Raw genomic sequence first — 230,686 nt, forward strand, 5'->3', positions numbered from 1 at the left:
TCCAATATCCTCAAAAAAACTTGGATGATAGTAGAACGTTAAACTAAGATTTAACCTCTGAGGTGAAAAAGTATTAAGGTTGTCATAGTCGCCAAACTTCCATGTGGTTTCACCTTTAAGCGACATGGCTGGTCGTTTTGACTTATTTTGCATTATCTCAGGTGAAAGCCTGAATATAGAAAAGGAATTGTTCCATCGAAGCCGGCTGTACATTCCGTGAAGCGGGGTATCAACCAATTTCTTGGGATGAAATTCCATCGAAGTTTTATAAAACTGATAGGCATTTAAGGGGCCACTAACATTGGTTTTTATAAATCCCAGTTCCAAATAGTTGGTTGAAAAACTTCCTGATTTGAGATTAATGGCTCCATCCTTCAGATAAAAATCTCCTTCTTGTCCGTTAGAGTGGTGACCAATGCGACCATACAGACTGAGAGTCTGTATGGTCGCTCGCTTCTTTAAAAAATAATACAACGTAAGCTGTGGCATATAGCTGGGAGTACGTACTGGAAAGGATTCTTCCTGATACATTCGAATAATAATTTTGGGGGTAACAATACCCATCAAACGAGCATTTTTACTTTGTCGCAGATAAAAATTCGGAATCACATTAGCTTCGAACCATAGCGGCTTGATATTCCCAATATCGGCTGGGGCGGTAATATAACTGTTCCCCTGATTTACCTGGGATATAATCTTCAAATCCACTTTAGACAAAGCCATCTGGCTTTGTCCCAAGACTGATAAGGGCATAAAGCCTAAAATTAGCAAAACTGGCATGGATTTAAGCATGGAAATGGGGTAAATAATATTATGCATTATTATTTGGAAGTTAATGACAAACAGACACTTTTAGACGCACGTTTATTTCATCTTTGTCACAATCAATTTTTCATTAGAAATACAGCTTACAGAGTATTTTTACTCATAGGTTTACTACTTTTAAACTGTTATTTAGCTTCGATTGTTGGTTTGACTCAACGAAGTTTTACATTTATCCAACGTAAATGATCTTTTTATCTAAGGTAGTTGTAGTAGATCAAACTATTGATGCTTTATTACCAACTATCAAAACTTGAAATTTGGACACTATAAATTTTTGCTTCTGATTATCTCAATCAGGGTCAGATTGATTTATTACTGAGGAAATGCTCTTTTTTTCAATGTTGAATTGAACAGAGTTTTCTAGAAAAATTTTCTCGACATCTTTTTGTACTTCATCTTTATGTAAAAAAGTACTCAAACTTGCAGCAAGTAATTGATAGAACATACATTCGTTATTTCTCTTACTATCCCCACTTCTATCAATAATTATTCCTTGATACATCTTAAACAACATTGACGAATACCTTTCCAACGTTTTTTCTCTAAGTGCGATGTCCTTTGCAGGATCAATAACTACAGCACTTATTAATAATTTGTCTTCTATTAGATGAGTAAAATACTTCGAAATAGCCTGACCTAAATTTTCATTTCTACTAATCCTTGTTGAATCGAGGTAAAACTCAATAGGTTCAAGGGCGTTATTTATAGCAACCCTTAATGCTTGATTTAAAAGATGCTCTTGAGAATTAAAATAGTAATTAATGCTTGCTGAATTTACTTGAGCTAATTCAGTTATCTTTCTATTTGTTACCGAATGATACCCGTTATGGGAAATAAATTTAATGGTAGAATCTAAGATTCTCTGTTTAGTTTCCATATCTATATTATCTATTTAATGGAAAGTAGACTTTAATACTTGTTCCATCATGTTCACTTGAATGAATCTCTACCTCACCATCTAACTGCAGGGTAAGTACCCTTATCAATTTAAAACCAAGAGTAGATGAGCTTTTTAAGGGTTTTTTGTCTTCAGGAATACCATTACCATTATCTTTAACTTGTAAGCAAAGGTGATTTTCAAAATGCTTTGTTATTGTAATTTCTATCTCTCCATTTTCCCTTTTACTAAAACCATGCTTAATAGAATTTGTTATAGTCTCGTTAAGAATTAAGCCTATTGGCACAACTTTATCCGGTTCTAGAAATATTTCTTCAATTTCATAGTAGAATTGAACTAGTTTCTCTTCAGTTCCTAATGCATCTTTAATTTGCTCCGATAATTTTTCTACATATTCTTGCAAATTTATCGTTGATAAATCTCTCCCTTCATATAATAACTCATGGATCAACGCCATAGACTGTATTCGATTTTTACTTCCGACAATGGCTTGATGTGCAAGGCTATCTTTGGGAAACCGCTCTTGCTGTAGATATAGTAGTCCTGCAGTTTGAGCTAAATTGTTTTTCACTCTATGGTGAATTTCTTTTAGGAGAAATTTCTTTTCATCTAAGTTTTTTTGAAGGGATTCATTCCAGGATTTTATTTTCTTATAAAATAAATATGACGTAGTAACCCCAGCAATAAATAATACCGAGCCTGTAAGAATAATTATCAGAAAGAAAGATTTTTTAATCCATAATAAGGAATCATCAAATGCATTATTTATTATGTAATTTAGTCTTAATAGCTCTCTATTCTTTTCTATAACAACAGAAATGGATTGATCTAAACTGTTTTTAGTTATGGCTTCAAAAACAGTGTGTAACTCTTGAATTACCTGATCTGATTTTCTTTTTGCTGCTAATGCCTTAGTAAAAGAGGGGGTATTTTGTATATACCCAAATAGGTATTGTGTACTACTGGTAAAATCAAGGGTACTATTATTTTGTAAAGATAGGTTGTTGGAATATGAACTGCCTTTTTCACCAGATACTAATTCTTCGATTCCCAAGGAAATTGTTGCTAACTGATTGAATCCTCTTGTAGTTAAGTTTCTATTTCGGAAATCCTGAGCTAAATCATAGGTGATCATCCTTCTTATAAGATCCTCTTGATTGTTAATCCACCTATCTTTTACCGTAAGTAATTCAAATGTAGAAGTCGCAATTATTCCTCCCCCCATTGCTAGAATAATCAAACATATTCCTATTAGGGCAAAAAGGATATTTGCACTCCAAAAGTATTTATCGAGGAAACTTATTCCCTTAGCTTCTGAATCAAATTCTGGATTGGCCATTTTGATAACTTTAAATTATTGAACATGCAGCTATATGTAATTGATGTTATGTTTTACTTAATCACTAAATAAGTGCAAACTATTTTTTAAGAATCATAACATTTATCACCATCTTCCAATCTTGAAATAAGCTTCTCAACTTCATCTGCAATTTTATTCTTATTTATCCTATTAAAATCTGCAGAAACCAATTGCATAGTATTAAAGACACCGTCGGTAATTATGACTGATAGCTTATCACTCTCTACTATTCCAAAATCCTCCAATACCTCCCCTTCTTTATCGATAACTACTGGAAACGCCTCATCTTTAAGCTTGCCTTTCTGGATATTATAAAATGGAAACGAGGTTTTTATCGGTTCTACTATTAAAACCGAATGGACACATTTTCTATATTTTTCTTTCAGGGCCTTTGTCCAATGTCTGACGTCTCCCATAAGCGTTTTTCCTTTTGACATGGAAGAAGGCTTAGAAAGAAGGAAAAGAATGGTAACATTGTTTGTTACATCTCCAAGTTGAAGCCGCTCTCCCCCAACCGTCTCCATTTTTATCTGGGGGATTTTCTTTATAGTTCTTTCTGTATTGGTATTTGTCTGACTAACAGCAGGGATAGTCATTAAAAATGTGAATAGGATCAGAGGAAAAAATATAAATTTCGTAACCATGATATGGTTTATTTAAAAATGATCCCGGCTGTCAACCGGGACCATTTGGGGTTTATGTTAGGTGTATGGGACGTTAGGGAGGAGCTTATTTTGTATTTACAAGTTTGCGATTATTAATCCAGCTCATTAAGTCATCAACAACTGTATAAAAAACCGGTACTACAACCATTGTTAAAATGCTTGAGGCTGTTAAGCCTCCAATGATGACAATAGCCATTGGGGAAAATCGCTCTGCTCCTAATGCCAGCTCCATCGCCAATGGAAGCATTCCAATTACCGTCGAGAATGTGGTCATCATAATAGGTCGAAACCGAACGGCAACTGATTTTTTCACAATTTCTTCGCGGCTTTCTCCTTCCATTTGGTGTAGAATAAAATCGATGAGTATAACTGAATTATTAACAGCAATACCTATCAGCAGGATAAAACCAATTAGAACAGACATTGAAATCACTTTACCTGTAATTATTAAGGCTATTGCGGCCCCAACGGCAACAAGAGGAACCGCGAGCATGACGGTAAATGGATGTATAAAGGAGCGAAACTGAGCAACCATTAACAGATAAACCGCAATCAAAGCAGCAAAGAGCGCTGACAGCATTTTTGATCGAGATTCCTGAAGATCAGAGTTTTCTCCAGTTACTTTCATTTCATATCCATCTGGAACATCCATCTCACCAATAGATTTTTCAATGTCAGCAATAACGTGACTAAATGCACGATTATAGGTAAAACCTAGAACATCGGCGGTACGAATAAGATTTTCACGTGTTATTAAGTTAGGAGCCAATTGCACATCGGTTTTTGCTACGGAAGATAACGGCAAACCCGGTTTCAGTTTAGTTTGCAGTACATCATCTAAGACTTTTCGCTGTGTAGAATCATACCTTACTACAATATTCGGATCAGTACCATCCGGGGCATCTAACTGTGTAACAGGCAAACCATCAACGGCAGCAAAAGTCTCCTGTGCTATATATCCTGGCGTGAGGTCATAGAATGCAGTATTCATACGATCAACGGTGAACTGTACTTCGGGCCGTTCCAGTGTCCACTGTCGATAAATGTTGACAGCTCCTTCCACCTTTCGAACCCGTTGGCTCACTTCTTTAGCCAGCTTATTAAGTTGCTCTAAATCCGGCCCAGAAATTCTTACATCTATAGGTGCTGAGGTCGTACTTTTAGCCGTACCACCCAATTCTTTCAACACAGCTGTACGAATACCAGGAATGTTGTTTATTTTATCTCGCAACTGATCTTCAATTTCCCAGATCGACCTGGCCCGTTCTTTACGAGAAACCAAATCTACCGTAATAAATGCCTGTTGTACACCCATAGCTCCCGCATCACCGAAAAATTTGGCGTCAGGTTCGAAACCGATCTGCGAGGTATAGTTTATGACATCCTTGTCCTTATTGAGCAATGCTTCTATATCACGTACTATTGATTTTGTCTGTTCAAAAGAACTTCCAGCTTCCGCTTCAATAGATATAAAGAATGAACCCGAATCAAGCTTTGGTAATACCTCCATTCCCCGCATACCCAGTAGAGCCATGCTCCCAATAAATATTACCAGGGTGCTAGTTAATAAAATTGTACGGTGACTAAGCGACCAATCCAGCAATACAAGATAACCGTCACGCAAATTATCCATGCCTCGATTAAATGGCGCAATATACCTTTTTATCCATGCCCCAAACTCTGAATCATTTCTCTCAAGAAGAAAAAATAATAGCGGGATAAGCGTTACAGCCATCAAGATAGAAGCGCCAAAGGCAAAAATCATGGTAAGCGAAAGGGGGCCAAAAACTTTACCCACAAAACCTGTCAGAAACTGAAAGGGAATTAAAACTATGATTGTTGTAGCAACTCCAACCAGTACAGCGAAGAAGACTTCCCCTGTCCCATCAATGGCAGCTTCTTTTGCAGAAATATTCTCATCATCATAATGTCGGCTAATATTTTCTATAACAACTACAGCACCGTCTACAACCATACCAACAGCCAAAATAATAGCTGATAATGTAACTAAATCCAGCTCCATACCGTTGAGTTTCATAAGAGCAAAAGTCAAAAGAAAACTCATAGGCATCGCTATACTTACAATGAAAGCACGGCGAAAGCTCTCTAGGAAACCAAAGATAATCAGAGATGCCAAAAAGAGTGCAAGAGCAATTGAAGTGGCCATATTCCCTGTGACCTGTTCAGTAAAAGACCCTTCTTCAGTGGCAACTTCAAATTTCAGATCCGGATATTCCGTTCGTAGTTCCGGTAGTTCAGCAGTAACACGATCTACCACTTCCACCGTATTCGCATCATCCTGTTGCAATACCTGCACGGCTACTACTTCCGTACCATTAGCCAGGAAGGCACTTTGTGGATCAGCCACCCCGTCTTCAACCTCGGCAATATCTCCGATAAGCAACCGCTGATTATTCTCATTCTTAATGGGGATATTTTTGACTTCATCAGCTGTAGTGAGGGATTCATCAAAACGTAGCAATACTTCACGACGGCTGTTATCAATGCTGCCCAACGGCCTTGAAATATTGGCTGTCTGTATGGCTTGGCTAATCGCACTTAACGTTAGATTAGTTGCTTCCATACGATCACGATCAATTGATATATTAATTTGCCGGCGATATCCACCAAAAATATCTACAGAGGCAACCCCCCTTAAGCGCTGTAAAGCGGGAGCTATCTCATCATCTGCAACTTGGCGTACTTTCTTTAAGTTACCATCATGTGAACTTACCCCAAGTGTGATAACTGGCTTATCACTTGAACTAATTTTTAAAACTCGCGGATCACTAATCGATTCAGGAAGACTGCCACGAATTCGACTAACCGCATTCTGTACATCTACAGCAGCTAAATCCACGCTCACATCATATTGGAATTCAGCAGTTACGACTGAAAGTCCGTCCTGAGACTTTGAGGAAACCTTTGCAATACCGTCTAATGCTGCAACTTCCTCCTCCATATCCTCTGATACTTTTTCAGCCACATCCAAAGCCGTCGCACCAGGGTATTGAGTGATAATGGTTACTACCGGAGGAGATGTTTCCGGAAATAAGGATATTGGAAGCGATAAATAAGACTGTGCCCCAAATACCAGAATGGCAAGAGCCAGTGCATAGATGGTATATCTATTTTTTATTGAAAATCCTGCCCAGTTCATAAAATGTGTTTTCTATAATTTAAATATTCAATGTTGTTTCACGAACAATCTTAACACGGTCTCCGGATTCTACATTATTTACTCCGGAACTAATGATTTTATCAGTTTCTGAGAGAGACCCTTTTACCTGTCGATATTCTCCTTGTTGAATACCTAATTGTACTGGTATTTCTTCTACTTTCTGCTGTTTGTTTATCCTAAAAACGCGGGGTGAATCACCTCTTAAATCTATCGATGACACAGGAAGCAGCAGAGCATTTTCTTGTTTATTTATTTTAAAAGACAAGGATACGCCAGCCCCAGAAGGGCGATCACTAACTACTCCATCTGGCAAATCAACAAAGACACGTACACTTCTAAATGGTGGCTTAGCTTGTGAATCAATACGTTCAACTTTGCCTTTAACACTCTTATTATTCAACTCTACAGTTACTAGACTCCCTACTTCTATACCTTTTTGAATATCTTGCTCCAATACATCAGCATAAATAACTGTCTGCCCCTGATGAAAAAAGAAGACAGGCTGATTAGGACCAATATTACTTCCCTCACGGACAATTATTGATCCGATTGTTCCTTGTGCAGGAGCTCGTAATTCGGTCAGCTGTATACGCTCTTCGACTTCTTTCAATGCTGCTTTTGCGGCATGGAAACTACTTAAGGCCTGTTCATAGTTAAAAGCAGTTTTATTAAAAACAGTTTGTGAGATAGCTCCCTCTCGATAAAGTGTGCTGTCTGTGGAAACCTCCCGTGCCCAAAAAGCCTTTGCTGATTTGGCCTTTTCTAATTCACTTTTCACACGACTGTGCTGAGCATCCAATTCAGGCACTGAAACAGTAGCCAAAAGCTGACCTTTTTGTACCTTCTCACTCTCCTCCACTTCTATCGTTTCAAGCATGCCTCCCACTCGAAATGAAAGACTGCCATCTTTTGCTCCCGTTACTGTTCCCAGATAAGGTAGCTCTTCGTCAATAGTTTTTACAGAAGGACGAGTAACTTCGACAGCTATACCAGTATTCTTTGTAGAGTTCTGTTCCTGAATTTTTGCCGTAGTATTATCGTCATTAAGCCATAAAACGAGAGTAGTGCCCAGCAGAGCTATAATAAAGAGAATTAATATATCTTTTTTGTTCAGATTCATCGCGGTTCACCTTCAGCCAGTTTTATTGCCATTTCTTTATTCAATTGTCCTGTTAATACTGCGATATTTAGATTTAACATTCTAAGTTGAGCACGCATCGCAATCAGTTCAGCACGTACACCGTTTAATTTAGACTCTGTTGTCAACAAGTCGGTCATTGTAGACCGTCCTTCCCGAAATGATTTGTTCTCAACACGATAGGTTTCCTCCAGATACTTTATTCGAGTTTCTATTGATTGTATTCTTTTTTGCGTTTCATATTGTGCATTTGTCAACTTGTTCAACTGCTGCCGATACTGCTGACGGGTTTGTTCGAGTCGAATTGCCTGAGATTTAGCTTCTTTCTTTTTAACCTGATTATTGACCACTTTCTTTCCTGCAAAAATTGGGATACTCACTCGAATCCCAACCATCCATTGATCATCTATTTCTAAGCTACTACCAGACCGGAACTGCTCCATAGCAAATAAATTGAATTGCGGTAGAAAAGCACGATACGAAGCCTTGGCATTAAACTGAGATGCATCTTTTTGATGCTCGGCTGCAATTACGGATGGAGCATATTCCGGAGCTACGTTATCTGGATTAAAGGCGTAATCACTATCAAAATTAATTGGCTTGATATTAGCTAAAGTGAGTTCTCTTTCAAGGGCTAAATCATCCGAAAGTCTTAACAAGGTTTGGTCAATCCTATTATTTGTTGAAATAATAGCAGCTTCTGCACTTACAATTGTATCATCAATTTTCAGCAAATCAACTTTGGCGACCCTACCTTCATTAAATAATGATTCTAATTGATTCCTGTTTTTCTTTAAGGTCTCAATACGTTCTTCTTGAACCTTTTTCAGCTCTCTTAGTTGCTGAATCTGAATGAAAGCAGAACTAGTCGATTCGATAGTTTCCATCTTGGCTAACTCGTATTTGATATTTGCCGCATCAGCAAGTGCTTTCGTCTTTTTTCGCATGGCACGACTCTCACCAAAATCAAAAACTTCCCAATCAGCCTGTACAGTTGCATCATATATGTGATCATCCAAAGGCGGGAAAGCACCCTTTTGGCGTATTGGAGTTATAATTTGAGGATATTGGGATCTTGTATACGAAATATTAGCATTTACTTTCGGGATGTAGTCTGATGAGAGTAGACTACTTCCAGATTTGGCAGCCTCGGAATTAGTTTTGGCTATTCGAGTGCTAGTAGCATTATTAAGTGCTTTTTCAATCGCAACAGATATCTCTAATTGGTGTCTCTCACTATTCGTCTGAGCCATTAATTCATGAGCAACCCCAATCACAAGGATTAATGATATTGCAATAGTTAAAATATTCTTCACGATAATTCCTTGAATTATTTTAAGTGAGCGTTCATTCACAAAGTATATGTTCTTTTGCTTACTGTCAAGAAGTGTTTTTAACTTTTTAGTTTGGAAATGCTTGAGATGTGGTTACGCTTCTTACTTAGCTATTCGCCCATAAAATTCAGATTATAAGCCCATCTTTTTTTATTGAATTTATGGAAATAAATAAGCTCAGCATGGGTGGTTTATTGCTTAAATGAACGTTATATTCTCTTTCATTGAAGCTCCAATCCCTCTTTTAAAATCAAAGATAATACCATTAATAATTTTGATGAATAGCCGGAGGTTATCCAACCTCCGGCTATTGCAGTTATTTACTAGCATTTAGCTTTGAAACTTAAAATCCCAGTGAAATAGCTGCTGTAAATGCACCATTCCTCACTTCGGGATCTCCAACAACATCAAAAGCATCGGTAAGGCCTAATGTATATCGCAAATCTAGCCCTACACTTTGCAATAGAGATGTTGGAGGCTGGTCTAAGCCTAAATCGAGCCCACCTCCAAAGACCAAACTAAATTCAGTATCAGTCATTTTGTTGTCAATCTCTATTTCATTTGCATCCCCGTAAAGAGAAAAGCCCAATTCAGGGCCAGCATAGATATTGGGCTCGAGGCTACCACCTGTTGGCACGTGCAGTTTTGCCAAAACCGGGATCTCTAGATATCCGAATCGGTATTCAGTTGATCCTGCTTCTCCTAGAAGACCGGTATCCACATCCGATCCTTTAGTACTGAACAGCACTTCCGGTTGGATAGAAAAATAGTCGGCCAGACGATAGTTTAGCCAAACACCTCCGCTGAATCCAGCTATTGCTGAAGTACCACCAACATCATCGCCATATAGATCTGCTGCATTAATACCGGCTTTAACCCCCCAGTTTACTGGACGATAATCCTGTGCTTGTAGTTGAGAAGTGGCTAACAGAATAAATATTCCTGCTAATATACTTGTGTAAAGTTTTATATTTTGTTTTGTAAGTTGCATAGTCAACCTCCATAAGGTATACTTTAATTGATTAGATCATTCTACTAAATGATCTATGATTTCATATTAAAGGTGCGCGTGTTTATATCTTGGTAACCGTAAACACGTGCACCCTTTCTGCTTGTTTTTCAAGCATTTTCTTTAGTGTCCGTTTACATTAACTGTCGTTTAAAACTCTTTGCTTTACATCATTTAGAGTTGTACTTAAAGGGTTTTGACTATCCGAAAGCAATGCTCCAATTAATTCAGTTACAAATGTCAAACTCTGGTAACCTCGATAATCATCTATCAGTCCCGTTAAGTTTGCTAAACTAACATTTCGAATTTGGGCTGTATGTGTCTCCAATTTCTCCCGCTCTAAATATATCATTGGCTTTTTAACCTTATTATTGACTGATCTATCATTATAGGAGTTGTTATTTTCGGTATAAAACACCCATACATGCTTTACTAGATCAACAATCTTATCCATTTTGGATACATTTGTTAGCACTTCTTGAGGGATGCCCGCTCCCATCAAAAAAATATTTCGGATCCTAAAATCCCCCGGAATCTGGAAAGAATGGTATACAACCAAAGATCCCATACCATTGCACATAACATCTACTGTGCATTGGGCGCAATTCAGACGATACACCCAATGCCGAAAAAACGATCCTGCTTTTCTTATATGTTCTTTCGAATTGTAATTAGCGGATTTTGACTCTCCGCTTGGCCAAATAAAACCCACAATGGCATCATATTTATCTGTTAAAGATTTTCGGTAGTGATAATCCAGCGTTAAGTAATATGACAACACATCAAATATTTCCTGATAGAAGCCATGCACAAGTACCAATACATTTTTTCCGTTAATCGCTGACAATAACTTCGTCTCACTAATTTGCTTCATCTTTCCATTTCGCTCGAGATTAAAAAGATGCTCTTTGTCCGAAAAAGCATTTCCGTCAACTCCATCCTGTCTTAAATTGATCATATACATAGCATCCTCATTCTTTTAAATTCTTCGTCTAGTTTGGATGGCATATTTACTGACTTTACAACGTTTCCTGAGCTTGTAACCCTGTCTAATAGCTTCATGATTCTGACATTTGATGCAATGAGATGAACTCTGAATGATCTTCTTTACTTGTATCCTTCAGGACCTTACATATATCTAAAGTCGTATTAATAAGTGAGCGTTCACTCATTAATGTACATATCTAAACTCTCCATGTCAATAGGAACTGACATAACTTTTTTTAGTTAATAATAGAATTTCAAAAGTTCGATTTGCAGATTGGTAGAAGCGTCAAATTGACTGAAAATAATTCGTATATAAAAGAGACAGGCAACTTATCATTTAGGAAATGTAAATATTGATATATCAAAAATATTTACCTCTATTACACCGCTGACCCCCTCCAGATTATTCGGCCGATGATCTCAAAGTTATCCTCATCTAATCCCACTTCAATAGGATTAAATTTTTCGTTGATTGTAGAGAGTTGCAGGCGTTTTGAGGGGAGACGTTGAACAAGTTTCATTCGAAGCTCATCATCAAATCGTACAACAAAAATTCCATCACCAGTAGGATCAGTTTGATCTTTATTCACCAGCACAAAGCTTCCCGGCTTGATCACTGGATTCATTGAATCACATTTTACATTAATAGCAAAAAGATTATTTGAATCCGGATTAACAATTGTATTGATAAACGTACTACAAAACGGCATCGTGTGGGATGGATTTTCCCATTTCTCCACAGGCAAATGTCCTTCCCCTCCTTTTTTTGTAGGACTCATCCTATAAAGCGGAAGATTTAAAAATTGTATGGGGTTTCTCTGATCCCCATTATTTAACTCATCTTTTTTCAAGATAGGATGAATGCCTCTGAGAAGCCATTCAACACTTATAATATTCTTATTTTTGAGAATGTTATTTAGAAATTCTAAATCTGGTACTGACTCTCCCTTCCTATATCGATAATAGGTAGATTGGCTACAATGGCCCATATCAGCCATTTCTGAAGGAGATAATCCTAATACATTTTCTAACTCTTGCAGTCTCTCGCTAAATATTTTTTTTGCCGGCATCAATAATAAATTTTAATATTCCCATTTTTGGGAAATAGTTCTGATTTACTTAATCTGTATTAAATATGCTTAAGTATAGTGTAATTAAAATTTAGTGCTTTTTCATTTAGGATTTGTACTGTTGGCTAATAGAAGGGAAAGCCAATCTTATAAAATTATACCATTTGTATGAAGAACGTGAACTTGGAGAAGGCTTTATTCTGGAATAATCCTATTCCAATGTTTTTACTATCTGGAAAACTTAAAGAAATAACAGATATTAACAATGCTTTTAAGAGCCGATTTGATTCTGCTTCTAAAATTATTGGTAGTACATTCGGAGACATTACAAAACCTCTCGCTTCAACCCTTAACCCCGCTAAAGATTCGAATATATCAAATGACTTCATCATCTTCTCACCTCCCGACGGTGATGATACGATAGTTGAACTATCCTTACAGCAAATCGAACTTGGCGAAGAGCCAAGATATTTAGGTACCATTAAAGAACTTTTCCCGCCACTTGTTGAAAAAGATTCTATACAACATCCCATTTTCAAATCAATATTCGACAAAGCCCTTGATATTATACTCGTTGCTGATGACAAGGGGCAGTTTACCCAAGTGAATGAGACGGCTTGCAAGAAGTTAGGATATTCCCGAGATGAACTACTTGGCATGAGTGTGGGAGATATTACTTACGAGCCCATGCAATCATACAAGGATAAAAAATGGGAGGATTTCCAGCGTACAGGTACAGACGAAGGGAAATATCTGCTGGAAGCAAAAGATGGAAGCGTTATCTATACAGAGTATAGGGCCATTGCAAATATACGGCCCGGTCAACATCTGTCCATCTTGCGAGATGTCAGCGAAACAATTCGTATTAAGGAAGAGCTTCAGGCAAGTGAGGGGCGATTCAAACGCTTACTTGATGCGACCCCGGATGCGATTTTTGTTGTTGATCAAGAGGGTGACATTCTATTCAGCAATCCGGAGGCCGAACGAATGATGGGATATTCCGAAGAAGAGCTTGTGGACAGCCCCATTGAAATTCTTGTTCCTGAGCTTATGCGGGAAGAACACAAAGACCACTGCCGCCGGTATACTGAAAATCCACATAAACGGCCGATGGGAGCTGATCTTGAATTATCAGCCATTCGAAAAGATGGGACCAAGGTACCGGTAGATATTATGCTTGGTCCCCTTAAAGAAAATGGTGAGGTGCATACGCTAGCCGTGGTCCGTGATATTTCAGACTACCAAGAAGCTCAAAATAAGATTAGACGAGAACAATCTTTCACCAAGTTGCTTCATCGTTTGACCAAGATTGCCAACGAAGCAAAAGGGTTGGATGAGGCCTTGGACAAAAGCATTGCAGAAATTTGTGAGTTTATGGACTGGCCTGTTGGTCATGTTTACAAACCCACAAATGACGACTCCGGTGAATTTTATCCGGCTGACCTTTGGTATTTACAAGATCCGGAAACGTTCGAAGACTTCCGTAGCTTTACCATGGGCGTCCGATTTTCTCCCGGCGAAGGTATGGTCGGTGACGTCATAGAAACCGGCAAGCCCCAATGGGTGAGAAATGCCCACGAAGATCCTGATTTTGTCCGACGCCTGCCCGAGGTAGACTTACAAATTAGGGCTTGTTTTGGCTTTCCCATTCTTGTCGAAGAAGAGGTGGTAGGAGTATTAGAATTTTTCTCGTCGAACGTTTTAGAAGAAGACGCCCTGCTGTTGGAACGGATGGCCACCATTGGATACCAGTTGGGTCGCGTATATGAGCGCTACAATGCCGAAAAAAAGTTGAAGCGTAGCGAAAAAAAATTTAAACGTCTGTACAATACCTCCTTTGATGCGATTTTAATTCTGGGTAAAAATGAATTAATCGACTGCAACAAGCGAGCCGAAGAGCTATTTCAGTGTTCTTGTGATAAGCTCAAAGACAATTCTCTGACTACTTTTTTTCCAACCATGCAACCCTCAGGAGAGGCATCAGGTGATGTGGGCAATGAGAAGGTAAAAAAAGCCTTTCAGGGAGAGAATCAATTTTTTGAATGGCAGTTTCGACGTTCGGACGGTACTACTTTTGATGCCGATGTGAGTTTAATCCATATGCCCCTCCACGGAGAAAATTATGTGCACGCAATTATAAGAGATATTTCCGAGCGTAAAGAAAAGGATCGGCTTTTGAGGAAAAATATGGAGCTTTTTAGCCAGCTTTTTGAAAATGCGCCGGTAGGATTGGTACTGTTAGATGAGGATCATTCGATTACAAGGGTGAATGACAGTTTTGAGGAAATGTTTGGTTATCAGCTCTCGGAATTAAAACACGAGAATCTTGATACGTTTCTGGCCCCTCCAGAGCGGCAACAGGAAGCCCGGGATATTACCAATCGGACCTTACAGGGGGAATCCTTTCAGATAGAAACAGTGCGTCAGTGTAAGAATGGAAAAGATGTTCCGGTTCTTATTGCTACAGTGCCCGTGGAAATAGATGGAGACATTATTGCCATTTTTGGCATTTACGTGGATATATCTAAGCGAAAAGAAGCAGAACAGCAACTAAAAAAACAGTTGGAAGAGAAGAAGATACTACTTGCCGAAATTCACCACCGGGTAAAAAACAATTTAGCTGTTATTTCGGGACTGCTGGAACTCCAAAAGGATACTACCGAGCACGAAGAAGCCTATCGAAGCTTACAAGATAGTCAAACACGTATCCAGAGTATGGGGCTGATACATGAACAGCTCTATCAAATGGAGCTGTTCTCTTCCCTGCAATTCAATGAATATATTCAGAATCTGGGAGAAACTGTTGCATCGAGCTTTATAGACAGCTCGAAAGAAATTTCGATTTCTTATGATACCGAGCCCGTAGAGCTTGATATGGATCAAGCCATCCCGTGTGGATTGTTATTAAATGAACTTCTGACCAATGCCTTTAAACATGCATTTCCCGATCATGCTAACGGACATATAAAAATTGCAGTACATGAAGAAGATAGGCTTGTGACGTTAAAAGTAAGGGATAACGGTATTGGAATACCAGAAGAAGTAAAGGAAGGTCAAAATGGTTCTCTTGGGATTAAACTAATTCATACGCTTACCCATCAGCTTGGAGGAGAACTTGAAATCACAGAAGATAATGGCTCTTGCTTTATTTTGACCTTTGACAAAGACAAAAGGTAGAGTAATCTTCAAAAAACAATACTTTGGGAGAGTACGTTTACGGACGTTAGTCTTCTACAAAAACTCATATTAAATCTTCTAATCAATCAGTAGGGCCCATAATGTGATGGGCCCACTCTTTTATCTCCAGCCATTATTGGGATTTCAAATTTAGTACCTCTTCTTAAAAGAGATAATTTTCCATCACTTCAACTCAAAACTAAGTTGAAAAAATAACCAGATAGGATCATTCCTAAGCCGATTGTCACGAAAAACCCTACCAACAATTTCTTTTTCATGACTTTTTTAAGCAGTAGGGCCTCCGGCAGTGACAATCCAATGGCTCCCATCATAAAGGCAATAGCTGTTCCCATGGGCACGCCCTTGCCAATTAACGATTCGATTACCGGTAGTACGCTTACCGCATCCAAATAAAGCGGAATGGCCATAATAACCGAAAAAGGAACAGCTAATAGATTATTATCTGACATATATTGCTCAAAAAATGCCCGGGGCACGTAACCATGTATAAACGACCCGACTACCATTCCTGCAAAGACATAGGGTATTAATTTACCAATGGTCGTATAGGCTTCCCGGTGAATACTGGGAAGACGTTGCAAAAATGGTTTAGAATCTTCCTCCACGGTCATCTCTTTGTAGTCAAGTTCTTGAATCCAATCCACCACATACTTGTCGAATCCCATCTTCTCCAACAAGATTCCTCCTAATACACCGAGGACAATACCCGACAATACATAGATCAGAGTAACCTTCCAGCCATAACTGACCCAAAATACAGCAATCGCCACCTCGTTTACCAGTGGAGATGTAATTAAAAAGGAAAGTGAAATTCCAAGGGGCACCCGCCCCTGCATCATACCAACAAACAGCGGAACTGACGAACACGAACAGAACGGCGTTATTGCCCCAAGGGCCGAGGCGAGAATATTGCCGGTTCCCACTGTTTTGTTTTTTTCCAGGTAAGCCCCAATCCTGTCATACGACAAATAATCCGTAATGGTACTCATGACATATATTGCTATCACGAGCAGAACCACTATTTTTGAAAAATTGGCTATAAAGAAATGAGCCGCTTCAGCGTACCACAGCTCTTTTGAAAGGGCTAACACATCAAATATCAAATAGTCCGCTAATCTCACAAATAAATCAAAGAAAGCATCCATAATTTATTGGGTTCTGTTAAGTAATTGTTTCAGTTCATCCAGTCCGTCTATGTTTTCGTAGCTGCAAACCTCCTCATTAATGACAAGAGCTGGGAAATTCGTGGTCCCATATTTCATGGTCTCTTGTAGATCAGAGGTTTCTTCTATTTCTACCGTCACCCCTTCTTCGGCGGCGGCCTGCTTAATCTCCTCTTTGATTTCCTTCGAAGATGAGCAGTTACATGCAGATTGTAGAATTTTTACTGTTATAGGCATAGGTAGTAAATATTTGTAATTTGGGTTGTTCTACTTTTCAATTGAAGTTAAGTAGCGGTAGATCGACGACGATTGATCTTTGTATTATTATTCGTCCTGGCCAAAGTTTTTTGTCATGGCCACTGCACTTGACGGACAAATCTTGGCGAATTCGTCGCTCTGCAGTACCAACTCGGGAATCTCTTTTCTGGGCAGTTCTTTGTACCCGATCTCACGAAAAAACCTGTCGGCCGTAGTGGTCAGCAGATACATGGCATCGATGCCCAATTTCTTGGCATAGGATTCAATTTTGTGGACTAGTACTGTTCCCAGCCCTGATCCCCGGTGATTACTGCAGACAGCCAGGGACCGAAGAAGACCATGCCCATTATATATTTCTAGTCCAATGGTCCCTATGGGCTCGGAGTCTACCTTTACGATAAAGAAATGTTGTATATGATCTTTGGTAAGATCCTGACTTGGCAGCCCACAGCGTTCAAGTATGCTCTGCACTATTGATAACTCTTCCGGGGTTGCTTTTTCTATTTGATAATCCATTTGTGTATTCATAATAAGTCGTTATTCGTATGTTAAAGTCTTGTTTTGTAATCAGGTAAATGCTTGATATCCGTTTTTGCATATTCGATAAAGGTCTCCCCGCCCCCACTTTGGGTTAGCAACAGCAGCCCGCCAATAATGGCCAGGTCGCTGGCGATCGGCAGTATTTGCCGTTGGAAGAGTAGGATGGTCAATAAGGTCCAGATTATGATACACCTCGTGATAATGTAAACCTTATATCCCAAAAACAGGAATAATCCCCCGCTTAGCTCAATGCCAATTATGAGGGCCATAAGCACTGATGGAAATGGAATTCCCACGGCTGTTAGTCCTTCAAGGAATTCTTCATAGGAGATAACACGCGAAATGCCGCGCGTGATAAAAAATCCGGCTATAGCAAATCTGGATATCGTTGTAAGTTGTTTTCTCATCGTCTTTAGAGTTTTGTTCCTATTTCTACTATAAAGACGAATGAGATTTTCAAAAGACGAGATTTGCTATCTCTCTGAAACTTTTTTGTGGAGATAGGATTATTTACCAGTAACTACGTAAGGTGGGCTTGTAGTTCAGGTAGGAACGGCCCTAATATCTTATCGATTCAATGGGACGCAACCGATAATCTGGCTGTTGCTATCATATTTTAGATGGCAACAACGCCGGCTAAACTGCGTCACAATTTCTTTTCGGGCTTTTTGTACCCGTGATTTGAATGTACTGTAGGGAATGTTGAGTGCTTGTGCCGCTTCTTTTTGGGAGAGGGATTTTTTAAATACCTCCAACAGGATATCTTGGTCTACCATGCTGTACTCTTCAATGAGTTCCTCCAAGCATTGGCTGATCCCGTCAACTTTAGACTCCTGAACATCGCCAGGCTCTCTCTCATCGGGAATAGATAAATCATCAAGCAAATCTTCTTTTTTCTTGCGCGTATAGTCGATCAGCGTATTACGAGCGATGCGAAATATCCAAGACTCATAATTACGAATACCTTCCAGTTTTTCCTCATGGCTCAAAACCTTTTGAAACGTATCCTGCATGAGATCACATGCCATATGCTTCTGGTCCAATCTTTTTTGGAAGTAATGGCAGACTCGGTCAGAATATGTATGCCAAAGATGTTCTGTCATTTATTTAATCGTAAATTAACGATTGATCAATAGGGATTAATTAATCGTAATATTACGATAAAATCAAGCGGCGTTGTTAGGAGATAGGATTATAGGAAAGCGAGGAAATAGAGAAATCAAAACCAGACCGGAGCTATGACAATGATTAAAAATACCTAATTATACCTCAACCAATAATCATCTTCTGAAATGTAACCATCAATCCACAAAAGAACTGTCGATGTGTTTTTCTCAGTATTCTTGGAAATATCCGAATTGAGGGGAGGTATTCAACCCTAACCAAGGAGATTGCTGTGTTTTTTTGTTCGTATGGTAAACTCAACCTAGCCCTACCTTATTTTTGTGAGATTTCATTCAGAAAGAAAGTTACTGACTCTCACAAAAATCCGTTTTAAAGCCAAAAAACCTAAAAACCGTACTTCTATACATCATTTGTTTGATGCGCAGTTAGTAGTAATTCGAAATATTAGAGCCGTTAACGTCAACTTATGGAGTACAGTTATGAACAAGAACAACAAGACAACGGTTTATGATTGGCCGACACGAATTTTCCACTGGCTTTTCGCCTTCCTATTTCTGGGAGCGTATCTTATCGTCGAAATTGTAGATGATGAGAACCCACTCTTTACTCTCCACATGATGGCAGGACTAACCATCGGTTTTATGTTGATTTTGCGAATTTTGTGGGGATTTATTGGGACCACCTATGCCCGTTTTTCCTCATTTACATTACATCCGATTGAATTCCTTCGATACCTAAAAGATGCGGTTATCACCAAGACCAAACGATATCTGGGGCACAATCCGGCTTCCAGCTATGCTGCGATTATCATGTTTATTTGCGCTGCAGGCTTAGCTATCACTGGAATAATGATGACAGGTGGTAGTGAAACTGATTTCTATGAAGAGACGCACGAACTCCTGGCCAATATATTTCTGATTACGGTTATCGCCCATGTCGGGGGTATTATATTCCATCATATTAAGCACCGGGATTCGCTGTGGTCGAGCATGATTGACGGTAAAAAGGAGGCACTGCCAGAAAAAACCGGCATTACGAATAGCAAACGGTTTGCCGGAATGCTATTTTTAATTCTTACATTAGCTTGGACGGGCTATCTGTATTCACAATACAATAGTACCAATCAAACCTTGGACTTCTTCGGGCAGGAACTGGTCCTCGGTGAAGAAGAACATGAAAACGGGTCTGCGTTTGAGGAGGAATATCACGAAGAAGAAAATGATGACGATTAAACGATAATTACATGAAGAATAATGAACGCTGGATCATTGCTGCTATTCTTTTTGTGATAGCAGTTCTGGCATCTATTGATATATACAATGATTATTTCGAAGGGGTGGCATTGTGGCATATTTCCATTGAAGCAATTGTAGCAGTTATTGCTTTGATAGGGATGTTCTACTTGATTAGAGGTCGCTTTACGCTCCAACATAACCTTGAACAAGAGCAACAAGCCTCCAGCGAACTTCAGGCTGAGGCTCAGAAATGGAAGCAGGCTTCACAAAAATATATAAAGGGCCTTAGCATAGAAATAGAAAATCAGCTGGATCGGTGGGACTTGACGGAGGCTGAAAAGGAAGTTTCCTTTCTGCTGTTAAAAGGATTAAGCAACAAAGAAATTGCTGAGGTTAGAGGGACTAGTGCCCAAACCGTCAGAAGCCAGACGAATGCCATCTATTCCAAGTCGGGACTTTCGGGACGTTCCGAGCTGTCCGCCTTTTTCCTTGAAGATTTATTGCCCCCTCAAAAACAAGAAACAAAGTTAGAATATTGAGTTTGTAACAGCACTAAACTATGTCTGACAAAAGAAAAACCCCGCTCAGTAGTCCCTCTTTAGAGGGGCATCACTGCACCGTAGATCTGCGGCTGGAGAAGCTGGCAATGGTACCGTTTTTTCAAGATCTGTCTGAAGAGCAACTCCGCCAGGTTAATAAAAAATTTACTGCCAGCCACTATGCCAAAGGCGAAACGATTTACCGGCAGGGCGATTCCGCAACCATGCTTCGGGTGGTAGTAGCAGGAAATGTAAAGTTAGTAGCTCACACCCTGGAAGGAGAAAGTGTACTGTTGGATATGCTGCAACCGGGCGATTTTTTCGGAAATCCTACGGCCAGCGGCAAGGATGTCTATAACGAAACGGCAGAAACCCAAACTTCCGCTTGTATCCTATCAATCAGACTTCATGATTTTCGGGAAGTCATGAACCAGTACTCCCCCGTTGCAGTGTCGGTGTTGGATATCACCACTGATCGACTCAACGAATCCCGCCAACGGATCCAACATCTTTCTACCCTTCCGGTAACAAAGCGCATAGCTCATATCCTTGTTACTTTAGGCAACAAGTTCGGCGAAGAAGATCGGCGGGGCCTACTGATTCAATTACCTCTTTCCCGTAAAGACCTTGCTGATATGGCTGGGACATCTACCGAAACCGCCAGCAGGGTCATGAGCCAATTCCAGGAAGATGATCTTATAACGTCCGGCCGCCAATGGGTAGCGATTAACGACAAACCGGAGTTGTTGCGCATTTCGGCCGAATCTTGATTCCCCTATACATTTATTACCCCTCTATTTTACCCTTTCATTCAGCATCCTCCCCTTTTTAAGAAATTAATTGCACTAACTTGATCCAGCTCATTTTAGTGCTACTGCCCGCCTGTTACCTTTTGATTGAATCAAAAAGACAAACCACACAAAAGGTACTCATTATGAAATACTTGCAATCACATATAAAAACCACATTAGCTTCAATATTCGCGTTAGTATTTATGCTTGGCTTTGCCTCAACCAGCCAGGCCCATTGCGATCGGGTGAACGGTCCCGTGGCGACGGATGCCCGAGAGGCGCTTGAAACAGGTGATATCTCTCATGCGCTTATTTGGGTAACAGATCAGCAAACCGAGGAGCTCAAATCTACATTTGAGCAAAGCCTGAAGGTTTATAACAAAGGTAATGAATCACAAAAGCTTGCCGAACGCTATTTTATGAGTGAGACGGTACGACTGCACCGCGAGGCAGAAGGCATGCCCTTTACCGGTCTAAAACCTGCTCAACAAAGCTCGAAAGATATTCAGATAGCCGAACAAGCACTTGCCTCAGGCGAACTGGCCCCTGTCACCGACATGCTGGCGAACGAAATCCAGAAAAAAACCTCGGAACTGTACAGCAAAGCTATGGAAGCCAAAAACAATAAGGATAACAACGTTGAAGCTGGCCGCAAGTGGGCTGATGCTTATGTACAGTATATCGTATATGTCCACAAACTGTATCAAAAAATTCAGGCCGGCCCACCCCACGGCGTCGGAGAGTAATACAAATAGCCAAAAACCTGTCAGGTTTTGATACCCTGGCAGGTACTCAAAAAAGGCAAACAAATCAAAAGTTAAAGAGAAAGTTTTTATGACTACAACAAAAACAATATTGCGAAGCGATGAGCTAAGTTGCCCTACATGCGTAGATAATATTGAATCCAATTTGAATAACACGGAGGGTGTATCCGCAGCCAAGGTTCATTTCAATACCGGACGCATCGAGGTAGAACATGATCCTGAAACTGTTTCCGATGAAAAGCTGGTTAAAGTCGTCGCGCAGTCAGGATACGAAGCGAGAGTCTCTCAGTTTTAAATCCACAAGATTATGAAGTCACTGCAAATGCTATTGCGTAATGCAACAACACGGAAGAAAGCACTACTGATCGTCAGCGGCCTGCTCATCACTACCGGGTGGGTCGTTGATTTCTTTTGGACCTCGGCTTGGTCGTTTAACGCCTTGATGCTGCTGGCAACACTGACGGCCGGATTTGAGATCGCCCGGCGGGCCTGGCAAGGATTACGGAACCGGCATACCAACATTGAGCTACTGGTAACCATTGCCGCAACGGGAGGACTAGCCATTGGAGTGTACTGGGAAGCGGCGGCCGTAACGTTCCTGTTCCTGCTTGGCGGCTGGCTGGAAGCTCGGACGATGAGCAAAACCCGGAATACCCTGAAAGAGCTCATCAATATGGCACCGGAAACTGCGATCGTTGTAGAAGATGGAGATCGAACAGAAATTCCGGCCCGGCAGGTTGAAAAAGGGATGCAGGTGCTGGTCAAACCGGGGGCCAAAATTCCGGTGGACGGCATAGTGGAATCCGGCGCTACTTCGATAGACGAAAGTGCAATTACCGGAGAGCCGATCCCGGCTGAAAAGCAGACCGGATCGGAAGTGTATGCGGGGACAATCAATAAAAACGGCCGTATTTACGTGCGTGCGACCAAATCAGGGGCCGACACCACGCTGGCCAAAATTATACGACGCGTAGAGGAAGCCCAGGAAGAAAAGGCTCCTACGCAGCGTTTCATCGAACGATTTGCAAGCTGGTACACGCCCGGTATTGTGGGATTAAGTATCGCCTCCTATCTGTTTACGGGGAACCTGGAGCTAGCACTGACATTGTTGGTGATCGGTTGCCCGGGAGCGCTTGTGATATCAACCCCGATTTCTGTCATCACGGGTATAGGTAATGCTGCGAAAAAGGGAATTCTTATCAAAGGAGGCGAATACCTGGAAAATGCGGGCAAAGTTACCGCTATTGCACTGGATAAGACCGGTACATTGACAGCAGGAACACCGAGTGTTACCGAGATCATTTACTTTTCAAAGGTAGCCGCTTTAGCCGGTGCTGACCAAGAGGAGGAATCCCAGAAAGTACATACGGTTTCTTTGTCTGATCAAAATAATAAATCACTCCCATCGGAAGGGAAAGAACTTCTCTATTGGGCCTCTGTAGCTGAATCAGCCTCCGAACATCCGTTGGCGGAGGCTATTCTGGCCGAAGAACAATCAAACCGTATCCCAGAGCCCGAACAGTTTAAATCACATACCGGACAAGGAATTGAGGCGGTATTGGGAGATGATCATATCTTTGTAGGGAAAGCCGAGTTTCTAAAACAAAAGGGAATATCCATTAGTGCAGTCATTAATAAAAAGATTCAGAATCCGACCAATAAAGGACGCACGGTTGTGTTGGTAGCACGTAACAACGAACTGCTTGGAGCAATCGGGATAGCCGATCAAATGCGCCCGGATGCCCCAAAAATGATATCAAGACTCCGTGAAAATGGCATTGAACGTATCGCGATGCTTACCGGTGATGCCCTGGCCACGGCTGAAACCATTGCCGAAGAGACAGGGATCAATGAGGTGAATGCAGGCATCCTGCCGGAAGACAAAAACGATATCATCCTTGAAATGCAACAGCAAGGTCACCAAGTGGCGATGATCGGCGACGGCATCAACGATGCTCCCGCCCTTGCCTCAGCCGACATCGGCATTGCCATGGGGGCAGCTGGCACCGATGTGGCGATAGAAACAGCCGATATTGCCCTGATGTCCGACGACCTGATGAATATTCCGGAGGCACTCCGGCTGTCATCAAAAACCCTGAGTAATATTCGCCAGAATGTAGTGATTGCACTGGTGACAGTCGTGGCCCTATTGACTGGGGTATTTACCGGTTCCGTTCATATGGCGGGCGGCATGCTCGTTCATGAGTTGTCCGTAATGGCGGTGATCCTTAATGGCATAAGACTAAGGTGGATTTAACTGGTAAATTCAATAACCTCCACAAATCAAAAAATAGTATTTATCCTCTAGTTAGCCAGATTACCCAAACGAAACTCCCATCTGCTCCGATTTGGGCAAAAGAATTTTTTGTATAAGGTTGAAAACGATCTAAAATAATTTAGATAAAACCATAACTTAATTACTAAATGTAAAGGAGTTTATGCATAACTTTTCGGGAAAGACTTTCCCCTTATTCCCCTTCGGTACTACAAAAAGTACTACATGAAATTACAAAATCGCGGGCTATTTCACGCACAGCAATATCTCATATAGATTACGGATCAGGAGGTTAGGGGTTCGAATCCTCTCAGGCGTACTCTTAATTAAGCCCTTGACTCACATAGAGTCACGGGCTTTTTTGTTTGATAGTAATCATCACTATTTGAGATGGATATTCATTCTGGCACAAGAATGGTACAAGAAAATTGATAACCCCCTCTTTAGTGCGTATCAAAATGCGCCCTATTAATAAAAATCAGACTGCAGCTATGCTTTTACCACGGGTCGACGCTTGGAAAAAGAAAGTATACCTAAAGTCAACATAATCCTTACTTCTCAGTGTTAAATGAAATGGTCTGCTGATAAAACAATATTCACCAGCGGATTGCAAATGTCCTCTATTAGATTTGTAACAAATACAAAAAGCCAGTCCCCCAAGACTGGCTCAATGTCTCTCTCTTGATATTTTCAACGGCTTATCTGTTAGTAAGACCCCTGACGGCCCTAATCCTTACAATATATTTTTATTTCATATTATGATTAGCCATATTCATATTGTTATTCATGTAATATCTGTCACTACAGCTATGAAATCACTGACCGACAAACAGCAACAGCTTTGGGAATATATTCTGGAGTTCTATGAGGACTATAGCCAGTTCCCCAGCTATGATCATATGCAGGATGAGTTTGGCTATAGCTCTTCCAATAGTATTTACCAGCACCTGCAAGCATTGACCAAAAAGAACTACCTTGCCAAGCATGGTCGTGGGCAATACGAGATCCACCACAGCAAACGCAATGAACTCTCCGGCTTTTATGCCGGCATTCCCGTAAAGGGACGAATTTCTGCGGGAGCGATGCATGAAGCCATCAGCGAGAACCTCGGGCACCTTCCCGTAGAGATTCATCCCGAAAAATCCGATCACTACTTTGCACTCATCGTCGATGGAGAAAGCATGATTGACGCCGACATCCGCGACGGAGATTATATTATCATTGATCCCCGCGAACCGGGTGATGGCGAGATTGGTGCTATCCGCTACCGGGGGGAGACGACCCTCAAGACCATCCGCAAGCGCGACAACGGTATAACCCTGCAGCCGGAGAACCCTTCTTACGATCCCATTGACATCACACCGGACGATTGGGAGAAGATTACTGTGTACGGCACCTACGTAGGTAAGGCTTGGAAGAATGGCAACGATTGGGGATTAATCTTTCGATCCGGATAGCGCGGGGCAAGTTCAACTGTAAAAAAAAGGACCTAGCTGGTTGTCAGTAGATACAAATGTTTAATTTTAATTTCTAACTTGGGACCATTATATGGATCTAATAAAGATTATTTTTGCGGTACTGCTTCCTCCTCTTGGCGTATTTTTGGAAGTGGGGCTCAAGGGATCATTTTGGTTAAATATCTTGCTAACGCTCCTTGGATATCTCCCGGGCATTATCCATGCGGTGTGGGTGATTGCTAAAAACTAATGGTTGCTGACAGACCTGCGGAGAGGCTCGTTGCCCCAACGAGGTTATCAAGCTATTCCTTAAGTCCATCCCACTGAATGGCGACGCTGACCTCTTTCTCATCAAAGAGCATCTGGTCGTCAAACTCATAGAGGAGGATCCAGATAATCTTATCGGCGTCGTAGACCAGGTGAAAATACCGGTCACCCTCACAGCGGATCACGAAGTGAACCTGCAGGCGCTGGCCCTTTCGTTGCCCATAGGATCGGCGCACTTCTTGGACTTTAAGTACCTCCCGATTTTTGCGCTTGATATAGCGGGGCTCAATGCGTTTGTGCTCCCATCCGCTACGCGTGGCGTTGCGGTCATCTTTGAAGCTGCGAAAAACCGCATCGACGTTCACCTTTTCTTTGAGGAGGGTTTGCATAATATCACCTTGACACTTCTTTACATATATCTTTTCATGTATATTACAAATAAAATGGCCACTAATTCAATAACTTTCCATGTCATTCCATCCTTCTTTAGACGTCGGAACCTACAATCCCGACGAGGACGTCCATAAGATTACCGACTACCGGTGCGTAAGCCGAGACATGCAACATAGCTCGATCAAAGAGCGGCTGTATCTGCACTTGGATATGAACTGTTTTTACGCCCAAGTCGAGCAGCAGTCCTTCAAGCTCCATGGATTACCCATCTATATTGGCGGGTGGTACAAAGGAAAGCAAGGCATTCCGCGAGGCATTGTGGCAACGTGTTCCTATGAAGCCCGGACCTTAGGGATCAAGACCGCCATGAGCGCCTACGAAGCCGAGCAAATCTGTCCGTATATTATTGGCCTGCAGGCCGACTACGAAAAGTACAAGGGCGTCAGCGCCCTCATCGAAGACGTACTTGGGGAGTTTGCCCCAACCGTAGAAAAGTACTCGATGGATGAGTACTTCCTGGACATCAACTTTTTAAAAAATAAGTCAAGGGAAGAAATCGAGCAGTTTGCCCAAGACCTACGCAACTTAATCTACCGGGAAATCGGTCTCGTCTGCTCCATTGGTATCTCCTACTCGAAGACCTATAGCAAACTAGCCAGTGACATCAATAAACCCGATGGGTTGACCTTAGTCCTTAATGAACAAGAGGTCTCAGAACTGCTTGGCCCAATGCCTCTGGATGAAGTCTGGGGCATTGGCTCCCGAAGATATACCAAGCTCAAGGAGAAGGGACTAGTTACGATCGCCGATGGCAGGCAACGGGGGTATCCAATCTTCCAAGAGCTTTTTGGCCAATACTTTGGCAAGATTATGTGGGAGATGATTGCCGGCAAGGACCGAGCGAAAGTGCTCACGGGCCAACATATCACCAAGGAGCAGCTCAGCTATAATCATACCTTTAGCACCCAAACCGATGATATAATCCAGACGCGAGGCGAAATGATGAAAGGCATTACCCGCCTCGGCTACCGGATGCGGGCATACGGAATGCGGGCTCGCAAGTACTTTTGCTTTATCGGGATTCAGCACAAAGACCATAAAGGAGTAGGCTTCCGGTTCAGTACCGACGGATTCACCAACCTCGATGACTATATCCACTATGAATGCATGCGAAAAGCACGTCCCCGCATCGAGGCACTGTTAAATAAAGGATTTACACTTCGTCGAATGAGCATTGGCACAGTTAAAGTGGATCATTCCGGCCAACGAGAACTATTTTTCCAGGAGGAGGCGAAAACCCGAAACTTCCATCTGGTTCAAGATGCGATCAACAACCGACACGGCGCCAATACTATTACCAAAGCCGCCGTCATGGACAGCGTACCGGGCAAGACGCATTTCTTGGAGCGCTCCTAAACAATTGCATGCTGCACGGTAAGTCCACATTCATTACAGGTATCCCTCTATCACTGATTTAATTATGGTGCAGGGAATCAAGTTGGGCTTGTCCGTAATGCTAACCGATAGGGTATCTTTGCCAAAGACAACATCTCCAGTCACCTGACCACCGGGCACAGCAATAGTAAACGATCCGTTGTTATCATTTATCTGAATATTGCCATCATTGCTGGTGATCTCTTCAGTAATAATTTGCTTCGCCTGATCCCGGCTTTTCGAATAGGTAATCTCAAAATCACAGGTAGCCATAGAGAATATAATGAGTCATGGATTCGAATTGTAGATATTACAATGTTGAATAGTACAAAAAGCAGGCTTACAACGAAAACAATATCAATAATCTTCAATTGAATAGGGTCAACGAGAAAGACCTAAAGCAAGGTGCGAAGTATCACAAAGCCGGTCACAGCATTAATGAGGTAAGGGTCTGATTGAATTAGCCTAATGTTCAGGAAAGCTTTAAAATATATTATTTGTAATCTGACTGACAGGATTTGTCAGTATAGCTCTTATCTTGACAGTCGAGGGAGTCATAATGTTAAATAAAGCCCAACTGCTATGCCTAAAGATGAAATAGTACTGATTATCGATAAGTCAGGATCCATGGATGCCATCAAAGATGATTCCATTGGTGGATTTAATTCCTTTTTAACGGAACAAAAGAATATCGAACGGAATGCCAATGTGACGTTTGTCTTATTTGATGATCGCTATGACTTAATTCATAATGGCAAGGATATCCATGAAGTTGAAAAGCTTACCAAGAAAACCTACCGCCCCTCCGGAACTACAGCACTGCTGGACGCCGTCGGGCGAACGATAGATCGTGTTGGAGAACGATTAAATGAATTAAAAGACTCAGAAAAACCTGAAAATGTGATCGTTTTTATTCTGACGGATGGTATGGAGAACGCCAGCTCAGATTATACCAAGGATCAGATAAAAGAAATGATCCAGCATCAGGAATCGAAATATTCCTGGGAGTTTATTTACGGGGGAGCCAATCAAGACGCCTTTGCAGAAGCCGGTGGGTTAGGAATCAAAGCTCAAAATACCTTTAACTTCGAAGCTACCGGTCAAGGAACACGAGAAGCCTACCAAAACTCTTCAGATATGGTAGCAAACTATCGCAAGAGAACGGATTCTGAAAAATAATGATGCGATCTGCTTTCAGATGAGTGATTGGAAGTTACCACAGAAATTAGGTAGCATTAAAAAAGACCCCGCTCTATTTCAAACGGGGCGTCTTTTTGCTGGACTTCAGCTTCTCTCGATGCCAGTGATCTTTAGTTGTAATAGCGCTTAATTCCAGCACTAATTTTCATCCTCATAGCGTCTCTTTTGATGGCGCTGAAGTATTGTGATCTCCGATGATTAAGTAACAAATAATGAAATAGTTTTATTACCTTTCGTCCCTTCGATAATACCGGATAAGTAGGTAGATAGGAAGAAGATTTATGAACAAGTTCAGAACCGAATTTCTGAACTAACCGCCACTTCCAACGTTTAAAGGGAAAGAGCGAAGTTCGGTGTTCTTATATGTAAATTTTTAGAAAATATCCAGAGCTACTTTGGTGAGATGGTACGGCTATGTAAATCCCAAACGGTTCGTCCCTTACAACTCTCATTGTATTATATAAATAAATTAGTCCTGAACAACGGAAGATGATATTTTGCAAATACAGGAGTGGACTTGGTTTTAAAATTAGATCCAAGATTTTTTCAAGCATATTTTTATTAACCAGCGCACTTTTATTCGTGCTCATGCCAGTAATTGAAGCAGAAGCTGTTGCTTCTCAAAGCGAGCAGATAGATGGGATAGCAGATCTGCTGGCAGATCGCGACGGGAATGGACAACTTGATCAGCTTGGTGATAAGGTCACGGTAAGAGGTAAAGCTACGGTGGGAACAAATGTTCTTAACGACCAATACCTGCTGTTTTACATGCAAGATAACACGGCTGGTATCATGGTTTTTTCCGATACGCTGAAAGTCTCCGTATCGAAAGGTGATAGTCTCCAGGTTACCGGTACCCTTGAGGTACATGCCAGCAAACCGGAAATTGTGGCCAAAGATCTGAAGATCTTAAAATCAAACAATCGTGTTCCTAAAGTAAAACCGTTGAGCCAAGCTTTTAAGAATCCGGAAGCCTATAGAGGACTGCTGGTGAGCGGGGAGGCTATCGTACAAGACAGAAGCCACTCAGAAAATATTAAGATGCTTCAAATATCTCCCCCTGACGGTTCTTCTGACTCTCTTCATATTTTCGTATCCCGTGCCAATATTCATTATAAAGACTTTAACTTTGATGCCCTTAATGCAGGAGACCGAATTCACATCCGTGGCATTCTTATCCGGTATATCTCTGATTATACCGGCAAAACACTTTACCAGATTTCTCCTCGTAGCCGAGATGATCTCACAGTAAGTAATCTTCAGCCAATGGTCAAAGAGGGCTCATTTATCTATGCTGACATTGACACTACATCCGAAACGATCTATATGTTACTCGAGAGTGGTCTTTGGGAATATAACTTGTCCGATGAAAGCTGGCGCTTTCTTGATGCTCTCAATGATTTGGAAAAGTCATTTAGTGGATACGAATTCGGTTTCAATGCTCAAACTAACTCAATTCAATTATGGTCAAGGGGAATAGGCGAACTATTTAGTGTTGATCCCCAAACCTATGACATTAAGAGAGAAGATCAATCATCTGAACATCAAAACCAGTTTGGGCATTTCCCTTTTTATCGTGACAGCACGCTTTATGCTTTTGGAGGATATGGCTTTTGGGACTATCACAATCTAATGGTTCACTTTAATGGCTCACGAAATAAGTGGGAGATGCAGAGCGTTGCCGGCAATTCGCCTTATCCAAGTCGCCGAATCCCTAAAACCGGCACCTATGATTCCCGTCGGGATCGACTGTATATTTTTGGGGGACGTGGGATTGAATCAGGATATTCCGAAGATCAAAGTTCAAAATCGCTAGAATTCAGAGACATTTGGGGCTTTTCTTTCGACAGTCGGAAATGGGAAAAAATCATGACGCTTGGGCAGCTCGAAAATGGTTTGGCGGGTATTGCACATCCCAGAAGAATAGGTAAAATTAACAAACAATCATCTTCATTATATCTACCGGACAAACAGCTATGGTTTATTCCATCCTTTGATCCAAAACCAATACATAACAGCTTTTATTTCAGGGTTGTACACCTGTCATCGCACGATGCCAAAGGGCGCATCTCACCAGAATTTGATCAATCCAACAAATTTTTGCCCACAAATTATTTCCACAATTCTAAAGAGGATGAAGTGGTATTTGTCGGAATTGACAATCTCACGAACGCAAACAGCTATCCAGTACGTATTCACCGTATGCCTGCTGATTCGTTGATAGCCAAGATCAGCAATCCCCCTTTTTATTTTACTACTAAGCCATATTATTATCTCATCGGAATAGCACTAGTTGGCGTATTTCTATTTTGGTTCTACAGAAAAAAGGATAATAGCCAAAATTCGGAAGGCCAGGATATTGAAGACATATCGTATCATTCACTTTTAAAGGCCAACTGGTATAATAGCCGGGAGAAAAAATTACTGGAGTTTATGAATGAACAGGGTCGCTTTTTGGATTCGCATGAGATCGAAGAATTACTTTGGAGTGATATCGAATCTTATGACTACCGGCGGAGACTTCGAAACGACCTTATCAAAGGGATTAACAATAAGTTTAAGAAACACTACCCCAACTCGGGCAGTATAGTTATTCGAAAAAAAGATCCCAATGATAACCGTCGCTACCTTTACGGACTTAATAAACAGTTTAGGTAATCTCCTCTCTAACCAGTACTTGGTAAAAACTTTCTGTTATTCAGCTCTTCGTCGATCAGCTTATCATAATCCTCAACCATGTATCGGAGACGAAGGTGCAATCCTGATATTGTGTAATCAGCTTTCTTGATATATACTTTTGTCTGGCTCTCTTCTATATGTTCCATAATTTGATCCCATTTTGTTACCCCTTAGTTACAGTGGTAAGACGACCAATTCGGGAAAAGGTAACATTAGAACTTTTTAACAAAAATAAATTGATCGACGAAGTAGAGGTTGGGAAGGCTTTAGCCAAATACCTTAAAGACTTTTCGGCATTTTCAATACTATTATCACTAACATAGGCCTGTTGATTCTTTCACCAGCACAGCGATGATAAGTCTACTTAATTAGAGATTCCTTTTTCGCCTTAGATAATTGCTTGATCTGGTACTCCCGTTTGCAAGCCTCCGAGCGATCGGGGTACTCCTCGATGAAAACGACCTCTTTAGGTGGGTGAGCTCGCAAGTATTTTGCCCCATTACCTTCCCGATGTCTGTACCATCGTTGTATCACGTGGTTAGTACAGCCGGTATACAGGCTATCGTCAATGCAGCGGATCATATATACGAACCAGGATTTCATAAGCTTGCCCAACTGTGAATGGATACGAAATAATGTCTTATGAGGTCTGAGTATGGGAACCCTTCGGCAGTAGTAACAGGGTAACTTTGATCTGCAAGCAAGTTATTTAAACCAGGGATATGATAATAAAGAGTCACAATAGCTTCAATTTTGAAGTTCAAACTAAAAAAGCCAAATCAGGTACTTCAAAGATTGTGACAAACTACCGTGAAAGTCGAGTCTTTAATGATCCAGAAGAGTTTCAATAAGGTTCCGTTGAAATTGTACCCAAACCGCTATTCGGTTTGAGTTTAATAATCAGATCAACTCATCAATTACTTCCACCACTTCGACAACTCTTTTTATATGCTTCAATTGATTCCGGAAAGTTTTCCGTAACAAAATCGTAGAAGTCGTGCATTTCATTCAACCGATCAATTTCGGTTTCTCCTTCCGCATTTAATTCGGTCCGGTACTTTTCTGAGATATCACGCAACTTTTTCATGTTTTCAAGATGTCGTTCCATGACCTTACACCAAGCGTGATCAACAAGTTTAAAATATGTTTGGCGTTCACCGGGCAACCGTACTTTTTCAATAAATCCTCCCTGTATAAGTAGCCGAGTCATATTACTTATTGAGGCTTTACTCACATTCAAATGCTCCACTAGATTATTGAACGACTGCTCCGGTGGATTACATACGTGCAGCCAACCCAAAATTTGTCCGCTGATTCGAGAATGACCCTGTTGTTCAAAAATAAGACTCACTTCTTCTACGAAAGCCTTCTTTTTCTCATACACCGTTTCTTGTGTCGCTTCCATATTTCTAACTTTTATTTATTTTTTTGCCCTATCCTTTTTACGGACGGAGGAAATTTCTTGTTCAAAAAGTCTCTCCCCTTCCTCACTCCAAAATTCAATCCAAATGCTATTCTTATAATAATGCAGTGCCGAAAAACCTTTTTGCTGTATACCAAAGCTGGGTAATTCGGGACTTTTCACATAGCTCGTTACCGTCGCTGATCCGCTAACGACATAATATTGGTTCCGTCGCTCATCATCAAAAGTGATATACTGCAGGCTGTGGTCATGTCCAGAAGCATAAATCAAGGGGTTGCGATCGGTGAAAACGGAGCTCATCTGCTCTTTCATTTTGCCATACTTTCGTGAAGAAATATCCTGGGCCGTACCAAAAGTATTGCGATATAACACATAAAGCGATCCCCCAACCGGAGGAAGCAAATGCGTTTTTAATGGAAACTTCCCGCCGTTTGTACCATTCGAATACATGGGATGATGCCCTACTACCAGCACCTGATCCACCAAAGTGTCGGCAACCGCTTTTTTCAGATTTTGGACAACCTGCTTTTTTGTTGACGCATATTCTTCTTCCGTCCCGGCACCGGGTTTGTTATGGGGATGCAACCACCACTGTGTATTCAAGGCTACAATCGACAGATTAAAATCGCCGCTTTTGCTCTTTACCACTGCGGGACCCGGCTTCCCACTATCGGGTAAAAACACATTCCCACGCTTCAGAGATTGCTCTATAAATTGCTCTTGCCGCTTTACCGCCTCCAAACCGTCTTTCCGACTAGAATTCCAATCATGGTTCCCAGCTACAAATAGTACTTTTCCTTCATAATTCTCTACGGATTTAAACTGCGCCTGCAACCGATTTTCAGCTTGCTCTCGCTTGCGGTGATCTTCTCGAGGCAATCCATGCGGATAGACATTATCCCCTAAAAAAACGACGGCGCTATTTTTTCCGCTCTGTTGCAGTTTCGCCTGCAATACTGATAAGCTCGATTCCAGCGGATCAAGTGAAGCGTCACCGGCATCCCCAACCAAAAACACTGAAAATAGCCGGTCGCTTTCATTGGGCTGTGCACTACGTTCCACTACCGGGATGCTATCGGCCAAAGGCGGGTTGGTGGAAACACATCCTCCCATAAAAATGACAATCGATATAGCTATAACATACTTTTTCATCGGAACAATTTTTGGGATTCTTTTACTCTTCACGCTGAATTCCCACGACCCTGCTTTCTTCATCTTTCACTTCAACATACACTTCTACACTTTTATCATCCCCAGAAATAAATTTTCCTTGTGTCCGAATAACAAATTCCAGAATAATTTTTTGATTTCTATTTGGAACCGTCTCCTTCAAATCCACCGTAAACTCCGGCCTATTCTCATTCAATTCATCAACCAAGGTTTTTCGTTTCATTTTAACCTTTCCTGCATAATGATGGACCGAAGCATCCACCAAGTTGCTGCTCACGGCCAAATCATCAAAAGAAAGTCGGAGGCTATCATTCTTTATTTCAACCTTAAACCGATCCAGCGGATTTATCTTCGCAAACCAATACCGACCGATCTTATCGCGTCGGGCAATCAGCGTTTCTACGATATACTCCTCTGCTTTGGGATTGGTGTATTCGCCTGTTGCTACAATGGCTCGGATATCTTCATTCGAAAAACTCATCACCTGTTTTGCTCCCCAAAACGCATCGCGAAGGGTCATATTTTCAAAGGGCGGTAATGGATGGGTAGGCACCCATCGGCCGGGCTTGAACACATCAGCTCTGAAGTAACCCGCCGCCGGATACGGAACTTCAGCTTCAATCGTTTCCCAGGGAGTAAGATAGCCTCCCAAAGATAAGGCTGAAACCAACATATATCGGGGATCAATCAAATAGGCCTGCCCCTGTATCGGTGTATGGATAGAAGTACCATTGGCACCCAGCGTATTACCAAAATCCTGCACGTAGTGATCAATATAGCCGTTATCGTTATATACCGCCATGGTGTTGGCATCACGCCGATCGGTATCATTGAGCCACGAACTGATCACCCGCATCCCTCGGAGCTCGCGGCGGTGTTCATGAGCAACACGGTCATTGGGATCTTCTTTTATGGTGCCCTCAAAGTTCCAAGGGCCTACCGGAATTCCGGCCACAAATTTGCTGGCCAGTGCCCGGATCTTACCTTCTTGGTTAACGGGACGTTTTGCAACAATAGCCCGGTAATCGGTCATCGTCATGGGACGCTTTTCCCCGTTTTCAACAACGGTAACCCCTTCCTGAATGGTAACTTTTTCGGGATCAAAGTAGGTAATTACCGATTCGGGAACAGTGTAGCCCGCTGCGTAGAAAATCTTGGTGCCAATGACTTCTGCAGCAGTTGTTAACTCTGGATAATCATAGCCATCAAATTTTATTAGGTAGCGATTTTCGTTTTCGTCTTTGATAAAAAATCCTGAATTAGCTCCCTCCAACTTGGCTCTGAATATCGTCCATTGTCCTGCCGTATCAGGTGCTACGGTATTAGGACCGACTGCCAGCTCTTCGGGACTCATTTTGTTATAATAATGACGGCGTGTATACCAACTCGACTCCGGCACTTCATCCAACTTGTTTACATTATCGGCCTGGCGCTTGTCGCTAACACCAAGTTTGCGACCTACATATCGTACCGTACGATTCAAATCCAGCGGTTTTTCGAGCTGATGGAAAATGGTATTGTCGATGCGATCCCAATATTGGTATTGCGGTTGCTCTTTCGGCCGGTCAATTGTTGTGGTGTCAGGATCAAACGTTTTAATATCTCCTTCAGCATACGGCTTTGTGGTGGAACAGCCCTGCATAACCATAATGGCTAAAAGCCCTGCGATCCAAATGAGGTGTATGTTATTAACTTTCATATCTACACTAAAAATTAGGCGTTATACTGATAATGAATCGTCCGCCTTCATTGCTGAATGCAAATTCTGACCGAAAGGCAAGCCCGTTATCCGAAAGCAGGTGAAACCCAAAGCCATAAGAAGATCTAAAATCACCGAACGAAAGGTCGCCGTAACTATCAAAAGGCTGGCCTTCATCTATAAAAATCACCATATCCAGAAAATCCCAGATTGGATAGCGATATTCGGCTGTTAGCTGTAGCGTACCTTTGGCCCGAAATCGTTTACTTGGAAAACCCCGTAGATTGTGAGTTCCACCTAATGAATTAAGCTCATAAAACGGGATATCGCGAGAGGCTAGATTATTTTGCTTACGCAACTGTATCTTTAATCCCAACCTGCGCGTCTCGGGCAAGACAGGAATCGGCACAAAGTGATGAATTGCTCCGTAATACTCGATAAAACTCAGGGAATGCGTTTCTATAGACTGTGTCCAATTGCCGCCCACAACATATTGTGTTCCATTAAGTGTTCGCTTACGTCCATTTTTATGATTGAATATCCAACGGTTGCCTACCGAAAACAGTTGACTGTTACCTAACAGCGAGGCAGGTATTTGCTCCTCAGCATCATCTTCATACCTACTTGTTTTGATGGTCCTATTAAAATAGCCTGCATTAATTTGGGTTTGCAGCCAGCGTTGCATCTGCTGTCTGTAAGTTATTTCTATACCTCCAAATTCACTGGCGTAACTCAGATCTTCATTTCGGTTATCTGCATAATAGGAGCGCTCTGGAGCATTTTCATACTCGCCCTCAAATGTGAGGCTGCCATTTTCAACTCCTTTTATGGGTACCCGGTATTGGAGATCAAATTCGTTATACACCTGTGAGCCAAAAAGCATCTCTGCCCGTGCCCGGTGATCCTTAAAAAACAAGTGATCATGATATAAAAGCGCGCCGGCCGCAAAACCTTCTTCACCTCCAACCTCTACCATCGGCAAAAATCCATAAGGACCCCGCTCCCCTTCAAACCAATGTGGGAAATGCTCTTCGGCATATTTTATCCCGTAGCCTATCGGACGACTAACCCAGTGCAACAAATACGATGGGGCCGCCAAAATGTGTTGGCCAATACTATGCTCAGTTTTATAAGGTCTCGTATTGGGATCTTCACTTTCAGTGTTAAGGGAATCACCGGATTGTGGAAATGCAGTTGCTGGATATACAACCCCAATAACAAACAGGAATATAACAACCCATACTTTTTTGCGCATAAAACCACCTATGAAATTCAGCATTTGCATACTATTTCTCGACCTCAACTTTTGCTATCTGCGCCTCTCGTTCGGATACTTCTTTTTGCTCAAGGTTGGGTGCTAATTTTTCCTCCAGCTCTGCGTGGCAGATTCCCTTTAGGAAGTAGAGTACATCTTCAGTATCAGTAAGTGCTTTACTAAAGCTGTTACCGGGCAATCTATTCGAATGATAAGTTTCCAGAATAGGGATTAACAACTTGCGCACATCCCACGTTATAAGGTTTTCAATAAATTCTATGGCATCTGCTCTTAATCGCAGATTGTCCCCGACTATTGCTTTATAGGCGTTATCAATATCTTCAATATCATTGTTCAAACTCAGTAGCCGGAAAACATTTTCAAAGGTCTGGTTAATCTCATATTCCAGTATTTCATCCGCTTCATCTGATAGTTTTACCTTTCCACGTTGGTAGAAATAGAGTGCTTTTTTAAGCTTGGAATATCGGCCTATCTCTCGTTCTATATTCTGCGCTATAATATCATCTGATACCCGAAGCGTCGGACGCTGTTTGCGCATCCGGAGCAATGCCTTAATTACCCCGTGCCTGATGGGAATGGAACAAAATTTGAGACTCATCTTAAGAATATCCCAAGAATCCTCGCTCACTGTTTGAGAAAACAGCCATGGGATATATCGCCGCGTTGATACCGGCAAATGAGAATCGATCATATGATCGTACATGGTTCCATATATTCTACTACCATATTTTCTGAGCGCTTTCTCGACTGATTTCCGATATATCCCGTTGCCCATAAGTAGCAGCAAATCGTGAACAAATCGTCGATCCTGTGTTTTACCCGCACTTTCAATAGCCTGTTTAACAACGGATGGGTTTTCATCCCGAAGTAATTGTTTCAGCAGATACGCATAATTTCGATCATACATTTCGCCCAATACCTTTGCAGACTGCTTGCGAAGTTCATGTGCATGTTCTCCCTCAAAATGTACCGCCTCCTCTAATAGCTCATCGGTAATCAGCTGTTTCTCTTCTTCATCCCCATCTTCGGCAATAAGGGCCATGGCAACGGCCTGTACGCGGGCATCATCGTGATGCAATCCTACGGTTAGTTTTTCCCGACGGTCACCCTCATAAAATTGGTATACATATCGAATTGCCTCCATGCGTACATCAGCATCATTGTCATAGGCTAAATCCATAACCTCGTCCACCCATTCACTGAGCTCTCGATCACGCAGCAATTGCACCACATTGATGCGTACCTTGCAACTGGAGTGCTTGAGGTTTCTAATGAGTAAACCCTTATCCACTTCTAACTCTTGCTTACGCATCATATCTAAGGCCCAAAGCACATCTGATTCCTCGTCGCTCTTTAACAACTTTTGGATACTTTCCTTATTGGCCTCATCAAATCGACTTCTTTTTTTAGGGCTTTTCCCCCAATCGCCTTTAACGTTGCGCTTCAAAGTGTTGCGGAATACATCCACATACGAATTGCCGGCCATCTTTGCGATCACCACCCACGCAATAAGCAGTGTAATTACCACTACTGATATTTCCTGTACATCAAGCTTTAAACCAAATGTCAGTCCCAGTAATAATAATCCTGTGAGTCCCTGAGCACCGTGATCGACAAAAAGATCAATAAAAACTTTCACTCTATTCTTTAGCTCCTTAGGGAGAGGTACGAACAGCAGCTCGCGTCCGGTACGGTCAATAGAGTGCTTTAAGGTTTGATCCACCCCCCTACTGATAGTCCCTGCTATTAATCCGGGTACGAGCAACATTCCACCGGCGCTGATTAACAACGCAAGAGGAAGCAATAGCAAAGAACCGGATACGCCATACTTTTTGGTGAAAATCGTACCTATAAAAAGCTGGATGAGTAATGCTATCAAACTAACCCGACCATAGAATTTTCCCATGAAACTGGTCAGGGCAGCTTCGGTTGTATAAGCAGCTTCAGCTACCGTCTTAAACTGATAATCAATAAGCGTCGTTACCATTACGGTCACTGCAATAAGGGCTACAATCAGCAGCAGATGATTATGAGACAAAATTTCTTTGAGGGGATTCGCCGTAATCGATGTATCAGCTTTTTTATACTCATTTTTATTACCTGTGGGCAACCCGGTTTTGTCGTCCTTTCTGAGAATCAACCACACCAGCGGAGTGGTTGCTACAATGATAACCGCTGATACCAAGAGTAATGATTCCGGTTTCAGCGATAGTTGATTGACAAGTATGGCTGTAAGTTCACCCCCTGAAACACCACCTGCTATTGCCCCAAGACTTAAGAAGCCAAAAATCTTTTTTGATTGTACTGAATTGAAAATAGTATTGGCAAACAGCCAAAACTGGGAGGTTATCAGTACACTGTAAATGCTTACCCAGATATAAAATCCATAGTACAGCCAGACATTATTCATTTCTATAAAAAACCAGATCACAAATAAATTGGCCGCCAGAAATAGCGTAATAGCTGATACCACCCATCCTACGGAATGCCGTTTAGAAAGGCGTGAGTAACCAATTGAAATAGGAATAACAGCGATGGCCGTCAAAATAAAGACAAACGGTAAATTATAGGCCCCGACCTGTTCAAGGAATAAACTGTCACGTACCGGCTTTAATAAGTAAAGCGTATTCAGCAGCACAAAATTGTACACAAACATCAAAAATGCCTGGCTTTTCACCTCGGGATCGAGTGAAAAAAGTGCGCGAAAATCTTTGCCGATTTCTGTAAAATTCATGAGAAGTACTTGAAATAAATAATATGAGAACCCTAAACTATTAACTTTGTTTATAAAGTACTAAACAAAGTTAATAGTTATATTTTATGAAGAGGCTTAATCTTGTCTATCAAAAAAGCTCCACCTAATACTAATAGATGGAGCTTGGCAAAGATGTATTACTTAGTTTGGGAAGATAGAATACTAAACGTGCTTAAAACGCTCCCGAACGGCTTTATTCAGCTCTTCGCGATGATCGGGATGTGCAATATCGATAAGTGCTTTAGCCCGGTCACGCATATTTTTGCCGTATAAATTAGCCACGCCATACTCTGTAACTACATAGTGAACGTGTGCTCGTGTAGTTACAACGCCCGCACCCTTCTTTAGATAGGGGACAATCTTACTTTGCCCTTTTCTGGTAGTCGACGGAAGTGCAATAATTGGCTTACCGCCTTCACTCAGTGAGGCTCCGCGAATAAAGTCCATCTGTCCACCAACACCTGAATAGTGATAGGTTCCGATAGAATCGGCACATACCTGACCGGTAATATCAACTTCTACCGCACTGTTTATCGCTGTTACTTTGGGATTACGTCGTATTACCGCGGTATCATTCACGTACTCAACATCCAGCATAGCTATCATGGGATTATCATCCATAAAATCGTAGAGATCACGGCTTCCCATCACAAAGCTGGCAACAATTTTCTCGGGATGCGTTGCCTTCTCTTTTCCATTGATAACCCCTTTTTCAACGAGCTCCATAACCCCGTCAGAAAACATCTCAGTATGAATACCCAAATTTTTATGCCCGTCAAGCGCTTCCAATACAGCATTGGGGATAGCACCAATGCCCATCTGCAATGTAGCACCGTTATCGACGAGATCAGCACAATTTTGACCAATTTTTCTTTCCACCTCGTTGGGCTCCGGGATATTTAATTCGTGAAGTGATCCCTGACCCTCTACCAACGCATTAAATCGACTGGCGTGAAAAATACCGTCTCCGTGTGTACGCGGCATGTTGGGATTTACCAAGGCAATAGCTCGTTTCGCCTCCTGCAATGCAGCACGAGTGGCATCCACAGAAACACCCAGCGAGCAGTACCCGTGTTTGTCAGGTGGAGAAACCTGTACAAGGGCAATATCAATCGGCATAATATTTTGGCGAAACAGCCCCGGAACCTCGCTTAGAAAAATAGGTAGATAATCAGCACTGCCTTCGTTAACAGCCTTTCGAACATTCGCGCCCACAAAAAAGGCATCGGTATGAAAGGTGTCGCTGTATTCCGGTTTTACATATGGTGCGTCGCCCTCAGTATGTAAATGAACAATTTCAACATTCTCGAGTTCAGGAGCACGATTCGTCATGGCATTAATCAGCGGTTGGGGGGCTGCTGCCACGCTGTGGATAAAAACGCGATCCCCTGAATTTATTAATTTTACGGCTTCTTCAGCAGTAGTGTACTTATCTTTGTAAGACATAAAAATGGGATCTTGAACTATTTAATGGTTATCAATAAGGTGATTTTAAATCTCTTCTAAATGCAAGGGTATCAATACATACCATAAAGTAAAAAACTCTCAAAATCAGCTCTAAATAATCACTTTAGTGTGTAAGCAATATGAAGACTACAGAAAAAAAGACCTTTAAATATTAATTTGTATTTTATAGGAGTATTTCTTTTTGCAGTTCGGCTAAAATATAGCCACAATACAGCATCAACATTAAAAGAACATTCTTAATCTTTTATTACTGTAATTGATAATTATGGCACATTCCTATCGATCTTTTATAACCGGCACGGGATCTTATATCCCTCCAATGAAAGTTACAAACAAAGACTTCTTAAACCGTACTTTTTTAAATACGGATGGTTCTCCTTATGACAAATCAAACGAAGAGATCATCCAGAAGTTTGAGGAAATTACGGGTATTAAAGAACGACGGTATGCAGCTGATGACATGCTTGCTTCTGATATGGCAGCAGAGGCGGGTGCAAAAGCACTCCACAATGCTGATCTAGATTATGAAGAGCTCGACTATATCATTGTTGGCCATAATTTTGGAGATGTCCGTGCCGATATTCCGGTTACCGACATGGTGCCCAGCCTTGCTTCGCGGGTAAAACAAAAACTGGAAATCGAAAATCCTAATTGTGTAGCCTACGATCTTCCATTCGGATGTCCGGGGTGGACCCAGGGTATAATTCAGTCAAATTATTACCTGCAAAGCGGTGATGCTTCGAGCTGCCTGGTGATTGGCTCTGAAACACTTTCGCGCATTTGCGATCCCAATGACCGGGACAGTATGATTTACGCCGACGGTGCCGGAGCTACCGTTTTAGAATCAAGAGAGACAGATAAGGAGATTGGCATTCTAAGTCATGCCGCACGTACAGACGCCAAAGAAGAAGCCTACTTTTTGAGGATGGAACCTCCCTTTGATCCCGAAGCCGATAATAATAACCTGTACATGCATATGGATGGGCGCAAGCTGTATCAATACGCACTCACCAACGTGCCCGATTTGGTGAAGTCAAGTCTGGAAAAAGCAGCTCTCGACTTTGAAGATATTCACAAAGTGCTTATCCACCAAGCCAATGCTAAAATGGATGAAGCCATTATAAAGCGATTGGGCAAACTGTATGGCAAAGAAGATGTACCTGATGATATAATGCCCATGACAATATCGTGGCTTGGGAACACCTCCGTTGCTACTGTACCCACCTTGCTGGATCTTATCTTACGCGGCCAAATGGATGATCACCAGATACATTCCGGTGATGCAATTGTTTTATCATCCGTAGGTGCAGGTATGAATATCAACTCTGTGGTCTACCGAGCACCTTAGCTACGGGTTAAAGACTTTCTATCACTTTTTTCAGCAGACCACGCACTTCTTCAGCTATATCCCCGAGTTCATCGTTCTCGACGGCGTGCATAGAAGCAATGGGATCCACGGCAGAAACCTCAACCTCTCCGTTTTCATGCTCCTGAACAATGACGTTGCAAGGTAGCATTAATCCAATGTGATCCTCTGCTGAAAGTGCTTTGTGAGCCAGTGGTGGATTACAGGCTCCCAAAATTTGATACTTTTTAAAGTCAACATCCAGCTTCTTTTTAAGAGTTGCCTTAATATCAATTTCAGTAAGAATTCCGAACCCTTCCTCTTTGAGCGCTTCGGTTGTTTTATCAATCGCATCCTCAAAAGAAACATCCAATGTTTTGCTGTAGTAATATGACATAACTCGATCGGCTTTAATAATTTATTGATTGTCTTTTCTGCAATACCTTACCAAGAAAAGGCCTTCATGAATTATCATAAAGGCCTTTTCCAAAAACTGCGTTCCATCCATTAGTTTTCATCAACGTACGAGGAATACATCCACACTTCTTTTTCCTGCTCACGGATGTAATCGCTCATCAAGGCATTGGTTCCCTCATCACCCACATCATCAGACAACTCCAGGATGTCTCGTTGCAGCGTGATGATCGTTTTAAATGCATCTAAAATTTCACGAACCGCCGTTTTTCCGTCCGATACATGGTTGCTTTCTTCAATTTCAGACTGTTCGATATAGTCAGAGTACCGATGATTGGGAGAATGGTTAAGAGTCAAAACACGCTCTGCCACCTCGTCGATTTTTACCAGTAAATCATCATACAACTCTTCAAACTTCACGTGAAGCTCAAAAAAGTCATCGCCTTTGATATTCCAATGATATCCGCGGGTATTTTGATAGAATATCGAATAATTTGCCAAAAGCTTATTCAGTTTTTCTGCCAGCTCTTTTGATTTCGCTTTGTTCAAGCCTATTTGATTTAAATCACTCATAATTTTGTGTTCTTAGATTAAATAGTATGTATTAATGCTGTTCTTATTTTGAAACGATTTGCTCAAATATTACTTAAGTGCCGCAATGGTCACTTTTGGTTTAAAATGAATTTCTGTTTTGATGGATCGGGTAATTAGGCACGCCCCTTCGGCCTTTTCCATGATACGCTTAGCCTTATCTGCAGACTTCTCCTCGGTTATCGTGAGTTCAGGATTCAAGGTAATCTCTGAGACCACAAATTTTCCATCTTCATTACTGAGCTTGCCGGTGGCATTCACCTTAAGGTTTTCAAATTTTAGCTTTGAATACTCGGCGATAGCTACAAAGGTGGTCATGAAACAACTACTTACCGACGAAACAAAAAGATGTTCGGGAGACCATATGCCCTCTACGCCACCGTCGAATTGCGGTGGTGTCGCTACTTCGATTTTATCATCAAGTTCGGGGGAACTCAACGTACCAATGCGCCCCTCTTCCCAATCTAAATCTACCTGATACTCGTGCTTTTTTTCGCTCATTGTTGTCCAACTTTTTGATTAATGATCTGTTTCAGTTGCTTGGCTTGCACCACTCCGGACTGTTGCCAAAGTATCTGACCATCTTTAAAAAGAATCAGCGTTGGCACACCGCGGACGTTATACTTAATCGCAGCATCAGCATTCTTTTCTGCGTCCACTTTAATAATATTGATTGCGTCTCCCATGCTCTTCTTTAAATCTTTCAGAATAGGGTTCATCATTTTACAAGGCCCGCACCAATCTGTGTAGAAATCTACCAGCACCGGCTTTTCTCCGTTAATTATATCGTTAAATGTCGTTTTCTTTTTCTTCGTCTCAGCCATATCAGTCCTCTTTAATTTCGGTGAATTCTATGTCGTCAATATTACCACTGCCGGATTCGGTCGTTGCCCGTGCAGGTACTGCACAATTGCCACACAGACATCCGGTATTTGTCGCTGCCTGGAACAAGAAAAATCCGCCCAGTAAAACCGATACAATATCTATATGCCAGGCGCCCATGCCGACAAATAACACCCCTATGCCCAGGGCAACCCAGCGCATCGGGTGCCAATTATTGAGCAAGGTATATTTAATTGACTTATCCATCTATCAAAAATCGAATTTCAAATTGAACGCTATTATAATTGACCATTCATCCAATGTCAGTGACTTTTATCACACAAGTGTAATCTTATTTCTTCCCAACTCTACAAGTCCTTCCGCCTCCATCTTTTTCAGCAATCGGGATATTACTTCGCGTGCGGTTCCCAACTCTTGTGCCAGCTGATCATGGGTCATCGTCAGCGTATCAGTTTCCATCACTTCGCAGCGTTTTTGTAAAAACTGCAGTAGACGCTCATCCATCTTTTTAAATGCTACCGCATCCACAACCTCCAGCAACTCCTCAAACCGTTTATGATAAATCTGAAAAATATAATTCAGCCATTCGGGATGCTCGCGAATCAGCTCGTGAATTTTTTCAACAGGAATAAACAGCACCTCTGACTCCTCCTCTGCGACAGCCTTCACCTTGCTGGTATCATGATACAATCCAGCCAAAAATGACATAATGCACGTCTCTCCGGCGCGAAGGTAATACAGAACCATTTCCTTATAGGTATCATCCGATTGCATTACTTTTACACTACCGCTGGTAACAATGGGTATAGATCGTACGGGTGCATTCTCTGTTACAATGGTATCCCCGGGATTAAAATGCTTCGTTATTCCCAAATCAGATAGATCCACATTTTCTTGCAGAGCAGAGGTAAGAGATGATAAATCGGTTGGAGACTTCATATCAGCAATCAAAATATTAACGACCAGACTGAAATATAAGAAATAAAAGAGTGAATTATCCTAAATATATAGTCGCAACTATCAATGTATTCTTTACACTACAGGCGTGCTACTGTTGGATATTAAAAACCGTCGTTTTTGGTCGGATAGTATGTCGTCCCTCTTTCTCTTCTTTTAGTAATAACTGGCGGGATTTTTCAGAGTTAAAAACCTGTTGCAGATCCTTTATTTCTGCGGCGGGCACAAAGTTATGTTCGCATTTCTCTAAAAACATATCGCCCTCAAATTTGGCAATAGGTTCTTTCAGAAGGTCTGACAATTCTTTTCGGTTCTCAACTCTTGCTTCGTTATACCGATACTCAGACTGATTCGATAATTCCTCGGCCTCCAGAATCTTACATAAGTCTCGGAACTGCCGGTCGCTGCCGATGGCCAGCGTTATCAGCCGGTCATCAGCAGTAGTGAATATTTCGCCATAAGGTGCAATATTGGGGTGCAGTGAACCAATTCGCTCGGGCACGTTTCCATTCATCAGCCAGTTTGTAGCCTGGTTTATTAGTGATGAGATGGCACTGTCATAAAGACTTACGTCTACCCGAAAAGCCTGTCCCGGTTTTTCTTTTTGCTTGAGCAAAGCACACAAAATGCCCTCTTTCAGCTGGTGAGCTGCCAACACATCAATAAGGGCCAGCGGCATTTTTGTAGGCGGCCCATCGGGCTGCCCATTCATCGACATAAAGCCCGTTTCGGCCTGCAGAATCAGATCGTAGGCAAGGCGGTCGCTTTCTGTCCCAAAGCCGGAAATGTGTCCCTGTATTACGGTCGAATTAATTGCTTTTAAAGCATCAAAGGTCAACCCAAACTTTTTACCATCACCTTTTTTAAAATTGGTAATAACAATATCTGCTTCTTCGATGAGCTCTTTAACTTTGTGTTTATCCTCCGTATCACCCAGATCTAAGAGCAGGGAATTCTTATTCCAGTTGACAGATGAAAAGTAGGCCGATGGTCCTTCGGATGGTTCGCCCGGCTGGCGCCATTGACGGGTCACATCACCTCCATTTCGTTTATTCTCAACCTTGATGACTTTTGCTCCAAGCTCGGAGAAGAAATTTCCAACGGCGGGGCCGGCAAGCACTCCGGCAAGCTCCACAACAGTTAAGTCTCCAAAAATAGATTCCATCCTACTATCTGAATTCAGTTATTCATCCGCGCCGTATACCAGCTCAATAAATTCGGGTTTAGGTACTGCTCCAAAGTATTGCTCGATATTTATAGGCTCAATCCGATTTTCAATTTCTGTTCGATCATACCGCACACCCTCTAAATAATTTTCGAGCTGATCCACCGGCTCACTGCCAAAGAAATCACCATAAATCTTAATATTATCGATATGACCATCCGCAACATCCAGTCGCAGATCAATTTCGCCGACATCGAATCGCCGTGTACGCTGTATATTAAAATCAGGGGACTTGCCAAAATTCCAATCCCACTGCCCGTACTTCTCATCCTTCAGATTATGCACTTCTTTCCATTCAGCTTCCGTTAGGTGATACGTTTCAAATTCATCGCGATCCTCATACAACCCTTCCAACAACTTTTGTCGGAACGTAGCAGTTTCCATTGATTCTTCCATAAACTCGCTGATATTTGCCACGCGACTGCGAACTGATTTATGTCCCTTCGATTCGATCTTGTTCATCTTCACATCCAATGCATTCGTCACCTCATCCAGGTCACTGTCAAATAAAAGAGTGCCATGGCTAAACATACGATCTACGCTCGAAAACTGCGCATTGCCCGATATCTTGCGGTCATTAACCTGAAGATCATTACGCCCGCTAAGTTCGGCATCGACTCCCATGGTGTTTAGGACACGAACAATCGGGGCTGTAAACTTTTCAAAGTTATTAAGACTCTTCTTATCGTAATCTGTGATAAAACTAAAGTTCAGGTTCCCGGTATCGTGATATACGGCTCCACCGCCCGATATTCGCCGGACAACATGGATTCCTTTTTCCTCCACATACTTGTGATTGATCTCCTCAAGGGTATTCTGATTTCGGCCAATGATAATAGATGGCTCATTTATGTAGAATAGCAGGTAATCGTGATCGTAATCAAAATTACGGAGCGCATATTCTTCAAGCGCAAGGTTCAGATGAGGATCGGTAACACCTTCGTTATGGATAAAAATCATAAGAATGAAATTATTGTAATAATCGGGAAATGTATATTGCGGACAAAGGTAGCCTTATACTTTGAAAGCAATATGAAGATTTTCCTGCTTCTGCAGCTTCGAATTCTCAAGAGACCAAAAGCTCAAAGAGCAACCTCCTGGATATCAAATAGTTCGGGAATCTCAGCTGTCCATCCTTTTTCATCCTTGAGCTTTACTCTCATCATATCCAGTGCCTGGGGTTCTCCATGGGTCAGAAAAACCTTTTCAGGCGACTCAGTAATACCATCAACCCAATTCATGAGCTCTTGTTGATCTGCATGTGCCGAGAGACTTTCGAGGTACTCGATCCTGGCTTTCACAGAATGATACTTCCCGAAAAACTTAATCTCTTTACACCCTTCCAACAGCTGTCGCCCGCGAGTACCCTCTGCCTGGTACCCGGCCAGCATTACCGTTGTTTCAGGACGATCAAGATACTTCTGCAAATAGGTTAATACTCGACCACCGCCAACCATACCGCTGCCAGCAATAATAATTTTAGGCTGATCTTCATCGATAATCTCCCAGGTTTCTTTAAAGGATTGTACGATTCGTACCTGCTCACACATAGACTTGCATTCCTCTCGGCTCAATTTATGCCAGTCGTAGTGTTTATTGAAAAGCTTCAAGACATCTGCCCCCATCGGACTATCTAAAATAATAGGCACTGAGGGAATCCTTCCTGCTCTTTTTAGTTGCCAAAGCAGGTACATCAAAAGCTGAGCACGTTCAACCGCGAAACTGGGGATAATAAGCGTGCCGCCTTTACCGATGGTGTCATTAACAATATGTTCAAGCTTATTCTCTTCCTCATCGGGATGAAAGCGATCTCCATACGTACTTTCAAAAAACAGTACGTCGACTTTCTCGGGCTTTTGCGGATCCTCAAGTAATGGATCCTCCTTTCTACCCACATCACCTGAGAAAACAAATTTTTTGCCATATGCTTTAATTTCTACAAAGGTAGCGCCCAGAATGTGTCCGTTATACCTATAACGGAGGGAAATTTCATCACTAACCGTTATCCACTCGCCACGGTTGTATTCCTCGAACAATGGCAAGGTTCGTTCGGCATCCTTAACCGTGTAAAGAGGCTTGGCGGGGTCATGCTTGGTGAATCCCTCTTTATTTGCTCGGCGCGCATCTTCTTCCTGGATCTCAGCGCTGTCTCTTAGAATAATTTCAGTGATATCAAGCGTGGGTGCCGTTCCCCAGATAGGCCCGTTAAAGCCCATCTTAACTAAACGCGGCAAAAAACCGGTGTGGTCCATGTGACCATGTGTCAATGCCACAAGATCAATATCTTTAACATCTACCGGCAGATAAGCCCAGTTCAATTCACGTAGTTTTTTAACCCCTTGAAACATTCCGCAGTCCACAAGAATATTTTTCTTCGGAAAGCTGAGCAAAAACTTAGAACCCGTAACGGTTCCCGCCCCTCCTAAAAAATGGATCTGTACTTTTCTATTCATCGGATTTGTTGTTAAAACTCGCAACAGCTTTGGCCTCTCGATAAATGTCACCGGCCTTTCGACTGTCCCAACCCATCTGATGGAGCAGCTTCTTATTCTCTGCCAACTGCTGACAAAATACGATATCCTGTTCTAAAAGCCTTTTCTTCTCATCACTCTTCAAGGTTGATAAACAGGTAACAGGATGTAAATTTACGCGGCTTATCAGGTCTTTGAGTCCGTTATTTTTTGGATAATCCCAGCTTAACAAATTTAATCCTATACACTTGCCGTATTGCTGCGCATCATTTGTAAAACGGGTATTGGTCACTACCCAGCCATGATGATTCTTTCCTGTGTGGCCCGGCTTTCGGCTCCACTTTCTTTTTACATCCTCAAATCGGGATTGGATATACAAGGGTACTTGTACATTACATTTATGATCTTTCCGATTGTGGAATTTACACTCTACAATAAAAAAATCATCTCCTTTTTCAGCTATAACATCAATCTCGTGAGATACACAATTCCCCTCGATTATTTGGCCGACCTCGGTCTTGTATCCCAACCTGTTTAATAACTCTGCCGTAAACTTTTCAAATGGATATCCTGTGGGACCCAGCTCGAAAAGAGCCTCTTTAAGTTTATATCGTCCGGCTGAACGATTGGAGTGCTTTTTTAATAAACGGAAGGCTTCACGATAAATTTTTTGGGTAGAAATACCATTATATAGTATTTCATCAATAGCATCGGCAATCCGATCAACCAGCTGCTCATTAGCCCCGGCATTCGCAAGAGAATTGCGCAGCTTAGATTCATCATAGGATTCTGTCTCTCCTGAAGCTTTTGTAACATTTACGCTTCCCATAGCTGCAACCCTCTTGTTCTATAAATTAGCCTAGACCCATCTGAAATTCCCGTCCGCTGTTATTCGTAAATTACCCGACTTACCTTCCTCAACAAGATCTTGCAATGTGGTGCTGGATAGCATTTTTCGGATTTCATCTCGTGTATCAGCCCATTTATCATGAATCGGGCAGGGCTTCTCTGTTCCACAGCCCGGCAAACCTAAGGCACATTCGGTTAGAATATCCATCCCATCGATAACGGCAACAATTTCGAGCAGAGTAATTTCATCTGTGGAACCTACCAGGCGAACTCCACCCTTTGGGCCTTTCATGGATTCCATCATATCTGCACTGGTAAGCTTTTGTAATACTTTTGTTAAAAAATGATGAGAAATATCGAGATCATTGCTAATTTTTTTAATAGATACATAAGAGTCATCCGAAACTGCAGCCAAATAAACTGTAGCTCTCAAACCATATACACAAGCATTTGATAATAACATATATAAAAGATTGGATTTAGTAGTCCCTAGCCCCTTTGTTAAAAAACACGTAAGCTGGCTATTTTCGTTAAGCCCAGATTAATCAACATTGTTTCTAAGAAAAATCTACTATAAAATGATTTTACAGACCCCTGTAAGTAACCTGAAATTTATAAGTCTATCAAAAAAATAAATCATTAACACATTAAAAAACAGCTAAAATATAAAGCAAAATTATGCAACCCCAACTGGGATTTATGCACCAAAAATGTAGCACCTTACATACGCGTCAACTGATTCAAATTTGTTTAATTATTTAAAAAAACGTTATGGAAATTTGGTCTGCCTTGGCTATTGGTTTTTTGGGTAGTTTCCATTGCATTGGCATGTGTGGTCCCATTGCTCTGGCCCTGCCGGGAAAAAATGAATCTATGGTCTCACTCATCTGGGGCCGCCTGCTCTATAATATCGGCCGCGTGCTGACTTATACATTTCTCGGGGTCATCTTTGGCATTATTGGCCACTCTATTGCCCTTGCCGGATTTCAACAATCCATATCAATACTACTGGGTACCTTCATTCTCATTGGGGCGTTGTTTCAGTTCAAATCCCTTGACGAATGGAAGCAAAAAATTGGTCTGAAGAAATTATATCATCACCTCGAAAAAATGATGCTCACCCAATTTAAAAAGGGTGGCACCCTCACATTATTCACCATTGGCACTTTAAATGGATTGCTACCCTGTGGTTTTGTTTATGTGGGATTAGCCGGCTCTGTAACCACGGGTTCGGTTGTCCAGGGCAGCCTGTTTATGGCTTTATTTGGATTGGGTACAATGCCGGCAATGCTGATGATGTCTTTGGCCCCTGGTTTTGTGAGCCTTGAATGGCGTCAGCGTATTAACAAATTTATACCGTATCTTGCAGCAGCTTTTGGAATTTATCTTATTTTTAGAGGTATAGTAGTGGGAGAAATGCTACATTGAAATAGTGCGTACGAGCTTATAAAAACAGAGAGTATCGATGGATATACAATTTCATATATCAACCGATGAACAAGCCATAAATCCAATTTGCGACTTCACCTATAGCTGGTGCCTTAATTGTGGTTTGTCCGAACTAGAAGCCACAAAGTTCACTATTGCTGTCAGTGAACTGATTACTGATATCATCTTATTTGCCTATCCCGACAAAAGCCAAGGCTTTTTTGATCTCACTTTCCGGCAAACACTTTCAGATATCGAGCTTATTGCCAGTGAGGTCGGGGAACCCTTCGATCCCGATAGACACCGATACAGTGCTCAGGAAGCTATGGGAGATGGTAACTTTGAAGGAGCCGGATTACGGATCATCCGTCGATTCACAGACGATTTTTTATTCATCAACCGTGGCAAAGAAGGTAAGGAATTCAGATTACAAAAGTCTATTGATGTTCATGAAATTGACGAACTTCTGGAGTTGTCCAGAGCTGAAAACCCAGAAGAACCGGAAGATAAGGCTTCCAAAGTCCCTTACAGCATCAAACAAATTACCCCCCGTGATGCCGAAGATATTGCCAAGCTTATTTACCGTACTTACGAGTATTCCTACACAAAAGAGGATCTCTACTTTCCCAAAAAAATCGAACAGGCATTAACCGGCAAGGAAAAGCTGGGGGTTATCACACGCAGCGATGAGGGAGAGGCATTAGGATATTTTGCCATATTAAAGAAAAGTGACTCCAATATTGCCGAGGTGGGAGAAGCAGTTGTTTCGCCCCGCTACCGTAAACAGGGCATTATGGGCGGGATGATGCAGCACCTGATAAAAGTAGCACGCGACCATCATTTCGATGCCCTGTTTGGCAAAGCGGTAACGATTCATCCGGTAAGTCAACGGGTAAATCAAAAGTTTGGGTTTATATCAACGGGACTCATGCTCCTGGAAACAAACAATGTGGTTTTCAAAGGATTCGATGAAGATTATCCACAGCCGGTTTCTGTTGTCATCGATGTGTTACCGCTACAGAATACACGGTCTAAGGAAATTTATCTGCCCAAAAAATACCGTAATATTCTTTTAAAAACGTATAACCTACTTGATATCCCCATCACTACCAAAAAGCCCGAATACTATAAGATGGCTGAAAAATCGGACGCCGAGCTGACAATAAATTATGCGGATTCCACAGCGCTTATCATTGTCAAAAAGTACGGGCCCGATTTCCGTTCCGTGCTGCGTGATATGCTGGACAGCTTGATTGGGCAGGAAGATCCCAACGCTATTTACTTAGATCTACCGCTCGAAAATTCTGCGACACCGTCACAATTAGGCCAGCTCGAAGGATTAGGCTTTATTTACTGTGGTCTGGCTCCCTACTTTCATAATGAATCGGATTACCTGCGACTGCAAAAAATTTGTATTCCCTTTAATTTTGATCTTGTCGATGTTCATTCTGAATTTGGGCAACAAATAAAATCTTTTATTACTGATGAGTATTCCAAGCATACATAGAAAGGGAACAACGCTAAATGTTACACTACAAGGTGGGTTCAACCTGTGGATCAAAAACATGATTCTAAATCATATCAACAATAATACGCAGACCCTCAAAATTGACTTTTCCGGATGTAAATTCATTGACAGCGAAGGCATAATTTTTTTGTATAAGTGGCAACAAGATGGAAAAGACCTACAGCTTATAAATCCTCCGGAAATATTTTTTGAGTTACTTGAGATCCTGGAACTGGACACTAGCTGGCAACCTAAAGTAATAAATAACTAAGGAATCGTTATGGGCGAAGAAAATAATAACAACATGGTCGAGCTGGATGTTGAACAGGATGTCTGGAGTCGAACTTATACCGTATATTCTCTGATTATCATTGGCAGCAAAGAGGAGGACGGAAACTATAATTTTGCCCCCAAACATATGGCTATGCCGCTGGGATTCAGTAATCACTTCGGTTTCATGGGTACCCCACGCAAAACCACCTATCGCAATGTACAGCGCGAGAAAGTATTTACGGTAAGCTATCCCAAACCCAGCCAACTCACCGTCTCAAGTCTGGCGGCAACACAGCGAGAAGATGACAATTCGAAACCCATTCTGGATAAAATTCCCACTTCTCCGGCACATCAAATTGATGGTCATTTTGTGAAAGATTCCTACTTTCAATTAGAATGTAAATTTACCGAATTTATAGGCAAGTTTGGAGAATGGGAAATGGTTGTTGGCGAAATTGTAGCGGCTCGAATTGATAAAAATATGAGCAGAAAAGTTGGGGGTGGCGTCGATGAGGGGCAACTTATCTACAACAATCCTCTGTTGGCTTACTTGCATCCCAACCGATTTAGTGTCATCAAAGAAAGTAACATTTTCCCCTTTCCAAAGGAGTTCAAACGATAGTTGTTATGACGGATAGGTCCAGAAAGATTCGTACGTACATTAAGAAACACAAGGCGGACTTTCTTTCTCTGCTTCAATCACTGGTTGAAACTGAAACCCCATCAGATCAACCGGATACTTTTACAAAAATATGGGAACTTTTGTCAACACAGTTTAAAAAGTTCGACTATGCGGTTGATCATATTGCGGGTGATGAAACAGCGGGGCAATTAGTTTGTAAGCCTGCTGACTTTGATCCTTCTAAACCCTGTCAATTAATACTTGGGCACTGCGATACGGTGTGGAATATCGGAACGCTCAATGAAATGCCGTTCGAAATTGAAGATAACAAGGTAAGTGGTCCCGGCGTGTATGATATGAAAGCGGGACTAACGATGATGATTTTTGGGATGCAGACGATCCAAGACTTAGAAATAAAGACGGACGTACAACCCATATTTCTCATCAATTCTGATGAGGAGATTGGCAGTCATGAATCTGAAGAAAACATTGTTAAACATGCAAAGTTGGCTGAGCGTACATTTGTATTAGAGCCTTCCCTGGGTAAAGAGGGTAAAATTAAAACCCGGCGCAAAGGAGTAGGTGATTTTGAAGTGACTATTGGCGGCACCCCCTCTCACGCAGGTCTGGCCCCGGAAGAAGGGGTAAGCGCCATTTTAGGTCTCTCCCATATTGTGCAGCAGCTGTTTCGGCTGAATGATCCCGCCACCGGTGTTACCGTAAATGTTGGTACTATCGAAGGAGGAGAACGTTCTAACGTGGTGGCCGCAAAAAGCAAAGCGGTTGTTGATGTGCGTGTACCTACAAAGGAAGACGGCGAACGAATAAAAGAACAGATTTATAATCTGCAGCCCGAAATTGAAGGGGTCCAAATAAAAGTAACCGGGGATATCAATCGTCCGCCGCTGGAGAAAAATGAATCCAACAAAAAACTCTGGAACACTACCAAGAAACTTGGAAAAGAACTCGAGCTTGAATTACAAGAGGGCATATCTGGAGGAGCCTCTGACGGCAACTTTTCCAATTTGTATTCACCCACTATCGACGGATTGGGAGCCGTAGGTGAAGGTGCACACGCCTATCACGAAAAGATATTTCTGGAACAAACGTTAGACCGACTTGCGTTATTCACGCTTTTACTTTTAGAACCTCCCCTCTTCAATTAGTCTTTTTTCAAAAACCCACTCAATTAAATAGTCATCCAGCTTTTCTTGCGGTATCAAGGGCGAATCCAGTTCCAGCTGTTGACTAATTTGATAATTTCTCGATGAACACCGCTTGTAAAACCATTTCAGGGAATCCAGATCATCCAAAACCATAGATCCGGCAAACGATTCCAGTAATCCATGCTCTTTACATAACTCTACAACCTGATCTATGAAAAGTGTACTTTGGCCTCCCAAAAATTCCAATAGACCCTCCCACGTTTTATTCATTATTTCACCTTTTTGATTAATCGATAACTCGTATTCCATAGGCGTTAGCTTTTGGTTCAATATACCTGGTAAATGAAATACAGAAGAAATTTCATGTTCCAGGATATAGAGCAGTCGAATGATACCACCCATTGATTTACGTACTAATCGGTACCCCTTAAAAGCACCGAACACATAATCCATTTTAGGCTGCTTCATCTGTAGTTTGAAACCAAGACATTTTTCATCTCGATTTAGGCCGATGAAATAGTACGTCTCCGGTTTCTTTTTGGCGTAATTAAACTCAGGCTGATGTTTACGGATAAGTTCATTTTCCAGCAGCAGTGCTTCCTTTTCTCAATCACAAATCTTAATAGAAATATCATGCGTCATTCGTATCAAGCGAATCGTTTTTCTGGAGGAGGTCCCCATCTTAGCGCGACGGTAAGTAAACAAGCGATTCCTGAGATCTTTTGCCTTTCCCACATATAACAACACTTCTGATCGTCCATACATTTGATAAACGCCCGGCTTGGTGGGTAGCTCTTCAAAAAAGGATTTTCCCATCCTGTTTTCGATGGGATTATAGTGCTCAAATAAACGTTTTTGTCCTGACATAATTGTGTAAATTCCAGCCTTTGAAAGTGATATATAAAAATATTTAAAAATTTAGATACTAAATTTTACATATAGTAGGTAATCCAAAAAAAATATACTATACTTAGGCTCTTAAGCGCCATTTAATGCGTTAGCAAGGCGTTATTAAACATTTAAGTAGCACAAGAAGTAAAAATTTTCGGAGATTTATCATGGCAGAACGTGAAGTAGGAACTGTTAAATGGTTCCATAATGGCAAAGGTTATGGATTCATAACTCGAGAAGAAGGAGAAGATATTTTCGTTCATTTCAGTGAAATTGAAATGGAAGGCTATAAAAAGTTAGAAGAAGGCCAAGAAGTTGAATTCACTGTTGCAGAAGGTGAAAAAGGGCTACAGGCACAAGAGGTGATACCGTTGTAATATGATTATTTAGATATCATTATTTTCAAAAGCGCTGCCTCACCGGTAGCGCTTTTTTTATTGCTGAGAGTTCCCATTATATTGTGACAAATAACCGTGATAAAATCATAAACCCATGGAAAACCATACCTATAAAAAGATTGAGTTAACTGGTACTTCTGATAAATCGCTGGAAGCTGCTGTTGAAAATGCCATAGAAAAAGCCTCAAAAACCGTAGAAGATATGCGTTGGTTCGAAGTTATTGAAACACGAGGTTCCATTGAAGATGGCGCTGTTGCTCAGTGGCAAGTTGTTATAAAAGTAGGCTTTACGCTAAATGGGTAATCTACGATTTATCTAAAATATAGAACTCCAGTTTTTTCTGCAGTTCCGGAGGATTAAAGGGTTTGGTTAAATAATCATTCATGCCCGATGCAAACACCTTCTCCTTAACCTCTTTTAATGCTGCTGCGGTAAGAGCAATAATTGGAACAGTGGATTTGTATTTATTATCCAGTTTTCGAATTTTCCGAGTTGCTTCATAACCATCCATTTCTGGCATCTGCAGATCCATCAGTACCAAATTGATTGACGCCATTTCTTTCATTTTTTCAACTGCTTGTTTTCCATTTTCAGCGACTATCACCTCAATCTCCCATTTTTCCAAGAATCGAATCATTACTTTTTGGTTGATGGCATTATCTTCAACCAACATCACTTTTGTGCCACGCAGCGAGTCAGGCATTTCATCTTCATTCTTGCGCAAGTTTGAGCGCTGTTTCTCAGCATGTTCTTGTGTTTTAAAGGGAAGTTCTACGTAAAAGGTACTGCCTTTCCCTTTTTCACTTTCCAAGTCAATAGTACCATCCTGTAGATCAACCAATTTTTTACTGATGGTAAGCCCCAGTCCTGTTCCACCGAAAACCCGCGACGTTTCACTTCGCTCTTGGGTAAAACTTTTAAAAATTTCTTCCTGTTTATCTTCCGAAATTCCTATGCCCGTATCGGTAACAGTAAACAGAATTTTTAACTGATCATCATTCCGCTCTTTTAATTCCACGATGATCCCAACACTTCCCTCTTCAGTAAATTTTACCGCGTTACTGACAAGGTTGTTCAATATTTGTGTTAATCTATTAGGATCTCCAGCAATGGTTTCCGGCAAATCTTCATCAAAATCCAAGTAGAGGGGTACATCTTTCTTTTCGGCTGTAAAACGGAAACTCTCTAACACCCCGTTTAACAGGTTCTCCAAGTTAAATGCTACATTTTCAAACTCAATTTTTCCGGATTCAATTTTAGAAAAATCGAGCACGTCATTAATAAGCGAAAGCAAGGTTTTGGCTGAAAAATCAAGAATTTCAAGCTGCTCAACCTGGTCTTCCCTGGGATTATCTTTTGCCAACAAATTGGTCATCCCAATAATCGCATTCATTGGCGTGCGAATTTCGTGGCTCATGGTAGATAGAAACTCAGACTTTGCCTTCGAACCTTCCTCCGCTTTTTGTTTAGCTTTTTCAAGTTCTTTCACATTTTGTTCCAGCTGTCCCTTTTTTTCTAACAGTTCCTTATTTAGCGACTGTGTTTTCTTAAGCAGTTTTTGGGTTTCTTCCTCCGCCAATTCTTTTGATTCCGAAAATTTGTTAAAAGTAAGCCAGGTAGTTATAAATGCTGCACCCAGAATACTCCATTTCAAAATAACCCCTTCATCAGCAGTAAGGTATATTTGATCAAAAATCACATAGTCGAGCACAACATAGCATGCCACAGCCATACTTATCCCAATATTGCGCAATTGCTGGTGATCTTTGTCAAATAACAAAATTGCCAAACCACAGGCGGGGATGTAAAAAGCCTGTATCAACATGTCTTTGCCAAACACTGAACTAAGAATGAGAATACAGACATTTATATAAGCCAAGAGTAGAAATTTGGCCGTATTCTCAAACCCCTTGCGAGCCAACACTGGTATAAGCACAAATGCCACACTAATGCTCATAAAAAACCATGACAGCGAAATGGAATCATTTAGGCGAAAGGCAATTAAGAACAGAATAGCTACTGCCGCCAGCGAAAATGAAACATGGTGCATTACTATAACGCCGGTTCTGTTGATCTGTTCAATCTTGTCTTGAACCAGATCCTTGGCAAAGGCGAACTTTTTAATACTCGATAATGAAGACATTCGATGTACAGCTATTTATGATATTCCAAAAGAATAATACTTAAGAATAATAAAACGAAATTAGCTATCGAATGATATTAAAAGAAACTAATAAAAGGTGGGGCTTACGCCTTGGCCTGCTCCTTTTGCATCTTGGTTTTATAGGCCATCGCATAAATTTTCATCTGTTTAACCATCGAAGCCAAACCATTAGAGCGGGTTGGTGATAAATGTTGTTCCATCCCAATTTTCTTTATAAAGGTGGGATCGGTATTTATTATGGTTTCGGGGCTTTGACCAGAATAAAAGCGAACCATCAGCGCAACAAGACCTTTGGTAATGGCAGCATCACTATCAGCCTCAAAAATAACTTTCCCATCCTCGAGACGAGTGTGCAACCAAACCTGTGATTGACATCCACGGACTAAATTTTCTTCAATTTTATGCTCCTCATCCAAGGATTCTAAATTTTGACCCTGTTTTATAATATGCTTATAACGTTCGGTCCAATCGCTTAGAGCTTTAAACTCGTTTATGATTTGCCGTTGTATTTCGTGAATATCAGCCATCGTCTAGTATTTATAGTTATCTGCAACACTAGCAAAATACAAATAACTATAGAGAATATAAGGTCATACTTCTGTCTTCTCGTAAGCCGGATCAACCGAAACTGCACAGCATACAGTAACCACCTCTTTGTTCTGCTGATCCCATTCGGGCTTCCCGTAATCTAAGACTTCAACAAACTCTCCGCTTTTATTTTTGATGCGATACTCACAGGTAGAATCATTGCCCTCAAAAATCTTTTGCAAGTGAGTATTAAATTTATCGAGATCGTCTTGGTGAATAAAATTACTGGCATCAGCTTTTCCAACAACAGCATCAGCGGAAAGACCGGTTATCTCCGGGAATTCTTTCGAAACTGTTTTAAAGACAGGTTTTCCGTCTTTGAGCTCAACTTCATAGGAAAATTCTGAGGCCCTTCGTACAATCCGACCAAACTCTTTATTTCGTTTTTTCAACGTATCCATAATACGTTTTTTGAGCGAAATATTTTCGATCTCTGCGCGAATGAGTTTTTGATCTTTAAGATCTAAAATAGACGTTGTTCCCTTAACCTGGATAGGAAATCCATTTTTGTGATTGATAATGCCCTTAAACTCTTCATCGTTGAAATACGCATCCTCATCTTCCTTATCAAAGCGTCCCTTTATTGAACTCATATACTTATCAGGAAACAGATCCCAAATCTTGACTTGTTTTAACTCATCTTTTCCATAGCCAACAAGTTCACGAAACGCCTTATTCGCCATCACAATATTGCCCTGCACATCAACATCAACAACCGTACGCTTTGATTCCTCGCGCAGCCCGTCAAATTCCACCTTTTGATCAACAAGTTGTTCTTCGGCACGCTTGCGTTCCGTTATATCGTGCTGGTAGGAAACCCAATGGGTTACATTACCATCTTTGTCAGTCAACGGATGGATATCCCACTGGTTAACAAATTCCGAACCATCTTTACGATAATTAACAGCCTGGCCAAAAAAGGATTGCCCTTCTTTTAATCGACGCTTCAATTTATCCAATACGTCTCGGTCTGTTTTTGGCCCCTGAAGAATGCGTGGAGTCTTGCCAATAACTTCCTCTTTGGAATAACCCGTCATCTTACAAAACCCATCATTCACATAAACTATTCTGGGTCCGGGCTTTTCGAGGGTTAATTCTGTAATCAATATGGAATCGTAATCACTGCGTATAGCCGACTCAAGCAGATTCAATCTTTTTTCCAATTCATTGCCTTTATCGACAATACTTTCTACGACTGACTTAACCTTTTTGAATGATTCTTCATCTTTGCACCATTTTTTAAGTGCATTGATATCTGGTGATTCCATATTAAAAGTCTGCTTAATCCGAGTTTAATAGATGATAATGGTCATTTTACATGCCAACCTTGCCTTAATACTTTCCATCAACAATAATACAAATCCCAATCATTCCGATTAATTCAATTTTTCTTAAAGAATTTTAGACAAAAAGTACTTTAACATTAAAATAAATTGACTCTATAATTGATTATGCAAAAACCTTAGGAAGCAGTGAACTTCCCAAAGCATTTTTTTCGCAAATCTAATCGTTACTTCAGTAAAAGTTTGGCAATGGTATTCAGCTGCATATTGGAGGTCCCTTCATAAATCTTGCCAATCTTCGCATCACGGTAATATTTTTCCACAGGGTACTCTTTCACATAGCCATATCCGCCAAATAGATCGACCGCTTGGGAAGTAACATTTTCTGCCACTTCGGAACCGTGGTACTTGGCCATGGCCGCTTCTTTAAGAAAATTGTCGCCATTCTCTTTCATTCGCGCAGCGTTATACACAAGCAGTCGCGCCGTTTCAATATCTGTTGCCATCTTTGCCAGCTGGAACTGTACACCCTGGAAGTCTGAAATGGACTGCCCAAACTGTTCGCGCTCTTGAGTATATTCCAGCGTAGCATCAAGTGCCCCTTGGGCAATGCCAATCATCTGTGCACCAATACCAATTCGTCCCTCATTCAGAGTTTCCATTGCAACTTTATACCCTTTTCCAACTTCACCTAACACATTTTCTTTCGGGACCTTGCAATCTTCCAGCAAGATTTCGCACGTAGAACTCGCTCGAATTCCCAACTTATTTTCTTTCTTGGATACAGAAAATCCTTCAAAATCCCGCTCCACAATAAAAGCCGTAATCCCCTTATAACCTGCATCAGGGTCTACCGTAGCAAACACTAAAAAGATATCTGCCTCATTTGCATTCGTAATCCACAACTTAGAACCATTCAGCACATAATGATCGCCTTCCTCCTTGGCTGAAGTCTTCAATGCAAAAGCGTCACTGCCCGAACCGGCTTCGGACAAACAGTAAGCGCCCACTTTTTCAGTCGCTAGCTGTGGCAAAAAACGCTCTTTGATATTATCGCTTCCAAAATTTAAAAAGGCATTGTTTACCAGCGTATTCTGTACATCCATAAATACACCAGCCGAGGCATCTACACGGGAAATCTGCTCAATAGCTACAATCGACATAAAAAATGATCCGCCGCCCCCGCTGTAACTTTCAGGAATTTCGATTCCCATCAATCCCATATCAAAAAACTCCTGTATCAGGTCGGGGTCAAGCTTAGCATTCTCATCCATCTCATGCACTTTGGGCTTAATTACGCTCTCTGCAAAATCACGCGCCGCCTCCTGCAGCATCTTCTCATCTTCGGTTAGTGTTGTCAGCGCGGGCATTTGTGGGTCTATATTTTCCATGGAATAGCCTCTTAATATTAAATTGGGTTCTAAATTTTGATCTTAATATAGCGATTCAGAATCAAAATATCGGCCCTGAATTGAAACCGGTTACATCTACCAACGAGCATTAGTAAAGTAATGCGAAGCTCATTATTTTTGGGGCTATAACTAAGACGAAATTCATACTATGAGCAACTCCGATTCTACCAAGCGATCCCTTTTTGAAGAATTTCCTCCTGTTTCTACTGAGGAGTGGGAAGAAATTATTAAACAAGATTTAAAAGGAGCTGATTATAAAGAAAAGCTCCGCTGGAAAACAGGTGAAGGTGTAGAAACACTGCCGTTTTACCGGCGTGAGGATTTATCTGGCCTCAACCGACCAACACCGATTCCAAAATCACATACTGATACCGAGGCCAATAGCTGGGAAATACGCGAACCTGTTTTTGAACATGATATCTCCCGGGCCAATAAAACAGCCCGGCTGGCACTCGATCGCGGTGCCGATGCCTTACAATTTCAAACAACCCTTCGCCGTACAGAAGGAATGCTGGATGGCGATATCCAGGGATTGCCAATTGAGAGTCAATCAGACTTTTCATCACTTTTTAATAACATTTCTTTAGAAGATACGCCCCTGCATTTTGATGTAGGATTGGCTGCACCCGCCCTACTGGCTATGCTTTGGAATGAAGCCCAAAACCACCATCCCAAAAAGGTGGAGGCAACTTTTAGTTACGATCCATTTATCTACCTGCTGCAACACGGCCACTACGGGAAAAACAAAAAAGATATTGAACGTGATATTTGTCAGATCGCACAAATTGCAGTAGAGAACCTACCATTGGTTAGGCCGCTGGGTGTCGACGGGCGTTTTTATCACAATAGCGGAGCTACCATTGTGCAGGAATTGGGCTATGCAATGGCTTCTGCATCAGAGTACCTAGCAATACTCACTGAAAATGATATTAATCTGGATGATGCAGCCCATGCACTGAACTTTAGTTTTTCAATCGGATCAAATTACTTTCTGGAAATTGCCAAATTCCGCGCTGCCCGACTCCTTTGGAAAAATCTTATTGAAGCTTATGGCATAGATCCGAGAAGTAATGCCGCGTATTTACACGGAGAAACCTCCCGGTGGAATAAAACACTCTACGATCCATATACCAATATGCTGCGTACATCTACCGAAGGTATGTCCGGTACTATTGGAGGATGTGATTCCCTGACAGTTTTACCTTTTGATGAACACTTCCGTCAGCCCGATAGGTTTTCACAGCGCATTGCCCGTAACCAGCAGCTCATTCTGAGTGAGGAAGCATATTTAAATAAAGTAGAAGATCCGGCTGCAGGATCATATTACATCGAAAAATTGACCGAAAAAATTGCTGATAAAGCCTGGAGTATTTTTCAGGATGTTGAAGCAGAAGGCGGCCTGTTCAAAGCAATTGAAAATGGAACTGTGCAATCAGCCATCCAAGCATCACAAAAACAGCGCAATCGGGCCATCGCTAAACGAGGGCGCACATTTGTAGGTACGAACCAGTACACCAACGCTGATGAAAATATGAGCAGCGATATTGGAAAAACAGAACAAACAACAGCATTGCGCGAATCGGAAAATACTAAAATTGAAAGTGACGCAGAAAATCTTGTAGAATATCTAGCTGAGGCCTTTTCACAGGGAGCGAATATTGCGGATGAGATTGATAAGCTCCTTGCTTTTGGTCGTCAACAGTATCGAACGGTTGCGCCTTATCGAGGTCCACAAGCATTTGAAGAATTGCGCCTTGCAACTGAGCGACACAAGTCAACACCCAGGGTTTTAAATCTACCATTGGGCAACAAGAAATGGCGCAAGGGACGTGCAAGCTTCTCAGCCAACTTCTTTGGCTGTGCCGGCTATCAGATCGAAGATCCTATTGGTTTTGAAGATGTGGACGCAGCCATTGGTGCCATAAAAAAACATCACCCGGATATTGCTGTAATTTGCAGTTCGGACAAAGAATACAAAGAGCTCGTTCCAGCTATAACGGATGCCATTTTAAATCTCGAAAATCCACCCATTGTAGTGCTGGCAGGATACCCGGAAGAAGATATAGAAACCTACAAAGAAGCTGGCGTTGATGAATTTATCTACGCAAAATGTAACGTTTTAGAAACGCTAAAAAGATTTCAACAAAAGCTTAATGTAATCAAAAATTAAAATATATAAGATGTCATACCGATCTTGTTTCGACACCTGTTGCCAATAAACAAATCAATGACTAGTTCAGGATGACACAAAAGCGATTATTATGAGACCTGATTTTTCTGACATAGCATTCAATTCTTCGATTTCTGCCGATCAAAAAGCGAAAAGTGGAGAATCATGGAACACTGCTGAACAGATTCCGGTAAAGCCGCAGTTCAACCAATCGGATATCGAAAACCTCGAGCATCTTGATTATGCAGCAGGAATCCCACCCTACCTCCGTGGACCATATTCAACCATGTACTCTTTCCGTCCGTGGACTATCCGTCAATATGCCGGATTTTCGACCGCTGAAGAATCTAATGAGTTTTATCGCAAAGCACTTGCGCAGGGACAAAAAGGACTATCTGTCGCCTTTGACCTGGCTACCCATCGGGGCTATGACTCCGATCACCCGCGCGTATCCGGTGATGTAGGAAAAGCGGGCGTAGCTATTGATTCCATCCTTGATATGAAAGTGCTGTTCAATCAGATTCCGCTGGATGAAATGTCGGTCTCTATGACCATGAATGGAGCTGTCATCCCGATCATGGCGTTTTATATTGTCACAGCTGAAGAACAGGGCGTTTCAAAAGAAAAATTAGCAGGCACCATCCAAAATGATATTCTTAAGGAGTTTATGGTGCGCAACACGTATATCTATCCGCCCAAACCGTCGATGCGTATTATCGGAGATATCTTTGAATACACCTCCGAACATATGCCGAAATTCAACTCCATTTCGGTGTCGGGCTATCACATGCAGGAGGCCGGGGCTACCTGTGATATTGAACTGGCGTATACGCTGGCAGATGGACTCGAATATCTGCGCACCGGTATTGATGCCGGTCTCGATGTTGATGACTTTGCTCCCCGTATTTCGTTTTTCTGGGCTATCGGGATGAATCACTTTATGGAAATAGCAAAAATGCGTGCTGCCCGCATGCTTTGGGCTAAGCTGGTTAAACAATTTGATCCGGAAAATCCTAAGTCAATGTCCCTGCGTACCCACAGCCAAACATCGGGATGGAGCCTCACCAAGCAAGACCCCTATAACAACGTGGCGCGAACCACCATTGAAGCTATGGCTGCGGCACTCGGTCATACCCAATCGATGCACACGAATGCTCTCGACGAAGCTATTGCCCTGCCATCTGATTTTTCCTCCCGTATTGCTCGTAATACACAAACCTACCTGCAGGAAGAGACCGGCATCACCAAAGCCGTTGATCCATGGGCAGGGTCGTACTATGTTGAATATCTAACGGACCGTATCGCACGTCGGGCCTGGGAACTCATTGAAGAAGTGGAAGAGCTCGGCGGTATGGCCAAAGCTATTGAAACGGGAGTTCCCAAAATGCGGATTGAAGAAGCTGCTGCAAAAAAGCAGGCACGTATCGACTCCGGGAAAGAAACCATCGTAGGGGTTAATAAATATCAGCTTGACAAAGAAGAACCGATTGACATTCTTGAAGTTGATAATGAAAAAGTCCGGAAGGCACAGTTGGACCGGCTTGAGAAACTGCGATCAGAACGCAATGAAGCAGAAGTACAATCAGCCCTTAATGCCATTACCAAAGTAGCAGAATCGGGAGATGGAAATCTGCTTGACGTAGCCGTAAAAGCAGCTCGCAAGCGAGCAACATTGGGAGAAATTTCCGATGCAATGGAGAAAGCGTTCGGACGTTATACCGCAACCGTTAGATCAGTATCTGGTGTGTATTCTTCAGAAATAGATAAAGACGAAAACTTTAAAAAGGCTCAGCAGCTCGCGGATGAATTTGCTGAAATTGCGGGACGTAGACCCCGTATTATGGTAGCCAAAATGGGCCAGGACGGTCATGATCGCGGAGCCAAAGTAATATCAACCAGCTTTGCCGACCTAGGCTTTGATGTGGATATCGGCCCCCTCTTCCAGACGCCCGAAGAGGCTGCGCGGCAAGCTGCTGAAAATGACGTACATATTTTGGGCGTTTCCAGTCTGGCCGGTGGACACAAAACACTGGTCCCACAAGTACTCGACGAGCTTGAGAAATTAGGACGTGATGATATTATGGTGATCGTCGGCGGCGTAGTTCCAGAACAAGATTATGAGTTTCTTTATGATAAAGGTGTCGTAGGTATTTTTGGACCTGGCACTGTTATTTCTCTTGCCGCCCAACAGATTTTGGAAATCCTGATTGATGCTCAGAAATAAACTACCACTAAGCCACTTTGTGCACTAAGTGATTTTAGTTCCTTAGTGGTAAATAACTATATGATCTTAATTATTAACTTTTCTCTTGACTCACAAGGAAAACAAAAATAACGACTCTTCCCTTTCGGTAAGTGAGGGTGTTGAACAAAACAACGCCATCAATACCAAAGGATTAGAGCGGTTCAAAAACAAAAACTCCTCATTTTCACTGGATGAGTATGTCAGCGGTATAAAGTCAGGGAATCGAACTATTCTAAGTCGTGCTATCACGCTCATCGAAAGTACCAAGGCCGAACACCGTGAACTGGCGCAGGACATTATTGAACAGTGTTTGCCAGATACCGGTGAGTCTGTACGCATAGGAATTACCGGCGTACCGGGCGTAGGAAAAAGTACGTTTATAGAGTCGCTGGGCAATCACATTATTGATAAGGGGAATAAATTGGCGGTGTTAGCCATCGATCCCAGCAGTACCCGAACCAAAGGGAGTATTTTGGGTGATAAAACACGCATGGAAACGCTGGCCAATAATGATAGAGCATTTATTCGCCCCTCTCCTACGGGCGGCTCTCTGGGCGGCGTTGCGCGTAAAACACGTGAAACTATTTACCTTTGTGAGGCGGCCGGCTACGATACCATTTTTATCGAAACAGTGGGCGTTGGTCAGTCAGAAACGGCTGTACACTCAATGGTTGATTTCTTTCTACTGCTGATGCTCGCTGGGGCCGGGGATGAACTTCAAGGCATAAAGCGGGGTATTATGGAGATGGCCGATACCATTGCCATTAATAAAGTTGATGAAGCCGGTAAAAAGGCGGTTAATCAGGCCGTGCGAGAATACAAAAACGCACTGCACCTATATCCCGAAACAAAATCGGGGTGGACTCCTAAAGTAACGACTTGTTCGGCATTAACAGGCAAGGGTATTCCTGATCTATGGGAAATAATTCTAGAGTATATTCAGCTAACAAAAGAAAATAGTTACTTTGAAGAGAACAGAAACCGCCAGGCTAAGCACTGGATGTACGACACCATCACCAATAGACTTACGGAGCATTTCTATGACAATCCCGCAGTAAAAAAGAAACAGCAGGATATTGAACGGCAGGTATTAAATGGAGAGATGAGTTCTTTCAAAGCTGCCCAAAAACTGCTTGATCTATATTTCAGAGAGATAAAAAAATAGCATTGCCCCAATACCAACACAAGTTTTAGTACCGGGCAATCCTGTATCATAGCAATCTTTTATTCATTATTTCGCAATACGATGTCTCCATCATCACTTTCAATCTCAATACTGGCATTTCCCCCATTTACATTATAAACGGTTCTTTCTTCCTCATCACTTACTTTGTTAAAGTTGCCAATGGTATTGATATCAGTATCATCATGAATAATATCAATGCTACCGCCTCCGTCTAAAATATCCAGCTCCAGATCTCCGTCGTCTATACCAAAATAGTATTTACCAGCACCTGATAATCCAGTAGCAAAAAATAGGCTCGCATCATCTCCACTGACATCAATTTCGCTAAAACGGCCATTATCTACCCGAAGTTCCCCATCATCAAGCGTTGCTGTCAATTTCCCTTGACCTTTATCCATATGGATATCGCCATCATCAATTTTGAATGAAAAATCTTCGCCGGTGGCATTTTTTACGCTAATATCGGAATCATCTGCAACCATATTGATTGCCCCTCCAACATCGGAAATTTCATAGGTCCCATCGTCCCCTTTTACATCTATGGATACCCCTCTGGGAATTCTAACAGTTATTCGGTACTCCCTGTCAATATTTCCAATACGAAAACTATTATTATCTTGCTCAGCTTCTTTAATGTAAAGATTTCCATCTCGTTGTTTTACATTCATCTTGAATTCACCGTCAGAACCCCATTCAATTCCCTCTACATCAATACGGTGGTAAACATTAACATTGACATCAAACCGATCACTGCCAATAATATTAACCTCAGCATCGTCGCTGTCCAAAAACACGGTTCCGTCTGCAGCGATACCATAATCCTGATCTAATTTATATTTCTTATTTTGGGCTTCTACGGACAGAACCCCGACCAGTAAGAATATTGCAGTGATAATGGAGACAGAAATTTTCATATAGAAAAGCTTTTGTTAAAGTTGAAAACAACCCTACGAAAAATATGAAGAATTGTTATAGGAATAGAAGCATTTAACTAAGCTTCAATTCACTCTGCGCAGATGAAAATGCCACATCCTCTTCGTCAATGTCCTGCTCTCCCAGTGCTTCCTGCATTTCACTGCGGAGTTTCTGAATCGTTAGGCCACTAGTGAGCGAACCGTTTTTTGCAATGGAGATACGTCCCGTTTCTTCGGACACCACCACAACAAAAACGTTATTGGTTTCCGTAATACCCACTGCTGCACGATGGCGCGTCCCAAATACGGACGAGATATTTTGATTCTGTGAGATAGGCAGATAACAGCTTGCGGCTACAATTCGGTTATTGCGAATCACTATAGCCCCGTCGTGCAGTGGCGTATGTTTATTGAATATGGTTTTCAGCAGCTCGCTGTTTACTTTGGCGTCCAGTTTTACCCCAACATCGACTAGGTCTTGCAGCGTTGAAGTGCGCGCAAACACAATTAGCGCCCCGGTTTTGGTGTGAGACATATCACGGACAGCATCGACGACTTCATCGATAATGGTATTGGGATTGGAGCGCACGAAAAAGCGGTCGAGATTCGTATTCTGTCCCAGGCTATAGAGCAACTTGCGTATTTCAGGCTGGAAAATGATGAATACTGCCAAGATTCCCACATCCAAAATACCGCGAAGTATAAAATTGATGGTCGTGAGTCCCAATGCACTGACAGCCGCATTGATGATGATGATAAAAACGAGGCCTACGGCGGCTTGAATGGCAAACGTGCCGCGGATCCATCGGTACAGGTAGAACAATACCATGGTAATAATCAGGACTTCGATAAAGTCCCTGATTCCAAATTCAAGGAAGCCAATGGGAATCAACGGTGTACCTCGTTTTTCTGAATATTGTTTAGCAGAATATAAGTATTATTTAGCGAAGTTTTGTACGGGGAGAGAATTCAATCTGCTAAAAGTATAGCAGAATCCTATATTTGTTATTCTACGGATGAAAGAGCATTGAATACCTGCAGCGAATCGTGAGCCTCTTTGACGTCGTGCACGCGAATGATGTTGGCACCGTTAATCATAGCATGATAATGGACGGCTATGGTGCCTGTGAGACGATCATCAACCGGTCGATCGTTGAGTATTTGACCAATCATTGATTTTCGGGAAGCTCCTACTAAAATAGGACATCCCAGATCCTGAAATTCTTTGAGGTGGGCAATCAATTTGAGGTTGTGTTCCAGCGTTTTGCCAAAACCAATACCGGGATCGATAATAACATTTTCCAATCCCTTTTCTTTGGCTTTATGAATGCGGGTTTTCAGAAACTGCTTGATATCCGTAATCACATTTTCATAGGTGGGATCTTCTTGCATCGTTTTCGGATCATCCTGCGAGTGCATCATCACATATCCGGCATTATTCTGCACGCATAAATCCAGAAAACGGGGCTCTTTTTGGAGTCCGCTTACATCGTTAATAAAATGAGTGCCAAGCTTAAGGGCTTCCTCGGCCACCCGATACTTAGTCGTATCAATTGAAAAAAAGGTATCGGAAAATTGTGAAATGGCTTTCTCGAGGATTGGCAGTACGCGGTCAAGTTCTTCCTGCTCGGTAACGGGCTCAGAACCCGGACGGGTTGATTCTCCCCCTATGTCTATGATATGAGCGCCCTGAGAAATCATAAGCCCAATGTGACCCAGTGCTGTTTCCACTTCATTAAAGGTACCACCGTCGGAAAAGGAGTCGGGCGTAGCGTTGAGAATCCCCATTATTTTGGGAGAAGAAAGATCGAGCGTCTTATCTCGAATGGTAAGGAAGTTATTCTCAGGATAATTCTTGTTCATCAAGGTTGCAGATGTGATTAAGTAACTTTGTGATTAGGTAATTCACGTAATTCCTCAATCACCTAATCACTGCAAACAATTAATCCCACGTTTCCTCAAGATGTTCGCGCTTATCTTCCACTTCTGCCCACTCATCAGCATCGGGTAAATCTTCTTTAGTCTGATTAATGACGTGATCAGCCCATTCTTCGGCCAGTCGCTCATTAAGATCAATATAATGCTCCCACTCCATGGGCACTTCGTCATCGGGATAAATGGCTTCAACAGGGCATTCTGCTACGCAAGCATCGCAATCAATACATTCGATTGGATCAATGGTAAGAAAGTTTGGCCCTTCCCGAAAAGCATCAACCGGACAAACCGCCGCACAATTGGTGTATTTACAGTTGATGCATGGTTCTGTTACTACGTATGCCATTAGATCTGAAAAATTCTTTGATGTTTACAAATTGGACTAAATATCACGGCTTCTGTGGATAGATGCAACGTTTTATAGTTACAAAAACTAATTTAGACGAACTCTTAATTTTAAACTTTCAATATGTGAATTCTGATCGAATTACTTCTCTGCTAAATCATAATCAAGTAGCACCTGTACGCTATCAAGCGATCCATCGTTAGGTGCGGCTTTAGTATCCATCAGATGATTAATGAGTTCGTAAATATGGATATTCTGAAACGATTCAACCTTTGTTCCTTTTTTGAAAGCCGGCCCATGAGCAATAAAGAACGCCTGCATCGCTTTTTGGTTATTGTCATACCCGTGGGTAGCACGGGGCAGTGATTCAATGAACTCCTCCCGGTAATCCTCATCCAGTATGGTATACCCTAAATCTGCTACCATGACAATATCTTCTACCCGCCGATGATTTTTAAGATGATACCGCTCGGGCAGCTCTTCTTTTTTGTAAACACGAAAGTTTTCTTCAGCGGATTTCAATGCTTGATAAACCTTTTCCTCTCGCTTTTCTTTTGGCTGAATCATTGTTGCAGGTCCCCAGATAACGCGCTCGGTATCATCCATATCAATAATATCATCCAGCTGAATTATCTTATCGGCCGACTGATTTACCATTCCATGATCAGAGAGGACAATAATATTGGTATGGTTCCAGAGATTTTTTGCTTTCATTTCTTGCTTCAGATAGCCCATAAGCCGGTCGGCACGTTCAATAGCCTGTTTTACCGAATCTGAATCCGTACCATAGCGGTGCCCTTTGGTATCCACATCACTATAGTACAGTGTAGCAAAATCTACGGCTTGGTCACCGGGTGCCGTCATCCATTTTATGACCGTATCGATACGCGCCTTTCCGGGCATATCACCGTTATAGGTTTTCCAGTGCGTGGGACGCATATCCTGAACATCGGCTTCGGAACCCACCCAGAACATCGTTCCGGTTTTAATGCCCTGCTTTTCGAGAGTATTCCAGATCGGTTCACCTCCATACCATTTTCCATCTTCCACAGCCTCACGATCGCGAATGCGATACCACTCTTCCCACTTGGGATCATACATGGTGTTGTTCACAAATCCGCTGTTCTCGGGATACAATCCTGTTGCGATGGAATAGTGATTGGGAAACGTCTTGCTTGAAAAAACGGGGATCAAACCCTCGGCCTGTGCCCCACCGGCCGCAAGAGAATCAAACTGAGGAGTATCTGTCTTCTGTAAATAATTGTATTTAAAACCGTCAAAAGAAATCAAAAGTGTTTTGTTAGGTTCAGAATGCTGTTCATTACCGCATCCAATAAAACCTACAAATACTACAAAAACTGCAATTATATAAGCTCCTCGTCTCATATGTGGCCAAAGAAGATTTATGAAAATTTTAATTTTGCAATATCACTGAGGCCCTAAGATAAGGCAATAAACAAGGCATTACAGCCTTGTTTTGTCAAATCATTTAAAATAAAAAAGGGCTCCGATTTCTCGGAGCCCTTTGAAAACTAATCTATAGGCAATTCGTTAGAATGAATAACGAAGACCTATCTGCATCTGCCAACGAGAACTTAGATCAAAAGTATTGTACATTTCATCATCAGTTACGTCTTCAGGATCAAAGTTGACAATTGGCTTGCCAATATCATCACTGGTTGCAAGTCCGGAACCGCGACCGTTAATGAAGTCTTGGTCAACGTAGCCCTCAATTTTAACTGCTTGGTAGTTATTAAAGCTTACGCCTTGACGTAAACCCCAGTCTTCATTAAGGAAGTTAAGCACGTTAAACATGCTTGCTGTTATTTCTAGCGTTTGACCACCGAATGTCTGAATCTCCTGGTTGATTCGGAAATCAAGGAAGTTCGTCCATGGTTCACGTGCTGTACCACGAGGTACTACTTCTCCACGATACTCGTTCAGTGAAGATTCGCTTGCGATCCAGTCATTCAACTCATTCCAGTTTCCACTGGTAAGCACAACTTCATCTGCTGATGCCGGCACATACAATAAGTCGTTACCACGTTGACCATCAGCATTGGCATCACCATTGTAAATCCAGCTAAAGGGCGTTCCGGATCTACCATCAAAGATAACTGAGATAGTGGTACGCATGCGATCTGCCCATGAGAAGGTATATCCAACATTGGCCAGGATACGATGACGTCGCTCAAAGTCGGCTGTACCGATTCGAGGGTTGTTGACGTCTTTGTTCTCATTGTACTGCCAGTTGGAGATCGCGCGACTTGATGTACCGTTGTTCACGCTCTCAGCACGATTATAGGTATACGAAACATTTGTTCGCAAGCCCCAATCAAACTGCTTATTCAGCTCAGCTGTAATGCTGTAGTTGTAACCCTTGTCACTATTATCTAATACAAGAGCGTTCGTAAATCCTGAATTAATACGATTAGGATCACCAGTTACATTTCCGAAAAAGGAATTATATCCGCCATCAAATGATCCGTAAAATGGGCGGCCGTAGGGTGACGTCCCCGTTTGCCCCAAGTTAATATTTCGGTAAACAACAGCATTAATTGACTTCGAGTATATACCCTCTAAAGTTGCTGTAACACCGTAAGGGAGATCTTGATCTACCGCAAGGTTAAACTTAGCTGCCTGCGGATATTTGAAATCCTCTTCAATCAGGTTAACCTCTGTAGTACTAATAGGACTTAAACTATTATTACCACCAGGCGTGGGTTGATTGTTGGGATCAGGACTAAAGAAACCATTGCCCAGTCCTCCTGGATTAAAGGTATCTACACGGCCGTAGTCGGCACCGGTATTGCTGTACTGGTTGGAAATCCATACAAAGGGAGGTGTTCCAGAGAAAATCCCTGCACCACCACGAATTTGCGTGGTGTATTCGCCAGTATCCGGAGCCCAGTTAAAGCCAAAACGCGGTGACCAGAGAATATTTCCACTGGCAACACGATCTGTACTGTATCCTGGAAATGCGTTTGGAACATTAGAATTGAATGTTGGATCATCTGGCATAATGGGGACATCTACACGTAACCCGAATGTCAGCTTCAAGTTCGGCTGTACCGTCCACTTGTCCTGAACATAGCCGCCTAATTGAATGGCGTTAAATTCTGCAGCACGGTTTCCGTCCGGCAATAGATAACTATAATTATAACCCACTGGATTACCATCCTCATAGTCATCTACACTCCAAAATTCATATGAACCGAAATCATCCTGTACAAAGAGGTTTCGGAACTTAAATATCTGGTTGCTGGTCCCAATCGTAAATTCGTGATCTCCACGAATGTAAGTGAAGTTATTCGTTATTTCTATGAGGTCCTGATCCAAGGCATTCGCCTGTGAAAAGCGATCAATACCCTGCAAAATACTGGCAAAGTCACCATTGTTGTCCGTAACACTTATATCAACTTCCGGATAAGGTTGAGCAACTACATCCCGTGAATCTCTAATACGAGTATATACAGCACGAAAGGTATTGGACATGTTATTGCCAAAACTACTATTCAGCTCTGCAACCAAAGAGTTTTGCGTACTATTAAAGTTGTACTGACGATTAGAGAAACTATATGAAGATGATCCACGGCTTATACCCTCTTCATCCGTTGCATCTACAAAATTATAGCGGAACGTCAATTTATGATCCTGGTTAATATTCCAGTCAAGCTTGGCAAGGAGTTTATTGTTATCCTGAGTTGCATCTAAATTATTACCAAAAGAACCTGGATCATAATTATATACATTACGGGAAATATTTTGAATGTCAGTAAAAGTAGAAGCAGGTACTTCAAAACTGTTATCCTGTCCACTTCCTAAAATACCACCAGTAATCGGTGCCGTTTCTCGTTTAAACTCTCCGCTAACAAAGAAGAAGAGTTCGTCTTCAATGATAGGTCCACCCAGTGTAAGACCAAGATACTGCTCGTCAAATGAAGCAACATCTTCAGAAGTTTCACCATCTTCTGTTATATAATTACCAACGAAACTTTCATTCCTTAGTTGGTAATAAGCAGAGCCGGTAAAGGTGTTGGTACCACTTTTCGTAACGGCGTTAATCTGTCCACCGGTGAAGTTGTTATTTGTAACTTCAAAGGGAGCGATATCAACATTAAACTCTTCAATCGCATCAATGCTTATAGGTGAGCTAACTCCTGCCTGGCTACCGGGCGTACCTTCACCCAGACCAAAGACATCATTCAGAGTAGCACCGTCAACCAACAGGTTATTATAGCGATCGTTATCACCACCAAAACTTCCACCACCGGTTGCTTGTGGCGTTAATCGTGTAAAGTCACCTAAAGAACGCGATAGCGTAGGTGTTTGGCTAATCTCTTCACTGCTGATGTTTGTCCCTGCACCGGTTCGGTCACGGTTAAAGGTTTCATCAGCTTGTGCTACTACAGAAATTTCATCCAATTTCATTTCACCTTCTTCCAGGGTGAAATTGACCTCAACGGTTTCGCCGAGTTGTACTTCAGAAATCTCTTTTTTATTGGCATTGAACCCTACGAATGTAACCTGTATTTCGTAAGGCCCGCCAACTCGAACGCTCTTAAATGAGTAACGTCCGTTGGGTCGAGTTGCGGTACCGTATCGGGTACCAGTAGGTTGATGTATAGCTACAACATTTGCGCCCGGTAGCGGTTCGCCCTGCGTATCTACAACGGTTCCTTCAATTGAACCTGAGGTAGTACCCTGAGCAAACATCACCATCGGTAGCAAGAGCATTGCCGCCAGTAAAAATAAGTAACGTTTCATAATCGATAGTTATGTTCGTTTTGATTAGTGATTAGAGTTGTGCCTTTAAAGCGCCTGCTTTTTAAGCAATATGTAAAATAACAGGCCGTTGAGAACAGAAGACCATAAGCTGACTCAGTCGCCCTCAATCGGTTGCTAATATAAAAAACCTGAGTGACTTATTATACCCCTGTCTCGCGAATATTAGTATACAAATCCTAAGATTAGCAGAATGTTAACTCTTCCTTTTCTATTAATGATATATCTAGCCTAAAACTGTTTAAAAGTACTTTTCAAATTCTTACCCTCTATTAGTGCAGGAATATTGTGCGCATATATTTTTTCAATCTGCCAAGCTATTACCTTTATATTTTAATAGCAGAAGAGGCATAAAGCGCAGATCCTAACATTTGAACTATATTACCTCTTCTGATGATAATTTGAATCCTTTTAAAGGACTTTTCTCGGAACTTTCTCTACTGTTTTCATTTTAAGTAACACTGATAGCAATATGCACAAATCTCAAAAAATTAATTCATCTATGAAAAAGCTACTATCCGTTATAATATTAGCGGTTCTTTTAACATTCTCACTAAATACTATTAGTAATGCTCAAGACGCCGACAAAAATCTTGGCGTTGGCTTCATGGTAGGTGAACCTACGGGTTTAACAGCTAAGTCATGGACCGGCAACGGCAATGCGATTGACGTAGGTGTTGCCTGGTCGTTTGGTCGATATGATGCCATCACCTTGCAAGCTGACTATTTATGGCACAATTACAATCTATTCAGTGAAGTTGATGAGGGAAGCTTACCATTATACTATGGTATAGGTGGGCGCCTCGTGCTCGGAGAAAATGACTCCTATATTGGGGCTAGAGTGCCGATTGGCATCAACTATCTCTTTGAAGATGCCCCTGTAGGACTATTCCTTGAAGCGGCACCAATATTAAACCTTGCACCATCAACCGACTTTGATATTGACGGTACGCTGGGTGCCCGCTTTTACTTTTAATTATTAACTGTCAGCAAATAAATTACCGAAAGGGATGCTTGCATATTCAGGCATCCCTTTTTTAATTAAATTAGTATTTCTTCACCCTCTTTGGCCAATCCCACCTCGATAAATGACTCATTGTGTTCCACTCGCAGGTATTCATCCAAAGCCAGAAGTTTTTCATCATCAGAGTCAGGGTCGTGATGTGTAATAAACAGGCGTTGCACTTCGGCCGCTTTTGCAAATTTCACTACATATTCCCAGGCCGAATGTCCCCACCCTTCTTTCGCTTGATAGGATTTGCGATTATACTGCCCATCGTGGATAAGCAAGTCTACCCCTTGCACAAACTCTTTCAGACGATTTTGAAAAGTCGAACCCTCTCCGTCAAAAGCTCCTAACTCATTGTCCGGGCAGTAAACAATCTTTTTATCACCCACATGTATTTTATACACTGCGGTTTGTACCGGATGATTAGCCAGCATGAACTCTACCTCATAATGCTTATAATTTATCCGATCTTGTGGTTGAGTTACATACTCCAGATTGGCATCAATCATATCGAGAGTAACCGGAAAAAATGTCTTGGTGAGATGACCATCTAAAATGTCTTTGCATCCGCCTTCTTGTCCCTGATCGGGCATATGTATAGCAAAATAATTTTTAGATCCATAAATAGGCTTAAAGAAGGGAAATCCCTGAATATGATCCCAGTGCGGATGTGTAATAAAAATACGACCTCTGATTTTATCCGGTCGGTCTACAATACTATTCCCAAGATTTCGTATACCCGTTCCGCTATCCAGAATTAACATCTCTTCTGTGCCGGGTATATCAATTTCCAAGCAAGAGGTATTCCCTCCATACTCCATATTCTCCTTGTTAGCGCAAGGAGTGGAACCGCGAACCCCCCAAAACGTAATACTTATCTCTTGCGTAGCATTGCCCATCAAATCATATCATTTTGTGAACTTTTAACCGCTGCAGATCATCATTTATATTTTAAACTTGCCCTGTACCCCAATACAGCTGCAGATGTATTATTCTTCATCAATAAAAAACAAATCAGGAAAAAAAGAAATTTCCAATTAATCACCTGACTCTTCGCGGATCTGATCCATTTTTTCCGTGATCGAATCCATCTTTTCCTGCTTACCCTCCAACTTTTGCTCAACCTCATCAATTCTATTCTCGACCTCGTCGAGCAAGCTATTTCCACCGCTGGAAGGTTTAAAATAGGTTTTTTTCTCTTTGTACTGCAGCACTTCTTTTTCTAACTGCTTGGCTTCTTTTTGAACCTTATTATACTCTTTGCGCAGCTTTTGGATTTTACTCCTGTCATCGGGATCTAAATCAGCTTTCGCTAACTCTTGATCAAACTTGTCACCTGATTTTGCTGCACGCATGCGATCATAAATCACATCACAGGCCTCCCGGTACTCCTTCCACATCTTATTTTTGTGTTTGATGGGTACATAACCCGCATTTTTAAACTCTTCCTGCAATCCTTTGGCAATGTCGACAGCCTCAATTGGGTCATCGTGTTTGCCCAGCTCACGAAGTTTTTCGAGGATTTCTTTCTTCTTTTCCAGATTTTCTTTGCGCTCCTCTTTTACCTCTTTGAAGTGCTCGCGGCGGCGATCATAAAATTCATCCATCGCCCCTTTGAACTTCTTCCATATTTTTTCTGACTTATCACGCGGCACCGGACCAATTTTCTTCCATCGATCCATAAAACTCTGCATCTGGGAATGGCCCTTCTCAAAATCGTCAGTTGACTTAACTTCATTGGCCTTGTCGATGAGCTCCAGCTTTTGCTGATAATGCTCTTCTTCCTGCTCACGAATTTTATCCTGGTTATTTGCCTTACGATCATTAAATGCATCGGTAGCCGACTTAAATCGCGACCATAGTTTATCCTCGGCACGCTGCGGCAAATTACCCACCTTCTTCCATCGGCGATGAAGTTTATTAATTTTTCGAGCAGCCGTTGCCAGATCGTCCTCTTCCAGCAAAGCCTCTGCCTCTTTAATAATCTTTTCTTTCTTATGAGTAAATTTATCTACCTTACTCTGGTGATCGGGATCGTATTTATACTTTCGATCGTAATATTCATCCTGCGCACTTTTATACCGATCCCAAACCTTGTCTGACTTTTCTTTTGGTACTCGACCAATCTTCTTCCACTGTTTGGTCAAATCCTCAAACTGCTCCTCAATTTCATCCCAGTTTTCCGTCTCATGCGTCATCGACTCAGCGACATTTTCCATCTTTTCAAGGACAGTCAATTTAAGCATCAGGTTATCTTCCTCTTTCTGACGCTTCTGAACCAGGCGGTCTACCTTGTGATCATTGAAAGTATCGAGCAGTTCCTCAAAACGCTTATCAAGCTCCTCTCCTTTTCCACTGGGCAAAGGACCCGTATTTCTCCATTGTCCTTTCATCTGATTGACCCGGCGGGTTGCCGTCCAGGTTTCATTAGATACAATACCCTCAAGTTCCTTTAAGAGCTCTTTCTTTGTTTCGAGATTCTCCTTCTTTTTCTTGTCAAGCTCAGCATAATGCTGCTCTTTTCGCTCTTCAAAATCATCAACAATATCATTGAATTTTTTGTAAAGCTTTTTCGCCTGCTCCTCATCATCTGTATCGGGACCTTCGGCCCAACGGTGACTTAAATTGTCGAGCTCTACCGAAACGTACGACCAGTCATTCTGCTTAGCCAGTTCTTGGGCCTTATCTACGATATTCTTGTAATAATCCAGCGGACTTTCTTCCTCTGAGGTCTCTTCTTCAACTTCCCCTTCGGCCACGTCTTCTTGTTCCTGGTCCTCATTTTCATTGGTATCCTGCTCTACCTCGGCTTCTACTTGCTCCACATCAGCTTCTTCTTCATCTACTTCAGAAGTTTCTTGTTTCGCTTTCTCCTCTGCAACATCGCCTGTTTCAGCTTCAGCCAGATCCGCTTTCTTCTCTTCGACTTGCTGTTTCAATGTACTGAAATCGCCTATGGCTTGGATATTTTCAACCTCATCCTCAAGTGCTTTCAGATCCTCAAGCGTTACGTCGCCGGCAAGTGTCTCCTCTACCCTCGACTGGAGCTTTGAAAAAGCATTCCTAAGCTCCGAAAGCTTATCCTCAAGATCCTCGGGGGAAACCTCGCAAAGTTTCGTTCGATCTTCTTCCTCCTTCCCTTTCAGAAAAAGCTCATTGTTTTTGGTTAAAATTACGTATTCATCCTCATACACATGCTGGGATGTTTCCTTGTTCTCTTCCATAGTAGTGTTCACAAGTACCTCTATATAACGCTTGGCGATTCGAAATTTTGCTTCTAAACTCTTAGCTCCTCAAGAGTTTAAGTAAGTAAGATAATATTTCTATAGAACTTATTACAATCGATCTGGGATACCAAAACATCCATAAATTAAGAAAGCCGACCTCCTACGGATGCCGGCTCCAAAACATTTACTGTAAACGGACAAAAAACTATCCATTTTCCTTGAAAAGATGAACATCGCGCTGCGGGAACGGAAAGCTGATTCCCTCCTCATCAAAACGTTCTTTCATTCGTTTTGTCAAATCATATCGGAGTGGCCAAACATTTGATGTCTCGGTCCATGGACGCACTCGAATACTTACAGCACTATCACCCAAAGTGCTAACAGCAATAAGCGGTTCCGGCTCATCAAGCACCCGATCATCGGCTGCAAGTACTTCGTTCACAATATTCATTGCCTTATCCATATCATCATCGTAGGCAATACCAAATTCCATATCAACTCGCCGCTTGTCGTTACGGGAAAAGTTTTTTATTTCGGTACCCCATACTTTCGAGTTCGGCATCGTTATCGCAATGTTATCAAAAGTGTGCATTTCGGTAACAAAGAGTCCGATCTCATCAACCACGCCCGAGGTACTGCCAATTTCAACGGCATCTCCCACATTAAAGGGACGTAATATCAAGAGCATAATACCAGAAGCAATATTACTGAGCGTTCCCTGCAAGGCTAACCCAATAGCCAAACCGATGGTACCCAATACGGCGATTAAGCTGGCTGTTTCAACGCCAAACTTATTCAATACTGCTAATATTGTCACTGCAATAATGACAATCTTGATAGCTTTGACAAAAATTGGTGTTACGGTAGGATCAAAGCGTTCCGACTTATCCATATGGCGTTTAACACGTTTACCAACCCATTTTGCCGCAACTAAACCAACAATCAATATGGCAACAGCGCCAATTAACTCTAACCCATACTCTACAAGATATGGCGTTAAATCTTCTTGCAATGAATTGAATTGTTCCATGTTTTTCTGCTTAAATAATTTTGGATTTATCAATAAAAAAGAAGGCAGCCAGACCGGCTGCCTTTAGAATATTAACTCTATATATTATTATTCTTTTACAATTTCACGAATTTCTGAAAAGCCTTTCTTTACATCCTTCCAAAGCTTTTCGCTATCCGCTTTGATTTCTTCAAAAACATCATCGCCTGAGTCTTTAATTTTATCCAATTTTTTACGCAGACGAGAACGTTTCTCTCTCAGCTCATCCATTCGCTCTTCGAGTTTGGCTTTCAGATCCTGCGACTCCTTATCGACACGCTTTTGGAGCTTATCAATTTGTGTATTCCATTCTCGAAGTTGCTTCTCTAGCTTATCAATGTATTCTTCTCGTGAAGCCATAATAATAGTGTTTTTTATTGATTGATTTACGGATTTATTCCAGGTGGCTGCGAAGCATCCAGGCCGTTTTGGAGTGAACATGCAAGCGCTCCGTTAAAAGATCTATTGTCGCCTCATCTTCTGCTTTATTTGCCGGCTCGAGTGCCTCGCGTGCTGTTCTGAGCACCTGTTCATTGCCAATCGCTAAACGTCGTACCATCTCCATCGCTTCCGGTTCATCTTGCTGCTCATCAATAGAAGCTAATTCATTGAATTCAATAAATGTCCCGGGAGCCCGATATCCAAGTGCTCGGATGCGTTCAGCAATTTCATCAATGGCATCGGCTAACTCGGTATACTGTTCTTCAAATTGTTCGTGGAGCGAATGAAACAGCTCACCTGTTACATTCCAGTGATAGTTGTGTGTCTTTAAATATAACATGTACGAATCGGCCAATACCTTCGAAAGAGCATCGGCGATCTCTTCTCGATTCTCTTCGCTAATACCGATATTTATATCCATAGCTTTATCTCTCTTTTTCGTGGCACTCATAATTGAACACCTTAATACTTTTTGATTCTAATTATTTCTACAGTCACAGTTCATACTGCAGTAATAACCCTTATTTTTGCTCTTGAAAAACTCCTTTAAAAGTTCGCAAACAAACTCTTTAATATCCTGTAGTAACATGTTCCTCTTTTATTTCTTTAATCACTTTATCAATACAGGAATATGGGGGTAATCATTCCAAGAAACCAATAGAAGGTACTTATAGCCAATATAGATATTCCCCGATAAATTAGGAATTGCAGAATCGAAACGATCAAAAATTAATTTGTAGGTTCAACAGAATCCGGGAAAAGTCAGCGCTGTCTTCGACGGGATAAATATAGTTGAGCTGCACTTCCGAAAAATCCGACGGAAAGATGTTGATGCCGCCAATAACAGATTCCGAGCTCGCTCCGATAAAATCCCCATCAAAATAATCCCAGCGGGCAAGCAGCTGCATCTTGGGCGTTACAAAGTACCCACCCGTTACATAGTATCCGAATGGATTATATTCCGGACCGGCATTAGTCTCTATCATGGAATAAATAAATTCACCGGCCAACATCATGTTGTTGTAGCTTATGCGCGTATCTGCACCAAGCAACAGTTGTTCACCTTCAACCTGCGACAGTAACCCCGCCCCGCTTGTAGCACTTTCACTTTGTTCGTACGAAGCATTTAATCCCATTACAAAACTATCTCCCAAACCACCTCCTAAGCCGGAGTTCGTTTCCAGGCGCGCTGTATACAAAAACTGGTCATCATCATTTTGATTGGGGCCAAACCCATTGCCGTTAAACATGCCGGCAGTGTATTTAAACATCCCCTCAGCCAGCTTGCCTTGCAGTTGAAATCCCAACTGACGTTTGGGAGCCAACTGGTTGACTACCGATGATCGATTTACGAAATCAATAGCCGCCGCACCGGTTAAATATTCATAACTGAAAGGAGATTTAAACAACCCCGCTTTTACTGAAAAATTTGGAGCCAGGTTATAATACATATTCGCATCAAGAAGAGTGGTGCTACTCACAAAATTTGTCTGCAACTGGTAACCGAACTTATTGTCAAACTCTCCATATACTTGCAGACGTGCATTGCCCACCGAAAACCCATTTTCTCCATTGATGCGTTCAAACTGGTAATCACCTATGGTTTGCAGTAATCCTCCAACCGAGAAGTATTCATGTTTAAACTGATCCTTAAACTGCTCAAAATCAGAGGTGGATTGACCTTGGGCTTGTACTGAAATCCCAAGAAAAAAGAAAAGACTAACAAAAAGAATTGATCCAATAGTTTTTACAGCGTCTGTTTTCATGATAAAGAGTATTTGTTGAGGAGTATATTTATTTATCAATAATATGGATTTAAACCCAAACGTGTAGCAACTCTTCCATTCCGATCCGGGTAACTCACCCGGATTGTGCTTCTTTTTTCCATCGGAATCGATCGATCAGGCGCATCATATCGGCGGGAATTTTAGCCTCAAACTGCACATCCTTTCCATGACGCGGATGCTTAAATGCTAATTTCCAGGCATGCAGTGCTTGACGATTAATCAACGGCTCTCCCTCTTCTTCGGGTGCGTAATGCTGATCCCCTACCAGCTGGTGACCGATATGCTCAAACTGTACGCGAATCTGGTTTTTCAGTCCCGTATCCAACTGTACCTCTACAAGGGTATTCTCAAGGAATCGCTCCTTTACCTTGTACGACAATCGTGCCGGAGTAGCCCCCTCTTCACTGGGATCAACAACAATGTTGCGAAATCCATCTTTAATAAGTTTGAGGTGGTGCTCGAGAGTCCCCTCATTCTGTTCAACAATGCCACGTACCATAGCCAGGTAGGTCCGCTTGGGCTCGTGATTACGAAATTTTTCAACAAGATCATTATAGGCACGCTCATTTTTAGCAAACACCATCAGCCCGCTGGTATAACGGTCAATGCGATGTACTACCCCTACGCGCACCCCATGCTTGGCAAGGTGATCGGCAACAAGATCGTATAAATTCTTGACGTTGCTATCAGGGATGGGCACTGCAAGCAATCCTGCTGGCTTGTCGACGACAAAAATATCTTTGTCCTGCTTAACAATGTAGAAAGGTCGTTTTTTAGCCATCACAAACCGGGTCCGAGGCTGTAGATAACATCAAATCAACTACGATTCAACATCATGTACTTCTTTAAGAATAGCTTTAGCTTCTTTATCATCCTTCTGCATTACCCGATGCTGCAAGTTTGTAATAATTTCTTGCTGTGCCTTGTCAAAGGCCATCTCGCGAGCTTCCTCTTCCGTACCCGTTCGCAGGATCTCAAACACATCATCCGCACGGATAATACTGTAGAGCTTATCTTCATTAAATGCATGTGAACGCAGCTCCTCGTACTCCTTAAAAAGCTCTGGAAACTCATCACTATTTTCAGCCCGGTCAATAATTTCAACATCCTCGGGACCTTCAGCGCTAAGTGGGGTTTTACAGAGATAAAAAAACTTGTGTTTATAATTCATAATCGAAAATCTTAATCAATTTTTAATACCAATAACATTCAAACCACTATAATGTAAGAAAAAATCTACGCACCTTCGTAATTCTTCATTCACAAAATTATAGTGCCACGGGTTTTATTGAATAGAACCGACCTCAAAAATCGGAAAGCACATTATTAACCATTCTGACACTCCTTCCTTATTGAAGGATGTTAATTCCCTACCATTATCTAAGGAATCTGCCTCCCTGTAATTTTCCGGGTTATAGCTTTATCTAATCAATATATCACTCCCAAAAACCTGAAATGTATATTGACTCAAGCTTGTTAAATAAAGAGCAAGATTTGAGAGGAAAATAATTTGAAAAAAGTAATTGATTCATAAAATAATCGTAGCATAACTACCTATTTATATTTAAACACAGAAAGAATACGCAAACAAAAAATATTTTGATAAATGTCATTCGAAATAATTTTTGTATTTGCTCTTCTTGGAGTTGCTCTATTTTTATTTGCTACCGATTATGTCTCCTTTGATGTCGCTTCTATTATTCTGGTGGGTTAGCCTCAGGAATTCTTACACCGCAAGAAGGCTTTGCGGGAGTCAGTAATCCAGCCACCATTACCATTGCTGCAATGTTTGTAATAAACGAAGGCGTTCGCAGAACCGGGCTACTCAATAAGGCCGGCAACTTTTTTTCGATAAGATGGAGAAAAATTACTGGCTGTGGCTTTCTATCATGCTGTTGTTTGTCAGTTTTGCCTCATCATTTATGAACAACACATCTGTAATAATGATAATTATTCCGGTGGTAATTGACATAGCAGCAAGAATAGGCGTCAGTGCTTCAAAGTTGTTAATGCCTTTGGCCTTTGCAGGCATAATGGGCGGAATTAACACGCTTATCAGTACCTCTACAAATCTGCTTGTTGGCTTCTTCAATTTTTTCTTCTTTGTATTCTTTGTTCCACTCATCGTTTTCCTATTATCTGGCCTTTATGAAGTGGGAAAAGGGCATTAAATTTGCGCTTTTTGACATTCAACAATGAAGGAATTTTCGAAAGGATTACCCATGTTAAGAGAATTGCATATTTTGTGAGAAACTCCTTCTAATTAACCTTAACAAAATATTTACCACATTACCTTATAAATTTTTTGTTTCATGGGTTTAGATATTGCCATAACTCTAATAGTCACAATCTTAGCCTTTACTGCTCTATTCTTTGATATCTGGAGCCCTGATGCCATACTACTAACTGCAGTTGGCATTGTTACCGCTGCTGGGGTCATAAGCCTTGAACAAGCTGTTAATCAGTTTGGTAATACAACGATTGTTGCGCTGGCATCACTTTATGTAATAGCTGCAGCGCTACGTAATAGTGGGGCTCTTGAACGTGCAAGTGAATATATTTTGGGCAGGGGCAGCCAAAACATCCAAAAGATATTGCTGAGAATGTGTCCGGGGGTATCTGTCTATTCCGGATTCCTAAATAATACCCCGATTGTTGCCATGGGAATTCCTGCAATACGCAGTTGGGCCCGAAAATACAATGTATCCTCATCAAAATTGTTAATTCCCCTTTCCTATACTGCTATCCTGGGTGGTATGTGCACCTTGATCGGAACCAGCACCAACTTAATCGCCCACGGATTGTTGCAAAGCAATGATTTGGCAGGGTTTTCATTCTTTGAACTTGCCTGGATTGGTGTTCCTTGCCTGGTTATCGGGCTAATATATATCATTTTCATCTCACCTCTTTTAACACCCGACCGCTCCGATATACGCGAGGAAGAAGAAACACAGCGGAAATCCCTAGTGGAGCTTGAAATAACAGAAGATACCCCCTTAGTTGGCCAATCGATTGCTGAAGCCGGGGTCCAAGAGTTTCCGGGCTTTCGTCTCGTACGTATTAACAGACACGACAACGAAATTGCACCTGTATCACAACAAGAAAAACTACGTGAAGGTGACCATTTGTTTTATGCTCCTAAAGAAGGGGTTTCAAACATTAGCCCTGATCTTACAGACTATCCCGGCTTGCGTTTGGCAGTCCAACCGCCAAGAGTTATTAAAAGAGATGAAAAGCACGATCGGGAACTCCACCAAGTTGTTGTAAAAGAGGGATCACGGCTGGTTGGTTCTACCGTCGAAGAAGCCAAATTACTTGATCGTTTAGGTGCTGCTGTTACCGGAGTAAGACGAGAAGGGAAACGAATTAAAAAACCTCTTGGTGAATTTGTATTGCGACCGGGAGATGTACTATTGCTCGATACCAAGCGAGGCTTCCAACAGGCACACGAAGATTCAGGCGATTTTTATATGACCAGTGAAGCTGGTGGTGAGGCTCCTCACTCGGATGAAGAATCGAGTAAAAAAGAAAAACGCGGCAAAGACCTTTATATTTCTGTTGCAGTACTCATAGCTGTTATTTCCAGCGTTACAGCAGGCTTCTTTCATATTGCCCTGGCAGGTATTTTAGGTGTAGCAGTGCTATTAGCTGCCAATGTTATTGAGCCTGGTGAGGCCCGCAAATCAGTAGACTGGACAGTTTTAATTGTTATTGGAGCAGCCCTTGGACTCGGCAAAGCTATGGAGGTAAGCGGAGCCGCAGAGATGATCGGAAATGGCATGATTGGCTTAACATCAACTTACGGCCCGAGAGCCACCCTGGCCGGATTAGTAATAGTAACAGCAATTTTAACTGAAACCATTACTAATAATGGAGCTATTGCCCTAATGTTTCCCATTGCCCTCTCTGTGGCTCAATCACAGGGGTTGGAACCCAGAGCATTTATCATCAGTATTACTCTGGTATCTTCTATGGCACTGTTAACTCCTATTGGTTACCAGACTAACCTAATGGTTTATGGTCCGGGCAATTATAAATTTACCGACTTTTTTAGGGTTGGTTTTCCCCTTGCCGTAATACTTTGGATTATTGTAATTATTTTAGCTCCTATAATATGGCCATTATAAAATCTATATTGTGAGCTATGATCTTATTATCTATAGACAAAGAAATTTTATAACTATTACCTTTTGAGTTCCGTTTACGACACCGATTAGATCCTGCTATATGGAAGAATGGCTACGAAAAACATTTAGAATTGCCGAGTGGCTGCCAAACTATGACAGCCGTAAGTTTGGTGGTGATCTCACAGCCGGGTTAACAACCGGCGTTATGTTTATCCCGCAGGGAATGGCCTACGCTGTAATTGCGGGCGTTCCTCCTATCTATGGTCTCTATGCCGGCGTTATTCCACTACTCATTTATCCCTTGTTAGGAACGTCCAAAAACTTATCTATCGGACCCGTAGCCATCGATATGCTGATTGTAGCCGCAGGTGTTAGCCTGCTTGCTGAGCCTAATACCGATCGCTATATCACACTCACAATTTTACTTACAATGATGGCCGGGGGGATGCAGCTGTTAATGGGGTCAATGAGATTGGGATCTGTGCTTAATATCTTTTCCCGCCCGGTTATTGCCGGCTTTACACTTGCCGCTCCCCTCATTATCGCATTTAGCCAGGTCAATAATTTATTTGGCGTCGATCTATCCCAAACACAGTACATTTTTGTGCTTATTGAAGAGCTAACCTGGGAGTTTGATCAGATACATTGGCAAACATTTAGCTGGGGAATTATTGCTATTGTTATAATGGCGATTTTTCGATATATGAAACCCATATTCCCTATTTCGGTTGTCATATTGAGTATCAGCATCCTTCTATCCTGGATAGTTGGTGCCGGCCAGCTCGGCATTCGCCTGGTTGGCGAAATCCCAACAGGATTGCCCGCTCTTTCACTTCCGGCTATAAACTTCAATAACATGCGCGAGCTATTACCTACCGCCCTTACTCTGGCACTGGTACAGTTCATGAGCGTTGCATCGCTGGGGCGAACGTTTGCCAAGCGCCACAATTATATCATTGACGCTAATCATGAACTGGTTGCTATTGGCGCCTCCAACTTCTTTGGCAGCTTATTTAAGTCTATTCCCGTATCCGGCAGTTTTTCCCGGTCAGCAGCCTCAGAACAGGCGAATGTTCAAACACCACTGGCCAATATTATAACATCAATTGTTATCATCGCTACCTTACTGTTTTTAACACCGATTTTTTACTTTCTGCCAATGCCAATACTGGCGGCCATTATTATTGTTTCGGCCCTAAACCTCATTGATATCGGGGAATTTAAATTTCTATATAAAACCAAGCGAAGTGAAGGATTCATTGCCATTTTCACTGCTGTTTGTACCCTCCTAATAGGCATACAAGAAGGGATTCTGCTTGGGGTGGTGGCCTCCATGATTCACATGCTATACAAATACAGTCGTCCCAATGTGGCAGAACTGGGGATTATCCCGGGCACGCGCCTATTTAAAAATTTAGACCGTAATCCTGAGGCCAAACCAATTAATGGGCTCATGATCCTTCGCGTTGATGCCTCATTTTCTTTCGTTAATGCTGACTTCTTCCGGGATTACATTATCGAAAAAAGCCGGGAGCGAAATAAGTCAACCCGCTATGTCATAATTGATGGCAGTACCATCAATACACTCGATACTACAGCTGTTGAACAAATAAAGACCATGGTAGGCACCCTTAAAAACTGGGATATTGAACTTTATATCACCGGACTAAAAGGACCCATACGCGATGTAATCGATAAATCAGGATTACGTGAATTTGTAGGGGAAAATCATTTTTACCGGGATCCTCATGAAGCCGTTTCTCACATACTGGAGCTTATCGACGAAGAAGATAAAAGTTCACGATTGGCTGACTATAAAGATGTAATTGGCTAATTACTTGTCCATCTTCTCTAACAGCTCGGGAATCATCATCCACCGAAACCGTGCTGTGCCGGGTTTTATCTGCTCCCATTTTATTGCCGGATGCTCAATACAAATGAGGCCGCCCGATGGTATTCTTGCTACATATTCTCCTTCGCCATTACACAGTAACGAAACCGTTTCTTCAAGTAATGGATTATGCCCTACCAACATGATTCGATCTGCATTATCAGACGCCTTTAGTACTGCTGTCAGATAATCACGAGCACCGCCGTAATAGAGGTCTTCATTCCAGGTAACGATATCAGATGATAGATCAGCAGATTTTATAAGAAGCTCAATCGTTTCACGGGCGCGCTTCGCAGTAGAAGCCTCAATATTGGCAGGTTTTACCCCTGTTTGTTTAACGAACAATCCCATCCGCGAGGCATCAATACCTCCCTGCCTAGTGAGCGGTCGATCAAAATCTTTCTGGCTTCCCCTTCCATGCGATGATTGGGCATGACGCATGAGCATTATTGTCTTCATAACTTCCTAAAATTAAGTTTATAACCAGTCCACAACTGTTTACAGATTACGCTTTTGAGAACACATTTATTTTTAGAATATGCTTTGGGGCAAAATAGGTTAACGTAGCACCGCGAGCCAGCATAAAGAGGGTCATCCCCAACCAAAGAGCATGATTACCAAAATAATGTACCCCAATAGCATATGTAGGTAGAAATACCACCAGTGTAGCAATGATCATAGAATCGCGCATCGGACCGGTTGCCGTAGCTCCAATAAAAATGCCATCCCAGATGTACGAAAAACTACTCACCGTAGGCCCGGCAATGGTCCACAGGAAATAAACCATGGCGGTATCGATGACATCCTGCTGATTCGTAAAGATCTGTAAGATTCGAACATCAAAAATGGCATATGCAAGCGACGCCGCTACGCCAATGCCTGTCCCCCAAATAAAACAATATTTTACAGCCAGCCTTACCCGCTTTTGTTGATTTGAACCCGTATAGCGACCGATTAGACTTTCAGCAGCATAAGCAAACCCGTCAATGCCGTACGAGACAATCATCCAAAGTTGCAAAAGTATTGAATTGGCCGCCAGCACTACATTCCCGAACTCAGCAGATTTTGCTGTAAAAAAGGAAAAGGTAAAAATAAGACAGAGGGTACGAATAAAAATATCACGATTAACTAAAAAGAAGTTTTTGATGGCTTCCAGTTCAAGCAAGAGATCATGCACATAACCGCTCAGCCAGTTTCGGTATTTGTAGATCAACAATACCACTGCCAGCGTTACCCCGGCATAACGAGCAATGAGCGTCCCCAGCGCAACACCATCTACGGTCATGTCCATACCGTATACGAATAACACATCGAGTCCAATGTTCAGGCTGTTCAGAAAGATGGTCACAATCATCGGATAACGGGCGTTCTGCATCCCAAGAAACCAGCCGTTAATGGCATATAGACTTAGCGTTGCCGGAGCCGTAAAAATGCGTATCTCAAAATAAATACGAGTATACCGCTCCACTTCGGGAGATGCTTCTACCAGCCAGAAACTGAGATCCGCAATCCATCGCTGCAGTAATACGATTAAAATTCCAAATACAATGGCTACAGTTAACGCCCGTGCCAGCGTCATGATACTCTCAGTCTGGTTTTTCTCCCCGAATGCCTGTGCTGTGATTCCGGTTGTCCCCATCCGCAGAAACCCGAAGCCCCAAAAAATGAAGTTGAAAATCATACTCCCTACGGCAATAGCTCCAAGGTAATAAGCCTCCTCGAGGTGCCCTACTAAAGCCGTATCAACCGCTCCAAGCAGAGGTACGGAAAGATTACTTATAATATTGGGGATGGCCAGATTTAGAACTTTCCGATTCAACGGACTTGCAGAAATTTGTCGTTTAGATTAGCGATGTATTATATCTACAGGTATTTTCGAAATGGCTAAATATAACCTAATCCTAATAAAATTACGATTTTGCAAACCCGGTGATTTGCTTTCTTTATTTATTGAAATAATTGAACTATATCACCATACCATTGTTTTACGTTCATACGAAAACCAGATTACGGAACGCCCATGGAATTAAGTTACTGGCAAAGCAGATGGCAAAAAGGAAATACCGGCTGGCATATGGATACTGTTTATCCACCACTGCCCCATCTCTGGAACCAAATTGGAATGAACTCTGATGCCCAGGTTCTGGTACCGCTCTGTGGCAAATCCCTGGATCTGCTTTGGCTTACCGATCATTGTGATACCGTTACCGGCGTTGATATATCCCCAAAAGCACTGCATTATGTGATGCAACAACACCACGAATCATTTACCAAGGACACCCGTCATGGCTTTACGATCTATAGCTCTGATTCACTAGTGTTATGGGAGGGAGACTTCACAAAGCTACCGTCTGATCAAATTCCCACGCAGGACCTTATCTACGATAAAGCATCTATTATAGCCTTGCCGGCTGAAAAACGACAACGCCATGCTGAAAAGATAATCGAACTTAGTAGTTTTAATACTCAAATATTGATACAGACCTTTGAATATGATCAAAATGAGATGCATGGACCGCCCTTTTCGGTAGAGCAACAGGAGCTTAAAAGGCTGCTTGGCAACCAGTTTAAACTTAAATGTTTACACGAACAATCAAAGATCGAAGAGCTTCAAAAATTTAAGCAACGTGGATTATCTTCCCGTTTAATCGAAAAAATTTTCCACCTGATACCATTAAATAGTGGATAACAACATACATAAGACATATACATTCACTTAGAAAAAAAATTCCCATTTTAGACTTGCAGTTGCATATCAGCAAGTCGGCATGTATTTTCAAAGTCATATTTTCAAAAACCACTTTAACTATATACGTATCTGCACATGGATATTGAAAAGCGCAATAGAATATTAAGTATTGTACTGGGAATAGTCATCGTTGTATTAGGGTATTGGCTGTACCACTCAATTATTGACCCTTACCAAGAAGTTATTGAACGTGAACAGATGACCGAGAAAGTACGTCATCGTATGGGTCTTGTTCGCGATGCTTTAGTCCAATATGAGCAAGATAAAGATACTTTTCCTCCTACTGATGGCGGACTCGATACTCTTGTGACTTATTTGAAAACGGATTCTCTTATGGTTGCCAACGGGGATTCTCTTTTTGCACCCATAGAATCAAACAAAAGCTACAATCCGGATTCACTGATATATTCTCCCCGACCACCCCACAAAAAGTTTGAATATACGCTCAACGATACCCTCCGTCCCAACATTTATCTGCTCGAAGATCCCGATACCGAGGATCGCATCGGGTCGCTCGAAAATACAACTGAACTTAATGCTGCCAGTTGGGAATAATGACAAATGGAGGAACAACATCCTTGCTTAGGGCTTTGCTTTTTTGATAACCAGCTTTTTTATGCTGTCAACGATCCAACAAGTCCAGAAAAGCTGGCTCGTATAGGATGTTACGATTTTAACTTTGATATTACCGAAACGCTGCTTGGAAATTCTGAGCAGCATTTTCGGGGTATCAAGCAAACCATCGATCAGTTCAAGGAAGAATACGAAATTCGGCATCTTCGCATTCTTTCTCTGCCTACTCAAGAATGCTGGACCTCGGTTCCCAAAATCGTTTATGACGATTCCGACGAACGCGAAAAGCATATCAATATCTTGATGAGTGGAGTCGAACGCAAGAATATCCAGCCCACCTGGTACACCTTAAGCAATCAAGATTACAAGTTTCTGTTGCTGCGTAACAACCAATCCTTCGACGGGTTTCAGAAATTAGCCGGCAACACCTCTACAACCGACCTGATCAGTGATTTTGAAATTGGATTACGCTGGATACAACATGCCAATCCCGGGGGATCATTTATGACGATTTCCTGTTATCAAAACTGCATTTCCGTAGCTTCATTTATACTCGGAAAGCTGCGTGGCGCCACCTATATTCCCTACGACGAAGTTCAGGATTTACCCTATTTGTGGCTGCAACATACGCAACAACTTAACTGGATGGGCGGCCTGCACGAAGAGATTTACGTCTATGGCAAAAATGCTTTTCAAGTTATTGAGATTCTGGAACCCTTCTGGGATGACGCAGGAACTATTACCAAAATGGATACGCTGGATAAAATACAGATCGAAGCGGATGAGCAAACCTACGGCTTTGACCTCGAGTCGGCTTTCCCGGCGATAATGTTGGCTCTCGATTACGATTAATAGCTGAGTTGATTCGGCAATTATCTCTGTCAGTATTATTTTTTGTACCTTTGCATCTAAATAAGGTTTTCAAAAACAGAAATAGCAGCACATGCGTATTATAACCGGCACGCTAAAAGGCCGACAGATAAATATTCCGAACACATTAAACGTACGCCCTACGGCAGCCCGTACCAAAGAAGGTCTTTTCTCGATACTTGACGCCCGAAAGTATATCCGCAACGCCAATATTTTGGATCTTTTTGCCGGATCGGGCAACCTGGGTTTTGAGGCTATTTCGCGTGGAGCATCAAAAGTATTATTTGTCGACAGTGACCGCAGGAATATCAGGCATATTGAAAGTGTAGGACGTGAGTTTGATGTGAGTGATCAAATCAGAACGGTGACATCGCCGGTAGAAAAATTTCTGGAAGGTATGCCGCTTCCCTATGATATCATTTTCTCTGATCCACCCTACGATTATGCCTACATGCACGAGATGATCGAAACCATTACCACGGACGGTTGGCTTGCAGAAAACGGATGGTTAATTCTGGAGCACGACAAACGGCATAATTTTACCGATCACCCGCACTGCGCATACTACAAAGAATATGGACGCACCCACGTAAGCATCTTTCTGGATCAACCTGGAATTGAATTTTAACCCTTGCTACTTATGGAAACGCTGGCACTCTATCCCGGATCATTCGACCCTATCACCTACGGGCATCTGGATATTCTCGAGCGCGCTACCGAACTGTTTGATGAAGTCATCATTACCATTGCCGTAAACAACAAAAAAGAGACTGTCTTTTCGGGGGATGAGCGCGAAGCTCTTATTAAAGAATGTCTAACCGATAAACCGTGGGCTGATCGCGTTGAGATTCAACAGTTCACCGGCCTGCTGGTTGATTTTGCAAAAGAACGTGACGCCCAAACGCTGGTGCGTGGCGTTCGGCAAGTATCCGATTTTGAATACGAATTTCGTATGGCGCTTACCAACCGGCGATTAGCTCCCGAGGTTGATACCGTTTTTCTAATGCCCAACGAGCAGCTCACCTTTATATCGGCCTCGCTTGTCAGGGAAATTGCCTACTGGGATGGCGACTTGTCTTCTTTTGTGCCCGATCACGTAGCAGAGGCACTGCACGAAAAATTCAAGGATAAGGAGAAGTAAATCCGATCCATCTCTACTCGATCATCAATTAATTGCACCCTCTACCAATTACACGATGCCTACCTTAAAACGCGTAGAAATAGAGCGCACTTTTTTCTATTTTCAGTACTTTCTGAAACTGATTTTAAGCAACTGATTGGATAGCGTTATGATCTCAAAACGAGCGCAAGCTGTTTCTCCCTCCGAAACCCTGGCTATCTCTGCCAAAGCAAAAGAATTAACGCGTCAGGGCGAATCTGTCATTTCCCTAAGTGCCGGGGAACCCGATTTTAAAACCCCGCAACATATTTGCCAAGCTGCCATTAAGGCTATCAATGATGGCTTTCACGGTTATACGATGAATACCGGCACACCTGAGCTGAGGCAAAGTATCGCTGACAAATTGAAGCGCGATAATAAGCTCAATTATGATCCTTCCCAAATCGTTTGCACCAACGGCGCTAAACAGGCGCTGGGCTTTAGTATGCTGTCAATGGTTGACGAAGGTGATGAGGTTATCATCCCCACGCCCTACTGGGTCTCTTACCCGCAGATGGTGAACGTAGCGGGCGGTACGCCGGTAACCGTGCGTACCTCATTTGAAAACAATTATCGCATGACGCCGGAGCAGCTTGAAGATGCCATTACCGAAAACACCAAAGCAGTAATGCTCTGTTCGCCCTCTAATCCAACGGGCACCTGTTACAGCGAAAGCGAACTTAAGGCCTTGGCGGATGTACTCGCTGATCACCCCCGGGTGAATATTATTTCGGACGAAATTTATGAATATATCGTTTTTGATGATGATCACGTGAGTATCCTCAACGTCGCACCAGAACTTAAAGAACGCACGGTACTCATAAACGGGTTTTCCAAGGGATTTGCGATGACGGGCTGGCGATTGGGATACCTGGCGGCGCCCCAACCATTTGCTGATGCCGTTGCTAAAATCCAGAGCCAGGAAACATCCGCCCCTTCAAGCATTTCGCAAAAAGCGGGCGAAGCAGCTTACCGCGGCAATCTTGAAGCCGTACATTCGATGCGCGATTCCTTTAAAAAGCGGCGTGATTATATCGTGGATGCCTTATCGGATATCAACGGTCTCAAATGCTTTAAGCCGTCCGGCGCGTTTTATGTATTCCCCGATATTTCTCACTATCTCGGTACTACATCAACCAACGGAGATACCATCGAAACGAGTACCGATTTATGCATGTACCTGATCGAGCAACATGGACTGGCAGCCGTACCCGGTGATGCGTTCGGGGAACCCAACGGCATGCGACTCAGTTATGCATCATCCATGGATGACCTGCAAGAAGCTATCAAACGATTAAAAACAGGTCTGCAAGAGTTAACTTAACATACTGTAAATTTGTACAAAAAAGCGAGTTTGGCACATTTTATGCTATTATTCACTGCTATCGAAATCAATTAAAAATATTATCAACTATGCCAACATATAAGTACAAGCGCGAAGACGGAACCACTTTTGAAATCAAGCAAAGTATTAAAGATGATGCTCTTGAAGAGTGTCCCGAAACCGGACAAAAAGTTAAGCGCGTAATTTCAGGCGGTGGCGGCGTTGTATATAAAGGCGACGGCTTTTATGTTACAGATTACAAGGACAGTGACCGCAAAGAAAAACGTGCACAGGAGAAAAAACAAGCCAATGGAAGTACAACCAGTAGTTGTGCCGCCAACGGAACTTGTTCAACAGCGTAGTATTTTCTAAATCTGATTCTCTAAGTGTGGATAATAATCGCTCCCAAACGCATGAAGAAGCATTAGAGCAATTTATTTTGCTTTGGGGAGAGATGGCATCCGCCTGGGGCATCAACAAAACGATGGCCCAAATCCACGCCCTCTTGTATGCTGAATCCGATCCGCTGGATACGGATACCATCATGGACCAGCTTGACATTTCCCGCGGCAACGCCAATATGAATCTGCGCAACCTGTTGCAGTGGCAGTTGATCCACAAGGTACATTTCAAAGGGAATCGCAAAGATTTTTACACCGCTGAAAAAGATGTCTGGAATATTGTTTCCACAATCATCCGAGAGCGCCAGCAGCGTGAGGTGGCGCCGATCCGACAAAACCTGAATAAAACGCTTGATCTTTTTGAAGAGAAAGAATCGATTACTGATGAAGAGCAGGATTTCCAGGAAAGAATCGAAAAGTTTACCGAGTTTCTGGAAATGTTTGAACGATTTACAGAAGCCCTGTTGCCATACATTAACAAGAAAAATCTAAAGTTCCTGAAGCATTTGGTTAAACTGGCCGAGATGAAACACACCATTACAGGATCAAAACCAGATTCATCATCACCCCAACATCATGAGTAAAAAAACGACACGTGAAATTGGCGATGAGGGTGAAGAGCTTGCTGCTGCCTACCTTGAATCCAAAGGGTACACCATTCTGGAGCGAAACTATCATTTTGAACGCGCCGAGGTAGATATTGTAGCTTATGATAATGGAACCTGCATCGTTTTCGCAGAAGTTAAAACGCGCTCTTCAAATACTTTTGGTGAACCAGAAGAATTTGTAGATGATGAAAAAATTCAGAATGTCTATAAAGCGGCTGAAGCATGGATCTATGAACGAAAGATGGATGGCGCGCCAGTGCGATTTGATATAGTATCAATCCTTCAAAAAAATAATGAGGCCCCGGATATCAAGCACTTTGAAAATGCTTTTACGCAAGGACGATAGCTCATCCAATTATTCTTCCTGTTGATTAAATAATTGAGATCTCAAGCCTTTAAACTTCTCTATTTGCTCATCAAATTTCTGATCCTCCAATAATGATGAGCGCTTCTTTTTGTCAAACAGCTTGGATACCAACAGATCCTTCCCACGCACAAACAGGGGAGCTGTAACAAGACTGCCCAAAATATATCCCGCGATCCATGGAAAGCTTATTCCCGCCAAAAACAGAATAAGCCCGATCAACCCATAATAGAACGGTAACATTAATCCCACCAAAAACTTTACGGATGCCTCGAACGCCTCGTCTTCTAAATAGCTGTTAACAAGCCACCGGACAAGCTGGTATGGCAACGCATTGTTTAGCATTGAAAAACCGTAAAGAGGACTCAATATCACATCCCTCGCATTAACCGAAACAGGATTAGCCACTTCCTCAAGAGTGATATCGTACTGATCTGCTTTTTCCAGTAAAAATTCAGCCTCTTCAACCAACTCTCCATTTAACTGATCCGCAATAACTTTTGCACGACGATTCACCAGTTCAGGTTCCAGCAGCTCCCGGCGATTAGACTCCAGCTCATCCAGCATTAATTGGTATAAGGCATAGTGCTTCTTGTTGGGGACATGCAGCGTCAGTTCTTTCAGGCGGTTGGCAATCTCCATTTTCAACTGATGGGCAGCCTCGCGTTCATCATTCCAATACTTTTCCTTGTATTGCAGAGCCGGGACCGCCTCCCCAAACTCTATGCGCACAGGGGTCCTCGGCTTTCGGTGGTTTCCATAGCTGATACCAACAGGTACAATTTGCAGGTCCAAATCCCAATTATATTTATCCTCTGCGCCAAATACGATGCGGGTAAATCCTTTGCTAAGCGGACGTATGCGCCGCTCCATAACATGGCTTGCCTCAGCAAATACCAACAGAGCATCATCCTGTGCAAGGCGGTCGTAACACTCTTCAAAAATCTGTTCATTTCGTTTTATGGTTCCAAAACCATCCCTGGCGCGATAGACCGGAAGCATGTTCAACGAATAGAAAAAACGATCTAACAAGGGATTACCATAAGCCTCTGCACGAGTCAGAAAATGAACAAAATGTTTCGTATTGTTTACGATATGCAGGGCATCCAGAAAAGAATTCTGATGATTACCGATAAACATTACCGGCTTATTCTCCGGTATATGCTCTCTTCCAATGACCTTTATATCTGAATAAAAAAAGGTTAACGCCGGACGAATAATACCGTACCTAAAAAATTGATACCAGAGGTAATTCTTACGCATTGCTAAATACCTGTTGTAAAGCTGATTTTCCTATCGACCAGTACCAACCGATGCCCAATCCCGTGACAATATGCCAAATACCCCACCACGCTGCAACAAGGGCCATGCCTCCCAATCCTTCAAAAAAGTTGAAAATGAGAAGCAGGCCCAGACCGGAATTCTGTATACCAGTTTCGATAGCAATTGATTTTCGATCTTTATAGGGTAGATTAAATATGGATGCCAGCGCATATCCGCCGGAAAGGGCAAAAGCATTGTGAAAAAATACGAGACCAATGACTAAATGTACGTAGCTCAGGAAATTTTCGAAATTCATACCAAAAGCTACCAGTACAAATCCCGCAAAAAAGACGATTCCAAACCCCTTAATCCAGCTTGAAATTTTTTGAGCAATTCTCTCTCTATAATGGCGAACACTCATCCCCAAAATAAGTGGGATACCCAGTATTAAGCCAATAATCTTAAAGACCTCCCACAAATTTATGTGGATATCTCTCAAAATAATACTTGTGGGTTCATATAAACTGGCCCAGAGTGTAAAGTTGAAGGGCGTCATAATAATAGCCGAAGTGGTAACAATAGCCGTCATACTTACCGATAATGCGGCATTGCCTTTAGCCAGCAATGAAAAGAAGTTGGATACATTTCCACCCGGACAGGCCGCAACCATAAACATCCCCAATGCCATACTCGGATGCGGTTCAAAGAAAAATACCAGCAAAAAGGTTATTGCCGGAAGTAAAAAAAACTGGGATAAGATACCTACAATAGTTGATTTGGGATCTTTAACAACGCGTTTGAAGTCATTAATCGACAACTCCAGCGCCACCCCAAACATAATTACAGCCAGTGAGATATTCATCACCAGCAGTCCGCCTTCACCCAAGTTCAAGCGTAAGGCATCAATAGATTCATTCATAGCTCATCAAATTAAGATCACGACCTACCTTTATAAAATAGGTATCTACTCAATAGAAACTGCGTTTTAAATAAAACAAATTTTAATGCATTTCTCAGTTATTTCTACTTCAAAACAACATTGGGACGCAGCTTATCCATCGTCTTTGGACCGATGCCCTTTATATTTTCGAGCTGCTCAATATCGGTAAACGGCCCGTTGCGATCGCGATACTCGATGATTCGCTTAGAATAAGCAGGACCAATGCCTGGTAAAAACCTCAACAACGAAGTATTGGCTGTATTAATATTAACAGGAAATGCATCTGACGGCTCGGCATCTCCATCCAAACTCCCCTCGCGCAGGATCTTCTGTCCCACCTTTTCGGGATTTCGCCACATTCCCACATTTTTACGCTTTGCCTGCGCAGTATACTGTTTAAAAGCCTGCACAGAATCAGCATGCTGCGCGTAATACTGTTCATGGCGACCAAACCCATTCTGCAGCAAATGTTTGTTTAATGATATCATCTCTTCATTCTCCGTTTTAAGCGTCACATACGCCTGAAATGCTCCGTAACCTGCATCCGGACGCTCCCCCGACGCTCCCTGTAACCTTACCCTGCCTCCGGATATCAAGTTTTTTAGATACCCCACAATCTCATTGGCATAATAGTCGGAGGAATCCTCTCCAGCATATATACGCGGAACATTCACACCCAGAAACTCTACGCTATAATCAAACCCCGGTAGTACCTCTACGGCAAATCTGCTTCCATCAGATACTTCCTTAACGGGATACCATCGATCCGGCTCGATGATAGGAGCAGGCACATCAGCTTCTCGCGTTGCACGTCGAACTACGCCACTAAAATCCTGATAAAACTGATTGGTGATGCGATCGGAATAAATAATAAGTAGGTTTTCATCATTATTAACTTCGGCATTTTTTGAGAAGTTATACGATCCCGCAATCGTCACTCCTCGATCAGATAGATCCGGATGGTTGGCATCCACCAACATCACCTTGTGATGCAATTTTCGCATCTCATTGGCGGGCAAAATCATTCGGTTGCTTACTTTCGCTTCGGGCGATGCCCAGATAGACCCGTTGTTTTTATAACGATAATAAAATATTGGGTCGATAACCCCGTTGAGTTCGATATCTCCCGTAGCAGACATCTGCCAGATCGTTCTACTAAGCGGTATGTCCGGCGTGATGGCAAACGCCTGAAATACCACATCGTATTGAGCCTCCTCACGAATCACCTCTACCAGTCGACTCATAACGCTGGGCTTACTGCCCGACCTGTTAATGGGAGAAAAATACACTTCCACCCTGGTATTATTTACAAAATAGATGTTATTACCTACATATGATTTATCTTTGTGATACTTTGATGCCTCTGAATTGGGCGTTTCATCACTATCTCCCCACATCTGCTGGAATTCATGAAGATAAGCCGAAGCAATCCCGCTGTCCTTTATAATAACGACGTTGTTTGTATTATAGGCTCCTGTGTAAGTCAGATTTGTTGATCCCGTCCAAACTTTATCATCATTGGGTGTGGGACTCAATGCATCAATAACAGCAAATTTGTGGTGCATATCGGCACCGGCATTAACAAGATCGTTGTCATCTATGTTACCGTCCGGCTCATAGATATCCCCATCATCATCGATAGAAATAATATCGGCTTCACTAAGCATAGACCACATGGCAGAATCTATTTCCCCGGCATCAGTTCGGTTATAATTATCTGTCACAACTCTAACCCTTATCCCCCGCTTTGCCGCATTTGCCAACGCCTTGCCAATTCGCGGATGCTCCAAATCATAAATCGCTAAATCCACGCTATGCTTGGCCTCCTCTATAAGCGATTCGAGTCTCCCAATTAGATCGGCGTTACTTTTACTCATATTTCCGGGCAATGCGACCGAATAATCAGCAGGCTGATTAAAATAAACCTTGATCCACTCAGTCGAACTGGTATCTTGGGCAGCCATTTTTGCCTGCAAACAGAATGGCAGCAAAAGTAAAAATCCGCACAATAGAAAAAGCCTGCCCTTCATTTGGTTGTTTTTGATCTATAATTTGTAGTATTTTCGAGCCTAATGTTCGCCATTACTATCGCTTAAAGCAACTTCGCTGATGAATTACCAATTATTAAACCCCTTGCGGTGGCGCAAATCTTTTCTAGCCCTTATTCTGGGCAGCATTATTGTCGTATGGTTTACCTTTATCGACACTTATAGTATCTGGGCGCGCGTTGAACTCAACCGGCAAAAAGCGGAGCTCAAAGAAAAGAAGGAACAACTAAAGAGCGAAACCAAAATTCTAAAGCAGAAAATCGAAAAGCTTGAAACCGATCCTTTTCTGCTGGAACGCATTGCCCGCGAAGAATATGGCATGAAGAAAGAAGGAGAAAAAGTTTATAAGATTAAAGAAGTTGAATAACTGCGCCCTTCGTAAAACTTCGTTTCTTTTCACTTCTGCCTTATACTGTATAAGCTTACATTCTTCTTAACATCCAAACATTGCTTAACGCATTAGCGGCATCAATCGCATGAATACATCGTTAAAATATTTTTGCGGATATTGGGGATTGATGCTGTTGCTATTCTTAGGAATGACCAAACCCCTTTTGGGACAAGACACCACTGCAGTGCGGGATTCTCTTCAGGAACAAACGATTCCTGAAGGCCGACCGGGAGCACAACAAAGGCAACAATCAGCAGGTCAGCCCGAACAGGAGGGGCAGGTAAATTTTCAAGCCAGCGATTCACTCACTTTCGATTTTGAAAATCAGCGCATTGCCACCCTTTTTGGTTCTGCCAATGTTACCCACAGCTCGGGCGAACTTAAAGCCGGCAAAATAGCTATGAATCTGGACAGCAGCTTGGTAAGTGCCAACACCCAAACACCGCAAGATACGCTCTCACAACCCGTTCTGATCCGTGATGACGACCGTGTGCGCAGCAACAGGATCGACTTTAATTACAAAACTGAGAAGGGGCGGTTTGAAGTCGCCCGGGTTGGTGTACAGGACGGTAATCTGATTGGTACAAAGGTAAAAAATGAAAGTCCCCATGTGGTGTATCTCGAGGATGCCATCTATTCTACCTGTCAACTCGATCACCCACACTATTACATACAAGCCGCTAAAATGAAAGTGGTGGATGAGGAAGAAATTTTCTTTGAGCGAGCCCGGCTTTTTATACTGGATATTCCTTATCCCCTCATTTTTCCATTTGGTTACTTGCCCGGCAAGTTTGATCAAAAACAATCGGGGCTACTTGAACCCACGTATGCTTATCAACAACGACAAAGCCGTGGGATAGGTCTGCAAAATTTCGGATGGTTCCAATATTTTAATGACTATCTCACTGGACAAGCTTCGGTCGATATCTTTACATCCGGCTCTTATTACTTTAATGCTCAATCAAATTACAGGATCCGTAATAAATTAAATGGCAACATAGAAATTGGATATTCAAAAGAGAATAGCGGACTTGAACCTACTGATCCTAATTTTACTACGAACGTACAGAAATCACTTAGCATTAGCCACAGTCAGGACTTTTCACCCTATGCAAACCTTAATGCAAATATCAATTTAAGAACACAGGATTATAACCAACGCAACTCTTATGATCCTGATGAACGTGCCGAAACGAGTACCCGATCAAATCTTAACTACCGTTATCGACATCCAGAAGGGGCCTATAATTTTAATGCCTCTATTCGCCATAACCAGAATTTTGCCACTAATGTCACCAGACTTTCCGGACCGGAAATAACGTTCAATCCCAAACGGTTTACGCCATTTGCAGGTAATCAACAAGGTGCACGACAAGAATCGAAATGGTATAAAAGTCTTACCATAAACTACCAGAATAATTTCAGCTCAGACTTTGAGTTTCAACCGACTGCTGGCGACTCAGCTAATATAAATTGGTTTGAGGCGCTGCTCGATCCTGCCAAATATCGCGAAGCCACCGACAACAATGATCATTATAAATATGGGTTTCGCCAGCAAGTTGATCTGCGAATGAACCAGCTCATCCCCAGCCAATATTTAAATGTTAGTGCCAGCGGGGACTTTACCGAATATTGGTATCCTACTTCAACCCGAAAGACATTTAATGCTGACTCTGTTCGCGTAGAAGAAGAACAAGTCCGTGAATTTACTTCGGCACGGGAATTTAGCACAAGTTTAAACTTTAGTACCAAGCTGTACGGATTGATGAACCTGAACATTGGCAATTTCCAAAGTGTTCGCCATGTTCTAACCCCCTCCATTTCTTTAAACTACAGCCCAAATTTTCAAAGTGACTACTGGGGTTACTATCGTACAGTACAAACCGACACTGCTTCCACGCCAGGACAGCAGCCTCCAACACAACGGTACTCTATTTTTGAAAATGAAGTGTTTAGAGGTCCTACCGGCAGAGAACAACGATCTATCAATTTCAGCCTGAATAATACCTTTGAAGCCAAAAAAGTAGAGCGCGATTCCACCGGTGAAAAGCGAGAAGACATCATTAATCTTATTGATCAGTTAAGCCTTAGTTCGGGATATAATTTTGCCGCAGACAGTCTTAAGCTTAGCAACCTGAATACCAGTTTAAGAGCAAAAATTTTACCGGGATTAAGTATTCGCGCCAATGCCAACTTCAATTTTTATGATCGCAATGAACAGGGCGCCCGCATTGATGATTTTTTGATTCGAACAGACAACAAACTCTTTGAGCTTACCTCCTTTTCCACCAGTACCAGTTACTCGGTGAAGTGGGGCGAAGGGGGTTTTAAAGCGAATGACAAACCACATTATCCACAGCAGTACAATCCGCTGAATCAAAGCATCTTCCATCCGGTTGATCCCCATTTTAACCGACAACCGGTGAGGGGCTTTAATTCACCACTCTCCTTTTCTATTGATTTTAGTTATCGCTGGAATTTAAATCCGTCCCCCAATGGAGATAACAATAAATCTGCAACGATAAATGCCCGAAACATCAACTTAAAACTTACTCGCAAATGGGATTTCCGTACTCAAATCGGTTATGACCTTGTCGCAAAAGAACTCACCCCTTCACAATTTTCCTTGAACCGTAACCTGCACTGCTGGGACCTGTCATTTACGATGAACCCCTTTGGAGATAACCAATACTACTTCTTTTCGCTGCGCGTAAATGCGGGGCAACTGCAGAGCATTTTCCAGAAACTGCCCGGTCTTAACAACCTAGAGCGTTCTTCCAGTAACAGCGGACGCCGACCACGTGGATTTTAAGCATGATAACTTGATGACCCTACTTTTCTCGATTTTCTAAATACTTTACCACGTATTTCCCCAGCACATCAAACTCTAAGTTTACCGTATCCCCCACTTCTTTGGCATTCAGATTGGTGTGTTCATAGGTATAGGGTATAATAGCCACGGTAAAGGTGTTATCCTGCTCATTAGCCACCGTCAGACTAATGCCGTCAATAGCAATGCTTCCACGCCCCACAATTAAATTGCTATGCTCTTTAGAATATTCAATCGTAAAAAGCCAGTCCGTCCCCTCCTGCTCAATCTTTTTGATAGATCCTGTAGCATCTACATGACCCTGCACGATATGCCCGTCAAGCAATTGATGGGGACGGAGCGACCGCTCAAGATTGACCTGGTCATCTTTTTGCAAATCACCAATATTCGTTTTACGAAGCGTCTCCGCTACACTTTGCACCGTAAAGGTTGTTGCATCACAAGCCGTAACCGTGTGACAAACACCATTTATACTAATGCTCTGATCTATGCTCACTTCATCAGCAAAGTCACAGATAATAGTAATTTCCTTTCCATCATCTAATGTTGTAATATTTGTAATGGTACCAACAGATTTTATGATTCCTGTAAACACGGTTCTTATTTTTATTTAACTATTACCAACCCTGAGAAGGTTATTTTATAAATATCCTGTAAACAGCAGATCGCTCCCTACCTGTCGCCATTGCACATCGCGAAACTCCATAATTTCCGACATCCTGTTTATACCTACTCCCATCACAGATTTTGTTCCGCCGCCCAACATTTTAGGAGCAATAAAGCACTCCACTTTGTCGACCAACCGATAACGCAATAAAGCCGAGGCTAAATTCTGTCCAGCTTCAACCAAGATAGAAGTTACCGGCAGATGAGCTAACTCACGCATCGCTTCATTCAAATCAGTATGACCGTCTTTTTTATCTACCAGCAATGTTTGGCCGCGAAAATAGTCCGACTGCAACATATTCAACATTGGATCTGCTTCGTTTTCAAACTTATCCTTATTATGGGTCAACACAATTGTCTTTTCCTCATACTGATCGGTAAATAGGTTCAAATCACGAGGCAAATCCAACGGCCCATCAATAACAACACGCTTGGGTTGACGTCCCTCGACATGGCGTACTGTAAGCCGCGGATTGTCTAATAAAGCCGTGTTGCGTCCAACCATAACCGCATCGTACTGGCTACGCCATTTATGAACAAAAGCACGAGATTCAGGACCGCTTATCCATTCCGAATCACCATCGGGAGCAGCAATATAACCATCAAGCGTCTGTGCAATTTTAAGAGTTACAAACGGACGATTATGGGTCTGGTAATGCAGAAAAAACTCATTCAGTTGCTGAGCCTCTTCTTCCATTAATCCCACATCTACCGTAACATCATGATCACGCAAATACTGAATACCTTTCCCGGCTACTTTGGGTGTAGGATCTTCCATTGCCACCACTACCCTGCCGATCGGCAGATCGGCAAGCAGCTCACAACAAGGCGGCGTATTCCCGTGATGGGCACATGGTTCCAATGTTACATATACTGTAGCATCGTTAAGCAAATCCGGATTTTTAACTGAATCTACTGCATTTTTTTCGGCATGCGGCTGACCATAGCGCTCATGATATCCCTGGCCAATTTTCTTACCACCGGCCGAGACAATTACGCATCCCACCATGGGGTTAGGTGATACATAACCCGCACCGCGTTCAGCAATCTCAAGGGCTAGCTCCATCCATTTTTGATCTGATTTTTTCATGATACTATCACTAATCTCATTGTCACAGTCATCAGATATCGTCAAACAAAAAAGGGCAAGAAGCGTTCCTCCTTGCCCTGAAATTGCAATCAATATTTCCTACTACTTAGCCGCGCAGCAATTGGGCTCGGTTATCTTCAATATCTGCCTCATCCTTAAGCTGCTCTATCCAGGTATTCATAAAGGCTTGGTTTTTCTCTTGTCGCAATTGACGGCGAATACGCTGTCGTACATCAGCGGTCAGGTTATCCAGATTCGCCTCATACAGTTCATCCAAACGGACAACAAAAGCCGCTGAGGTGCCTTCAATCGGGGAAGATTGCTCACCTTCATTTAATCCGAAAATGGCACCCACGACTTTGGGTTCTCGCCCAGCGCCCTGTATTGTGGCGGCGTTTTTAGCCAAAGATTCAACAGTCATCACTTCTTTACCTGCTGCCTGAGCTATACTTTGGAGATCGTTATTTTGAGCGATAAGCTCCTCAACATTGTCGACAACCTGTTGTTTACGCTTATTATTAGTTACAACCGTTTCTATTTGACCTTTAACTTCCTCAAAAGGTTCCGTACCCGCTTCCGTAATTTCGTTTACCTTAATAACCACAAATTGTTCATTAAGCTCTAACGGTTCAGATACTTGCCCTTCATGTGCCGTTTCCAGAAAGCGCATAATCTGCTGGCTCTGCCCAATCCCTGATACAAAGTTATTGCCTTTGGTAGCAAATCCTTCTTTAATTTCGAGATTACGTCGCTCAGCTTCCGTTTTAAAACCATCTTCCTGAGCATAAAAGCTAAAGTCATCGGCCGTCTCTGCACGAGCGTCAATGGTTGCAATAGGATCGGCTGTAATGTCACGACTAAAGACCGTAAACGTTACCTCACTGGAAGTTTCATCCAGCTTCTTAAGCAGAAAGAGTCGCCCATCATCCTGGATTACATCCGTAACTTCTCCTTCTTCAATATCTAACACCGGCTGATAGAGATCACGAATTTCATCTTTGCCTATCGTTTTTACACTATACTCCGTAGAAGACTGGTAGCGGTTGAAAAAGAGCGAATCGTTCTCTGCTGTTGCAAAATCAGATTGCAGGCGATTCATCTCTTCAAATGTGCGAGCAGTGTCTTGTTTGGTCGGCGTTTTATCAAAACTTACGTAGTTTATTCGGTATGATTCTTTGCGCTTGTATTGATCTTGGTTGTTATTGTAGTACTCGCGCAACTCATCTTCTGATACTGAAACTTCGTTATCGCTTACATCAGCATAAGGGAATCGCACTAAAGAAACATCTGCGCGGGTATTGTTACGGATGTAATGCTGTTCAACTTCATGGTCGCTCACAACCATAGACGACTGCAGGTAATTGTTCATTTTTTGCTGCTGCCGTTTTTGACGCATCTGCTGCTCAATGGAAATAAGCAACTGCGTATTTTCAGGAGCTTCTGCCCAGGATTGTAGTGCCACCCTGTCGATGGTCCCGTCCTCATTAGAAAAATTCTGCCGGATAAGCGGATCGGGATTGGGGCCGGTAATCATATCCACTACTTCCTGATCAGTTACATGAATGCCCAAATCATCCATTTTATCTTGCAGCAATCTGCTGTTCACCAAATCATTCCACGCCTGTTGTTCGTACTGCGCACGAACTTCCGGGGTCATGGAATTACCGGTTCGCTGAGAGTACTGCTGTGTATAATACTGCAGACGGTTATTATATTCTTCCAGAGAAATTGCTTCACCATTTACTGATCCAAGTGTCCGTGGCCCCTGCTGAATAACATCAAACATGTTCGTATCAGCCAACATCCATAGCACTCCGAATGAGAAAATAAGTATCCAGAGAATAGCCCCGGTACTTTTTCTCATTTTATCCATTACACCCATAAAATCCTCTTATCTACGTCTTAATTGGTTCAAAAATTGAAATTTTCATACTGTTTACAAGCTTCCAAATATACAAGAAGGCAGTACTAAGAGCAATCTGACTGACCTAGAAATTATTAACGACCTGCTTAGCTAAAGATTGTTTTCTGAAGCCAAACTGATAATATCAAAATACCTCGATAAGCCGCATGTGCTTAAGATATTTTCGGGGATTTTCATTGATATTTTTAATCAAGGAATCCATCTCCCGGGTCATACTTTCTAAATTGTTATAGAGTGCCGGATCATTAACCATCTTGCCAAGACTTCCTTCCCCATTGTTAATTTTAATTAGGATTTCTTGCAGCTCACTATTTGTTTTATTGAGATCTTTACTTAGAAGTTCAAGCTCTTTCAATGATTGATCTATACCGGTAAGGACCGAATCAACTTTTGCTTTGTTTTCAGTGCTTATAGTATCAACATTAGCAAGAAATCGCTCGGCATGTCTGATGCTCGACTCTATCTCAGTACGCCGGTTATCGAAAATAGCCGCAATATCATTTGAGGTATTATTGAGATTTTGGAAGACACTGTCTATCCGCCCTTTGGTCTTATCATCAAGAACTTCATTAAGCCGGGCAAGAAAACTATTTAGCTTTTGGAACGAATCCGAAACGTCTTCGCTGAGTTCCTGTCCTTCATTTTTTAATGTTTCCATCATACCCTCACGATATTCTCCTCTAATCGTATCTCCATATTCAAGCATTTCAGAAGAATCACCGCGCTCAACAACAATGGCTTTTTCATCTAATAATCCTGACGACTGCAGATAGGCTACCGAATTGCGAGGAATATCCACTCCAAGTTCAAAACTAAACGTTACAGCTACACTGTCATCTTCGGTCAATTCCATTCTTTTAACCGATCCCACTTTTACGCCATTTATATAGATGTAGTTACCGGGAGACAGTCCATCGGTGCGCTCAAAGGTAGAGTGGATAACTTGAGACTGCCGAAATATGGGCAGATCACTCATCATACGATATCCGATAAAGCCCAATACGATGGCTGCTAAAATTGTTAATGCTACTTTTAATTCGTTGCTAATCTTCAAAATAACTCCTGTTAATTTCTTATTTGATACTCACTTGCAGTAATAAAATCCATCAATTGCTGATTATCACTTCTACGCATCTCCTCGACTGTGCCATACCAGCATAACCCTTGATTTTCAAGGAATACTACTTTTTCGGCAATTTCGAGTACGCTATGAATGTCATGAGTCACGACAATCGATGTAATATTTAAGTTTTCAGCCATTGAGATTATCAGCTTATTAATCTCAGAAGATGTTTGTGGATCAAGTCCGGACGTTGGCTCATCATATATTAAAAAATCGGGCTCTAAAATAGTTGCCCTAGCCAAGGCCACACGCCTACGCATTCCCCCCGACAATTCCGCCGGCGATTTTTTTCCTGTTCCTTCGAGATTTACCAGGCTAAGTGCTTCTTCTACTTTGTTGGTGATCTCCTCGTTTGAAAAATCGGTAAAGTAACGTAATGGGAATGCGATATTTTCGAAGGTATTGAGTGAATCAAAAAGCGCCGACCCCTGGAATAAGACACCAAATCGCTGGCGCATTTTTCGCAAAGCTACATACTCCAGCTCAAACACCTTTTCTCCGTCGATAATTACTTCTCCGGAGTCAGGATACATCAACGCATTTAAATGCTTTACCAGTACTGATTTTCCACAACCCGACCGCCCGATAATAGCGACGGTTTCCCCATCCTCAATATCAAACGAAACATCATCCCAGACAAGGTTAGAGCCAAAACTTTTTTTAAGATTGCGTATCTCTATCATCTTATTTTTCAAAACTTATAAAAATACTGCGGCCAGTACGAAATCGGCTAATAATACGTAAATACAACTTAAAACTGTAGCCTGGGTGGTACTATTTCCTACCCCTTCGGCTCCTCCAGATGCATAATACCCTTTAAAACACGAAACAGAAGTAATTACATAACCAAATACAAAAGCTTTAAGAATACCGAACGTTACATCCCAGGGATAGAAAAATTCTCGTGCGCCTTGTAAAAACTCGGCCGGTGGAATAGCTCCAGACATCGCTCCTGCCACAATGCCTCCTAATATTCCCGATATGCTGGCAAAAATGTACAAGATCGGAAACATAATTAATCCGGCTAAAACACGGGGCAACACCAGAAACGAAACGGAGTTAAACCCCATTGATTCAAGAGCATCAATCTGCTCGCTAACGCGCATGGTTCCGAGCTCGGTAGCAATGCGGGCTCCTACCTTTCCGGCCAAAACCAAACTCGTTATTACCGCTGCAAGCTCAATAAGCAGTGATTCAGATGTAATGGCGCCAATAACCGAAATAGGAATAAAAGCAATTTCAAGCTGGTATGCTGTTTGAATGGTCATTACCGCACCGGTAAAAACACCCGTCAGCAATACGATGGGTACCGACTCGTAACCAATTTTTAAAAGCTCATTGACAAGGTTTTTCTTGTAGGTGTCAACCTCGTACAATGAGCGCATCGACCTATATAACAGCAGGCTGTATTTTCCTAATTTTTCTAAAGCTTTCATAAATCAAGTTGTGCTAAAAGAACGCTGGAAACTATTAAATTTATACGTCGTTGTCATTTCATACGCTTTAATTTTTCAACTATATTACCCTATTGTAAATCAGCTGTAACAATAACCATTATATGTTCCATTTTTACAACGATATCATTGACAACATTATATTTGTTAGAATTGCTATAGCTGTTAGCATTTTGGTTGTTGTGTTTATCGTTGGCTCAGTTGGCTACCATTTCATCGAAGGTATGCAATTCTTCGATGGATTTTATATGACCTTTATAACAATAACCACCATTGGGTTTGCAGAGCTGACAAATCTTTCTCAAGGTGGGCGTATTTTAACAATGGTTGTTTTTGTTATGGGGATAGGGGTCATCTCATATATCGCCTCTCAAACTACACAGCTAATATTTGAAAGTGAAATTTTTAGGTTACGTGCTATGAAAAAGCAACTGGAAAAGATGGAAAGACATTATATTATAGCGGGCTATGGCCGTATTGGACATCGCATAGCTGAGGTACTTCAAGATGCTAATATATCCATTGTAGTGATTGACAATAGGGAAACTAGTATTGAACGAATTAAAGATGATAAACTATTATACGTAGATGGTGATGCACAGGATGAAGAGGTACTAAAAGAAGCTGGCATTGAAAGAGCAAAGGGACTGGTTTGTACGCTCTCCCGCGATCAGGATAATGTATTTACAACACTTATTGCTCGAGAATTAAATCCTGATCTCTTTATTCTTGTGCGAACAAATCATCATCAAAATACCAAAAAAATTAAACGGGCCGGGGCCGATAAAGTTATTTCTCCCTATGAAATCGGAGCCGACCGAATGGCGAATGTTATTTTGCGTCCTAATGTTGATCAATTTATGGATCAAATACTGGGAGGGACTACGCAAGACCATGTGTTTGATGAAGTAAAGATTTTTGAAGGTTCTGATCTTGCCGATAAAACCTTGGCAGAAGCACGAATTCGGCAAAAATATTTTGTGGTTATAATTGCCATTATTCCTGACGACAAAAAGAATATCCGTTTTAATCCCGGTAGTGACGATGAAATTTCTGTTGGTGATTCCCTCATTGTCCTAGGGGATATTGAGCGCATTAAGCACCTTCGAGAAGAAGGGTGTGAAGACTTCCGAACTCTTGAAGAAAGAGTTTCTAATTACGATTTCATTCAAAATATGAATCAAACTAAAAGCAACACAAAATCTGCATGATACGATATCTAACGGCCGGCGAATCCCATGGTCCACAACTAACAGGCATTATAGAAGGCGTACCAGCCGGGCTCCCGATCACTGAAGATGAAATTGCCCTGCATTTGGCACGTCGTCAAAAAGGATACGGGCGCGGGGGACGCATGGCATTTGAAAAAGATCGTGCTAAAATTTCATCGGGCGTTCGATTCGGTAAAACAACAGGGGCTCCCATTGCCATGCAGATGCCCAATCGTGCTCACGAAAAAGACGATTCCAATTGGCCAAAGGTACTGGCAAAAGAAGGAGACGGCAAAGACGTTGAAAAGATTACTGTTCCGCGTCCCGGCCACGCCGACTTGACGGGCATACAAAAGTATCGTTATGATGACATACGTCCCGCCATTGAACGCTCCAGCGCCCGTGAAACTGCTATGCGTGTTGCCTGTAGCTCAATCGCTCGAAAATTTTTGAAGCATTTTGGCATCGAAATAGGTGGACATGTGACCCGTATCGGCAGCGAAGGATACAAAAATTCTTGGGAAGATGTGCGCGATATTGTAGATCCGCTTGCTGAACAGGGAGCTGAGACAATCTTTGAACAATCTGACGAATCACCTGTTCGCTGTCTTGATGAAGAACTTACCCAAAAGATGCGCGACTTGATCATCAAACGGCGCAAAGAGGGTAGCTCGCTCGGCGGACATTGGGAAGTGGTTGTTACCGGCCTTCCAGCCGGGCTCGGCAGCTTTGTCCACTGGGATCGAAAATTAGAAGGGCAACTGGCTCAGGCTGTTATGGGCACCCAGGCTATGAAAGGCGTCGAAATCGGACAGGGATTTGAGTCTGGACGACGGCACGGACAGGTAGTGCACGATGAAATCATATATGAAGATGATACCTACAAGCGTAAAAGCAACCGCATGGGGGGACTCGAAGGTGGTGTTACCACCGGTATGCCCTTAATTATTCGCGGTGTGATGAAACCCATCCCAACGATGCTTACGCCGATTGATACGGTGGATATCGAGACCAAAAAAAAGAAAGACACCCGCTACGAGCGATCAGATGTGTGTGCTCTGCCCCGGGCAATTGTCGTGATGGAAAGTGTAATTGCCCCCGTACTCGCTAATGCATTTTTAAAGAAATTTGGTGGAGATTCGATTGAGGAAATTGAGGAACGATATCAAAAACATGATTCATAGACCTGATGAGTAAATACCACATACCTTCACCAATTTCTGTATCTTATTACTGGAACATAAAATACCCTATACAACTTTAACGTTATCGTAATACGTTATGAGTTCAGATCAAAAATCCAAGATCAAAAAACTGGCCCGGCAGATTAAGCACAATCCCGGCGACTCATTCTCAAAGTTTGCCTTGGCGCTGGAATTCCGCAAAGAAGGAGAGTTTAAGAAAGCGCGAATCTTGTTTGAGGATATTTTATCTAGCGACCCGGACTACGTTGGGGTTTATTATCACTTGGGCAAACTATATGAAGCACTGGATCGGCTGGATGACGCTCACACCTTGTATCAGAAAGGGATAACGGTTGCCCATAAACAAGATGAAAAACGAACGGAGAAGGAATTAAAAGAAGCACTCGAACAACTTGAAACAGAAATGGAAGAACGCTCGAGCTGATAAGAATGATGAAACCTTATAAAGCATTATTACTTCTTTTTGTTGTATTACTTGGAATTACGACAGTCACTCTCGCTCAAAGTCAGACGCATATTGTGAAGCAGGGTGAAACGCTGTTCAGTATTGCCCAGCAGTATGAAATCGAAGTAGAGCAAATAAAGGGATGGAATAATCTGCGCGGAAACGAACTATTAGTTGGTCAAACACTGCTTGTTAGCGCTCCTTCATCTGATTCTGCCATCACTCACACCGTCCAACGACAAGAAACTCTTTTTTCGATTTCCAAACAGTACAACGTGAGCATTGCCGAAATTAAAAGTTGGAATAACTTATCCTCTAATAATCTTCAGGTTGGCCAGGAATTGACCATCTACCCTTCCGAAGCCAACAATCAGGAACAACAGTCACTAGTGGTAGAAAAAGAAGCCCAGCGCAACAGTTATTATACCGTTAAAAGTGGCGATTCGCTGTATAAGATTGCCCAAGAACATGACATGACGGTCGAGGAATTGAAATCCTTAAATAATCTCACAACCAATACGATAAGAGTGGGACAACAACTTACGGTTCGCAGTAAATCCGCCCCACCCCCATCCGTCGCCGACGAAGGTATTGAATCGTCGCCCCAGGGTAAGTTCATGGTTCATACGATTTCAGGAGGGACAAAATCATTGCAAAATCTGCTTAACAAATTCCGCATGGATGAACAGGAGTTTCGAGCGTTAAATCCTTCAATAGATAGAGACCGGTTCCAAAGCGGAAGTGAAGTTACTGTACTGGCACCCCCAACCAGAACCTATAAAAATCCTTATTTAATGAGTTCCAGTCTGCAGGATTTAGGGTCTACCGCGGTATCTCAATACGGTAAAAATGAGCGTGGCAACCCTACTACAAACGGGGAGCTCTACAACCCGAATGACCTAACAGCAGCTCATTCTAATATTTCTCTCGGTTCAGTTATCTACATTGAAAACAACGATAATAACCGGGGTGTATATGTGCGTATCAACGACCGGCATTCGGGGAATGGCCTCAAGCTGTCAACCGCAGCCTGGCAAACACTAAACTTTAACAGTAACCTGCCCACTGTGACTATTTATCAAGATCAATGAGCAATATTCGACAGTCAATAAAGCATTATTTTTCGTCCACCCATACACTTTTATACAGCTATCTAATTAGCCTGCCTCTGTTATTGCTGTATGAAGTGCTCATCTTTTTAGCTCAACCTGATTCAGAGCAGGTTATCCGCATCTCTGTTGATGTATGGATAAAAACGCTGTTTTCATATATCGGTAAAGATGTGCTTTCGATCACTCTTATTTTAGTTGCGCTCGTCGGTATGGTAGTACTCTATCGCGAACGTAAAAAATTATCTTCTCTGAAGATGAGCTATTTTTTTACTATGCTCATCGAAGCCTCGTTTTATGCTTTTTTCCTGGCGCTTTTAATTAATACTACAGTCAGTGGATTGTTACAGATCGTTCAAGCGAGCCCCATTGAAAGTTTAACCACGCTTCAGCAATTGGCTCTGTCTTTGGGGGCCGGTATATACGAAGAACTATTCTTTCGGGTCATCTTAGTATCTGCCTTGCTTTTTATTTTCAAAAAAGCTTTTGCCAAAAAATCCGTAGCTTTTGGATCCGCTATTTTATTGGTGGCCGTATTTTTTAGTTTGGTTCATTATGTGGGTGCTTTCGGGGATCCCTTTACATTAAGTTCATTTTTATTTCGTTTCTTATTTGGTCTTGCACTCAATGCTATATATCTATGGCGGGGATTTGGCATGGCCGCGTGGACGCACGCCATTTATGATCTTATGATCATTGTGTATTAACGGACTTGATTTCGTAAGAATGTATAAAGTGAAGACATCATTTTAATAACAGTGTTTATTCATCAGAACATTTATACTAACTATGAGGTACATCAGTTAAAACAATTTACGTTTTAAGCCATAATTGATATTATAAGATTTGTTATATTTCAATTTAAGGGAAAGTGCTATTGATTTGAGTGTATTACTCTTAGGTATTGCTGACTTCATACATCAATTGAACATTATTGACTTAACAACCAACAGTTAAGCTATCGGGATGGCCGAACTAACAAAAGAGGAAATCCAAAAACAGGAAGATTTCGAAGAAGAAATTGTTCCTCATTTGGATGCTATGTATAATTTTGCCCTTCGCCTTACTTCTGATCCAAGTGATGCCGAAGATCTTGTGCAAGACACTATTGTAAAAGCATTTCGCTTTTTCAGCAGCTACGAAAAGGGCACGAATGCCAAAGCTTGGTTATTCCGTATCCTCAAAAACTCTTATATCAACAACTACCGAAAACAATCCAAGCAACCCAATCAGGTTGATTACGATGAAGTTTCGGAGTTTTACGAGACAATTCGAGCCGATCGAACAGATACTTCTGATCTTGAGGACAAGATGTTCCGCGAGCTTGTCGATGATGACATTTCACAGGCTCTTGAGGAGTTACCTGAGGATTTTCGCACCGTTGTACTGCTTTGCGATGTAGAGGGCTTTACGTATGAAGAAATTGCAAACATGCTGGATGTTCCTATCGGCACCATTCGATCACGATTGCACCGCGGTCGGAATCTGTTAAAGGCTCAGCTTAAAGAATATGCTGAGAAACGAGGCTACAAAGAAGACTAGTACTGAAAAAGCACGCTATGCTTGTGTCGCTTTGGCTTCGTCTTCTAGAGGTTTCGGCTTTTCAATAACAGCCTTAAGAATAATACGCATGGTCGTACCTTCGCCCAGTTCCGATTTATGGACAAACAGTTTACCTTTGTGATACTCCTCAATAATTCGCTTTGTCAGGCTTAGCCCCAATCCCCAACCCCGTTTTTTAGTACTGTATCCTGGCTTAAAAACTTCGCTATGGTATTTCTTTTCGATACCTACCCCCGAATCGGTAATATCAATAACTACTTCATTCTCCATCCGTTCCAATTTAACTGAGACGTATGATTTTGTGGTGTTGGCCTTGATAGCATCCATCGCATTTTTTATCAGGTTTTCGAGTGCCCACTGAAAAAGATCCGGATTTACCTTGGCACGTACATTGGAGTCGATATGACGCAATACGTCTACATTTTTACCCAGCTGGGGGAGCCGCTGCTCCATATAATCCATAACCTCCTCCAAAATGGGTTTCAATTTCTGAGCGTTTAACTCTGGCTTCGATCCAATCTTATTAAATCGTTCGGCCACATCTCTTAAGCGACTGATATCATTTTCAAGCTCGTTACATATCCGTTGTGTAAAGTCATCTTCCTTTTCCTCCCGAAGAAGCTCTACCCACCCATACAAACTGGACAAGGGCGTCCCCAATTGATGGGCCGCCTCTTTAGTCATTCCCACCCACAAATTAGACTGCTCTGACCTTGAGATTGTCCGATAGCTGACATAACCGATACCCAGCAATACCGCCAGTAAACTCAACTGTATGTAGGGAAAGTACCGAAGATAACGCACCGTAGGACTTTCGCCATAATACACATACTGTGTTTGCGAATACTGTTCATTACCTAATTTAATTTCGATAGGGTCGTTAATCGCAGCAAAGCGGTCTATCAGTTCCTGATTTAACGGGGCATCAACATGATTAGCAAACATAATCTCCCCGCGCTCATCAACAATGACACGGGGCACCTGGAAACGATCTTCACTAAGTATAATCTCTTGGGTAACAAAAGTTTGGGATGTACGATCGGCTTCAGCCTCTTCGATCATTTCTATCACACTATCGGGTACTGCAGCACTTGCATTGGTCCTAAGATAATTGGATGCTGCTAACAAGTTCTGGCTAATCTCTTCCTGAGTCGGATTCCCGGTATACTCAATGGCTTTAGCCCACAACTCTATCCCCGACCGCTCCTGTATGAGAATTCTGTTAACCAAATACTGATTATACACAAACGAACCAATCCCAAGAAGAATAAGAAATCCTACTAAAACAATATTTATTCTGTTGGATGTAAGCTGAATTCTCATAGCAATGCGGTTCGAATATAACCTCTTAGAAGATATACTGATATATTTTACAAAATAAAAAAGGCATCATCGAATCGATGATGCCCTGATAAACAATTTTTCTGGTCTACTTTCTAAGCAGAGGCCTTTCGCTTTTCATAAACGGGCGGTGCTTCATCAAGAACCGTCTCTCGGGTGATTACACATCGTTCGATATTATCCATTGATGGCAGCGTATACATAATATCAAGCATAGATTTCTCCATGATAGATCGCAATCCACGCGCACCTGTACCTCGTTCAAGAGCCTTTTCGACAATGATTTCGAGCGCTTCCTCTTCGAAAACAAGCTCTACTCCTTCCATCTGGAAAAGCTTCTTATACTGTTTTACGAGCGCATTTTTAGGCTGTACCAGTATTTTGATCATCGCATCTTCATCCAGCTGATGCAATCCTGAAATTACCGGCAGACGACCGATTAACTCTGGTATTAAACCGTAGCGCTGCAGATCTTGTGCTTCTACATGCGTGAAAATATCGGGATCGTCTTTGTCAAATGTCACCTGCTCTTCAGAATGAAATCCGAGGGAACTTACCGACAAACGCTTGGCAATAATCTCTTCGAGTCCGCTAAAAGCACCACCACAAATAAACAGGATGTTTGAGGTATCAACCTGTATAAAACTTTGCTCGGGATGTTTACGTCCACCTTTGGGGGGAATATTTGCTACCGTTCCCTCTAAAATCTTAAGCAAGGCCTGCTGTACACCTTCACCGGAAACATCACGCGTGATAGAAGGGTTATCACTTTTACGAGCTACCTTGTCAACCTCATCAATATAAACAATACCGCGCTTGGCCTGCTCTACATCATAATCAGATGCTTGTAATAAACTGGAGAGTATGCTTTCCACATCTTCTCCTACATAACCGGCTTCGGTAAGTACTGTAGCATCAGCAATAGTAAAAGGCACATCAATGATATTGGCCATCGTGCGGGCTAAGAGCGTTTTCCCACAACCTGTGGGACCAAGCAGAATAATGTTGCTTTTTTCTACTTCGGTATCATCAAACTCATCACCTACATCCGAACTAATACGCTTGTAATGATTATAAACTGCTACCGAAAGCGTTTTCTTAGCTCCTTCCTGACCTATAACATATTCATCCAGTCGGGATTTTATTTCGGCTGGCTTCAACAGGGGCTTATAATTCTTTTCCCGCTTTTCTGACATTGAAGCCAAGTCACTTTTCACAATTCCGGAGGCGTCAGCTACGCACCGATCACAAATATACACGTCGTTAGGGCCGGCGACCATGCTGTTTACTTCATGGCTTGATCGTCCACAAAACGAACAGTGAATTGTTTTGTCGTTGTTATTTTCTTGGTCGCTCATTGTCCTCTAACTGAAGTCTTAAAATTACTCTTCCTTCTTATTACGCTTCATAATGTTATCAATCAGACCGTATTCTTTGGCTTCCTCGGCCGACAACCAGTTGTTACGGTCGGTATCTTCCATAACCTGATCTACCGATTTTCCGCTGTGTTCAGCAAGAATTTCACTAATCAGCTTCTTAATGCGTAAAATTTCTTGAGCTTCAATCTCAATATCACTTGCTTGTCCACGGACTCCGCCCAACGGCTGGTGAATCATAACACGCGAGTTAGGCAACAAGTTTCGCTTTCCTGTCGCTCCCCCCGCTAACAGCAGCGCTCCCATTGATGCTGCCATCCCTACACAAGTAGTAGCAACATCACATTTAACGTACTGCATAGTATCATAGATAGCAAAACCTGATGATACCACGCCGCCCGGGCTATTGATGTACAAGTTGATATCCTTCTCAGGATCTTCTGATTCAAGAAATAACATCTGTGCTACAATAGAGCTTGCCACTGCATCATTGACAGGCGTGCCCAAAAAGATAATACGATCTTTTAGCAGGCGTGAATATATATCAAAGGCCCGCTCACCGCGTTCTGTCTTTTCGACTACCATCGGTACCAGATTGTTATTCTGGATGCGGTCTGTACTACCTGAATTGTTTGGCATTTCGTATAATGGTTGCTTTTCCATAGGTGAATCAGAAATAATAGTTTAATTCAATAACTAATGTTACAGGCACTATGCCTCAATTTCTTCGTCGTGCTTTTCCTGATAGGTTTCTTTATCAATCTCTTTGATTGTAACCTCATCTTTTAACCTATCAAATACTTTGTCTTCGCGTATACTGTTTCTCAGACTCTCAAGTTGCTGTGGATTCTGTGCAAACATATTTCGCATTTGATCAACCTCAATACCATATCGCGAAGCTTCAGCCTCTAAATGCTGATCTATATCTTCGGGTTTTATCTCGATATCGTCAAATTTTTCTTGCAGCTTTTCATTAAGGAAAAACCACTTGGCATCACGAATCGCGCGATCCTCCATATTTTCCTTGTACTCTTCTTCGTCAAAATCAGGGGGTAATTGTCCCTGTGACTGCTGCTTTACACGTTCAACATATTGGTTTTGCACTTGTTTTTTAAATACCTCAGGAACGTCAAAGTCATGTTTCTCAACAAGCGAATCAATTATATCGTTCTTAAAGAGATCATCTGCCGACTGATCGTAATAGTTCTGAATTTTACTTTTGATCAGACTCTTAAACTCATCTACATTTTTTGCTTCACCGTCTGAGGCCTGCTTGGCAAACTCATCCGTCAAATCAGCTTTATGGAGTTTTTCAACCTTTTTAACAATCAGCTTAAAGTTGTGTGTATGGTCATCATGCCCAATTTCAACATCAACCTCATCACCGACTTCATGACCAAGAAGGTCATCCCGAAACTGTTCAGACTCTTCTTTCGTCAGATCAATGGTCTCTTCCGTTTTATTCTCTTCATCGGGCTCTCCATCATCCATTGGAATAGCATCAACGGTAACACGATTATCTTCGGTAATCTCTTCTTCGACTTCTTCCCAGTTACCCTGCTGCTCTAGCTGGCGATCGAGCTCTTCTTCCACTTCTTCATCAGTAACGTCATGAACCAGACGATCCACCTCGATTTCGCTGAGATCAGCCAACTCAAATTCCGGGCGCGCTCCGATCTTGAATTTCGCCTCAAGCTCATCATTCTCCCAGTTCAGCTCCAGCATCTCGCTTTCACCTACAGGCTCATATTCAGGGACGACCTCATTCTCAAAAACTTCCTGAACATAGTTGCTTACTTCTTCTTGTTCTATTTCGTCTCCAAAACGCTTGCGAATAATCTTAGTAGGCACTTTTCCAGGTCGAAATCCCGGCATATTAATCTGCCCTTTATACTTTTTATAGGCCTCTTTAAACTTCGGCTCCAGATCTTCGCGATCGGCCGAAATAATTAACTCTTTATCTACAGCGGTGATATCATTGACTGTTATTTCCACAAGACTACTCCAAATAGTATTTAATTAGAACGGTAAAAAGTGATAAAAATATATGTACGAGAGGGGGGACTCGAACCCCCACGCCTCAAAGGCACTAGATCCTAAATCTAGCGCGTCTACCAATTCCGCCACTCTCGCAAGTGCTCAATAAACCAGCAAATATTTAGAATTACCAGATTTTGAGAGTCTCGAAAAATATGGCTTTTTTCTTCTGATATCAACATTAATAATTCTCAAATTATTAGTGTTTCGACTATGAGTCATAGCTTCAATTTTGTACTTTCTAAAGCCAGACCAAACACCAATCCTGACGACCCGAACCCATGTTTTATAATCTTCGCTTGGTTTATATTACCACAAAAGATAAACAGGAAGCCAAATCCATTGGTAAAAAGCTTGTAAAAGAAAACCTTGCAGCTTGCGTCAACATTGTTGACGGTATGGAAACTATCTATCGCTGGGAGGGGGAAATTGTGGAAGACACCGAAGCTATTCTGATTGCTAAAACCCCATACCACAACGTGAGAGATCTCACCCATCGCGTAAAGGATCTTCACAGCTACGATTGCCCCTGCATTATTTCACTACAATTAACCGAACAAGAAGGGAACAAAGAGTATCAGCAGTGGCTACTCAAAAACTCTCAAAAACAGGAAATTGACTACGAAGTGGAAGATGTCCAGCCAGATCTTTAATCCATCAGCGATGCAATCCACACTCGGTTTTTGACCGTTCACTCCAACGGCCATTACGACCTTCGCCCTTGGAAGTACAGTGAGTACATCCAACCGAATTAAATCCTTTTTCTTTCAAGGGATGCTCTGGCAAGCCATGGCTTTCAATATATTCTTCCACCAACGAAGCGTTCCAGTCGATAAGGGGATAAAACTTAATAAGGTCGTTATCATCATCCATAATAGGCAAGCTATTCCGATGGCTATTTTGAAAACCGATAAGACCGGACATCCATACCTTATAATCATCCTTAATACGATCCAGGGGTTCAACCTTGTTTATATCGCAACACTTGTCCGAGTTATCTTCCCAAAGCTCCTCTTTAAACGTATGAGCATGCTGTGCCGGATCGGGACGCAGATCAATCACATTTAAATTCAGCAACCGTGTTAGGCGCTCTTTGTAGGCAATCGTTTCCTCGAAATGATATCCCGTGTCAATAAAGTATATCGGACAACCCGGCTTTATTCTGCTCACCAGATGTAGTAGTACCGCCGAAGTAGTACCAAAAGACGACGTTACCAGCACATCCCTAAACGTATTAAATACCTGGGCTATGCGTGCATCAACGATTTTTGCCGACAGCGACCGATTAATCTTTTCTTTATTGACAAGATACATATAGATTCCATTTTGATACTCAATTTTAAAACAAGCCTAAATCTAACAGTGAGTACTGTAAAAATCGAACAGAAAAATTACATTTGTCACGCCACTATCGATCGCCCTGAATCACACAACGCGATCAACTTTGCGGTAATGGACGAACTTGAAAACCTGCTCGATGAACTCGAAAAAGATTCTGAAACCCGCTGTTTTATTCTATCCGGATCGGGCAAAAAAACTTTTGTATCCGGTGGTGATTTACGAGAGTTCCACACCATCAAAACAGCAGAAGAAGCTAAACCGATGGCCCGACGTATGCTCAAGATTTTAAAACGCATTGAGGAGTTGCCCTGCTGGACCATTGCTGCTATCAACGGAGCAGCTTATGGAGGAGGCTGTGAAATGATGCTAGCTTTTGATTTTCGGATGGCGGCTCCGCACGCCACTTTTGGATTTACGCAGGGTAAATTCTATTTACCTCCGGGCTGGGGGGGACTTACCCGACTGGTAGAAAAAGTAGGCCGTTCTACTGCCCTGCTTTGGCTTGCTGAAGCAAAAATTGTAAAAGCCCAAACAGCTAAGCGGCACAATCTCATCGACGTTATAACAGAAAGCGACGATTGGGAAGATAGAATCTGGGACCAAGCTCAAAATCTTACAATAAATGACCGGCCATTTATCAAGAATCTAAAAGAGGGCGCTATGCGCATCACTCAGGCGCGATGGGAAGCCATCGAAGCTGAGTTAGACACATTCGCCCAATTCTGGGAAAGTGACCTTCATGAAGAGCGTGTAGAGAAGTTCTTAAATCGAAAGTAGCAGTAAACATACTCTATTCTTTTACTTTTTTCCGTAAATACATCTTGGTTTCATAGCGATCACCTTTGCGATAAAGCTCGACCCGCATGGAATCGCCCTCCTGGTATTCACGAAAAAGTGCTTGCGCATGCATCTTACTTTGAATGCGTTCTTCTCCGATTTTTAAAATGATATCACCCGGTACAATGCCCGCCTCAAATGCCGGTCCATCTTTGTTTACACTATTAACAAGCAATCCACGCGTGGCAGGCAAATTGTATTTCAACACTAATTGGCGCGTCATTTCAACAGTATTAAAACCGGGATCGTATGATAAAGTAACTTCTCCTGCGGTGGAAAGCTGTTTTATAATTTTTTGCACCCGGTTACTGGGGATGGCAAAACCAAGTCCTACGTTCCCACCGCTGGTGCCGCCGGTAAAAATAAAGGCATTTACCCCAATTACTTTTCCTTCACTATCTACCAACGGGCCACCTGAATTTCCGCGGTTAATAGCAGCATCAGTCTGAATCATATCCATATAGACACGAGGCTCCTGGGGATTGGGACGAAAATCACGATTTACAGCACTTACCACCCCTACCGTTACCGATGGTTTGGCCGACTCAAACAGCCCAAAAGGATTCCCCACTGCCAGTGACCATTCGCCCACTAATACGCTATCAGAATCACCAAACTCAACCGCAGGAAAGGTTTTATCAGCCTGAATTTTTAATAACGCCAAGTCGGCAAGCTCATCTTCGCCAAGCACTTTAGCCTCGTATTGTGAACCATTTGGCAAAGAGACAACAACCCTTTTAGCATGCCGGTTGGCTACATGCTGATTCGTAACTACCAATCCATCTGAACTAATTATAAACCCGGACCCCATACTACTCACCTCCCGTTCAATAGGTACCGGAACAAAACGATTATAGTATTCACTAAACTCAAGTCGGCGCCCACCCTGTACCATTTCTGTCACTGTAATACTCACTACAGCCGGACTTACTTTCTTTACCGCTCTGGTGATAGCTGTCTGACGACTCGTGCTAATTTGTTCATCCGAATTTTGTGCATTCTCGACCGACTGCTGGTATCCACTTTCATCCCGAGCAGGGACGGCAGAATCAGAGGCGGCCATAGAATCACTAATAATCGTAGAAATGCTTGCACCAAAAGCCTCTGTTGCTTGAGTATTGCTATTGGGGTGAGATTGCTTATCCAGACATCCTGCCACTAACACAGACAGAAATACCGCTATACTTAAAACGGATTGCTTAACCATTAAAAGATCCAACTTTATTACGACTTATCTACGCTAACAAGCTGTTCGGCACCAATCTCTACCAAATCTTCAATCGCTTTTTCCAGCGGTCCCGGATGCCACGCACCCGATGCCTTTTTATGGCCTCCGCCTCCTACTTTGCGTGCCCATTTATTAACGTCAACATCATTGCTTTTTGAACGAAGACTCATCTTAACACCATCGCCCAAAGCCTTAAATAATATCGCGGCTTTTATGCCAGCTACACTCAGTGGATAGGCCACAAAACCTTCGCAATCATCATTAGTAGTATTGGTTTCTTCCAGCATTTCTTTGGTAACGTACATAATGGCTATCTGATTGTCCTCAAATAACTCGATCGTACTCATCGCCTTGCTAAGAAGATGCAGCTGGTTGAGACTTTTCGTTGAAAACACTTTTTCGGCTACCTCATTAGGACGAAACTCACCAAGCCGCAATAGTTCTGAGGCAATATTCATGGTTTCGGGCGTAACGCTATCGTATTGTAGCGATCCGGTATCTGTTAAAATTCCGGTGTAAAGAGCCTTCGCCACTTTCTCATCCACTTGTGAAATATCATTCTGTAAAAAGAGATGAAAGATAAGCTCACACGTTGATGAGGCTTCCTCAACCGAAATGCTCAGATCGAAACCATCATGCGGGTCAGGATGATGATCAACCATAAATGAAGGCTTCGGATAATCCTGAATATAATCCGAGTAGCTGCCAAAACGCTTTGGAGAATTGCCATCCAGTACCAAGAATGCATCGCATTTATTAAGCGACTTTTCATCCGGCTTTTGGATGGGATAGAAATCGGCAAGCCACTGCAAATTCAATGGAACGTCATCATCATTAAATCCGATGGCATTTATCCCATTCTTTTCCAGCCAAAGACAGGCCGCCACCTGGGCACCAATGCAATCACCGTCAGGGCGGATATGCGAAAAAACACCCACGGTGTCAAATTCTTGCAGTTTTTGGATGAGTTCTTCAAACATAAGTGCTGTTTATAGCGCGAAAAATAAGCTTAATAAAATGGTATATAGCTTTGAAGAAAGCAATATTTTTTTATCGGTAAAATCTTACTTCATTTTACTGTATTATAACGCATAAACCAGCGTTAAAATCATTTAAAAGCGTTTTTCATGAAATCGATTTTAATTCTTTGTAACGGCAGTCCACCATCAGAGCAGTTATTCAGTAAATATCGAGCGAAAACAGATCACCTTATTGCCGCTGATGGAGGAGCCAATATAGCGCTAAAGCTGGGCACTATCCCCGATGTAATTATTGGTGATCTCGACAGCTATGAAGGATCCGATAAAGAAGCTTCCGAAATTATCTTTCGACCAAACCAGGAATTTAATGATTTGGAAAAGGCCCTGCAGCACGCCCAGAAACAGAAGGGTACACATATTTACATTTTAGGTGCTACCGGACACCGACTGGATCAAACGCTTAAAAATCTATCTGTCCTCAAACAATTTTCTCCGCTATTCCAGCAAATAAGAATCGTTGATGATTTTGGTGAAACGAGATTGCTGCCTCCTACCTTCTCAGATGATTTTACTATTGGAACCCAACTCTCGCTATTCCCGCTTTCGGGAAAAGTGACAGGTATTACCACCAAAGGATTGAAATATCCGCTCAATAATGAATTTCTTAAAAATGGTGTGCGAGACGGATCATCCAATGAAGTCGTTGAAAACCCGATACAGATCAATCATAAAGAGGGCGACCTGTTGCTGTATGTAAAACATAATTACGATTGACCGCCTATCCTTATTCAGATATCTTTCATCCATTTTTTAAATAAACTATTAGCCGTTGACTGAACTACAATTTACTCTGCTCGACTGGGGACTCATTCTATGTTATTTTGCCCTACTGATTTACCTCACCTGGCAGCGCGACTGGGAAGAAACTGATGAGGAATCGTTTTTACTGTCAGGTCGTAAAATGAGTCTGGCTGCTTTTGTAGCTACACTTGTCTCCACTTGGTACGGCGGCATTTTGGGCATTGGGGAATACAGCTACCAAAACGGTATTTCCACCTGGCTTATTTTAGGATTCCCTTTTTATGTTTTCTCAGCCCTATTTGCCTGGCTTTTAGCCGGAAAAATACGCATGAATAAAGCATTATCACTACCCGAAGCCGTTGGTAATTTTTATGGTGATACTGCCGGCCGCTTCTCTGCTATCCCTATTTTCATTCTCGTGAGTCCGGCTCCCTATATTCTTATGCTTGGACTAATTTTCCAGTACCTCACCGGAGGGGCCGGCCATTTTCTGTGGTACGCCAGTGCCGTAGCACTATTTTCGGTTGCTTATGTAACCTTTGGAGGCTTCAATGCCGTCGTCCATACCGATATGCTACAAATTGCTCTCATGTTTGGTGGGTTCACAGTTTTAATAATTTTTGCGGGGATGGAGTTCGGAGGATTTGGTAAATTATGGTCTTTTATCCCTCCGGACTTCAGAGATATCACCGGCGGACAAGACATCCAATATATACTCGTTTGGTTTTTTATTGCGCTATGGACTTTTGTAGATCCCAGCTTTCACCAACGTGCCGCGGCAGCAAAATCCCCTAAAACTGCCAAAGAAGGAATTTTCATTTCTATTCTTTTATGGTCGGTATTTGACTTCCTGACGATTTTCAGCGGGATGTACGGATTCGCTATTTTAGGCGACTCTTTAGCCGAACCCATCATGGTTTATCCCTATTTGGCCAACGAGATTTTACCCATCGGATTAAAAGGGCTGTTCTTTGTCGCACTGCTTGCTACCATCATGTCTACCCTCGACAGCTATCTATTTTTATCCGGACAAACACTTGGCCGCGATCTGCTGGTAAAGATTTTCCCCAATACACAAAATAATACTCTTACTCGACTCAGTACGCTGGCGGCTGCACTGCTGGGCATTTTATTAATCATCATCTATCCCAGTGTTATTGACTTGTGGTATGTCATCGGCTCAGTGATGATTCCCGGGTTGTTGATTCCCGTGATGGGCGTTTATCTTCGATTTTTTACCCTCAGAAAAAAATGGGTGCTTCCCACCATGATTGGCAGCATCGGGGTATCGTTACTTTGGCTTATTCTCGGTACTATCACCAGTGAAGAAATGTATAATTACACGTATCTCGGAGTTGAGCCCTTTTATCCCGGCTTATTCGCAAGTATAGTGATGTGGATTTTTGGTAAGAAAGAAGATGGAGATCTTCTGGAAGAAACCGATTTTGCAAAAGATAAGATGCTGGAATAAAGCTGAATGGATCTGATTCTTACACAGCGTTAGGTACTTTTTAAGATGTGTCCCAAATTCAATTTGTGAATAGGAATTAAGTACTTCATAGCCATAGCGTCCTTCTCAATATTCAGTTCTCCGGTTCGGCGAAAATCTACAATACAGTAATCATCAAACGACCGAACTACTTCACCGATCCCGTAATACTCTGGACAAGGTCCATAGTAAACCAGATCTCCAAGCTGGATATTATTATCCGCTCGTCGGTTATACGGATATATAACCGGCAGTCGATCTAAGCGATATGGAAGTCTTTTCTTTGTTGCCATGGTCGCACAATATACGGGATTACAACTCCCTTTTTCTAATGACAAATTTTCGGATATTCTTGTCAGGTGCTTCTATAGAAATCCATATAGCTTCCGGCGGTATAAGCGACTCAATTCGCTCCGGCCATTCGATTACCGTAATTCCATCGCCGTAAAAATATTCTTCGGCACCTATTTCGAGGGCTTCGTGAGGAGATTCCATTCGATAGCAATCAAAATGATAGAGTGCCTTATCACCATCATACTCATTGATAAGCGTAAACGTCGGTGAACTCACATCGTCACCGTTAATACCCAATCCTTCCGCCATACCCTTCACAAAGTGTGTCTTCCCGGCGCCGAGGTCACCTTGTAAACATACCACAGCCCCCGCTTTTAAAGACACTGCAAACTCTTCTCCCCTGTCAATAGTTTCGTCCGGAGATGTTGTTGAAAATTCTTTTTCCATAGATACCTTTTAATCAAAAAGAGTAAGAAGATACGAGCTATCGGATTAGAAATCTATTACAACATTGATTTGGGACGCAATGTGGAAATAGGCAAAATCATCTCTTCCATGCTGGTACCGCCGTGTAAAAAAGTATCCCGATAGCGATTCTGATAACGATGATAGTTCGTAGGATATACAAAATAGTAATCCTCTTTTGCGATAATATAGTTATTTGAGTGTCCGGGTGTAGGAAGTTTGTACTCAGCAGGATCTTCAATGATCAGCGCGGCATCATCATTCGCCGATAAATTTCTGCCATACTTGTATCGCAGACTTGTGGATGTTTCCCGATCGCCGTACACCTTCGTGTCCCGGAGGGCTCGCACCGCACCGTGATCGCTCGTTACCACAATAACCACTTCCTGATCGGCCAAGAGTTTAAATATTTCATACAACGTAGAGTGCTGAAACCAGGTTTTGGTCAGAGACCGGAAAGCCGGCACATCAGGTGCAATCTCTTTAAGAACATCAGAATCGGAACGGGAATGCACCAGCGTATCCACAAAGTTATAGACAAACGTGCTTAGGGGAACCTGCAGATAATTGTGGATCTTGTCAGCAACATCCTTGCCCTCATCCGTTCGCAATATCTTCTCATACTTCACTTTTTTATTAACCCCTTTCCGGCTTAATTGCTTGGCAAACAATTCTTCTTCGAACTGATTTAATGAGCTCTCATCTTCCCCCTGGCTCCACAAATCTGGATAAATATCTTCAATTTCGAGGGGAAACAATCCCGAAAAAATTGCATTGCGAGAATAGGGGGTCGCCGTAGGAAGAATGGAATAATAGAAATCAGTATCGATTGCGTAATCCTCATTCAACAAGCTTTGGAACAACAACCATTGATCATACCGCATGCAGTCGATCACCAAAAAGAGTGTAGTCTGTCCATTTTTAACGTGCGGCAAAACATATTCTCCCACAATATCTGTAGAAAGTGCCGGACGCTGAGGGGTAGACTCACTGAGCCATGACTTGTAATTACGTGCAATAAATCGCCCAAACATTTTATTAGCTTCCTGATACTGATCGGCCAAAACCTGACGCAATGATTCATCACCTGATTCTAAATCAATATCCCATTGCGTAAGCTGCTTATAAATCTCGATCCATTCTTCCCAGCCGGTATCCTCATGAATCCGCTCAGAAATCTCATTGAAATTTCGCAGGTATGACTGTGCAAACTTTTCATTTCGGATACGATGACGCTCCAGAATACGCTTGATAGTCAAAAATATCTGATTGGGATTGACCGGCTTAATCAGGTAGTCTGAAATTTTACCGCCGATCGCATCTTCCATAATCGACTCTTCCTCACTCTTCGTGATCATCACCACCGGCAAACCCGCCTTAATAGTTTTGATTCGATTGAGCGTAGCCAGCCCATCCATGCCCGGCATTTGTTCATCCAAAAAAACTATATCAAAAGGCTGTTCCCGGATTAGCGTAATCGCATCTTCGCCGTTGGTTACGGGAGTGACGTCAAAATCTTTGTTTTCTAAAAATATGATGTGCGGCTTCAGCTGATCGATCTCGTCATCCGCCCATAAAATACGTGTAGCCATCAGGATTCAATTGCATTATTCTGAATCCTTAAGTTTGATAAATGGCATCAATTTATCCAATCGTTTTTGGGCTATTCCCTTAATATTTTTAAGCTCCTCAAGCGACTCAAACTCTCCCTTTTCATTACGGTATTCAATGATCCGTTTCGCATATGTCGGACCAATTCCCGGCAATGCTTCAAGAACCTCCCGATTGGCTTTATTTACGTTTATCAGCTCAATATCCACGTTATCATACGTTTCCTCAACTTTATTCTCCGTGTCATCGATTTTTTCATTTGAGGTTGAATCCTCCGATACCGTATCCATCCGGACCTCGGCTATTTGTTTTTCCGAAGTTGGATAATACTGTTCCATCAGCTTTTCTTCCTCGGCCTTGAGCATAGCTGTGCGTTCGGCAAACTGCTGTTCCAGTTCGAGATAGTCCCCATCTTCAAACGGCACCGACGGCGATAACGCAAGATTTAGCCCACCCAATACTACAAGTAATATCAGCAGTCCGGATATTGCTTTTCGTTCACCAGGCGCGATTTTCAATTTCTCCAACCAGAAAAACAATTGCCTCTTCATGATCTCTTCCCCTTAATTATTATTCACTACAAGTAAGACCGCTCAACAAAAGAATCCTTACAAAAATCGCTCTTGTTTGATGGTGAAAATAATTCGATGTTTGGCTTCTGATGATGGAATCCACCAAAATATATCACTACAACAACCTCTCTGTCTCATACAACCGGGTAGGAGTTCACAATAAAAAACCTCTGATCATCTTACACGGCTGGGGCAGCAGTAAACAGGTGATGATGCCGCTGGCCAAAGAACTTTCGGAAATACGAGACTGCTATGTTTTTGATCTGCCCGGATTTGGCAACTCTTCGGTTCCCGATCAGCCATGGAGTGTTGACGATTATGCGGATTTGATCCAAGAGTTTATAGCTGATCAAGAGTTCGATTCGGTCGATCTGCTTGTCCACTCTTTTGGCGGACGCATTGCCCTGAAACTCTGCGCTCGTCCCAATGCCAAGCAACTCATCGACAAAGTACTCATCACCGGCGGTGCAGGCATGAAACCCAAACGGAGCTGGAAGTACTACTTCAAAAAATATACGGCTAAACTCCTTAAGGCTCCCTTTCTAATATTACCATCTTCCGTTCGTGAAAAAGCACTCGGCTGGCTGCGAACAACCTCTTTATGGAAAGCACTGGGGTCTAGCGACTACAGCAAGCTGGAGGGCGTCATGCGCGAAACATTCGTCAAAACCGTGACTGAATACCTAGAACCGTGTCTGCCTCACATCCCACATGAAGTTCTGTTATTGTGGGGAGAGAATGACGAAGCCGCGCCGCTATATCAAGCCAAACATATGGAGAAAGGCATCGAACACGCGGCCCTGGTGGTTATCGATCATGCGGGACATTATGCTTTCTTGGATCGTCCTTCCCATTTTACATCCATCGCCAATGCATTTTTTCAAGGTAAATGATCAATCACACCCTCTTGTATAAAAGCATAACAAGCATTAAAGGGGAAATCAGCTTTCTACTGTTTTTCTTCTAACTGGCGTTCTTTAAAATCCTTGTCAAAATAGTTGTACCATTTGCGAAACGGGCGAAAGGCATTTTCGGGATCGAAGGGTCGCTTATATTCACTCTGGCGACATTCTTCGCTGCAGCAGCCTTCCATCTTGCGAGCCCCCTCTTCGGAGCACACAAACAGCTTATTGCACTCCATGTTGGCGCAATTGATATAGGTATCAGCCGGCTTGCCCGTAATTTCGCAACGCGCTATAGGTTCCAGGTTATCCTCATTCACCGGCACCACCAGGCGGTCGTCAAACACAAAGCATTTTCCTTTATAATGGTCGCCACCCTCTTCTTTGGCGTAGCGTAAAATTCCGCCGTGCAGCTGGTTTACATCATCCCAGCCCTTTTCCTTCATCAGTACCGAAAATTTCTCGCAGCGGATGCCGCCGGTGCAGTACATCAGCACTTTTTTGTCCTTGCTGATTTCATTTTCAACCTGCTCCAGCCACTCCGGAAAGTTATAAAAGTTCTCTACGCTGGGTGTTATCGCTCCTTCAAAATGACCGATTTTTGATTCGTAATCATTCCGAACGTCAATCAACACGTAATCATCTTCATTTTCGAGCACCTGTTTCCACTCGTGCGGCTCCAGGTATTTTCCTCCATCATCAGGATCTATATCCTCTTTATGAATAGACACCAGCTCATCACGAGTCTTGCATTTTAACTTCGGAAAAGGCACATATTCGCTGGTATCGGTCTTAAAATCGATGCCATCAAAACCGGGAATGCTCGTCAGCGCTTCTTTATACTTCGATACCTGTTCCGGTGTACCACCTATGGTTCCATTTATTCCTTCTTCATTGATATAAATACGTCCTTTAATGCCAAGATCCTTGCAGAATTGTTTATGCTCTTCGCAAAACGTATCGGGATCTTCGATAGTAGTAAATTTGTAATAGAGTATTACTTCGTACATAATAAATTCAGTAGCTCTTCTTTTCTCATAATTTGCAGATGCCAAAAATAAGGGTAATTTTCCAAGAAATGAACCTCATTTGTCTTAAAATATTGTCCTGTTGATGAAGTATTTACTTCAGCTCTTTTTTTTGAGCTCATTTTTATTCATTCTCGGTACAAGTACTGCTCATTCACAAGGGCAGCCCGCACCCAAAAATGTCGACCTGTTCCAGAAAATTGATCACGCCTATCAACAAGGAAATTTAACGCTGGATCAGAAAGTGCTCTATAAATTTTTCCCAACTGAAGCCAAGGGTAAACTTAGCAATATTGCCGACATGGTAACAAAACAGGTGCTAAAATGCGGAACACCTGCCACCTCAGATTACCATCGCCTTAAATCTGAACTTTCTACATCCACTGTTAGCCGTATTGAATCAAGACTCTCTTCCCCTTCCATGCAGGCTTCTGAAACGTACCAATCACCGGACGGACACTTTACCATCCATTATGAAACTTCGGGAAGCCACGCCGTACCTCCTGAAGACACTAACAGCGATGGGATACCCGATTACGTAGAAGAAGTGGCGGCAGCAGCTGATTCATCCTATCGACATGAAGTAACACAATTGGGATACACCGATCCCGTTATCTCAGGCACTTATGACATTGAACTTGTAAACATGCGGGATATTTATGGGCAGGATTTTTATGGGGTTACCACCGTACAAAATCAAACGACCTTTATTCGTGTAGAAAATGATTTTGCCGAAGGATTCCCGCCCAATGATGATCCCGAGGGTAATCAAATCGGTGCTATAAAAGCAACAGTTGCCCACGAGTTTAAACATGCTGTACAATACGAAGCCAATGAGTGGCAGGGCGAAACAGGGAGTTGGCTTGAGATGGATGCCACCTTGATGGAAGAACTCGTCTACGACAATGTTAATGACTACTATAACTACATCAACGCTGAAAACTCCATTTTTAATAATCCTACGCTCGGATTTTATCCCGGTTCGTATGCCGAAATCACATGGGCTCTCTTTTTTGAAGAAAAATATGGTTCGCAGTTTTGGGTGGATGTCTGGAAAACCATCAAAGCTAATCCATTCATTTCAATGATTGATGCACTCACCATTCAACTGGGTGGACCTGACTCTTTCAATCAACATTATATTGAATCACAACTCTGGCACTATGCATCCGGCAATAACGCCAGTCAGGAATTTGGCTTTGAGGAACGTGCCTTTTACCCAACTCCAAACATCAGCGATAATTTTACGGGAGATATATCTCAACCTGCAGATACCCTCAATGTTCTATCGGCAAAATACTTTGATAACGCCCCCTCTCCCTTCCCCGGAAATATTGCATTTAGCCTTTCTGAATTGGTTAACCCCAAAGTCGGGCTCGGCGTACTGGCCTTTTTTAAGGATGGCAGTGTTGAACCTCTAATCATATATAATGGCCAACAAGAGTCTATCTTTTCTGAAACCGACTGGCGATGGGATGAGATCGAAAAACTGGGAATTATTGCTGCCAATGGGTCATATCAGCAGCAAACAAAATATGCCTTAGGGGTACAGTCCATCGATCCACAAATCGTACGCATTGAACAAAATTATCCCAACCCATTTAGCCAACAAACAACTATCAGATACAGCATTCCCGAGCAAAAAGACGTGCAACTTGAGGTATTTGACGTGCTGGGCCGTAAGGTAGCTACACTTGTAGATAGAGCACAAACTGAAGGAATTTATAAAGAAACCTTTGACGGACAGAATTACGCTTCCGGTATTTATTTTTACCGGATTATTCTTGATGGCGAAGTTACTACCAAGAAAATGACGCTCATCAAATAAGAAGCAAGACGGCAGATATCCTTGCTCTTCCGTCTCACGGCCTGCCACTTAACTATTCGAACTCTTTAGCCGGTAAAATCTTCCCTGATACTTCACCAAATCCAATTCTATAATCGTCGGTATCGGCATAGCCGGTCATGGTCACTTCATCGCCATCTTCAAGAAATGTTCGGGTCTCCCCATTTGGGAATTCAATTGGGTCGGTGCCCTTCCAGCTGAGCTCCAGCATACTTCCGTATGAAGATTTTTCTTTTCCGCTTATGGTTCCAGAAGCATAAAGATCACCGGGACGAACGTTACAGCCAGTTATGGTCTGGTGGGCCAGTTGCTGTGCAATATTCCAGTAAAGATTTTTTGCATTGGATGCACAAATTTTATGCGCCTCATCCATATTTTCGCCCTGCAGATACACATCCAAATTAATGTCAAACGTCCATTTTCCTTCGGATTGTAAATATGGAAGTGGCTCAGGATCTTGATCCGGTCCCTCCATACGAAAGGGTTCCAGTGCATCCAAAGTAACAATCCACGGGGAGACAGAAGTAGCCCAGTTCTTCGCTAAAAACGGCCCAAGAGGCTGGTATTCCCATTTTTGAATATCGCGGGCACTCCAGTCGTTTACCAGCATCAATCCAAAAATGTGATCTTCGGCATCTGTTACCGAAATGGGATTCCCAAGCTCATTTCCGGGGCCGGTCAAAAATCCCATCTCAAGTTCAAAATCACAGAGTTTGCACGCGTCGAAAATAGGTGTATCATCACTGTCGGGCGGCAAAATCTGCCCCTTTGGACGATGAAGCTCAGTACCGCTTATCACCACCGAGCTTGCTCTTCCGTGATAACCTACCGGCAGGTGTTTCCAATTGGGTTTGAGCGCATTTTCGGGATCACGAAACATGCTGCCCACATTGGTCGCATGCTGTTCGGAAGAATAAAAATCAGTATAATCTCCTATATCTACCGGTAACATCATCTCAACCTCATCCATGGGCGTAAGCACTCGTTCCTGAAGCGGTTTATTATCTCGCAATACCGCTTCGTCGGCACTCAACAACGTGCTGATATACGACCGTGCCTCCGCCCACGCCGATCGTCCCAGTTCCATAAAACTATTCAACGTCCGCTCCCGAAATACCGGCTTTCCATCCAGCTCGGGTCCATCAAAAACACCAGCGGCGTCGAGTTCGGCCAGATTTACCACGTAATTACCGATGGCTGTACAAATAAATACTTCACCATCATCTTTTGACCGAGCTACCCCGTAGGGCAAATTTTGGATGGGAAAATGCGAATCGGAATCTACCTCGATAAATGATTCTAAGTTTGGATCGTTTGTAGGATGCATGATGAGAAATTGGAATTAATAATTTTGAATTATGTATTTTAAATAGAATCGAATGACAGCGTTATTGGCTATAAAAGCCCGAGTTGCTGTAAGTCTTCGCGGGGCTCGTCAAAGCTGCAGCTTCCAAACGAAATAAGCGCCACTTCGCGTAATTCCTCAATTTCTTCGGTTGTTACCTCGTAATCTTTCCACCGAAAACCGGAATCCGTAAAAGAAAAATGCTCGCTGTCCTCTTCTTTTATAACACTCTGCATTTGTTTATCAGAAAAGTCATGAGCATATCCAAGCATGGCCCCACCAAAGACGTTAATAAAACCATGCATTTTCGTTTTTACCGAATGATCATAGTATCGGATGGGATGGTGTAACCCCGCCGTACATTTTAAGGCTAAGTTTTGTTTCCGCACCTTATTCAACGTAACAGCTACTTGTTCAATCGACGGAAACATTGACGCCTCAACTCCTCCACATCGTAACTTGAAACCCGCTTTAATTCCGTTATCCGATGGAGACTCATTGTTATAATGGTTCAAAGATTCTAAGATGATTCCAATTTCCTTTTCCCAGTTTTTGTCAAAAATTCCTTCAAAGAAAATATCGTCTGGGAATTCCGAGATATCTCCAAAATGCTGGTTTGTCTCCTCATAAATATCAGTAAGGAGATCAGCATCATTTGCAAAAACAGCTTCTCGGGGGAGCTTAACTTCCATAACATCCGTTTGAACACGATCTCCATGATGATCATGAAACTGCTTCAAAGCTGTCTCAATCTCTTTCAAATGTTCCTTATAATCCGAAACGGTTTCTGTTCTTTTCCCCAAAATCGAAAACACAAAGGGCGCTTCCGCTTCAGCAAAAAGTGTTTCGGCGTATGGCTTTAGCTCATCCAGTCGACCGGCGGGAATGATATATCGTGCAAGCATCCAAGAATCCTCATGCTTGCGATACTTGTTATACTTTTGGAGAGAGGTATCAAGCGAAAGATTAGCCGGCGGAAACAATCCGGCGTAGTCAATAATCTCCCGCATAAATGCTTTAATACTTGCTTTCATCAGCCTGTCATTCGATTGGATATTATTCCTGTCACTTGCTATAGATAAGCAATCTAATGCAAGGTTACTAAATCCAAAATTATCGCATCAGCAATTTTTATTCCTTCGTCAGTTAAGGTAATCCTCTCATCCACTTCAGCCTTACCTTCTTGTTCACAATCCTTAATATAATCCAGTTGCCGGTCGCTCAGCATGTAATCATAGCGTTTAGACAGTTCTTCCCTCCCCACCCCCTTTCTCGTGCGCAATCCCATCATCAATCGTTCTTCGGCCAACTGATTTAATGAAAGCTCTTCTTTTTCTGGCTGATCTTCATCTCGCAGATATTTCCGCAAATCCTGTTCGTTCTCCCATCGTACGGCGTTATCATCCCACCAAAACGAATGTGCTCCGGGACCGAAGCCCAAATAGTTTTTGTGCTCCCAGTAATTACTATTGTGGATAGCTTCTTTACCCGGCAAACTGTAATTACTTACTTCATATCGCTCAATACCATGGTAACTGAATAGCTGATTAACAATATCATAATGATCGGCCACCTTGTCATCTTCGGGCGGAACAATACGTCCGAGCTCAACTTGTTTACCCAAACGCGTTTTGGGTTCGATAGTAAGGGAATAAGCCGAAATATGCGGGGGATCAAACTCCAAAAGCTTATTGACATCACGCTGGAGTTGTTCAACCGACTGACCGGGATTCCCGTAAATTAGATCAACAGTAAATGAGTTGAAATCGGACATACTTAGTAGCTCCAAACACTGTAAAGCCTCCTCACTGGAATGTGCACGGTGCATAAATTCCAGCAGCTCCGGCTCAAAACTTTGGACTCCCATGCTGGCCCGACTTATGCCCAGGGATTTCAAATCCGCAAGAAACTGGGCAGACACATCATCGGGATTCATCTCTAATGTAATTTCACGCTCATTTATATCAAAAACATCATGAAGTGCTTCCATTATCTGCTCTAATTGCGACGGTTCCAAGAGCGAAGGCGTACCCCCTCCAAAATAGATCGTCTCTACCGTTTCTTCTGTAAACTTCGAATTTTTATAACTCTTAATATCCTCCACCAAGCGCCCTACAAAATGCTCTCGCTCCGATGTACGAGTCACAAAATAGAAATCACAGTATGAGCAAGCCTGCTTACAAAAAGGAATGTGGAGGTAGATTCCGGACATGAGAATTAGGAATTATAAATTAAAAATTTTCAAGGCAGAAAAGTTGATCCCTAATTCCTCTTTCTAATCAATCTTCGGCATCGTAAAAAGGATTAGTCTCATAGGTATCTTTTTGCATGTAAGCACGGGCATACTTCACGTAGTTATCGGAGTGTTCTTTAATGGATTCAATTTCCTCATCGGTAAGCTTTCGCTTTTTCTCAACAGGGCTGCCCATATATAGGAATCCGGATTCCAACCGTTTGCCCGGTGGCACCAGACTTCCCGCCGCCACAATCACATCAGATTCTATGGTTACATCATCAAGCACCGTAGCATGAATACCAATGAGTACTCGATCACGAATTGTACATCCGTGGATCATTGCATTGTGTCCGACTGTTACCTCACTTCCAATCTTGGTGGGACCGGTCTGGTTCCTCACATGAATACATGTATTATCCTGAATATTGGATCGTTTTCCGATCTTAATCCAGTTTACATCTCCACGGATGGTAACATTAAACCAAATGCTACTTTCTTCTCCAACAGAAACATCACCAATAATATCGGCACTAGGTGCTACAAATACGGAATCTGGATAGTCCGGTTTTTTATTAAGGAATTCGTAAATCATAAGACCAGAACATCACTTATTTACTCTTCAATATATTGCTGCACCAGCTGGTCAAACTCTTGGAAATTGCGAGGCAGGGGATCCACTTTCTCTCCTTCAATGAAAAACGTAGGTGTAGCATTAACTCCTGCATTGCGTCCTTCTTGTCGCTGTTCCATCACAATCTTCTGCGTCTCAGTAGCATTAAGATCATTCTTAAACTGATCGATATCCAGCTCCAGCTCTCGTGCAAAATTCACAAAAATAGAGGTAGGACTGCCCGAACCAGACCACCGCTTCTGATTTTCAAACAGCAGGCTGTGCATCTCGTAAAACTTGCCCTGATTTTTTGCCGATTGTGCCGCACGTGCTGCCAGTGCCGCATACTGGTGCGAGTTTAGCGGAAAATACTTCATTTTGAATTCTACCTTGTCGCCGTATTTATCTTTTACTTTTTCAACAATAGGATGGAAATAGGCACAGGCCGGGCATTGATAATCGCTATACTCGATAATAGTGATTGGCGACTGGTCACTTGAATTTTCTTGTGCCGTTGTCTGATTCCACGTTCCCGCCCCAAAAATTAATCCGGCAATTAGAATACAGCTAATAGTTACTTTTTTCATCTGATTAGTGGTATACATTAAAAATTGATTTAAACTTTAATCTTACTTGTAATGCTAACGAACCAATCCGGCATTAATTTGATGATGCGTCCTGAATCATATTTAACCGGGTTTGTTTAAACTCATTACCCTGTCGCCAGGTCTGCATTTCATCACCGTTGGCAATGCGATATCCCGCATCAAAAAACAGGCGCACATCTGCTTTCATTCCTGAAAGATCCCAATGTTTATTTATTTCATCATTTACATTATGGTAGTTGGCATCCTGCAGGCTGTCAACCATAGCTGAATATCCTTCCGGCTTGTCAATAAACTCGGTTCCAGGATTGGGGAAGATAGCCGGTATTCCTTTTTTGGCAAGCGAGAAGTGATCCGAACGATAGAAATATCCCCGATCAGGATGCGGGTCAGGTTTAACAACCCTTCCCCGTTCTTCGGCTACCGTTTCTATTACATCGCTTACGCTATTCCTGTCATAACCAATAAGCACTAAATCTTTTGTCTTACCATAGACATTCATGCCATCCAGATTGATATTTGCCGTCACTTTTCCGGGATGTACGGTCGGGTTTTCGGCCCAGTATTGCGAGCCAAGCAGTCCTACTTCCTCTGCCCCAACAAATAAAAACAGCATGCTGCGTTTTAGCTGAGGCTGAATTTCTTTATAAGCTCTGGCCATATTTAAAACTGCACTTACTCCGGCTGCATTATCAAGCGCACCATTATTAATCGAGTCTCCCTGTACGGGACTTGTTACTCCGAGATGATCATGGTGAGCAGTAAATACCAAATATTCATCTTTCAATCGCTCGCTGCTGCCCTCGATAACACCAAGTACGTTTTTGGCATCCTGCTGACGATATTCTGCCTCCAACTCCAAACTCAGTGATAATCCTTCCAAAGGAACCGGTTCAAAATCCCGATCTTCGGCTGCTTCTAGTTGATCTTCAAGATTTAGACCTGCACTTTCAAATAAATTTGCGCTGGCCTGTTTTGTCAGCCATCCATTAAATTTGGTAGGGGAGTTTTCCATAGCCCCATTGCCGCGCAGGTAGAACCGTTCACGGCTCCAGCTGCTGGCAACAACGTCCCATCCATATCCGGCCGAAGGTGTGGTATGCACAATCAGTACTCCGGCAGCTCCCAGCTCACGTGCCTTTTCATATTTGTAATCATATCGACCATAATAGAGACGCGTATCACCTCCAAACAAGTCAGGATCGTTACTGGGATCATTATTTTTTACGACCAATATCTTGCCCTTTACATCAGTATCTTTAAAATCATCCCAATTTTCCTCCGGGGCCTGAATACCATATCCAACATACACAAGGTCAGCCTCCTCGATAGTAACCTCTTTTTCCAGGTTAGAGGGCCAAGCCATAAAATCAGAATAGTAATCAAACTGATGCAGTATATTTCCATTTTTACGAATCTTTACTTGGGCATCCTGCGCTGTCTTTTGACCAACAAGAGGGACATCCTGGACGAAGCCCCCATCTTCCGCTCCACCTTGCAAACCGTATTCTTCTAATTGACTAACTAAATAGTCAACTGTTCTTAGTTCGCCGATAGTCCCTGTTGCACGCCCCATAAACTCATTTGAGGAAAGCTTTGTGGTCGGCTTCATCAAACTTTTCTCAGTAATGGTCTCTGCCACCTGATCAATAGGAGAATTCATGCATCCTGCAAATAAGCCCAAAAGCAACGCTATTGTTAAAAGTTTCTTCATTTTATATCCGTATTAAGTTAACTATAGAATCAAAAAATGTATCGGGTTGAAAGTAATACTTTTTTTAATGATTGCTAAGCTATAATCAATCGCTTTTCGCTAAAAATTTTGACTGAATTAGATATCCTACAAGCAATAAAACTGAACCAAATCCCATAAACAAAAGAATACGCCAGATGGCCTGCAATTGGGCTAAATCAATCAGAAATAACTTAACAACCACGACTAAAATTGTGAGAAGCCCGGCCATCCTCACTTTGTTCCCAAAGCGCAGAAGTCCCAGTACAATCAGCACAACAGCATAAGCTCCCCAAACAAGGCTGATCCAGGCCTGACCATTTTCAAATGGCACCAATTTCTCATAAAACCAGTATAACAACAGTAAGTGTGACAACAACTGGTAAATATTTTTACTGTCCTTTTTCTGCAGGTACTGTGGAATCCATAATCCCCCCGCTAAAATAAGCGTTAATTCTGAGAGCATAGATAAATTTAGCATAAGGGCAGCGTCATCACTAAACTGCAAGCGATTAACAAGCCACCAAACGGTAACCCCAAACAACAAGTGTGATGCTACACTTATCTTCTTATCGCTCGTTCGGTATGCCAGATAGCGCAGTGCTATTAACTCTACCACAAGCACGGCGAAAAGCACATTGCCTTCCAGGATCATAAATAATCCTGCCGTTGCAAGTACCAGTCCTAAAAAAGCATGCGTAGAAGCTAATCCGGGTAGTTTCTGTTGTTTTAAAAACGGATAAAATCCGCCACCACTTAAAGCAGCCATACACATCGAGGCCATGCCGGCTTCGTTCATTGTCCATTCCCAAACTCCTACACTCAATAAAACTCCAACAACCGGAACACCCAATGCCATAACGTGAACTGTGCTTCCAACAAGAGTCTTAGAGTTATCAGAAGATCCCTCAATCTGTAAACCACGAGGGGTTCGAACTTCCTTAAAGACAGGAATCAGCCAGCTTGCCAATATCCAAACGATTATTCCGGCAAGCATCATCCACCGATCAAAAGAAGTGACATCATCGGTACCAACCATATTTGTAATAATCGCAGCAGCAAGAACCAACATCCCACCAACCGCAATACTCCAAAGCAGTGATTGCCATTCTTTTCTAACATAGAGTACAGATGCGGGTCCGATAATCATGGCAAAATAAAACATGAGTCCAACAATCTCTCCATCACCTGAATAAAGCATAAAGGGTGTACCCAGGGCACCAAGCGTACCAACAACTGCAAGCACCGCTTCATCTTGCTGCAACGATAGCGAAAAGGATAGTATGGTTACCGACACCATAAACACCCACACGATGGAAGCAGGCATAAAAGAGAAGAGCTGAAATGTTGCAAAGCCGGTTATGTAGAAAGCAGCTATTCCTCCTCCTATTACTATTTGTCTAAATGGATTCAAGGATTCTTCCATTCTGAGGCCAAATCCAAGAAGAAGTATTCCGGCTAGTAACCCCACTGCACTTCGCACCTGCGGGATAAGCCAACCCTGATCAATGGAATACTTGAAAAGAAATACAATGCCAATAAGTAATAACGCAATACCAATGTTGTTTAACCATTTTTCTCCCAATTGTAAAGCATCCCAACTACTATCTTTACTCTCTTGCACCGGTTGTGCCTTCGGCCGGCCTGATGATATTTTGTCTTGTCCTGTTTCCCTTAGCTTTCTCTCCAACTTCTTTACCCGACTTTCTAATTGCTCAATCCGGCTTTGTAACTTATCGTAAGTTTGATCAGGCATACGCTTGATTAGTCATTAGGTTAATTTGTAAGCAAAAATATTTTTTATCCTTCCTTTACATTTATAACTATACTTCTATCAAGAACACAATTTGTCTATGAGTACTTTTAAAAACAAACACATTTTAATAACGGGCGGCGCCGGTGGCATTGGGTTTCTCATGGGTAGAGAAGCTTTGGAGTGTAATGCCAAAAAACTAATAATCTGGGATGTCAGCGAGGAGAATATTTCGAATTGCTACGATGCTCTTTCTATTTATTCTCAGCGCGTGTTTATGTATAACGTTGATATCTCTGATCCTGACCAAGTTTATCAGACCGCCAAACAAGTGCTTAAAGATCATCAACACATCGATATTCTGATTAATAATGCCGGCACGGTAGTGGGTGGGGATTTTAGGGCACACAGTCGTGAAGAAATCGAACGCCTTATTAAAATTAACCTGCTGGGCACCATGCACACCACGCGAGCTTTTTTAGATACAATAATTGATCGTGGAGAAGGACATATTGTGAATATTGCTTCGGCAGCCGGACGCATGGCCAATCCCAAAATGTCGGTTTATGCCGGCAGTAAATGGGGAGTTATCGGCTGGTCGGAATCACTGCGATTAGAGCTTGAATCCCATCCGAATATTAATATTACTACGGTTGAGCCCAGCTATATCAATACCGGGCTTTTCGAAGGTGTAAGTCCTCCCCTACTTACCCCATTATTAGATGCAGGGGATATTGCTAAAAAGATTGTGCAAGCTGTACAGAAGGATAAAATACACCTTCGAGAGCCGTTTATGGTTAAAATCCTCCCCTTTTTAAAAGGAATATTACCCACCAGGGTGTTTGATTTTGTAGCCGGACGCCTTTTCCAGGTTTATCACTCTATGGATACGTTTGAAGGACGAACATAACTCTATCATCATCCACAATGGAACAAATAGTTAAAACACAGCAGCAATTTTTTAATTCCGGAAAATCGCTGGACACTACATTCCGCAAAAAACAACTGCACAAATTAAGGGATATCTTAAAAGAACATCAGGATGAAATTTATGGAGCACTGGATGAAGACTTTCGGAAACCTCCATTCGAGTCTCATGCTACCGAACTATTTGTCCTTTATCAGGAAATCGATCACCTGCTCACAAATATCGACCGCTGGGCTAAAAACAAAAGAGTTAAAGGGTCTCTTATCAACTTCCCTTCTAAGAGCTATATCAAGCCTCAGCCCTATGGCGTAGTCCTTGTCATTGCTCCATGGAACTATCCCGTCCAGTTGGCACTTAATCCTGCTTTAGGGGCTATTGCAGCCGGCAACACTGCTATTCTCAAACCTTCTGAACACGCACCCAATACGTCCGGCCTTCTTACCTCACTAATCAACAACAACTTTGATCCCGGCTTTTTGCATGTAGTTGAGGGAGATGCACAGACAACACAATCGCTCCTTGCTGAGCCACTGGACTATATTTTCTTTACCGGAAGCACTCATGTGGGTAAGATCATTATGAAATCGGCCGCTGAACAATTGACCCCTCTTACTCTTGAGCTGGGTGGGAAATCGCCTGCCATCGTTGATGAATCTGCTGATTTATCTCTTGCAGCCAAGCGTATTGCCTGGGGTAAGTTTATTAATGCCGGACAAACCTGTGTGAGCCCCGATTACGTATATGTTCATACATCTATGCATGCACAACTCTGTCGCCTCATTCAGAAAGAAATTCGTTCCTTTTATGGGGATGATCCAAGCCAAAGTAATGATTTTGCACGGATCATAAACGACAAGCATTTTAATAGACTTGCCAACCTCATTACACCCGGAAAGGTCTTCCACGGGGGAAGCACGAATTCTGAAACCCGCTATATAGAACCTACCATTCTAACGGGGATTACCTGGGATGATGCTGTGATGCAGGAAGAAATTTTTGGGCCCATTCTTCCGATATTACCATTTGATGATTTGGATAAAATCATTTCAACACTTCAAAATAAATCAAAACCACTGGCGCTTTACCTTTTCTCGACCAATGACAAAAATAAGAAAAAAGTAATACGCAACCTTCAATTTGGCGGCGGCTGCATTAATGATACCGTTGCGCACCTTGGAAATTCGGAGCTACCCTTTGGTGGCATAGGCAACAGCGGTTTTGGGCTGTATCATGGTAAAACGAGTTTTGATACGTTTACTCATCCCAAAAGCATTATGGAGAAAAGTAATTGGCTAGATATTCCACTGCGATATCCGCCCTACAAGGGAAAACTCAAATGGTTAAAAAAGCTTACTAAATTCTTATGAGCACGTTTAAAGCACTGGTTGTTGAGGAAAAGCCGGATAATTCATTTCAGCGTTCTGTAAGAAACTGGCCTGTCAGCAATTTGCCTGATTACGAGGTGTTAGTACAAGTTCGCTATTCTTCACTAAACTATAAAGATGCACTTTCGGCAACAGGCAATAAGGGCGTTACAAAAGAATACCCGCATATTCCGGGAATTGATGCCGCCGGAATTGTTGCTGAAAGCACCAGTCCAGAATTTTCAGCAGGCGATAAGGTAATCGTCACTGGTTACGACCTTGGACAAAATACCTCGGGCGGTTTCGGTCAATATATTCGCGTGCCTTCAAACTGGATTGTTCCTCTTCCACAAAATCTATCACTGCGGGAAAGTATGATCATGGGCACTGCTGGATTTACAGCTGCTATAGGGGTCCACCATCTTCGACATAATAATATCAATCCCGAGAGTGGCACTATTCTGGTGACCGGAGCTACCGGTGGCGTGGGCGTCATGGCAATTGCCATTCTATCTAGGTTAGGTTACAAAATAACAGCCGCAACCGGGAAGATAAATCAAAAAGAATTTTTAACTGATACCGGTGCTGTTTCTGTCATTCATAGGGATGAAGTACAGGATGAATCTTCGCGACCACTGTTGAGCAGCAAGTGGGCCGGAGCTATTGATACGGTTGGCGGTATCATGTTGGACACCACGTTGCGAGAAACGAAGCATAATGGTACCGTTGCCTGCTGCGGCAATGTACTGGGGCATGAACTCCATACCAATGTTTATCCCTTTATACTACGTGGGGTACATTTAGTTGGTATGGATAGCAGAAACTGCAAAATGGAATTGCGAAAAAACCTCTGGGAATACTTGACCAGTACATGGAAACCGAAAAATATTGAGCGGTTGGCCAGAGAGTGCTCATTAGAAGAATTGGATAATGAAATCGAAAAGATTTTAAAAGGAAATCAGGTAGGCAGGGTCCTTGTAAATCTTACTGATTAAGCAGATTTCAATATCTGACTATTTCCCGAATTTGCGTTGTGGGCATTCATGGCAGAATATAGTGGTTCCTTTAAATCACCGCCAGTAACTGGCTTCGTCAAAAAATCGGTAAAACCTGTTTTCTTGGCCCGTTCCAACGAATAGCGATCACCGCTACCGGACAGATAAATAACCGGCACATCTGATTTTTCACGAATTGCTTCCATCGCTTCAATACCGTCCATATCCCCCTTTAGAGAAATATCCATCACGATGATATCGGGATTAAGCTCTTCTTGCTTTTCAATTGCTTCCGTCCCTTTTGTGACTTTACCTATAACTTCAAAACCCAATCGCTTAATAAGTCGCTCTTCTACCATCGAAAGCAACATATCATCCTCAACGATGAGTACCTTACCCTTTTGATTGTTTTCCATATTAATTTACCGCCTGAAGAACTTAGAAAGCTCTAACGAACATTAATTTTTCTTAATATAATTTACTTAAAAATTTTTACTGTTCCAAGTACTCTACTTCTAAAATTAACTGACACTAATCTTAGGTTATGAGCTGCTCTCTTAATACAACCCACCTTCAAACTTAGATAGGATAAAAACAAAAAGCCCTGCATCCTCAATTAGTTTGGGATACAGGGCTTTGCGTGGGACCGGGCGGAATCGAACCGCCGACACCGCGATTTTCAGTCGCGTGCTCTACCTACTGAGCTACAGTCCCAACTCGAATAAGAGTTGCCAAATATAAAATCTTTTGAACTTTATACAAAGAGGATATCCCGGATTTTCTGGGCAACCTTACTCTACTTCAACATCCCGCAAACGAATCTGCAGCGTACGTCGGCCATTCCATTCATTTTCCTCCAACGAGTAGGCAATATTCAGCTGATTGTCATCACCGTTTCGGATGACCGGCAGGTATTCATGCATGTTAAATCCAATTACATCAAAAGCACCGGAGCCGTTTTGTTTAACCTTCATCTTAAGATGTCCTTTGCCCACAATTGTTGGTACGCCTACGACTTCAACATCGCGGCTGACAAAAATGGGACGGAGATTCCCCGGGCCGAAGGGCTCGAACTGGCTCAGCAATTTCCAAAAACGCATATCCACATCACTCAGATCGAGCTCACAATCAATTTTTAATTCGGGCTTGAAATCTTCATCGGACAAGCGTTTTTCGGCAATATCATTAATGCGTTGCCGAAACTCCTGGAGGTTTTCTTTGGCGATCGTCAACCCCGCAGCGTATTCATGTCCGCCAAACTGCTCGAGCAGATCCTCACATTCCTTGAAAGCCTCATAAATATTGAATCCGTCAATACTTCGCGCCGATCCCTTGATTTTGCCATCAACCGTACTCAACATTACCGCAGGTCGACCATAAGTATCCACCAGCCGCGAGGCCACAATTCCAATTACCCCCAAATGCCAATCGGGATGGTGCAGTACCATCGACGAAATTTTATCCAGGTTATAATTTTTATCAACCATGGCTTTTGCCTCCTCCATGGTTTCTGAGTCTTTATCACGGCGGGCCACATTAATACTTTCCAGCTCATGGGCCCTGGATTTTGCTTCCGCAGGCGTATCAGAAATAAGCAGCTTAACAGCTTTTGTCGCATCGCCCATACGTCCGGCAGCGTTTATTCGCGGCCCAATAGAAAACACAATATTAGACGTTGTTATAGAGCCAATGCTTAAGTTTATAAGCTCCAAAAGCGCTTTAACACCAATGCGTGGTTCTGAATTAATACGCTTAAGACCTTCACGCATCAAAATCCGGTTCTCATCCTCAATAGGTACGATATCCGAGGCAATAGAAATAGCTACCAGATCCAACAACTTAAAAGCAATACGATCAGACAATCCCAGTTTTTGTATCGTGCCCTGAATCAGCTTAAAACCAACACCCGCTCCTGAAAGCCCTTTAAAGGGGTAGTTGCAATCGCTGCGCTTGGGATCGAGTACCGCTACCGCATCGGGAATAGCATCACCAACATTATGGTGGTCACAAATAATAACATCAATACCGTGTTCTTTGGCCTGCTCTGTTTCCTCGACAGCCGTTATGCCACAATCCACCGACACAATTAGGTCGGTATTGGTATCAATGGCGTACTGTATTCCTTCCTGGTTGATTCCGTATCCCTCCTTAAAACGATGAGGAATATAAAAGTCTACCTCTACACCAAACTCTTCAAGAAAAATATATAAAATGGCCGTGGAAGTGGTCCCATCCACATCATAATCCCCATAAATAAGAATGCGCTCTCCGTTACGAATGGCCTCTGCCAATCGGGCCGTTGCCTTGTCCATATCCTTCATTAAAAAAGGATCATGGAGCTGACTCAAATCGGAACGGAAAAACGCTTCAGCTTTATCATAGGTATCAACACCCCGCAATACCAAAAGGCGGGCTATTTTGGGTGGAACCCCCAGCTGATCTTGTAAATCGGATACAGCTTCTTCGTTCTCTGGCGTAGTAAAAACCCAGCGAAAAGACATAGTTATCTGTTTTTTTCTTTTTTGTCATAAACAGCGTACCGGCGGTCAAACCTGATAGCCACACAGCCCGTCTATAAAAGGCGGGGGTCTCAATGATTATTAATTAAAATACAATATCCGGAATAAAATTCATCATGAAAACTACGCACAATCCAATTTAATTTAACAGGCGGATATAGTAATCAACCTCAAAATACTACTAAATTTGCGCCATTTTTTGTACCTTCCCATACTTTGTCTAAACCGACTATTCAGATTTCATTGTTTACATATATTCCACTGTGGTAATTTAACAAACGAGAATTTTGTGCTATTGGGGTTTTTGAAAATAACTGACTTTTTAGAACAATAGTTTTAATGATTTAAACCATATAATTATGGAATCAACAACATTAGAAAAAAACACAGCTGCTGATCTAAGCGAGGATTTCCCTCTGTTCGATAAATTGCAAAACTATGAGCACGAACAAATTGTGGTGTGCTCGGAACCTACGATGGGACTTAAAGCTATTGTAGCAGTTCACGATACAACCCTGGGTCCTGCTTTGGGCGGTGTACGAATGTGGCCCTACAATAATGAACAAGAAGCCATCCGGGATGTCCTCCGCCTTTCTCGCGGGATGACCTACAAAGCAGCTATTTCGGGTCTCAACTTAGGGGGCGGGAAAGCCGTAATTATTGGCGATCCCCGCAAAGAAAAAAGCGAAGCTTTATTTCGCGCTTTTGGTCGCTATGTTGACAGCCTAGGCGGACGCTATATTACTGCTGAAGATGTGGGTACTGATGTTCAAGCAATGGAATGGGTTCGCATGGAGACCAAATATGTAACCGGTTTACCAAAAGCAATTGGCGGCAGCGGCGACCCATCACCGGTAACCGCTTACGGCGTTTATCAAGGAATGAAAGCCTGCGCCAAAAAAGCATACGGATCTGATTCTCTGGAAGGCAAGCGGATTTCAATTCAGGGAGCCGGTCACGTCAGCTCTTACCTTGCTGAATTCCTGGAAAAAGAGGGCGCGGAATTATTTATTTGTGATATTTATGAGGATAAAGTAAATGCTCTTGCCCAGAAAGTTGGTGCTGAAGTTGTTGATCCCGATGATATTTATGGGTTGGATGTTGACATCTTTAGTCCCTGTGCTCTTGGCGGTATTATTAACGATGATACCATGGATCAGTTCAATTGCGATATTATTGCCGGTGCAGCAAATAACGTACTTGATAAGGAAGATAAACATGGGCAAATGTTGTTGGATAAAGGCATCTTATATGCTCCGGATTATGTGATCAATGCCGGCGGACTTATCAACGTTGCCAGCGAGCTGGAAGGATACAACGAGGAGCGAGCTCACGGGCAGGCAGAAAAAATTTATGATACCATTCTGGATATCCTGAATTATTCTGAAGAAAACGACACCCCAACCTTTACTGCCTCAAATATCCTTGCCGAACAGCGTATGGACAACGTAGGAAAAATCCACAATATATATACTTCTCAGAGTAGCTTTACAGGCCACATTGGTGATCTTTACAAACATGCCAACCTGTAGAAGCAATATTTAAAATCTTATATTAAGGCGGCTCAAATTTTTGGGCCGCCTTTTTTGTTATACCTTGATCAATCAGGTAAAAATTTAGACGGTTATGATTTCAAAAGAAGATTTTGTTACGAAAGATCGCCTTATTAAAGGCATCGCAAAAGACGGAACCCTTAAAATATCGGTCGTTAAAACTACGGATGTAGTTAAAGCAGCTCGAAAAAAACATGGTCTATCTCTGCTAAATACTGTTTTGCTCGGTCGGGCTCTTACCGGTACCATGCTTATGGCATCAGAATTAAAAGGAGAAGAACGAATTAAAATGCGAGTAGAAGGCCAAGGCCCTGTAAAACTGCTCGTTGCCGAAGCCAATCGCGTGGGGGAAGTACGCGGTTATGTTCAAAATCCCCAAGCGGAAATTAATTATGATGGCGATACCAATATTAGTGATGGTTTAGGGGTAGGCGTAATGACCGTGAGCAAAACGCTGTACAACGAAGCAGAACCCCGGAATAGCAGCATTGAGCTCATCAACGGTAATATCACAGATGACCTGGCCTATTATATGGTACAATCAGAACAGATACCCTCGGCTATTTTGCTGGATGTCGGAATTGACAAGAACGGTGAAGTCACTGAAGCAGGTGGATTAATGATTCAACGCATGCCGGATGCTCCAGAGGGAGTCATCGATCAATTACAGGAAAAAATGCTTCATTTTGACTCTATCAGCCAGATGCTTGGCAATGACCTCTATATAGATGACATCATGGAAAAAGCGATGGATCCCATCAAGGTAAAAGAGCTTGATCGCCAGCCGGTCGACTTTTTCTGCCGTTGTACGCGCAAACGCTTCAAAGATGCCCTCGCTATGCTTGGATACGAAGATCTGAAGGAAATTAGTGACGAGGGGCAAGAACTCGTATGCCACTATTGCAATGAGCACTATAATATCAGAAAAGACGAAATCGAAGAATTGCTAATGGAAACCAAGGCAAAAATGAACTGATAAGGTAGCAGAGGTACGGAATGTCTGATCGCAAACATGTAGTCATTGTCGGAGGTGGTTTTGGGGGCATTTCCCTTGCAAAAAAGCTTAAAAAAGCTGATGTCGATATCACTATTATCGATAAGAATAACCATCACCTTTTCCAGCCGTTGCTTTACCAGGTTGCTACCGCTGCTCTTTCACCGGGAGACATTGCCGTTCCCATTCGAGCCATTTTAGGAGAACGCAAAGGATTAAAAGTATTACTCGGTAACGTTACCGAGGTTAATAAAAAAGATAAGTTCGTTTTCTTAGAAAATGGCAGGCAAATCAACTTTGATTACCTTGTGCTGGCGCCGGGAGCTCAATACAATTACTTCGGCAATGATGACTGGAAGCAGCATGCTCCCGGACTCAAATCGGTGGGTGATGCCCTGCAAATTCGCGAACGCATTCTACTATCCCTCGAAAAGGCCGAACAGCTTGAAGACCCCAAACTACGCGAACCCTACCTGACCTTTGTAGTTATTGGCGGTGGACCAACGGGCGTTGAGATGGCCGGAGCTATCGCGGAAATTGCCAAACGCAACATGATGCGCGACTACAATACCTTTAGCAAAAATGAAACCCGCATTTTTCTGGTCGAAGCCGCTCCCAAAATTCTAAATGGCTATCCTGATTCGCTATCCGAACGTGCCCGTGAATCGCTTGAAGATATGGGCGTACGCGTTCTATTAAATACTCCGGTAACTGATATCGGCCACCATGAAGTTTCATTTTCAGAAGGAACTATCAATACTCCCAATATTATTTGGGCAGCCGGCGTTGCAGCATCGCCTTTGCTATCATCTCTTGAAACTGAGCAAGATCGTACCGGACGTGTCATAGTGAATGATGATCTTTCTATTCCCGGGCATTCGAATATTTTTGTTATTGGCGATGCGGCTCATAAAAAAGATAAAAATGACAATCCGCTTCCGGCTCTGGCTCCCGTTGCGATACAACAAGGGGAATTTCTCGGCACCATGATCCGGGATGAAATTAATGGCGAAGACCGGCAGGCATTCCATTATGTAGACAAAGGCACTATGGCAACAATTGGTCGTGCCAAAGCTGTTGCCGATATTAGGGGGTTTAAATTTAGCGGCTTTTTTGCATGGATATTATGGTCAGTCGTACACATATTCTTTTTGATTGGCTTTCGTAATCGCTTTCGCGTATTTGTTGAGTGGATGTGGCACTACTTTACATTCAAGCGCGGCGTACGGCTGATCACGGATCGGTTCAGCAAAGATGAAGACCCCGAAGAAAAGCCGACTCCCAGTAAATAAACAATTATCACAGATTTTTGATATGAATATTCGGATCCCGCTACTCCTTTCACTCCTTATCTCTCTTCCATTATGTCTGCATGCCCAAGATCAAAATCTCAGAGAGTATGGTATTGAAATTGGAGTTTTAGAGCCAGGTACACAAAATGCGATCACTGATGTGCAGGGAGTCACCGTGGGACACCAAACGATTATTAAAGGAAGTAATATTCGTACCGGAGTAACGGCCGTCCTTCCTCATGCCGGGAACATTTTTCAAGAAAAAGTGCCGGCAGCCGTTTACGTTGGGAATGGATTTGGCAAGCTGGCGGGCGCTACGCAGATCGAGGAACTTGGCAACCTGGAAACACCTGTCATTTTAACTAATACATTGAGCGTGCCAACAGCGGCTGATGCTTTAATCGATCACACATTTAGCTTTTCAGAAAATGATAACGTCCACTCCGTAAATCCTGTTGTGGGTGAAACAAACGACGGCCATTTAAATGATATCCGCGGGCGACATGTGTCCAAAGAAGATGTGCGCACTGCTATTAGAAATGCGAAGTCTGGGAATATTGATCAGGGCAATGTGGGCGCCGGCACCGGTACCATTGCCTTTGGGTTTAAAGGCGGAATTGGCACCTCTTCCCGACGGCTTCCAAGAGATCTGGGAGAATACTCGGTAGGAGTGTTAGTACAATCCAATTTTGGAGGTGTACTGCAGATTGCGGGCGTACCTGTGGGAAAAGAACTCAACAAATACTACTTGAGTGATAAATTAAATGAAACACCTGAAGGCTCCTGCATGATTATCGTTGCCACTGATGCTCCGCTCGATGCACGCAATTTAAAACGGTTGGCCAAACGAGCAATGCTTGGCTTGGGTAAAACAGGCGGGGTTACATCTAATGGTAGTGGAGACTATGTAATCGCCTTCTCAACAGCTGAATCCGTCCGCATTTCCTATCGCTCAGATCAAGATTTTAAACAGCAGAATGTACTTCGTAATAGCGCAATGTCTCCACTCTTTATGGCCGTTAATGAAGCTACCGAGGAGGCGATTATCAACTCACTCTTTCATGCCGAAACAATGACCGGAAGAAATGGACATACCGTTGAGGAACTACCTATAGACAAAGTGTTAGAAATTATGGGAAAGTATGGAAGAGATGGGCAATAGATCCTGAACCAGATTCAGGGTGACACAAAAAACTTGCCCATTATAATAAATCAGGTGGCAAAAGAAGATCCACAGCCGCAAGTTTCGCTGGCATTGGGATTATCAAAAGTAAACCCCCGGGCATCAAGCCCATCCGGATAGTCCACAGAAATACCTTTTAGATACATCATGTGCTTCGGATCAACGATGATTTTAACTCCCTGACTAATAATCACTTCGTCTTCCTCAGACTCATAATCAAAGCCAAGCTTATAACTCAATCCCGAACAACCACCGCCCTCTACGGCCACTCGCAGACAGAGATCATCGGCCAGGTTTTCATCTTCCCGAATATGACGTACCTGATCAGCGGCACGCTCGGTAAGCTGCACGGCCGGGCCACTGAACTCAACATCCGTGGACGCCTGCATCTCTTCCAATGGAGAGGTACCGTTCTGCTCGGTACTCTCGTCTTCATCATCGTCAACGAGGTCAGCGATGACACTATCTAAATTGTCTTCCGGTTCTGCAGGCATTATAGTAATACTTAAGATTAACCTTCACTTTTCTGTGAATATGTAAAATAATCCGTGTTATCCTTGCGGGTCAAATTTAAAATTTCAGCCGCAACCAAATTCACCAATACTGCCGAAGCTCGTTCTCGGGGAATGTTCACAATCTGTGCAAATTTCTTAACGGTTATTTCACCATATTCATTCAAGTAACGAAACAGTTTTTGCTCATCGGGGCCATATTCAAAAGTTATTCCTTCATCCGAATTTCGTTTTTTTATAATCTCAATAAGTTCCTTACTGGCCACCTTATTCTGGTCCTTTTCACGCATAAATACGACCTGCTCATCATCACCTTTTACATATACAGGTTTGTCAACAACTTCCGGCACTTTAATTACCAGAAGATCGCGGTCACCAAAGTGGACAATCTCAATTTTGATATCCACAGCAGGCTCACACAACTTTTTGGCAGCTTTATCAAGTAAAAATTCTTCTTCCTGATATCCCATCACGCCCACGAGCGACTTGTCATCATCCACACCGATAAGCAGGGTGCCCCCTTTGGTGTTGGCAAAAGCGGCAATTTCTCGTGCAATTTTATAGGCTGATGGGATCGTTCGTTTAAATTCCAAGTACATTCCTTCACCCGTCTGAGCAAGATTCTTCACATCGAGGTAATCCATCTCAGAAAGTGAGGCCGTACTGTGATTTTGAGAATACATAGCCACTCAATCTTTTTTAGTACAAACGAAGATAAGAACAAAATATTAAGTTCAAATGAACTTTCAGCACTTATACATTCTACCCTTTTGTACTTTAAATCACAATTTCCTCTTTGGGATTCCGTGTCATCAGATCATAAAGCATATCCTTGGGATCCTCCTGCTCAAATAGCACACGATATATGGCTCCGGTAATCGGCATTTCAATGCCAAGCTTATTGCTCCAATCATAAACTGAGCGCGTTGTCTTTACTCCCTCAGCTACCATATTCATTTTTGATATAACTTCATCCAGACTCTTTCCCTGGCCAATATTATATCCTACAAAACGATTACGGCTGTGTTCACTGGTACACGTTACTATCAAATCGCCCATACCAGCCAACCCGGAAAAGGTATCCTGCGATGCCCCCAGCTGCATTCCCAGGCGTTTCATTTCATGCAATCCACGCGTCATAAGCGCTGCTTTGGCATTATCTCCAAGCTCGGCTCCATCAACAATGCCAGCGGCAATAGCCATGATATTTTTTACCGCTCCACCAATTTCAACGCCAATAATATCGTAATTGAGATATACCCGAAACATCGGCGTCAAAAAGGTTTCCTGTATAATCTGCGTAGTGCGCTTGGAATTAGCACTGGCAACTACCGTTGTCGGCTTAAACTTACTGACCTCTTCTGCGTGACTTGGTCCCGACAACACCCCGATATGATCGTCAACAATAGTGCCTTCAAGTACTTCGCTCAGTACTTGGGACATGGTCATGAAAGTATCATTTTCAATCCCCTTGGCAACGCTTACCACCATTTCCTCACCGTTGAGATGGGGCTTGATATTTCCCGCCACTTCGCGCATGGCATGTGATGGTGTTGCAAATACAACCATCTCCGGATCATCAAAACACTCTTCGGGATCAGTTGAGCATTCTATGGAATCAGGCAAAGTTACATCAGAAATATAAGAAGGGTTGCGATGTCTTTTATTAATACTGTACGCTATTTCCTTTTCCCGAGCCCAAAGCTGTACTTTATTGCCGGCACGTGCTAATACAATAGATAGCGCCGTTCCAAAACTGCCTGCGCCAATAATAGTTATTTTTTTCACAATAATTAGCTACCCGATTTTGGTTTCTCTTCTTTGTTGAGCCAACCTACTGCAGGTTTAAACGAACTGATTTTATTTTCCGTCCCATTTATCAGACGAATAATATTTCCTTTGTGTTTGATAATAATTGCCAAACCTATAATGCCGGCAAAAATGAGAATACTTCCATCAATATCCCAGCCGTAACCATATCTAAGAACCACAAGCACCAATGGATAAACAAAGGCGGCTACCAGTGATGCTAGTGATACAAATCGGCTTGTGAGCAGTACAATCAAGAAAAATCCAGCTGCAATTGCTACCGATACCGGCTCAATACCACAAAGCATGCCGGCAGCTGTAGCCATGCCTTTTCCACCGTCAAAGTTGGCATAAAGTGGAAACATGTGTCCCACTACTGCCGCGATACCACAGGTGATACTCAAAAAGGGATCCAAACTCCAGAATTCGAACATACTTACCGGCCCGGATCCGATATGATAAGCCAGCTGGCTAATCCAATACGAGCTGGCAAACCCTTTAAAGAAATCAATTGCCAATACCGCAACGCCCGGCTGCCATCCCAATAATCGAAAGGTGTTGGTAGCTCCGGCATTCCCACTGCCGTGATTGCGAATATCAACTCCCTTGACAATTTTTCCCACCCATATTGATGAGGGAATGGATCCCACCAGATAACTCAACAATAAAACAATTCCAAGTGCAATCATATTTTTCGATTAAATGAGAAATGCCTACCGGTTGAAATATAAAAGATCAAAAGATAATCTCGAGGCTAATCTTTCAACAAAACTAAAAAATCTTATACATGCTTCTCAGCGTGATAAGAAGAGCGAACCAACGGACCGCTTTCAACATGCTCGATACCCAATTCTTCTCCAATCTCTTTATACTCTGCAAACTGGTCGGGATGCACCCACTCTTCCACCGGCTGATGCATTTTTGTAGGCTGCATATACTGGCCAATGGTCAACACATCCACCTCATTGTCTACGCAGTCTTTCATCAGTTCGATAACCTGTTCACGTTTTTCGCCAAAACCAACCATAATGCCCGTTTTGGTCCGCAGCCCCTGATCTTTACAGCGCTGCAACAACTCAAGCGAACGCTCATACTTAGCCTGTGGCCGTATAGTACGATACAGATCAGGCACGGTTTCTAGGTTGTGGCTCAACACATCCGGAGGAGTATCAATTACAATTTGCAAGGCTTCCCAGACACCCCGGAAATCAGGAATCAGAGATTCGATCGTAACTCCATCTATCGCTTCGCGCAGCTGTTTATGACATTCGGCAAAAATGGGCGCACCGCCATCTTCACGCTCATCACGATTGACCGATGTTAATACTACGTGTTTCAGATCCATTTCTTTGGCCGCTTCAGTAACGCGCCGCGGCTCATCCCAATCCAAGCCTTGCACCGGCCGACCTGTTTTAACCGCACAAAATGAACATGACCGTGTACAAACGTCACCCAAAATCATAAAAGTAGCCGTTCCGTTGCCCCAGCATTCCCCCATATTAGGGCAGCGGGCCTCTGAGCAAACAGTGTTTAGAGACTTATTGCGTACGGTCTCTGAAACCTCTTTAAACTTTTCGCCGGATGGCAACTTTACGCGCAGCCAATCCGGGCGGCGCTGTGTGGTTTCGTTACGGTCTACGACATTGAGTTCTTTAATCATGAAACTAAAATCAAAAAGATTATTGCGATGCTGCTTTTTTATCAGATTTCGTAAGATACGAAAATTGATCGTCCAGTTCAGGCAGTGAATCCACTTTTGCTATAGATACGTCAAACACTTCCTGGAAATGCGTAAGAAGATGTTCTTTAACCTGTAATTCATCCACTTGATGTCCTAACAACTCTTCGAGGCTGGTTACTTCTTTATCAGTTATACCACATGGCACGATGTGATTAAAATAGCTTAGATCAACATTAACGTTAAAAGCAAAGCCGTGCATAGTAACCCATCGGCTGCAACGAATGCCCATAGCACATATTTTCTGATTGCCCACCCAAACCCCTGTTAATCCATCAATGCGTCCGGCTTCAATGTCATATTCGGAGCAGGTTCTGATAATAACCTCTTCGAGGTAGCGCAAATATTTATGCATATCAGTAAAATGGCGGTCGAGATCCAGGATCGGATAGCCCACAATTTGTCCGGGTCCGTGATAGGTAATATCGCCACCGCGATCAATTTCAATAAATTCGGCATCAATATTGGCCAGCTCGGACATTCCCTTCAGAAGATGATTCTCATCCCCACTTTTGCCCAACGTATACACATGGGGATGTTCGACAAAAAGGAGCACATCATTACTTTCATCGCCCGGCTTATAGAGCTTTTGTTCTTTTCGACGGGCTAATTTTTCATCGACCAAACGCTGCTGTATGGCGGTCTGCAGATCCCATACCGGACGGTAGGGAGCATGACCCAAATCAAATAATTCTACCGTGTTCATAACGCTATGAAGATACAAAAGGTGAAGAGCAATAACTACTGAAGGAACCTCTCACCCACAAAAAAAGTATCAATCCCTGGGGATTTGATCTTCATACTTTTCGAGCTTGTTATGAAGCGTTTTTCGCGTAAACCCAAGTATTTTAGCTGCCTCGGTCTTGTTATTATCCACAGATTGCAGGGTACGTACAATAACATGTTGTTCTATTTCACCCAAGCTGATACCTACAGGAATTTGCATTATTTCATCTGAAGAGTTTCTAAAATTCGCAGGATGAATCTCATTCCCCTTGTGAAGTCTGGGCGGTAGCATTTCCAGCCCTATCTTCTCGTCCTCACACAAAACCATGCATCGCTCTACCACATTCTTAAGCTCACGGACGTTTCCCGGCCAGTCATACCTCATAAAAGCTTCCATACAGTCTTCAGAAAACTCTATGTTCTTTAAGTGATATAATTCCATAAAGCTTTCTTTGTAATAATTTACCAACAATGGGATATCCTCTTTGCGGTGTCGCAACGGTGGGATATATAATTCGATAACATTTATTCTATAGAACAAATCCTCTCTGAAACTCCCTGATTTAACCTGATCAATTAACACTTTATTTGTTGCTGAAATCAGAGAAATATCTACCTGTATTTCTTCGCTCCCTCCCACCCTGCGAAACGAACCAAGTTCAACAACCCGCAGTAATTTCACCTGCATGGAATGAGGCATCTCACCAATTTCATCTAAAAATAGTGTTCCTCCGTCGGCCAGTTCAAAGCATCCTTTCTTTTGGGTATGGGCTCCGGTAAATGCTCCTTTTTCGTGACCGAAAAGCTCACTTTCAACAAGATCAGCAGGAATAGCCCCACAGTTAACAGCTACCATAGGTTTAGCTTGGCGGGAACTAAAATAATGATACAACTGAGCAATAACTTCTTTGCCTGTCCCATTCTCTCCATTAACTAATAAAACATTACATCCTCTTTCAGCTATATGCTTGACTTTGTTGACCAAATCTATCATGACATCATTTTGTGTCAACAATACGGGCTTTTTAATAAAAGTTGTCTGCTCCATTTTTTTCAGTTTGTGATTAAAAAATCACTAAGTCTAAACCTGCCTGATGTCTAATATTCTGGGCAGTACCTGATTCTTTATTACTACAAGTTTTCAAATAACGAGACAAAAAAAATGTGAGGCTTTTACACCCCACATCTTCATGTTCGATTACCCGAACATTGGCTCTCTCTTACAACTGCTTTGCCTTTCCATTCATTTTCTGTTAAGAACCTATTGATATCAGTAAATAAATCAGCTAACATTTTATGCTATTTTTTTGTACTAATTATTCTTACAAACTACTCCTGTCACGTATTGTATTCCTACTAAACCAATAGGTATTCGGATCTCTCCTTTTAAATGGAAACTTCAGATAAAATTAATAGCAGAGATAGGCTGGCTGTACCTCTGCTATTTGAAAGGGTGGAGATGAAAGGGGCAAAACACCGGGCTAAGTACTTCCTAATACTTATTCCTGGAAAATTGCCTCAAATATTTAATCCTTAAATCAAGTATGGTTATTACAAAAAACAAACTCATTCAATGAGATCGTTTTCAATAGCATAACGGGTCATTTCTACATTCGAGCTTATATTCATTTTCTCTTTTATTCGCGTCCGGTAAGTATGAATAGTCTGGGGACTCAGCGATAGTTCTTCAGCAATGTCATTTACATCTTTGCCCGAAGCAATCATGCACAATACTTCAAACTCTCGATCCGATAGATTCTCATGAAGGGCCTCCTCTTTACTTGCATTCACTTGGGAGGCTAATTGTTCGGCTACTTTCGGCGTGATATACTTTCGTTTTTCCGTGACAATCTTACGAATAGCTTCTATTAATTCATCTGAAATGCTTGTTTTCGTCAAATACCCATAGGCCCCGGCCTTTAACGCACGAATGGCAAACCGCTCTGCAGAATGGATACTTAAAACGAGAACCGGCAGCTTAGGGTACAAATTATTAAGCTGCTTTAGCAATTCAAGCCCGCTTTTGCCCGGCATTGTAATATCCAACACTAAAATATTCGGTGTTTTTTCTTCCAGGATGCCTAACAACTCCTTACCATCCTCCGCCTCTCCGATTATTTCCAAGTCCATCTCCCCATTGACCACCTTTTTAATCCCCTCCCGAATAAAGGGATGATCATCCGCAATAACTATTTTAATCATTTCTTTCACCACCATGTTTAGAGTACAGACTATATCTGAATAACTCTTCCTATTTCAAGATAGTGATTTCCACAATAGTACAAATACATTTATTTCAAAAATTTAATAGCTGGTACTACATCAAATACGTTCAGTTTCACTATAGTAGTCATTTTATGTTTTCAACGGTCAATAATTCCCTAATTCCAAGTATCCTTAAAAAATGTAGAAGATTATAATTTATGGTACCTTGTCAAAAGAGATACACTTCTTTATCGCGAGCAGTAATAATTCAGAACCGTATTATTCAATGACTAAACATCCCCAAAGTAAAAAACAAGATGATGATCTCCTGGTTGTAGGACTGGGAGCATCAGCGGGTGGATTGGAAGCCCTCGAATCATTTTTTGATGCCATGCCCGAAAATCCCGGAATGGCTTTTGTCGTCATTATTCACCTGTCTCCCGACCATGAAAGCAGCATGGCCGAGTTGTTGCAAAAACATACATCCATGCCGGTAACACAGGTTTCCAGAAAGACCCGAATGGAAGCCAACCACATTTATATTATACCGCCCGGACAGCTGCTTACCGTAAAAAATAAGGATCTTATTTTATCCGAGGCTGATAAAAAAGAAAAAAAGCTAACGACCATAGATCTGTTTTTCCGATCGTTGGGTACAGCTTTCAGCAGCCATTCCGCATGCGTCATCTTATCCGGTACCGGCAGTGATGGAAGCATCGGTCTTAAGAATATAAAGGAATACGGCGGTATTGTAATCAGTCAAGACCCAGAAGATGCCTCCTATGACGGGATGCCTCGCAGTGCCCTGCAAACGGGACTTGTAGATATGACTCTCGTTGCCAAAGAAATGCCTGGCAAACTCATTGAATACCGGAAAAGCCTTAAAAAGATAAAAATTTCAAATTCTGAAGAACTGCCGGAGAATGATGCCAAAGTGCTCTGCAAAATATTTGGGAAAGTAAATATTAAAATGGGTCATGACTTCTCCCAATACAAACGATCTTCTGTTCTTCGCAGAATTGAGCGCAGAATGCGTATCACGCATGTAAATAAGTTGTCAGACTACCTGAACTATATAACCGATAACCCTTCTGAGATTAAAGAACTTTTCAGAGATTTACTTATCAGCGTAACTAACTTCTTTAGGAATCCTAAAGCATTTGACGAGCTCAGAAAAACCGTTGTTCCCAAGCTTTTTGAAGCTAAAAATGCAAAAGAGAGCATTCGGATTTGGGTGCCCGGCTGTGCAACGGGAGAAGAAGCCTACTCACTGGCCATCCTCCTGCACGAATATGCCCAAAAGCTTCAAAAGCCGCCAAGCATACAAATTTTTGCCACCGATATTGACCGAGAAGCACTGGACATTGCTCGTAAAGGTGAATATCCGGAATCAATTGCTTCCGATTTATCTACCAAGCGTCTTGCAAAATATTTTACAAAAGAGGGAATACAATACCGGGTAAAACAGAATATAAGTAGCTTGATACTGTTTGCCGCCCACGACCTGCTAAAAGATCCTCCCTTTTCTAAACTTGATCTTATCAGCTGTCGAAACCTATTGATCTACCTGAATCGCGATTTACAGTCGGAGATTTTTAATCTTTTTCATTATGCCCTAAAGCCGGAAAAATGGCTGTTCCTTGGCATGTCTGATTCAATCTTAGAAGCCACCAAGCTTTTTAATTCCGTAAACAACCAATACAATATTTATCGTCAAAATACGGTAACCAAATCTCAGCTTCGTCTACCACGTTATCCCCTTTCTAAAAAAAATTATGTCCCAAAAGTATCAAACAGGCATCAAAGGTACTCCAACTCCGTGCAAACTATCAATATTGAAAATCTCCACCATAAGCTGCTGTTCAAACAGTACGAACCTGCCAGCGTCATCATCAATAAGAATAACGAGGTACTCCACTCAACTTCTAATATTGATCGTTTTCTAAAATATCCCGGCGGAGAACCGAGCCAGAATATTATGGATATGATTGTTCCTGAATTACGGAAAATCCTCAGCCGTCTTCTATTTAAGGCTAAACAGGGTGAAGCTCCACTGACATCAAAAAAGGTGCAGCTCAATATTGGGAATCCCTCGAGTTACTATAAAATTATTGTGCGAAAAATAATGGAACCCAATGCTCCGGATGGGTTACTGCAAGTTATCTTTATGCAAGATCCCAATAGCCGCAAGAGCCATCCGAAAACAGTGGAGGAGGTCAAAGATGTATCAGCAGAAGAGGCTGATATTGTTGAAGCCCTGGAAAAAGAACTGGAATACACCAAGGAACAACTCTACATCACGATCGAAGAATATGAAACCTCGAATGAAGAACTTCAGGCTTCCAACGAGGAGCTGCAGTCGATGAATGAGGAGTTGCGATCTACCACTGAACAACTTGAAACTAGCAAAGAGGAGTTACAGTCGGTCAACGAAGAACTTAAGAGTGTAAATACTGAGCTTGAACACAAGATTGAAAAGCTTAATGAGGCAAATAGTAACCTTAAAAACCTGATGGAGTCCACAGATATTGCTACGCTGTTTATTGATGGTAATAACTGTGTTCAATTTTTCACGTCTGCAGCAACTGATCTTTTCAATCTGATTTCTTCTGACAAGGGGCGTCCTTTTAAACACATCACTCACCAACTCAACTATGATTCCATCCAATCTGATATTAAACAGGTAAACAAAAATCTAGAAACGATAAAAAAGGTCGTAGCTGATGACGAAGATCACAAATACATTATGCGGCTGCGCCCCTACCGTACCATTAATGATAAAATTGACGGTGTGGTTCTTACTTTTGTGGATATTACTACACTCAAAAAGGCGGAACAGCAGCTTAAGGAAGAGGTCGAACGAAGTGAAAACCTACAAAGGCAGATCCTAAGCAACAGCCTGGCCGAACGCTGGGAGTTGGGGGAGTATTTGCATGACAACCTCGGCCAAATACTTGCAACGATAAAAATTATGATCCATGAACTTAAAAATGAACTAACCAAAACGGATGAAGGCACACTATCTCCCGCTCTGAGTGAGATAATTAGCGAGATCAAAGAACTGATTGATCTCGAAATTGATAACATTCGGAATCTAAGCCACGATATTATACCTATTGACGTAGAGAAAGAGGGGGCATCACATGCATTTAAACTGCTTATGCGTCGTTCCCAAGAAGTTCATAATGTTAAATGTATTCTTGAGTCGGATGAAGTATTAGATCAGATTACCAATAGAGAGTTATCTACAAACTTGTATCACATCACGCAGGAAGCCATAAAAAATGCTGCTATCCATGGCAATGCAAAACGGATTCTCGTGGAAATCAAAAAAGAAAATGATCAGCTCCATTTACAGATTAAGGACGATGGTAAAGGGTTTTCTCCCGAAGAAACAAACAGCGAAGGCATGGGATTGCAAATAATGGAACATCGGGTAGATTTGCTGGGGGGCACTTTGGACATCAAAAGATTACCCGAATCGGATAAGTTCTCGACCTCGATAACATGTACATTCCCAGCGAAAATCATTCTAGAAGGTAAATAACCAATAAAAAATCCGCAGGCCTTATAAGCAGATGATAATGAAATTATTGTGCCTGCTGATAGAAAACCTGCGGATTTGTAAACTTATAGACCAGCTTCGAAACTTACGAGCCTAAATGCACTCCTTCACCATAAGCTTCTGCAGCTGCTTCCATCACCGCTTCTGACATGGTTGGATGTGGATGAACGGCGCTGATAATCTCGTGTCCAGTTGTTTCCAGATCACGGGCAACCACGACTTCAGCAATTAATTCGGTAACATGAGAACCGATCATATGGCAGCCCAGCCATTCGCCATATTTTTCATCAAAAACGACCTTTACGAAACCTTCCTCGTGACCGAGCCCTGTTGCTTTACCGCTGGCAGAAAATGGAAATTTACCGACTTTTATGTCATAGCCTTCTTCCTTAGCCTGTTCTTCAGTATATCCCACCGAAGCAATCTGCGGCTCACAATAGGTACAACCCGGAATGTTATTGTAGTTAATCGGCTGTGGGTTTTCTCCGGCCAAACGTTCTACACACACAATACCTTCGTGAGATGCCTTGTGCGCCAACCAAGGTCCGCCGGCCACATCACCAATAGCATAAATATTTTCTACCGATGTTTGATAAGTCTCCTTATCAACTTGAATAGCTCCTTTCTCATATTCGACGCCAATCTCATCAAGACCGATTCCTTCTACATTACCGGCTACACCAACGGCAGAAAGTACGACATCGGCTTCAACAACTTCTTCGTCATCACCGGACTTAATGGTAACCTTTACACCGTCGCCGTCTTTCTCAACTTTTTCAACAGTGCTTCCTGTGCGAATGTCCATGCCCTTCTTCTTATAGATCTTACCAAGCTCTTTGCCTATGTCTTTATCTTCGACCGGCACCAGAGAATCCTGGAGCTCAACAATCGTCACATCAGTACCAATGGTGTTGTAGAAATAGGCAAATTCAACACCGATGGCACCTGCACCAATGATGACCATTTTATCCGGCTGATCATCGAGCTGCATTGCGCGTTCCGAATCGATAATCATCTCACCATCAATGGGCAGATTCGGCAGTTCGCGCGGGCTGGCCCCCGTAGCAATGATATAATTATCCGCCTTAATTTCTTCCGTGACCTCATCGCTGTCATCCAGCACATTTACCTGGTCTTTAGATGCAAAAACCCCCTTGCCTTCAAAAACTTCAATTTTGTTGGCCTTCATCAAAAACTGAACGCCCTTGCTCATCTTGTTCGCCACATTTCGGCTGCGATCGATCATGCCGTCGAAATTAGCAGAAAACCCATCCACATCAACACCATAATCGCCGGCATGCTCAATACTTTCATACACTTCTGCCGAGCGCAACAGCGCTTTGGTAGGAATACATCCGATATTCAAACACACGCCGCCAAGGTGACGCTTTTCAATAATTGCTGTGTTAAAACCTAACTGTGAAGCGCGAATCGCAGCCACATATCCTCCGGGGCCGGATCCAATTACGCAAACATCAAATTCTTTTGCCATGGGATTACTTGATTTATTTATTGAATAAAAATGGTTGAATGATTGATTTGAACCTTAATTCATTACAAACAGCAATTTGATAAATCAATCATTCGGCCACTTTCAAAAAGCGCTCTAATTTAAGAATTATAGACGAGAGATATAAGGTTTTGCCTAATGATTCTTTGGGATATTAATACCTTATCTAAAATTCGGTTCTTATACGGGATTGGTTAGAATCTGATCCCTGATATGCGGATATTTTTCAGCTAACTGTTCAGGCTCAATCATCTCAAAATCTTCAAACTCAAAGCCGGGGCTCACCGTGCATCCCACCAACGAATACCGGCCCGTGCTATAGGCCCGCTGCCAGCAATGCCGGGGCACCAATTGCTGAAACTCAATATCATCTTTCAGATCGTTACCGAGTTTGAGCTTTTTTAGTTCTCCGTCTTTGCCAATCACTTCCAGCATCAAATGATCGCCGGCGTAAAAATGCCAGAGCTCGTCCCACCGAACTCGGTGCCAGTTGGATAATTCACCCTCAGTGAGCAAAAAGTAAATGGCTGTACCTGCAGAACGCTGGTCCCCCTTTAGCAACGATACCTGTTGTTCACTTTTGTAGGTTTCCCGATAATACCCGCCTTCCGGATGTGACAATAAATCTAATCTATTAATTACTTGTTTTGCATCGTCCATAGTTATCGATGAAACTTTTTTCTTTTAGATCTATTTAAAATAAGTTCACGAATTGTTAATAAGCCAGGCTGTCTTTTATGAAACGAAGCGATTCATATTTACCCGCATTCATTATAGCAATTTTCATCGCATTAATTTTTCAATCATGTTTAGATTCAACCGGTCCTGCAAAAGAGGAAACCGAACTGGTTTATTCCCATGTGCGAAATCCGGGCACTTCGGCCAATGATTTTCTGGCTGACTCCAACTTTACGCATTTGGTTGTGGAGGTCGATTACATGCCGGGTTACGAACCCAACGCAGAAGCCCTTGACAGCTTAAAAGCATTTTTCGAACAACGCCTGCATAAAAACTCAGTTACCATCAAAGAGCCAACCCAAATTGAGTCCCGGAACCAAGCTTCGTACAGTGCCAATGATGTTCGAAATATAGAATCCAAAGAACGTTCTACTTTTTCAGAGGGCGATACCCTGGCAGCCTATCTTATGATTGTAGACGGGGATTATAGTCAACGAGATCTGATGGGCATTGCTTACTATAATACGTCCAATGCATTTTTTGGTCCGGCTTATGATGAGGCCAGCAGCGGACCGGGCTCTATCTCCCGCTACCGCGTAGAAGCCATTTCGTTCCGACATGAATTTGGTCATCTTTTTGGTCTCGTTGATATCCCAAATTCGGGAACTGAGATGCAGGAACCACACAAGGATCAGGAAAATGGCAATCATTGTGATAATGACCAATGCCTGATGTACTATGCTACACAAACCACCGATCTTATCGGGAATACTGTTGGAGAGCAGGAAATTACTCCACTTGACGCTAATTGCATCGCTGATTTACGGGCCAATGGAGGACGATAATCAAGTCCTGAGAAAGGATTTAGAAATGTAAAATTATGACTTCTAACTAAAACTGAATGTTATATAAAAATCTCAATATGAAAATATTTAAGCGACTTTCACTATTTCTTTGTTTTTCACTGGCATTATTAGTTACGAACTGTTCTGACTCCAGCACTGATCCCGCCGACACCCCTCCGCAAGAATTCAATAGTCAGGCAGCTCCCGGCGACTCTGCCCATGCGTATCTTGCAGGAGATCAATATACCAACCTCCAGGTTGAAATTGATTACATGCCGGGCCATGAACCCACACAGGAAGGGCTGAACAGCTTGCAAACTTTTTTGGAGGAGCGACTAAACAAGCAGAATATTTCGTTTAGCACCCCAAACGAAATTGATGCCGAAAGCCAGTCCAGCTACAGCAGTAACGATATCAGAGCTATTGAAGAAGAATATAGAGATAATTATACCGAAGCCGGAGACAATACTTTGCATGTGTACTTTTTGGTTGTTGATGGCGAATATAGCCAGAGCTCCAATGTAGTAGGCATTGCTTACTGGAATACTTCAGTGGCATTTTTTGGTGAAACAATTGCAAGTGCAAGCGGTAACCCACCAGTATCTCCTTCGCGAGAGAAAGTGGAGAGCACGGTGTTTCGTCATGAATTCGGCCACAATATGGGACTTGTTGGAAACGGAACTCCTACTCAGTCCGATCATAAAACGGATAACAGTGCACATTGCACCACCGACGGCTGCCTCATGGAGCCTGCCATAGAAACAGCAAACTTTTTTGAAAATTTTAGTGGTGAAGTGCCTTCACTCGACGAAGCTTGTATTACTGATTTGCAAGCCAATGGCGGGAAGTAATTCAGTAGATTTGTCGTGAGTATTGAGTAGTGAGAAGCTAATATCTCACTACTCACATCTCATGACTCTAATCAACCTTGCTTAAATTTAAAGAGGTTCTCAGCACCCACCTTTTCCTCGGCCTGACTTAGCGCATATCCGCTGTCAAACAATACGATTGGATTGCCTTCCATATCCTTGGTCACATGAGTTGAATAGCTGCTCTCCAGCTTATCGATGACCGTTTCATCATCACCCAGCCAACGCGCCGCGTGATACGAAACTGAATTCATATGCAGTTCGGTATTATACTCGGTTGACATTCGATGTTTTACAACATCAAACTGCAGGGCGCCTACCGTTCCTAGCAACAGCTCATTTCCAACACCATTTGGCACCTCAAATACGTGCACAACCCCCTCTTCGGCCAGCTGCTTAAGTCCTTCGCGCAGCTGTTTACGTTTAAAGGGATCCTTGGTGGAAACCTTCATAAAATGTTCGGGTGTAAATAGCGGGATTACGTCAAACTTAACGGGATCGTCACTGTAGATAGTTGTCCCAATACGAAATGATCCGGGATTAAATAACGATACAACATCCCCGGGGTAGGCTTCTTCGAGAATATTTCGTTCATCACCCATTAGCGTATGGGGCGTAGACATTTTCACTTTGTTCCCGGTATTGCTTTCAGTGACCTGCAGTCCGCGTTCAAATTTCCCGGAGGTAATACGAATAAAGGCCGCACAGTCGCGGTGATCGGGATTCATATTGGCCTGCATCTTAAAAACAAAACCTGAAAACCCGCGATCGAGATCCCGATCTTCATCATTTTCATCCTGATAAGGCTGCGGAGGATTGGCCAACTCCGAAAAGTAATCCAAAAATACATCGAGGCCGAAGTTGTTAAGCGCCGAGCCAAAAAAGACGGGCGTTGCCTTACCATTGGCGAAAGCCTCATCGTCCATCATCTCCATCATATCTTCGGTAAGCATCACCTCTTCACGAAACTTCTCCTTATCAAACTCAGAAAGGCGTGCCTCCTCAATTCCTTCCTCTAAATCATACAATTCAGTCTCGGCTTTCTTAGCTCCGTGCTCTTCTTTTTTCTGCAGATGCAGTTTCTTGCCAATCAGATCATAAATCCCCTGAAAATCCCGTCCGTATCCCAATGGCCAAGAGGCAGGTACAGGTTCAATACCCAACTGGTTTTCGATATTACTAATTACTTCCAGCGGCTCCAGTCCGGGGCGGTCACACTTGTTTACAAATGTGATAATAGGTATTTCGCGCATTTTACAGACTTCGAAGAGTTTCTCGGTCTGCTCTTCAACGCCTTTGGCAACATCAATAACCATTAGTGCCGTATCGGCGGCAACAAGTGTTCGCAGGGTATCCTCAGAAAAATCTTTGTGACCCGGCGTATCCAGCAGGTTAAATTTAATGCCCTCCTTTTCGAATCTCAGCACCGATGAGGTCACCGAAATACCCCGCTCTTTCTCGATAGCCATCCAGTCGGACGCCGCATAGCGATTGGCCTTACGCTGACGGATAGAGCCGGCTTCATGTATTGCTCCGCCATATAGAAGCAATTTCTCGGTAAGTGTTGTTTTACCCGCATCAGGGTGAGAAATTATGGCAAAAGTACGACGCCGCTTGGCCTCTTCTATAATCTCTTGCTGCTGTTTTGTTTTGGTATCAGTCTTGGACATGAAAACGTTCTCAGGGTTAGATATTCAAAAGCCTGTAAAGATAAGGAAATTTCCGGCATATATCACCTTCATCTGTGGGTAATGATATCCCTCTTATAAGGTTAAAACAGATTCATCTGCTTACTTTGCCGATCAATAGGCCAGATAGGCATGGGGTCAATCTCGACTAAATCAGACAATAATTGATGGAAACGTTTGGCATTTTTAGGTTGGCTCACTTTATCAGGCGTATGGATAAATACGTAAGGATGCAGCCCTTCCCTTATCCAATCGGCCACAACAATAGCCCACTCCTTCAAGTAGGGTTCATTGCCAACAGGATCATTAGATCCCACAAAACGAACAAAGGGACGTGCAGCGGTATTATCAAATCGCACGGGTACGTTCGGCTTCTTTTTCTTCGCCTCCAACACCGAGGACTCCTCGGATTTCATAGCATGCAGTTTTCGCGTATCAAAAATTACGCGGTCGATACTATAGCTTTTAAGTAATCGATTGAATCGATGTTCTTCACGACCATGATTAAAGAAATCCGAATGACGTACTTCAATAGCATAGTGATACGCACTCGGCAATATACTTACCACCTTTTCCAGTCGGTGAAACTCGTCGATTGAGAAGTTCGGGGGAAGCTGTATATGAAAAGGTCCCAGCCGATCTTCGATGGTATCGAAAGTTTCTATAAAGGCTAGAACATCTTCCTCAACATCATTCAGACGTTTTTCGTGGGTAATCGAACGGTGGAACTTAAAACAGAATTTAAATCCGTCGGGTGTAGCCTTCTTCCATTTTTCCAAGGTCTCTTTAGAAGGGACATTGTAAAAGGTTGTATTTCCCTCTACTGCGTTAAAGACCGAGGAATATTGACTTAGAAAATCATCCGGCCTGGCATCATCGGTAAAAAAGTTGCCAACCCAATCTTTCAGACTCCAACCGGTACATCCAAGATGATATTTTCGAATTCCCATGCGAAAAATTTAGGTGTAATGTTGCCACCATCTATCTTCTTCAACGGAACAGTATCAAAAACCGTTCTTTTGAATTTACTTTTCCGGCGGCATGGTTCCAAAAACACGATCCCAAAACGTAGTAGAGACGCCAAAAGCCTTATCCGGATATTTGTAATGATGCAAGGCGTGATGACGATATTGCGTTTTAAAAACGCTCGGCACCTTTCGTTTGTGTACCGCAATATGCACCGAAGCGTATATGAGATAACCCGTCATAAAGCCCGGCATGAAAAGGTATACCCACTGATCCAAAACCAGTGAGAACGCCAGGTATAGCAACCCTACAATAATTAATCCCGGGATGGGCGGCATCATCAACCGTTCTTTATCACGTGGATACTCGTGATGAATACCGTGGATGGTATGAGCAATACTATGGGCGACTTTTGATTCCGGAAAATACTCATCGAGATGGTTGATATACCGGTGGAAGAAATACTCGAAAAAGGTCCAGAAAAACATGGCACCCAAAAATACAACAACTGCTAGTGCCCACGACGGTGCTATTGCTTTTGCATAGCCCATGTACAGTAATCCGACAGCAATACTAATATAGATTGTTGCCGACACCGAGGCCGGAGCTTTGGTCATCAGCTCCAGCACTTTATTATTAAATATTCTGCCTTGTCCCTCGTTTTTTATTGCTTTCTGACTCATAGCTACCTCTCTCTTTATTTGTGTGTTCAAAAATCTCTCAAGGCTATATTTTACCTTTTTTGGGATATAAACGCTAATATGAAATTGAACGGTGAGGATCTAAAGCTACTCTTGTTGAATGCTTTCAACAGGATCAATAAGGGCCGCTCGCAGAGATTGATAACTTACGGTCACTAGCCCAATCACTATTGTAGCAATTCCTACTGTCACAAATATTGCTACAAGGTTCCATCCCAGTTCTATCCGGTAGGGAAAATCCTGCAACCATTGCACGGCCAAATAGTAAATAACCGGCCAGGCTATAATATTTGAAATCACGATCAGCCTAAGGTAATCCTTCGATAAAAGTGCCACAATATTGGGAACGGTCGCCCCCAGTGTTTTTCGGATTCCAATCTCTTTCGTTCGTCGGGAGGCCGTATAAGAAGCAAGTCCAAAAAGTCCCAGGCACGCCACCAGAATACACAACAGGGTAAAAATGCCGGAGACACTACTCATTTTTGCTTCGGAGCTATAAATTTCTTGCAGCCTTTCATCTTGAAAAAAGTATGTGAAGGGATCTATATGATTGACCTCCTTCCAGGTTGTTCTTAGTGCTTCTAACCCTTCCTTTGTGCTTCCCGCCGTCAATTTTGCAGTAGCAAATTCAATATTTCTAACCGTTGGGCGTCCTTCCTTTACCAGGTTAATAACCAGCGGGGATATCTCTTTTTTGATAGAGGTATAATTAAAATTATCAACGACACCTATTACTTCCAGAGGCTCTCGCTCATCTTCAGCAGTTGTAAAATAAAATCGGGTCCCCAACGCATCGCGGGGCGTTTGAGCATCAATTTGATTTAACATCGCCTCGTTGATCAAAATAGAACTCTCTGCATCAGCAGGATAATCGCGAGAAAAGCTACGCCCGGCCAACAATTTTATATCATACGTTTCAAGAAAGTCGTGCTTTACGTGGAGCGTCATATTGGTAGGCGGGGCATCCGGCTGATTTGCCGGCGAATACTTTGAAAAAAACTGGCTTTCAGATCCCAATATCTTGCTCATCCCCGTAATGCCTTCTACATGCGGACTCTGAACGGCTTTTTCCTTAAACTGATTAAATTCCCAAGCAATGAGCGTTTGTGTAATTGGCATTACCACAACCTGCTCTTGATCAAAACCCATTTTTTTATTCTGCATGTGTTGCAGCTGTAAATAGACGATAACTGTGCCAATAATTAAAACTACAGAAAGGGTGAACTGAAAAATCACCAATCCCTTTCGGAGCAATTTTTCTCTCGCCCCACTTTTCGACCCCTTGGATCCATGCATAATCGTTGTTGGATCAAACCCCGATAAATATAATGCTGGATATAAGCCCGCAAGTAACGCCACTACAATAAATAAAATCAGAACTCCACCAATTATCTTCCCATTCGTTACCACTTCGGCTCCCAACGAAAGACCCAAAAATTCATTAAACCATGGCAATGACAAATAGACCAAAAAGAGCGCTACCAGGAATCCTAATCCTGTCATCAGCATCGACTCTCCCATAAATTGTCCAAAAAGCTGCTTTCGTTGTGCCCCAAGCACCTTTCGCATCCCAACTTCTCGAGCTCTTTCTGTGGAACGAGCAGTACTTAAGTTCATGAAATTTATGGTTGCAATGACTAAGATCAGCACAGCTACCGCCGTAAACAGGTATACATAAAAAATGGAGCCGTTAGCCTCCATCTCTTGATCCAGATTAGAATACAGGTGGATGTCGGTGAGCGATTGCAGACTCAGTGTAATCGTTTCCCCCTTTTCCCGATCGGCATAGTTTTTATCTACAAAAGCAGGAAATTGTGATTCCACTTCTTTTGGGGTAACCCCCTCTTTAAGCAGTACGTATGTCCAGCAGGGATTCCAAAACCAACCCTCCATAAATGAACGAGAACCGTATAACTTGGGCAAACTGTTAAACGACACCAACATATCCACCTGGAAGTGAGAGGTTTTGGGCAGTGCTTTCATCACCCCGGTTACCGTAAAGTCTTCGACCCCTTTAAACGTCAGCTGTTTGCCTATGGGATTTTTATCTCCAAAAAATCGACGGGCTTGCTTTTCCGTAATTACCGCTGACATCGGATCACTGAGTGCTTTTTGCGGATTCCCGCGGATGAGCTCAACAGAAAAAACATCAAAAAAAGTAGAATCTACTACATAGAAATGGTCAACACGAAATGATTCCTCAGTCTGTGTATTTAAAATAGTTCGCACTTCTTCCTGCATGTCGAAAAAACGAACCGTTTTTTCTATCTGTGCGGAAAAATCATTCTGCAATGTTGGAGCTACAGGGAAAGGGGTAGTAGCCCCGGCCTCATTCTTGGAAGAGGTTTGTGTGGTTTGCGTTACACGATATATGCGATCAGATTTTTCGTGAAATTGATCGTAACTAAGTTCATGAAACACATATGCTGCAATAAGCAGACAACTGGCAATCCCTATTGCCAAACCCAATACATTTATGAATGTAAATCCTTTTCGCTTACCCAGGTTACGGAAAGCAACCTTTAAATAATTTTTTATCATAGCCTTTTATTAATGTCTAAAACGCAATAGTCTCTCAAGAACACAACCAACGATAGAATAAAAGAGTTAAAAGACCCCAACTTGTTACAAAATTAACCTAGTATTAAGTCAATTTAATAAACTGTTATTTTGACGTTCGCAAATACGGAATAATCTGATCATCGAGCAGGTTAAAAACGGGTTCTTTATAGCTGCGGGACTGGGTTGCATTTTCAAGTGCGCCCGTTATTACAATTGTAGCCTCAAGTTCAGGAATCATAAAGATATATTGACCTCCAAAACCCCAGGCGAAGTAAACCTTGTAGCCACCAACCGGTTTATTCCACCACATATATCCGTAATTGTAGGGATTATAGTTGCTACGGGTATAGGTTTTAAATGAATCTGTAATCCAATCTTTCGTAACAATTCTTTGTCCATTATAAAGACCCCTATTTAACATCAGTTGACCAATTTTGATCATATCACCCGGAGCCAACGCCATATTGTTTCCTCCCATATAGTATCCCTGTGGATCACGATCCCACCCGCCCACTTGTATGTCCATCGGATTAAAAAGATGTTCTTCGGCAAAAGCCTTGGTGCTCATTCCGGTAGCTTTACTCAGTATTGCCGACAACAAATGCGAGGTCCCGGTACTGTAAGCCATATCACCGCCGGGTTGCTTTTCCATCGGCTGGTTCAACGCGAATTCGACCCAGTTATCACTTATGACCCAGCGGCCGTAGTTATGAAAGCTGGTGGTTTCAAGTCCTGACCGCATTGTCAGTAAATCTTTAATCGTAATCGACTCTTTTACAGAATCAGGATTAGCTCGAAAATAATCTTCGAAGTAGGATGTGATTGGCTGGTTGACGTTTTTTATATGCCCTTTTTCGACAGCTATGCCTATCAATAGCGAAATAATGCTTTTTGAAGCAGATTTGATGTTAGTCGCTTTCCCCTCTTCCATCCCATTAAAATAATAAGTAGCTAAGAGCTTACCGTCGTGCTGAATCAATAAGCTGGTTAAAGAGTTAATTGAGGAAGCCTTATGCTGGATTTGCTGCAGGGATAATGAGTCGACCGAAGATAAAGAACGAGCATCAGCTTTTTGAATGCCACCCCAAAAAGTTAACAAGAGGCTAACCCCTAACCATTTTACTAAACTTGCTGAAACTCTAACCATCTCAATAATTTGTTTCGGCTTTCTACAATCATATATCAAATTATTGAAGGATAAATATTATCATAAGGTTCCAATCGGGAAATTATTACGGTTGCCGAATCTTTGCTACACGTGAAAATCTTCTTCGATTTCTTGCTGTACTATTTGTCCGTCGAAGAGATTTATCGTCCGCTCGGCATATCCGGCGTCATGTGGTGAGTGAGTCACCATTACAATGGTCGTCCCCCGATCGTTAAGTTCTGCCAATAATTTCATCACTTCATCACCATGATCAGAATCCAAATTACCGGTAGGCTCATCGGCAAGTATTAATTTGGCGTTCGCCACAACGGCGCGGGCTATAGCTACGCGCTGCTGCTGTCCGCCGGAAAGCTGCTGCGGAAAGTGATTACGTCGATGCATCATATTCATGCGATCGATAGCAGCTTCAGCCTTTTCTTTACGCTTCTCTTCGGGCATCCCCAAATACAGCAATGGAAGCGCAACATTTTCAAAAACAGTAAGTTCATCGATCAAATTAAAACTCTGGAATACAAAACCGATATTTCCTTTGCGTAGTCGAGCTCTTTCGCGCTCTGATTTATCGGACACTTCATAATCCAAAAACTGATAGGTACCTCCCGAAGGGTTATCGAGCAGCCCCAAAATATTTAGTAACGTCGATTTTCCGCATCCCGATGGCCCCATAATAGCACAAAATTCTCCTTCTCCTATTTCCAGATCTATACCGTTGAGGGCTGTCGTTTCAACTTCATCGGTGGTATATATTTTTTTAAGATTGCTTGTCTTTATCATTTTCTAACTCTTTAAGCTTTCAAATATTTGTAAAGTTACTCTATGTTGAGGACTTCATTTTCACCAAAAGAACCATAATCAGAAATTATTACCCGATCTCCCTTGTCCAGTCCGGCAAGCACCTCAAAATAATTGGGGTTTTGTCGTCCCAACCGAATATCATGTTTTACTGCTTTTGCACCGTCTTCTGAAATTTTATATATCCAATTACCGCCGGTTTTTTGATAAAACCCACCCCTATCCAATACTAATGTCGATTCTGATTCCCCAAGCATAAGTTGAATGCGTAGTGTCTGCCCGCGAGTAAGATCGGCGGGGATCTGCCCGGTAAATTCCATATCCACTTTAAATTTCCCATTTTCCACAACCGGATATACCTTGGTAATATTCAGCCGATGGGTTTGCCCGTTATAATCGAATGTACCTTTTAATCCTTGATTAATTCTGGATAGGTGATACTCATCTATTTGCACACGAACCTTATAGTTATCCAATATATCGACCTGGCCAATTCGATCGCTGGATGAGATAGATTGTCCCGGATTAAGTTCAATAGTAGACAGTTGTCCCGATATGGGAGCCGTTACCACCAGGCGATCCAGAATATTTTGCACCGCTTCCAGACTCGTCCACATTCGCTCCAGTGACTGATCGATCTGGCGAAGCTGTTGGCTCGACTTTATTGAGTCCTGCTTAAAAGATTCGTAAATCAAGTTATACCGCTTTTGCTGATAGTCATAATTCGCTTTCGTTTCCAAAAACTGCTGTTCGGCAATAAGATTCTGTTCATATAATTTCTGCTCGCGCTCATAGTTCGACTTGGTGATTTGTAATTGATTTTTTGCCTCCGCCAACCGCTCTTTCAAACTCAGTGTATTTTGTTCAATATTGAGACGAGAATTTCGGGTTTGGTTGATCTGATCATAAATATCAGAGGTTTGCTGCAAAACCTTCAGTCGCAAATCGGAGTTGGAAAGGGTAACAATTGTGTCTCCCTGCTCTACCATTGAACCGGTCTCTTTATAAATTTTATCAACAACGCCCCCTTCTACTGCATCCAGATACATGGTCTGGATAGGTTGTACCGTTCCCCTAACCTGAATAGACTCCTGAAAAGATTCTTGCTGAACTGTACTAACGCTTATGTTTTCCCGATCCACATTTAACGTGGATCGTGTATCCATAAAGCCAACGCTGTATATAAAAATCGCAAGAATGGCCACAATCCCGAGAAGCATTCCCAGTTGCTTCTTACCCCAAATGTTTTTTTCAATTTTTTTGTCCATTCCCTCACTGGAAATGCGCGAATCATTCTTTGCGGCCATTACTAAGCCCTACATTGATTTTATTTTTTAAGCTATTTATCCCGATTGGTCAAACATACCTTTAGATGAATCATCAGTTACCCAAGAGTTCTCGGAAGTCTGTTTGTTACAAAAATGTTAACAAGTAAAGAAGCATTAAGCGGGATTCGTTACTGTCCTAATATTTTGTCGATCTCTTCTACTAACTCCTTATCATATTTTTCTCGGTGATGACTGGGGATCGTTGGTTCATATTCGGGGTTATTTATTGTAATCTTTGTTTCATTATCCGAGATACGCTCAATGATGATTTCGCCTTCGTCGCTGGGCTGCGCCGATGTATTATAATAATCTGTAGAGCGAAAGGTCACGAAATATCGATTCCCATCATCCGATTTGTTGGCAAAGTTAATCTCCAATGACCGACCTCTTATTGCCCTTTCAACAGTATTAACCATGGTATCAAAATCCTTACTGTAGGTCTTTGTTCGATCCCCGGCAACCGTCCCCAACGGTCCACAGCCTTGTAAAAAAGCTATTCCCGCAATAGATAAGAGTATCAGTACTTGTTTTGTTAGAGTATTCATAAGAACCAACTTTGGGTTGTATTTGCTTTTAAAAATTGAGTATAAAAAAATATATCCAGTAAATTGAGCCGTTTCTCAAACTTTTGAAGTTATGATACTCACTCGCTAATGAATACTTTTCGCCTTTTATCTCTCACCTCGTATATTTCAGCAAATTAACCATCAATTTCGGGTTGCATACTTATGCCAAATAAGCCGCTGCTTACGGTATCCATCGTTGTGCAAAATCATCGGGATGTTATTGAGTCTACCCTGACATCGCTTTATGAAATTTCGGGCATCCCCTTTGAACTCTTTATTGTTGATGACGGGTCTACCGACCACAGTGATGAAGTTATTCAATCTGTTCTGGATTACTACCAGCACGAGCAAACCTTCTATTTTACCCACGAAGAACCCGCGGGATTAGGTAACTCGCTAAATGAAATTTTATCGCAACGAAACGGACGACTTTTCTGGGCACCACAAACTATTTCTGAAATTGATACCGAACAATTAAGTCTCCGGCTCGAACAGCTTACCGAATCAACCGATAGTGTTCTGGCGCTTCAAAACCAAACGCTGCCAAACAGTTATAACGGGTGGATTGATCTTATCCAACAAAAGAACTGGCCCCAAAATGGTTCTTTTATCTGGGATTTATCAGCTCTTACTACTGCCAACAGGTTTTTTAATCCCTATTTAAAAGAATTCCACGGACTTGAGCTTGCGGCCCGGCTCGGTGATCTTTCATCGATAAAAAGCACCGTGAGCTGGTTTTTTCCGAGCAGTCTTTGTGAAGCCCCCGAACCCGACTTCAACCTTCGTCAAGACCTACTGCTAACCCTGCTGCGCAGGGCTGAATACGGCGGACAAATGCGGGAAACTATTCTTGAAACTCTTCAAAAACTACCTGTAAAATCAAAGAAATCGTATGACAATGAACTGCTTAACGAGGCGGTGCAGGTTAAAGAAGATGGGAGATTCAATTCGGCACTGGAATTAATCGAGGAGGTGCTGGAAAATAATCCAAATCACAGTGGCGCGCGCAATCTTAAGATTGAAATTCTCGAAAAAAAGCGCCGATATGTTGAGGCATCGGAGCTCAAGCACCAGGTTTCAAAATCGCAACAGGAGCAAGAACAACCATCACCTGAAACCCAAAAACCATCCGACCCTGAAGATGTTACTGTTAGTTTAATTATCCCAACCACAACCTATGGCAAACCCGCCCTTGAGCACTGTCTGCTTTCGGTCTCTGAGCATTGCAACACGTCTCAACTTGAGCTCATCGTTATCGATAACGCCAGCCTGGATAATACCCATGACTATTTAGATGAACTTAAAGAAAAGAATTTTTTGAACTGCCGGGTTATCACTAATAAAAAGAATGCTGGGTTTGCAGCCTCTGTAAATCAGGCTTTGGAAAAGATAAACGGGGAGTATGCCTGCATAGCCCACAATGACATTGAGTTTGTTGATGATGCTATTACCCGGCTTCGGGAACTGATTGAGTCTAATCCCAAGTATGCCGTTATTGGTCCCACGACAAACAAAACACTCAATCCTGAACAGGCAACCAGGAACGTTCAAGAAGATGATCCTGATCTTATTCGAGCCGAATACCTCGACAGCTTTTGTATGATGATGCGAGCCGATGCAAATTTAAAAATGGATGAGGCCTTCCAGCTAGCTTTTTTTGAAGATATTGACCTTTGTTTTCAGGCGCGTTCTAAAGATTTCAGAGTCGGTATTGCTCCACACATCCAGGTTAAACACCACTTTGGCACGACCACATTTTCACTGGATCTGGATACCGAAAGCGAGCAATATTGGAAAAATGTATCCTATTTTAATGAAAAGTGGAATATCGAAGTCTTTTCCGAGGATGAACTAAAATCACTCAGTACGTTTGACCAACTTTTGGCTCTTGACGATCTGGTGAATCCGTTATTCCCTGAACCCAAAGTTCAGCAGCAGTTTGAGCAGCTTTTTACCGATGAGCTGAAAACAGAAATTTTAAACACCCAACATGATGAGGAAACACTTTGTAAGCTTGTGCATCTGTTTATGGTGATGGAGGAACGTGAAATTATGCGTCATCTCGAAGACAAACTTATCAATGTCGATATCCCTGCATCCCTCATTTATCAACTGGTGCGCTTTTATTTTAACCGCAATATTTATTCGCGATGTACCCACTACCTCAATCAGCTTAAACCGCAAAACGAATCGCTGCGCGCCGAGTTGTATCGCTTAGCTATCCTTGTTGAGAATAAAGACCTTGACGGAGCCATACCAAAGCTGAAAGAACTGATGGATCATGCTCCAGCAAATCCAATGCTCTATAAACTGGCCGGCGATATTCACAAGTTTAGCGGAAATAAGGAAGAAGCGATCTCATTTTATGATCTTGCAGAGCAAATCAATCCTTTTGAGTTTGCCAACGAAGAAAAAGATGCGTTTGGTTTTAAGCTCTAAAAAAGCCGCTTTTCTGCGAAAGAAAGGAGGGTAAAAAAAAGAAAGACCCCACCGATCAAGGTAGGGCCTCCACTATTCATCAAGAGAGACGCCTAAAAAGGCGCCTTGTAAAATGCCTAATTATATATAGAGTTCAAAATATAATTATGGGTTATTTGTTAATAATCTCATTAACGAACCATAATATTCACGGTATTCAGCAGTTTCTTCAGGCTCTCCACCGTATCCAGCTTGTCTCTTTTTTCATAACTGTTAATAAGATTCCGAATACATCGGGCAAGGATATCCTCTTCACTGCTGTTCTTAAAATGTTTGCTCCTCGGCTCTACACCATTCTGCTTCAAAAAGTAATAGCATTGATCATAGGTTACGACTTTTCCGTGATCAAAGGGATCAATCAAAATCTCTTCATTTGCCGTTTTATATTTAATCATAAAATGAATGGGCATATTGATCCCGTAAAACGGTAAATCCAGACGACGTCCAAGAAACAGCACAATTAGCGCCAGCGAAATGGGTAATCCCTCGCGTCGGTCGATCACGCGATGCAAATATGAATTATGCGGATTATAATAATCACTGGTGCTTCCGCTGAATTCCAGATCCTCAAACACAAAATTGAGAACTTTGTGCATTTTCTGCGTTTCGCTGAGCGAATAGCGTACATCATCGGCAATCATATCCGCAAAACGATCGAGCTTTTTCTTGTATTCTCTCTCGCGCAATGTTGGATTATCAAATCGCGACAAAATAAATACGGCCTCTTCCAGCTGCTTCAAATTCGAAAGTCCACCTTCGAGAACATCCATAAAGTCCTGCTCTACACTTCCAAAAGTAATATGCTGGATAATTTCATTAATGAGTTCCCGCGATTCTGCATCGCTGGTCTCACTCTTTTGTTGATCGAGCAGAGGCACCGCCGTTTCACCAAGCTCAAATAAACGATCGCGAACTTTGGATTTAACAAAAGGGTCGGGGTCATCCAACAGATAAACAAGCGATTCTATTTCTGACTTCTTAGCTGACATTATTGTGGGGGATAAATTTACCGTCTGATTATTTTTATAAACAGCGTTAGCCATTAAATCGTGCGATTAAAATAGAGAAAAAGTTGTCGAATTATCTAACTAAATCTCAATTTAAATATTGCCTGTTCAAAACGTATATTTGGCTTTGTACGATAAGCTTCTCGGTCAACTTTTCAATCTATTTAACAAATATATTCATGAAGTTATCCATTACATCCGAAACCGGATTATTACAAAGCGTTATAGTCCACACTCCCGGTAAAGAAGTTTCGCTGGTTAACCCTGAGCTCAAAGACGAGCTCCTTTTTGATGATATTATTTTTGAAAGTGACGCCCGCCAGGAACACCTGGACATGCTAAAAGTTTTTAAAGCTGCTATGCCCTCAGATGGGAAAATTCATGAAATCACCGATCTGTTTGGGCAAACTCTAGATATGGAGGAAGCCCGCGGATATTGCATAGAACAACTAATCCACAGACTGCCAGAAGAAAATCTAAAAGCTATTGACCAAGATCTGCTTAATCTTTCGGGTGATGAACTGTTGCGCTTTGTGGTCAACGGAGTAACATCTTCTATTTCTGACTACAATATGCATCCCACGCCCAACCTTTTGTTTACCCGGGATCTGGCTGCCGTCGTAAACGAAAGCATTCTATTATCACGTCCGGCCAAAAAAGCCCGTTTTCGTGAAGCCGTGCTTATGGAAACGCTAATTAAGTTTCACCCGCTGTTTGGGGATATCAAAGGGAAAACGATTAAAATTTCAGATCAAGAATCTATTGAGGGCGGCGACGTGCTTGTTGCCTCTGATAAAGTAGTACTTATAGGCATGAGTGAACGAACATCGTTCAGCGGGCTGATGAATGCCACAGAAGGATTGCTGAAGCAGGGTGTTGAACATGTTCTTGCCGTCGACATCCCCAAACAACGCTCGTCCATGCATTTGGATACTATTTTTACCTTTGCCAGCGAAACCGAATGTGTCGTTTTTCCACCGGCTATCACCGAACGCAGTAATAACGTCGTAGCCCTGCGATCACAAAACGGATCTATCATTTCGGAATCAAAACCTTCTTTAAAAAAGGCGCTCGAGGAACTGTTAGGTCGCGACTTCACGTTTATTGATTGCGGCGGGTCACAACGCACCAATCAATTTCGTGAGCAATGGACTGATGGTGCTAACGTTTTTGCTTTAGCGCCCGGCGTAATCGTAGGATATGAACGAAACACAAACACCTTCAACGAGTTGAAGAAACATGGATATGAACTAATGAACCAATATGAATTTATTGAAGAATACAGCGATACGCCTTTTGAACCTACGGACAAAAAAATCGCCATCAGCTTTATAGGCCACGAACTCTGTCGAGGGCGCGGCGGCGCTCGATGTATGACCATGCCCATAGCAAGAGAATCCTAAAAATACAGCAGCACCTTTGGATAATAAACCCACCCCTGAGACAACCAGATTTCAAATCAGCGACTTTACGGCCGAGCCTACCATTTGGGAAACCATGCAGCGCGATCTTGATCCCAAAACGGTAACCAAGCATCTGGCTTTATTTCTTATTACGGTTCTAACCGTTTCAATGGCCGGAGCCGGCTTTGTCGGTTTCGAGCCCTCACTATTTCCTCTTGCCCTGCCTTCTCTACCCGACTTTTATCGCGGTTTACTTTTCGCCGGCCTACTTTTAGGATTTTTGGGCGTACACGAATTTGGGCACTATTTCGCCGCACTCTATCATCATATTAAAGTAACCCTGCCTTATTTTATTCCCATCCCACTTGGTATCGGCACCGTTGGGGCCGTTATCCGCATCAAACAAAAAATTAATGACACCTATAAAATGTTCGATGTGGGAGCAGCCGGACCATTAGCTGGTTTTGTAGTTTCCCTTGCTGTATTACTCTATGGATTTTCGACTCTGCCCGATCCCTCATTTATACAAAATTTTGCGGGACACGAAGCAGTAAAAGAATACGTTGCCCAATATGGCGTTTATCCCGACAATCCGCTGCAAGAGACCAATGGCAACGTTTTAATTGTCGGAGATACCCTGCTCTACAGTTTCCTGGCCTCTTTTTTTGAAAACGTGCCCCCCATGTGGGAGATGTATCACTATCCCTTCTTGTTTGCGGGGTGGCTGGGACTTTTCTTTACAGCCCTCAATCTTACTCCTATTGGTCAGCTCGATGGCGGACATATTTTATATTCGTTAATCGGATTTAAAAAACACAAAATCGTAGCACGCATCTTTTTTACTGTGCTTATAACTCTCGGGGGAATCGCTTCGATTCCGTTCATTCATCTTTCTCTTGGTGAATTTGACTACAGTTATGGCTTGTTAAGCTGGATTATTTGGGGAGGAGTGTTGATGATGCTCCTCCGCAAGGCTTTCCGCGAGGATTTCGACTGGATCTTACCCGTCTGGACAGCCTCATTAGCAGCTACCGCATTTTATCTATTCTTTATAGTGGGCAATATTACGACATCCGGTTCATTAATTTGGGTAGTCTGGTCGTTTTTCATTGCCTATTTTGTAGGAATTGAACACCCACCGGCGATTCGCGAACGCAAGCTTGATCCTACCCGAAAGTTCTTAGGATGGCTCAGCATGGCCATTTTCGTGCTTTGCATCAGTCCCAACCCCCTATATTTAATATAAAAATCGTTATCTTTAGTCGCTTTAACCGCAAAACCTAATCTCTCTATTTTAATGCGTTACTTGTTTATTTCTGTCATTGCTTTACTCTTTATTTCATGCTCAAACGAAACTCCTGAAAATGTACCTGATCGGGTAAATCAACTCATTGCCGAAGACAACTATACTCAGGCGTTGGACATCTTAGAAAATGCTGATCCCCAGCAGACAAATGCAGATCTACCTACCCTAAAAGAAAAAACGTACCTTAATTATGGGTTGTACCTGGAGTATCGGGGACCTGAAGAAAGTACCATGCGCGACCGAATGACTTCTGCTCTCGAACAATTTATTGAGGTGCTCAAAATAAATCCTGATAACGAGAAAGCACGAACCGAGATCCGGCAAATAATGGGTATTTACAACACCATGCCCGAAAAATCGCCCGGAGAGGATATCGTTGCAGAACTAAATGAACTGGGGTTTAATTATTAGAAAACGGCAAATATAAAATGAAAGATGAGACTATCATTTGTAACTCTTCGCATCATTTTTGCCATCTGTCTTTTCACACAACCGGACTAAAGCTTATATTTTAAAAAGTGAAATATTTTCAACAAAAGCTTATTAACTTAAAACATGTCCCAAAAATCCAATCCAACTATAAAAAACCGTAAGGCACGGCACGATTACCATATCGAAGAAACTTATGAAGCCGGCATTGTTTTACGGGGAAGTGAGGTAAAATCTCTTCGAGAGGGTAATGCCAGCCTCAGCGAGTCTTTTGCATACTTAAAAGATGGGGAAGTATGGCTTCGGGATATGTACATCAAACCGTATAAAGAAGCTTCCTACACCAATCACGACGAGCGCCGTGAACGCAAATTACTACTAAACAAAAGGGAGATTGCTGATCTCGATAAAGCGGTTTCTCAAAAGGGATACACTATTGTTCCCCTCAAGCTCTATTTCAAAAAAGGATACGCTAAAATTCTGCTCGGAATAGCCCGCGGTAAGCAAAAACATGACAAGCGTGAAGACATCAAAGAACGCGATACCAGACGTGAACTCGAACGTAAGTACAAAGGGACCTATAAAGTTAATATGTAACCGACAAGACCATGTTCGGGTTTAAAAAGTGGCGGCGTAAACGTCTGCTCAAAAAAAGCTTTCCTGACGATCAATTCGCTTTTCTAAAAAGAAACGTCCCCTACTATCATTATTTACCGACTGATCTGCAGAAAAAGCTGGTCGGTTTGACAAACATTTTTCTGAACGAGAAACGTTTTGAAGGATGTGCCGGCCTTGAAATTACGGAACAGATTAGAGTAAGCATCGCTGCCCAGGCCTCCATTCTTCTGCTTGGAACCGAAGATCTCTCTTACTTTTATGAAGGTTTACGGTCAGTGCTCGTATATCCCAAAAAATACGTAGCTAAAGTAAAACAGCGGAATAACGGTATGTTTGTCGAGGAGGGTTTTGAACAACGACATGGCGAAGCTTGGTCGCATGGCTATGTTGTGTTAGCCTGGGATGAAGTCCAGCAAGGTGCATCTGATATCCACGACGGACAAAACTTGATATTCCATGAATTTGCTCATCAGTTGGATTACGAATACGGGGCAACCGATCAGGTAGAATCTCAAAATACAGATTCTTCCTATTTGTCCTTGGCTAACATGTTAGGACGTGAATACGAGAACTTCTTGAACATACTCAAACAAAATCAACAAAGCCTAATCGACGAATATGGAGCGACGAATCCGGCAGAGTTTTTCGCTGTTGTTACAGAGCTCTTTTTTGAAAAACCGAAAGAGCTTAGTCAAAAACACCCGGAGTTATACCAAAGATTCACGGAATTTTATCTTCAAGATCCGGCACGGTATCTCAAATCCTGATGTCAGTCTTTATTATGGGCTATTCCCAGTGATGCTTGAGCAGCACGTAATTCTCCTAGCCCAGGATTGACGTATGGTTCTTTACTTCATCTCCATTTTGATAAAAAAGTTAGCGGAACTGTACCCACCTATTTTTGGGATGTAGTTACAGGCATATTTTGTGGAAACAGTGACAAATATGGAGTCTGTGGCTCTTCATCAGGGCTTATTGCCATGGGAACGTGCTCACCTTTGGGACCCAGCGATTTTATAAATGCGTAAATGGCTCGCATATCCTCTTCACTCATCTTGTTCAGATTCATCCAAGGCATAGGTGGTAAATCCTTGCGATTCCTTAATGTCTCTACCCAGGTTTCCTCATCCCACTCATGAACACGCAAACGCAAATTTGTGGGATAGGTTGTTCCCCAGGGACCACGCCAACCTACCGCTGATCCCGTCAACCAATTTTCTTCAAGGATGTTTCCACCTGACATGAGGTATCCATTCGTATGACAATCATTGCAGCCCGTAATAGTTACCAGATATTTGCCCGCATCAATACGATTATCCCATTTTACAAATGGCGCCTCTACGATATCTTCTCCCTTATTTACACTACAGCTAACGATCAAAACACACAACACTCCAAAAAATAAACCACTCCCTTTCATCTTTTCCTCTCAATATTATTATGCTGATAAACTCCTAACCTCTCAAAACAATGTAGGTATATTTGGGAATTATATCTTAAATATTTTTTGGCTTAACCTACTGTTTTTAATTTATATAAAGCAGTAAAATATTCTATATAAAGACAAAAGGCCGTCCTCTTAGGACGGCCTTTTGATGTAGTTTCGCGGGATGATCTGTAAGCCGAATTCTGTATCCCGACAATATCGGGATGGCAATCATTTATCTGGCCCCCAAATCACTTTGGGTCTCGAGCACTCTACCCGGCTGTATTGCGACGAGCAGCGCACAGCCTGCATGAGCTTGCACCCCGTGAGGTTTGCCCTGCCTCCGTATGTTACCACCGGAGCGGTGAGCTCTTACTTCACCTTTTCACCTTTTCCCTCCCAACGAATCGGGAAGGTAGTCTATTTTCTGTGGCACTGGCTATCCCGAAGACTCGGGATCTTCCCGTTAGGAAGCACGGTGCTCGTTGGTGTTCGGACTTTCCTCTCACCCATATTGGGTGAGCGATTGCCCGATCATCCCTTTAAACCTATTAATTCAAAGAACAGCAACAACCCTTTAAACGGAAAAGATGCGCAACATCGTACAATATGCTGCACATCCCAAAAACAGTTAGTCAACAAAAAACGTTCTACAGGGTCAGCTCTTCCTTGGCATTTTCAAAGAATGAGGGATGCACTACGATACGCCCGCTATTTTCGTCAATGATAATTTTGTTCTTTTTACGAACTTCCACTTGTGTCTGCGGAGGCAATGCCATACCAAGTGCTGCGCCACGCTCCATAGGAACCACTGCCAGACCGTTTGAGAGTCCATTACGAAGACGTTTATAGCTCTTCAGGTAGCGCTGATCGATATTTTCCTCTACCTCTTCACGCTTCTCTAAAAGCATGTCTTCCTCTTTCTGCGTATTCTTCTTTACCTCTTCGAGATTTTCTTTTTTCTCTTCGTGCAGCTCTTTAACATCATCAAGTTTTTCTTGAAGCTCTTCCATTTCAGGATCAACCTCTTCAAGACGCTTTTCGATCTCTTCTAACCGAGACTGCGAGTTTTCAATTACCTGCTTTTGAGATTCAATCTCCTTTGTCAGCGCATCGTATTCGCGATTGTTACGCACCGACATCTGCTGCTCTTCATATTTTTCCATCTTGCTTTCAGCGTCCTTGATCTCAAGCTCAAGGTTATCTCTTTCCACTTTCAGCTCTTTCTTCTCTTCCTCAAGACGACTGATTTTCGCTTCCAGGCGGTTGATGTCGGTTTCAATATCCAGAATCTCTTCTGGCAAATCGCCGCGCAGCTGTTTAAGCTCGTCTATTCTGCTGTCGATATATTGAAGATTTGCTAATTGTTGTAGTACTTCTTCCATAAATTAGATTACGTCGTTTATTCCTGCGGATTTTATTTAACATCAGGCAAATACACCTGCATTGGGTTGGTGACTATTTCGGTTTCAAAAACTTCCAGCTCTTCAAACGCCTCGGTAAGTTCTTGCTGAAGGGCCGTCACCACGGGCACTTCACTTTCATAATGGCCTACATCGACCAGTAAAAAATTATCAGTGTCAGTAAAATAATCGTGATATTTAATATCGGCAGTAACAAAAGCATGTGCGCCTTCACTAATAGCATTGCCGGTAAGCGAAACACCTGCACCGCCACAAACAGCCACTTTTTTGATGCGGTCAACAGACCCCGAAAAGCGAACGGCTTTTACATCGAGTGCCTCAGCCACCGTATCCAAGAATTGTTGCTGGGTCAATCCTTTATCGCGATAAAAACCAACGACCCCCATACCAACATTTTTTGACGGACTAGCAACATCCATCACTTGAAAATTACCATGATGCAACAGCCCATTCTTTTCAAGCTCTTTCTCGAGGTCTGCCACATGGTGCTCATCAATAATAGCTTCATACTTAAATTGATCATCTTTTTTGCCCTCCACCTTATAATAATGAGCCTCTTCAGCCGAATAGTAGTTCAATAATTTTAGTACAGAGCCACTCTCGGAATGACCGGTTGTCAACACAATTTTTCGACTGATACTGTAGCTGTTGTCGAGGAACTTTAGATTTTCGAGTCCCAGCTCTTTTGCCAATACAAAAGAAACCCCATCGAGAGTTGCGTCAAGATTGGTATGAGCGGCAATCAATCCAATATCATTCTTAATGAGTTTGAAAATGATCTTACCCTGTTCATTGGTAGGATTTATCCGATCAATACCTTTAAAAATGAGGGGATGATGGGCAACAATCAGATCGCAATTATTTTCAATTGCTTCATCGACAACATCCAGCGTAACATCTAAACAGGTGAGGAGTCTTAACACTTGCTGATGCGGATCGCCGACGAGCAATCCCACATTATCGTAGTCGAGTTTTGTGCTGGGCGGAGCCCATTGATTTAGGAAGGTGGATATATGCCGAACCTGAATATTCATTTGGGCTATCGGCCTCCGTGCTTTAAAATTGCGATTCTACAGCACCTGAGGCGATGTAAAAATATATCAGAGTCGAAATAAAAAATACTCAGTGTGTGAACTATCAATTTACCTTCGATTCTTTAATTCAGACTCTTAAAATACCATTTTAATAGCTTTCTTAAAAGCTTATTTTTAAAGTGATTCATCATTGTTTATCAATCAATATTAACATACTGTTTAATTAAAACACCCCTGAAAACCGGAGGATTATGCCCGAAGACATTTGTAATAATATTGAAGAGCTACAAAATAGAATAAGCCGAGCTTGCGAAAGTGCCGGACGCAATGCCGATGAGATAACCCTTGTTGCTGTAAGTAAAACAAAGCCAATTGAGGATATTAAAACAGCTTATGGCTGCGGACAGATCCATTTTGGTGAAAACCGGGCAAAAGAGTTGCAGGATAAAATGGATGATTATGAAAATGAAGAAATCCAGTGGCATATGGTTGGGAATCTGCAAACCAACAAAATCAAATACATGGTGGAGCGGGTAAATTGGATTCACTCCATCGAGAAAAGCAAATACCTTCGTGAAATAGAAAAACGAGCTTCCCGCATTAATCGCGTCATCAATACTTTAATACAGATTAACATCAGCGGTGAAGAACAAAAAAGTGGTTGTGAACCTGAAGACTTAAAAGAGATTCTAAAATATGCCCAGGGGCTCAGCCATGTACGAGTCCGTGGGCTCATGGGAATGGCTACGTTTGTAGATCCCGAAGAAGTCGAAAAAGTACGCCCCGAATTTAAGATGCTCAAAGAAATTCGTGATGAACATCGCGATTATGAAGCAGCAAATATACAGCTTGACGAACTTTCGATGGGGATGACTAATGATCTGGAAATTGCCATAGAGGAAGGTTCTACCATGCTGAGAGTGGGCCGAGCCATATTTGGCGAACGTAACTACTAAGCAAAAATATCGTTATAAAACCTTTCAATCTTATTGAGATTTAGTACATTACAAAAGGATAATCAAAAATTCGCTTATTATGGCAGCATGGATCTGGGTACTTATACCGCTGGTGGCAATCATTGGGGGATTTATCATCGAGTATCAAAAAAATAAGATGACGATGATGAATAAAAGTCGACAAAATGAGGAAGAGGTCGAAGATCTTCGAAAGTTGGTCAATTCCTTAAAAGGTCGCATCGAAAACCTTGAAGCAATCGCTGCCGGTGAGCCCGATGATTTTTCTACCGGGGCAGGTCGCGGGATGGAAGAGATCGAGATTGAGGATGAACCTAACATCAAAGAAAAAAACAAACAGGAAGTTTCTAATCTTGCAAACAAAAAACGTGAAAAATCATGAGTGGAGATGCTTTAATTGTAGCAATAGTTTTTGGATCAATTCTTGGCATGATTACTATTCCCATGCTTATTAGCTTAGCTAAAAAGTGGATCGAGCGAAACAACAGCTCTATCCCCGAAGAGCAATTCAACCGCCTGGCTCGGGCGTTTATGGAACACAAAAAGGATACCCAACGCCGTATCCAAAACTTAGAGGCCATTATCTCTGAGGATGGTTCGGCAGAAAATTTTCAAGACGAAGAATCATCGAAACAAATTGAAGCCCCAAAGGAAAGTATCGAGTTTGATGATTCTGAAAATGTATCGGAGAAGTCGGAATCTAACGATAATAACAAGAACAATTTGCGGAACATGCTGCGGGAATAGCATGTTAAACTAATCCCTTTTGACAGATAGCTCATACATACTATGAAATTAACAGCTCTTGAAATAAAACAGCAGGAATTTGATAAGTCGCTGCGCGGCTACGACAAAGACGAAGTTCAGGCGTTCTTAAATCTCATGTCGAATGAGTGGGAACACATGGTAGCAAAAAACCGTGAGCTCGAAAAGCGTATCGACGAGCTGGAAGAAAAGCTCAAGCATTACGAGCGTGTTGAAGAGGCATTGCACGAAACACTACAAACAGCAAAAGAATCAGCAGAGCAAAAGCTTACTGGTGCTCGTAAAGATGCTCGCAACAAAATTGAAAAAGCCGAAATGGAGGCTGAATCTATTATTCGTGAGGCCACCCAACAGCGTCAACAGGTACGACAAAGTATCATCCGGTTGCTCGACCGACGCAAAGAGATTATTGGCGGCATCCGATCCTATCTGGAAATGGCTCAAGAATCACTGGAACAGTTTTCCAAGGATGAAGCTCATCTTTTTGATTTACCCGCCGAAGAAGATGAGTTTTCTGAAAAATTAAGCAAACAAGCCAAACGACGAAGCGAAGCTCTATTTGATGAAAATGAGAATCAGCTCGACGAGGAAGGTCAAAGCATGCCCCCCGGCAGTGAAAATATTGACGATTTGATTGACGAGCTTGACTGACTTTTTGGAATACTTATTATATCGGTCTTAGTGCTTACTTTTGGCGAATGTGATTTCCTATCTACTTAGGCTTTTTATATTTTCTGTAACCTTTTTGAACTATTAAGCTTACTGTATTTATGCAAAGAGAAACCGTTGAAGAGTTCCGCAAAAAACGTGAAGAAGCCCTCTCCTTTCTTAAAAAGCAGACTGATGAACAACCGGACTATTTAATTATCCTTGGAACCGGACTTGGTCGTTTGGCCGAGGAGATTAATGTTGCTGACCGTATTTCTTACTCTGATATTCCGCATTTTTCCGATTCAACGGTGGAAGGTCATGCCGGTAAACTTCTTTTTGGATCTCTTAGCGGGAAAAATGTTGTGGCTATGCAAGGACGCTTTCATTATTACGAAGGCTACACTATGCAGGAGATCGCCTTTCCTCCTCGGGTGCTAAACGCCATGGGGGCGGAAACACTCATTGTTAGCAATGCATGTGGCGGCATGAATCCCAATTATTCCCGCGGCGATATTATGCTGATTAACGACCATATTAATATGTTTGGCGACAATCCGTTAATCGGTCCCAACGATGAGGAACTCGGACCCCGTTTTCCTGACATGAGTGATCCCTATACGAAAAAGCTGCGAAAAGTGGCTGAAAACGTAGCGTTAGAAAAAGGTATTAAAATGCACGAGGGAGTTTATTTGGCCCTTAGTGGTCCAACAATGGAAACAAAAGCCGAATATCGATTTCTCCGAAATATAGGCGCTGATGTGGTAGGCATGAGCACTGTTCCAGAAGTGATTGCAGCCGTCCATATGGGGATGGACGTACTTGGCATTTCGGTGATAACTGACGAATGTTTCCCCGATGCTCTAGAACCTGTTGATATTGAAAAGGTATTGAAGGCTGCCGGTGAAGCCGAACCAGATATGACCACCGTAATCACCGGTGTACTACAACAACTTTGATATCCCAATTAAACCATCCATCCAAATGTCATTTCCCTACGGCCGCATTTTTCTGATTGGATTTTCACTTCTTCTTTTAAGCTGTGGTACCACCGATAAAACAAAGCCGGCACCGGAAGTAACCAAAGAAAATTTAAAAGTGGTGACCGAAACCACTCCTGCTATTATTGGTGGATTAGATGCTCTTTATCAGCAGTTGCGGTATCCCTCAAATAGCTCCCAACAGTCATTAAACATTACGTTAAAAGCCAACATCTTGGTTAACAGCAATGGAAACGTAAAACAAGTTTCATTCGACGAAGATAACTATTCCCAATATAAAGAAGCGGCTCGTGAAGCTATACATTCCGTCAGATTTGTACCGGGCAAACGCAATGGCAAAGCCGTTGATATGTTTATAACCATTCCGATACAGTTCAATGCCCGATAAAAACAGGCAGCAGCTTTACAGTACGAAAAATTTATAGTCAGAAATAAAAATTTATATCAATTTTTATTCAAAAAGCGTTAATTTGCAGAAGCTTTTATTATAAAGAGCACATAAGCGATTAATAAACCATATCACCCAATTTTAAATCATATGTTTAACGGTGATTTTAATGATGATATTTGGGATGAGCATCAATGGGAATCTCACCTGAATGAAATCGAACGGAAGAGTTCCGGCCTGAGAAAGTTCATCATTCCCGAACACTCCGGCAACATACCCCGATGGCTCAAGCTTCTGCAGGAAAGCTCGGACGAGTTTGACGCTGTGGACGCTTTCATTGAAGAAGAACTGCTCATTGACGAAGCCTATTTTCCGGGCGAAGATGATGATGAAATCGATGATGAGGACGGGGAAGAGGAATGGGAAGATTTTTTGTTTGACGACTTTGAAGATGACTTCTTTTTCGAAGAGGAAGAAGATGATTTTGATGCAGGCGAAGAATGGAAGGAGCTCAGCGAAGACTTTGCAATGACAAACATGGGGTCCATAGATACACTTTACATATATAATACTTCCCGAACATTGGCAGCCGCAGTACTACAGTGGGCCGAAAGTATGAATCCCAAGAATATTACTCCCGATTTTAATGAGTTCGTAGGCAACATTTTAAAAATCGGAGCTAAAATTGCCGGCGGATACAGCTTTGGTTTTGATCGCGATTTTCTGGGTGGTAATATCGCCTACACCAAAAAAGCCCTATACTGTTCTAACGATGCTCTAGTAATTTTACAGCGAGACCTTAAAGGAAGTTCTTACATCCCCTCAAAAAAATATTACCACTTCCATGAACAGCTATTTACGCTCCGTAATGATATTGGCATTTATATCCAGGAGTTAAGAGAGGAATTCCACAATAGGATTTAAAAAAGTGTTCAAGTGCTGAAGCTCCAGAGCAAAAGCACTCCAGCACTTGAATTAAGCCAACCTAATCCCAAATAGCTACTTCCCGATTCCCTTCGGAGTCCGAACTCCCGCGGAACATACCATTGGTATTCATATCCGTATAGATATTGCCGTACTTATCTACCGCAATCATGCCGGCCTCACCGGGATTAAGTACCTCATTTAACAGATAGTCTCCGGCTTCCTGCAAGGTAGCATCCTTATATTTCATATACGAACCTACCGTATGTCCTGATACAGCACGCATAATTTTTTCGCCCCAGCCAGTCATCGATACAGCCACCACATCACTGGCATACGTTCCGCTTCCAATGATGGGCACATCGCCCACGCGACCAAATTTCTTGTTCGTCATACCACCAGTAGAAGTACCTGCCACAATTTGACCTTCTTTATCCACGGCCACGGCACCTACCGTACCAAATTTTTCTCCGTCAGCATACAAAGCTGTTTTGTCTTCTTTGGGGATCAAGCTCGACTGCTGGCCATCCCCTTCTTTCTCACGCTCCAAGGCACGCTGCAGGGCCTGGTATCGCGACTCAGTATAAAAATAATCCTGATCAACGCGCTCAACACCCATTTTATCAGCATACCGCTCGGCTCCTTCTGTCGCAAACATCACGTGTTCAGAGGTTTCCATCACCTTCCGAGCCAGCGTAATCGGATTCTTCACCGTTTTAACCCCGGTAACCGCGCCGGCTTCAAGGGTATTTCCAACCATAAATGCGGCATCCAGTTCGTGTTCGCCGTCATGAGTAAATACAGCCCCTTTCCCTGCATTAAAACGAGGATTATCCTCCAAATAGTTAATCACCTTTTCTACGGCATCTTCTGCAGATCCCCCATCAGCCAAAATATCTTCACCAATCGTCAATGCTTCATCCAGATCATCAAAATAGGCCTGCTTCACCGAATCGGGTCGATCTTCCGAGATCGCTCCCGCCCCACCGTGTAATGCTATTGCCCATTCTTTTTGCTGCTGTTCCTGCTGAGCATCGGATTGCGTACAGCCTATAGCTATCAGCGCAACCACCACTAATCCAATTACCTTTCTCATAATCCCCATACTAAATTACAGTTGGTTAATGTTGATTTGCAAAATTATAAGCAGCAAAACTGCCACTTCAAAGTATGTAAGTGTTTTGTAACAACATTTAATAGCTGTAAGGTTTTTCACAGTTAACGGTCATACTAATGTGAATAGTCATCAAACATATCAATTTCCTTTTGCTTCCTATCCTGCAATCAGGATAACATTGCTGCTGGCAGCAGGAATTATTGTAGATTATCAGGTTGATCCCATCTTGCCATTTTGGATCCTTATTTTCGGATCTGCTGCTATTGTATATCTGATCGCAGAAATTAGCTATCGCAAATCCCTGAATAGCCACATCTATAGTATTGTTATCCTGTCTTATTTAGGATTTATCATCAGCTTTGGCGGCATATGGCATTCTTTCTGGGATTATCGAGAGGCTCCACCTGAGGCCAAGATTATTAATTCATACACATGGGAAGAGCTTACATTTATCGGTAGCATCCAACAGATCAAACAAACGAGTACCGGCAAATTTCAGGTTGATGTCGAAGTAGATACCACGATTTTCCCGGATAATATTATATGGGACAAATCATTTAAGTTACGTGCTGTACTTAATCCCGCTGATCACAATATTCCTACGGAATTAAAGCTCGGAAACAATATTGTATTCGAAGCTACCGTGTATCCACTCGAAGAAAAGCGAAATCCATCTCAATTTAACTATAAGCAATATCTTGCCTCCCAAGGCATTTATAGCCAAGTTGGCATAAAGCAAATTATTTCAATCACTCCGATCCACAACATCTGGCGGTGGAGCTTTTTCAGAAAACACGTACTCAATGCCATCGATTCTAACTTCAGCAACCAAAGCTCTTCTCTGGCCAAAGCCCTGTTAATCGGGTACAAGAACGAGCTGGCCCGGGAAGAGAAAATTTTGTTTTCACGAGCCGGACTTTCCCATATCATGGCAGTATCTGGCTTGCACGTTGGATTCTTACTGTTTCCCTTCTGGCTGGTTATCCCCTTCTTTTGGACGCTCAAATATGGAAAACAAATTGGGGTTACACTGCTTATCATCACGCTGTTTATTTATGCCGGCCTCACGGATTTTTCCCCTTCTGTAACCAGAGCTTCGTTAGTGGGAATACTATTGGCTTATGGCAAGCTGTTTCATAAAGTCCGTGACTCCAAAAATCTAACCGCTGTTGCCGCTTTAATCATTCTCTTAATTAATCCATCAGATCTGTTTTCTATTGGATTCCAGCTCTCTTTCGGGGCCGTTTACATTATTCTGTTAACCGCTCCGGTCATTCAGCGCTGGTTACCCTCCTGGATCCGATTCCGCTGGTACGGTAAACCCATCATGATTATCATTATTTCATTTATCGTTCAAATTGGTCTTTTTCCACTGCTTGCCTATTACTTTGGGGAATTTTCTCTCGTTGGCCCCCTAGCCAACGCCTTTGTCATTCCCTTTCTTGGGGTTGCAGTGCCTAGTGGACTGGCCTTACTTATGCTAACACCTTTTGCTCCAGATCTTGCACAGACACTAAATTATCCTGTAGATTTATTTTTACAATGGTTGCACGAACTTGTTGCTTTTGCAGCTAGCCTACACTTGAGCTGGGTTCAAGTTCATGTTGACAGCCTGCTATTTTTCGGTATATGGATTGCCATTATCTTTTTAATTGCCTCACTACCCATCCCCAAACTTCGGTGGAAGTTTTTAATCTTGCTTTTACTGGTTGGCTGCCTTCATCAGGGGAACAGAGTTATTCAAAAACTGTCACCTGCAACACTGAATCTGACCTTTTTTGATGTAGGACAAGGTGACGCGGCCCTCGTAACTACGCCAACCAATAAGCATTTTCTAATTGATGTTGGCCGCTGGCAACCCGATTACAATAGTGCAAAGTATATCATCATTCCACATTTGAAAGAACAGGGAATCAATAAACTGGATGCCGTATTTCTTTCTCATCCCCACGCAGACCATATCGGTGGTATTCTCGAAATTATCGATTCCATTCCCGTTGATACAATTTACAATTCGGGCACAGAATACGATTCTCAACTTTTTAAAACGTACAACAAAAAAGCCACTGAATATAATATTCCCATTAAGCCTCTGATGGCCGGTGATAAAATCTCAATAGATCCTGCAATACAAATGTTTGTTTATGGCCCGGAAGAATCAGTCTCCCAATCAAATATCAACAATCGCTCGCTGGTTATTGAACTCATTTATGGAGATACGGAATTTCTTTTCATGGGTGATGCCGAACATGTTCAGGAAGAGAACCTCTTGACACATTATCCTAAAATGATGGATACTGATCTCCTTAAAGTTGGCCATCACGGTAGTAAGACCAGTTCCGGTTCTTCACTCCTTAAGTCGACTTCTCCGCAAATAGGTGTTGTCTCGCTCGCAAAACGCAACCAGTTTGGACATCCGCATCGCCAGGCATCCAAGCAACTACACGAGCATATTCCATCCCTCCATTTTACCAGCCTGGAAGGGGCAGTGCAATTTTATTCCGACGGGAAAAACATCTACAGCCGGTAGTTCCTCTCAATGCCTTAACACTCAATTTATATTTCTGCCATACTCGAAAAAGAGTTGGAATCTGACCACTAAAACTTTTTATTTATATGGTTTCAGGAAGCATCTATTTATCTTTAAGTAATTTTTATGTCCAAAAAGGAACGACCAAGCTTCGAAGAGGCTTTACAAAGACTGGAAGATATTGTAAATCAACTGGAAGACGAATCTATTTCACTGGAAGAGTCTATTGATCTCTACGAAGAAGGCATTAAACTATCTAAAATTTGTACAGAAACTCTAGAAGAAGCCGAATTACGCATCAAGAACGTGGCTGATCAACATGCCGACGATAATGAAAAAGAATAACCGACTATGGAATTTGAGAAAGTAACACCCGGTCCGCTGTTAGCAGAAATTGATTCGCCTGATGATCTAAAAAAATTAGATCCCGAGCAGTTGGTAGATGTTTGCGATGAGCTCCGTGATTTTATCATTGATATCGTCTCTATTCATGGCGGACACTTTGGCGCCAGCCTCGGCGTAGTGGAAATGACGGTGGCGCTGCACTATGTCTATGATACGCCCAAAGATCTCTTGCTTTGGGATGTTGGTCATCAAGCATACGGACACAAAATCCTTACGGGTCGGCGCGATAATTTTCATACAAACCGCAAATATGGCGGACTTTCGGGCTTTCCCAAACGCAGCGAGAGCAAATATGACACGTTTGGCGTAGGACACTCGAGCACTTCGATTTCTGCGGGATTAGGTATGGCCGTGGCTCGTGACCTTGATCAATCCGGCAAAAAAGTCGTTTCCGTTATTGGTGATGGGGCCATGACCGGCGGCCTTGCCTACGAAGCCATGAACAATGCGGGCGTCATGAATTCCGATATCCTGGTCATCCTAAACGACAATAATATGTCCATTGATCCCAATGTGGGAGCAATGAAAGAATATCTGACTGAGATTACGACCAGTAAGACCTTTAACAAGCTGCGCGATGAAATTTATGATATGCTCGGTCATTTCAAATCGGCCGGCGAAAAAATGCGCACTGTTGCATCGCGACTTGAAAAGGCAATTTCTACCGCCATCACACCCGGCGGGCTATTTCAGGCATTAGGATTTAAATACTACGGTCCCGTTGATGGGCACAATGTGGATGCCATGCGTCGCCATCTGGAAGATTTAAAAGATATTCCAGGGCCAAAATTGCTGCACGCCGTTACGGTGAAAGGAAAAGGGTTTGCTCCCGCCGAACGCGAACAGACCAAATGGCACGCACAAAGCAGTCCATTTGATAAAATTACCGGCAAACAGATTGATCCGGATACCACCCCCAAGCCACCAAAGTACCAGCACGTTTTTGGGGAAGCCGTTGTCGAGCTCGCTGATGAAAACGAAGATATTGTTGGAATAACACCGGCCATGCCAAGTGGATCGAGCTTGTGGCCGTTAATGAATAAATATCCCGACCGTGCTTTTGATGTAGGCATAGCGGAGCAGCACTCCATCACCTTTGCAGCGGGATTGGCAGCCGAAGGCAAAAAAGCATTTGCTGCCATTTACTCAACCTTCCTCCAACGGGCCTATGATCAGGTAATTCACGATGTAGCTATTCAAAAACTGCCGGTTGTATTCTGTATTGACCGGGCCGGACTCGTGGGTGCCGACGGACCTACCCATCACGGATTATACGATATTTCTTATCTGCGCAGTGTACCAAATATGATCGTTTCTTCTCCGATGAATGAGGAGGAGCTGCGCGATATGATGTACACCGCCTCAAAGTTTGACGATCACGCTTGGGCTATTCGCTATCCACGTGGACGGGCGACCGGCATGGATTATCCCGAAGGATTTAAGGATATGGAAATTGGAAAAGGACAGAAGCTGCGAGACGGTGATGAAATTGCCATCCTCAGCTTTGGTCCATTCGGCAACTACGTAATGGAAGCTGCCGATGATCTGGCCGAAGAAGGCATCAAGGTGGGACACTTTAACATGCGATTTGCCAAGCCGCTTGATACCGATCTCATTGACGAAATCTGTCATACCTACGAGCGTATCATCACCATTGAAGATGGCACTAAGTTAGGTGGATTTGGAAGCGCCGTTGGTGAGTACCTTGCCGACAAGCCACACCATATTCCTACAACTATCATGGGCGTCCCCGACCGCATCGTGGAACACGGTACGCAAGAAGAACTTCACCACGAAGTGGGCCTTGATCCGGAAGGCATCAAAAAGAAAGTGCGCGAAGTGCATGAAGCAGCTTCTTTGAAAGCGTAAACCCCACTCCTTTTAACTAACTCCCAAACCCTCAGGATATTAAAAATCCTGAGGGTTTTTTGTTGCTACAGGCTCAAATTCTGCTTCCTTTTTTAGTGCAGCTTGTAAGTGCTTTTCATATTCCTCGGCTGGGATTTCGATGCACCCAAATTGCGCCAGATGCTCGGTCCAAAATTGCGTATCCCAAAGCTCAAAGCCTCCTTGCTTTAGTGCCTGATGCGTCCAGTACAATGCTACTTTTGAGGATTCTTTAGCCCATCCAAAAAGCGACTCCCCAAAAAAGGCTGCTCCCAGCGACACGCCATATTGTCCACCAACAAGCTCCCATTTTTTGTTATATACACTCACTGAATGAGCGTATCCCAACTGATGCAAACGACAGTACGATTCAATAATTTGATGTGATATCCATGTTGAATCGCGATCGGCGCAGGCCTCCATTACCTGGCGAAAGTTGTAATCAAACTTGATGTGGTAGTGATGATTGCGAACGATCCGCTGCACGTTAGAAGAGACATGGAAGTCATCTATTGGTATTATCCCACGTCGGCTTGAGGTATACCATTTAGCCTCCTCATCATCCCGAGAGTCGGCCATTGGGAAAATTCCGTTGGCATAGGCATTAAGTAGCTCGTTCGGTTTAATCATCTACGAAAACTGCATTGCATAAATGTTTCCATATTACTGCCAATGGGAGAACCCGGAGGCGGACTCAAGGGCTCTGTTGGCATAAACATCTCTCCTTTGTCCTTAAATTGTTGCAATGTTCGATAGCCATATAGCAGGGAAGCGATTCTCTGTTCATTTTCGGCCCTGTTCTCTGCCTCATTTCGCATCCATTCCCGAAGCGCCTCAAGCTTAAAATTTGTCACTGCGCGTACTTGTGATGAAGCATTTTCATCCGCAGCCAAATTCATCATCTGATACAATATCACATGATTGATCGTATTCTGTATTGCTCCTTCGTAGCCTTTTGCAACGGACTGTTTCCACGTTCGATCAATTACGGTATCAAGCATATCGCCAAGCCCCAAGTTTTCGGCATTATGTGCCTCAGCATTTACTAGTCTTGCCGCACGCTCAGTGTTAAATAACAATTTGGCTGACATTGCAGCCGCTGTTTCAGCTGCGCCCAATGGATCAAACGTCGGATCAGTATGACTATTAAAGAGTTCGCGAGAATCATAATAGCCGATGGGACGAGGGGGAATCAGCTCTACAATGCGCTCCGGCATAGTTAATTTTTCAGCAGATAAGGTTTTCAGCATGGCATCCAAAGCAGCCCGCTGTTTTGATTCCGCTACCGGTTCTGGCCCCGACTGATTATCACCACGCAAATTATAACTGTAATCCTTTCCGCCAATAAGTTTTACGGTTCCTTCAATTTGATAACGGTGATAGAGATAAATGGGCACCAGCGCATCCTCTAACTCAGCCATTGGCGTACCTTGTGGGATATTCGACTCCGAAAAGTTCTCCAATGCAATCTTTCTAACATTCATTATATGATGCAGCTGATCGACCGCATTTTTACCATTATCCCAGAGGTGGGCTTTGGGATGCGCGCCACCTGCCGGACGTGCATCCGCATCCGAGATATACAGTAACCCTTCATCGATAGCATCTTCGATCACATTATTCAATGCAGCCTCTTCATCCGGTAACTCAGAGACATCCTTATAACCATATTTCACGGCCACCTTATCCCATTCGCCAATGCCTGTATCATAAGCATCAGATAAATCGAGCGTACTATCTTGGGTGATATTCACTTTGGGAGCCGGATAATCCATAACCGAAGCACGGTTATTTGTACTTGCCGCAAAGTTATGGGCCAATCCTATTGTATGTCCTACTTCGTGCGCCGAAAGCTGACGGATTCTTGCCAGGGCCATCGCCAGCATTGGATTATTTTCGTCGAATGTTTCACCCTCTTTATATGGTGATAATAATCCCTCGGCAATCAGGTAATCCTGCCGTACGCGAAGCGATCCAAGAAGTACATGACCTTTGATGATTTCTCCCGTTCGCGGATCCACCACCGACGTACCGTATGACCAACCCCGCGTAGAGCGATGCACCCAGTTGATCATATTATAGCGCACGTCCATGGGATGCGCACTATCGGGCAACATTTCTACGCGAAAGGCATCCTTAAATCCCGCCGCCTCAAAAGCCTCATTCCACCAGCGAGCGCCATCGAGCAGGGCTCCACGGATAGGTTCCGGCGTTCCGGGATCCAGGTAATAAACGATGGGTTCTACCGGCTCGCTCATCTCAGCATCGGGATTTTTCTTCTTCAGGCGGTGCTTCGTAATAAATCTTTTAGTCAGCGATTCGCTAATCGGCGTACTATAATCCTGATAGCTGATACCAAAATATCCCGCTCGGGAATCAAATCGACGCGGCTCAAAATCATCATCCGGCAATTCTACAAAAGAATGATGCTGGCGAACAGTGATCGCATCCGAAGTAGGCGTCACCGAGCGAACCTGTCCCCCGGGATTACTGCCCGTAAACGTCAGCGTTGCCTCAAATTCGGTATTCTTTGGAAAGTTCATCGTAGACTCGCGATACAACGCCGACCGACTTTTATCTATGCTGAAACTCCCTTCGTTACTTTGCTGTAAACGCTCACTCACACCATGAGCATCACGCATCAGAAAATCCGTAACGTCAATAAGTACCGCATCTTCGTTTTGGGCGGCCACTTCAAATCCCCATAAGACGGATTGTGCAAAGGCATCACGCACCGACTCCTTTTCTTTGGGATTATCGGTTATCGCCCTGTAGGAATAATTAGGCTGCACCATCAGAACCTTAGGACCGCGACGCTCAAACTTGACGATGCGGTCGTCACCCAACTGGTTGCGATCGAGCCCAATATCATTGGACCCGACTCCTGCCGTAAGAGAATTAACGTATAAAAATTCCGTATTAAACTTATCGATCTCCAGCCATATTTTACCGGCAGTATCATCCCAGTAGTACGTAAAATAACCTTCTTCTTGTTCCATCCCCTGTGTTTTCTCATTGATTGAGGGGAGGTCCTGAGATAAGCCGGTGGCCGCAGTGAACAAAAGAGTTAAAACTAATACAAGCAGTCGCTTCATCGGTGCAATATTTAATTAGAAAGTTAAAACCGATGGTAAGTAACTGGTTTTCAGGAAAAGATTAAAATCAGGATACATCTTTTAAAGAAAGTACTATAACCACAAAACTGAACCTTCCAACATCAAAAAAGGTCCTTGAGATGATTAGTAGTTAAAAATTAATAAAGTCCCTGTATAACTAAATTCATTGTCATCCCCCTACTCACAAAAACCGTCAGTTTTCCCCCTTCGAAGGTCGCCGACGCATCATAGCTTTAGCGACGTTGCGGGGACAGGGAGATGATAGCTTTTTATCATACTCAAAAATACTAAAATCAATAAAGAAGCCCGGCACTTTCAAGTGTCGGGCATTGAATAGCATCTAAAAAAAGATTTAAGCGTTACTCATCACCCTCATTATCCGCGTACATTTTAGCGAGATCATTGATCATCTCTTCGTTGATACCGGAGGTAACAAATCCACCATCATGATATAGATTCTGCATCGTCACTTTTCGGGTCAGATCAGAAAAAAGCGTCACGCAGTAGTCCGCGCATTCGTCAGCAGTAGGATTCCCCATAGGAGCAATCTTTTCGGCAAAGGTGTACATACCGTCAAAGCCCTTAATCCCACTTCCGGCAGATGTTTTGGTCGGCGCCTGCGAAACGGTATTCACGCGGATACCACGATCGGCCAAACGGCTGCCGTAATTACGAGCAATACTTTCGAGCAGCGCTTTTGCGTCGTTCATATCGCTGTACTTCGAGAAAATACGTTGCGCACCAATGTACGATAACGCCACAATACTTCCGCCGTCAGCAAGAATATCAGCCTCATCTGCATAGCGGATCACCTTATGCAGCGAAATAGCAGAAATATCCATCGTCTGCTGCATCCACTGATAATTTAGTTCTTCGTAGCCCTTCTTTTTGCGCACATTAGGCGACATCCCAATAGCGTGAAGCATAAAGTCAATCTTGCCGTGCTCCTCTTTTACGTTCTGCATCAGCTCTTCAATTTCATCCTCGTTGGTCACATCACAAGGGAACACTTCTGCTCCTGTTTCTTCGGATAGTTCATCCAGATCTCCAAAGCGAAGAGCTACCGGAGCATTGGATAATGAGAACTCCGCCCCCTCTCGTTTACACGCTAAAGCAATTCTCCACGCGATGCTGCGTTCATCCAATGCACCAAAAATCAATCCTTTCTTTCCCTTAAGCAGTCCATATCCTTGTTCATCAGCCATAAGTTACGATCCTCAATTTCTTAGAATTCAATAGATTTCTGTGGGAAGATAATAAAAGAAACATAAAAACTGTCATTACACATTTTGCCTAAACCCTTACCATTATTTCTGATAAATAATTCTGTTGATAACACAAAAAAATGTCCTTATTTTGCGGGACTCTTATTCCCATGCTCTATTCAGGAATAGCATGAACAGTTTTAAAGATTAGATAATTACGAACACATGTTTCAAGATCTCTCATCAAAATTAGATAGCGCCTTTCAAAAGCTGAAAGGAGAAGCTCAGATCACCGACGTAAACATTGCGGAGACGGTGAGAGAAATACGTCGTGCCCTGCTCGATGCCGATGTGAACTATGACGTTGCCAAAGAGTTCACGAACAAGGTCAAAGAGCGCGCGATGGGCGAAGATGTTCTTACGGCCGTTAATCCCGGTCAGCAGTTTACCAAGATTGTACATGATGAGCTTACCGACATCTTAGGTCAAGAGCGTGTGGATATTTCTGTTGCACACACACCGCCCACGGTTATTTTGATTGCAGGCCTGCAAGGTTCTGGCAAAACAACCTTCAGCGCCAAGCTTGCTCGCTACCTAAAGCAGGAAAACAACCGAAATCCCATTTTAGCAGCGGCCGACGTTTATCGTCCGGCTGCCATTGACCAGCTTAAGACCCTGGCCAGCCAAATCGATGTGCCCGTCTATTCAATTGATCAGAAAGATGCGGTACGAGCTGCAAAAGAAGCCGTTTCGATGGCTAAAAGCCTGGCGCTTGATACTGTCATTATTGATACGGCCGGACGTATGCATGTGGATGAGAAGATGATGAACGAGGTGGCTGAAATTAAAGAAGCTGTTGAGCCACATGAAACGCTCTTCATTGTTGACTCCATGACGGGACAAGATGCTGTAAATACAGCAAAAGAATTTAACAAGACCATCAATTACGATGGCGTAGTATTAACGAAACTTGACGGTGATACCCGCGGCGGGGCAGCCCTTTCGATTAAGAATGTGGTCCAAAAACCGATCAAGTTTGTAAGCACCGGTGAAAAGCTGGATGCCCTTGCTCCCTTTTATCCCGAGCGAATGTCAAAGCGTATTCTCGGTATGGGTGATGTGGTATCACTTGTGGAGAAAGCACAGAAAGAATTTGATGAAGAAGAAGCACAAAAGCTGCAGAAGAAGATTAAGTCTGACGAGTTTGATCTCGAAGACTTTTATCAGCAGCTACAACAAGTAAAAGGCATGGGTGATATTTCGGATCTCGTAGGAATGATTCCGGGAGCCGGTAAAGCCCTGCAAGAATCTGACACAGAAATTGATGAAGATTCCTTCAAGCCAATTGAAGCAATCATTTGTTCAATGACTCCGGAAGAGAAACATAATCCGGATATTTTAAATGCCACTCGAAAGCGACGCATCGCCAGAGGTTCCGGAACACGCGTTTCGGATATTAACGATCTTTTAAAGCAGTTTGAACAGATGAAGAAGATGATGAAGTCGTTCTCCGGCATGGGCAAGATGGGCAAACTGATGCAAGGCATGAAGGGTATGAGAGGAAATTTACCATTTGGTTAACACCATTGATGCTGGCTGTTTAGCCCAGTCACGCATCAATTAGATAAAAATATTGCGCAAGATTCCGTCAATATCCTCTATTTGAAATCAACGCAAATTTAAAATTATAACTAAGGAGATAATCCATTGTTAAGAATAAGATTACAACGTAGAGGTCGAAAAAAACGACCGATCCATCATATTGTCGTTGCGGATAACCGCAAACCCAGAGATGGACGAATTATTGAAGATTTAGGTCGTTTTGACAACATAACCCCAAAAAATCAGCTTGATTTAGATCGTGAGCGTGCTCTGCACTGGTTAAAGCAAGGAGCGCAGCCCACCGATACCGTTCGTTCTATTTTCAAGAATGAAGGGATCATGTACGAGATGCACCTGATTCGCTGGGGCAAATCGGAAGAAGAAATTGAAGAAGCTCTTTCCGAATGGCGTGAAAAACGCGAAGAAAAAGAAAAGGAAGTGCCTACGCGCAAAGAACGTCAGCAGGCACTCTTGGAAGCCGAAGAAAAGGAATTCCAAAAGCAGCTTAAGAAGAAAGCTGAAGAAGCTGCCAAAGAGAAAGCCAAACAAGAAGCTCTTGCTTCTGAGGAAGACGAGGAGTCTGATGAAGAAGAAACAGCTGCTGAAGCTGAGGAAGAAGCAGAAGTAGTAGAAGAGGAAGGCCAGCAAGAGGCTGAAGTACAAGAAGAAGCTGCTGACGAAGAAGAGACTGAAGAAGTCCAAGCTGAAGCTCAGGAAGAGGAGTCTGACGAGGACGAATCTACTGAAAAAGCCGAAGCCAAGGAAGAAGATACCGAAGAGGAAGAGGTTGAAGCTTCTGATGACGATGAAGAGGAAGATGCTGCGGATGAGGATGAAGAAGAATCAAAAGCAGAAGGACAAGTATCTACTGATATGTTAGCCAAAGAGGCTATCGAACATATCGAAAATACTCCTCTTGATGAGCTTGAAGGCTTTGTCCCTGAAGACGAAGATCGGGTAACCGTTCAGCGTGCTTTGGATGACAAGAAAGAAAATAGTTAAATAAGCTAAGTAGGTGGGGCCCACCTTAAAGTGGAGTCCACCAGACAAGCTATGCTGGAACCAATTGAAAACCAGTACGAAAAGATCGGGTATATTTCCCGATCACACGGCGTACAGGGAGAAGTATTAATCATTCCCGAGGTTTACGCGCCAACACTTTTTGATACTATTGATCTGGCTCGTCTTGAAACGGCCAGAGGGGATTTAGTCCCCGCTCGAATTGAGTCGGTTCGAGTGCAAGAAAAAAACAACCGGCTTTCGTTCTTTGTAAAATTTGAACACATAACGGATCGCACGCAGGCCGAAAACTTGAAAAACGCTTCGGTCTTTGCTGATCGCGAGATCGTCGAATTTCTGCTTGATGTGGATGCTTTGCCGTTGGATTTAACCTCTTTTGCAATAGTAAGCGAGAGACAATCCATTGGTACAGTTGAAGAAATGCTGGAAACCCCGGCACATCCGATACTACAGGTAGTTACAAATGAGCAAGAGGAGTTACTCATCCCCCTTGTGGATGAGTATGTTGCCGATATTGATGAGCAAGCAAAACAAATTCAATGCAGAAATCTGGAACAACTGAAAGGTATATAGTATGATGCGCATTGATATTATATCGGCCGTTCCACAGCTTTTGGAGAGCCCTCTAAAACACAGTATTGTGGGCAATGCTCAAGATGAAGGGTTGGTTGAAATCCATACTCATGATCTGCGTGACTACACTGAGGATAAGCATAATAAAGTAGACGATTATCCTTATGGTGGCGGTGCCGGCATGGTGCTAACACCACAGCCCATTTTTTCTTGTATTGAGCACCTACAAAGCCAGCGGGATTATAATGAGATTATATTCACGGCTCCAAACGGAACACCGTTTGAGCAAGAAGATGCCAACAGGCTATCGACTGATAAAAATCTCATGTTTCTTTGTGGTCACTACAAAGGTGTCGATCAACGTGTGATAGATTCATTAATCACCAAGACCTACAGCATTGGCGATTATGTACTTTCGGGCGGCGAACTGCCGGCCTTAGTGATGGTTGATTCCATCGTGCGAGTTTTACCCGGCGTTTTAGGCGACTCTGAAAGTGCTCTTACGGATTCCTTCCAAAATGAGAACTTGCTGGAAGGTCCCGTTTATACGCGTCCCGCTGAATTTAAGGGGATGAAAGTGCCGAGCGTGCTGCGATCAGGTGATCATCAAAAAGTGAAGGAATGGCGACGTCAACAGTCGCTTGAGCGTACCAGGAAAGTACGTCCGGATATTTACAAGAAATTTCGAAACGAACAGTAGTAAGGTAACATTATGGATAAGTTAAAATTAGCAGAACAGACATTAATAGACGATGAGTATCCCGAGTTTAAAACCGGTGATACCGTTGTTGTACACTATCGCGTTCGCGAAGGCGACAAGGAGCGAATCCAGAAGTTTGAAGGACTCGTAATCTCTCGACGCGGAACCGGTGCCAACCAGACATTTATGGTGCGCAAAGTTTCCGCAGGAAATATTGGCGTTGAGCGTATTTTCCCGCTTTACTCTCCCTTTATTGCCAAAATTGAGCTGAAGCGACAAGGAGATATTAAACGCTCAAAGCTCTATTATCTGCGCGACAGACAAGGAAAATCTGCTCGTATTAAAGAGAAAGATCAGAACCGAGATGAGGTTCGTGAGTTGAACCGAGAGGCAGAAGCAAAAGCTGCTGCTAAAGAAGAAGCGCAAAACGCTGACGAAGAAGAATAGTTTTCGTCGATATTTGCGTTGATTTTATTGGTTTGATCTGTTGATAGTCAGGCAAAAAATTTGAAGCCATTCTATCCCTTTACTGTGGATGGAATGGCTTTTTTATTTCAAATAATATAAGAATCCTATCAGAACCGTCCTCGAAAACCTATCTCTTTACCGCCTCATACACCGTCATTGGTGGGATATTACGCCATTCCCAAGAGGTATTTACGTTTCCAAAGGTTTCTCGCAATGGTTCTTCAAGATGTCCTGATGTTTGATAGGCCAGGAACTCTCCGCCATCGCGCAACAATTTATAACTTTGATCGAGAATAGACGACTTAACTTCCGCATCCAAAAATGAAAAAGGAATACCGGAGATAATAAAATCAACGTGTCCTATAATATCTTCGGGCAATAACTCGGTTACATATTCAACACTCTGATCGTAAAGCATGGTCCTCGTACCATCGATTTGTTGCAGCTTCTCAAACAAGATTTCATTGGTTTCAAAAAGATGCAGTTGAGAATTTGGTGTCATATGATCAAGCAGATAGTGAGAAAAAACGCCCGCCCCGGCTCCATATTCAACTACGGTAATGTCTTTAGAGAAATCGATCGGCCGACAAACGGTACGCACGCAAAATCGTGATGTGGGCGTTACCGAAGCGACGTCTTTGTCTTTAAAAAAACTCTTGAGATATGCTAACGTACTCATACTGGGTTATTCGTTGCTGACGCGGGAATTAGCTCCCGCGCTAATAATTTCTAATCTAACTCGTTTTCGAGCTGTTCTATTTGATCGCGAATGCGGGCTGCTTCCTCAAACTCCATGTTCTGTGCAGCCGTGTACATTGATTCCCGAAGATATTCCAAAAATTCTTCTTTATCATCAAAAGTAACTTCATTCATCGCCGGGTTGGCCTTGTACTTAATACCATCGTCAGCCACTTTTACCAGTTCAAGTGGATCTTCACCATCGCTGTCTTTATCCTCAAGATCGAAATCTTTGTTTGAAATCAATGCCGGATCTACGAGTGGTTTTAGTTCCTTCTCGATGGTCTTAGGTGTAATACCATGCTCTTCGTTGAATTCCTTCTGGATCTCACGACGTCGCTCGGTTTCATCAATTACCGTACGCATGCTATCGGTTATTTTATCGGCATAAAGTATGGCTTTTCCTTCCACATTTCGAGCAGCACGACCGATAATCTGAAACAGTGACGTCTCAGAACGCAGAAACCCTTCTTTATCAGCATCCAGAATAGCAACCAGACTAAGCTCGGGAATGTCAATTCCCTCTCGCAGCAGGTTAATACCGACAAGCACATCAAAGTCGCCGCGCCGGAACTTGAAAAGCACCTCTACCCGCTCCATGGCATTAAGCTCGCTGTGCATGTATGCTGCCGAAATACCTACGCTTTTGAGATATTCACTCAACTCTTCGCTCAGTCGTTTTGTCAAGGTAATACATAATACCCGATGTCCTTTTTCAACCCGTTCCTGAATCTGCTCAAGAAGATCATCAATCTGGTTATCAACAGGACGCACTTCGATTTCGGGCTCCATCAATCCGGTGGGACGCACAATTTGTTCAACAACCACACCGCCACTCTTTTCGAGCTCATAATCACTGGGCGTAGCACTTACAAAAATGGCTTGGTTGGTCACCTCTTCCCACTCCTCAAACGTAAGCGGTCGGTTATCCATGGCCGAGGGTAATCGAAAGCCGTGCTCTACCAGCTCAACTTTTCGGGATCGGTCACCACCGTACATTGCTGAAATTTGCGGTACCGTCTGGTGGCTCTCATCCACAACCAACAGAAAGTCATCAGGAAAATAATCAAACAAGCAGTAGGGGCGCTCACCCGGCTTACGATTACTCAGATAACGTGAGTAGTTTTCAATACCGGAACAGTATCCAATCTCTTGCATCATCTCAATGTCAAAGAGTGTTCGCTGCTCCAGCCGTTTGGCTTCCAGGTGTTTCCCTTCATCGTTGAGCGTACCTACACGCCAGTGTAGCTCATCTCGAATTTGTTCAATGGCTTCCTGAAGTCGATCTTCGGTCGTTACATAGTGCGATGCCGGATAAATGCGAAACTCCTCTACGGTATCTAACACATCTCCGCTGTCCGGATCCACGATTTGCATTTTTTCTATTTCATCCCCCCAAAACGAGATGCGCAATCCATGCTCTGCATAAGCGGGATACAAATCCACCACATCACCGCGCACCCTAAACGTTCCACGTTCAAATTCACGATCGTTTCGGGTGTAGTGCAAGTCCACCAAATCATACAGTAATTTATTCCGGGGGACTTCCGTACCGGTCTCCAGGTTAATAATCAGCTTTTCATACTCAGACGGTGAGCCAATACCGTATATGCAACTCACCGAAGAGACAATAATCACATCGCGTCGACCGGAAAGCAGTGAGCTCGTAGCCCGAAGTCGAAGTCGCTGAATTTCATCATTAATCGACAGATCTTTTTCGATATACTTATCCTGCGAAGAAAGGTACGCCTCCGGCTGATAGTAATCATAATAGGATATAAAAAACTCAACTCGGTTATCCGGAAAAAAGTCACTGAGCTCCCGATACAGCTGAGCGGCCAGTGTTTTGTTGTGACTCATCACCAGCGTAGGACGCTCAACTTCATCAATCACACCCGATATAGTGCGGGTTTTACCGGAACCCGTTATTCCAAGTAACGTCTGATATTTATCGCCGTTTTCAACACCCTCGACCAACTGTTCAATAGCTTCGGGCTGATCTCCGGCCGGTGGCCAGGGAGATTGTAAATCAAAATGGGACATGTAGTAATTAAATAACCTTTTAAATGCTTTTAGAGGAATTTCTATTCACATTGTAATAAAACGAAAATAGCGCTAAATCATTCTGTTAAAATCCCATATTTTTCGTGGAATTGACAGCAAAGCTTCTATTTAATTTCCTTTTCCCGAGTCGTTGTTAAATTGAACGATAAATTTATTTCACGGTAGATAAATTTGTATTTTAGCCAGCTTTAGCTGCCAGCATAAGGTCAGCACGATATTGTAGTTTTCAGATCAATAGTTTATGACTCCAAAAGAAAAGAAACTCGGACCACAACGCAATCGTATTGATGAAATTGATTCTAAACTCCTCGAACTTCTGGCCGAGCGAAGGGAGATTGTGCATGAGGTCATCGAAAAAAAAGTAAAAAATCAATTGCCCATTTTCGCTCCCAAGCGGGAAGATCAAAAGACAGAGAAGTTTCGTAAAATGGCTGCTCAACACGATCTCGATCCCGACTGGGCCGAGGATTTTTTGCGGATGATTATGGCTTCCTCGCGAGCAAGCCAATCCTCTAATGAATTCCCACGTGCTACTGAAGAACCCAAACACATTCTGATAGTTGGAGCAAAAGGTGGCATGGGAAGCCTTTACGCTCGCATCATCGAGCAAACCGGACATCGGGTTTATAAAATTGACAAGCACAATTGGCACGAGCTAGAAGAAATTGCCCCCAAACTTGATCTGGCTATCGTTGCTGTCCCTATTAATGTGACAGTAAAGGTTATTGAGCGGCTGGCACCAAAGCTAAGGTCCGAAACTATCCTGGCAGACTTTACCAGTAATAAATCCGAACCTATTGAGGCGATGCAAGAAGCTCACAATGGCCCAGTTCTGGGATTACATCCTATGCATGGACCTGATGTGGATAACCTCTCCAAGCAGCTGATGGTTGCCTGTCCGGTACGGAATGCCGACGCTTCGCAGTGGATTATTGAACAATCAAAACTCTGGGGCATGCGCGTAGTAAAAGCCGACGCCGAAAAGCACGACCACGTGATGAACATGGTACAGGGCCTTCGTCACTTTGTGGCGCTCACGCACGGCTCATTTATGAAAACTTACGACCTAAAGCCACAGGATATACTTGATTACTCTTCTCCAATCTATCGCGCCGAGCTGATGATGACGGGACGTATTTTTGCCCAGAGTGCTGAGCTTTATGCCGATATCGTCTTTGCCAATGAGGAACGTCGTGAGTTGCTGCTCAAATTTATTGAACACAACGACAAGCTGGCTCAAATGGTAAAAAAGGATGACAAGGAAGGCTTCATAAAAGAGTTTGAATCTGTCACCGATTTCTTTGGCAAGTTTGCATCCCAGGCACTTAAAGAAAGCGGCTACCTTATTAACCGGCTGGCTGACCGTTTTGCCTGATTACCTACTCTGGATCCCGGTTAATGGGAATCATTAGGGTAAATGTTGATCCTTTACCAAGTTCACTTTCAACCGATATTTGCCCACCGTGCCGCTCAGCAAGCTCCTTACAAAGTCGTAGTCCAATACCGCTGCCCTTTTCATTTTGCGTTCCCTCTTTTTGGGGATGCTTGCGATTATGAAAAAGCCGATCTACGTTTTTCTTAGACATACCCACCCCCTCGTCTTTAACAGAAACCTGCCAATGCTTCCCATTACGATCTACACTCACTTCTATGGTATCTCCCTCATTAGAAAATTTAAGCGCATTGGAGATAAAATTTCGGATAATCGTAGCAATCAATTGCTTATCAGCATACACCTGGAATGATTCTTCATTGTCGAACTCTAAGCTAATGCCCTTCTGCTCGGCTGTAACGGTGAGCAAATTAACAGTATCACGGACGGTTTCGGATACTGAAAACTGTTTTTTATTGAGAGATAAATCATCTGTTTGAATACGCGCCCAGTTTAGCAGATCACCCAGTAGATCAGACATCTTTAGAGCCGACTGCCGGATAATGCTTAGATTTTCTTTTAAGACCTCCTCATCCTCCAAATCTTCCATGTCACTTAGCAACAAGTCCGATAATCCCAAAATAGATGACAGCGGTGTTTTAAGATCATGCCCAACAACCGAATAAATTTTATTCGTCATATTGTTAAGTTTTTCAAGCTGTTGGTTGCGTTCGCGCAGCTTATTCTCCATTTTTTTGCGCTCGGTTATATCATTACTGATTCCCACCAGTCCCACGATATTCCCGTTGCTGTCTTTCAAAGGAAGCTTGGAAACCAGCAGCACATACTCTTTCCCATCGATTTCGGTGTAAGCATCCTTGTCGATAATAGGTTCTCCAGTCTCTAAAACCTGCCGGTCTTCATTTTCTGACAGTACTGCTATCCCCTCTTTATTTAAATCTGTATCTCTCTTTCCCAGCATTTCTTCTTCCCTGTCAAAGCCCCATAACTCGTACTCTGAGCGATTCGCCAACACCTTTCGTCCATCCAGATCTTTTACATATACACAGGCCGGGATGTTATCAATAATAGTACGTAGCAAGTTATGATCTTTTTGTAATCTCAGATCCGTCTCTTTGCGACTATCAATATCAATAATACTTCCCGCCATGCGAGTAGGGTTTCCCTCATCGTCAAAAGTAGCCTTGGCGGAACCCTGAAACCACTTATATTCTCCGGATTTGGTCTGTAAGCGATATTCTAAAGAAATCGGGGCTCCTGTCTCAAGATGATCATTCATAGCTCCAAATACTTTTTCAAAATCATCAGGATGGAGCAAGGACTTGAAATTATCAATATTTGCTTCAATTTCTTCCTCTTCGTATTCCAGCGCATCATAAAACTCCGGAGACCACCACTGCTCTTTTTTATCAACATCCATCCAGTCCCAGATACATATATCGGCACCATCCAGTGCTAACCTGTACCGATCTAATAGTGGATTGCGAGCCTCAGACAATGATCTGAATTTTATTACCGTTGAAAAATTTGGAGTGGCTTCAAGTGGCCTAGCCGTAATATATTTTATATTCTGATTTTATTAAACCGATGTATCAAGGGGCAACAAATAACTCAGTTACTCAATCAGTGGTAACTTACGATCTCATCCAACGATTTCTTACTAATATCCGGCACTTTTACATCCTCTTGGGGATAGCCTACGACCAATAATAAAAAGGGACGTTCATTATCCGGACGATCTAAAATCTCATTTAAAAATCCCATTGGGCTTGGGGTGTGAGTAAGCGATGCCAATCCAGCTTTATGAATTGCCGTAATCAACATTCCCGTAGCAATGCCAACCGATTCCTTCACATAATAATGGGTTTCTTTTTCGCCCTTCTCGGTGATCCCATAACTCTGAGAAAAAATAGCGATAAGATGGGGAGCCTCTTCCAGAAACGGTTTGCTTGCATCGGTACCCAATGGGGCTAATGCCTGGAGCCACTCATCAGTAGCCCGGCGTTCGTAAAATTCTCGTTCCTCTTCTTCGGCCGCTTCGCGGATTTCTTTCTTTATTTGCGGATCACTCACTACCGCAAAATGCCAAGGCTGCTTGTTAGCTCCGTTGGGAGCTCTTCCCGCTGCCCGAATACAATCCTTAATAATTGCTATTGGCACCTCTCGATCCGAAAAATCACGAACCGTCCGGCGTCTCTTCATCTCCTCATAAAATGAACGGGCTCGCTCCCTCATCTCTTCAATTGGATACTCTTTATAATCCGTATGGGAAACAAACTTTTCTTTACTCATGGTGTAGTGACATTTAAGTTTTCATCGACTACGCGACAACCGACCAAATCAGGATGATCCTGGACTTTTTTACCGGATCTGACATTACGCAATAACCATAGAATTAAGATATCACCGCTGGCAGTAAGGGTGAAAAATAAGCCAAATGCCAACAGCCAGCCATTCTGCAATATCAACGCTATCACATAGGGTAAAATCCCCAATGCAATACCCGGCATCGCAACGCCCCAGCGATAATTTCTTACCTCTATTGGTTCGGGACAGTGAACATAAGGGGTCAAGACCGACCACTTAAATCCAAAATGAATGTTCTCCCACGGAATATCATCCATCCACCACCAGCTTACACCGTGAATCAGCTCGTGTACTGCAATACCAATAAATATGATTGCTAAAAATAGTAGCGGACTATGAAGTGCCCGTACAATATCTGTTCCGAACGCCGACCATCCATATAAAAATCCGTAGGGCACATAGAATCCCGCAATTATTGGAATGTATACTAACAGCGAATAGATATTAGCTTCCAAAAATGACAGCGTATATTCTCTCATTATTAGCTATGCTTATTTTAACATTGACCCCTTGGCGGCCCACCAGGGATGAACTTCAACTACTAAGCGTCCATTTTTTACCGCCGGATCCCCCTCTGCCAGGGTTCTTGCCTCTTCGGCAGTGGCTGTATTGTAAACAACGACACCACGAATTTCACCGTTATCTCCCATCGGACCGGTAATGCTTGTTTTCCCCTCTTCAGCCATCTTTTGCAGGTATGCCAAATGCTTCTCCTGAATCTCCATAACTTCCTCCTTGGATTGACTTCGTTCCGGACCCGACTTCAAAAACACCATAAAATACTTTTGCATTACATAGGTCGTATCGCCCTGCTCCATTGTAAACGTTTCCGGCTCAGTTATTTCCTTACTATCCTGGGCTATTCCCGTAACAGCCCAACCCATCAACAAAACTGCTAATAATATGTTTTTCATCGTCGTATTTTTTGTTTGATATACTTATCTGTAGCAAAATACAAAAACCCGCGGCCTTAGAAATCAAGAATCTTTATTACCCTTTAAAAACTGTATCCATTCCCATTCTTGTTGCAGTCGTTCCCGATAGCGATTTCGCAGTGGCAAATCCTTTAACTGTTCCATAAGCTGTTCAGCCAGATTCATCTTATTTTGAAATGCCAAGTGGTGAATTAGTTGCTGATAGTCATCAAAATATTTTTGCTGCAGTGACTCCTCCAATAGCTGACCTGCATACAGCTTCATCTTATCCCACCGCTCCTGTTCAATTGCTTTGCGGATACTCCGAATCTTTGTCCGGTGTAGTGCTATATTAAAAGCAGCGAAATCAGGCAACACATTGTCATAGGTCATCTGGCGATATATTTCCCATTGGCGCCGATTACTCCGTGTTTCCAACGCCGGTTTTAGCAACGAATCAGGATGTTCGGCAAACAATTTCTGCCCTTCTGAAAGATGTGCTTCCGCCTCCCCCCAGTTGTCAGAAAGGGCAAAAGCATCCGCATAAAGAAGCTGCAAATCTATGGTCGTATCCTTAAGTGTTGCCGCTTTACGCACTTTTTGGGAATGCCCCTCGATCAGATTACGATAGCTCCACTCAGTTTTTATTGGTTCAGCGCTATCTGCCTCAATCAAGGCCTCATCTAAAAATTGCAGGGCCTGTGCTGTATCTTGGTTTGCCAGAGAAAAACGATAATTATCATGCGCAGTAGCAAAATCAGAAACTACGTGTGGACATGCTTTCTCGAATAGCGATCGCATCCCAAAAATACGTCGCGCAACCTGTTGATCCAACGAATCCACTTCAACCGTATCGAGCACTGTATTCCATTCATTCGTCAGTGTGTGCCAGTCCGTTTGATACGCCTGTTGTACATTCCCGGTCTGATAAGCTTCCTTTAAATATTCTATAGGATAGTTTTGTATCAAAAAACGCACAAACGAGCCGCTGGTAGTATAATTCATCCCCGATCGCCCACCGTAAAATCCCCAAAATGAAAACGCCCTTTGCAGTTCTTTGGCCGTAGGATACGGCTTTTCGGATACCACTACTTGATGAATGGTTGAAGTAGAAGAGGGCCCTCCGTCAACAGCTACGGCAATACCCTCAATTAATCCAATGCTCCAGCTTGCATTAAACCAATTACCAAATTCTTTGGCCATGACATGCACAAGTTCATGCTTGAGACTTGACGGAATCTGCTGCTTGGCAATATGCAGTTGATCCTGCTCAAGCCATACCGGCACGTAGCTGGTAAATTTTGCGCCCACCAACTGCTTCTTTTGCCAGGCATGACCGTAGAGATAACTTTCAATTTTATGCGTTGAATCTCTGTGTGGTAATTTCAGCCTGTTGGCTATTTGATCAAAATAAAATTCATGTTCTTTTGCCAGTAAGTCGATTTTGTAATCACTGTACAGACGCTGATCGTAATACAGCTCAAAGTGCTCGGTGGAATGATGCCCACCCAATACCTTTTGCAAATACGATCGCGGAGTATTTACACCAAATTCAGTTAGCTGTGTATAGCTGATTAGAATTGCGACTGCTGAAAATCCTACAATCCATTTCGTATATCGATCTTTATCTAAATCCGGAATATGCCACAGCAGTGCAGACCAAAGCAATGTCAGCATTCGGAAAAAGACTGTGGCTCCATTTACTCTCACCACCTCATCATAAATGGGCCCCGGCCAGCCCCCCCACACGTGATTAAAGAAGTAAACCTGCGGATAGGTCAACAATTCAATCAAAAGAATGCCCACTCCAATAAAGATTAACATCCCAACCGTTATCACCTTCGCATAAGACAAGCGTAAACTGCGGATTAATCGACCAACTGCGTATCCAAAAAACACGCTGGGCAAGGGAAAGAGCAACCAAAATGCCAATCCGTTCATGCTGAAACAGTCCGTAAACAAGGCATTTACGAGCAGCGGCAAACCAACCAAAAATAGATAACCGGCAATCCTAAGGGCAACATAAAAATCTCTTTCCGCTAATTTATTGCTTGCCTGAATGCCGCCCCAAAAACATCCCACTAAAGAAACAAGAAGGGCAGACTCGATGTGAAAATCACCCACTAACGGAATAAAAAGCAGGATAATCCCAAGAATAATCGGTATAAATAACGTATAGTGCTTATTCTCTATCCAGTTTTTCATAATACCTAATGTAAAAGGCAGACGTGAAATGACAAAGGTAATACAGAACCCCTGTTTCACTTTTTCACATTTGCCATCTCACTCAACGTAAACACGCCCAATACACCCAGTAGATCAACACAAATTGGAGGGGCAGCCGAATGATAGTCGCTAAGCTGAAAAGTGATGTATATCCCGATTTCTGAATTGATTCAACCGTCATGTTGATATTTGCAGGAAATACGGCAATCAACAGGAGAATTAGTCCCCAAGCTGCCCATAACTGGGTCTTATCAAAGAGAATTCCCAATCCGCCCATTATTTCTGCCACTCCACTTATATACACCATTGCCAGGTGATAGGGAATATAATCAGGCATAATGTTGGTAAAGAACTTCGGCTTTACAAAATGGAATATGCCTGTTATTAAGAACAGTACGGCAAGTAAATAGCGGTGGACTTCGGGTGAGATACCCATATTATTTTTGAAATAATGTAGAAAGGACAAACCAAATATTTTCTTTTCGCTCCATCAGGCGACGCTTGAAATAGGGGAACCACATAGTCCCAAAGGGCACGTAAATACGAGCATTATAATCGTTGGCTGCAAACTCTTCCATCGTTTCCTGGCGCAATCCGTAAAGCATCTGAAACTCAAATCGAGATTTCCCTATATCATTTTCCCGGGTGTACTTTTTGGTCCAGTTTATCAACTCATCGTCATGCGTTGCGATGCGCGGATAAGGGGTCTTATCCAATAGTACCTTAGCATATTCTTTGAACGCCTCACGAATGTCATCCATTTTTTGCAAGGCAATATCTTTAGGCTCTTTATAAGCCCCTTTACAAAGTCGTACATCAGCACCCATTTCGGCCAGCTGATCGATGTCTTTCTTGGTGCGATGCAGATAGGCCTGAATCACAATACCTACGTGCTTGCCATATTCTTGGAAAGCTTCTTCAAAAATGTCGATAGTCTGCTGGGTATAATCGGATCCTTCCATGTCAATGCGAACAAATTGATCGTTCTCGCGGGCAACGTCGAGCAATCTGAACAGGTTATCTCTACAGTAATTTCGGTCGATATCCAGCCCCATCATGGTGAGCTTAATTGATATCGTGCTATCCAATTCCGAATCATCTATATCATTCAAAAGCTGTATATAATTCTCGACGGTCTCCTCTGCTGTCTGCCGATCTTCTACATTTTCGCCCAGCAAGTCGAGGGTGATCTTAATATCTTTTTCATTCAGTGCTTTAACTTTAGGTTCCGCCTGTTCAAATGATTCTCCCGCCACAAATCGCTTGGCAAGTACAAATGGTAACTTCATAAGTAACTTTCATTTTATGCTGTTTCTTAGCTGTCTGAAAATAATGAATTGATAGCAGCTCTCCTACCCCCAAACTTTTATCAAATCAATGATATGTGAAACACTTCTGGAATTAATAGCGTATAGCAAAACTGTAATTTCATCAATAAAACGAGGAGAACTTATGACTGCCCGAAATACATACTTAACCAAGGTTTTAATTGCACTGACTTTCTCACTCATTTTTAGCCTTCTAATAGTGAGTTCCTCAGTTGCTTCTGCTAACCAAGAATCACTCGATCAAGATGATCCCTACCGGATTGAGAAATTTAATGTTAATGCGCCCGGAGAGCTCCAGGTTCGTACTTCGGGCGGACATATTACCGTTGAGGGGTCAAATTCCAACTCAGTTCGCGTTGAGATGTATGTTCGCAAAGATGGTAAAAATCTCACACCAAGCGACACTAACCTTGATAAGTGGGATATTGATATTTCACAATCCGGAAATTCTGTTAATGCAATTGCCAAACATAAAGATAATAACGGCTGGTCCTCATGGAATAATGAGCGTCATTCTATTTCATTTGTAGTGTTTGCCCCAAGGGAAATGAGTACCAACCTCAAAACAAGCGGGGGCCATATTGAGGCAAAGAACCTTGAAGGAGATCAAACAATCGCAACAAGCGGGGGCCACCTAAACCTGTCAAACTTAAAAGGACAAGTCGATGCCAAAACATCCGGCGGGCATATTAATCTCTCTAATCTTGAAGGAGATTTGAACGTTCGAACAAGTGGGGGGCACATTACCGCCAACAGCATTGTAGGTGCATTACAAGCAAAAACCAGTGGTGGACATATTACACTTTCTGATATTAGTGGAAGTATTCAGGCCGCAACAAGCGGAGGCAATGTAACAGCCAATCTTCGTACAATAGATCAATTTGTTAACTTGAAAACCAGTGGCGGTAATGTAGACCTTTCGATTCCTGAAAATATTGGAGTAGACTTACAGCTGAAGGGTACTTTTGTACACGGGAACTTGAACAATTTTACGGGAGAGATGGAAAATAACAAAGTGGAGGGCAAACTGAATGGCGGCGGACCTAAAGTAACAGCACGTACCTCCGGAGGAACGGTTTCCCTAAACTTCAACTAAGGGCATCTGTAAGCCATTTTCCAAATAAAGCCATCAAAAAATATCCAAATAAAAGAGCGGGAAGCAGGACTTGAACCTGCGACCTTCAGTCTGGAAGACTGACGCTCTGCGCATCTGAGCTATTCCCGCTTTTCCAAGAACAATTCTAATGAAAAGAAATTAATTACAAGAACCCAAAATTGCTTCTTTTAGCGACCGAGGCAAAAACTTTCTATATGCCCCAACCTAATCATTCAACATTATACTGCAAATAATCTCGTTATCTTGGTCGATTAAGGTTCACAAGAACAAAACAAAGAAATCACACTTTCAAAATTTTATGAAATCTGAAGCAAGACTTAAAAGAATTCAATTCACACATTATATTTCTTTAATCCCTTTGACATTCAAAGAAAAAAATAGAAAAATGCTAGAGCTAGTTGGTATTGAATATTTAACTGCTAGAGAGGAGTGAATGGGTCGCCAAGTACACAAATGTAACTTGGCATAAAATTCTGTAGCACCGTAGATAGTATTTGTTACAGATGTTACCAAATTAGTAGTGGTAACAAGGTTAGGATTAATGAAATGACTATAAGAGAGTAAATACCCATTTTATCCTTAAAATAATTAAGGCAATCAAAAGGGTTCAGTATGGAAATAGATAGTGGCATTGAAGGATCGGTGTCTTTAAATCAGGGTAATAACAAACCGGTCTTGGTTGGCAAAAGTTCTGCAATTAAACAACTCAAGGAGCAGGTAAAGCAGGTTTCGAAATGTACAGCCCCCGTTCTTTTAACTGGTGAAAATGGCACTGGTAAAGAGGTGCTTGCCAGGCTAATACATTACCACAGTTCTCGAAGTAACAACCCATTTATTACTGTTAATTGTGGGGCTATTCCGAAAGATCTTGTTGAAAGCGAGTTATTTGGTCATACCAAGGGAGCATTTACCGGGGCCGAATCACTGAAAAAAGGATGTTTTGAACAAGCTGATGGCGGAACCTTGTTCCTTGACGAGATTGCCGAAATGAATTATCCGTTACAGGCAAAGTTGTTAAGAGCTGTAGAGCTAAAATCTTTCCGAAGAGTCGGAGGAGAGAAAAAGATCAATGTTGATGTACGGGTTATTTCGGCTACGAATCAGGTCTTAAAGGACCAAATAAAAGCCGGGAATTTTCGCAAAGACTTATTCTACAGGTTGAATGTGGTTGAATTGCATATACCTCCTCTCAGGCACAGAAAAGAAGATATCCCCTTGCTTGCAAAATATTTTCTAAACTCATTCAAACAAAAATATGACGTGGACGAGAAGAGGTTCTGTGATAATTGCCTGAATATATTTATGAGCTATGATTGGCCGGGTAATGTTCGCGAATTAAAAAATGTTATTGAACGCTGCATCATAATGTCAGATGGAAAAACTGTCAAGGAGAAATTTTTACCGCAAAGACTCAAGGGGATTAAAGAGGAATTTGATTCGCTACTTGATCATGATAAAGATATTAGAAACTACGTCCACATTCCGGTTGGCACTTCCCTCGAGAAGGCTGAGCAAAAGCTTATCTCCAAAACGCTTTCGATTGTTGATAATAATAAAACGAAAGCTGCGGAGATTTTAGGGTTCAGCAGGCGGACCCTCCACAATAAGCTTGAAAAATATAAAATTAACAGCTAAGAAAGAGTATGGGAAGGTACGCCTCTAGAAAGTATTCTTGATGTATGCTATAACTTTGGCGTACCTACAAATAAGTTGATATTGTAAATAAGTTTGGGATCATGCACTGATTTAGCCAATCCTTTTATACTCTGTACTAAATTGTCCCAAATTTTCCCTTCGTGCGAGATATAACTTTGAGAACGGGCACAACCAATTAATCCCTCTTCATCTTTGTGCTGTGTATATTTTAATTTAAATCGGCTTACATTTTTAAAATATGGGAGAAGCCTAAACTTCCATAGGACCTTAATTCGAAACTGGCGTATTTTCCCCTTAATACCGTCATAAGGAGAAACACTATCTTTATTATGTTTGGTAGCCTCACTAATCAGGTCTAAATATTTCTTTGTAAACGAATCTGTTTCATCCCAGTAACTCCATACAATCCCCAGCCTCCCTGAAGGTTTCAGAATTCTATTAAATTCTTTCAGGCTCTTCTTATAATCAAACCAGTGCATGGACTGAAATGAGGTGACCAGATCAATAGCGTTATCTTCAAGCGGAATCGATTCGGCTGATCCCTGCATATATTCAATATTTGGATGGTCCTTTCCCATTTCGATCATAGCTTTATTCGGCTCAATACCAATGACCCGGGCTCCCCTATCGGCTAAAAGTGCAGAAGAAATGCCTGTACCTGCTCCTACATCAACAGCCATGATCTCTTCATTGCCGGATATATTATTCAAAAGTTTATCGATTACTGTATTAGGATAACTAGGCCTATATTTTGCATATGCTTCAGCTTTCTCAGTAAATAAATCTTTTTGGTGAACTTTAGCCATAATTATCAGATTATTTATATAATTAGAATAACGCTAAGATTGATTTTCTGCCAAGAGTTGATCCCTGCAATGCTTATTTCAATATGAATAGTTAACTGATTTACCTATTCATCGATCTAAAAAATGAAATGAAATTCTTCCCGTGCAAAGATTCTTGATTTTTTACTATTTGCATAGCCATCGATATTCATAAGTATTAATTGATTTATTCAGTCATTCCCTTCTCTCGAGGTTCGAATCCATTCGTTTGGCCCACCATCAGAAAGTAGATTAGTATATACTTTAATTTTCCATAGGGCATATCTAGGAGTATATAGTAGTGCTTTGTAAAGATTATTGTCTACAGAAGCAGCCCTGAAACCAATAAAGAGGTGTAATAAGGCAAGTATAAATAACGCGCTCCATCCCACAGCCATCCCCAATGATCCTGTTAAACCAATAAATGCACCTAACAAATTAAATGCTATCATGAAGCAAATAATGACTACCATATTAACAAGCGGTGGCATTATAAGATTAGCCAGAGTATCCAGATAAATAAGTGGTTTCTGTTTTGTAAATACGGCCGAAATCAATTTCCCAAAATAATTTTTTATAATCGGAAAGCGACCTACTTCCCATCTCTCACGCTGCGATTTAGCATCTTCCTTCTTTTCTGGCATCTTAGCTGTTACTTCCGCCTCGGGCGCAAAAGTTATATTTACTCCGTTCAGCAGTAACGTAAGCCCGTATTCAATATCTTCTGTTAATGAGTGAGATTGCCAGGGCACGTTCTTTAGAACCTCGGTCGAAAAACACATTCCATTTCCCCGAAGTCCCATTGAGAGGCCTAGGGCCTTTCTTCCCATCGGTCGAACATAATTATATAGCGTAAACCCAATTCGTGTTATCTCAGCACTCCAGACACCAGGTTGTGGTTGGACCATATCATTGGCCTGTATAACTTGAGCATCATTATTCAAATACCAGTTTATTACAGTTAAAAAATCGCCGGAAATTAAACTGTCGGCATCAAAAACGACAACAGCATCATAGCTATATTCATTGGTGAGCTTATCAAATGCCCAACGCAAGGCAAATCCCTTGCCTTTCTTTTTTTCGTTATCCCTTTCAATCACATGTACTCCCATATTGCGGGAAATCTTAGCTGTACTGTCGGTACAATTATCTGCTATCACAAAAATGTCATAATTCTTTTGGGGATAAATCAAGGAAAACAAACTATATAATGTCTTCTCTATCATCAGCTCTTCATTATGAGCGGGAATTACAACAGCAAATTTATTCCATGATTCGGTTTCAAAATTTTCTCTCTTGGGTGCTGTTAAGGCCATAATGCTCATTATTACCAAATACACTAGAAATGAGCCCAATACTATTAGTAAAATACCTTGGAATATCGTAAGTACAATCATTCGTCGCCCTTTTTATAAATAGATTTATTCGTTGACGGCTTAACAAAAAAACCTAGAACATAGGATAAAGCAGCCGTATAATTAATGGCCGGCTCATTAACCATATAGTTCTTTTTTTTATCCTCGTAGTTTTTCGCTGGATACTCCGATAATGAGCCATCCAGTGACGTGTGGTTATTCGGTCCTCCTACCAACATCCCGGGAACAGGATCCTCCTGATATTCTAACATCGAAAATTGATGGTATGGATGCTTAACAGAAGGATTTCCTACATTGGTTACATACGATTTTTGCATGGGATTTCTGCCTAACACGTAATGCAGTTGATCCTTCGTTTTATTCAAATACTGATCTTTTTCTAAAAACCGGTAGGCCTGTATAAGATCAAAAGCATACCCCATCGCTATACTATTTGAGCCCCAATAATATTGGTCTGGTCGTAATACATAGTTATATCTATTTTGATCAATATTGTCTATCAAGCGATCTGCAAATTTTGTCAATTGTTTGAGAACACGTTTTTGAACTCTTGGATCAGCCTTATTTTTGGAGACTTCCAAGTATCTGTAATAAGCAAAGTTTTCCACATTTTTCCAGCTTATTGGGGGATTACCAGGTCCGTCTCCCCTTTCAAAATGTGACAGGAAATAATTATGGTATTTTTCTAACCCGGTTAGGTGATAAAGTTCAACACTAGCCCATAAGCGTTCATCTCTATCATCGTTATCATTGTACTCTCCTCCTTTAACATCTCTGGGATTGGTAAAACCACCCAATGGAACAGTTACTGGTTCTTTAGATAAAAATTGCCAGGCATCACGTGCAGCATTATCGAGTTTTGAAGCAAATTCAGAATCAAATTCTTTATATACCTGTGCTCCCAAAGCTGCAACAGCAGCAAAATTGGCAGTTACATTACTGTTAACTTCAAAAATATAACGTTCATCGTCTTCTTTGTGAGGTAAATGCTCACCGGTCCATTTTTTAGCCGATACCTTAAAAAATACGCCCCCATCCTTTCGCTGCATTCGTAAAAGCCATTCCAAACCCCATCTTATTTCATCTAATATATCTGGTATTCCATTGCTACTCTCTCCGGAAAGATCCAGCTGTCCATCATAATAGCTTTTGGGATTATGCAGATACTGATATAAAAGGTATCCTGCACTCAAAGTAGTAGTGATTGAAAACTTATTATAATCGCCCGCATCATGCCACCCTCCGGTTACATCCTTTGCTCGATCAGTGTTTTTATAAAATACCGCATCATCTGAGTGACAAACGGGGTGACTCCATTTACTGCTATTGTCTACAGCAACTCCGCATCTTTGCAGATAGAAACTCTCTAATACTTTAATTGCCGGCTTACGGTAAATATTCTTTCCTATTCGAAAATCTGGGGATTCAATAGCCTTATCCTTCAACTTTATCTTAAATGATCCTTTTTTATCCAACTCACTAAAATTAATAGCGTGAACGACATCCCCGGAGCTGGGATCCTTTAAATAGTTTGTATTAACTTCACCCTTAAAAACAACCTCACTGCTTTTTTTATTGATAATTTGAAAATATTTGGCTTTCACATTAGAAACGAATGCCACCTTCCTCTCATCAAGATTATATCCAACCCCATTAACAACGATTTGTTTGGGCTTTTCCTCCTCACAACCCCAACAACCACACACCAATACAATTATAAAAAAGAGGCTATTATTAAATCTTCTATGATTGCAACGATGATTCATAAATGAAGAGCTATAATGTTTTATCCAACTGAATAGTTTGCAATAAATCTTATCTAAATATATTCACCTTCATGTGTGATTGAATTCAAATAGGACTTTTCTAAAATCCGACAAATTTTATCAAAGTTGGACATCCTTATTTTATCATTCGGTTTAATATCAATATCAAATTGTAGTTCCAGCTTTCTTATCAGGGTTTCATGCGTCTTGGAAGTCCAACCCGAAACGTTAGACGGGGATGTATTGGGGGCAATTGCTTCCGTATTCACATCTAGCGTCTTTGCCATTATCTGTTTAACCGTAGTGGCAAACGCTTGGCTATAGCTCGCTTTGGGGAAAGCACTATCTTCACCATTTAGTTCTTTAATAATTTTTGCAGGCACCCCTCCGGCAACAACATTAGGAGGTATAATTCCCGAAACCACACTCCCGGCTGCAATAACCGAACCTTCCCCAATAACGGATCCTTTCATAATCAATACCCTCGAGTTAACCCATACATCATCTTCAATAGTAATTGCCTTCCCTTCACTATGTGTAAAGTCTTCGCCGGGTACGTGGAAATCAGTATCATGAATCATACAATAGGGGCCAATTTTAACGTTATTGCCAATTTTAACGCATTGATTAGCCACTACTGTCGTGCCAAAATTTATAAATACATTATCAGCAATATCGATTTTGCCTGTTGGATAGGTAACCAGCTCACACTGTACACTTCTGGACGTAATATTGACGTGATCCCCAATGTTTATCTGTCCGTTATTAATGATGTAGGGTTTTTTCTCCGTTCTCGGGTACTTACCAACACGATCACAATTCCGCAAGTAGAAACGAGAGAGCATCAGCGATTTAAATAAAGTAGCTCCTTTATAGATCAAGTATCGTATTGGAAATTTTGAATCTCTATTCAGACTTTTGCGAACCCTATCCACCAGCCAATTATTGAATGGCATTGTATCCAATATTTTTAGCAACCAGCTCTTCATGCCAAATCAGAATTAAATATTTAGCCCCATTACTTTAGATAACTAATCAAACCAGTTCTTTGACTCCCTTCATTATATGCGCCAGTTTTAGATACTCATTTGGGGCAAGGATTTTCAGCGCAAATCGTAAAAGTCCCGTTGAGTTCTTAATTGTTAATCGTCTAATATTATAAAATGACTTTCCAAATTGGTGGGGACCGGTATATACACTGCATGCAAAAGTGAATCCAGCTTTCTTAACCATCTCTTGCACATCTTTATTTTGCATCCCGTAGGGATAACAGAACGTATGAACCCTATCTTCCAAAAGATCTTCAATCAGAATCTTTGAATTCCTAATTTCATATCGGGCTTTTTCCGGTGTTATTTCTGTCAGCTTGGGATGATTCATTGAATGAGCCCCGATTTCAAACCCATGGTTATGCAATTCTATAATCTCTTCGTTATCTAACAGTCTAGCAGATGGAAAATCTTCGGAGTTATCCCAGATATTCTTTTTTAGGGAACGATTGCCTAAAACAAAAATAACCGCTTTAAATCCATATTTTCCTAAGATGGGATAGGCACAATCAAAAAAGTCTTTATACCCATCATCAAATGTGAGAATAATAGGCTTTTTAGGAAGTTCTAACCGGTTGAGCAGATATAATCTAAAATCATTAAAGGTGATAGGGGTATATCCGAAATGCTCCAATAACTTCATTTGATTTTCAAAATTCCTTACCCCCACACCCGTCCAATGATCAAAGTCGTTTTCTTCATCGATTATGCGATGATACATCAGCACCTTGATGTGTTTGACCCTGCTATCAATCTTATCAAGATCAAAATTGGGCTGTTCTTTACTCTTTTTTAGAACACTCCTTTCTTTTGTATCGGTAATAAAATAGTCCATCCTTTCTCTCCGAATTCTGATTCATTTTCCCTACCCTATTATAATAGAATCAATTACTATGCCAGCTTTCATGATTGTATTTAATAGTTATAGAATGGACTATTAAATTAGCCGTCAAAAGGATGGGAAATTTTATTACAACCTATATCATTAATAACGTGCAAATTTTTCGATTGTCCCTAAAACCTATCACAGGATTGATAAAGTGAGGATATCAGATAGGATAATTTCCTTGGATAAACAGATAGGAAGAAAAACTGCAAGCACGGTTCTTACTAAATCATTCCATTCAGAATGATAAGTGAAATTAGCTGATACCAATTTCCCTCATAACCTAACTAATACCTTGAGATGCTTTTGAATGATCTAGTCTTGAAACCAAAAAACAACACCAATCATGATATTGCTTGATATTAAAATAGCCTGCCAAATTTAACAAAACTATACATCTGGCAGGCTTTTCTTTATAAAATTAATATGAAAGACAGATAATTACTGAAGTTAATTCTTCCTCATAAGAACTAGTTTCTTGATTCAACCGTCTGAATATGGTCTACATAATTATTATAAAGCGTTTCATCAGTACGACCCCCTGGCCAACAAATATTGCCGCCATATTCCCAACATTTAACCCAGTCGGCAGTAAATTGCCAAAGCAAATCTCCAGCAACTGCATTTTCTTGTAATGCGGAATACAGCCTCAGATAAACCTTTTCTACTCGTTCATCCCCCCAACCCGGAAAACCGTACTCTCCAAGCACAAATGGTTTGCCATAACTCTGTGCAATTTCCTGATGGTCCCTAATCCAGGCATCTTGGGCAGTTAATAAATCAGAATCAGCTGATGTACCAAATCCCCAATTAGCGGGATACCAATGAGCTGTACCGTAATCAATTTCAGGAATAGCAGTATTCATAATATAACTGGTGCCACGATCGGCCCGAAGAACATACGTATTTGAATAATCATCAACAGAATATTCTGATGGAGTATCTGCATCATATCCTTCCTCTCCGGTAGATACCATATGGTTAGAATCAATTGATTTTATGTATTGTGCCATTTCTTGATACCAGTCACGCATCCTTTGAGGATCTCCACCGTCGAGCTGTGCCTCATTCATGATCTCCCAAGAGAATACCGCCGGCTCATTTCTATACTCAATACCAGTTTCTGTGTTGGTTCGAGTCAATAACATTTCAATATAGTTTTTAAACCATCGTTGGGTATCTTCATCACTGATGAAGTGTGAAAGGTTGCGTGATGGATTATCTACACCATCCCAGGTATTATATTGGCAAATTCCCCCTAAATCATCCCAATAGTTCACCAATGTTAAAATAAAGCGCATACCTCGGTTTTTACCCTCAGCAATAACCCGATCCAGGGCTTGAAGCGCTTGTTCATTGTAAACACCAGGCTCAGGTTGGATAACCGTCTCACTAGAATCCTGCGCACTATACCCACAATCATATCCATCGTAAAAAGCCCACATTCGTATTACTTTGATTCCAGCTTCTTCAAAAGCATCAAATGCGCGGTCTACCACCCTGGGATCTAGCTCTTCATAGTTTGGCAGGTAGTAGGCATTCGTTCCCACAAAGGCAAAGGATTCCCCTTCAACTGTAAATTCGCCATTGGTTACCCCGACAAAAGAACTTGGTGGCTCAGTCGGCTGAGCAGCTTCAGTATTAAACGTCCAAGGATTTGTCCATTCTGCATTTCCGGCATTAGTAATCGGTTTTACACGCCAGTAGTATGAGGTGGCATTGTCAAAGCCTGAACCCTCATACGAAGTACCAGACACGGTTTCTTGAATGAAAGGATTCGAAAAATTTTGAGAGGTTCCAATCTCAATTTCGTATTCAGAAATACCATTAACTGCATTCCACTCAAATGTTATGTTAGTTCCCAAGTCAGATGCCCCATCTTCCGGTGATTGCAAAGAGGTCGAAACCGGTTCTTCGCCATTACTTGACTGAGTCTGAAAGGCATAAGTATCTGACCAAGGGCCAGACTCTGAGTCAGCTAAAGCCCTAACTTTCCAGGAAATAGTTGAATCTGATGGTAAACCACTCATTGAAAAGCTGGTAGCATCTAAGGTGGAATCAACCATGATCTCATTAAAACTATCCGTAGCAGCTAACATTATTTGGTAGTTGTCAGCTGCATTTTGAGACTCCCATTCAAAGGTTAAGGTAGTACTCAAATCTGTCTCTCCATCGTTAGGTTGCAATAATTGCACCTTTTCTAATTCTACACTTTCATCTGGTGAACTATCTGTCAGCAGACCACAATGTGTTAACAAAAAAGCAAGTAGCACAACACTGATGAAGGCAATAGTCTTTTCCAACTTCCTTTTACAAAATAAATAGAAAGGCAATTTGTTACAAGATGACATAATTATAAGAAGTTACTGTATTAAAAATTTGAACTTTATCTCACATTTAGACCATGATATAAAGTTTTTATGAATAACTATTTTAGTAAACAGTTATCAATTGGGTACTAATAAACTTTGCAAATACAGAAATGTTCCAAAATAAATTTATTACTAAATGCTAAGAATTAATACTAGAAATTCTTTAGAAGAAGTAAAAAGGGAATCATTCAAAATTCCACAACCGAATTAAATTAGTGCGGGAGTCAATTAAATTTTCTCTATGGAGGAGATG

The 230,686-nt window shown here is 42.3% G+C and carries 215 protein-coding genes, 3 tRNA genes and 1 other RNA gene (2 of these 219 running past the window's edge); 85 read left to right on the top strand and 134 right to left on the bottom strand.

The window, feature by feature from the left end; all coding sequences use genetic code 11:
• The 10 genes from ACT3IB_RS08190 to ACT3IB_RS08235 all read right to left on the bottom strand — a co-directional run.
• Positions 1-753 carry the 5' portion of a hypothetical protein gene (locus ACT3IB_RS08190; protein ID WP_491538516.1) on the bottom strand. 105 nt of this gene lie to the left of the window's left edge, so only the first 753 of its 858 coding nucleotides appear in the window; it begins with the start codon at positions 751-753; the stop codon falls past the left edge of the window.
• A gap of 361 nt (positions 754-1,114) precedes the next feature.
• Positions 1,115-1,702, bottom strand: coding sequence for a TetR/AcrR family transcriptional regulator (locus tag ACT3IB_RS08195; protein WP_491538517.1), 588 nt, complete (start codon positions 1,700-1,702; stop codon positions 1,115-1,117).
• 7 nt (positions 1,703-1,709) lie between these two features.
• Positions 1,710-3,062 carry a sensor histidine kinase gene (locus ACT3IB_RS08200; protein WP_491538518.1) on the bottom strand — a complete coding sequence of 451 codons (1,353 nt, stop codon included), beginning with the start codon at positions 3,060-3,062 and terminating at the stop codon, positions 1,710-1,712.
• An 86-nt stretch (positions 3,063-3,148) separates the two neighbouring features.
• Entirely contained in the window at positions 3,149-3,727 is a 579-nt protein-coding gene (locus ACT3IB_RS08205; RefSeq protein WP_491538519.1) for a hypothetical protein, read from the bottom strand.
• A gap of 85 nt (positions 3,728-3,812) precedes the next feature.
• Positions 3,813-6,908 (bottom strand): efflux RND transporter permease subunit, encoded by a 3,096-nt coding sequence (locus tag ACT3IB_RS08210; RefSeq protein WP_491538520.1) that lies wholly within the window; start codon positions 6,906-6,908, stop codon positions 3,813-3,815.
• Between the two features lie 19 nt (positions 6,909-6,927).
• Positions 6,928-8,049: an efflux RND transporter periplasmic adaptor subunit gene (locus tag ACT3IB_RS08215; RefSeq protein WP_491538521.1), complete on the bottom strand. Its 1,122-nt coding sequence runs from the start codon at positions 8,047-8,049 to the stop codon at positions 6,928-6,930.
• Positions 8,046-9,422, bottom strand: coding sequence for a TolC family protein (locus ACT3IB_RS08220; protein ID WP_491538522.1), 1,377 nt, complete (start codon positions 9,420-9,422; stop codon positions 8,046-8,048). The genes ACT3IB_RS08215 and ACT3IB_RS08220 overlap by 4 nt, the downstream gene beginning before the upstream one ends.
• A gap of 322 nt (positions 9,423-9,744) precedes the next feature.
• Positions 9,745-10,392, bottom strand: a complete 648-nt coding sequence (locus ACT3IB_RS08225) for a porin family protein (RefSeq protein ID WP_491538523.1) — start codon at positions 10,390-10,392, stop codon at positions 9,745-9,747.
• 157 nt (positions 10,393-10,549) lie between these two features.
• Positions 10,550-11,368, bottom strand: a complete 819-nt coding sequence (locus tag ACT3IB_RS08230) for a hypothetical protein (protein ID WP_491538524.1) — start codon at positions 11,366-11,368, stop codon at positions 10,550-10,552.
• Positions 11,369-11,777: 409 nt separating this feature from the next.
• The gene (locus tag ACT3IB_RS08235; RefSeq protein WP_491538525.1) at positions 11,778-12,467 is read right to left on the bottom strand and encodes an XRE family transcriptional regulator; all 690 of its coding nucleotides are present in this window, start codon (positions 12,465-12,467) and stop codon (positions 11,778-11,780) included.
• A gap of 168 nt (positions 12,468-12,635) precedes the next feature.
• Between ACT3IB_RS08235 and ACT3IB_RS08240 the strand changes: the two genes are divergently transcribed.
• Entirely contained in the window at positions 12,636-15,644 is a 3,009-nt protein-coding gene (locus ACT3IB_RS08240; RefSeq protein WP_491538526.1) for a PAS domain S-box protein, read from the top strand.
• A gap of 188 nt (positions 15,645-15,832) precedes the next feature.
• On the opposite strand, the gene ACT3IB_RS08245 is transcribed toward ACT3IB_RS08240, so the two are convergent.
• The 5 genes from ACT3IB_RS08245 to ACT3IB_RS08265 all read right to left on the bottom strand — a co-directional run bounded on the left by ACT3IB_RS08245 (position 15,833) and on the right by ACT3IB_RS08265 (position 18,729).
• The gene (locus ACT3IB_RS08245) at positions 15,833-16,810 is read right to left on the bottom strand and encodes a permease (protein WP_491538527.1); all 978 of its coding nucleotides are present in this window, start codon (positions 16,808-16,810) and stop codon (positions 15,833-15,835) included.
• 3 nt (positions 16,811-16,813) lie between these two features.
• Positions 16,814-17,065, bottom strand: coding sequence for a thioredoxin family protein (locus ACT3IB_RS08250; RefSeq protein WP_491538528.1), 252 nt, complete (start codon positions 17,063-17,065; stop codon positions 16,814-16,816).
• An 87-nt stretch (positions 17,066-17,152) separates the two neighbouring features.
• Positions 17,153-17,614: an arsenic resistance N-acetyltransferase ArsN2 gene (gene arsN2 / locus ACT3IB_RS08255; RefSeq protein WP_491538529.1), complete on the bottom strand. Its 462-nt coding sequence runs from the start codon at positions 17,612-17,614 to the stop codon at positions 17,153-17,155.
• A 20-nt stretch (positions 17,615-17,634) separates the two neighbouring features.
• Complete coding sequence (locus tag ACT3IB_RS08260) at positions 17,635-18,033, bottom strand: DoxX family protein (protein WP_491538530.1); 399 nt, start codon at positions 18,031-18,033, stop codon at positions 17,635-17,637.
• A 159-nt stretch (positions 18,034-18,192) separates the two neighbouring features.
• Positions 18,193-18,729, bottom strand: a complete 537-nt coding sequence (locus ACT3IB_RS08265) for a sigma-70 family RNA polymerase sigma factor (protein ID WP_491538531.1) — start codon at positions 18,727-18,729, stop codon at positions 18,193-18,195.
• Between the two features lie 501 nt (positions 18,730-19,230).
• Between ACT3IB_RS08265 and ACT3IB_RS08270 the strand changes: the two genes are divergently transcribed.
• The 8 genes from ACT3IB_RS08270 to ACT3IB_RS08305 all read left to right on the top strand — a co-directional run bounded on the left by ACT3IB_RS08270 (position 19,231) and on the right by ACT3IB_RS08305 (position 26,062).
• A complete protein-coding gene (locus ACT3IB_RS08270; RefSeq protein ID WP_491538532.1) occupies positions 19,231-19,983 on the top strand; it encodes a cytochrome b/b6 domain-containing protein in 753 nt (250 codons plus the stop codon).
• 11 nt (positions 19,984-19,994) lie between these two features.
• Positions 19,995-20,525 (top strand): helix-turn-helix transcriptional regulator, encoded by a 531-nt coding sequence (locus tag ACT3IB_RS08275; RefSeq protein ID WP_491538533.1) that lies wholly within the window; start codon positions 19,995-19,997, stop codon positions 20,523-20,525.
• A 20-nt stretch (positions 20,526-20,545) separates the two neighbouring features.
• Positions 20,546-21,295, top strand: a complete 750-nt coding sequence (locus ACT3IB_RS08280; RefSeq protein WP_491538534.1) for a Crp/Fnr family transcriptional regulator — start codon at positions 20,546-20,548, stop codon at positions 21,293-21,295.
• Between the two features lie 164 nt (positions 21,296-21,459).
• Positions 21,460-22,062, top strand: coding sequence for a DUF6448 family protein (locus ACT3IB_RS08285; protein WP_491538535.1), 603 nt, complete (start codon positions 21,460-21,462; stop codon positions 22,060-22,062).
• A gap of 88 nt (positions 22,063-22,150) precedes the next feature.
• Positions 22,151-22,375: a heavy-metal-associated domain-containing protein gene (locus ACT3IB_RS08290; RefSeq protein WP_491538536.1), complete on the top strand. Its 225-nt coding sequence runs from the start codon at positions 22,151-22,153 to the stop codon at positions 22,373-22,375.
• 12 nt (positions 22,376-22,387) lie between these two features.
• Complete coding sequence (locus ACT3IB_RS08295) at positions 22,388-24,337, top strand: heavy metal translocating P-type ATPase (protein ID WP_491538537.1); 1,950 nt, start codon at positions 22,388-22,390, stop codon at positions 24,335-24,337.
• A gap of 827 nt (positions 24,338-25,164) precedes the next feature.
• Entirely contained in the window at positions 25,165-25,812 is a 648-nt protein-coding gene (locus tag ACT3IB_RS08300; RefSeq protein WP_491538538.1) for a LexA family protein, read from the top strand.
• Between the two features lie 91 nt (positions 25,813-25,903).
• A complete protein-coding gene (locus ACT3IB_RS08305; protein ID WP_491538539.1) occupies positions 25,904-26,062 on the top strand; it encodes a YqaE/Pmp3 family membrane protein in 159 nt (52 codons plus the stop codon).
• Between the two features lie 52 nt (positions 26,063-26,114).
• Here ACT3IB_RS08305 and ACT3IB_RS08310 read toward each other — a convergent pair whose 3' ends face one another.
• A complete protein-coding gene (locus ACT3IB_RS08310) occupies positions 26,115-26,468 on the bottom strand; it encodes a hypothetical protein (protein ID WP_491538540.1) in 354 nt (117 codons plus the stop codon).
• 79 nt (positions 26,469-26,547) lie between these two features.
• On the opposite strand from ACT3IB_RS08310, the gene ACT3IB_RS08315 reads away from it, so the two are divergent.
• A complete protein-coding gene (locus ACT3IB_RS08315; protein WP_491538541.1) occupies positions 26,548-27,888 on the top strand; it encodes a DNA polymerase Y family protein in 1,341 nt (446 codons plus the stop codon).
• Positions 27,889-27,921: 33 nt separating this feature from the next.
• On the opposite strand, the gene ACT3IB_RS08320 is transcribed toward ACT3IB_RS08315, so the two are convergent.
• Positions 27,922-28,179 carry a hypothetical protein gene (locus tag ACT3IB_RS08320; RefSeq protein WP_491538542.1) on the bottom strand — a complete coding sequence of 86 codons (258 nt, stop codon included), beginning with the start codon at positions 28,177-28,179 and terminating at the stop codon, positions 27,922-27,924.
• A gap of 309 nt (positions 28,180-28,488) precedes the next feature.
• Here ACT3IB_RS08320 and ACT3IB_RS08325 point away from each other — a divergent pair, with 309 nt between their 5' ends.
• Together ACT3IB_RS08325 and ACT3IB_RS08330 are read left to right on the top strand one after the other, a co-directional pair.
• Positions 28,489-29,085, top strand: a complete 597-nt coding sequence (locus ACT3IB_RS08325; protein WP_491538543.1) for a vWA domain-containing protein — start codon at positions 28,489-28,491, stop codon at positions 29,083-29,085.
• Between the two features lie 609 nt (positions 29,086-29,694).
• On the top strand, positions 29,695-31,764 hold the full coding sequence (locus ACT3IB_RS08330) for a hypothetical protein (protein WP_491538544.1): 2,070 nt from the start codon (positions 29,695-29,697) through the stop codon (positions 31,762-31,764).
• Between the two features lie 8 nt (positions 31,765-31,772).
• On the opposite strand, the gene ACT3IB_RS08335 is transcribed toward ACT3IB_RS08330, so the two are convergent.
• The 8 genes from ACT3IB_RS08335 to ACT3IB_RS08370 form a co-directional block, all read right to left on the bottom strand.
• Positions 31,773-31,931 (bottom strand): hypothetical protein, encoded by a 159-nt coding sequence (locus ACT3IB_RS08335; RefSeq protein ID WP_491538545.1) that lies wholly within the window; start codon positions 31,929-31,931, stop codon positions 31,773-31,775.
• Between the two features lie 214 nt (positions 31,932-32,145).
• Complete coding sequence (locus tag ACT3IB_RS08340) at positions 32,146-32,388, bottom strand: GIY-YIG nuclease family protein (RefSeq protein ID WP_491538546.1); 243 nt, start codon at positions 32,386-32,388, stop codon at positions 32,146-32,148.
• Between the two features lie 310 nt (positions 32,389-32,698).
• Positions 32,699-33,190 carry a GbsR/MarR family transcriptional regulator gene (locus ACT3IB_RS08345; RefSeq protein ID WP_491538547.1) on the bottom strand — a complete coding sequence of 164 codons (492 nt, stop codon included), beginning with the start codon at positions 33,188-33,190 and terminating at the stop codon, positions 32,699-32,701.
• Between the two features lie 15 nt (positions 33,191-33,205).
• A complete protein-coding gene (locus tag ACT3IB_RS08350; RefSeq protein ID WP_491538548.1) occupies positions 33,206-34,360 on the bottom strand; it encodes a metallophosphoesterase in 1,155 nt (384 codons plus the stop codon).
• A 22-nt stretch (positions 34,361-34,382) separates the two neighbouring features.
• Positions 34,383-36,077, bottom strand: a complete 1,695-nt coding sequence (locus ACT3IB_RS08355) for a hypothetical protein (RefSeq protein ID WP_491538549.1) — start codon at positions 36,075-36,077, stop codon at positions 34,383-34,385.
• A 7-nt stretch (positions 36,078-36,084) separates the two neighbouring features.
• Positions 36,085-37,356 (bottom strand): BamA/TamA family outer membrane protein, encoded by a 1,272-nt coding sequence (locus ACT3IB_RS08360; RefSeq protein ID WP_491538550.1) that lies wholly within the window; start codon positions 37,354-37,356, stop codon positions 36,085-36,087.
• Between the two features lie 7 nt (positions 37,357-37,363).
• Positions 37,364-40,087 (bottom strand): Npt1/Npt2 family nucleotide transporter, encoded by a 2,724-nt coding sequence (locus ACT3IB_RS08365; protein WP_491538551.1) that lies wholly within the window; start codon positions 40,085-40,087, stop codon positions 37,364-37,366.
• A gap of 183 nt (positions 40,088-40,270) precedes the next feature.
• Complete coding sequence (locus ACT3IB_RS08370; protein WP_491538552.1) at positions 40,271-41,554, bottom strand: acetyl-CoA hydrolase/transferase family protein; 1,284 nt, start codon at positions 41,552-41,554, stop codon at positions 40,271-40,273.
• A gap of 286 nt (positions 41,555-41,840) precedes the next feature.
• Here ACT3IB_RS08370 and ACT3IB_RS08375 point away from each other — a divergent pair, with 286 nt between their 5' ends.
• Positions 41,841-42,923: a 3-oxoacyl-ACP synthase III family protein gene (locus tag ACT3IB_RS08375; protein WP_491538553.1), complete on the top strand. Its 1,083-nt coding sequence runs from the start codon at positions 41,841-41,843 to the stop codon at positions 42,921-42,923.
• 7 nt (positions 42,924-42,930) lie between these two features.
• On the opposite strand, the gene ACT3IB_RS08380 is transcribed toward ACT3IB_RS08375, so the two are convergent.
• The 11 genes from ACT3IB_RS08380 to ACT3IB_RS08430 all read right to left on the bottom strand — a co-directional run bounded on the left by ACT3IB_RS08380 (position 42,931) and on the right by ACT3IB_RS08430 (position 50,733).
• Positions 42,931-43,317, bottom strand: a complete 387-nt coding sequence (locus tag ACT3IB_RS08380; RefSeq protein ID WP_491538554.1) for a DUF302 domain-containing protein — start codon at positions 43,315-43,317, stop codon at positions 42,931-42,933.
• A 110-nt stretch (positions 43,318-43,427) separates the two neighbouring features.
• Entirely contained in the window at positions 43,428-43,907 is a 480-nt protein-coding gene (locus tag ACT3IB_RS08385; RefSeq protein WP_491538555.1) for a Dps family protein, read from the bottom strand.
• 69 nt (positions 43,908-43,976) lie between these two features.
• Positions 43,977-44,426 carry an OsmC family protein gene (locus tag ACT3IB_RS08390; protein ID WP_491538556.1) on the bottom strand — a complete coding sequence of 150 codons (450 nt, stop codon included), beginning with the start codon at positions 44,424-44,426 and terminating at the stop codon, positions 43,977-43,979.
• On the bottom strand, positions 44,423-44,749 hold the full coding sequence (gene trxA, locus ACT3IB_RS08395) for a thioredoxin (protein WP_491538557.1): 327 nt from the start codon (positions 44,747-44,749) through the stop codon (positions 44,423-44,425). Before trxA ends, ACT3IB_RS08390 begins: the two co-directional genes overlap by 4 nt.
• Position 44,750: 1 nt before the next feature.
• The gene (locus ACT3IB_RS08400) at positions 44,751-45,014 is read right to left on the bottom strand and encodes a hypothetical protein (protein ID WP_491538558.1); all 264 of its coding nucleotides are present in this window, start codon (positions 45,012-45,014) and stop codon (positions 44,751-44,753) included.
• 69 nt (positions 45,015-45,083) lie between these two features.
• Positions 45,084-45,707, bottom strand: a complete 624-nt coding sequence (locus ACT3IB_RS08405; RefSeq protein WP_491538559.1) for a Crp/Fnr family transcriptional regulator — start codon at positions 45,705-45,707, stop codon at positions 45,084-45,086.
• 109 nt (positions 45,708-45,816) lie between these two features.
• Positions 45,817-46,890, bottom strand: a complete 1,074-nt coding sequence (locus ACT3IB_RS08410; RefSeq protein WP_491538560.1) for a CaiB/BaiF CoA transferase family protein — start codon at positions 46,888-46,890, stop codon at positions 45,817-45,819.
• 18 nt (positions 46,891-46,908) lie between these two features.
• On the bottom strand, positions 46,909-47,910 hold the full coding sequence (gene lplA / locus ACT3IB_RS08415; protein WP_491538561.1) for a lipoate--protein ligase: 1,002 nt from the start codon (positions 47,908-47,910) through the stop codon (positions 46,909-46,911).
• A 122-nt stretch (positions 47,911-48,032) separates the two neighbouring features.
• Positions 48,033-49,403: an MBL fold metallo-hydrolase RNA specificity domain-containing protein gene (locus ACT3IB_RS08420; protein WP_491538562.1), complete on the bottom strand. Its 1,371-nt coding sequence runs from the start codon at positions 49,401-49,403 to the stop codon at positions 48,033-48,035.
• Positions 49,396-50,250 (bottom strand): restriction endonuclease, encoded by an 855-nt coding sequence (locus ACT3IB_RS08425; protein WP_491538563.1) that lies wholly within the window; start codon positions 50,248-50,250, stop codon positions 49,396-49,398. The genes ACT3IB_RS08420 and ACT3IB_RS08425 overlap by 8 nt, the downstream gene beginning before the upstream one ends.
• A gap of 30 nt (positions 50,251-50,280) precedes the next feature.
• Entirely contained in the window at positions 50,281-50,733 is a 453-nt protein-coding gene (locus tag ACT3IB_RS08430) for an RrF2 family transcriptional regulator (RefSeq protein ID WP_491538564.1), read from the bottom strand.
• Between the two features lie 308 nt (positions 50,734-51,041).
• Between ACT3IB_RS08430 and ACT3IB_RS08435 the strand changes: the two genes are divergently transcribed.
• From ACT3IB_RS08435 to ACT3IB_RS08455, 5 genes are read left to right on the top strand one after another with little or no spacing between them, the layout of a single operon-like run.
• On the top strand, positions 51,042-51,698 hold the full coding sequence (locus ACT3IB_RS08435; RefSeq protein WP_491538565.1) for a sulfite exporter TauE/SafE family protein: 657 nt from the start codon (positions 51,042-51,044) through the stop codon (positions 51,696-51,698).
• Positions 51,699-51,735: 37 nt separating this feature from the next.
• Positions 51,736-53,205 carry a GNAT family N-acetyltransferase gene (locus tag ACT3IB_RS08440; protein WP_491538566.1) on the top strand — a complete coding sequence of 490 codons (1,470 nt, stop codon included), beginning with the start codon at positions 51,736-51,738 and terminating at the stop codon, positions 53,203-53,205.
• Complete coding sequence (locus ACT3IB_RS08445; RefSeq protein WP_491538567.1) at positions 53,183-53,476, top strand: STAS domain-containing protein; 294 nt, start codon at positions 53,183-53,185, stop codon at positions 53,474-53,476. Before ACT3IB_RS08440 ends, ACT3IB_RS08445 begins: the two co-directional genes overlap by 23 nt.
• A gap of 9 nt (positions 53,477-53,485) precedes the next feature.
• Positions 53,486-54,100, top strand: a complete 615-nt coding sequence (locus ACT3IB_RS08450) for a flavin reductase (RefSeq protein WP_491538568.1) — start codon at positions 53,486-53,488, stop codon at positions 54,098-54,100.
• 5 nt (positions 54,101-54,105) lie between these two features.
• Positions 54,106-55,266 (top strand): M20 family metallopeptidase, encoded by a 1,161-nt coding sequence (locus ACT3IB_RS08455; RefSeq protein WP_491538569.1) that lies wholly within the window; start codon positions 54,106-54,108, stop codon positions 55,264-55,266.
• Here ACT3IB_RS08455 and ACT3IB_RS08460 read toward each other — a convergent pair.
• Together ACT3IB_RS08460 and ACT3IB_RS08465 are read right to left on the bottom strand one after the other, a co-directional pair.
• Positions 55,243-55,734 carry a hypothetical protein gene (locus ACT3IB_RS08460; protein WP_491538570.1) on the bottom strand — a complete coding sequence of 164 codons (492 nt, stop codon included), beginning with the start codon at positions 55,732-55,734 and terminating at the stop codon, positions 55,243-55,245. The genes ACT3IB_RS08455 and ACT3IB_RS08460 overlap by 24 nt on opposite strands.
• Before the next feature lie 138 nt (positions 55,735-55,872).
• A complete protein-coding gene (locus ACT3IB_RS08465) occupies positions 55,873-56,133 on the bottom strand; it encodes a nucleotide excision repair endonuclease (RefSeq protein ID WP_491538571.1) in 261 nt (86 codons plus the stop codon).
• Positions 56,134-56,324: 191 nt separating this feature from the next.
• Between ACT3IB_RS08465 and ACT3IB_RS08470 the strand changes: the two genes are divergently transcribed.
• Both ACT3IB_RS08470 and ACT3IB_RS08475 read left to right on the top strand, forming a co-directional pair.
• Positions 56,325-56,534, top strand: coding sequence for a cold-shock protein (locus ACT3IB_RS08470; protein ID WP_095605246.1), 210 nt, complete (start codon positions 56,325-56,327; stop codon positions 56,532-56,534).
• A gap of 115 nt (positions 56,535-56,649) precedes the next feature.
• Positions 56,650-56,859, top strand: a complete 210-nt coding sequence (locus ACT3IB_RS08475) for a dodecin (RefSeq protein ID WP_491538572.1) — start codon at positions 56,650-56,652, stop codon at positions 56,857-56,859.
• A 1-nt stretch (position 56,860) separates the two neighbouring features.
• Here the strand turns inward: ACT3IB_RS08475 and ACT3IB_RS08480 are convergent, their stop codons facing one another.
• The 4 genes from ACT3IB_RS08480 to ACT3IB_RS08495 all read right to left on the bottom strand — a co-directional run bounded on the left by ACT3IB_RS08480 (position 56,861) and on the right by ACT3IB_RS08495 (position 61,982).
• Positions 56,861-58,699 carry an ATP-binding protein gene (locus ACT3IB_RS08480; protein WP_491538573.1) on the bottom strand — a complete coding sequence of 613 codons (1,839 nt, stop codon included), beginning with the start codon at positions 58,697-58,699 and terminating at the stop codon, positions 56,861-56,863.
• Positions 58,700-58,803: 104 nt separating this feature from the next.
• The gene (locus tag ACT3IB_RS08485) at positions 58,804-59,247 is read right to left on the bottom strand and encodes a SufE family protein (protein WP_491538574.1); all 444 of its coding nucleotides are present in this window, start codon (positions 59,245-59,247) and stop codon (positions 58,804-58,806) included.
• Positions 59,248-59,310: 63 nt separating this feature from the next.
• On the bottom strand, positions 59,311-60,576 hold the full coding sequence (locus tag ACT3IB_RS08490; protein ID WP_491538575.1) for a PAS domain-containing protein: 1,266 nt from the start codon (positions 60,574-60,576) through the stop codon (positions 59,311-59,313).
• 242 nt (positions 60,577-60,818) lie between these two features.
• Entirely contained in the window at positions 60,819-61,982 is a 1,164-nt protein-coding gene (locus tag ACT3IB_RS08495; protein WP_491538576.1) for an acyl-CoA dehydrogenase, read from the bottom strand.
• Positions 61,983-62,151: 169 nt separating this feature from the next.
• On the opposite strand from ACT3IB_RS08495, the gene ACT3IB_RS08500 reads away from it, so the two are divergent.
• The 3 genes from ACT3IB_RS08500 to meaB all read left to right on the top strand — a co-directional run bounded on the left by ACT3IB_RS08500 (position 62,152) and on the right by meaB (position 67,583).
• The gene (locus ACT3IB_RS08500) at positions 62,152-64,173 is read left to right on the top strand and encodes a methylmalonyl-CoA mutase family protein (protein WP_491538577.1); all 2,022 of its coding nucleotides are present in this window, start codon (positions 62,152-62,154) and stop codon (positions 64,171-64,173) included.
• Between the two features lie 91 nt (positions 64,174-64,264).
• Positions 64,265-66,397, top strand: coding sequence for a methylmalonyl-CoA mutase (gene scpA, locus ACT3IB_RS08505; protein WP_491538578.1), 2,133 nt, complete (start codon positions 64,265-64,267; stop codon positions 66,395-66,397).
• A gap of 85 nt (positions 66,398-66,482) precedes the next feature.
• Positions 66,483-67,583 (top strand): methylmalonyl Co-A mutase-associated GTPase MeaB, encoded by a 1,101-nt coding sequence (gene meaB, locus ACT3IB_RS08510; RefSeq protein WP_491538579.1) that lies wholly within the window; start codon positions 66,483-66,485, stop codon positions 67,581-67,583.
• Positions 67,584-67,642: 59 nt separating this feature from the next.
• Here meaB and ACT3IB_RS08515 read toward each other — a convergent pair whose 3' ends face one another.
• The 6 genes from ACT3IB_RS08515 to ACT3IB_RS08540 all read right to left on the bottom strand — a co-directional run bounded on the left by ACT3IB_RS08515 (position 67,643) and on the right by ACT3IB_RS08540 (position 75,566).
• Positions 67,643-68,518 carry a DUF4097 family beta strand repeat-containing protein gene (locus tag ACT3IB_RS08515; RefSeq protein WP_491538580.1) on the bottom strand — a complete coding sequence of 292 codons (876 nt, stop codon included), beginning with the start codon at positions 68,516-68,518 and terminating at the stop codon, positions 67,643-67,645.
• A 73-nt stretch (positions 68,519-68,591) separates the two neighbouring features.
• Positions 68,592-69,410, bottom strand: a complete 819-nt coding sequence (gene cdaA / locus ACT3IB_RS08520; protein ID WP_491538581.1) for a diadenylate cyclase CdaA — start codon at positions 69,408-69,410, stop codon at positions 68,592-68,594.
• A gap of 113 nt (positions 69,411-69,523) precedes the next feature.
• Complete coding sequence (gene folP / locus ACT3IB_RS08525; RefSeq protein WP_491538582.1) at positions 69,524-70,381, bottom strand: dihydropteroate synthase; 858 nt, start codon at positions 70,379-70,381, stop codon at positions 69,524-69,526.
• Between the two features lie 79 nt (positions 70,382-70,460).
• Complete coding sequence (locus tag ACT3IB_RS08530; RefSeq protein ID WP_445664290.1) at positions 70,461-70,799, bottom strand: DUF3470 domain-containing protein; 339 nt, start codon at positions 70,797-70,799, stop codon at positions 70,461-70,463.
• 141 nt (positions 70,800-70,940) lie between these two features.
• Positions 70,941-72,185 (bottom strand): alkaline phosphatase family protein, encoded by a 1,245-nt coding sequence (locus ACT3IB_RS08535; RefSeq protein WP_491538583.1) that lies wholly within the window; start codon positions 72,183-72,185, stop codon positions 70,941-70,943.
• Positions 72,186-72,350: 165 nt separating this feature from the next.
• Positions 72,351-75,566 carry a TonB-dependent receptor gene (locus ACT3IB_RS08540; protein ID WP_491538584.1) on the bottom strand — a complete coding sequence of 1,072 codons (3,216 nt, stop codon included), beginning with the start codon at positions 75,564-75,566 and terminating at the stop codon, positions 72,351-72,353.
• Positions 75,567-76,086: 520 nt separating this feature from the next.
• Between ACT3IB_RS08540 and ACT3IB_RS08545 the strand changes: the two genes are divergently transcribed.
• A complete protein-coding gene (locus ACT3IB_RS08545) occupies positions 76,087-76,560 on the top strand; it encodes a hypothetical protein (RefSeq protein WP_491538585.1) in 474 nt (157 codons plus the stop codon).
• A gap of 65 nt (positions 76,561-76,625) precedes the next feature.
• Here the strand turns inward: ACT3IB_RS08545 and ACT3IB_RS08550 are convergent, their stop codons facing one another.
• From ACT3IB_RS08550 to ACT3IB_RS08585, 8 genes are all read right to left on the bottom strand, one after another.
• On the bottom strand, positions 76,626-77,492 hold the full coding sequence (locus ACT3IB_RS08550; RefSeq protein ID WP_491538586.1) for an MBL fold metallo-hydrolase: 867 nt from the start codon (positions 77,490-77,492) through the stop codon (positions 76,626-76,628).
• Positions 77,493-77,630: 138 nt separating this feature from the next.
• Positions 77,631-79,817, bottom strand: coding sequence for a DUF349 domain-containing protein (locus ACT3IB_RS08555; RefSeq protein WP_491538587.1), 2,187 nt, complete (start codon positions 79,815-79,817; stop codon positions 77,631-77,633).
• A 208-nt stretch (positions 79,818-80,025) separates the two neighbouring features.
• On the bottom strand, positions 80,026-80,850 hold the full coding sequence (locus ACT3IB_RS08560) for a mechanosensitive ion channel family protein (RefSeq protein WP_491538588.1): 825 nt from the start codon (positions 80,848-80,850) through the stop codon (positions 80,026-80,028).
• An 87-nt stretch (positions 80,851-80,937) separates the two neighbouring features.
• Positions 80,938-81,228 (bottom strand): sll1863 family stress response protein, encoded by a 291-nt coding sequence (locus ACT3IB_RS08565; protein WP_491538589.1) that lies wholly within the window; start codon positions 81,226-81,228, stop codon positions 80,938-80,940.
• Between the two features lie 34 nt (positions 81,229-81,262).
• Entirely contained in the window at positions 81,263-81,760 is a 498-nt protein-coding gene (locus ACT3IB_RS08570) for a Dps family protein (protein ID WP_491538590.1), read from the bottom strand.
• Between the two features lie 271 nt (positions 81,761-82,031).
• Complete coding sequence (locus ACT3IB_RS08575) at positions 82,032-83,075, bottom strand: porin (RefSeq protein ID WP_491538591.1); 1,044 nt, start codon at positions 83,073-83,075, stop codon at positions 82,032-82,034.
• A 94-nt stretch (positions 83,076-83,169) separates the two neighbouring features.
• Complete coding sequence (locus tag ACT3IB_RS08580) at positions 83,170-83,877, bottom strand: RluA family pseudouridine synthase (protein ID WP_491538592.1); 708 nt, start codon at positions 83,875-83,877, stop codon at positions 83,170-83,172.
• 39 nt (positions 83,878-83,916) lie between these two features.
• Entirely contained in the window at positions 83,917-84,267 is a 351-nt protein-coding gene (locus ACT3IB_RS08585) for a hypothetical protein (protein ID WP_491538593.1), read from the bottom strand.
• 718 nt (positions 84,268-84,985) lie between these two features.
• Between ACT3IB_RS08585 and ACT3IB_RS08590 the strand changes: the two genes are divergently transcribed.
• The 3 genes from ACT3IB_RS08590 to ACT3IB_RS08600 all read left to right on the top strand — a co-directional run bounded on the left by ACT3IB_RS08590 (position 84,986) and on the right by ACT3IB_RS08600 (position 89,057).
• Entirely contained in the window at positions 84,986-85,267 is a 282-nt protein-coding gene (locus tag ACT3IB_RS08590) for an SLC13 family permease (protein WP_491538929.1), read from the top strand.
• Between the two features lie 141 nt (positions 85,268-85,408).
• Positions 85,409-87,223, top strand: coding sequence for an SLC13 family permease (locus ACT3IB_RS08595; protein WP_491538594.1), 1,815 nt, complete (start codon positions 85,409-85,411; stop codon positions 87,221-87,223).
• A gap of 100 nt (positions 87,224-87,323) precedes the next feature.
• Positions 87,324-89,057 carry a SulP family inorganic anion transporter gene (locus ACT3IB_RS08600; protein ID WP_491538595.1) on the top strand — a complete coding sequence of 578 codons (1,734 nt, stop codon included), beginning with the start codon at positions 87,324-87,326 and terminating at the stop codon, positions 89,055-89,057.
• On the opposite strand, the gene ACT3IB_RS08605 is transcribed toward ACT3IB_RS08600, so the two are convergent.
• Positions 89,058-89,573, bottom strand: a complete 516-nt coding sequence (locus ACT3IB_RS08605; RefSeq protein ID WP_491538596.1) for a SixA phosphatase family protein — start codon at positions 89,571-89,573, stop codon at positions 89,058-89,060.
• Between the two features lie 46 nt (positions 89,574-89,619).
• Positions 89,620-90,933: an MATE family efflux transporter gene (locus tag ACT3IB_RS08610; protein WP_491538597.1), complete on the bottom strand. Its 1,314-nt coding sequence runs from the start codon at positions 90,931-90,933 to the stop codon at positions 89,620-89,622.
• A 201-nt stretch (positions 90,934-91,134) separates the two neighbouring features.
• Between ACT3IB_RS08610 and ACT3IB_RS08615 the strand changes: the two genes are divergently transcribed.
• The 9 genes from ACT3IB_RS08615 (at position 91,135) to ACT3IB_RS08655 (ending at position 97,144) form a co-directional block, all read left to right on the top strand.
• The gene (locus tag ACT3IB_RS08615) at positions 91,135-91,803 is read left to right on the top strand and encodes a class I SAM-dependent methyltransferase (protein WP_491538598.1); all 669 of its coding nucleotides are present in this window, start codon (positions 91,135-91,137) and stop codon (positions 91,801-91,803) included.
• Positions 91,804-91,938: 135 nt separating this feature from the next.
• On the top strand, positions 91,939-92,418 hold the full coding sequence (locus ACT3IB_RS08620) for a hypothetical protein (protein ID WP_491538599.1): 480 nt from the start codon (positions 91,939-91,941) through the stop codon (positions 92,416-92,418).
• A gap of 6 nt (positions 92,419-92,424) precedes the next feature.
• Positions 92,425-93,288: a hypothetical protein gene (locus ACT3IB_RS08625; protein WP_491538600.1), complete on the top strand. Its 864-nt coding sequence runs from the start codon at positions 92,425-92,427 to the stop codon at positions 93,286-93,288.
• 91 nt (positions 93,289-93,379) lie between these two features.
• On the top strand, positions 93,380-93,934 hold the full coding sequence (rsmD, locus tag ACT3IB_RS08630) for a 16S rRNA (guanine(966)-N(2))-methyltransferase RsmD (protein ID WP_491538601.1): 555 nt from the start codon (positions 93,380-93,382) through the stop codon (positions 93,932-93,934).
• Positions 93,935-93,946: 12 nt separating this feature from the next.
• Positions 93,947-94,447, top strand: a complete 501-nt coding sequence (coaD, locus tag ACT3IB_RS08635) for a pantetheine-phosphate adenylyltransferase (protein ID WP_491538602.1) — start codon at positions 93,947-93,949, stop codon at positions 94,445-94,447.
• A gap of 148 nt (positions 94,448-94,595) precedes the next feature.
• Positions 94,596-95,789, top strand: coding sequence for a pyridoxal phosphate-dependent aminotransferase (locus ACT3IB_RS08640; RefSeq protein WP_491538603.1), 1,194 nt, complete (start codon positions 94,596-94,598; stop codon positions 95,787-95,789).
• Positions 95,790-95,878: 89 nt separating this feature from the next.
• On the top strand, positions 95,879-96,151 hold the full coding sequence (locus ACT3IB_RS08645; RefSeq protein ID WP_491538604.1) for an FmdB family zinc ribbon protein: 273 nt from the start codon (positions 95,879-95,881) through the stop codon (positions 96,149-96,151).
• Positions 96,152-96,177: 26 nt separating this feature from the next.
• On the top strand, positions 96,178-96,774 hold the full coding sequence (locus ACT3IB_RS08650; RefSeq protein WP_491538605.1) for a GbsR/MarR family transcriptional regulator: 597 nt from the start codon (positions 96,178-96,180) through the stop codon (positions 96,772-96,774).
• Positions 96,767-97,144: a YraN family protein gene (locus ACT3IB_RS08655; RefSeq protein WP_491538606.1), complete on the top strand. Its 378-nt coding sequence runs from the start codon at positions 96,767-96,769 to the stop codon at positions 97,142-97,144. The genes ACT3IB_RS08650 and ACT3IB_RS08655 overlap by 8 nt, the downstream gene beginning before the upstream one ends.
• A 9-nt stretch (positions 97,145-97,153) precedes the next feature.
• On the opposite strand, the gene ACT3IB_RS08660 is transcribed toward ACT3IB_RS08655, so the two are convergent.
• The 3 genes from ACT3IB_RS08660 to ACT3IB_RS08670 form a co-directional block, all read right to left on the bottom strand.
• A complete protein-coding gene (locus tag ACT3IB_RS08660; RefSeq protein ID WP_491538607.1) occupies positions 97,154-98,425 on the bottom strand; it encodes a 1-acyl-sn-glycerol-3-phosphate acyltransferase in 1,272 nt (423 codons plus the stop codon).
• Positions 98,418-99,344, bottom strand: coding sequence for a bile acid:sodium symporter family protein (locus ACT3IB_RS08665; protein WP_491538608.1), 927 nt, complete (start codon positions 99,342-99,344; stop codon positions 98,418-98,420). The genes ACT3IB_RS08660 and ACT3IB_RS08665 overlap by 8 nt, the downstream gene beginning before the upstream one ends.
• Positions 99,345-99,448: 104 nt before the next feature.
• Positions 99,449-101,329, bottom strand: a complete 1,881-nt coding sequence (locus ACT3IB_RS08670; RefSeq protein ID WP_491538609.1) for a phospholipase D-like domain-containing protein — start codon at positions 101,327-101,329, stop codon at positions 99,449-99,451.
• A gap of 145 nt (positions 101,330-101,474) precedes the next feature.
• Between ACT3IB_RS08670 and ACT3IB_RS08675 the strand changes: the two genes are divergently transcribed.
• Complete coding sequence (locus ACT3IB_RS08675) at positions 101,475-101,780, top strand: FtsB family cell division protein (protein ID WP_491538610.1); 306 nt, start codon at positions 101,475-101,477, stop codon at positions 101,778-101,780.
• Positions 101,781-101,889: 109 nt separating this feature from the next.
• The gene (locus tag ACT3IB_RS08680) at positions 101,890-104,616 is read left to right on the top strand and encodes a putative LPS assembly protein LptD (RefSeq protein WP_491538611.1); all 2,727 of its coding nucleotides are present in this window, start codon (positions 101,890-101,892) and stop codon (positions 104,614-104,616) included.
• Between the two features lie 19 nt (positions 104,617-104,635).
• On the opposite strand, the gene ACT3IB_RS08685 is transcribed toward ACT3IB_RS08680, so the two are convergent.
• The 6 genes from ACT3IB_RS08685 to ACT3IB_RS08710 form a co-directional block, all read right to left on the bottom strand.
• Complete coding sequence (locus tag ACT3IB_RS08685; RefSeq protein ID WP_491538612.1) at positions 104,636-105,229, bottom strand: riboflavin synthase; 594 nt, start codon at positions 105,227-105,229, stop codon at positions 104,636-104,638.
• Positions 105,230-105,274: 45 nt separating this feature from the next.
• Positions 105,275-106,390: a bifunctional diaminohydroxyphosphoribosylaminopyrimidine deaminase/5-amino-6-(5-phosphoribosylamino)uracil reductase RibD gene (gene ribD / locus ACT3IB_RS08690; protein ID WP_491538613.1), complete on the bottom strand. Its 1,116-nt coding sequence runs from the start codon at positions 106,388-106,390 to the stop codon at positions 105,275-105,277.
• A 106-nt stretch (positions 106,391-106,496) separates the two neighbouring features.
• Positions 106,497-108,254, bottom strand: coding sequence for a SurA N-terminal domain-containing protein (locus ACT3IB_RS08695; protein ID WP_491538614.1), 1,758 nt, complete (start codon positions 108,252-108,254; stop codon positions 106,497-106,499).
• 184 nt (positions 108,255-108,438) lie between these two features.
• Positions 108,439-109,368 carry an MlaD family protein gene (locus tag ACT3IB_RS08700; RefSeq protein ID WP_491538615.1) on the bottom strand — a complete coding sequence of 310 codons (930 nt, stop codon included), beginning with the start codon at positions 109,366-109,368 and terminating at the stop codon, positions 108,439-108,441.
• An 11-nt stretch (positions 109,369-109,379) separates the two neighbouring features.
• Positions 109,380-110,120, bottom strand: coding sequence for an ABC transporter ATP-binding protein (locus ACT3IB_RS08705; RefSeq protein ID WP_491538616.1), 741 nt, complete (start codon positions 110,118-110,120; stop codon positions 109,380-109,382).
• 15 nt (positions 110,121-110,135) lie between these two features.
• Positions 110,136-110,873, bottom strand: a complete 738-nt coding sequence (locus ACT3IB_RS08710) for an MlaE family ABC transporter permease (protein WP_491538617.1) — start codon at positions 110,871-110,873, stop codon at positions 110,136-110,138.
• Positions 110,874-110,995: 122 nt separating this feature from the next.
• Here ACT3IB_RS08710 and ACT3IB_RS08715 point away from each other — a divergent pair, with 122 nt between their 5' ends.
• From ACT3IB_RS08715 to ACT3IB_RS08740, 6 genes are all read left to right on the top strand, one after another.
• Positions 110,996-112,102 (top strand): potassium channel family protein, encoded by a 1,107-nt coding sequence (locus ACT3IB_RS08715; protein ID WP_491538618.1) that lies wholly within the window; start codon positions 110,996-110,998, stop codon positions 112,100-112,102.
• Complete coding sequence (aroC, locus tag ACT3IB_RS08720; protein ID WP_491538619.1) at positions 112,099-113,286, top strand: chorismate synthase; 1,188 nt, start codon at positions 112,099-112,101, stop codon at positions 113,284-113,286. The genes ACT3IB_RS08715 and aroC overlap by 4 nt, the downstream gene beginning before the upstream one ends.
• A 97-nt stretch (positions 113,287-113,383) precedes the next feature.
• A complete protein-coding gene (locus ACT3IB_RS08725) occupies positions 113,384-113,731 on the top strand; it encodes a tetratricopeptide repeat protein (RefSeq protein ID WP_491538620.1) in 348 nt (115 codons plus the stop codon).
• A gap of 5 nt (positions 113,732-113,736) precedes the next feature.
• The gene (locus tag ACT3IB_RS08730) at positions 113,737-114,843 is read left to right on the top strand and encodes a LysM peptidoglycan-binding domain-containing protein (protein WP_491538621.1); all 1,107 of its coding nucleotides are present in this window, start codon (positions 113,737-113,739) and stop codon (positions 114,841-114,843) included.
• On the top strand, positions 114,840-115,568 hold the full coding sequence (locus tag ACT3IB_RS08735) for a CPBP family intramembrane glutamic endopeptidase (protein ID WP_491538622.1): 729 nt from the start codon (positions 114,840-114,842) through the stop codon (positions 115,566-115,568). Before ACT3IB_RS08730 ends, ACT3IB_RS08735 begins: the two co-directional genes overlap by 4 nt.
• Positions 115,569-115,827: 259 nt before the next feature.
• Complete coding sequence (locus tag ACT3IB_RS08740; RefSeq protein WP_095605293.1) at positions 115,828-116,403, top strand: sigma-70 family RNA polymerase sigma factor; 576 nt, start codon at positions 115,828-115,830, stop codon at positions 116,401-116,403.
• Between the two features lie 15 nt (positions 116,404-116,418).
• Here the strand turns inward: ACT3IB_RS08740 and ACT3IB_RS08745 are convergent, their stop codons facing one another.
• The 5 genes from ACT3IB_RS08745 to ACT3IB_RS08765 form a co-directional block, all read right to left on the bottom strand.
• Complete coding sequence (locus tag ACT3IB_RS08745) at positions 116,419-117,747, bottom strand: sensor histidine kinase (protein WP_491538623.1); 1,329 nt, start codon at positions 117,745-117,747, stop codon at positions 116,419-116,421.
• Between the two features lie 113 nt (positions 117,748-117,860).
• The gene (clpX, locus tag ACT3IB_RS08750; protein WP_491538624.1) at positions 117,861-119,123 is read right to left on the bottom strand and encodes an ATP-dependent Clp protease ATP-binding subunit ClpX; all 1,263 of its coding nucleotides are present in this window, start codon (positions 119,121-119,123) and stop codon (positions 117,861-117,863) included.
• Between the two features lie 24 nt (positions 119,124-119,147).
• Complete coding sequence (clpP, locus tag ACT3IB_RS08755) at positions 119,148-119,780, bottom strand: ATP-dependent Clp endopeptidase proteolytic subunit ClpP (protein WP_491538625.1); 633 nt, start codon at positions 119,778-119,780, stop codon at positions 119,148-119,150.
• Between the two features lie 72 nt (positions 119,781-119,852).
• Positions 119,853-121,136, bottom strand: coding sequence for a trigger factor (tig, locus tag ACT3IB_RS08760; RefSeq protein ID WP_491538626.1), 1,284 nt, complete (start codon positions 121,134-121,136; stop codon positions 119,853-119,855).
• A gap of 55 nt (positions 121,137-121,191) precedes the next feature.
• Positions 121,192-121,274 (bottom strand) — tRNA-Leu (locus tag ACT3IB_RS08765).
• 185 nt (positions 121,275-121,459) lie between these two features.
• Here ACT3IB_RS08765 and cutA point away from each other — a divergent pair.
• Positions 121,460-121,831: a divalent-cation tolerance protein CutA gene (gene cutA / locus ACT3IB_RS08770; protein ID WP_491538627.1), complete on the top strand. Its 372-nt coding sequence runs from the start codon at positions 121,460-121,462 to the stop codon at positions 121,829-121,831.
• 4 nt (positions 121,832-121,835) lie between these two features.
• Here cutA and ACT3IB_RS08775 read toward each other — a convergent pair whose 3' ends face one another.
• A complete protein-coding gene (locus tag ACT3IB_RS08775; RefSeq protein ID WP_491538628.1) occupies positions 121,836-122,492 on the bottom strand; it encodes a phosphoadenylyl-sulfate reductase in 657 nt (218 codons plus the stop codon).
• Between the two features lie 48 nt (positions 122,493-122,540).
• On the opposite strand from ACT3IB_RS08775, the gene ACT3IB_RS08780 reads away from it, so the two are divergent.
• A complete protein-coding gene (locus ACT3IB_RS08780) occupies positions 122,541-123,296 on the top strand; it encodes an enoyl-CoA hydratase/isomerase family protein (RefSeq protein WP_491538629.1) in 756 nt (251 codons plus the stop codon).
• A 13-nt stretch (positions 123,297-123,309) separates the two neighbouring features.
• Here the strand turns inward: ACT3IB_RS08780 and ACT3IB_RS08785 are convergent, their stop codons facing one another.
• Both ACT3IB_RS08785 and ACT3IB_RS08790 read right to left on the bottom strand, forming a co-directional pair.
• Positions 123,310-124,563, bottom strand: coding sequence for a S1C family serine protease (locus ACT3IB_RS08785; protein WP_491538630.1), 1,254 nt, complete (start codon positions 124,561-124,563; stop codon positions 123,310-123,312).
• Between the two features lie 17 nt (positions 124,564-124,580).
• On the bottom strand, positions 124,581-125,564 hold the full coding sequence (locus ACT3IB_RS08790) for a DHH family phosphoesterase (RefSeq protein ID WP_491538631.1): 984 nt from the start codon (positions 125,562-125,564) through the stop codon (positions 124,581-124,583).
• Positions 125,565-125,711: 147 nt separating this feature from the next.
• On the opposite strand from ACT3IB_RS08790, the gene ACT3IB_RS08795 reads away from it, so the two are divergent.
• Positions 125,712-126,338: a thiamine diphosphokinase gene (locus ACT3IB_RS08795; RefSeq protein WP_491538632.1), complete on the top strand. Its 627-nt coding sequence runs from the start codon at positions 125,712-125,714 to the stop codon at positions 126,336-126,338.
• A 55-nt stretch (positions 126,339-126,393) separates the two neighbouring features.
• Positions 126,394-127,836, top strand: a complete 1,443-nt coding sequence (locus tag ACT3IB_RS08800) for a sodium:solute symporter family protein (protein WP_491538633.1) — start codon at positions 126,394-126,396, stop codon at positions 127,834-127,836.
• A 29-nt stretch (positions 127,837-127,865) separates the two neighbouring features.
• Here the strand turns inward: ACT3IB_RS08800 and ACT3IB_RS08805 are convergent, their stop codons facing one another.
• From ACT3IB_RS08805 to ACT3IB_RS08820, 4 genes are read right to left on the bottom strand one after another with little or no spacing between them, the layout of a single operon-like run.
• Complete coding sequence (locus ACT3IB_RS08805; RefSeq protein ID WP_095605304.1) at positions 127,866-128,147, bottom strand: hypothetical protein; 282 nt, start codon at positions 128,145-128,147, stop codon at positions 127,866-127,868.
• A 19-nt stretch (positions 128,148-128,166) separates the two neighbouring features.
• On the bottom strand, positions 128,167-128,595 hold the full coding sequence (tsaE, locus tag ACT3IB_RS08810) for a tRNA (adenosine(37)-N6)-threonylcarbamoyltransferase complex ATPase subunit type 1 TsaE (protein ID WP_491538634.1): 429 nt from the start codon (positions 128,593-128,595) through the stop codon (positions 128,167-128,169).
• 56 nt (positions 128,596-128,651) lie between these two features.
• Positions 128,652-130,205: a T9SS response regulator signal transducer PorX gene (gene porX / locus ACT3IB_RS08815; RefSeq protein ID WP_491538635.1), complete on the bottom strand. Its 1,554-nt coding sequence runs from the start codon at positions 130,203-130,205 to the stop codon at positions 128,652-128,654.
• A gap of 15 nt (positions 130,206-130,220) precedes the next feature.
• A complete protein-coding gene (locus tag ACT3IB_RS08820; protein ID WP_491538636.1) occupies positions 130,221-130,775 on the bottom strand; it encodes a ComEA family DNA-binding protein in 555 nt (184 codons plus the stop codon).
• 110 nt (positions 130,776-130,885) lie between these two features.
• On the opposite strand from ACT3IB_RS08820, the gene ACT3IB_RS08825 reads away from it, so the two are divergent.
• Positions 130,886-131,689 carry an alpha/beta fold hydrolase gene (locus ACT3IB_RS08825; protein ID WP_491538637.1) on the top strand — a complete coding sequence of 268 codons (804 nt, stop codon included), beginning with the start codon at positions 130,886-130,888 and terminating at the stop codon, positions 131,687-131,689.
• Positions 131,690-131,745: 56 nt separating this feature from the next.
• Here ACT3IB_RS08825 and trhO read toward each other — a convergent pair whose 3' ends face one another.
• Positions 131,746-132,753 carry an oxygen-dependent tRNA uridine(34) hydroxylase TrhO gene (gene trhO / locus ACT3IB_RS08830; RefSeq protein WP_491538638.1) on the bottom strand — a complete coding sequence of 336 codons (1,008 nt, stop codon included), beginning with the start codon at positions 132,751-132,753 and terminating at the stop codon, positions 131,746-131,748.
• A 58-nt stretch (positions 132,754-132,811) separates the two neighbouring features.
• Between trhO and ACT3IB_RS08835 the strand changes: the two genes are divergently transcribed.
• A complete protein-coding gene (locus ACT3IB_RS08835) occupies positions 132,812-134,554 on the top strand; it encodes a T9SS type A sorting domain-containing protein (protein ID WP_491538639.1) in 1,743 nt (580 codons plus the stop codon).
• A gap of 52 nt (positions 134,555-134,606) precedes the next feature.
• Here the strand turns inward: ACT3IB_RS08835 and fahA are convergent, their stop codons facing one another.
• From fahA to ACT3IB_RS08870, 7 genes are all read right to left on the bottom strand, one after another.
• Complete coding sequence (gene fahA, locus ACT3IB_RS08840) at positions 134,607-135,899, bottom strand: fumarylacetoacetase (RefSeq protein WP_491538640.1); 1,293 nt, start codon at positions 135,897-135,899, stop codon at positions 134,607-134,609.
• Positions 135,900-135,967: 68 nt separating this feature from the next.
• Positions 135,968-136,951: a hypothetical protein gene (locus tag ACT3IB_RS08845; protein WP_491538641.1), complete on the bottom strand. Its 984-nt coding sequence runs from the start codon at positions 136,949-136,951 to the stop codon at positions 135,968-135,970.
• Positions 136,952-137,004: 53 nt separating this feature from the next.
• Complete coding sequence (gene hemW, locus ACT3IB_RS08850; RefSeq protein ID WP_491538642.1) at positions 137,005-138,129, bottom strand: radical SAM family heme chaperone HemW; 1,125 nt, start codon at positions 138,127-138,129, stop codon at positions 137,005-137,007.
• A 67-nt stretch (positions 138,130-138,196) separates the two neighbouring features.
• On the bottom strand, positions 138,197-138,745 hold the full coding sequence (locus ACT3IB_RS08855) for a gamma carbonic anhydrase family protein (RefSeq protein WP_491538643.1): 549 nt from the start codon (positions 138,743-138,745) through the stop codon (positions 138,197-138,199).
• A 20-nt stretch (positions 138,746-138,765) separates the two neighbouring features.
• A complete protein-coding gene (locus tag ACT3IB_RS08860) occupies positions 138,766-139,368 on the bottom strand; it encodes a DsbA family protein (RefSeq protein WP_491538644.1) in 603 nt (200 codons plus the stop codon).
• Positions 139,369-139,423: 55 nt separating this feature from the next.
• Positions 139,424-141,082, bottom strand: a complete 1,659-nt coding sequence (locus ACT3IB_RS08865; RefSeq protein ID WP_491538645.1) for a M28 family peptidase — start codon at positions 141,080-141,082, stop codon at positions 139,424-139,426.
• Positions 141,083-141,167: 85 nt separating this feature from the next.
• Positions 141,168-142,856, bottom strand: coding sequence for a DUF2339 domain-containing protein (locus ACT3IB_RS08870; RefSeq protein WP_491538646.1), 1,689 nt, complete (start codon positions 142,854-142,856; stop codon positions 141,168-141,170).
• Between the two features lie 97 nt (positions 142,857-142,953).
• Here ACT3IB_RS08870 and ACT3IB_RS08875 point away from each other — a divergent pair, with 97 nt between their 5' ends.
• From ACT3IB_RS08875 to ACT3IB_RS08885, 3 genes are read left to right on the top strand one after another with little or no spacing between them, the layout of a single operon-like run.
• Positions 142,954-143,763: an SDR family oxidoreductase gene (locus ACT3IB_RS08875; RefSeq protein WP_491538647.1), complete on the top strand. Its 810-nt coding sequence runs from the start codon at positions 142,954-142,956 to the stop codon at positions 143,761-143,763.
• 17 nt (positions 143,764-143,780) lie between these two features.
• On the top strand, positions 143,781-145,148 hold the full coding sequence (locus ACT3IB_RS08880) for an aldehyde dehydrogenase (RefSeq protein ID WP_491538648.1): 1,368 nt from the start codon (positions 143,781-143,783) through the stop codon (positions 145,146-145,148).
• Positions 145,145-146,140, top strand: a complete 996-nt coding sequence (locus ACT3IB_RS08885) for a YhdH/YhfP family quinone oxidoreductase (RefSeq protein ID WP_491538649.1) — start codon at positions 145,145-145,147, stop codon at positions 146,138-146,140. Before ACT3IB_RS08880 ends, ACT3IB_RS08885 begins: the two co-directional genes overlap by 4 nt.
• Here ACT3IB_RS08885 and ACT3IB_RS08890 read toward each other — a convergent pair.
• The 3 genes from ACT3IB_RS08890 to recJ all read right to left on the bottom strand — a co-directional run bounded on the left by ACT3IB_RS08890 (position 146,137) and on the right by recJ (position 148,641).
• The gene (locus tag ACT3IB_RS08890) at positions 146,137-146,556 is read right to left on the bottom strand and encodes a response regulator (RefSeq protein ID WP_491538650.1); all 420 of its coding nucleotides are present in this window, start codon (positions 146,554-146,556) and stop codon (positions 146,137-146,139) included. The genes ACT3IB_RS08885 and ACT3IB_RS08890 overlap by 4 nt on opposite strands.
• A 225-nt stretch (positions 146,557-146,781) precedes the next feature.
• A tRNA-Phe gene (locus tag ACT3IB_RS08895) sits at positions 146,782-146,854 on the bottom strand.
• A gap of 77 nt (positions 146,855-146,931) precedes the next feature.
• Positions 146,932-148,641 (bottom strand): single-stranded-DNA-specific exonuclease RecJ, encoded by a 1,710-nt coding sequence (gene recJ / locus ACT3IB_RS08900; protein WP_491538651.1) that lies wholly within the window; start codon positions 148,639-148,641, stop codon positions 146,932-146,934.
• Positions 148,642-149,018: 377 nt separating this feature from the next.
• Between recJ and ACT3IB_RS08905 the strand changes: the two genes are divergently transcribed.
• The 4 genes from ACT3IB_RS08905 to ACT3IB_RS08920 all read left to right on the top strand — a co-directional run bounded on the left by ACT3IB_RS08905 (position 149,019) and on the right by ACT3IB_RS08920 (position 153,660).
• On the top strand, positions 149,019-150,191 hold the full coding sequence (locus tag ACT3IB_RS08905; protein ID WP_491538652.1) for a Glu/Leu/Phe/Val dehydrogenase dimerization domain-containing protein: 1,173 nt from the start codon (positions 149,019-149,021) through the stop codon (positions 150,189-150,191).
• A 94-nt stretch (positions 150,192-150,285) separates the two neighbouring features.
• Positions 150,286-151,188 (top strand): Hsp33 family molecular chaperone HslO, encoded by a 903-nt coding sequence (gene hslO / locus ACT3IB_RS08910; protein WP_491538653.1) that lies wholly within the window; start codon positions 150,286-150,288, stop codon positions 151,186-151,188.
• A 20-nt stretch (positions 151,189-151,208) separates the two neighbouring features.
• Positions 151,209-152,498, top strand: a complete 1,290-nt coding sequence (locus tag ACT3IB_RS08915) for an NAD(P)/FAD-dependent oxidoreductase (protein ID WP_491538654.1) — start codon at positions 151,209-151,211, stop codon at positions 152,496-152,498.
• Between the two features lie 22 nt (positions 152,499-152,520).
• Positions 152,521-153,660 (top strand): DmpA family aminopeptidase, encoded by a 1,140-nt coding sequence (locus ACT3IB_RS08920; RefSeq protein WP_491538655.1) that lies wholly within the window; start codon positions 152,521-152,523, stop codon positions 153,658-153,660.
• 50 nt (positions 153,661-153,710) lie between these two features.
• On the opposite strand, the gene ACT3IB_RS08925 is transcribed toward ACT3IB_RS08920, so the two are convergent.
• From ACT3IB_RS08925 to ACT3IB_RS08960, 8 genes are all read right to left on the bottom strand, one after another.
• The gene (locus ACT3IB_RS08925; RefSeq protein WP_491538656.1) at positions 153,711-154,175 is read right to left on the bottom strand and encodes a HesB/IscA family protein; all 465 of its coding nucleotides are present in this window, start codon (positions 154,173-154,175) and stop codon (positions 153,711-153,713) included.
• 17 nt (positions 154,176-154,192) lie between these two features.
• Positions 154,193-154,876 (bottom strand): AlbA family DNA-binding domain-containing protein, encoded by a 684-nt coding sequence (locus ACT3IB_RS08930; RefSeq protein WP_491538657.1) that lies wholly within the window; start codon positions 154,874-154,876, stop codon positions 154,193-154,195.
• Between the two features lie 94 nt (positions 154,877-154,970).
• The gene (locus tag ACT3IB_RS08935) at positions 154,971-155,981 is read right to left on the bottom strand and encodes an NAD(P)H-dependent glycerol-3-phosphate dehydrogenase (protein ID WP_491538658.1); all 1,011 of its coding nucleotides are present in this window, start codon (positions 155,979-155,981) and stop codon (positions 154,971-154,973) included.
• 5 nt (positions 155,982-155,986) lie between these two features.
• Positions 155,987-156,691 carry a glycerol-3-phosphate 1-O-acyltransferase PlsY gene (plsY, locus tag ACT3IB_RS08940; RefSeq protein ID WP_491538659.1) on the bottom strand — a complete coding sequence of 235 codons (705 nt, stop codon included), beginning with the start codon at positions 156,689-156,691 and terminating at the stop codon, positions 155,987-155,989.
• A gap of 92 nt (positions 156,692-156,783) precedes the next feature.
• On the bottom strand, positions 156,784-157,662 hold the full coding sequence (gene lipA / locus ACT3IB_RS08945; protein WP_491538660.1) for a lipoyl synthase: 879 nt from the start codon (positions 157,660-157,662) through the stop codon (positions 156,784-156,786).
• A gap of 19 nt (positions 157,663-157,681) precedes the next feature.
• Entirely contained in the window at positions 157,682-158,446 is a 765-nt protein-coding gene (lipB, locus tag ACT3IB_RS08950; protein ID WP_491538661.1) for a lipoyl(octanoyl) transferase LipB, read from the bottom strand.
• 69 nt (positions 158,447-158,515) lie between these two features.
• The gene (locus ACT3IB_RS08955) at positions 158,516-159,514 is read right to left on the bottom strand and encodes a sigma-54 interaction domain-containing protein (protein WP_491538662.1); all 999 of its coding nucleotides are present in this window, start codon (positions 159,512-159,514) and stop codon (positions 158,516-158,518) included.
• Between the two features lie 518 nt (positions 159,515-160,032).
• Positions 160,033-160,668 (bottom strand): response regulator, encoded by a 636-nt coding sequence (locus tag ACT3IB_RS08960; protein WP_491538663.1) that lies wholly within the window; start codon positions 160,666-160,668, stop codon positions 160,033-160,035.
• 289 nt (positions 160,669-160,957) lie between these two features.
• On the opposite strand from ACT3IB_RS08960, the gene ACT3IB_RS08965 reads away from it, so the two are divergent.
• Positions 160,958-164,218 (top strand): CheR family methyltransferase, encoded by a 3,261-nt coding sequence (locus ACT3IB_RS08965; protein WP_491538664.1) that lies wholly within the window; start codon positions 160,958-160,960, stop codon positions 164,216-164,218.
• Between the two features lie 103 nt (positions 164,219-164,321).
• Here the strand turns inward: ACT3IB_RS08965 and lpdA are convergent, their stop codons facing one another.
• Positions 164,322-165,728 (bottom strand): dihydrolipoyl dehydrogenase, encoded by a 1,407-nt coding sequence (gene lpdA, locus ACT3IB_RS08970; protein WP_491538665.1) that lies wholly within the window; start codon positions 165,726-165,728, stop codon positions 164,322-164,324.
• Between the two features lie 198 nt (positions 165,729-165,926).
• The gene (locus ACT3IB_RS08975; protein ID WP_491538666.1) at positions 165,927-166,406 is read right to left on the bottom strand and encodes a cupin domain-containing protein; all 480 of its coding nucleotides are present in this window, start codon (positions 166,404-166,406) and stop codon (positions 165,927-165,929) included.
• A 77-nt stretch (positions 166,407-166,483) separates the two neighbouring features.
• On the opposite strand from ACT3IB_RS08975, the gene ACT3IB_RS08980 reads away from it, so the two are divergent.
• Together ACT3IB_RS08980 and ACT3IB_RS08985 are read left to right on the top strand one after the other, a co-directional pair.
• Positions 166,484-167,269 carry a M12 family metallo-peptidase gene (locus ACT3IB_RS08980; RefSeq protein ID WP_491538667.1) on the top strand — a complete coding sequence of 262 codons (786 nt, stop codon included), beginning with the start codon at positions 166,484-166,486 and terminating at the stop codon, positions 167,267-167,269.
• A 77-nt stretch (positions 167,270-167,346) separates the two neighbouring features.
• Positions 167,347-168,120 carry a zinc-dependent metalloprotease family protein gene (locus tag ACT3IB_RS08985; protein ID WP_491538668.1) on the top strand — a complete coding sequence of 258 codons (774 nt, stop codon included), beginning with the start codon at positions 167,347-167,349 and terminating at the stop codon, positions 168,118-168,120.
• Between the two features lie 71 nt (positions 168,121-168,191).
• On the opposite strand, the gene ACT3IB_RS08990 is transcribed toward ACT3IB_RS08985, so the two are convergent.
• The 8 genes from ACT3IB_RS08990 to ACT3IB_RS09025 form a co-directional block, all read right to left on the bottom strand.
• Positions 168,192-169,808, bottom strand: coding sequence for a peptide chain release factor 3 (locus ACT3IB_RS08990; RefSeq protein ID WP_491538669.1), 1,617 nt, complete (start codon positions 169,806-169,808; stop codon positions 168,192-168,194).
• Between the two features lie 101 nt (positions 169,809-169,909).
• On the bottom strand, positions 169,910-170,776 hold the full coding sequence (locus ACT3IB_RS08995) for a DUF72 domain-containing protein (protein WP_491538670.1): 867 nt from the start codon (positions 170,774-170,776) through the stop codon (positions 169,910-169,912).
• Positions 170,777-170,851: 75 nt separating this feature from the next.
• The gene (locus ACT3IB_RS09000) at positions 170,852-171,475 is read right to left on the bottom strand and encodes a sterol desaturase family protein (protein ID WP_491538671.1); all 624 of its coding nucleotides are present in this window, start codon (positions 171,473-171,475) and stop codon (positions 170,852-170,854) included.
• A gap of 105 nt (positions 171,476-171,580) precedes the next feature.
• Positions 171,581-174,034, bottom strand: coding sequence for an ABC transporter permease (locus tag ACT3IB_RS09005; RefSeq protein ID WP_491538672.1), 2,454 nt, complete (start codon positions 174,032-174,034; stop codon positions 171,581-171,583).
• 124 nt (positions 174,035-174,158) lie between these two features.
• Entirely contained in the window at positions 174,159-175,202 is a 1,044-nt protein-coding gene (locus tag ACT3IB_RS09010) for a serine hydrolase domain-containing protein (protein ID WP_491538673.1), read from the bottom strand.
• A gap of 105 nt (positions 175,203-175,307) precedes the next feature.
• Complete coding sequence (locus ACT3IB_RS09015) at positions 175,308-175,997, bottom strand: ABC transporter ATP-binding protein (protein ID WP_491538674.1); 690 nt, start codon at positions 175,995-175,997, stop codon at positions 175,308-175,310.
• Between the two features lie 35 nt (positions 175,998-176,032).
• On the bottom strand, positions 176,033-177,322 hold the full coding sequence (locus ACT3IB_RS09020) for an efflux RND transporter periplasmic adaptor subunit (protein WP_491538675.1): 1,290 nt from the start codon (positions 177,320-177,322) through the stop codon (positions 176,033-176,035).
• A 149-nt stretch (positions 177,323-177,471) separates the two neighbouring features.
• Positions 177,472-177,888, bottom strand: a complete 417-nt coding sequence (locus ACT3IB_RS09025) for a hypothetical protein (RefSeq protein WP_491538676.1) — start codon at positions 177,886-177,888, stop codon at positions 177,472-177,474.
• A 183-nt stretch (positions 177,889-178,071) separates the two neighbouring features.
• On the opposite strand from ACT3IB_RS09025, the gene ACT3IB_RS09030 reads away from it, so the two are divergent.
• The gene (locus ACT3IB_RS09030; RefSeq protein ID WP_491538677.1) at positions 178,072-180,348 is read left to right on the top strand and encodes a glycosyltransferase; all 2,277 of its coding nucleotides are present in this window, start codon (positions 178,072-178,074) and stop codon (positions 180,346-180,348) included.
• A gap of 170 nt (positions 180,349-180,518) precedes the next feature.
• Here the strand turns inward: ACT3IB_RS09030 and ACT3IB_RS09035 are convergent, their stop codons facing one another.
• Positions 180,519-181,430, bottom strand: a complete 912-nt coding sequence (locus ACT3IB_RS09035; RefSeq protein WP_491538678.1) for a transglutaminase family protein — start codon at positions 181,428-181,430, stop codon at positions 180,519-180,521.
• Between the two features lie 143 nt (positions 181,431-181,573).
• Here ACT3IB_RS09035 and ACT3IB_RS09040 point away from each other — a divergent pair, with 143 nt between their 5' ends.
• The 5 genes from ACT3IB_RS09040 to ACT3IB_RS09060 all read left to right on the top strand — a co-directional run bounded on the left by ACT3IB_RS09040 (position 181,574) and on the right by ACT3IB_RS09060 (position 185,917).
• Positions 181,574-182,797 carry an arginine deiminase gene (locus tag ACT3IB_RS09040; protein WP_491538679.1) on the top strand — a complete coding sequence of 408 codons (1,224 nt, stop codon included), beginning with the start codon at positions 181,574-181,576 and terminating at the stop codon, positions 182,795-182,797.
• Between the two features lie 16 nt (positions 182,798-182,813).
• The gene (locus ACT3IB_RS09045; protein ID WP_491538680.1) at positions 182,814-184,043 is read left to right on the top strand and encodes a site-2 protease family protein; all 1,230 of its coding nucleotides are present in this window, start codon (positions 182,814-182,816) and stop codon (positions 184,041-184,043) included.
• A 51-nt stretch (positions 184,044-184,094) separates the two neighbouring features.
• Positions 184,095-184,514 carry a hypothetical protein gene (locus ACT3IB_RS09050; RefSeq protein WP_491538681.1) on the top strand — a complete coding sequence of 140 codons (420 nt, stop codon included), beginning with the start codon at positions 184,095-184,097 and terminating at the stop codon, positions 184,512-184,514.
• 144 nt (positions 184,515-184,658) lie between these two features.
• Complete coding sequence (gene smpB / locus ACT3IB_RS09055; RefSeq protein ID WP_491538682.1) at positions 184,659-185,129, top strand: SsrA-binding protein SmpB; 471 nt, start codon at positions 184,659-184,661, stop codon at positions 185,127-185,129.
• Positions 185,130-185,140: 11 nt separating this feature from the next.
• Complete coding sequence (locus ACT3IB_RS09060; protein WP_491538683.1) at positions 185,141-185,917, top strand: M90 family metallopeptidase; 777 nt, start codon at positions 185,141-185,143, stop codon at positions 185,915-185,917.
• A gap of 128 nt (positions 185,918-186,045) precedes the next feature.
• Here ACT3IB_RS09060 and ACT3IB_RS09065 read toward each other — a convergent pair whose 3' ends face one another.
• The 4 genes from ACT3IB_RS09065 to ACT3IB_RS09080 form a co-directional block, all read right to left on the bottom strand.
• Positions 186,046-186,531: a c-type cytochrome gene (locus tag ACT3IB_RS09065; protein WP_491538684.1), complete on the bottom strand. Its 486-nt coding sequence runs from the start codon at positions 186,529-186,531 to the stop codon at positions 186,046-186,048.
• Between the two features lie 221 nt (positions 186,532-186,752).
• Positions 186,753-187,118, bottom strand: an RNA gene (gene rnpB / locus ACT3IB_RS09070) — RNase P RNA component class A.
• Between the two features lie 108 nt (positions 187,119-187,226).
• A complete protein-coding gene (locus tag ACT3IB_RS09075; RefSeq protein WP_491538685.1) occupies positions 187,227-187,961 on the bottom strand; it encodes a zinc ribbon domain-containing protein in 735 nt (244 codons plus the stop codon).
• Positions 187,962-187,993: 32 nt separating this feature from the next.
• Complete coding sequence (locus tag ACT3IB_RS09080; RefSeq protein WP_491538686.1) at positions 187,994-189,034, bottom strand: Nif3-like dinuclear metal center hexameric protein; 1,041 nt, start codon at positions 189,032-189,034, stop codon at positions 187,994-187,996.
• Positions 189,035-189,285: 251 nt separating this feature from the next.
• On the opposite strand from ACT3IB_RS09080, the gene ACT3IB_RS09085 reads away from it, so the two are divergent.
• The 7 genes from ACT3IB_RS09085 (at position 189,286) to ACT3IB_RS09115 (ending at position 193,734) form a co-directional block, all read left to right on the top strand.
• Entirely contained in the window at positions 189,286-189,990 is a 705-nt protein-coding gene (locus tag ACT3IB_RS09085; protein ID WP_491538687.1) for a YggS family pyridoxal phosphate-dependent enzyme, read from the top strand.
• A 79-nt stretch (positions 189,991-190,069) separates the two neighbouring features.
• Positions 190,070-190,390, top strand: coding sequence for a hypothetical protein (locus ACT3IB_RS09090; protein ID WP_491538688.1), 321 nt, complete (start codon positions 190,070-190,072; stop codon positions 190,388-190,390).
• Positions 190,387-190,755 carry a hypothetical protein gene (locus ACT3IB_RS09095; protein ID WP_491538689.1) on the top strand — a complete coding sequence of 123 codons (369 nt, stop codon included), beginning with the start codon at positions 190,387-190,389 and terminating at the stop codon, positions 190,753-190,755. Before ACT3IB_RS09090 ends, ACT3IB_RS09095 begins: the two co-directional genes overlap by 4 nt.
• Before the next feature lie 42 nt (positions 190,756-190,797).
• Complete coding sequence (locus ACT3IB_RS09100) at positions 190,798-191,424, top strand: DivIVA domain-containing protein (protein ID WP_491538690.1); 627 nt, start codon at positions 190,798-190,800, stop codon at positions 191,422-191,424.
• 119 nt (positions 191,425-191,543) lie between these two features.
• Positions 191,544-192,380 carry a purine-nucleoside phosphorylase gene (locus ACT3IB_RS09105; RefSeq protein WP_491538691.1) on the top strand — a complete coding sequence of 279 codons (837 nt, stop codon included), beginning with the start codon at positions 191,544-191,546 and terminating at the stop codon, positions 192,378-192,380.
• A gap of 25 nt (positions 192,381-192,405) precedes the next feature.
• Positions 192,406-192,810 carry a TonB family protein gene (locus ACT3IB_RS09110; protein WP_491538692.1) on the top strand — a complete coding sequence of 135 codons (405 nt, stop codon included), beginning with the start codon at positions 192,406-192,408 and terminating at the stop codon, positions 192,808-192,810.
• Between the two features lie 150 nt (positions 192,811-192,960).
• Positions 192,961-193,734: a hypothetical protein gene (locus ACT3IB_RS09115; protein ID WP_491538693.1), complete on the top strand. Its 774-nt coding sequence runs from the start codon at positions 192,961-192,963 to the stop codon at positions 193,732-193,734.
• A gap of 61 nt (positions 193,735-193,795) precedes the next feature.
• Here ACT3IB_RS09115 and ACT3IB_RS09120 read toward each other — a convergent pair whose 3' ends face one another.
• Positions 193,796-194,830 carry an isoaspartyl peptidase/L-asparaginase family protein gene (locus tag ACT3IB_RS09120; protein ID WP_491538694.1) on the bottom strand — a complete coding sequence of 345 codons (1,035 nt, stop codon included), beginning with the start codon at positions 194,828-194,830 and terminating at the stop codon, positions 193,796-193,798.
• A 139-nt stretch (positions 194,831-194,969) separates the two neighbouring features.
• Between ACT3IB_RS09120 and ACT3IB_RS09125 the strand changes: the two genes are divergently transcribed.
• The 3 genes from ACT3IB_RS09125 to dxs all read left to right on the top strand — a co-directional run bounded on the left by ACT3IB_RS09125 (position 194,970) and on the right by dxs (position 199,655).
• Positions 194,970-197,381: a DNA internalization-related competence protein ComEC/Rec2 gene (locus ACT3IB_RS09125; protein ID WP_491538695.1), complete on the top strand. Its 2,412-nt coding sequence runs from the start codon at positions 194,970-194,972 to the stop codon at positions 197,379-197,381.
• Positions 197,382-197,507: 126 nt separating this feature from the next.
• Positions 197,508-197,726 carry an exodeoxyribonuclease VII small subunit gene (gene xseB, locus ACT3IB_RS09130; RefSeq protein ID WP_491538696.1) on the top strand — a complete coding sequence of 73 codons (219 nt, stop codon included), beginning with the start codon at positions 197,508-197,510 and terminating at the stop codon, positions 197,724-197,726.
• A 6-nt stretch (positions 197,727-197,732) separates the two neighbouring features.
• The gene (gene dxs / locus ACT3IB_RS09135; protein WP_491538697.1) at positions 197,733-199,655 is read left to right on the top strand and encodes a 1-deoxy-D-xylulose-5-phosphate synthase; all 1,923 of its coding nucleotides are present in this window, start codon (positions 197,733-197,735) and stop codon (positions 199,653-199,655) included.
• A gap of 39 nt (positions 199,656-199,694) precedes the next feature.
• Here the strand turns inward: dxs and aat are convergent, their stop codons facing one another.
• The 3 genes from aat to ACT3IB_RS09150 all read right to left on the bottom strand — a co-directional run bounded on the left by aat (position 199,695) and on the right by ACT3IB_RS09150 (position 203,994).
• The gene (aat, locus tag ACT3IB_RS09140; protein ID WP_491538698.1) at positions 199,695-200,303 is read right to left on the bottom strand and encodes a leucyl/phenylalanyl-tRNA--protein transferase; all 609 of its coding nucleotides are present in this window, start codon (positions 200,301-200,303) and stop codon (positions 199,695-199,697) included.
• The gene (locus ACT3IB_RS09145) at positions 200,300-202,768 is read right to left on the bottom strand and encodes a zinc-dependent metalloprotease (RefSeq protein ID WP_491538699.1); all 2,469 of its coding nucleotides are present in this window, start codon (positions 202,766-202,768) and stop codon (positions 200,300-200,302) included. Before ACT3IB_RS09145 ends, aat begins: the two co-directional genes overlap by 4 nt.
• A gap of 380 nt (positions 202,769-203,148) precedes the next feature.
• A complete protein-coding gene (locus ACT3IB_RS09150; protein WP_491538700.1) occupies positions 203,149-203,994 on the bottom strand; it encodes an enoyl-ACP reductase FabI in 846 nt (281 codons plus the stop codon).
• Positions 203,995-204,219: 225 nt separating this feature from the next.
• Between ACT3IB_RS09150 and ffh the strand changes: the two genes are divergently transcribed.
• From ffh to rplS, 5 genes are all read left to right on the top strand, one after another.
• Entirely contained in the window at positions 204,220-205,575 is a 1,356-nt protein-coding gene (ffh, locus tag ACT3IB_RS09155; RefSeq protein ID WP_491538701.1) for a signal recognition particle protein, read from the top strand.
• Positions 205,576-205,701: 126 nt separating this feature from the next.
• Positions 205,702-206,598 carry a 30S ribosomal protein S16 gene (rpsP, locus tag ACT3IB_RS09160; protein WP_491538702.1) on the top strand — a complete coding sequence of 299 codons (897 nt, stop codon included), beginning with the start codon at positions 205,702-205,704 and terminating at the stop codon, positions 206,596-206,598.
• Between the two features lie 51 nt (positions 206,599-206,649).
• Positions 206,650-207,189 carry a ribosome maturation factor RimM gene (gene rimM, locus ACT3IB_RS09165; RefSeq protein ID WP_491538703.1) on the top strand — a complete coding sequence of 180 codons (540 nt, stop codon included), beginning with the start codon at positions 206,650-206,652 and terminating at the stop codon, positions 207,187-207,189.
• Between the two features lie 4 nt (positions 207,190-207,193).
• Complete coding sequence (gene trmD / locus ACT3IB_RS09170) at positions 207,194-207,889, top strand: tRNA (guanosine(37)-N1)-methyltransferase TrmD (RefSeq protein ID WP_491538930.1); 696 nt, start codon at positions 207,194-207,196, stop codon at positions 207,887-207,889.
• 12 nt (positions 207,890-207,901) lie between these two features.
• On the top strand, positions 207,902-208,336 hold the full coding sequence (gene rplS / locus ACT3IB_RS09175; RefSeq protein ID WP_491538704.1) for a 50S ribosomal protein L19: 435 nt from the start codon (positions 207,902-207,904) through the stop codon (positions 208,334-208,336).
• 148 nt (positions 208,337-208,484) lie between these two features.
• Here rplS and ACT3IB_RS09180 read toward each other — a convergent pair whose 3' ends face one another.
• Positions 208,485-209,036, bottom strand: coding sequence for a class I SAM-dependent methyltransferase (locus ACT3IB_RS09180; RefSeq protein WP_491538705.1), 552 nt, complete (start codon positions 209,034-209,036; stop codon positions 208,485-208,487).
• A gap of 50 nt (positions 209,037-209,086) precedes the next feature.
• Positions 209,087-211,138, bottom strand: coding sequence for an excinuclease ABC subunit UvrB (gene uvrB / locus ACT3IB_RS09185; RefSeq protein ID WP_491538706.1), 2,052 nt, complete (start codon positions 211,136-211,138; stop codon positions 209,087-209,089).
• Between the two features lie 262 nt (positions 211,139-211,400).
• On the opposite strand from uvrB, the gene tyrA reads away from it, so the two are divergent.
• The gene (gene tyrA / locus ACT3IB_RS09190; protein ID WP_491538707.1) at positions 211,401-212,534 is read left to right on the top strand and encodes a bifunctional chorismate mutase/prephenate dehydrogenase; all 1,134 of its coding nucleotides are present in this window, start codon (positions 211,401-211,403) and stop codon (positions 212,532-212,534) included.
• Positions 212,535-212,538: 4 nt separating this feature from the next.
• On the opposite strand, the gene ACT3IB_RS09195 is transcribed toward tyrA, so the two are convergent.
• From ACT3IB_RS09195 to ACT3IB_RS09225, 7 genes are all read right to left on the bottom strand, one after another.
• The gene (locus ACT3IB_RS09195; RefSeq protein ID WP_491538708.1) at positions 212,539-214,050 is read right to left on the bottom strand and encodes a sensor histidine kinase; all 1,512 of its coding nucleotides are present in this window, start codon (positions 214,048-214,050) and stop codon (positions 212,539-212,541) included.
• Between the two features lie 125 nt (positions 214,051-214,175).
• The gene (locus tag ACT3IB_RS09200) at positions 214,176-214,844 is read right to left on the bottom strand and encodes a nitroreductase family protein (RefSeq protein WP_491538709.1); all 669 of its coding nucleotides are present in this window, start codon (positions 214,842-214,844) and stop codon (positions 214,176-214,178) included.
• Positions 214,841-215,398, bottom strand: coding sequence for a DUF3267 domain-containing protein (locus tag ACT3IB_RS09205; protein WP_491538710.1), 558 nt, complete (start codon positions 215,396-215,398; stop codon positions 214,841-214,843). The genes ACT3IB_RS09200 and ACT3IB_RS09205 overlap by 4 nt, the downstream gene beginning before the upstream one ends.
• Before the next feature lie 12 nt (positions 215,399-215,410).
• Complete coding sequence (locus ACT3IB_RS09210; RefSeq protein WP_491538711.1) at positions 215,411-215,833, bottom strand: YciI family protein; 423 nt, start codon at positions 215,831-215,833, stop codon at positions 215,411-215,413.
• A 63-nt stretch (positions 215,834-215,896) separates the two neighbouring features.
• A complete protein-coding gene (locus tag ACT3IB_RS09215) occupies positions 215,897-218,038 on the bottom strand; it encodes a hypothetical protein (RefSeq protein ID WP_491538712.1) in 2,142 nt (713 codons plus the stop codon).
• Positions 218,039-218,120: 82 nt separating this feature from the next.
• Positions 218,121-218,495, bottom strand: a complete 375-nt coding sequence (locus ACT3IB_RS09220) for a DoxX family protein (RefSeq protein WP_491538713.1) — start codon at positions 218,493-218,495, stop codon at positions 218,121-218,123.
• Between the two features lies 1 nt (position 218,496).
• Positions 218,497-219,348, bottom strand: coding sequence for a proline dehydrogenase family protein (locus ACT3IB_RS09225; RefSeq protein WP_491538714.1), 852 nt, complete (start codon positions 219,346-219,348; stop codon positions 218,497-218,499).
• A gap of 163 nt (positions 219,349-219,511) precedes the next feature.
• Here ACT3IB_RS09225 and ACT3IB_RS09230 point away from each other — a divergent pair, with 163 nt between their 5' ends.
• Positions 219,512-220,483: a DUF4097 family beta strand repeat-containing protein gene (locus tag ACT3IB_RS09230; protein ID WP_491538715.1), complete on the top strand. Its 972-nt coding sequence runs from the start codon at positions 219,512-219,514 to the stop codon at positions 220,481-220,483.
• A 55-nt stretch (positions 220,484-220,538) separates the two neighbouring features.
• Here ACT3IB_RS09230 and ACT3IB_RS09235 read toward each other — a convergent pair.
• A tRNA-Gly gene (locus ACT3IB_RS09235) sits at positions 220,539-220,612 on the bottom strand.
• Between the two features lie 190 nt (positions 220,613-220,802).
• Here ACT3IB_RS09235 and ACT3IB_RS09240 point away from each other — a divergent pair.
• The gene (locus ACT3IB_RS09240; protein ID WP_491538716.1) at positions 220,803-220,937 is read left to right on the top strand and encodes a hypothetical protein; all 135 of its coding nucleotides are present in this window, start codon (positions 220,803-220,805) and stop codon (positions 220,935-220,937) included.
• 179 nt (positions 220,938-221,116) lie between these two features.
• Positions 221,117-222,139 carry a sigma-54 interaction domain-containing protein gene (locus tag ACT3IB_RS09245; protein WP_491538717.1) on the top strand — a complete coding sequence of 341 codons (1,023 nt, stop codon included), beginning with the start codon at positions 221,117-221,119 and terminating at the stop codon, positions 222,137-222,139.
• A gap of 47 nt (positions 222,140-222,186) precedes the next feature.
• Here ACT3IB_RS09245 and ACT3IB_RS09250 read toward each other — a convergent pair whose 3' ends face one another.
• From ACT3IB_RS09250 to ACT3IB_RS09280, 7 genes are all read right to left on the bottom strand, one after another.
• On the bottom strand, positions 222,187-222,966 hold the full coding sequence (locus tag ACT3IB_RS09250; protein ID WP_491538718.1) for a class I SAM-dependent methyltransferase: 780 nt from the start codon (positions 222,964-222,966) through the stop codon (positions 222,187-222,189).
• Positions 222,967-223,175: 209 nt separating this feature from the next.
• Positions 223,176-224,300 carry a glycosyltransferase family 2 protein gene (locus ACT3IB_RS09255; protein WP_491538719.1) on the bottom strand — a complete coding sequence of 375 codons (1,125 nt, stop codon included), beginning with the start codon at positions 224,298-224,300 and terminating at the stop codon, positions 223,176-223,178.
• Between the two features lie 77 nt (positions 224,301-224,377).
• Positions 224,378-226,126 (bottom strand): glycoside hydrolase family 9 protein, encoded by a 1,749-nt coding sequence (locus ACT3IB_RS09260; RefSeq protein WP_491538720.1) that lies wholly within the window; start codon positions 226,124-226,126, stop codon positions 224,378-224,380.
• Between the two features lie 53 nt (positions 226,127-226,179).
• A complete protein-coding gene (locus tag ACT3IB_RS09265; RefSeq protein WP_491538721.1) occupies positions 226,180-227,082 on the bottom strand; it encodes a hypothetical protein in 903 nt (300 codons plus the stop codon).
• A gap of 79 nt (positions 227,083-227,161) precedes the next feature.
• The gene (locus ACT3IB_RS09270; protein ID WP_491538722.1) at positions 227,162-228,010 is read right to left on the bottom strand and encodes a polysaccharide deacetylase family protein; all 849 of its coding nucleotides are present in this window, start codon (positions 228,008-228,010) and stop codon (positions 227,162-227,164) included.
• A gap of 521 nt (positions 228,011-228,531) precedes the next feature.
• The gene (locus ACT3IB_RS09275; RefSeq protein ID WP_491538723.1) at positions 228,532-230,364 is read right to left on the bottom strand and encodes a glycoside hydrolase 5 family protein; all 1,833 of its coding nucleotides are present in this window, start codon (positions 230,362-230,364) and stop codon (positions 228,532-228,534) included.
• Between the two features lie 253 nt (positions 230,365-230,617).
• Positions 230,618-230,686, bottom strand: the final stretch of a protein-coding gene (locus tag ACT3IB_RS09280) for a sulfotransferase domain-containing protein (RefSeq protein ID WP_491538724.1). 912 nt of this gene lie beyond the right edge of the window; 69 of the gene's 981 nt are visible here — the last part of the coding sequence; the start codon falls outside the window, past its right edge; its stop codon occupies positions 230,618-230,620.

Source organism: Fodinibius sp. GM21, from assembly GCF_058386955.1.

Excerpts from the sequence above, each read along its gene's own strand:
- ACT3IB_RS08195 (WP_491538517.1), bottom strand. The coding sequence starts at position 1,702 with ATGGAAACTAAACAGAGAATCTTAGATTCTACCATTAAATTTATTTCC.
- ACT3IB_RS08200 (WP_491538518.1), bottom strand. The coding sequence starts at position 3,062 with ATGGCCAATCCAGAATTTGATTCAGAAGCTAAGGGAATAAGTTTCCTC.
- ACT3IB_RS08205 (WP_491538519.1), bottom strand. The coding sequence starts at position 3,727 with ATGGTTACGAAATTTATATTTTTTCCTCTGATCCTATTCACATTTTTA.
- ACT3IB_RS08210 (WP_491538520.1), bottom strand. The coding sequence starts at position 6,908 with ATGAACTGGGCAGGATTTTCAATAAAAAATAGATATACCATCTATGCA.
- ACT3IB_RS08215 (WP_491538521.1), bottom strand. The coding sequence starts at position 8,049 with ATGAATCTGAACAAAAAAGATATATTAATTCTCTTTATTATAGCTCTG.
- ACT3IB_RS08225 (WP_491538523.1), bottom strand. The coding sequence starts at position 10,392 with ATGCAACTTACAAAACAAAATATAAAACTTTACACAAGTATATTAGCA.
- ACT3IB_RS08230 (WP_491538524.1), bottom strand. The coding sequence starts at position 11,368 with ATGATCAATTTAAGACAGGATGGAGTTGACGGAAATGCTTTTTCGGAC.
- ACT3IB_RS08235 (WP_491538525.1), bottom strand. The coding sequence starts at position 12,467 with ATGCCGGCAAAAAAAATATTTAGCGAGAGACTGCAAGAGTTAGAAAAT.
- ACT3IB_RS08240 (WP_491538526.1), top strand. The coding sequence starts at position 12,636 with ATGAAGAACGTGAACTTGGAGAAGGCTTTATTCTGGAATAATCCTATT.
- ACT3IB_RS08245 (WP_491538527.1), bottom strand. The coding sequence starts at position 16,810 with ATGGATGCTTTCTTTGATTTATTTGTGAGATTAGCGGACTATTTGATA.
- ACT3IB_RS08250 (WP_491538528.1), bottom strand. The coding sequence starts at position 17,065 with ATGCCTATAACAGTAAAAATTCTACAATCTGCATGTAACTGCTCATCT.
- arsN2 (WP_491538529.1), bottom strand. The coding sequence starts at position 17,614 with ATGAATACACAAATGGATTATCAAATAGAAAAAGCAACCCCGGAAGAG.
- ACT3IB_RS08260 (WP_491538530.1), bottom strand. The coding sequence starts at position 18,033 with ATGAGAAAACAACTTACAACGATATCCAGATTTGCTATAGCCGGATTT.
- ACT3IB_RS08265 (WP_491538531.1), bottom strand. The coding sequence starts at position 18,729 with ATGACAGAACATCTTTGGCATACATATTCTGACCGAGTCTGCCATTAC.
- ACT3IB_RS08270 (WP_491538532.1), top strand. The coding sequence starts at position 19,231 with ATGAACAAGAACAACAAGACAACGGTTTATGATTGGCCGACACGAATT.
- ACT3IB_RS08275 (WP_491538533.1), top strand. The coding sequence starts at position 19,995 with ATGAAGAATAATGAACGCTGGATCATTGCTGCTATTCTTTTTGTGATA.
- ACT3IB_RS08280 (WP_491538534.1), top strand. The coding sequence starts at position 20,546 with ATGTCTGACAAAAGAAAAACCCCGCTCAGTAGTCCCTCTTTAGAGGGG.
- ACT3IB_RS08285 (WP_491538535.1), top strand. The coding sequence starts at position 21,460 with ATGAAATACTTGCAATCACATATAAAAACCACATTAGCTTCAATATTC.
- ACT3IB_RS08290 (WP_491538536.1), top strand. The coding sequence starts at position 22,151 with ATGACTACAACAAAAACAATATTGCGAAGCGATGAGCTAAGTTGCCCT.
- ACT3IB_RS08295 (WP_491538537.1), top strand. The coding sequence starts at position 22,388 with ATGAAGTCACTGCAAATGCTATTGCGTAATGCAACAACACGGAAGAAA.
- ACT3IB_RS08300 (WP_491538538.1), top strand. The coding sequence starts at position 25,165 with ATGAAATCACTGACCGACAAACAGCAACAGCTTTGGGAATATATTCTG.
- ACT3IB_RS08305 (WP_491538539.1), top strand. The coding sequence starts at position 25,904 with ATGGATCTAATAAAGATTATTTTTGCGGTACTGCTTCCTCCTCTTGGC.
- ACT3IB_RS08310 (WP_491538540.1), bottom strand. The coding sequence starts at position 26,468 with ATGCAAACCCTCCTCAAAGAAAAGGTGAACGTCGATGCGGTTTTTCGC.
- ACT3IB_RS08315 (WP_491538541.1), top strand. The coding sequence starts at position 26,548 with ATGTCATTCCATCCTTCTTTAGACGTCGGAACCTACAATCCCGACGAG.
- ACT3IB_RS08320 (WP_491538542.1), bottom strand. The coding sequence starts at position 28,179 with ATGGCTACCTGTGATTTTGAGATTACCTATTCGAAAAGCCGGGATCAG.
- ACT3IB_RS08325 (WP_491538543.1), top strand. The coding sequence starts at position 28,489 with ATGCCTAAAGATGAAATAGTACTGATTATCGATAAGTCAGGATCCATG.
- ACT3IB_RS08330 (WP_491538544.1), top strand. The coding sequence starts at position 29,695 with ATGCCAGTAATTGAAGCAGAAGCTGTTGCTTCTCAAAGCGAGCAGATA.
- ACT3IB_RS08335 (WP_491538545.1), bottom strand. The coding sequence starts at position 31,931 with ATGGAACATATAGAAGAGAGCCAGACAAAAGTATATATCAAGAAAGCT.
- ACT3IB_RS08340 (WP_491538546.1), bottom strand. The coding sequence starts at position 32,388 with ATGAAATCCTGGTTCGTATATATGATCCGCTGCATTGACGATAGCCTG.
- ACT3IB_RS08345 (WP_491538547.1), bottom strand. The coding sequence starts at position 33,190 with ATGGAAGCGACACAAGAAACGGTGTATGAGAAAAAGAAGGCTTTCGTA.
- ACT3IB_RS08350 (WP_491538548.1), bottom strand. The coding sequence starts at position 34,360 with ATGAAAAAGTATGTTATAGCTATATCGATTGTCATTTTTATGGGAGGA.
- ACT3IB_RS08355 (WP_491538549.1), bottom strand. The coding sequence starts at position 36,077 with ATGAAAGTTAATAACATACACCTCATTTGGATCGCAGGGCTTTTAGCC.
- ACT3IB_RS08360 (WP_491538550.1), bottom strand. The coding sequence starts at position 37,356 with ATGCTGAATTTCATAGGTGGTTTTATGCGCAAAAAAGTATGGGTTGTT.
- ACT3IB_RS08365 (WP_491538551.1), bottom strand. The coding sequence starts at position 40,087 with ATGAATTTTACAGAAATCGGCAAAGATTTTCGCGCACTTTTTTCACTC.
- ACT3IB_RS08370 (WP_491538552.1), bottom strand. The coding sequence starts at position 41,554 with ATGTCTTACAAAGATAAGTACACTACTGCTGAAGAAGCCGTAAAATTA.
- ACT3IB_RS08375 (WP_491538553.1), top strand. The coding sequence starts at position 41,841 with ATGGCACATTCCTATCGATCTTTTATAACCGGCACGGGATCTTATATC.
- ACT3IB_RS08380 (WP_491538554.1), bottom strand. The coding sequence starts at position 43,317 with ATGTCATATTACTACAGCAAAACATTGGATGTTTCTTTTGAGGATGCG.
- ACT3IB_RS08385 (WP_491538555.1), bottom strand. The coding sequence starts at position 43,907 with ATGAGTGATTTAAATCAAATAGGCTTGAACAAAGCGAAATCAAAAGAG.
- ACT3IB_RS08390 (WP_491538556.1), bottom strand. The coding sequence starts at position 44,426 with ATGAGCGAAAAAAAGCACGAGTATCAGGTAGATTTAGATTGGGAAGAG.
- trxA (WP_491538557.1), bottom strand. The coding sequence starts at position 44,749 with ATGGCTGAGACGAAGAAAAAGAAAACGACATTTAACGATATAATTAAC.
- ACT3IB_RS08400 (WP_491538558.1), bottom strand. The coding sequence starts at position 45,014 with ATGGATAAGTCAATTAAATATACCTTGCTCAATAATTGGCACCCGATG.
- ACT3IB_RS08405 (WP_491538559.1), bottom strand. The coding sequence starts at position 45,707 with ATGAAGTCTCCAACCGATTTATCATCTCTTACCTCTGCTCTGCAAGAA.
- ACT3IB_RS08410 (WP_491538560.1), bottom strand. The coding sequence starts at position 46,890 with ATGGAATCTATTTTTGGAGACTTAACTGTTGTGGAGCTTGCCGGAGTG.
- lplA (WP_491538561.1), bottom strand. The coding sequence starts at position 47,910 with ATGATTTTTATCCATAACGAAGGTGTTACCGATCCTCATCTGAACCTT.
- ACT3IB_RS08420 (WP_491538562.1), bottom strand. The coding sequence starts at position 49,403 with ATGAATAGAAAAGTACAGATCCATTTTTTAGGAGGGGCGGGAACCGTT.
- ACT3IB_RS08425 (WP_491538563.1), bottom strand. The coding sequence starts at position 50,250 with ATGGGAAGCGTAAATGTTACAAAAGCTTCAGGAGAGACAGAATCCTAT.
- ACT3IB_RS08430 (WP_491538564.1), bottom strand. The coding sequence starts at position 50,733 with ATGTTATTATCAAATGCTTGTGTATATGGTTTGAGAGCTACAGTTTAT.
- ACT3IB_RS08435 (WP_491538565.1), top strand. The coding sequence starts at position 51,042 with ATGGAAATTTGGTCTGCCTTGGCTATTGGTTTTTTGGGTAGTTTCCAT.
- ACT3IB_RS08440 (WP_491538566.1), top strand. The coding sequence starts at position 51,736 with ATGGATATACAATTTCATATATCAACCGATGAACAAGCCATAAATCCA.
- ACT3IB_RS08445 (WP_491538567.1), top strand. The coding sequence starts at position 53,183 with ATGAGTATTCCAAGCATACATAGAAAGGGAACAACGCTAAATGTTACA.
- ACT3IB_RS08450 (WP_491538568.1), top strand. The coding sequence starts at position 53,486 with ATGGGCGAAGAAAATAATAACAACATGGTCGAGCTGGATGTTGAACAG.
- ACT3IB_RS08455 (WP_491538569.1), top strand. The coding sequence starts at position 54,106 with ATGACGGATAGGTCCAGAAAGATTCGTACGTACATTAAGAAACACAAG.
- ACT3IB_RS08460 (WP_491538570.1), bottom strand. The coding sequence starts at position 55,734 with ATGAAGCAGCCTAAAATGGATTATGTGTTCGGTGCTTTTAAGGGGTAC.
- ACT3IB_RS08465 (WP_491538571.1), bottom strand. The coding sequence starts at position 56,133 with ATGTCAGGACAAAAACGTTTATTTGAGCACTATAATCCCATCGAAAAC.
- ACT3IB_RS08470 (WP_095605246.1), top strand. The coding sequence starts at position 56,325 with ATGGCAGAACGTGAAGTAGGAACTGTTAAATGGTTCCATAATGGCAAA.
- ACT3IB_RS08475 (WP_491538572.1), top strand. The coding sequence starts at position 56,650 with ATGGAAAACCATACCTATAAAAAGATTGAGTTAACTGGTACTTCTGAT.
- ACT3IB_RS08480 (WP_491538573.1), bottom strand. The coding sequence starts at position 58,699 with ATGTCTTCATTATCGAGTATTAAAAAGTTCGCCTTTGCCAAGGATCTG.
- ACT3IB_RS08485 (WP_491538574.1), bottom strand. The coding sequence starts at position 59,247 with ATGGCTGATATTCACGAAATACAACGGCAAATCATAAACGAGTTTAAA.
- ACT3IB_RS08490 (WP_491538575.1), bottom strand. The coding sequence starts at position 60,576 with ATGGAATCACCAGATATCAATGCACTTAAAAAATGGTGCAAAGATGAA.
- ACT3IB_RS08495 (WP_491538576.1), bottom strand. The coding sequence starts at position 61,982 with ATGGAAAATATAGACCCACAAATGCCCGCGCTGACAACACTAACCGAA.
- ACT3IB_RS08500 (WP_491538577.1), top strand. The coding sequence starts at position 62,152 with ATGAGCAACTCCGATTCTACCAAGCGATCCCTTTTTGAAGAATTTCCT.
- scpA (WP_491538578.1), top strand. The coding sequence starts at position 64,265 with ATGAGACCTGATTTTTCTGACATAGCATTCAATTCTTCGATTTCTGCC.
- ACT3IB_RS08515 (WP_491538580.1), bottom strand. The coding sequence starts at position 68,518 with ATGAAAATTTCTGTCTCCATTATCACTGCAATATTCTTACTGGTCGGG.
- folP (WP_491538582.1), bottom strand. The coding sequence starts at position 70,381 with ATGAACAAGAATTATCCTGAGAATAACTTCCTTACCATTCGAGATAAG.
- ACT3IB_RS08530 (WP_445664290.1), bottom strand. The coding sequence starts at position 70,799 with ATGGCATACGTAGTAACAGAACCATGCATCAACTGTAAATACACCAAT.
- ACT3IB_RS08535 (WP_491538583.1), bottom strand. The coding sequence starts at position 72,185 with ATGAGACGAGGAGCTTATATAATTGCAGTTTTTGTAGTATTTGTAGGT.
- ACT3IB_RS08540 (WP_491538584.1), bottom strand. The coding sequence starts at position 75,566 with ATGAAACGTTACTTATTTTTACTGGCGGCAATGCTCTTGCTACCGATG.
- ACT3IB_RS08545 (WP_491538585.1), top strand. The coding sequence starts at position 76,087 with ATGAAAAAGCTACTATCCGTTATAATATTAGCGGTTCTTTTAACATTC.
- ACT3IB_RS08550 (WP_491538586.1), bottom strand. The coding sequence starts at position 77,492 with ATGGGCAATGCTACGCAAGAGATAAGTATTACGTTTTGGGGGGTTCGC.
- ACT3IB_RS08555 (WP_491538587.1), bottom strand. The coding sequence starts at position 79,817 with ATGGAAGAGAACAAGGAAACATCCCAGCATGTGTATGAGGATGAATAC.
- ACT3IB_RS08560 (WP_491538588.1), bottom strand. The coding sequence starts at position 80,850 with ATGGAACAATTCAATTCATTGCAAGAAGATTTAACGCCATATCTTGTA.
- ACT3IB_RS08565 (WP_491538589.1), bottom strand. The coding sequence starts at position 81,228 with ATGGCTTCACGAGAAGAATACATTGATAAGCTAGAGAAGCAACTTCGA.
- ACT3IB_RS08570 (WP_491538590.1), bottom strand. The coding sequence starts at position 81,760 with ATGAGTGCCACGAAAAAGAGAGATAAAGCTATGGATATAAATATCGGT.
- ACT3IB_RS08575 (WP_491538591.1), bottom strand. The coding sequence starts at position 83,075 with ATGAAAACAGACGCTGTAAAAACTATTGGATCAATTCTTTTTGTTAGT.
- ACT3IB_RS08580 (WP_491538592.1), bottom strand. The coding sequence starts at position 83,877 with ATGGCTAAAAAACGACCTTTCTACATTGTTAAGCAGGACAAAGATATT.
- ACT3IB_RS08585 (WP_491538593.1), bottom strand. The coding sequence starts at position 84,267 with ATGAATTATAAACACAAGTTTTTTTATCTCTGTAAAACCCCACTTAGC.
- ACT3IB_RS08590 (WP_491538929.1), top strand. The coding sequence starts at position 84,986 with ATGCTGTTGTTTGTCAGTTTTGCCTCATCATTTATGAACAACACATCT.
- ACT3IB_RS08595 (WP_491538594.1), top strand. The coding sequence starts at position 85,409 with ATGGGTTTAGATATTGCCATAACTCTAATAGTCACAATCTTAGCCTTT.
- ACT3IB_RS08600 (WP_491538595.1), top strand. The coding sequence starts at position 87,324 with ATGGAAGAATGGCTACGAAAAACATTTAGAATTGCCGAGTGGCTGCCA.
- ACT3IB_RS08605 (WP_491538596.1), bottom strand. The coding sequence starts at position 89,573 with ATGAAGACAATAATGCTCATGCGTCATGCCCAATCATCGCATGGAAGG.
- ACT3IB_RS08615 (WP_491538598.1), top strand. The coding sequence starts at position 91,135 with ATGGAATTAAGTTACTGGCAAAGCAGATGGCAAAAAGGAAATACCGGC.
- ACT3IB_RS08620 (WP_491538599.1), top strand. The coding sequence starts at position 91,939 with ATGGATATTGAAAAGCGCAATAGAATATTAAGTATTGTACTGGGAATA.
- ACT3IB_RS08625 (WP_491538600.1), top strand. The coding sequence starts at position 92,425 with ATGGAGGAACAACATCCTTGCTTAGGGCTTTGCTTTTTTGATAACCAG.
- rsmD (WP_491538601.1), top strand. The coding sequence starts at position 93,380 with ATGCGTATTATAACCGGCACGCTAAAAGGCCGACAGATAAATATTCCG.
- coaD (WP_491538602.1), top strand. The coding sequence starts at position 93,947 with ATGGAAACGCTGGCACTCTATCCCGGATCATTCGACCCTATCACCTAC.
- ACT3IB_RS08640 (WP_491538603.1), top strand. The coding sequence starts at position 94,596 with ATGATCTCAAAACGAGCGCAAGCTGTTTCTCCCTCCGAAACCCTGGCT.
- ACT3IB_RS08645 (WP_491538604.1), top strand. The coding sequence starts at position 95,879 with ATGCCAACATATAAGTACAAGCGCGAAGACGGAACCACTTTTGAAATC.
- ACT3IB_RS08655 (WP_491538606.1), top strand. The coding sequence starts at position 96,767 with ATGAGTAAAAAAACGACACGTGAAATTGGCGATGAGGGTGAAGAGCTT.
- ACT3IB_RS08660 (WP_491538607.1), bottom strand. The coding sequence starts at position 98,425 with ATGCGTAAGAATTACCTCTGGTATCAATTTTTTAGGTACGGTATTATT.
- ACT3IB_RS08665 (WP_491538608.1), bottom strand. The coding sequence starts at position 99,344 with ATGAATGAATCTATTGATGCCTTACGCTTGAACTTGGGTGAAGGCGGA.
- ACT3IB_RS08670 (WP_491538609.1), bottom strand. The coding sequence starts at position 101,329 with ATGGCTGCCCAAGATACCAGTTCGACTGAGTGGATCAAGGTTTATTTT.
- ACT3IB_RS08675 (WP_491538610.1), top strand. The coding sequence starts at position 101,475 with ATGAATTACCAATTATTAAACCCCTTGCGGTGGCGCAAATCTTTTCTA.
- ACT3IB_RS08680 (WP_491538611.1), top strand. The coding sequence starts at position 101,890 with ATGAATACATCGTTAAAATATTTTTGCGGATATTGGGGATTGATGCTG.
- ribD (WP_491538613.1), bottom strand. The coding sequence starts at position 106,390 with ATGAAAAAATCAGATCAAAAATGGATGGAGCTAGCCCTTGAGATTGCT.
- ACT3IB_RS08695 (WP_491538614.1), bottom strand. The coding sequence starts at position 108,254 with ATGAGAAAAAGTACCGGGGCTATTCTCTGGATACTTATTTTCTCATTC.
- ACT3IB_RS08705 (WP_491538616.1), bottom strand. The coding sequence starts at position 110,120 with ATGATAGAGATACGCAATCTTAAAAAAAGTTTTGGCTCTAACCTTGTC.
- ACT3IB_RS08710 (WP_491538617.1), bottom strand. The coding sequence starts at position 110,873 with ATGAAAGCTTTAGAAAAATTAGGAAAATACAGCCTGCTGTTATATAGG.
- ACT3IB_RS08715 (WP_491538618.1), top strand. The coding sequence starts at position 110,996 with ATGTTCCATTTTTACAACGATATCATTGACAACATTATATTTGTTAGA.
- aroC (WP_491538619.1), top strand. The coding sequence starts at position 112,099 with ATGATACGATATCTAACGGCCGGCGAATCCCATGGTCCACAACTAACA.
- ACT3IB_RS08725 (WP_491538620.1), top strand. The coding sequence starts at position 113,384 with ATGAGTTCAGATCAAAAATCCAAGATCAAAAAACTGGCCCGGCAGATT.
- ACT3IB_RS08730 (WP_491538621.1), top strand. The coding sequence starts at position 113,737 with ATGATGAAACCTTATAAAGCATTATTACTTCTTTTTGTTGTATTACTT.
- ACT3IB_RS08735 (WP_491538622.1), top strand. The coding sequence starts at position 114,840 with ATGAGCAATATTCGACAGTCAATAAAGCATTATTTTTCGTCCACCCAT.
- ACT3IB_RS08740 (WP_095605293.1), top strand. The coding sequence starts at position 115,828 with ATGGCCGAACTAACAAAAGAGGAAATCCAAAAACAGGAAGATTTCGAA.
- ACT3IB_RS08745 (WP_491538623.1), bottom strand. The coding sequence starts at position 117,747 with ATGAGAATTCAGCTTACATCCAACAGAATAAATATTGTTTTAGTAGGA.
- clpX (WP_491538624.1), bottom strand. The coding sequence starts at position 119,123 with ATGAGCGACCAAGAAAATAACAACGACAAAACAATTCACTGTTCGTTT.
- clpP (WP_491538625.1), bottom strand. The coding sequence starts at position 119,780 with ATGCCAAACAATTCAGGTAGTACAGACCGCATCCAGAATAACAATCTG.
- cutA (WP_491538627.1), top strand. The coding sequence starts at position 121,460 with ATGTTTTATAATCTTCGCTTGGTTTATATTACCACAAAAGATAAACAG.
- ACT3IB_RS08775 (WP_491538628.1), bottom strand. The coding sequence starts at position 122,492 with ATGTATCTTGTCAATAAAGAAAAGATTAATCGGTCGCTGTCGGCAAAA.
- ACT3IB_RS08785 (WP_491538630.1), bottom strand. The coding sequence starts at position 124,563 with ATGGTTAAGCAATCCGTTTTAAGTATAGCGGTATTTCTGTCTGTGTTA.
- ACT3IB_RS08790 (WP_491538631.1), bottom strand. The coding sequence starts at position 125,564 with ATGTTTGAAGAACTCATCCAAAAACTGCAAGAATTTGACACCGTGGGT.
- ACT3IB_RS08795 (WP_491538632.1), top strand. The coding sequence starts at position 125,712 with ATGAAATCGATTTTAATTCTTTGTAACGGCAGTCCACCATCAGAGCAG.
- ACT3IB_RS08805 (WP_095605304.1), bottom strand. The coding sequence starts at position 128,147 with ATGGCAACAAAGAAAAGACTTCCATATCGCTTAGATCGACTGCCGGTT.
- tsaE (WP_491538634.1), bottom strand. The coding sequence starts at position 128,595 with ATGGAAAAAGAATTTTCAACAACATCTCCGGACGAAACTATTGACAGG.
- porX (WP_491538635.1), bottom strand. The coding sequence starts at position 130,205 with ATGGCTACACGTATTTTATGGGCGGATGACGAGATCGATCAGCTGAAG.
- ACT3IB_RS08820 (WP_491538636.1), bottom strand. The coding sequence starts at position 130,775 with ATGAAGAGGCAATTGTTTTTCTGGTTGGAGAAATTGAAAATCGCGCCT.
- ACT3IB_RS08825 (WP_491538637.1), top strand. The coding sequence starts at position 130,886 with ATGATGGAATCCACCAAAATATATCACTACAACAACCTCTCTGTCTCA.
- ACT3IB_RS08835 (WP_491538639.1), top strand. The coding sequence starts at position 132,812 with ATGAAGTATTTACTTCAGCTCTTTTTTTTGAGCTCATTTTTATTCATT.
- fahA (WP_491538640.1), bottom strand. The coding sequence starts at position 135,899 with ATGCATCCTACAAACGATCCAAACTTAGAATCATTTATCGAGGTAGAT.
- ACT3IB_RS08845 (WP_491538641.1), bottom strand. The coding sequence starts at position 136,951 with ATGAAAGCAAGTATTAAAGCATTTATGCGGGAGATTATTGACTACGCC.
- hemW (WP_491538642.1), bottom strand. The coding sequence starts at position 138,129 with ATGTCCGGAATCTACCTCCACATTCCTTTTTGTAAGCAGGCTTGCTCA.
- ACT3IB_RS08855 (WP_491538643.1), bottom strand. The coding sequence starts at position 138,745 with ATGATTTACGAATTCCTTAATAAAAAACCGGACTATCCAGATTCCGTA.
- ACT3IB_RS08860 (WP_491538644.1), bottom strand. The coding sequence starts at position 139,368 with ATGTATACCACTAATCAGATGAAAAAAGTAACTATTAGCTGTATTCTA.
- ACT3IB_RS08865 (WP_491538645.1), bottom strand. The coding sequence starts at position 141,082 with ATGAAGAAACTTTTAACAATAGCGTTGCTTTTGGGCTTATTTGCAGGA.
- ACT3IB_RS08870 (WP_491538646.1), bottom strand. The coding sequence starts at position 142,856 with ATGCCTGATCAAACTTACGATAAGTTACAAAGCCGGATTGAGCAATTA.
- ACT3IB_RS08875 (WP_491538647.1), top strand. The coding sequence starts at position 142,954 with ATGAGTACTTTTAAAAACAAACACATTTTAATAACGGGCGGCGCCGGT.
- ACT3IB_RS08880 (WP_491538648.1), top strand. The coding sequence starts at position 143,781 with ATGGAACAAATAGTTAAAACACAGCAGCAATTTTTTAATTCCGGAAAA.
- ACT3IB_RS08885 (WP_491538649.1), top strand. The coding sequence starts at position 145,145 with ATGAGCACGTTTAAAGCACTGGTTGTTGAGGAAAAGCCGGATAATTCA.
- ACT3IB_RS08890 (WP_491538650.1), bottom strand. The coding sequence starts at position 146,556 with ATGGAAAACAATCAAAAGGGTAAGGTACTCATCGTTGAGGATGATATG.
- recJ (WP_491538651.1), bottom strand. The coding sequence starts at position 148,641 with ATGTCTTTTCGCTGGGTTTTTACTACGCCAGAGAACGAAGAAGCTGTA.
- ACT3IB_RS08905 (WP_491538652.1), top strand. The coding sequence starts at position 149,019 with ATGGAATCAACAACATTAGAAAAAAACACAGCTGCTGATCTAAGCGAG.
- hslO (WP_491538653.1), top strand. The coding sequence starts at position 150,286 with ATGATTTCAAAAGAAGATTTTGTTACGAAAGATCGCCTTATTAAAGGC.
- ACT3IB_RS08915 (WP_491538654.1), top strand. The coding sequence starts at position 151,209 with ATGTCTGATCGCAAACATGTAGTCATTGTCGGAGGTGGTTTTGGGGGC.
- ACT3IB_RS08920 (WP_491538655.1), top strand. The coding sequence starts at position 152,521 with ATGAATATTCGGATCCCGCTACTCCTTTCACTCCTTATCTCTCTTCCA.
- ACT3IB_RS08925 (WP_491538656.1), bottom strand. The coding sequence starts at position 154,175 with ATGCCTGCAGAACCGGAAGACAATTTAGATAGTGTCATCGCTGACCTC.
- ACT3IB_RS08930 (WP_491538657.1), bottom strand. The coding sequence starts at position 154,876 with ATGTATTCTCAAAATCACAGTACGGCCTCACTTTCTGAGATGGATTAC.
- plsY (WP_491538659.1), bottom strand. The coding sequence starts at position 156,691 with ATGATTGCACTTGGAATTGTTTTATTGTTGAGTTATCTGGTGGGATCC.
- lipA (WP_491538660.1), bottom strand. The coding sequence starts at position 157,662 with ATGATTAAAGAACTCAATGTCGTAGACCGTAACGAAACCACACAGCGC.
- lipB (WP_491538661.1), bottom strand. The coding sequence starts at position 158,446 with ATGAACACGGTAGAATTATTTGATTTGGGTCATGCTCCCTACCGTCCG.
- ACT3IB_RS08955 (WP_491538662.1), bottom strand. The coding sequence starts at position 159,514 with ATGGAGCAGACAACTTTTATTAAAAAGCCCGTATTGTTGACACAAAAT.
- ACT3IB_RS08960 (WP_491538663.1), bottom strand. The coding sequence starts at position 160,668 with ATGATTAAAATAGTTATTGCGGATGATCATCCCTTTATTCGGGAGGGG.
- ACT3IB_RS08965 (WP_491538664.1), top strand. The coding sequence starts at position 160,958 with ATGACTAAACATCCCCAAAGTAAAAAACAAGATGATGATCTCCTGGTT.
- lpdA (WP_491538665.1), bottom strand. The coding sequence starts at position 165,728 with ATGGCAAAAGAATTTGATGTTTGCGTAATTGGATCCGGCCCCGGAGGA.
- ACT3IB_RS08975 (WP_491538666.1), bottom strand. The coding sequence starts at position 166,406 with ATGGACGATGCAAAACAAGTAATTAATAGATTAGATTTATTGTCACAT.
- ACT3IB_RS08980 (WP_491538667.1), top strand. The coding sequence starts at position 166,484 with ATGAAACGAAGCGATTCATATTTACCCGCATTCATTATAGCAATTTTC.
- ACT3IB_RS08985 (WP_491538668.1), top strand. The coding sequence starts at position 167,347 with ATGAAAATATTTAAGCGACTTTCACTATTTCTTTGTTTTTCACTGGCA.
- ACT3IB_RS08990 (WP_491538669.1), bottom strand. The coding sequence starts at position 169,808 with ATGTCCAAGACTGATACCAAAACAAAACAGCAGCAAGAGATTATAGAA.
- ACT3IB_RS08995 (WP_491538670.1), bottom strand. The coding sequence starts at position 170,776 with ATGGGAATTCGAAAATATCATCTTGGATGTACCGGTTGGAGTCTGAAA.
- ACT3IB_RS09000 (WP_491538671.1), bottom strand. The coding sequence starts at position 171,475 with ATGAGTCAGAAAGCAATAAAAAACGAGGGACAAGGCAGAATATTTAAT.
- ACT3IB_RS09005 (WP_491538672.1), bottom strand. The coding sequence starts at position 174,034 with ATGATAAAAAATTATTTAAAGGTTGCTTTCCGTAACCTGGGTAAGCGA.
- ACT3IB_RS09010 (WP_491538673.1), bottom strand. The coding sequence starts at position 175,202 with ATGGTTAGAGTTTCAGCAAGTTTAGTAAAATGGTTAGGGGTTAGCCTC.
- ACT3IB_RS09015 (WP_491538674.1), bottom strand. The coding sequence starts at position 175,997 with ATGATAAAGACAAGCAATCTTAAAAAAATATATACCACCGATGAAGTT.
- ACT3IB_RS09020 (WP_491538675.1), bottom strand. The coding sequence starts at position 177,322 with ATGGCCGCAAAGAATGATTCGCGCATTTCCAGTGAGGGAATGGACAAA.
- ACT3IB_RS09025 (WP_491538676.1), bottom strand. The coding sequence starts at position 177,888 with ATGAATACTCTAACAAAACAAGTACTGATACTCTTATCTATTGCGGGA.
- ACT3IB_RS09030 (WP_491538677.1), top strand. The coding sequence starts at position 178,072 with ATGCCAAATAAGCCGCTGCTTACGGTATCCATCGTTGTGCAAAATCAT.
- ACT3IB_RS09035 (WP_491538678.1), bottom strand. The coding sequence starts at position 181,430 with ATGGCTAACGCTGTTTATAAAAATAATCAGACGGTAAATTTATCCCCC.
- ACT3IB_RS09040 (WP_491538679.1), top strand. The coding sequence starts at position 181,574 with ATGAAGTTATCCATTACATCCGAAACCGGATTATTACAAAGCGTTATA.
- ACT3IB_RS09050 (WP_491538681.1), top strand. The coding sequence starts at position 184,095 with ATGCGTTACTTGTTTATTTCTGTCATTGCTTTACTCTTTATTTCATGC.
- smpB (WP_491538682.1), top strand. The coding sequence starts at position 184,659 with ATGTCCCAAAAATCCAATCCAACTATAAAAAACCGTAAGGCACGGCAC.
- ACT3IB_RS09060 (WP_491538683.1), top strand. The coding sequence starts at position 185,141 with ATGTTCGGGTTTAAAAAGTGGCGGCGTAAACGTCTGCTCAAAAAAAGC.
- ACT3IB_RS09075 (WP_491538685.1), bottom strand. The coding sequence starts at position 187,961 with ATGGAAGAAGTACTACAACAATTAGCAAATCTTCAATATATCGACAGC.
- ACT3IB_RS09080 (WP_491538686.1), bottom strand. The coding sequence starts at position 189,034 with ATGAATATTCAGGTTCGGCATATATCCACCTTCCTAAATCAATGGGCT.
- ACT3IB_RS09085 (WP_491538687.1), top strand. The coding sequence starts at position 189,286 with ATGCCCGAAGACATTTGTAATAATATTGAAGAGCTACAAAATAGAATA.
- ACT3IB_RS09090 (WP_491538688.1), top strand. The coding sequence starts at position 190,070 with ATGGCAGCATGGATCTGGGTACTTATACCGCTGGTGGCAATCATTGGG.
- ACT3IB_RS09095 (WP_491538689.1), top strand. The coding sequence starts at position 190,387 with ATGAGTGGAGATGCTTTAATTGTAGCAATAGTTTTTGGATCAATTCTT.
- ACT3IB_RS09100 (WP_491538690.1), top strand. The coding sequence starts at position 190,798 with ATGAAATTAACAGCTCTTGAAATAAAACAGCAGGAATTTGATAAGTCG.
- ACT3IB_RS09105 (WP_491538691.1), top strand. The coding sequence starts at position 191,544 with ATGCAAAGAGAAACCGTTGAAGAGTTCCGCAAAAAACGTGAAGAAGCC.
- ACT3IB_RS09110 (WP_491538692.1), top strand. The coding sequence starts at position 192,406 with ATGTCATTTCCCTACGGCCGCATTTTTCTGATTGGATTTTCACTTCTT.
- ACT3IB_RS09115 (WP_491538693.1), top strand. The coding sequence starts at position 192,961 with ATGTTTAACGGTGATTTTAATGATGATATTTGGGATGAGCATCAATGG.
- ACT3IB_RS09120 (WP_491538694.1), bottom strand. The coding sequence starts at position 194,830 with ATGAGAAAGGTAATTGGATTAGTGGTGGTTGCGCTGATAGCTATAGGC.
- xseB (WP_491538696.1), top strand. The coding sequence starts at position 197,508 with ATGTCCAAAAAGGAACGACCAAGCTTCGAAGAGGCTTTACAAAGACTG.
- dxs (WP_491538697.1), top strand. The coding sequence starts at position 197,733 with ATGGAATTTGAGAAAGTAACACCCGGTCCGCTGTTAGCAGAAATTGAT.
- aat (WP_491538698.1), bottom strand. The coding sequence starts at position 200,303 with ATGATTAAACCGAACGAGCTACTTAATGCCTATGCCAACGGAATTTTC.
- ACT3IB_RS09145 (WP_491538699.1), bottom strand. The coding sequence starts at position 202,768 with ATGAAGCGACTGCTTGTATTAGTTTTAACTCTTTTGTTCACTGCGGCC.
- ACT3IB_RS09150 (WP_491538700.1), bottom strand. The coding sequence starts at position 203,994 with ATGGCTGATGAACAAGGATATGGACTGCTTAAGGGAAAGAAAGGATTG.
- ffh (WP_491538701.1), top strand. The coding sequence starts at position 204,220 with ATGTTTCAAGATCTCTCATCAAAATTAGATAGCGCCTTTCAAAAGCTG.
- rimM (WP_491538703.1), top strand. The coding sequence starts at position 206,650 with ATGCTGGAACCAATTGAAAACCAGTACGAAAAGATCGGGTATATTTCC.
- trmD (WP_491538930.1), top strand. The coding sequence starts at position 207,194 with ATGCGCATTGATATTATATCGGCCGTTCCACAGCTTTTGGAGAGCCCT.
- rplS (WP_491538704.1), top strand. The coding sequence starts at position 207,902 with ATGGATAAGTTAAAATTAGCAGAACAGACATTAATAGACGATGAGTAT.
- ACT3IB_RS09180 (WP_491538705.1), bottom strand. The coding sequence starts at position 209,036 with ATGAGTACGTTAGCATATCTCAAGAGTTTTTTTAAAGACAAAGACGTC.
- uvrB (WP_491538706.1), bottom strand. The coding sequence starts at position 211,138 with ATGTCCCATTTTGATTTACAATCTCCCTGGCCACCGGCCGGAGATCAG.
- tyrA (WP_491538707.1), top strand. The coding sequence starts at position 211,401 with ATGACTCCAAAAGAAAAGAAACTCGGACCACAACGCAATCGTATTGAT.
- ACT3IB_RS09200 (WP_491538709.1), bottom strand. The coding sequence starts at position 214,844 with ATGAGTAAAGAAAAGTTTGTTTCCCATACGGATTATAAAGAGTATCCA.
- ACT3IB_RS09205 (WP_491538710.1), bottom strand. The coding sequence starts at position 215,398 with ATGAGAGAATATACGCTGTCATTTTTGGAAGCTAATATCTATTCGCTG.
- ACT3IB_RS09210 (WP_491538711.1), bottom strand. The coding sequence starts at position 215,833 with ATGAAAAACATATTATTAGCAGTTTTGTTGATGGGTTGGGCTGTTACG.
- ACT3IB_RS09215 (WP_491538712.1), bottom strand. The coding sequence starts at position 218,038 with ATGAAAAACTGGATAGAGAATAAGCACTATACGTTATTTATACCGATT.
- ACT3IB_RS09220 (WP_491538713.1), bottom strand. The coding sequence starts at position 218,495 with ATGGGTATCTCACCCGAAGTCCACCGCTATTTACTTGCCGTACTGTTC.
- ACT3IB_RS09225 (WP_491538714.1), bottom strand. The coding sequence starts at position 219,348 with ATGAAGTTACCATTTGTACTTGCCAAGCGATTTGTGGCGGGAGAATCA.
- ACT3IB_RS09230 (WP_491538715.1), top strand. The coding sequence starts at position 219,512 with ATGACTGCCCGAAATACATACTTAACCAAGGTTTTAATTGCACTGACT.
- ACT3IB_RS09240 (WP_491538716.1), top strand. The coding sequence starts at position 220,803 with ATGAAATCTGAAGCAAGACTTAAAAGAATTCAATTCACACATTATATT.
- ACT3IB_RS09245 (WP_491538717.1), top strand. The coding sequence starts at position 221,117 with ATGGAAATAGATAGTGGCATTGAAGGATCGGTGTCTTTAAATCAGGGT.
- ACT3IB_RS09250 (WP_491538718.1), bottom strand. The coding sequence starts at position 222,966 with ATGGCTAAAGTTCACCAAAAAGATTTATTTACTGAGAAAGCTGAAGCA.
- ACT3IB_RS09255 (WP_491538719.1), bottom strand. The coding sequence starts at position 224,300 with ATGGCCTTAACAGCACCCAAGAGAGAAAATTTTGAAACCGAATCATGG.
- ACT3IB_RS09260 (WP_491538720.1), bottom strand. The coding sequence starts at position 226,126 with ATGAATCATCGTTGCAATCATAGAAGATTTAATAATAGCCTCTTTTTT.
- ACT3IB_RS09265 (WP_491538721.1), bottom strand. The coding sequence starts at position 227,082 with ATGCCATTCAATAATTGGCTGGTGGATAGGGTTCGCAAAAGTCTGAAT.
- ACT3IB_RS09270 (WP_491538722.1), bottom strand. The coding sequence starts at position 228,010 with ATGGACTATTTTATTACCGATACAAAAGAAAGGAGTGTTCTAAAAAAG.